222 protein-coding genes, 6 pseudogenes and 2 riboswitches (2 of these 230 running past the window's edge) are annotated in these 230,686 nt (G+C 54.2%); of the genes and pseudogenes, 118 read left to right on the top strand and 110 right to left on the bottom strand.

The genetic code is table 11. The features are described from left to right. The 4 genes from FMM01_RS14990 to FMM01_RS14975 all read right to left on the bottom strand — a co-directional run. Nucleotides 1-1,004, bottom strand: partial view of an ABC transporter permease/substrate-binding protein gene (locus FMM01_RS14990; protein ID WP_150393053.1) — the 5' portion only. It extends 523 nt beyond the left edge of the window; 1,004 of the gene's 1,527 nt are visible here — the first part of the coding sequence; the start codon lies at nt 1,002-1,004; the stop codon falls past the left edge of the window. A 303-nt stretch (nt 1,005-1,307) separates the two neighbouring features. Further along, on the bottom strand, nt 1,308-2,000 hold the full coding sequence (locus tag FMM01_RS14985; RefSeq protein ID WP_035440659.1) for a YjjG family noncanonical pyrimidine nucleotidase: 693 nt from the start codon (nt 1,998-2,000) through the stop codon (nt 1,308-1,310). Nucleotides 2,001-2,020: 20 nt separating this feature from the next. Continuing rightward, nucleotides 2,021-2,830, bottom strand: coding sequence for a fumarylacetoacetate hydrolase family protein (locus FMM01_RS14980; RefSeq protein WP_150393052.1), 810 nt, complete (start codon nt 2,828-2,830; stop codon nt 2,021-2,023). Then, nucleotides 2,827-3,762, bottom strand: coding sequence for an ROK family protein (locus FMM01_RS14975; protein WP_223849975.1), 936 nt, complete (start codon nt 3,760-3,762; stop codon nt 2,827-2,829). Before FMM01_RS14975 ends, FMM01_RS14980 begins: the two co-directional genes overlap by 4 nt. Nucleotides 3,763-3,842: 80 nt before the next feature. Between FMM01_RS14975 and greA the strand changes: the two genes are divergently transcribed. From greA to FMM01_RS14955, 4 genes are all read left to right on the top strand, one after another. Next, complete coding sequence (gene greA, locus FMM01_RS14970; protein ID WP_150393050.1) at nt 3,843-4,325, top strand: transcription elongation factor GreA; 483 nt, start codon at nt 3,843-3,845, stop codon at nt 4,323-4,325. A 94-nt stretch (nt 4,326-4,419) separates the two neighbouring features. Then, entirely contained in the window at nt 4,420-5,088 is a 669-nt protein-coding gene (locus FMM01_RS14965) for a hypothetical protein (RefSeq protein ID WP_150393049.1), read from the top strand. A gap of 78 nt (nt 5,089-5,166) precedes the next feature. Next, nucleotides 5,167-6,834: an alpha,alpha-phosphotrehalase gene (locus FMM01_RS14960; RefSeq protein ID WP_150393048.1), complete on the top strand. Its 1,668-nt coding sequence runs from the start codon at nt 5,167-5,169 to the stop codon at nt 6,832-6,834. 30 nt (nt 6,835-6,864) lie between these two features. Further along, the gene (locus tag FMM01_RS14955; RefSeq protein ID WP_150393047.1) at nt 6,865-9,903 is read left to right on the top strand and encodes an alpha-mannosidase; all 3,039 of its coding nucleotides are present in this window, start codon (nt 6,865-6,867) and stop codon (nt 9,901-9,903) included. Between the two features lie 58 nt (nt 9,904-9,961). Here the strand turns inward: FMM01_RS14955 and FMM01_RS14950 are convergent, their stop codons facing one another. From FMM01_RS14950 to FMM01_RS14920, 7 genes are all read right to left on the bottom strand, one after another. Continuing rightward, nucleotides 9,962-10,918 carry a KpsF/GutQ family sugar-phosphate isomerase gene (locus tag FMM01_RS14950; protein ID WP_150393046.1) on the bottom strand — a complete coding sequence of 319 codons (957 nt, stop codon included), beginning with the start codon at nt 10,916-10,918 and terminating at the stop codon, nt 9,962-9,964. Further along, complete coding sequence (gene kdsA / locus FMM01_RS14945; RefSeq protein ID WP_027828899.1) at nt 10,905-11,756, bottom strand: 3-deoxy-8-phosphooctulonate synthase; 852 nt, start codon at nt 11,754-11,756, stop codon at nt 10,905-10,907. Before kdsA ends, FMM01_RS14950 begins: the two co-directional genes overlap by 14 nt. A 226-nt stretch (nt 11,757-11,982) precedes the next feature. Further along, nucleotides 11,983-12,444, bottom strand: a complete 462-nt coding sequence (locus FMM01_RS14940; protein ID WP_190973393.1) for a DUF6568 family protein — start codon at nt 12,442-12,444, stop codon at nt 11,983-11,985. A gap of 72 nt (nt 12,445-12,516) precedes the next feature. After that, nucleotides 12,517-13,221: a LutC/YkgG family protein gene (locus tag FMM01_RS14935; protein ID WP_150393044.1), complete on the bottom strand. Its 705-nt coding sequence runs from the start codon at nt 13,219-13,221 to the stop codon at nt 12,517-12,519. After that, entirely contained in the window at nt 13,211-14,692 is a 1,482-nt protein-coding gene (locus tag FMM01_RS14930; protein WP_150393043.1) for a LutB/LldF family L-lactate oxidation iron-sulfur protein, read from the bottom strand. Before FMM01_RS14930 ends, FMM01_RS14935 begins: the two co-directional genes overlap by 11 nt. Before the next feature lie 13 nt (nt 14,693-14,705). Further along, on the bottom strand, nt 14,706-15,473 hold the full coding sequence (locus FMM01_RS14925) for a (Fe-S)-binding protein (RefSeq protein ID WP_146994074.1): 768 nt from the start codon (nt 15,471-15,473) through the stop codon (nt 14,706-14,708). 153 nt (nt 15,474-15,626) lie between these two features. Further along, a complete protein-coding gene (locus tag FMM01_RS14920; RefSeq protein ID WP_150393042.1) occupies nt 15,627-16,019 on the bottom strand; it encodes an iron-sulfur cluster biosynthesis family protein in 393 nt (130 codons plus the stop codon). Between the two features lie 174 nt (nt 16,020-16,193). Here FMM01_RS14920 and FMM01_RS14915 point away from each other — a divergent pair, with 174 nt between their 5' ends. Beyond that, nucleotides 16,194-17,831: a peptide ABC transporter substrate-binding protein gene (locus tag FMM01_RS14915; RefSeq protein ID WP_063517013.1), complete on the top strand. Its 1,638-nt coding sequence runs from the start codon at nt 16,194-16,196 to the stop codon at nt 17,829-17,831. Between the two features lie 71 nt (nt 17,832-17,902). On the opposite strand, the gene FMM01_RS14910 is transcribed toward FMM01_RS14915, so the two are convergent. Further along, a complete protein-coding gene (locus tag FMM01_RS14910) occupies nt 17,903-20,164 on the bottom strand; it encodes a bacterial Ig-like domain-containing protein (protein WP_150393041.1) in 2,262 nt (753 codons plus the stop codon). A 305-nt stretch (nt 20,165-20,469) separates the two neighbouring features. Next, on the bottom strand, nt 20,470-21,840 hold the full coding sequence (locus FMM01_RS14905; protein ID WP_150393040.1) for a glycoside hydrolase family 1 protein: 1,371 nt from the start codon (nt 21,838-21,840) through the stop codon (nt 20,470-20,472). A gap of 158 nt (nt 21,841-21,998) precedes the next feature. On the opposite strand from FMM01_RS14905, the gene rlmN reads away from it, so the two are divergent. Next, complete coding sequence (gene rlmN, locus FMM01_RS14900) at nt 21,999-23,099, top strand: dual-specificity RNA methyltransferase RlmN (RefSeq protein WP_150393039.1); 1,101 nt, start codon at nt 21,999-22,001, stop codon at nt 23,097-23,099. Between the two features lie 80 nt (nt 23,100-23,179). Here rlmN and pyrE read toward each other — a convergent pair whose 3' ends face one another. The 4 genes from pyrE to FMM01_RS14880 form a co-directional block, all read right to left on the bottom strand. Continuing rightward, on the bottom strand, nt 23,180-23,806 hold the full coding sequence (gene pyrE / locus FMM01_RS14895; protein ID WP_063516077.1) for an orotate phosphoribosyltransferase: 627 nt from the start codon (nt 23,804-23,806) through the stop codon (nt 23,180-23,182). Continuing rightward, entirely contained in the window at nt 23,806-24,534 is a 729-nt protein-coding gene (pyrF, locus tag FMM01_RS14890; protein ID WP_150393038.1) for an orotidine-5'-phosphate decarboxylase, read from the bottom strand. Before pyrF ends, pyrE begins: the two co-directional genes overlap by 1 nt. 200 nt (nt 24,535-24,734) lie before the next feature. Further along, complete coding sequence (locus FMM01_RS14885) at nt 24,735-25,403, bottom strand: HAD hydrolase-like protein (RefSeq protein ID WP_146994066.1); 669 nt, start codon at nt 25,401-25,403, stop codon at nt 24,735-24,737. 51 nt (nt 25,404-25,454) lie between these two features. Beyond that, nucleotides 25,455-26,033, bottom strand: coding sequence for a TetR/AcrR family transcriptional regulator (locus FMM01_RS14880; RefSeq protein ID WP_027828753.1), 579 nt, complete (start codon nt 26,031-26,033; stop codon nt 25,455-25,457). Nucleotides 26,034-26,114: 81 nt separating this feature from the next. Here FMM01_RS14880 and FMM01_RS14875 point away from each other — a divergent pair, with 81 nt between their 5' ends. Together FMM01_RS14875 and FMM01_RS14870 are read left to right on the top strand one after the other, a co-directional pair. Further along, a complete protein-coding gene (locus tag FMM01_RS14875; RefSeq protein ID WP_063516080.1) occupies nt 26,115-27,173 on the top strand; it encodes an ABC transporter permease in 1,059 nt (352 codons plus the stop codon). Beyond that, entirely contained in the window at nt 27,173-27,883 is a 711-nt protein-coding gene (locus FMM01_RS14870; protein ID WP_150393037.1) for an ABC transporter ATP-binding protein, read from the top strand. The genes FMM01_RS14875 and FMM01_RS14870 overlap by 1 nt, the downstream gene beginning before the upstream one ends. Nucleotides 27,884-27,967: 84 nt before the next feature. On the opposite strand, the gene FMM01_RS14865 is transcribed toward FMM01_RS14870, so the two are convergent. Continuing rightward, a complete protein-coding gene (locus tag FMM01_RS14865; protein ID WP_146994064.1) occupies nt 27,968-28,195 on the bottom strand; it encodes a hypothetical protein in 228 nt (75 codons plus the stop codon). 161 nt (nt 28,196-28,356) lie between these two features. Then, nucleotides 28,357-28,446: riboswitch (TPP riboswitch) on the top strand. An 80-nt stretch (nt 28,447-28,526) separates the two neighbouring features. Between FMM01_RS14865 and FMM01_RS14860 the strand changes: the two genes are divergently transcribed. From FMM01_RS14860 to FMM01_RS14835, 6 genes are all read left to right on the top strand, one after another. Beyond that, nucleotides 28,527-29,102, top strand: a complete 576-nt coding sequence (locus FMM01_RS14860) for an ECF transporter S component (protein WP_150393036.1) — start codon at nt 28,527-28,529, stop codon at nt 29,100-29,102. Next, nucleotides 29,103-30,512, top strand: a complete 1,410-nt coding sequence (locus FMM01_RS14855; protein ID WP_150393035.1) for an ATP-binding cassette domain-containing protein — start codon at nt 29,103-29,105, stop codon at nt 30,510-30,512. Beyond that, nucleotides 30,512-31,201: an energy-coupling factor transporter transmembrane component T family protein gene (locus FMM01_RS14850; protein ID WP_150393034.1), complete on the top strand. Its 690-nt coding sequence runs from the start codon at nt 30,512-30,514 to the stop codon at nt 31,199-31,201. The genes FMM01_RS14855 and FMM01_RS14850 overlap by 1 nt, the downstream gene beginning before the upstream one ends. 143 nt (nt 31,202-31,344) lie before the next feature. Beyond that, a complete protein-coding gene (locus FMM01_RS14845) occupies nt 31,345-32,604 on the top strand; it encodes an MFS transporter (RefSeq protein WP_336495132.1) in 1,260 nt (419 codons plus the stop codon). 117 nt (nt 32,605-32,721) lie between these two features. Beyond that, nucleotides 32,722-33,486 carry a nitroreductase family protein gene (locus FMM01_RS14840; protein ID WP_150393032.1) on the top strand — a complete coding sequence of 255 codons (765 nt, stop codon included), beginning with the start codon at nt 32,722-32,724 and terminating at the stop codon, nt 33,484-33,486. Between the two features lie 10 nt (nt 33,487-33,496). Then, nucleotides 33,497-34,111 (top strand): GNAT family N-acetyltransferase, encoded by a 615-nt coding sequence (locus FMM01_RS14835; RefSeq protein WP_150393031.1) that lies wholly within the window; start codon nt 33,497-33,499, stop codon nt 34,109-34,111. Here FMM01_RS14835 and FMM01_RS14830 read toward each other — a convergent pair. Genes FMM01_RS14830 through FMM01_RS14815 form a run of 4 tightly spaced genes read right to left on the bottom strand, consistent with a single transcriptional unit; the run spans nt 34,052 to nt 37,103 of the window. Beyond that, the gene (locus FMM01_RS14830; RefSeq protein ID WP_150393030.1) at nt 34,052-34,318 is read right to left on the bottom strand and encodes a hypothetical protein; all 267 of its coding nucleotides are present in this window, start codon (nt 34,316-34,318) and stop codon (nt 34,052-34,054) included. The two genes, FMM01_RS14835 and FMM01_RS14830, sit on opposite strands and share 60 nt — an antisense overlap. An 11-nt stretch (nt 34,319-34,329) precedes the next feature. Next, the gene (locus FMM01_RS14825; RefSeq protein WP_150393029.1) at nt 34,330-35,772 is read right to left on the bottom strand and encodes a DUF6792 domain-containing protein; all 1,443 of its coding nucleotides are present in this window, start codon (nt 35,770-35,772) and stop codon (nt 34,330-34,332) included. Then, nucleotides 35,769-36,776 carry an alcohol dehydrogenase catalytic domain-containing protein gene (locus tag FMM01_RS14820; protein ID WP_063516094.1) on the bottom strand — a complete coding sequence of 336 codons (1,008 nt, stop codon included), beginning with the start codon at nt 36,774-36,776 and terminating at the stop codon, nt 35,769-35,771. The genes FMM01_RS14825 and FMM01_RS14820 overlap by 4 nt, the downstream gene beginning before the upstream one ends. Nucleotides 36,777-36,794: 18 nt before the next feature. After that, nucleotides 36,795-37,103: a hypothetical protein gene (locus FMM01_RS14815; protein ID WP_027828761.1), complete on the bottom strand. Its 309-nt coding sequence runs from the start codon at nt 37,101-37,103 to the stop codon at nt 36,795-36,797. A gap of 146 nt (nt 37,104-37,249) precedes the next feature. On the opposite strand from FMM01_RS14815, the gene FMM01_RS14810 reads away from it, so the two are divergent. Together FMM01_RS14810 and FMM01_RS14805 are read left to right on the top strand one after the other, a co-directional pair. Continuing rightward, complete coding sequence (locus FMM01_RS14810) at nt 37,250-38,638, top strand: MFS transporter (RefSeq protein ID WP_150393028.1); 1,389 nt, start codon at nt 37,250-37,252, stop codon at nt 38,636-38,638. Between the two features lie 14 nt (nt 38,639-38,652). Beyond that, nucleotides 38,653-39,264 carry a pentapeptide repeat-containing protein gene (locus tag FMM01_RS14805; RefSeq protein WP_027828763.1) on the top strand — a complete coding sequence of 204 codons (612 nt, stop codon included), beginning with the start codon at nt 38,653-38,655 and terminating at the stop codon, nt 39,262-39,264. Here FMM01_RS14805 and FMM01_RS14800 read toward each other — a convergent pair. The 5 genes from FMM01_RS14800 to FMM01_RS14780 form a co-directional block, all read right to left on the bottom strand. Then, entirely contained in the window at nt 39,258-39,770 is a 513-nt protein-coding gene (locus FMM01_RS14800) for a GNAT family N-acetyltransferase (protein WP_150393027.1), read from the bottom strand. The two genes, FMM01_RS14805 and FMM01_RS14800, sit on opposite strands and share 7 nt — an antisense overlap. 97 nt (nt 39,771-39,867) lie before the next feature. Then, the gene (locus tag FMM01_RS14795; protein ID WP_223849974.1) at nt 39,868-41,322 is read right to left on the bottom strand and encodes an MFS transporter; all 1,455 of its coding nucleotides are present in this window, start codon (nt 41,320-41,322) and stop codon (nt 39,868-39,870) included. Nucleotides 41,323-41,354: 32 nt separating this feature from the next. Continuing rightward, nucleotides 41,355-42,797 (bottom strand): cellulase family glycosylhydrolase, encoded by a 1,443-nt coding sequence (locus FMM01_RS14790; RefSeq protein ID WP_063516087.1) that lies wholly within the window; start codon nt 42,795-42,797, stop codon nt 41,355-41,357. A 291-nt stretch (nt 42,798-43,088) separates the two neighbouring features. Beyond that, entirely contained in the window at nt 43,089-45,260 is a 2,172-nt protein-coding gene (locus FMM01_RS14785; RefSeq protein WP_146994054.1) for an ATP-dependent Clp protease ATP-binding subunit, read from the bottom strand. A 190-nt stretch (nt 45,261-45,450) separates the two neighbouring features. Next, entirely contained in the window at nt 45,451-45,696 is a 246-nt protein-coding gene (locus FMM01_RS14780; protein ID WP_150393026.1) for a hypothetical protein, read from the bottom strand. Nucleotides 45,697-45,850: 154 nt separating this feature from the next. On the opposite strand from FMM01_RS14780, the gene FMM01_RS14775 reads away from it, so the two are divergent. The 3 genes from FMM01_RS14775 to FMM01_RS14765 all read left to right on the top strand — a co-directional run bounded on the left by FMM01_RS14775 (nt 45,851) and on the right by FMM01_RS14765 (nt 49,222). Next, nucleotides 45,851-47,107, top strand: a complete 1,257-nt coding sequence (locus FMM01_RS14775; RefSeq protein WP_150393025.1) for an MFS transporter — start codon at nt 45,851-45,853, stop codon at nt 47,105-47,107. A gap of 119 nt (nt 47,108-47,226) precedes the next feature. Next, nucleotides 47,227-48,618: an amino acid permease gene (locus tag FMM01_RS14770; RefSeq protein ID WP_223849973.1), complete on the top strand. Its 1,392-nt coding sequence runs from the start codon at nt 47,227-47,229 to the stop codon at nt 48,616-48,618. 103 nt (nt 48,619-48,721) lie between these two features. Beyond that, the gene (locus FMM01_RS14765; protein ID WP_027828770.1) at nt 48,722-49,222 is read left to right on the top strand and encodes a thiol peroxidase; all 501 of its coding nucleotides are present in this window, start codon (nt 48,722-48,724) and stop codon (nt 49,220-49,222) included. A gap of 86 nt (nt 49,223-49,308) precedes the next feature. Here FMM01_RS14765 and FMM01_RS14760 read toward each other — a convergent pair whose 3' ends face one another. Then, on the bottom strand, nt 49,309-49,809 hold the full coding sequence (locus FMM01_RS14760) for a hypothetical protein (RefSeq protein WP_150393024.1): 501 nt from the start codon (nt 49,807-49,809) through the stop codon (nt 49,309-49,311). A 97-nt stretch (nt 49,810-49,906) separates the two neighbouring features. After that, entirely contained in the window at nt 49,907-50,296 is a 390-nt protein-coding gene (locus FMM01_RS14755; RefSeq protein ID WP_150393023.1) for a hypothetical protein, read from the bottom strand. A 134-nt stretch (nt 50,297-50,430) separates the two neighbouring features. On the opposite strand from FMM01_RS14755, the gene FMM01_RS14750 reads away from it, so the two are divergent. Beyond that, nucleotides 50,431-51,801, top strand: coding sequence for an IS4 family transposase (locus FMM01_RS14750; protein ID WP_150391763.1), 1,371 nt, complete (start codon nt 50,431-50,433; stop codon nt 51,799-51,801). A 125-nt stretch (nt 51,802-51,926) separates the two neighbouring features. Here the strand turns inward: FMM01_RS14750 and FMM01_RS16370 are convergent, their stop codons facing one another. Further along, nucleotides 51,927-52,067 (bottom strand): hypothetical protein, encoded by a 141-nt coding sequence (locus tag FMM01_RS16370; RefSeq protein ID WP_190973392.1) that lies wholly within the window; start codon nt 52,065-52,067, stop codon nt 51,927-51,929. A 31-nt stretch (nt 52,068-52,098) separates the two neighbouring features. On the opposite strand from FMM01_RS16370, the gene FMM01_RS14745 reads away from it, so the two are divergent. Together FMM01_RS14745 and spxB (FMM01_RS14740) are read left to right on the top strand one after the other, a co-directional pair. Then, nucleotides 52,099-52,980 (top strand): Rgg/GadR/MutR family transcriptional regulator, encoded by an 882-nt coding sequence (locus tag FMM01_RS14745; protein ID WP_150393022.1) that lies wholly within the window; start codon nt 52,099-52,101, stop codon nt 52,978-52,980. Between the two features lie 308 nt (nt 52,981-53,288). Beyond that, complete coding sequence (spxB, locus tag FMM01_RS14740) at nt 53,289-55,043, top strand: pyruvate oxidase (RefSeq protein WP_150393021.1); 1,755 nt, start codon at nt 53,289-53,291, stop codon at nt 55,041-55,043. A 58-nt stretch (nt 55,044-55,101) separates the two neighbouring features. On the opposite strand, the gene FMM01_RS14735 is transcribed toward spxB (FMM01_RS14740), so the two are convergent. Further along, the gene (locus tag FMM01_RS14735; RefSeq protein WP_027829373.1) at nt 55,102-55,497 is read right to left on the bottom strand and encodes a YxeA family protein; all 396 of its coding nucleotides are present in this window, start codon (nt 55,495-55,497) and stop codon (nt 55,102-55,104) included. An 80-nt stretch (nt 55,498-55,577) separates the two neighbouring features. Continuing rightward, nucleotides 55,578-56,432 (bottom strand): fructosamine kinase family protein, encoded by an 855-nt coding sequence (locus tag FMM01_RS14730; RefSeq protein ID WP_150393020.1) that lies wholly within the window; start codon nt 56,430-56,432, stop codon nt 55,578-55,580. Between the two features lie 197 nt (nt 56,433-56,629). Between FMM01_RS14730 and alsS the strand changes: the two genes are divergently transcribed. From alsS to pcp, 6 genes are all read left to right on the top strand, one after another. Then, nucleotides 56,630-58,309: an acetolactate synthase AlsS gene (alsS, locus tag FMM01_RS14725; protein WP_150393019.1), complete on the top strand. Its 1,680-nt coding sequence runs from the start codon at nt 56,630-56,632 to the stop codon at nt 58,307-58,309. 285 nt (nt 58,310-58,594) lie between these two features. Continuing rightward, nucleotides 58,595-59,308, top strand: a complete 714-nt coding sequence (gene budA, locus FMM01_RS14715; RefSeq protein WP_027829370.1) for an acetolactate decarboxylase — start codon at nt 58,595-58,597, stop codon at nt 59,306-59,308. Nucleotides 59,309-59,387: 79 nt separating this feature from the next. Next, on the top strand, nt 59,388-59,561 hold the full coding sequence (locus FMM01_RS16365; RefSeq protein ID WP_162921604.1) for a hypothetical protein: 174 nt from the start codon (nt 59,388-59,390) through the stop codon (nt 59,559-59,561). An 81-nt stretch (nt 59,562-59,642) separates the two neighbouring features. Further along, nucleotides 59,643-60,314, top strand: coding sequence for a DUF969 domain-containing protein (locus FMM01_RS14710; RefSeq protein WP_027829369.1), 672 nt, complete (start codon nt 59,643-59,645; stop codon nt 60,312-60,314). After that, on the top strand, nt 60,314-61,246 hold the full coding sequence (locus FMM01_RS14705; RefSeq protein WP_150393017.1) for a DUF979 domain-containing protein: 933 nt from the start codon (nt 60,314-60,316) through the stop codon (nt 61,244-61,246). Before FMM01_RS14710 ends, FMM01_RS14705 begins: the two co-directional genes overlap by 1 nt. Nucleotides 61,247-61,270: 24 nt before the next feature. Next, complete coding sequence (gene pcp, locus FMM01_RS14700) at nt 61,271-61,918, top strand: pyroglutamyl-peptidase I (RefSeq protein ID WP_027829367.1); 648 nt, start codon at nt 61,271-61,273, stop codon at nt 61,916-61,918. 286 nt (nt 61,919-62,204) lie between these two features. Here pcp and FMM01_RS14695 read toward each other — a convergent pair whose 3' ends face one another. From FMM01_RS14695 to FMM01_RS14685, 3 genes are all read right to left on the bottom strand, one after another. Then, on the bottom strand, nt 62,205-62,777 hold the full coding sequence (locus tag FMM01_RS14695; protein ID WP_150393016.1) for a hypothetical protein: 573 nt from the start codon (nt 62,775-62,777) through the stop codon (nt 62,205-62,207). 115 nt (nt 62,778-62,892) lie between these two features. After that, the gene (locus FMM01_RS14690; protein WP_150393015.1) at nt 62,893-63,573 is read right to left on the bottom strand and encodes an EcsC family protein; all 681 of its coding nucleotides are present in this window, start codon (nt 63,571-63,573) and stop codon (nt 62,893-62,895) included. Between the two features lie 100 nt (nt 63,574-63,673). After that, nucleotides 63,674-64,204 (bottom strand): CDP-alcohol phosphatidyltransferase family protein, encoded by a 531-nt coding sequence (locus FMM01_RS14685; protein WP_063516421.1) that lies wholly within the window; start codon nt 64,202-64,204, stop codon nt 63,674-63,676. A 142-nt stretch (nt 64,205-64,346) separates the two neighbouring features. On the opposite strand from FMM01_RS14685, the gene FMM01_RS14680 reads away from it, so the two are divergent. Beyond that, a complete protein-coding gene (locus tag FMM01_RS14680; RefSeq protein WP_150393014.1) occupies nt 64,347-64,988 on the top strand; it encodes an SDR family oxidoreductase in 642 nt (213 codons plus the stop codon). A 66-nt stretch (nt 64,989-65,054) separates the two neighbouring features. After that, nucleotides 65,055-66,863, top strand: coding sequence for an oligoendopeptidase F (gene pepF / locus FMM01_RS14675; RefSeq protein WP_150393013.1), 1,809 nt, complete (start codon nt 65,055-65,057; stop codon nt 66,861-66,863). Nucleotides 66,864-67,168: 305 nt separating this feature from the next. Here the strand turns inward: pepF and FMM01_RS14670 are convergent, their stop codons facing one another. Together FMM01_RS14670 and mazE are read right to left on the bottom strand one after the other, a co-directional pair. Beyond that, nucleotides 67,169-67,936 (bottom strand): class I SAM-dependent methyltransferase, encoded by a 768-nt coding sequence (locus tag FMM01_RS14670; protein ID WP_146995555.1) that lies wholly within the window; start codon nt 67,934-67,936, stop codon nt 67,169-67,171. 376 nt (nt 67,937-68,312) lie between these two features. Beyond that, nucleotides 68,313-68,546, bottom strand: coding sequence for a type II toxin-antitoxin system PemI/MazE family antitoxin (gene mazE, locus FMM01_RS14665; RefSeq protein ID WP_150393320.1), 234 nt, complete (start codon nt 68,544-68,546; stop codon nt 68,313-68,315). Between the two features lie 164 nt (nt 68,547-68,710). Between mazE and FMM01_RS14660 the strand changes: the two genes are divergently transcribed. The 4 genes from FMM01_RS14660 to FMM01_RS14645 all read left to right on the top strand — a co-directional run bounded on the left by FMM01_RS14660 (nt 68,711) and on the right by FMM01_RS14645 (nt 72,905). Then, nucleotides 68,711-69,592, top strand: a complete 882-nt coding sequence (locus FMM01_RS14660) for a DegV family protein (protein WP_223849972.1) — start codon at nt 68,711-68,713, stop codon at nt 69,590-69,592. 294 nt (nt 69,593-69,886) lie between these two features. Continuing rightward, nucleotides 69,887-71,170, top strand: a complete 1,284-nt coding sequence (locus tag FMM01_RS14655) for an RNA-guided endonuclease InsQ/TnpB family protein (RefSeq protein WP_150393011.1) — start codon at nt 69,887-69,889, stop codon at nt 71,168-71,170. A gap of 183 nt (nt 71,171-71,353) precedes the next feature. Beyond that, on the top strand, nt 71,354-72,076 hold the full coding sequence (locus tag FMM01_RS14650) for a hypothetical protein (protein WP_150393010.1): 723 nt from the start codon (nt 71,354-71,356) through the stop codon (nt 72,074-72,076). A gap of 232 nt (nt 72,077-72,308) precedes the next feature. Beyond that, nucleotides 72,309-72,905, top strand: a complete 597-nt coding sequence (locus FMM01_RS14645) for a GNAT family N-acetyltransferase (RefSeq protein WP_190973391.1) — start codon at nt 72,309-72,311, stop codon at nt 72,903-72,905. A gap of 2 nt (nt 72,906-72,907) precedes the next feature. On the opposite strand, the gene FMM01_RS14640 is transcribed toward FMM01_RS14645, so the two are convergent. Further along, a complete protein-coding gene (locus FMM01_RS14640) occupies nt 72,908-73,381 on the bottom strand; it encodes a glutathione peroxidase (RefSeq protein WP_063516503.1) in 474 nt (157 codons plus the stop codon). A 126-nt stretch (nt 73,382-73,507) separates the two neighbouring features. Here FMM01_RS14640 and FMM01_RS14635 point away from each other — a divergent pair, with 126 nt between their 5' ends. The 3 genes from FMM01_RS14635 to FMM01_RS14625 all read left to right on the top strand — a co-directional run bounded on the left by FMM01_RS14635 (nt 73,508) and on the right by FMM01_RS14625 (nt 77,442). Continuing rightward, the gene (locus tag FMM01_RS14635) at nt 73,508-74,590 is read left to right on the top strand and encodes a M24 family metallopeptidase (protein ID WP_027829564.1); all 1,083 of its coding nucleotides are present in this window, start codon (nt 73,508-73,510) and stop codon (nt 74,588-74,590) included. Between the two features lie 214 nt (nt 74,591-74,804). Further along, nucleotides 74,805-76,256 carry an APC family permease gene (locus FMM01_RS14630; RefSeq protein WP_223849971.1) on the top strand — a complete coding sequence of 484 codons (1,452 nt, stop codon included), beginning with the start codon at nt 74,805-74,807 and terminating at the stop codon, nt 76,254-76,256. A gap of 58 nt (nt 76,257-76,314) precedes the next feature. Next, nucleotides 76,315-77,442, top strand: coding sequence for an ArgE/DapE family deacylase (locus FMM01_RS14625; protein ID WP_150393008.1), 1,128 nt, complete (start codon nt 76,315-76,317; stop codon nt 77,440-77,442). 75 nt (nt 77,443-77,517) lie between these two features. On the opposite strand, the gene FMM01_RS14620 is transcribed toward FMM01_RS14625, so the two are convergent. The 4 genes from FMM01_RS14620 to FMM01_RS14605 all read right to left on the bottom strand — a co-directional run bounded on the left by FMM01_RS14620 (nt 77,518) and on the right by FMM01_RS14605 (nt 80,407). Beyond that, nucleotides 77,518-77,772, bottom strand: coding sequence for a hypothetical protein (locus tag FMM01_RS14620; protein WP_150393007.1), 255 nt, complete (start codon nt 77,770-77,772; stop codon nt 77,518-77,520). A 238-nt stretch (nt 77,773-78,010) separates the two neighbouring features. Further along, complete coding sequence (locus tag FMM01_RS14615; RefSeq protein ID WP_150393006.1) at nt 78,011-79,027, bottom strand: S41 family peptidase; 1,017 nt, start codon at nt 79,025-79,027, stop codon at nt 78,011-78,013. Between the two features lie 21 nt (nt 79,028-79,048). Next, nucleotides 79,049-79,714, bottom strand: coding sequence for a DUF4767 domain-containing protein (locus FMM01_RS14610; RefSeq protein ID WP_150393005.1), 666 nt, complete (start codon nt 79,712-79,714; stop codon nt 79,049-79,051). Nucleotides 79,715-79,768: 54 nt separating this feature from the next. Further along, on the bottom strand, nt 79,769-80,407 hold the full coding sequence (locus FMM01_RS14605; protein ID WP_150393004.1) for a cell surface protein: 639 nt from the start codon (nt 80,405-80,407) through the stop codon (nt 79,769-79,771). Between the two features lie 275 nt (nt 80,408-80,682). Between FMM01_RS14605 and FMM01_RS14600 the strand changes: the two genes are divergently transcribed. The 5 genes from FMM01_RS14600 (at nt 80,683) to FMM01_RS14580 (ending at nt 86,005) form a co-directional block, all read left to right on the top strand. Next, the gene (locus tag FMM01_RS14600; protein WP_150393003.1) at nt 80,683-81,417 is read left to right on the top strand and encodes an ABC transporter ATP-binding protein; all 735 of its coding nucleotides are present in this window, start codon (nt 80,683-80,685) and stop codon (nt 81,415-81,417) included. Next, nucleotides 81,410-83,044: an ABC transporter ATP-binding protein gene (locus tag FMM01_RS14595; protein WP_150393002.1), complete on the top strand. Its 1,635-nt coding sequence runs from the start codon at nt 81,410-81,412 to the stop codon at nt 83,042-83,044. The genes FMM01_RS14600 and FMM01_RS14595 overlap by 8 nt, the downstream gene beginning before the upstream one ends. Before the next feature lie 77 nt (nt 83,045-83,121). Beyond that, complete coding sequence (locus tag FMM01_RS14590; protein ID WP_150393001.1) at nt 83,122-83,889, top strand: acetoin reductase; 768 nt, start codon at nt 83,122-83,124, stop codon at nt 83,887-83,889. 132 nt (nt 83,890-84,021) lie between these two features. Next, nucleotides 84,022-85,290 carry a CPBP family intramembrane glutamic endopeptidase gene (locus tag FMM01_RS14585; protein ID WP_150393000.1) on the top strand — a complete coding sequence of 423 codons (1,269 nt, stop codon included), beginning with the start codon at nt 84,022-84,024 and terminating at the stop codon, nt 85,288-85,290. Nucleotides 85,291-85,372: 82 nt separating this feature from the next. Continuing rightward, nucleotides 85,373-86,005: an SDR family oxidoreductase gene (locus FMM01_RS14580; protein ID WP_150392999.1), complete on the top strand. Its 633-nt coding sequence runs from the start codon at nt 85,373-85,375 to the stop codon at nt 86,003-86,005. Nucleotides 86,006-86,049: 44 nt separating this feature from the next. Here FMM01_RS14580 and FMM01_RS14575 read toward each other — a convergent pair whose 3' ends face one another. Beyond that, nucleotides 86,050-86,451 carry a MerR family transcriptional regulator gene (locus FMM01_RS14575; RefSeq protein ID WP_223850084.1) on the bottom strand — a complete coding sequence of 134 codons (402 nt, stop codon included), beginning with the start codon at nt 86,449-86,451 and terminating at the stop codon, nt 86,050-86,052. Between the two features lie 124 nt (nt 86,452-86,575). Here FMM01_RS14575 and FMM01_RS14570 point away from each other — a divergent pair, with 124 nt between their 5' ends. Both FMM01_RS14570 and FMM01_RS14565 read left to right on the top strand, forming a co-directional pair. Next, nucleotides 86,576-87,634 (top strand): IS30 family transposase, encoded by a 1,059-nt coding sequence (locus FMM01_RS14570; RefSeq protein WP_150391459.1) that lies wholly within the window; start codon nt 86,576-86,578, stop codon nt 87,632-87,634. A 163-nt stretch (nt 87,635-87,797) separates the two neighbouring features. Beyond that, nucleotides 87,798-88,799 (top strand): aldo/keto reductase, encoded by a 1,002-nt coding sequence (locus tag FMM01_RS14565; RefSeq protein ID WP_150392997.1) that lies wholly within the window; start codon nt 87,798-87,800, stop codon nt 88,797-88,799. 241 nt (nt 88,800-89,040) lie between these two features. Here FMM01_RS14565 and FMM01_RS14560 read toward each other — a convergent pair whose 3' ends face one another. The 3 genes from FMM01_RS14560 to FMM01_RS14550 all read right to left on the bottom strand — a co-directional run bounded on the left by FMM01_RS14560 (nt 89,041) and on the right by FMM01_RS14550 (nt 91,254). After that, entirely contained in the window at nt 89,041-89,502 is a 462-nt protein-coding gene (locus tag FMM01_RS14560) for an Hsp20/alpha crystallin family protein (RefSeq protein WP_150392996.1), read from the bottom strand. A gap of 109 nt (nt 89,503-89,611) precedes the next feature. After that, nucleotides 89,612-90,877: an ATP-binding cassette domain-containing protein gene (locus FMM01_RS14555; RefSeq protein WP_223850083.1), complete on the bottom strand. Its 1,266-nt coding sequence runs from the start codon at nt 90,875-90,877 to the stop codon at nt 89,612-89,614. Beyond that, nucleotides 90,877-91,254 (bottom strand): hypothetical protein, encoded by a 378-nt coding sequence (locus tag FMM01_RS14550; protein ID WP_150392994.1) that lies wholly within the window; start codon nt 91,252-91,254, stop codon nt 90,877-90,879. Before FMM01_RS14550 ends, FMM01_RS14555 begins: the two co-directional genes overlap by 1 nt. Before the next feature lie 104 nt (nt 91,255-91,358). On the opposite strand from FMM01_RS14550, the gene FMM01_RS14545 reads away from it, so the two are divergent. The 6 genes from FMM01_RS14545 (at nt 91,359) to FMM01_RS14520 (ending at nt 99,239) form a co-directional block, all read left to right on the top strand. After that, nucleotides 91,359-92,255 carry a helix-turn-helix domain-containing protein gene (locus tag FMM01_RS14545; protein ID WP_190973390.1) on the top strand — a complete coding sequence of 299 codons (897 nt, stop codon included), beginning with the start codon at nt 91,359-91,361 and terminating at the stop codon, nt 92,253-92,255. A 136-nt stretch (nt 92,256-92,391) separates the two neighbouring features. Further along, nucleotides 92,392-93,888 carry a hypothetical protein gene (locus tag FMM01_RS14540; protein ID WP_150393318.1) on the top strand — a complete coding sequence of 499 codons (1,497 nt, stop codon included), beginning with the start codon at nt 92,392-92,394 and terminating at the stop codon, nt 93,886-93,888. Between the two features lie 17 nt (nt 93,889-93,905). After that, nucleotides 93,906-94,916, top strand: coding sequence for a hypothetical protein (locus FMM01_RS14535; RefSeq protein WP_150392992.1), 1,011 nt, complete (start codon nt 93,906-93,908; stop codon nt 94,914-94,916). Then, a complete protein-coding gene (locus FMM01_RS14530; protein ID WP_150392991.1) occupies nt 94,913-98,038 on the top strand; it encodes an SbcC/MukB-like Walker B domain-containing protein in 3,126 nt (1,041 codons plus the stop codon). The genes FMM01_RS14535 and FMM01_RS14530 overlap by 4 nt, the downstream gene beginning before the upstream one ends. Beyond that, nucleotides 98,035-98,841: a DUF2399 domain-containing protein gene (locus tag FMM01_RS14525; protein WP_150392990.1), complete on the top strand. Its 807-nt coding sequence runs from the start codon at nt 98,035-98,037 to the stop codon at nt 98,839-98,841. Before FMM01_RS14530 ends, FMM01_RS14525 begins: the two co-directional genes overlap by 4 nt. Nucleotides 98,842-98,873: 32 nt before the next feature. Then, a complete protein-coding gene (locus FMM01_RS14520) occupies nt 98,874-99,239 on the top strand; it encodes a hypothetical protein (protein ID WP_150392989.1) in 366 nt (121 codons plus the stop codon). Between the two features lie 108 nt (nt 99,240-99,347). On the opposite strand, the gene FMM01_RS14515 is transcribed toward FMM01_RS14520, so the two are convergent. Together FMM01_RS14515 and FMM01_RS14510 are read right to left on the bottom strand one after the other, a co-directional pair. Continuing rightward, nucleotides 99,348-99,572 (bottom strand): hypothetical protein, encoded by a 225-nt coding sequence (locus tag FMM01_RS14515; protein ID WP_150392988.1) that lies wholly within the window; start codon nt 99,570-99,572, stop codon nt 99,348-99,350. Nucleotides 99,573-99,660: 88 nt separating this feature from the next. Continuing rightward, nucleotides 99,661-100,659, bottom strand: coding sequence for an NADP-dependent oxidoreductase (locus FMM01_RS14510; RefSeq protein ID WP_186810228.1), 999 nt, complete (start codon nt 100,657-100,659; stop codon nt 99,661-99,663). Nucleotides 100,660-100,772: 113 nt separating this feature from the next. On the opposite strand from FMM01_RS14510, the gene FMM01_RS14505 reads away from it, so the two are divergent. From FMM01_RS14505 to FMM01_RS14490, 4 genes are all read left to right on the top strand, one after another. Beyond that, nucleotides 100,773-101,123, top strand: coding sequence for an ArsR/SmtB family transcription factor (locus tag FMM01_RS14505; RefSeq protein ID WP_027829119.1), 351 nt, complete (start codon nt 100,773-100,775; stop codon nt 101,121-101,123). After that, on the top strand, nt 101,116-101,802 hold the full coding sequence (locus FMM01_RS14500; RefSeq protein ID WP_150392987.1) for a type 1 glutamine amidotransferase domain-containing protein: 687 nt from the start codon (nt 101,116-101,118) through the stop codon (nt 101,800-101,802). Before FMM01_RS14505 ends, FMM01_RS14500 begins: the two co-directional genes overlap by 8 nt. A gap of 104 nt (nt 101,803-101,906) precedes the next feature. After that, nucleotides 101,907-102,845 carry an ABC transporter ATP-binding protein gene (locus FMM01_RS14495; RefSeq protein WP_146994928.1) on the top strand — a complete coding sequence of 313 codons (939 nt, stop codon included), beginning with the start codon at nt 101,907-101,909 and terminating at the stop codon, nt 102,843-102,845. Continuing rightward, entirely contained in the window at nt 102,842-103,606 is a 765-nt protein-coding gene (locus FMM01_RS14490) for an ABC transporter permease (RefSeq protein WP_051225399.1), read from the top strand. Before FMM01_RS14495 ends, FMM01_RS14490 begins: the two co-directional genes overlap by 4 nt. Here FMM01_RS14490 and FMM01_RS14485 read toward each other — a convergent pair. From FMM01_RS14485 to nrdD, 6 genes are all read right to left on the bottom strand, one after another. Beyond that, entirely contained in the window at nt 103,557-104,483 is a 927-nt protein-coding gene (locus tag FMM01_RS14485) for a sensor histidine kinase (protein ID WP_063516917.1), read from the bottom strand. The genes FMM01_RS14490 and FMM01_RS14485 overlap by 50 nt on opposite strands. Next, nucleotides 104,480-105,181 (bottom strand): response regulator transcription factor, encoded by a 702-nt coding sequence (locus tag FMM01_RS14480; RefSeq protein WP_150392986.1) that lies wholly within the window; start codon nt 105,179-105,181, stop codon nt 104,480-104,482. Before FMM01_RS14480 ends, FMM01_RS14485 begins: the two co-directional genes overlap by 4 nt. 58 nt (nt 105,182-105,239) lie before the next feature. Next, entirely contained in the window at nt 105,240-107,060 is a 1,821-nt protein-coding gene (locus FMM01_RS14475) for an ABC transporter ATP-binding protein (protein ID WP_190973389.1), read from the bottom strand. Beyond that, nucleotides 107,047-108,834: an ABC transporter ATP-binding protein gene (locus FMM01_RS14470; RefSeq protein WP_150392984.1), complete on the bottom strand. Its 1,788-nt coding sequence runs from the start codon at nt 108,832-108,834 to the stop codon at nt 107,047-107,049. Before FMM01_RS14470 ends, FMM01_RS14475 begins: the two co-directional genes overlap by 14 nt. Nucleotides 108,835-109,025: 191 nt before the next feature. Next, nucleotides 109,026-109,622, bottom strand: coding sequence for an anaerobic ribonucleoside-triphosphate reductase activating protein (gene nrdG / locus FMM01_RS14465; RefSeq protein WP_063516778.1), 597 nt, complete (start codon nt 109,620-109,622; stop codon nt 109,026-109,028). Between the two features lie 42 nt (nt 109,623-109,664). Beyond that, nucleotides 109,665-111,854, bottom strand: coding sequence for an anaerobic ribonucleoside-triphosphate reductase (gene nrdD / locus FMM01_RS14460; protein WP_063516772.1), 2,190 nt, complete (start codon nt 111,852-111,854; stop codon nt 109,665-109,667). A 360-nt stretch (nt 111,855-112,214) separates the two neighbouring features. Between nrdD and FMM01_RS14455 the strand changes: the two genes are divergently transcribed. The 6 genes from FMM01_RS14455 (at nt 112,215) to FMM01_RS14430 (ending at nt 118,782) form a co-directional block, all read left to right on the top strand. Then, nucleotides 112,215-113,135: a quinone oxidoreductase family protein gene (locus FMM01_RS14455; protein WP_150392983.1), complete on the top strand. Its 921-nt coding sequence runs from the start codon at nt 112,215-112,217 to the stop codon at nt 113,133-113,135. Between the two features lie 23 nt (nt 113,136-113,158). Next, the gene (locus tag FMM01_RS14450) at nt 113,159-115,120 is read left to right on the top strand and encodes a cation:proton antiporter (protein ID WP_150392982.1); all 1,962 of its coding nucleotides are present in this window, start codon (nt 113,159-113,161) and stop codon (nt 115,118-115,120) included. 36 nt (nt 115,121-115,156) lie between these two features. Then, nucleotides 115,157-115,456, top strand: a complete 300-nt coding sequence (locus FMM01_RS14445; protein WP_027828306.1) for an ArsR/SmtB family transcription factor — start codon at nt 115,157-115,159, stop codon at nt 115,454-115,456. Nucleotides 115,457-115,550: 94 nt separating this feature from the next. Further along, the gene (locus FMM01_RS14440) at nt 115,551-116,714 is read left to right on the top strand and encodes an MFS transporter (RefSeq protein ID WP_150392981.1); all 1,164 of its coding nucleotides are present in this window, start codon (nt 115,551-115,553) and stop codon (nt 116,712-116,714) included. 87 nt (nt 116,715-116,801) lie between these two features. Continuing rightward, nucleotides 116,802-117,542, top strand: a complete 741-nt coding sequence (locus FMM01_RS14435; protein WP_150392980.1) for a VIT1/CCC1 transporter family protein — start codon at nt 116,802-116,804, stop codon at nt 117,540-117,542. Nucleotides 117,543-117,912: 370 nt separating this feature from the next. Further along, entirely contained in the window at nt 117,913-118,782 is an 870-nt protein-coding gene (locus FMM01_RS14430) for a transglutaminase-like domain-containing protein (RefSeq protein WP_146995244.1), read from the top strand. A 422-nt stretch (nt 118,783-119,204) separates the two neighbouring features. Here the strand turns inward: FMM01_RS14430 and FMM01_RS14425 are convergent, their stop codons facing one another. Together FMM01_RS14425 and FMM01_RS14420 are read right to left on the bottom strand one after the other, a co-directional pair. Continuing rightward, complete coding sequence (locus FMM01_RS14425; protein ID WP_027828310.1) at nt 119,205-119,534, bottom strand: hypothetical protein; 330 nt, start codon at nt 119,532-119,534, stop codon at nt 119,205-119,207. Further along, nucleotides 119,531-120,424: an AAA family ATPase gene (locus tag FMM01_RS14420; protein WP_223849970.1), complete on the bottom strand. Its 894-nt coding sequence runs from the start codon at nt 120,422-120,424 to the stop codon at nt 119,531-119,533. The genes FMM01_RS14425 and FMM01_RS14420 overlap by 4 nt, the downstream gene beginning before the upstream one ends. A gap of 138 nt (nt 120,425-120,562) precedes the next feature. On the opposite strand from FMM01_RS14420, the gene FMM01_RS14415 reads away from it, so the two are divergent. Beyond that, nucleotides 120,563-121,918, top strand: coding sequence for an FAD-dependent oxidoreductase (locus tag FMM01_RS14415; RefSeq protein WP_150392979.1), 1,356 nt, complete (start codon nt 120,563-120,565; stop codon nt 121,916-121,918). Between the two features lie 209 nt (nt 121,919-122,127). Here the strand turns inward: FMM01_RS14415 and FMM01_RS14410 are convergent, their stop codons facing one another. Further along, nucleotides 122,128-122,604 (bottom strand): Dps family protein, encoded by a 477-nt coding sequence (locus tag FMM01_RS14410; RefSeq protein WP_150392978.1) that lies wholly within the window; start codon nt 122,602-122,604, stop codon nt 122,128-122,130. Between the two features lie 168 nt (nt 122,605-122,772). Between FMM01_RS14410 and FMM01_RS14405 the strand changes: the two genes are divergently transcribed. Together FMM01_RS14405 and FMM01_RS14400 are read left to right on the top strand one after the other, a co-directional pair. Continuing rightward, entirely contained in the window at nt 122,773-123,114 is a 342-nt protein-coding gene (locus FMM01_RS14405; protein ID WP_223849969.1) for a PadR family transcriptional regulator, read from the top strand. Further along, nucleotides 123,111-123,932, top strand: a complete 822-nt coding sequence (locus tag FMM01_RS14400) for a DUF1129 domain-containing protein (RefSeq protein ID WP_150392977.1) — start codon at nt 123,111-123,113, stop codon at nt 123,930-123,932. The genes FMM01_RS14405 and FMM01_RS14400 overlap by 4 nt, the downstream gene beginning before the upstream one ends. Nucleotides 123,933-123,975: 43 nt before the next feature. Here the strand turns inward: FMM01_RS14400 and FMM01_RS14395 are convergent, their stop codons facing one another. Continuing rightward, a complete protein-coding gene (locus FMM01_RS14395; protein ID WP_146995238.1) occupies nt 123,976-124,356 on the bottom strand; it encodes a hypothetical protein in 381 nt (126 codons plus the stop codon). Between the two features lie 109 nt (nt 124,357-124,465). Further along, nucleotides 124,466-124,846: a hypothetical protein gene (locus FMM01_RS14390; protein WP_146995237.1), complete on the bottom strand. Its 381-nt coding sequence runs from the start codon at nt 124,844-124,846 to the stop codon at nt 124,466-124,468. A 169-nt stretch (nt 124,847-125,015) separates the two neighbouring features. On the opposite strand from FMM01_RS14390, the gene FMM01_RS14385 reads away from it, so the two are divergent. After that, nucleotides 125,016-125,459 carry an FAD-binding oxidoreductase gene (locus FMM01_RS14385; protein ID WP_146995236.1) on the top strand — a complete coding sequence of 148 codons (444 nt, stop codon included), beginning with the start codon at nt 125,016-125,018 and terminating at the stop codon, nt 125,457-125,459. A gap of 142 nt (nt 125,460-125,601) precedes the next feature. Here the strand turns inward: FMM01_RS14385 and FMM01_RS14380 are convergent, their stop codons facing one another. Then, complete coding sequence (locus FMM01_RS14380) at nt 125,602-126,885, bottom strand: RNA-guided endonuclease InsQ/TnpB family protein (protein ID WP_150392976.1); 1,284 nt, start codon at nt 126,883-126,885, stop codon at nt 125,602-125,604. A gap of 276 nt (nt 126,886-127,161) precedes the next feature. On the opposite strand from FMM01_RS14380, the pseudogene FMM01_RS14375 reads away from it, so the two are divergent. Further along, nucleotides 127,162-127,623: pseudogene (locus tag FMM01_RS14375) on the top strand (FAD-binding oxidoreductase); the annotation flags it as partial. A gap of 96 nt (nt 127,624-127,719) precedes the next feature. Here the strand turns inward: FMM01_RS14375 and tnpC (FMM01_RS14370) are convergent. The 3 genes from tnpC (FMM01_RS14370) to FMM01_RS16600 all read right to left on the bottom strand — a co-directional run bounded on the left by tnpC (FMM01_RS14370) (nt 127,720) and on the right by FMM01_RS16600 (nt 129,903). Next, nucleotides 127,720-129,276, bottom strand: coding sequence for an IS66 family transposase (gene tnpC / locus FMM01_RS14370; protein ID WP_150391428.1), 1,557 nt, complete (start codon nt 129,274-129,276; stop codon nt 127,720-127,722). A gap of 98 nt (nt 129,277-129,374) precedes the next feature. Then, the gene (gene tnpB, locus FMM01_RS14365) at nt 129,375-129,734 is read right to left on the bottom strand and encodes an IS66 family insertion sequence element accessory protein TnpB (RefSeq protein WP_150391429.1); all 360 of its coding nucleotides are present in this window, start codon (nt 129,732-129,734) and stop codon (nt 129,375-129,377) included. Then, entirely contained in the window at nt 129,709-129,903 is a 195-nt protein-coding gene (locus FMM01_RS16600; protein WP_027827606.1) for a hypothetical protein, read from the bottom strand. Before FMM01_RS16600 ends, tnpB (FMM01_RS14365) begins: the two co-directional genes overlap by 26 nt. Before the next feature lie 87 nt (nt 129,904-129,990). On the opposite strand from FMM01_RS16600, the pseudogene FMM01_RS16595 reads away from it, so the two are divergent. From FMM01_RS16595 to FMM01_RS14330, 8 genes and pseudogenes are all read left to right on the top strand, one after another. Beyond that, nucleotides 129,991-130,500, top strand: a pseudogene (locus tag FMM01_RS16595) (FAD-binding oxidoreductase); the annotation flags it as partial. Nucleotides 130,501-130,664: 164 nt separating this feature from the next. Continuing rightward, nucleotides 130,665-130,811: a hypothetical protein gene (locus FMM01_RS16360; RefSeq protein ID WP_155827899.1), complete on the top strand. Its 147-nt coding sequence runs from the start codon at nt 130,665-130,667 to the stop codon at nt 130,809-130,811. 13 nt (nt 130,812-130,824) lie between these two features. Further along, on the top strand, nt 130,825-131,742 hold the full coding sequence (locus FMM01_RS14355) for an ABC transporter ATP-binding protein (RefSeq protein WP_150392974.1): 918 nt from the start codon (nt 130,825-130,827) through the stop codon (nt 131,740-131,742). Further along, on the top strand, nt 131,711-132,502 hold the full coding sequence (locus tag FMM01_RS14350; protein ID WP_150392973.1) for an ABC transporter permease: 792 nt from the start codon (nt 131,711-131,713) through the stop codon (nt 132,500-132,502). Before FMM01_RS14355 ends, FMM01_RS14350 begins: the two co-directional genes overlap by 32 nt. Further along, nucleotides 132,468-133,601: a sensor histidine kinase gene (locus FMM01_RS14345; protein WP_223849968.1), complete on the top strand. Its 1,134-nt coding sequence runs from the start codon at nt 132,468-132,470 to the stop codon at nt 133,599-133,601. Before FMM01_RS14350 ends, FMM01_RS14345 begins: the two co-directional genes overlap by 35 nt. Then, the gene (locus tag FMM01_RS14340; protein WP_150392972.1) at nt 133,598-134,203 is read left to right on the top strand and encodes a response regulator transcription factor; all 606 of its coding nucleotides are present in this window, start codon (nt 133,598-133,600) and stop codon (nt 134,201-134,203) included. Before FMM01_RS14345 ends, FMM01_RS14340 begins: the two co-directional genes overlap by 4 nt. A 64-nt stretch (nt 134,204-134,267) precedes the next feature. Beyond that, nucleotides 134,268-135,506, top strand: coding sequence for an MFS transporter (locus FMM01_RS14335; RefSeq protein ID WP_027828320.1), 1,239 nt, complete (start codon nt 134,268-134,270; stop codon nt 135,504-135,506). Nucleotides 135,507-135,557: 51 nt separating this feature from the next. Next, nucleotides 135,558-136,259 carry a beta/alpha barrel domain-containing protein gene (locus FMM01_RS14330; protein WP_027828321.1) on the top strand — a complete coding sequence of 234 codons (702 nt, stop codon included), beginning with the start codon at nt 135,558-135,560 and terminating at the stop codon, nt 136,257-136,259. A gap of 51 nt (nt 136,260-136,310) precedes the next feature. Here FMM01_RS14330 and FMM01_RS14325 read toward each other — a convergent pair whose 3' ends face one another. From FMM01_RS14325 to FMM01_RS14305, 5 genes are all read right to left on the bottom strand, one after another. After that, nucleotides 136,311-138,008: an oleate hydratase gene (locus FMM01_RS14325; RefSeq protein ID WP_150392971.1), complete on the bottom strand. Its 1,698-nt coding sequence runs from the start codon at nt 138,006-138,008 to the stop codon at nt 136,311-136,313. 15 nt (nt 138,009-138,023) lie between these two features. Further along, entirely contained in the window at nt 138,024-138,158 is a 135-nt protein-coding gene (locus FMM01_RS14320) for a methanol dehydrogenase (RefSeq protein ID WP_146994216.1), read from the bottom strand. Nucleotides 138,159-138,273: 115 nt separating this feature from the next. Beyond that, complete coding sequence (locus tag FMM01_RS14315) at nt 138,274-138,843, bottom strand: TetR/AcrR family transcriptional regulator (protein WP_223849967.1); 570 nt, start codon at nt 138,841-138,843, stop codon at nt 138,274-138,276. A gap of 140 nt (nt 138,844-138,983) precedes the next feature. After that, nucleotides 138,984-141,203, bottom strand: a complete 2,220-nt coding sequence (locus tag FMM01_RS14310) for a helix-turn-helix transcriptional regulator (RefSeq protein WP_150392970.1) — start codon at nt 141,201-141,203, stop codon at nt 138,984-138,986. Continuing rightward, nucleotides 141,190-141,855 (bottom strand): DUF624 domain-containing protein, encoded by a 666-nt coding sequence (locus FMM01_RS14305; protein WP_150392969.1) that lies wholly within the window; start codon nt 141,853-141,855, stop codon nt 141,190-141,192. Before FMM01_RS14305 ends, FMM01_RS14310 begins: the two co-directional genes overlap by 14 nt. A 542-nt stretch (nt 141,856-142,397) precedes the next feature. Here FMM01_RS14305 and FMM01_RS14300 point away from each other — a divergent pair. The 4 genes from FMM01_RS14300 (at nt 142,398) to FMM01_RS14285 (ending at nt 147,672) form a co-directional block, all read left to right on the top strand. Further along, on the top strand, nt 142,398-143,363 hold the full coding sequence (locus FMM01_RS14300; RefSeq protein WP_146994219.1) for an ABC transporter permease: 966 nt from the start codon (nt 142,398-142,400) through the stop codon (nt 143,361-143,363). 24 nt (nt 143,364-143,387) lie between these two features. Continuing rightward, nucleotides 143,388-144,308, top strand: coding sequence for a carbohydrate ABC transporter permease (locus FMM01_RS14295; RefSeq protein WP_150393313.1), 921 nt, complete (start codon nt 143,388-143,390; stop codon nt 144,306-144,308). 14 nt (nt 144,309-144,322) lie between these two features. Further along, on the top strand, nt 144,323-145,957 hold the full coding sequence (locus FMM01_RS14290) for an extracellular solute-binding protein (protein WP_150392968.1): 1,635 nt from the start codon (nt 144,323-144,325) through the stop codon (nt 145,955-145,957). A 77-nt stretch (nt 145,958-146,034) separates the two neighbouring features. After that, complete coding sequence (locus FMM01_RS14285; protein WP_150392967.1) at nt 146,035-147,672, top strand: type 2 periplasmic-binding domain-containing protein; 1,638 nt, start codon at nt 146,035-146,037, stop codon at nt 147,670-147,672. A gap of 140 nt (nt 147,673-147,812) precedes the next feature. Here the strand turns inward: FMM01_RS14285 and FMM01_RS14280 are convergent, their stop codons facing one another. Genes FMM01_RS14280 through FMM01_RS14255 form a run of 6 tightly spaced genes read right to left on the bottom strand, consistent with a single transcriptional unit; the run spans nt 147,813 to nt 153,125 of the window. Then, on the bottom strand, nt 147,813-149,291 hold the full coding sequence (locus tag FMM01_RS14280) for a helix-turn-helix domain-containing protein (protein WP_190973388.1): 1,479 nt from the start codon (nt 149,289-149,291) through the stop codon (nt 147,813-147,815). Continuing rightward, nucleotides 149,180-149,803 (bottom strand): hypothetical protein, encoded by a 624-nt coding sequence (locus FMM01_RS14275; RefSeq protein WP_150392965.1) that lies wholly within the window; start codon nt 149,801-149,803, stop codon nt 149,180-149,182. The genes FMM01_RS14280 and FMM01_RS14275 overlap by 112 nt, the downstream gene beginning before the upstream one ends. Further along, nucleotides 149,804-149,992 carry a hypothetical protein gene (locus tag FMM01_RS14270; protein ID WP_150392964.1) on the bottom strand — a complete coding sequence of 63 codons (189 nt, stop codon included), beginning with the start codon at nt 149,990-149,992 and terminating at the stop codon, nt 149,804-149,806. A gap of 43 nt (nt 149,993-150,035) precedes the next feature. Next, complete coding sequence (locus FMM01_RS14265; RefSeq protein WP_150392963.1) at nt 150,036-150,704, bottom strand: YesL family protein; 669 nt, start codon at nt 150,702-150,704, stop codon at nt 150,036-150,038. Between the two features lie 24 nt (nt 150,705-150,728). Beyond that, nucleotides 150,729-152,609 (bottom strand): beta-N-acetylhexosaminidase, encoded by a 1,881-nt coding sequence (locus tag FMM01_RS14260; protein ID WP_150392962.1) that lies wholly within the window; start codon nt 152,607-152,609, stop codon nt 150,729-150,731. A 51-nt stretch (nt 152,610-152,660) separates the two neighbouring features. Next, nucleotides 152,661-153,125, bottom strand: a complete 465-nt coding sequence (locus FMM01_RS14255; protein ID WP_146994225.1) for a hypothetical protein — start codon at nt 153,123-153,125, stop codon at nt 152,661-152,663. A 167-nt stretch (nt 153,126-153,292) separates the two neighbouring features. On the opposite strand from FMM01_RS14255, the gene FMM01_RS14250 reads away from it, so the two are divergent. From FMM01_RS14250 to FMM01_RS14200, 11 genes are all read left to right on the top strand, one after another. Further along, the gene (locus FMM01_RS14250; RefSeq protein ID WP_186810159.1) at nt 153,293-154,630 is read left to right on the top strand and encodes an alpha-L-fucosidase; all 1,338 of its coding nucleotides are present in this window, start codon (nt 153,293-153,295) and stop codon (nt 154,628-154,630) included. Nucleotides 154,631-154,646: 16 nt separating this feature from the next. Continuing rightward, complete coding sequence (locus tag FMM01_RS14245) at nt 154,647-155,621, top strand: ABC transporter permease (protein ID WP_150392960.1); 975 nt, start codon at nt 154,647-154,649, stop codon at nt 155,619-155,621. Nucleotides 155,622-155,645: 24 nt separating this feature from the next. Continuing rightward, a complete protein-coding gene (locus FMM01_RS14240) occupies nt 155,646-156,566 on the top strand; it encodes a carbohydrate ABC transporter permease (protein WP_146994239.1) in 921 nt (306 codons plus the stop codon). A 14-nt stretch (nt 156,567-156,580) separates the two neighbouring features. Further along, a complete protein-coding gene (locus FMM01_RS14235; protein WP_146994228.1) occupies nt 156,581-158,218 on the top strand; it encodes an extracellular solute-binding protein in 1,638 nt (545 codons plus the stop codon). Nucleotides 158,219-158,366: 148 nt separating this feature from the next. Next, nucleotides 158,367-161,444, top strand: a complete 3,078-nt coding sequence (locus FMM01_RS14230) for an alpha-mannosidase (RefSeq protein ID WP_150392959.1) — start codon at nt 158,367-158,369, stop codon at nt 161,442-161,444. Between the two features lie 24 nt (nt 161,445-161,468). Next, nucleotides 161,469-163,763, top strand: a complete 2,295-nt coding sequence (locus FMM01_RS14225; protein WP_150392958.1) for a glycoside hydrolase family 3 N-terminal domain-containing protein — start codon at nt 161,469-161,471, stop codon at nt 163,761-163,763. 6 nt (nt 163,764-163,769) lie between these two features. Next, complete coding sequence (locus tag FMM01_RS14220) at nt 163,770-165,155, top strand: glycoside hydrolase family 1 protein (RefSeq protein ID WP_150392957.1); 1,386 nt, start codon at nt 163,770-163,772, stop codon at nt 165,153-165,155. 51 nt (nt 165,156-165,206) lie between these two features. Continuing rightward, nucleotides 165,207-165,914 carry a TIGR00266 family protein gene (locus tag FMM01_RS14215; protein ID WP_150392956.1) on the top strand — a complete coding sequence of 236 codons (708 nt, stop codon included), beginning with the start codon at nt 165,207-165,209 and terminating at the stop codon, nt 165,912-165,914. Between the two features lie 155 nt (nt 165,915-166,069). Further along, nucleotides 166,070-166,810, top strand: a complete 741-nt coding sequence (locus FMM01_RS14210) for a metal ABC transporter ATP-binding protein (RefSeq protein ID WP_027828334.1) — start codon at nt 166,070-166,072, stop codon at nt 166,808-166,810. Further along, nucleotides 166,810-167,727, top strand: a complete 918-nt coding sequence (locus tag FMM01_RS14205; protein WP_081674741.1) for a metal ABC transporter permease — start codon at nt 166,810-166,812, stop codon at nt 167,725-167,727. Before FMM01_RS14210 ends, FMM01_RS14205 begins: the two co-directional genes overlap by 1 nt. After that, nucleotides 167,727-168,677, top strand: a complete 951-nt coding sequence (locus FMM01_RS14200) for a metal ABC transporter solute-binding protein, Zn/Mn family (protein WP_146994233.1) — start codon at nt 167,727-167,729, stop codon at nt 168,675-168,677. Before FMM01_RS14205 ends, FMM01_RS14200 begins: the two co-directional genes overlap by 1 nt. 78 nt (nt 168,678-168,755) lie before the next feature. Here FMM01_RS14200 and FMM01_RS14195 read toward each other — a convergent pair whose 3' ends face one another. Both FMM01_RS14195 and FMM01_RS14190 read right to left on the bottom strand, forming a co-directional pair. Further along, nucleotides 168,756-169,673 (bottom strand): DUF7916 family protein, encoded by a 918-nt coding sequence (locus tag FMM01_RS14195; protein ID WP_146994234.1) that lies wholly within the window; start codon nt 169,671-169,673, stop codon nt 168,756-168,758. Nucleotides 169,674-169,688: 15 nt separating this feature from the next. Next, entirely contained in the window at nt 169,689-171,053 is a 1,365-nt protein-coding gene (locus tag FMM01_RS14190; protein WP_146994235.1) for a PTS sugar transporter subunit IIC, read from the bottom strand. Between the two features lie 461 nt (nt 171,054-171,514). Between FMM01_RS14190 and FMM01_RS14185 the strand changes: the two genes are divergently transcribed. The 8 genes and pseudogenes from FMM01_RS14185 to phnW all read left to right on the top strand — a co-directional run bounded on the left by FMM01_RS14185 (nt 171,515) and on the right by phnW (nt 179,180). Further along, on the top strand, nt 171,515-173,146 hold the full coding sequence (locus FMM01_RS14185; RefSeq protein WP_150392955.1) for an Nramp family divalent metal transporter: 1,632 nt from the start codon (nt 171,515-171,517) through the stop codon (nt 173,144-173,146). Continuing rightward, on the top strand, nt 173,130-173,570 hold the full coding sequence (locus tag FMM01_RS14180) for a universal stress protein (protein WP_027828338.1): 441 nt from the start codon (nt 173,130-173,132) through the stop codon (nt 173,568-173,570). Before FMM01_RS14185 ends, FMM01_RS14180 begins: the two co-directional genes overlap by 17 nt. A 209-nt stretch (nt 173,571-173,779) precedes the next feature. Then, nucleotides 173,780-174,826, top strand: coding sequence for a phosphate/phosphite/phosphonate ABC transporter substrate-binding protein (locus FMM01_RS14175; protein ID WP_223849964.1), 1,047 nt, complete (start codon nt 173,780-173,782; stop codon nt 174,824-174,826). Nucleotides 174,827-174,839: 13 nt separating this feature from the next. Then, nucleotides 174,840-175,601: a phosphonate ABC transporter ATP-binding protein gene (gene phnC / locus FMM01_RS14170; RefSeq protein WP_150392953.1), complete on the top strand. Its 762-nt coding sequence runs from the start codon at nt 174,840-174,842 to the stop codon at nt 175,599-175,601. 4 nt (nt 175,602-175,605) lie between these two features. After that, nucleotides 175,606-176,394, top strand: a complete 789-nt coding sequence (locus FMM01_RS14165) for an ABC transporter permease subunit (protein ID WP_150392952.1) — start codon at nt 175,606-175,608, stop codon at nt 176,392-176,394. Continuing rightward, the gene (locus tag FMM01_RS14160; RefSeq protein WP_150392951.1) at nt 176,391-177,254 is read left to right on the top strand and encodes a PhnE/PtxC family ABC transporter permease; all 864 of its coding nucleotides are present in this window, start codon (nt 176,391-176,393) and stop codon (nt 177,252-177,254) included. The genes FMM01_RS14165 and FMM01_RS14160 overlap by 4 nt, the downstream gene beginning before the upstream one ends. 28 nt (nt 177,255-177,282) lie before the next feature. Continuing rightward, nucleotides 177,283-177,981 (top strand): annotated as a pseudogene (gene phnX / locus FMM01_RS16590) (phosphonoacetaldehyde hydrolase); the annotation flags it as partial. 156 nt (nt 177,982-178,137) lie between these two features. Continuing rightward, a pseudogene (gene phnW, locus FMM01_RS16585) lies at nt 178,138-179,180 on the top strand (2-aminoethylphosphonate--pyruvate transaminase). A gap of 70 nt (nt 179,181-179,250) precedes the next feature. On the opposite strand, the gene FMM01_RS14150 reads toward phnW, so the two are convergent. Then, nucleotides 179,251-179,874, bottom strand: coding sequence for a DUF6198 family protein (locus FMM01_RS14150; RefSeq protein WP_150392950.1), 624 nt, complete (start codon nt 179,872-179,874; stop codon nt 179,251-179,253). Then, nucleotides 179,871-180,653: an endonuclease/exonuclease/phosphatase family protein gene (locus FMM01_RS14145; protein WP_150392949.1), complete on the bottom strand. Its 783-nt coding sequence runs from the start codon at nt 180,651-180,653 to the stop codon at nt 179,871-179,873. The genes FMM01_RS14150 and FMM01_RS14145 overlap by 4 nt, the downstream gene beginning before the upstream one ends. Before the next feature lie 174 nt (nt 180,654-180,827). On the opposite strand from FMM01_RS14145, the gene FMM01_RS14140 reads away from it, so the two are divergent. Further along, a complete protein-coding gene (locus FMM01_RS14140; protein WP_146995078.1) occupies nt 180,828-181,589 on the top strand; it encodes an IclR family transcriptional regulator in 762 nt (253 codons plus the stop codon). A 71-nt stretch (nt 181,590-181,660) separates the two neighbouring features. Here FMM01_RS14140 and FMM01_RS14135 read toward each other — a convergent pair whose 3' ends face one another. The 7 genes from FMM01_RS14135 to FMM01_RS14105 form a co-directional block, all read right to left on the bottom strand. Beyond that, nucleotides 181,661-183,040 carry an ABC transporter substrate-binding protein gene (locus tag FMM01_RS14135; protein WP_223849963.1) on the bottom strand — a complete coding sequence of 460 codons (1,380 nt, stop codon included), beginning with the start codon at nt 183,038-183,040 and terminating at the stop codon, nt 181,661-181,663. Further along, nucleotides 183,037-183,852 carry a carbohydrate ABC transporter permease gene (locus tag FMM01_RS14130; RefSeq protein WP_150392948.1) on the bottom strand — a complete coding sequence of 272 codons (816 nt, stop codon included), beginning with the start codon at nt 183,850-183,852 and terminating at the stop codon, nt 183,037-183,039. Before FMM01_RS14130 ends, FMM01_RS14135 begins: the two co-directional genes overlap by 4 nt. Further along, entirely contained in the window at nt 183,849-184,781 is a 933-nt protein-coding gene (locus FMM01_RS14125) for a carbohydrate ABC transporter permease (RefSeq protein ID WP_150392947.1), read from the bottom strand. Before FMM01_RS14125 ends, FMM01_RS14130 begins: the two co-directional genes overlap by 4 nt. Continuing rightward, entirely contained in the window at nt 184,768-185,898 is a 1,131-nt protein-coding gene (locus FMM01_RS14120) for an ABC transporter ATP-binding protein (RefSeq protein WP_150392946.1), read from the bottom strand. The genes FMM01_RS14125 and FMM01_RS14120 overlap by 14 nt, the downstream gene beginning before the upstream one ends. A gap of 225 nt (nt 185,899-186,123) precedes the next feature. After that, nucleotides 186,124-186,762, bottom strand: a complete 639-nt coding sequence (locus tag FMM01_RS14115; protein WP_150392945.1) for an HD domain-containing protein — start codon at nt 186,760-186,762, stop codon at nt 186,124-186,126. Between the two features lie 16 nt (nt 186,763-186,778). After that, nucleotides 186,779-187,948, bottom strand: coding sequence for a recombinase RecA (gene recA / locus FMM01_RS14110; RefSeq protein WP_150392944.1), 1,170 nt, complete (start codon nt 187,946-187,948; stop codon nt 186,779-186,781). 108 nt (nt 187,949-188,056) lie between these two features. Continuing rightward, nucleotides 188,057-188,572 carry an HdeD family acid-resistance protein gene (locus FMM01_RS14105; protein WP_190973387.1) on the bottom strand — a complete coding sequence of 172 codons (516 nt, stop codon included), beginning with the start codon at nt 188,570-188,572 and terminating at the stop codon, nt 188,057-188,059. 139 nt (nt 188,573-188,711) lie between these two features. Between FMM01_RS14105 and FMM01_RS14100 the strand changes: the two are divergent. Then, nucleotides 188,712-190,447 (top strand): annotated as a pseudogene (locus FMM01_RS14100) (ABC transporter ATP-binding protein). Between the two features lie 144 nt (nt 190,448-190,591). After that, on the top strand, nt 190,592-191,065 hold the full coding sequence (locus tag FMM01_RS14095) for an Hsp20/alpha crystallin family protein (RefSeq protein ID WP_146995087.1): 474 nt from the start codon (nt 190,592-190,594) through the stop codon (nt 191,063-191,065). Between the two features lie 309 nt (nt 191,066-191,374). Here FMM01_RS14095 and FMM01_RS16580 read toward each other — a convergent pair whose 3' ends face one another. The 3 genes from FMM01_RS16580 to FMM01_RS14085 all read right to left on the bottom strand — a co-directional run bounded on the left by FMM01_RS16580 (nt 191,375) and on the right by FMM01_RS14085 (nt 192,836). Then, nucleotides 191,375-191,428, bottom strand: a complete 54-nt coding sequence (locus FMM01_RS16580) for a hypothetical protein (protein ID WP_263405113.1) — start codon at nt 191,426-191,428, stop codon at nt 191,375-191,377. A 207-nt stretch (nt 191,429-191,635) separates the two neighbouring features. Beyond that, on the bottom strand, nt 191,636-191,980 hold the full coding sequence (locus FMM01_RS14090) for a hypothetical protein (RefSeq protein ID WP_146995088.1): 345 nt from the start codon (nt 191,978-191,980) through the stop codon (nt 191,636-191,638). A 22-nt stretch (nt 191,981-192,002) separates the two neighbouring features. Next, complete coding sequence (locus tag FMM01_RS14085) at nt 192,003-192,836, bottom strand: YitT family protein (RefSeq protein ID WP_027827899.1); 834 nt, start codon at nt 192,834-192,836, stop codon at nt 192,003-192,005. A gap of 244 nt (nt 192,837-193,080) precedes the next feature. Between FMM01_RS14085 and FMM01_RS14080 the strand changes: the two genes are divergently transcribed. Beyond that, nucleotides 193,081-194,133, top strand: coding sequence for a D-alanine--D-alanine ligase family protein (locus tag FMM01_RS14080; protein ID WP_150392942.1), 1,053 nt, complete (start codon nt 193,081-193,083; stop codon nt 194,131-194,133). 180 nt (nt 194,134-194,313) lie between these two features. Next, nucleotides 194,314-195,249, top strand: a complete 936-nt coding sequence (locus FMM01_RS14075) for a S1C family serine protease (protein ID WP_150392941.1) — start codon at nt 194,314-194,316, stop codon at nt 195,247-195,249. A gap of 78 nt (nt 195,250-195,327) precedes the next feature. Here FMM01_RS14075 and FMM01_RS14070 read toward each other — a convergent pair whose 3' ends face one another. Next, a complete protein-coding gene (locus FMM01_RS14070; protein ID WP_150392940.1) occupies nt 195,328-195,729 on the bottom strand; it encodes a hypothetical protein in 402 nt (133 codons plus the stop codon). A 171-nt stretch (nt 195,730-195,900) separates the two neighbouring features. Here FMM01_RS14070 and FMM01_RS14065 point away from each other — a divergent pair, with 171 nt between their 5' ends. Further along, complete coding sequence (locus tag FMM01_RS14065; RefSeq protein ID WP_150392454.1) at nt 195,901-197,346, top strand: DDE-type integrase/transposase/recombinase; 1,446 nt, start codon at nt 195,901-195,903, stop codon at nt 197,344-197,346. Nucleotides 197,347-197,609: 263 nt separating this feature from the next. Here FMM01_RS14065 and FMM01_RS14060 read toward each other — a convergent pair whose 3' ends face one another. Then, complete coding sequence (locus tag FMM01_RS14060) at nt 197,610-198,197, bottom strand: hypothetical protein (protein ID WP_150392939.1); 588 nt, start codon at nt 198,195-198,197, stop codon at nt 197,610-197,612. A 167-nt stretch (nt 198,198-198,364) separates the two neighbouring features. On the opposite strand from FMM01_RS14060, the gene FMM01_RS14055 reads away from it, so the two are divergent. Beyond that, nucleotides 198,365-199,459 (top strand): DUF871 domain-containing protein, encoded by a 1,095-nt coding sequence (locus FMM01_RS14055; RefSeq protein ID WP_027827903.1) that lies wholly within the window; start codon nt 198,365-198,367, stop codon nt 199,457-199,459. Between the two features lie 70 nt (nt 199,460-199,529). Here the strand turns inward: FMM01_RS14055 and FMM01_RS14050 are convergent, their stop codons facing one another. Beyond that, entirely contained in the window at nt 199,530-200,480 is a 951-nt protein-coding gene (locus FMM01_RS14050) for a CAP domain-containing protein (RefSeq protein ID WP_162143222.1), read from the bottom strand. A gap of 377 nt (nt 200,481-200,857) precedes the next feature. Between FMM01_RS14050 and FMM01_RS14045 the strand changes: the two genes are divergently transcribed. Beyond that, on the top strand, nt 200,858-201,625 hold the full coding sequence (locus tag FMM01_RS14045) for an alpha/beta fold hydrolase (protein WP_150392938.1): 768 nt from the start codon (nt 200,858-200,860) through the stop codon (nt 201,623-201,625). Nucleotides 201,626-201,855: 230 nt separating this feature from the next. Continuing rightward, a complete protein-coding gene (gene spxB, locus FMM01_RS14040; RefSeq protein WP_223850081.1) occupies nt 201,856-203,646 on the top strand; it encodes a pyruvate oxidase in 1,791 nt (596 codons plus the stop codon). Nucleotides 203,647-203,725: 79 nt separating this feature from the next. On the opposite strand, the gene FMM01_RS16675 is transcribed toward spxB (FMM01_RS14040), so the two are convergent. From FMM01_RS16675 to FMM01_RS14030, 3 genes are all read right to left on the bottom strand, one after another. Beyond that, nucleotides 203,726-203,854, bottom strand: a complete 129-nt coding sequence (locus FMM01_RS16675; protein ID WP_258456850.1) for a hypothetical protein — start codon at nt 203,852-203,854, stop codon at nt 203,726-203,728. A gap of 89 nt (nt 203,855-203,943) precedes the next feature. After that, entirely contained in the window at nt 203,944-204,333 is a 390-nt protein-coding gene (locus FMM01_RS14035; protein ID WP_027827906.1) for a hypothetical protein, read from the bottom strand. An 83-nt stretch (nt 204,334-204,416) separates the two neighbouring features. Next, nucleotides 204,417-204,761 carry an ArsR/SmtB family transcription factor gene (locus FMM01_RS14030; protein ID WP_150392936.1) on the bottom strand — a complete coding sequence of 115 codons (345 nt, stop codon included), beginning with the start codon at nt 204,759-204,761 and terminating at the stop codon, nt 204,417-204,419. Between the two features lie 71 nt (nt 204,762-204,832). Between FMM01_RS14030 and FMM01_RS14025 the strand changes: the two genes are divergently transcribed. From FMM01_RS14025 to FMM01_RS13990, 9 genes are all read left to right on the top strand, one after another. Next, nucleotides 204,833-205,438 (top strand): cadmium resistance transporter, encoded by a 606-nt coding sequence (locus tag FMM01_RS14025; protein WP_223849962.1) that lies wholly within the window; start codon nt 204,833-204,835, stop codon nt 205,436-205,438. 138 nt (nt 205,439-205,576) lie between these two features. Then, entirely contained in the window at nt 205,577-205,726 is a 150-nt protein-coding gene (locus FMM01_RS16355) for a hypothetical protein (protein WP_155827895.1), read from the top strand. Nucleotides 205,727-205,888: 162 nt separating this feature from the next. Beyond that, nucleotides 205,889-206,608, top strand: a complete 720-nt coding sequence (locus tag FMM01_RS14020; protein ID WP_150392935.1) for a CPBP family intramembrane glutamic endopeptidase — start codon at nt 205,889-205,891, stop codon at nt 206,606-206,608. 17 nt (nt 206,609-206,625) lie between these two features. Then, on the top strand, nt 206,626-207,336 hold the full coding sequence (locus FMM01_RS14015; protein WP_150392934.1) for a CPBP family intramembrane glutamic endopeptidase: 711 nt from the start codon (nt 206,626-206,628) through the stop codon (nt 207,334-207,336). A gap of 18 nt (nt 207,337-207,354) precedes the next feature. Further along, complete coding sequence (locus FMM01_RS14010; protein ID WP_027827910.1) at nt 207,355-208,008, top strand: response regulator transcription factor; 654 nt, start codon at nt 207,355-207,357, stop codon at nt 208,006-208,008. Beyond that, nucleotides 207,995-209,005, top strand: a complete 1,011-nt coding sequence (locus FMM01_RS14005) for a sensor histidine kinase (protein ID WP_150392933.1) — start codon at nt 207,995-207,997, stop codon at nt 209,003-209,005. Before FMM01_RS14010 ends, FMM01_RS14005 begins: the two co-directional genes overlap by 14 nt. 70 nt (nt 209,006-209,075) lie before the next feature. After that, nucleotides 209,076-209,756 (top strand): ABC transporter ATP-binding protein, encoded by a 681-nt coding sequence (locus tag FMM01_RS14000; RefSeq protein WP_027827912.1) that lies wholly within the window; start codon nt 209,076-209,078, stop codon nt 209,754-209,756. After that, entirely contained in the window at nt 209,743-212,103 is a 2,361-nt protein-coding gene (locus tag FMM01_RS13995; RefSeq protein WP_190973386.1) for an ABC transporter permease, read from the top strand. The genes FMM01_RS14000 and FMM01_RS13995 overlap by 14 nt, the downstream gene beginning before the upstream one ends. Nucleotides 212,104-212,295: 192 nt before the next feature. Next, a complete protein-coding gene (locus tag FMM01_RS13990; RefSeq protein ID WP_150392931.1) occupies nt 212,296-214,674 on the top strand; it encodes an ABC transporter permease in 2,379 nt (792 codons plus the stop codon). Between the two features lie 62 nt (nt 214,675-214,736). Here the strand turns inward: FMM01_RS13990 and FMM01_RS13985 are convergent, their stop codons facing one another. The 4 genes from FMM01_RS13985 to FMM01_RS13970 all read right to left on the bottom strand — a co-directional run bounded on the left by FMM01_RS13985 (nt 214,737) and on the right by FMM01_RS13970 (nt 218,700). After that, nucleotides 214,737-215,483, bottom strand: a complete 747-nt coding sequence (locus tag FMM01_RS13985) for an amino acid ABC transporter ATP-binding protein (protein ID WP_027827915.1) — start codon at nt 215,481-215,483, stop codon at nt 214,737-214,739. 2 nt (nt 215,484-215,485) lie between these two features. Continuing rightward, nucleotides 215,486-217,102: an ABC transporter permease subunit gene (locus FMM01_RS13980; RefSeq protein ID WP_027827916.1), complete on the bottom strand. Its 1,617-nt coding sequence runs from the start codon at nt 217,100-217,102 to the stop codon at nt 215,486-215,488. A gap of 118 nt (nt 217,103-217,220) precedes the next feature. After that, nucleotides 217,221-217,408: riboswitch (Lysine riboswitch) on the bottom strand. A gap of 148 nt (nt 217,409-217,556) precedes the next feature. Next, nucleotides 217,557-217,745: a hypothetical protein gene (locus FMM01_RS13975; protein ID WP_146995590.1), complete on the bottom strand. Its 189-nt coding sequence runs from the start codon at nt 217,743-217,745 to the stop codon at nt 217,557-217,559. A gap of 151 nt (nt 217,746-217,896) precedes the next feature. After that, nucleotides 217,897-218,700 carry a hypothetical protein gene (locus tag FMM01_RS13970; RefSeq protein WP_150392930.1) on the bottom strand — a complete coding sequence of 268 codons (804 nt, stop codon included), beginning with the start codon at nt 218,698-218,700 and terminating at the stop codon, nt 217,897-217,899. Nucleotides 218,701-218,899: 199 nt separating this feature from the next. On the opposite strand from FMM01_RS13970, the gene alr reads away from it, so the two are divergent. The 4 genes from alr (at nt 218,900) to tnpC (FMM01_RS13950) (ending at nt 222,393) form a co-directional block, all read left to right on the top strand. After that, the gene (gene alr / locus FMM01_RS13965; RefSeq protein WP_027827919.1) at nt 218,900-220,012 is read left to right on the top strand and encodes an alanine racemase; all 1,113 of its coding nucleotides are present in this window, start codon (nt 218,900-218,902) and stop codon (nt 220,010-220,012) included. Between the two features lie 195 nt (nt 220,013-220,207). Further along, a complete protein-coding gene (locus FMM01_RS13960; RefSeq protein ID WP_150391512.1) occupies nt 220,208-220,402 on the top strand; it encodes a hypothetical protein in 195 nt (64 codons plus the stop codon). Then, nucleotides 220,377-220,736: an IS66 family insertion sequence element accessory protein TnpB gene (gene tnpB / locus FMM01_RS13955; protein WP_057824131.1), complete on the top strand. Its 360-nt coding sequence runs from the start codon at nt 220,377-220,379 to the stop codon at nt 220,734-220,736. The genes FMM01_RS13960 and tnpB (FMM01_RS13955) overlap by 26 nt, the downstream gene beginning before the upstream one ends. Before the next feature lie 100 nt (nt 220,737-220,836). Continuing rightward, a complete protein-coding gene (tnpC, locus tag FMM01_RS13950; RefSeq protein ID WP_150391513.1) occupies nt 220,837-222,393 on the top strand; it encodes an IS66 family transposase in 1,557 nt (518 codons plus the stop codon). A gap of 69 nt (nt 222,394-222,462) precedes the next feature. On the opposite strand, the gene FMM01_RS13945 is transcribed toward tnpC (FMM01_RS13950), so the two are convergent. The 12 genes and pseudogenes from FMM01_RS13945 to FMM01_RS13890 form a co-directional block, all read right to left on the bottom strand. After that, nucleotides 222,463-223,428, bottom strand: coding sequence for an NADP-dependent oxidoreductase (locus tag FMM01_RS13945; RefSeq protein WP_190973385.1), 966 nt, complete (start codon nt 223,426-223,428; stop codon nt 222,463-222,465). A gap of 4 nt (nt 223,429-223,432) precedes the next feature. Further along, nucleotides 223,433-224,092 (bottom strand): alpha/beta hydrolase, encoded by a 660-nt coding sequence (locus FMM01_RS13940; RefSeq protein ID WP_051225156.1) that lies wholly within the window; start codon nt 224,090-224,092, stop codon nt 223,433-223,435. 3 nt (nt 224,093-224,095) lie between these two features. Further along, complete coding sequence (locus tag FMM01_RS13935; protein WP_150392928.1) at nt 224,096-225,073, bottom strand: ring-cleaving dioxygenase; 978 nt, start codon at nt 225,071-225,073, stop codon at nt 224,096-224,098. Between the two features lie 42 nt (nt 225,074-225,115). Continuing rightward, nucleotides 225,116-225,532 (bottom strand): pyridoxamine 5'-phosphate oxidase family protein, encoded by a 417-nt coding sequence (locus FMM01_RS13930; RefSeq protein ID WP_027827921.1) that lies wholly within the window; start codon nt 225,530-225,532, stop codon nt 225,116-225,118. Between the two features lie 199 nt (nt 225,533-225,731). Further along, nucleotides 225,732-226,712 carry an SGNH/GDSL hydrolase family protein gene (locus FMM01_RS13925; protein ID WP_150392927.1) on the bottom strand — a complete coding sequence of 327 codons (981 nt, stop codon included), beginning with the start codon at nt 226,710-226,712 and terminating at the stop codon, nt 225,732-225,734. A gap of 17 nt (nt 226,713-226,729) precedes the next feature. Continuing rightward, nucleotides 226,730-226,915 carry a hypothetical protein gene (locus tag FMM01_RS13920; RefSeq protein ID WP_035439928.1) on the bottom strand — a complete coding sequence of 62 codons (186 nt, stop codon included), beginning with the start codon at nt 226,913-226,915 and terminating at the stop codon, nt 226,730-226,732. Beyond that, complete coding sequence (locus tag FMM01_RS13915; RefSeq protein ID WP_150392926.1) at nt 226,912-227,613, bottom strand: NAD(P)H-dependent oxidoreductase; 702 nt, start codon at nt 227,611-227,613, stop codon at nt 226,912-226,914. Before FMM01_RS13915 ends, FMM01_RS13920 begins: the two co-directional genes overlap by 4 nt. Then, a complete protein-coding gene (locus tag FMM01_RS13910; RefSeq protein ID WP_150392925.1) occupies nt 227,613-228,626 on the bottom strand; it encodes an alpha/beta hydrolase in 1,014 nt (337 codons plus the stop codon). The genes FMM01_RS13915 and FMM01_RS13910 overlap by 1 nt, the downstream gene beginning before the upstream one ends. A 99-nt stretch (nt 228,627-228,725) precedes the next feature. Then, complete coding sequence (locus FMM01_RS13905) at nt 228,726-229,490, bottom strand: ABC transporter permease (protein ID WP_027827924.1); 765 nt, start codon at nt 229,488-229,490, stop codon at nt 228,726-228,728. Continuing rightward, complete coding sequence (locus FMM01_RS13900; protein WP_223849961.1) at nt 229,465-230,394, bottom strand: ABC transporter ATP-binding protein; 930 nt, start codon at nt 230,392-230,394, stop codon at nt 229,465-229,467. Before FMM01_RS13900 ends, FMM01_RS13905 begins: the two co-directional genes overlap by 26 nt. After that, nucleotides 230,387-230,608: a PLDc N-terminal domain-containing protein gene (locus FMM01_RS13895; RefSeq protein WP_150392923.1), complete on the bottom strand. Its 222-nt coding sequence runs from the start codon at nt 230,606-230,608 to the stop codon at nt 230,387-230,389. The genes FMM01_RS13900 and FMM01_RS13895 overlap by 8 nt, the downstream gene beginning before the upstream one ends. Further along, nucleotides 230,605-230,686 (bottom strand): annotated as a pseudogene (locus FMM01_RS13890) (helix-turn-helix transcriptional regulator) (it continues 1,035 nt past the right edge of the window). The gene FMM01_RS13895 and the pseudogene FMM01_RS13890 overlap by 4 nt, the downstream one beginning before the upstream one ends.

The following is a 230,686-nucleotide window of genomic DNA, read 5'->3' as shown; positions in this document are numbered from 1 at the left end:
ATCGGCCGCAGATAAGTCATCTGGAACTGCTGGGCCAAGTCCTTTTTGGCAGTGGTATAGGTCTGCGCAGCTGACAAATGGCCGGTGGTCGCGGTACGCTGTTTGACCAGTGTTTCCAGCACCGTCCCGGTGAATTCCGGGTAGATGTCCACACTGCCGCTCTTCAAGGCGTTGAAAAGAAATGTCGTCTTACCAAAATTAGATTTCAGCTGCACATGAATATTAGGCTCATCCTGTTCGATCAGCTGTTTGTACATGTTGATCAGGATATCCGGTTCGCTGCCCAGCTTCCCGGCAATGGTCACCGTCTCCGGCTGATTGACCCGGGCCAGCACCTGGGTAGTGCCCACGCCCAGAACCAGAACAGCCAGCAGGCCGGCGGTCCACTGCCAGCGGCGCTTGGCCAGCCAAGAAATCAGCGCGGATAGAATAATCGCCAACAGGGCGGAAAAGACCGCGCCGATAACGATCAACGCCGTATTGTTCCGGTCAATGCCCAATAGGATGAATGAGCCCAACCCGCCAGCCCCAATCAAGGCGGCCAGCGTGGCTGTCCCGATAATCAAGACCAAGGCGGTACGAATGCCGCCAATGATCGTGGGCGCCGCAATGGGCAATTCAACTTTGCGCAGCTTGCGCCAGCGGCTCATGCCAAAGGCATCCGCCGCCTCTTCCAACGCCGGATCAATGCCGGTGATGCCTAAATAGGTGTTTTGAAAAATAGGCAGCAGCGCATAAATCACTAACGCAATCACCGCCGGCGTCGTGCCAATGCCCACCAACGGAATCAGCAGGCCCAGCAGCGCCAATGACGGGATCGTTTGGAGAATCCCCGCAATTTGCAGCAATACTCCAGCCGCCTTACTGTGCCGCGCGGCCCAAAACGCCAAAGGCATGGCAATGAGGATCGCGATAACGAGCGCAATCAAGGAAATACTCAAATGCTGCCCTAACGCACTGATCAGCTGTTGGCGCCGGCTGACTAAGGTTGAAATAATATCCATAGGTTCCCTCCCAATCCGTGGCGGGTGAGACAAAGTCTAGCTTTCCAGCGTATCTAGTGCCAAGTGCGGAGCAAGCGGAGGCAAAATGGGCTCAGCTGTGGAAACCACACGGCGGCTCCGCCGCCGATGTGGTTAGGCGACTTGGAGACCGCGCAGCGGGCTCCAAGCGCCGTCACAGCGTTCCAGCCCAATTTTGCCGCAGCTTGCGGAGCACTTGGCACGGCGTACCAGAATAGAATTTTGCCCATGCCCCTGTATGGTCATCCTCCAATTCCCACTATACAGAATCGGTCAAGCATCCGGCTAGTCCTGATTGGCCAACAACAGTGCCGTCAAATCGCTGATCTCATTCAACTGATAAGTCGGCCGCACAGCAGAACGATTCGGCTGGAAATGAGGATTGTACCAAACCGTGTCGATATGCGCATTCATGCCGCCTTGAATATCAGACGTCAGGGAATCGCCAATGATCAGCGCTTCCCGATGATGGAACCCGGGAATATGCTGCGCGGTGTAGGTAAAGAACGCTTTGGTCGGCTTCTGTACGCCCACGGAATCGGACACGAATACATCCCGGAAATAATGGGCCAAGCCGCTCTTGCGGAGCCGATCCAGTTGAACCGGCTCGATCCCGTTGGAGACAATATATAATTCATAGTCCTGCAACGCCGCCAGGGTTTCGGTCACCCGGGGGATGACCACCGCCTGCTGATCGAGCTTCGCGTGGTAGACCCGTTCCGCCAGCAAGCCGTCCGCGTTGATCTGCAGGTGCTTGAACGTCTTCACAAAGCGCTGGCGGAAGATGTCCTCCCGGGTAATGTCGCCGCGTTCGTAAGCCTCCCAAAGGGACTGATTGATGCGCAAATAAGTCGGTTCCAGCCGCGGATCGCGGGGCAGCTGAAGCTCAGCAAACATCTCGCGCAGGCTCTTCATTTCGCCCGCCTTGAAGTCTAATAGGGTATCGTCGATGTCAAACAGTAAAAAGCGATATGCCATAGGGAAATTCCTACTTTCTATTAAGCAATGGTGATATGCAGCGTACCCAATCCGGTGATCTGACTGACCAGCTGGTCGCCGGCCTGGAGGAAGATCTGCGGATCGCGGCCCACCCCCGTGCCGCTGGGGGTGCCGGTGAAGATCAGGTCGCCGGGCATCAATTCTACGATACTGGATAAATAGGCAACCAAGTCTGCAGGGGAGAAAATCAAGTCGCTGAGCAGGGACCGCTGCATCGCTTGGCCATTCACCGTCGTAGTCAAGGTCTGGCGGGCCAAATCCGGCACCTCATCCGGCGTGGTCAGCCACGGGCCGATGGGACCGTAACCAGCAAAGGACTTGGCCAGTGAAAACTGCGGCGGGTCATTGATGAATTGGACCGCCCGATCGGACAGATCTTGGCCCACCATGTAGCCGGCCACGTGGTTTAGCGCGTCTCCCTGACTGATGTCCCGGCCGCCCTGGCCGATCACCACGACGAGTTCCGTTTCCCAATCCGTTTTGGTTCCGTGATGGGGGACGGTCACCGTGGGCCCGGTCAAAGAGGATGGAAACTTAGTGAATACACTGGGGGCTTTGGGCGCGGCCACATGCAATTCCTTCGTGTGGGCCGCGTAATTCATGCCCACGGCGAAGACTTGACGGCTTTCGGGCAGCGGACAAATGAGCTGATCCGGTTGAATCGTCTGGGCCTTGCCCAAGGACAGCCGTTCAGCGCCCAACGCCCAAGCGGCCATCACCGAATCGGCATTCTGAATGGGCGCCGCGGATAAGTCCTCTGGAGTGCCCGTAATAACGACTGGTTCATTTTCTAACATCGCTAATTTCATTGTGGTACACTTTCCTTTCTCACTAACTGGGCCGCACCGCACATACCGGCGGTGTTGCCCAACTGGGCGGTGACGATGCGGCAGGCCCGGCCGGGAATGGCCAAAGCGTGGTCGGCCACCACTTGGCGGGCCGGCCGCAGCAGCCAGTCGCCGGCCCCGGCAACCCCGCCGCCAATGATGATCACCGCCGGATTATACATATTGACGATATTGGTCAGGCCAAAGCCCAGCAGGGTCCCGGCCGCTTGATAAGTGGCAATGGCGGCGGCCTCCCCGGCTTCCGCCGCAACTTGAATGGTCTTCGGGGTCGCAGCGGCCACCGCCGGTAAATCCAGAGCGGCCCGTTTCTCCCGATAGGTCTGCACAATGCCCACCGCGGACACGTACCGGCTCAAACACCCCGCACTGCCGCAATTGCACGGCCGGCCGTGGCGGAACATATTCATGTGGCCGATCTCGCCCGCTGAATTGGTCGCGCCGCGCAGCAGATGGCCATCCACCACGACGCCGGCGCCCAAGCCGGTGCCGATCGTCAGCATCACCAGATTGCTCTCACCCTGGCCCGCGCCCAACCGCCACTCACCGATGGTGTTCACCCGGACATCATTGTCTATCCGCACGGGCACGCCAAACTCTTTATGTAAAATGGTACTGACCGGCACGTCCTGCCACAGCGGAAAATTCGGTGAAAACATAGAAATCCCCCGCTGGGCATTAACTAACCCCGGGATGCCCAACCCAATGGCGGTCAGGTCTCCCGGATGCTGGGCCAGCATGGCCTGAATACCCGCTGTAATTGCCTGCAGCGTCTGTGCTGGCGGGGCTTTGGCCGGTGTTGGCGTCCAATGCTGATCGATCAGGCGCTGGCGGTCAGCGAATAGGCCAATCTTGATATTCGTGCCGCCCAGATCAACGCCAATCGTGTATGCCATCATGTCTACTCCTCTCGTTTCTAAACACTCTCCATTGTATTACACTCGATGTAGTGATTTCTTGCAAGGGAGAAAACAAGATGGTTTATTACGAAAAAATGACCCAACAGGGCTTCGATCAGCTAGGGGCGGACATCGAGGCGTTGAAAAAACAACGGCCTGGGCTGATCAAGGCGCTGCAGGCCGCCCGGGCGCTGGGCGATCTGTCCGAAAATGCGGAATATTCCGCCGCCAAACGGGACCTGCGTCATCTGGAATCCCGCCTGCGCTATTTAGGCAAACAGCGCCGCTATGCGGACATCGTGCACCCCCAGGCCAACGCCATCGTGGAAATCGGCAAGACCGTTGACTTGCGCTTCGACGATGACGACGATACTGACACCTACGCCATCGTGGGCAAACCCGAAGCGGATTTAGATGCCCAAAAGATTTCCCAGGCCTCGCCCTTGGGCGCTGCCCTCCTCGGCCATACCGTGGGCGACACCGTCACCGTGCAAGTCCCCAGCGGGACTTATCCAGTAACGATTCAGGCTGTCCGCCTGACAAGTCCGCCCGAAGGCTGATTTTCGTCCGCTTTACCGAAATTTAGGCCAGTGAAGCGGTTCAATAGCGTATACTGAAGTTAGTGACTGAGTTAATCAAGGAGGCTTGTTTTTTATGGAAGTTGAAAACTTATTCCGTTTGCACGACGACCGCTTGGCGGCCGTTTCTGAGGGTCATCCCGAACCGTTCTCCGATGACGCCTTCCGCACGATCATTACGAATTCCATCGGCAGTATTGCCCGTATTTTTAATTTGAATCCCACCAACCACCACGTGCAGGTGCCGGATAGCGGCCAGGTCATTGACTTCATCATGCAGGATGAAGATGATACCGGTATTTACTATCCCACCGTTGTGGTCCACAACACCGACTTATTGCCGACCATTATTTACCGGCTCAATGCCGTGGCCACCCAAATTCCTGATGAGGTGCTGAATCCAAGTTTGAACAGCACCACCACCCAGGCCCCGCCAGTCAGCGATGATGGTCAAGTCGATGCCGACGACGTGCCTTATCAAGACGATCCAGACGCCGCCACCCAACCGCAGCAGGCCGCCATCAGCGATGTCATTCCGCTGCTGGTCATTGATCACATGGACGACACCACGATGGCTTTCTTGAAGGCCACTGAAGGTTTAGTCGCCCACTTTATTCTGGTAAAGCGAATCGACGCAGACTTGGTCGATATCCGTGCCTTGCCGAGCATTGACAACCGCAGCGGCATTGAACAGGATGACGAAACGAAGCAGAAGCGCAGCTGGCTGGATACGTTCCGCAGCTAAGCAGGATATGAATGAGTGGCCCCAAAACCGGCACAACCGATTTTGGGGCCTTTTTTAAGATAAGAAAGGTGATTACTTGTGGCTTGGTGGCACACGGCGACGGCGTATCAGATTTATCCCCGCAGTTTTCAAGACAGCAACGGGGACGGCTTTGGGGACATTCCCGGGATCATTCGACGGCTGCCTTATTTGCACGAATTGGGTATCCAACTCATTTGGCTGACGCCGATGTATCCATCACCGGGATACGATAATGGCTACGACATCAGCGACTACCAAACAATAGACCCGCGTTACGGGACTTTGACCGACTTCAAAGAAATGCTGGCCGTCGCCCATCGCTACCATATTCGAATCATGATGGATCTGGTGCTGAACCACACGTCCACGGAACACCCCTGGTTCAAGGCCAGCCGGCAGGACAAAACGAACCCGTATGCCGATTTCTACTTCTGGGCAGACGCCGCGGCGGGCCAGGCGCCAACTAACTGGCTGTCCCGCTTCAGCGGCAGTACCTGGCAGTGGGATGACGAGCGCCAACAGTATTATCTGCACATCTTTGAGCAGCACATGCCGGATCTGAATTGGGATAATCCCGTCTTGCGGAAAAAGATCTTAGCGATGATGGCCTGGTGGGCAGAACAAGGGATCGACGGGTTTCGCTTGGACGTGATCAATATGATCTCCAAACGCACACCCTTTGGCAATGTCAGCCGAGCCACACCCAAGGACGACGGCCGGGCTTACTACATTAACGGGCCCCACGTTCATGACTACTTGCGGCTGATGAATCAAAAAATATTTGCCCCCAACCACATGATCACCGTGGGCGAATTAGCCTCGGCCGGCGTGGCCGAAACCGGAGAGTTCACCAATCCCGCCAACCACGAACTGGCCATGGCCTTTTCCTTTGAGCATCTGAAAATTGACTACACGGATGGCCGCAAGTGGACGCTGGGTCAATTTTCGCTGCCGGCCTTAAAGGCGGTGCTGACCAAATGGCAGGTGGGCATTGCCAGAGAACACGGCTGGAATGCCCTATTTTGGACCAATCACGACCAGCCCCGGGCCATTTCCCGGTTCCTGAATGATGACCGTTACCGGATCGAATCCCAGAAATTGCTGGCTATCGTACAATTTGGGCTGCAGGGCACGCCTTATATCTACCAAGGGGAAGAAATCGGCATGCGCAATGCCTATTTCACAAATATTGATCAATATGACGATCGGGAAAGCCGCAACGTCTATGCCGCCATGCGCCAGGAAGGCGTCGACACGGCCACTGCGCTGGCGATTCTCCAGCAGAAGTCCCGGGACAATGCCCGCACCCCGATGCACTGGAACCATACGCCCAATTACGGTTTTACCACTGGCACGCCATGGTTGCAGCCCGGGCTTGACGATCCAGTCACCGTCAAGGACGCGCTGGCTGATCCCCAGAGCATTTTTGCCCTCTACCAGCAGCTCATCGCGGCCCGGCCGGCGTATCCAGTCTTCACGGATGGCGACTTCCATATGCTGGCCCCTGACGACACCACCGTGATGCACTATCAGCGCCGCAATCAAACCGCTGTTCTCAGTGTTTGGGCGAACTGGTCCGGGACGCCCCAGTCCCGCCGGGCGGCCGATCTGCGAAATACCCGCCTCTTAGCCCACAACTACCCGGATGGCCTGCGGATTGCTGGCGAATTATTCACTTTACGCCCCTATGAAGCCGTTCTTTTAGTGGGAAAACAGGTACAATAAGAAGCATCAAAGAAAGAAAGCAGGGATGGTATGGCTGACCATTTCCAAAAGAAAGCAGCCCAGCAGTTGGGTTACTTGCATGCATATTTCTATAACAATTTTACTCCCGTGACTGGGATCACCATGGGCCGGGACGAACGGGCGGATACCCGCACGATCCCCACGGCGGTCCAGTGGCGGCCAGTGAGTTTAGGCACGGCGTGGCAGGGCCGGGATGATTATTTCTGGCTGCGCTTTTCACTCACTGTGCCGATGCTGGCCGAAGACGCCCATTACGTCCTCCACGCGGTCTTAGGCCGCACCGGCGGCGGGAATAATTCCGGCTTTGAAGGATTGCTATTCGTGAATGGCGCACCCTATCAAGCCGTCGACAGCAACCACGAAGAAGTCCACTTTGGCACCCGTTACAGCGGCCAAACACTGTCGATTGCCATTAAGTTGTGGACTGGTTTGGAAGGCGGCGGACCGCGGCAGATCCAGCACTATACCTTGGATGACTTGAGTGCCGGGATCATCAATCAATCCGTGGTCGACTGTTATGCCTATTTATGGAACATTGTCGGCACCGTGGCGGAACTCGGGCCCGATGAGCCGCTGCGCTACAGCTACCAGACACTGGTCAAGCAGAGCCTGCGCCGCTTCGATTGGGCCAGCCTGACCCCAGCGACGATCGGGCCGGTGTGCGACCAGGTACTCGCGGACATCCACGCCTTCATTGCTGCGCATCCCCATGAGAAAAAAGGCTACCAAATCACCGCTGTGGGCCAGACCCACATTGATGTCGCCTGGCTGTGGCGGCTGCGCCATACCCGGGAGAAAATTGCCCGGTCGTTCAGCACGGTCTTGGCGTTAATGGATGAATACCCGGACTATCGCTTCTTCATGAGTACGCCGCAAGACTTCGCCTTTCTCGCTGACGATTATCCTGATCTATATCAGCGGGTGGCGCAACGCATAGCTGAAGGCCGCTGGGAAGTGGACGGCGGTACGTGGCTGGAGCCGGACGTGAACATGCCCAGCGGGGAATCACTGACGCGGCAATTTCTTTACGGCAGTGCTTACTTCAAACAGCACTTCGATGCGGATGCCCACGTGCTGTGGCTGCCGGATACCTTTGGTTACTCCGCCGCCTTGCCCCAGATCATGCACGGTTTTGGCGTCGATAATTTCATGACCACCAAGATCAGCTGGAACGACACCAACCGGGTCCCCCATGATACCTTCTATTGGCAAGGAATCGACGGCAGCCGGGTGCTAACCCATTTCATCACGACCATCGAACCCTGGACCAACTACGAGGATCCGGCGCAATGGCAGTATACCTATAACGGCGATGTGACACCGCACACCGTCATCGGCACCTACCATGTTTACGCGGACAAACCGGTCAATGACCATCTGCTGTTGGCCTACGGTTACGGCGATGGTGGCGGCGGGCCGACGCGGGAACAGATTCAAAATATTCGCATCCTGAACGAATTGCCTGGGATGCCGACGATCCATAATGGCCGAGTGGCCGATTTCTTCAGCGGCCTCCAGGATCGGCTGCACCACGCTGCCGAACCGGTGGCGGTCTGGCGGGGCGAGCTCTACTTGGAATTCCACCGGGGCACCTATACCTCTCAGGCCCGCATCAAAGCCCATAACCGGCGGGCGGAATATGCCCTGCGGGATTTGGAAATGCGCTATGCGGCGGCCCATGTGGAACAAGGCCTCCCCTATCCCCAAGAAACACTGCATACCCTCTGGACAACGCTGCTGCGCAACCAATTCCACGATATTCTGCCTGGTTCCGCCATTCACGAAGTCTATGAGGATGCCGAGAAAGAATTCAGCCAGTTGTTTGCGACCATTGCCAAACTGCACCAAGCATTGGACGCACAAGTGACCACCGCCGCGGTCGGTCAGTCTTTGGCCCGCAACAGTCTCCCCTGGACCACGACGCAGCTCATCGGTGACCAGGAGGTAACTGTCCCCGCCTTGAGCACGATCAGCCTGCCAGCAGCGCAGCCTGCCGCGGCGCCCGCCATGGCGGTGATTGACGGCCGGACCGTGCACACCCCGTTCTATGATCTGACTTACGCTGCCACCGGTGCATTGACCAAATTGTGGGATAAGCGGACCCAGCGGGATGTGCTGGCCGATGCCGGTGGCAATATCCTCACCCTGTATGAGGACCGGCCCCTGCAATATGACAACTGGAACATTGACGCGGATTATCCAGACAAAGCCAGCGTACTCCAGGCTGATCAAGTCGCGGTGACCGCCAATACCCCGCTGTATACCGATATTACCAGCCAGTACGCCTTCGGTCAGTCGACCATGACCCAAGTCATTCGGTTATACGCCCACAACCCGCGAATCGATTTCCGTACCACAGTGGATTGGCACGAGCGTCAGCGGCTGCTGCGGGTCGCCTTCAATACGCCGATCCTCGCGGCCAGTGCCCGCTATGATATCCAATACGGCAACGTCACCCGAGCGACAGACGACAACACCTCCTGGGATCAGGCCAAATTCGAAACCGTCGCCCACGAATGGGTGGACCTGGCTCAGCGGGATTACGGCGTCGCCCTGCTCAACGACAGCAAGTACGGCCACCGGATCAAAGGCAGTCAAATTTCATTATCCCTGTTGAAATCCGGCAACTACCCGGACACCACGGCAGATGAGGGCATCCAAACCTTCACCTACGCCCTGCTGCCCCACACCGGCGATTTTCTCACCGGCCAAGTACCCCAGGCTGCAGCCGAATTGAATGAACCGCTGCGCTGCACCGCTGATCGGACCGCGGAGACGTTAACGCCGCTCTTTACAGTCACCGGTGATTACCCCGCCGCGCTGGATGCGGTGAAGATCAGCGAAGACGGCACCGCCCTGATCGTCCGCGTTCACGACTACTCCGGCACCGACAACCGCCTCAGCTTGACCCCGCGCTTTGCGGCCAAGACCGCCCAAACTGCCGCGCTGGATGAACACGTCACCGATGCCACCGAATTGCTGGCGGCGGGTCAAGTGACGCTCACGTTGCATCCTTACGAAATTCGCACGATACGCTTCACTTGGTAACGACTCGCACGCACAAGCCCCGCTTGATCAGCAATTGATCAAGCGGGGCTTTTCTCACTTATTCAAGCACATCATGGATCGTCACCACCCCCACCACCTGGTGGTCGTTATCCTCCACGATCAAATTCGAAATACTATACGCCGCCATCTTCTGCCAGGCCGCCTGGTTCCGCTCTTCCTGATTGATACTGATAAACCCGCGGGTCATATAATCCGACGCCTGGGACCGCTTGACCTGGGGGACATCCAGAAACTTCTTCCGAATATCCCCGTCGGTGACGATCCCAGTAATGGCATGGGTCTGACCGTTGCGCACCATTGTAATGCCCAACCCGAAGTCGCTGATCCGATAAATCACTTCATTGATCGGTGTATCCTCCGTTACGTAGGGCAGTCGCGTATGCATCACGTGCTTCACTCGCTGCAGCAGCATCCGGCCGATATTGCCGCCGGGATGAAATTGGGCAAAGTTTTCCTTGTCAAACTGCCGGACCTTTTCCAGCACCACCAGCAAAGCATCCCCGAAGACCAGGGTGGCGGTCGTGGAGGCGGTGGGCGCCAGCCCGGTGACGTCAACCTCTTCATCCACACCGACATCAATGGCCAGAGTCGTATTCGTGGCCAACGTGGATTGGGGCGCCCCAGTGAGGGAGACCGTGGTCAGTGCTTCGCCATGGATCGCTTGCAGGGCGAAGAACGTACGAATCACTTCCTGGGTCTCGCCGCTGTTGGACACGAAGAACACCAAGTCGTCACTGGCCACTCGGCCCAGATCACCATGGTAGGCATTGGCCGCATCGATGACGAAACTCGGCTGGCCGATGGACGATAGCGAAGCCGCGATTTTCTGGGCGATGATTTCCGATTTGCCAATACCGATAAAGATCAAGCGGCCGCCGGTTTTGCGAATCATTTCGATCAGCCGATCAAAATGATCATCCAGACGAGCCGCGACGCCAGTGAGGGCATCACTTTCCTGGGCAAATACTTTCTGGGCAATCTCATAATAAGCCATCTTGCACCCGCCCCTTCTGAGCCGCTTGATACTCATGGAACAGTGTATTGGCCTCGCGGAAAATTGGCGCCGCCTTGGCCAGATAAAGCTGATTGTCCGCATCTGAAATGGCACTAGGCGGATCGGGGTGCACTTCGGCAAAGATTCCATCAACGCCCACGGTCAGGGCGGCGCGCATCAGCGGAAAAGCAAAGTCCCGCTGGCCGCCGGAATGGTCGCCGTACCCGCCGGGCAGCTGGACGGAGTGGGTGGCATCGAAAATCACCGGATACTCAAATTGACGCATCGTGATCAGTCCAGGCATGTCCACCACCAAACGGTGATAACCGAAGGAAACACCGCGTTCAGTCAACAGGATTTTTTCCGTATAGGGGTCCAGCTTGTCGACCACGGACCCCATATCCTCTGGCGCCATGAACTGGCCCTTCTTCACGTTGACCACCCGGCCGGTCTTGGCGGCCGCCACCAGCAGATCGGTTTGCCGGCTCAGGAAGGCCGGAATTTGGAGCACGTCAGCGACTTCCGCCACCGGCGCGCATTGGTAAGATTCATGAACATCGGTGACGATCGGGACATGGTAAGTTTCTTTGATCCGGCGCAGCACCTTCAGGCCCGCTTCCAGCCCAGCGCCGCGATCGGCCTCGCCGGAACTGCGGTTGGCCTTATCGAAGGACGACTTGAAGACATAATTGATATGCAGTTCATCCGCCAGGGACCCGAGAATCTCCGCTACTTGGGCGCAGGTGTCATAGGATTCAATGGCACACGGGCCGGCTAGCAGCGTCAGCTGATCATTATGGAACCCATAGTCTTTAAAAACCGTTGCAATTGTCGCCATGGTCAAAACCTCCTTGGTTTCTCACCACGCTCCCCATCGGACAAGGCTGTCCGCATGGCATACGGTCATTTCGCCAGAGCACTCAGGCTCTTACATATCAGTTTACTTACTAATTGTTACTAAATAAATAATAACGAATGTTCTTAATATTTACTTAACAAAAGACCATTAAGAGTAAAACAAAAGACACGGCTCAGCACCGTGTCCTCATGCTAGTTTACTTACACTAATTATTCTGTAAGAACAATTGAACATCCGCAATACTGCGGTCGCCGTCGTACTTGGCGCCGACCTGACCAGCCCGGAAGGCCAGTAAAGTCGGCACAAAGGAAATCTCGTACGCGTCTCGGAATGCCTTCAGCACCGGATCGCTCAAAGTGTTCAGCGTATCCACGTAGTACACCGTCTTCCCCGTGGCCGCCTGAGCCAAGACTAGATTCGGCATCAGTACTTGGCACCACGGGCAGCTCTTGCGGCTGAAGACCACGGTCAACGACTCGTTAGCCGCTAACTTGGCCCGCAAGTCCGGCACCGTCAGCGCGGTCAGTGCCCGGGCTTGATCCTCATAGGCCGCCATGCGGGCGGTCCATAATTCGTCCTCCGGGGTTGGCGCCTGCTTGGGCAGCACGCACGCCCCATCAGCACATTGCGTTGTCTTTTCAGTGGTTTCGGTTGTCGGTTCAGCCATATTCATCGATCCTCTCGTATCAAGTTACACTGAGTATAAGAGGTCAATGTGGGAATTGCAATCTGCATGCCGCTATTTATCCGTCAGCACCACATACGTCATATCAATCGGCCCATGGACCCCAACGACCAGGACCATTTCAATGTCCCCCGAATTCGATGGTCCGGTGATGAAGTTGATATTCGACGTGTGCAGCCGGCCCGCCTTCAATTCCGTGTCATACCAGTCCATGGCTTGCCGAGAACGCGGGACGATCCGGCTTTGGGGCACCAGCGCGACGTAGTGCTTGGGCAGAAAGTGAAAGCTGCGGCCCTGCCCCGGCGTGGTTGCCACGGTGATCGTGCCGGATTCAGCGCAGAGGAACTCCACACAGCCGATGGCCAAGTCAGCATCTTGGGCCCGCTGAATGTTCTCCGTTCGACTGCCCGCCGGATCCCAGTAAGTCGGCCGCGGCGTGACCTGCGCCGCCCAATCTGTTAACCCATAGGCGGCGATCCGCTCATCCGTGGGCAGCAGCAGCGACTGGGCGGTCTTATCCGTGATCATCTGGTCCAGCACGCTCGGCAGATCCGCCGTGGCCGCCGTTTTGAATGTCACGTGTTCTGCTTCGCTGTTTTCCTTGGCCAGGGCAAATAACTCCGCCGGGGTTTTATCTGCCAAGGTAGTTTCCGGTAAATCATTCAGCGGCACAAACGGATGATCCGTCAATTGATGCCGCGGCCGCTCAGCCTTGGCGGCAATAAAGTTCAAAAACTCCTCGCGATTATCACTGGTCATCGTTACTCGCCCCTTTCTGCGCCTCATGGTCCTTGAACCAGCGGCGGAAATTCTCCGTATGCTTCGGCGGCCGCGGGGCATCCCGCACGTCGGTCCAGCCCTTGGCCATGGACGGTGCATGGGTGATGTGGCCTTGGTGATTATACAGATTGTCCACAGTGGTCGGTTTCTTTGAGACAAACGGCAGCGTGGCGGAATGATCGAATTGCAGCGCCATCTGGAACAGGTCGGAATGCGCCGTACCCATCCCGATGCCCTTCATAATTGCTTTGTTAAAGGCCTTGTCGGTCTTCAGTTTGTCCATCATCACTTCCCGGTGCTTGATCAGCAACCGGTGCAGCGGAATCTTCACCGGGCACGTCTCGGTACAGGCCCCGCACAAGCTGGAGGCAAAGGGCAGGTCGCCGAATTTCTCATACCCGTCCAAAACCGGGGATAATACCGCGCCGATCGGCCCCGGATAGATCGAGCCGTAACCGTGGCCGCCGATGTGGCGATAAATCGGGCAGACATTCAAACAGGCACCGCAGCGAATGCACTGCAAAACGGATTCAAAGGGGGTGCCCAGCGCGTTGGACCGGCCGTTGTCCAAAATCACGACGTGCAGATCTTCGGGTCCGTCGCTTTCGCCCGCGACCTGCTCGCCGCTGAAGGAACAATAACTGGTCAGCTTCTGGCCCACCGCGCTGCGGCTGAGCATATTGTCCAGGACTTCGGCTTCCTTCAGACTCGGCACCAGGCGCTCCATCCCCATGACGACGACTTGCGTCTTGGGAATCGCCATGGTCAGATCGGCATTGCCTTCATTGGTCACTAAATTGATCAGTCCAGAATCGGCAATGGCAAAGTTGCAGCCGGTGATGCCCATGTCCGCTTGGAGAAAATAACCGCGGAGGTATTCCCGGGCAAACCGGGCCATGCGAGTGGGATCGTTGTCGCCGGTGTAACCCAATTTTTCAAACACGCCGCGAATCTGGTCCCGGTTCTTATGCAGCGTTGGGAAAACGATGTGGGTCGGTTCATCCCAGTTATCCGATTGCAGAATAAATTCCGCCAGGTCGGTCTCCATCAGCTTCATCCCGGGCAGCTTTAATAATTGCTTGTCTAGATCGATCTCGGTGGTCACCATGGACTTGGATTTCACGACCCGCTGTACATGCTTTTCTTTGGCTAAATTGGTGATGTAATTGACCGCGTCGGTATCTTTTTTAGCAAAATAAACATGGCCGCCGCGCTTCTCCACATTATCTGCGAATTCTTCTAAATAATCCGGCAAATAATGGATGACATGCTGCCGAATCTGTTCCCCCAAATTGCGCCAGTCCTGCCAGTGGCCCAGTTCTTTCCGGGCCGCTTCCCGTTTGTCCCATTGGGCATCCTGGGCTTTGGCAACGGACTTCTGCATGAATTTATCTTGTTCTGACTCTTTCACCCGGGTCAAAAAGGGCTTGTTGGTTGTTTCTAGTCCCATCAGTCCCGCCCCCTTACACAGTGGCCGGGGTATCGGCGTACCGGACCCGGCTCATATCCACGTTGCTGTTCAGTACTTCGGCGATGTGCATGATCTTGATCGGCTCTTTGCGCCGGGAGAACCGGCCGCCAATGTTCATCAGGCAGGCTTGATCCGCCCCAATGAGAATGTCGGCGCCGGTACTGGTCACATCATCCACCTTTTCATCCACCATCAGTTTCGAAATCTCCGGTTCCTTAACTGAAAACAATCCGCCGAAGCCGCAACAGTTCTCAATGTGCGGCAGCGGAATCATCTGCAGGCCCTTGACGTGGTCCAGCAGCACAAATGGCGCGACCCGTTCCCCCAATAGACGGGTCATGTGGCAAGACCGGTGGAACGTGGCCTTCGCATCCAACTCCGCCCCAGCATCGATGATATGCAGCACGCGATACAGAAATTGGGAAAATTCATAACTCTTATTCGCCAACATCTCCGCCTTGGGCCCGTACTCCGGGTCATCGGCCAAGTGCATCCGAAATTCATGCAGCATATTCACGCAGGACCCCGACGGTCCCACGATATAATCACAGTCGACACTCAACAACGCATCGACTTCGTTACGCATCGTCTTCTGGCTATTGATCACATAGCCGCTATTGAACGTCGGCTGACCGCAGCAGATCTGCTTCTTCGGCAATACCGTGTCACAGCCGAACCGTTCCAATACCTCCACCATCGCGGCCCCGACATTGGGGAAGAAAAGATCCACGACGCAGGTTGAAAAGACTACAACTTTCATTTTTCGCACCCCGCTCCCTCTAAACATACCTAGGTCTCTTTTAGTGTACTGCTGGGTATGAATAAAGTACAGCGGTTTCACCCAGGAACGCAAAAAGCGGTGGGCCGATAATCCTATGATTACCAGCCCACCGCTTATTTGTTCACTGAGTGATTAGCAGATCTTGCCGCCTAAAGCTTCCATATCGGCCTTGGTGATCTGACTCGGATCAGCCTTGGTCACTCGCATCGCACCATCCAGCAGCCCACCGTCAGAGCCCAAGCCCAGCGCGGCGTTGTTGAATTGCAAGTACAAGCCGTTTTCCAGGTAAGGTGTTTCTTCCTTTGATGTGAACATCTTGTAGCCGCCGTTGTTTTCTAACGGAATGGTGTAGTCAGCATCCGGTTGGTCAGAAAGGACCAGTTGGAACTTGCCGCCCACAGAGCAGGAACCGCCCAGCTTAGAGAACTTGCTGGAACCGTCGTCCAAACCCAGAAAAACGTATTGATCCGGGGAGATTTTCTCTGCCAAATAGTCGCGGGCCGTGTCTTTGATGTTGATTTTCATCAGTCATCGATCCTTTCTTTGTGATCCATTCAATTGTGTACAATCTTTTCAACGAATTCAGTATACCACGATTCCGAGACGCGGGCCAATACGTTTTGAAAAATATTGTATTTATATTTACATTGCCATTTCATTGTAGTAAGGTGAGATAAATTATTTATGGGGGGCTTTTGGATGAGGATCACAACAGGATTTAAAGCGGCGGGCGCGGCAGTGGCGACATTAATGCTGTTGGCCGGCTGTCAAAACAAAGCGAGCGGGACAAGCGCCAGCAAGTCGACCTGGTCCCGGATGGAGAGCGACATCATTTCCACCATGGATCCGTCGAAATCCACCGATGCCATTTCCGGTACAGCAATCAACGACACCACGGACGGCCTCTACCGGTATTCCGGCACCGAGCTCAAACCGGCGATTGCCACGAAAATCGTCAAGCCCACCAAAAACGGGACTGTCTATACCTTTAAACTGCGGGATGCCAAGTGGAGCAACGGCGATCCAGTAACGGCTGATGACTTTGTTTTTGCCTGGCGGCGCACCGTTGATCCGGCCACGAAGTCCCAATATGCGTATCTCTATTCCGGCGTGGTCAACGCCGATGCGGTCATGAAAGGCACGAAGAAGCCGGCAACGCTGGGCGTTAAGGCCTTGGATAAGCACACCTTGCAGGTGACTTTAGAGCACCCGATCCCCTATTTCCAAAAGATGATGGTCAATGGGCCTTTCTTCCCGCAAAATGAAAAATACGTCAAAAAGATGGGCAGCAAATACGGGACCCAGGCGAAATACACCCTGGCCAATGGCCCGTACAAGCTGACCGGTTGGAATGGGTCGAATAATTCTTGGCAAGAAGTCAAGAATCCGACCTATTGGAACGCTAAGAACGTTCACATTGACCAAATCAATGTCACCGCGGTGAAGGACGCTACCACGGCGATGAACCTCTTCCAATCCGGCAAACTGGACGATGCCGCACTGACCGGCGATCAAGCGGCCCAGGCAAAGACCCAAAAGGATTACCGCGGCATCAAACAAACCAGTGTCTTCTATTTGGAACTGAATGAGAAGAAGGTCCCTGCCTTCAAGAACACCAAGTTGCGCCAAGCGATGTCCATGGCAATCAACCGGGAAGAATACATCAAGAAAGTGCTCCAAGATGGTTCGATCGATGCGCCCACGGTCACCCCCAGCGGCTTGGCCGAGAATCCAACCACGAAAGAGGATTTCTCTAAAGAAGCGGCTCAGGGTTACACGAAATATACCAGCTATAATCCTAAGGAAGCCAAAGCCCTGTGGACTGCTGGTATGCAGGAAGTGGGCAAGCAGAACCTGACCTTGGAACTGTTGACGGATGACACCGATAACGCTAAACGGTCGGCTGAATACTTCCAGAACACCTTGGAGAAGAATCTCCCGGGTCTCAAGGTGACGATTTCGACGGTACCCTTTAAGACCCGGCTCACCCGCAGTCAGGACGGCCAATTCGACATGGTTCTCTCTGGCTGGAGTGCCGACTTCACCGATCCCATCACCTTCTTGGACCTGTTCACCACCGACGGCAGCTATAACGACGGCAAGTGGTCCAACGCGACGTTCGACAAGCTGATCAATGAAAGCCAGACCACGTATGCGACCAACGAAACCAAGCGCTGGCAAGTCATGGTTCAGGCGCAGCAGCTGCTGACGCAGGAACAGGGCGTCATTCCAATCTATCAACGGGTCCAAGCCCACCTCGTGAACCCGAAGATTCAAGGCTTGAAGACCACCCCCGGCGGCACCTTTGATCTGATTGGGGCAAAGATCAAAAAATAGAAACAAGTCCACGTAAAAGCACGCCAATAGGCCGACCATCCGATACGGGATAGCCGGCCTATTCTATTGCCTTAAATGCCATCCGTCAGTGTCCACGTCAATTTTGCTTGATATTGATGATTGGCCTGAATCGTGGTGGTGCCTGATACACCGGGTACAGTAAGCTGCGGCGGATTCAGCATGATCATCGTCGCCCCTGCCTTTGAATTTTCGACTGTGAACAATGTGACATCACTGCCGCCAGTGTACACCTTGAAACTGGGCATGCCTGCTCCGAGTTGTTGGAAGGTCAGAAATGACTGCTGCAAGCCCACACTATGCTGGCTGTCGGTCTGGTCAATGAAGTCGCCGGCCTGCACACTGATGCTGAAAGGCGACCGGAAAACTGTCCGGTTATCCGAGTAAATCAGCTGATTGCCGGCAGCGTTTTGATTGGCATAGGTGGTCGTCTGATAGGGAATAACCTGCTTGCCGAAATCTAACGTCGGCGGCGTTAAGCTGATTAAACCGACTTGGCTCGTGTACACACCCGCTGCAATTTGTCCCAAAGCAGCAGCATCGTTGGTGCTCAATGCACCAGTAGCAGGAATCGTGTACGCGTTTTGGGTTAAATAATACGCCGTACTGCCATCATTCCCGGTTATTTTAGGATCAAATGCCGAATTAGTCGTGACATCGTATCCGCCATTCAACTTGGTGAGCGAATAATGCAAGGCCTGTAAATCAGCTTGGGCAATGCCAATTTTGAACGTTCCCGCACTGGGTATTGCTAACTGATAGTCACCGCTGCTGTTAATACTCACTGGCGCAGTGCTGAGAAAAGTCGGCGCGCTGCTCGGATCGTAATGGGCGGCCACGGTCCACGCCCCTGTGGTCGTATTTTGTTTGAATAACTGGAACCGGATGGGCTGCTTAGTGCCATCCAGCTTGCTCTCCATGTTCGTATAAACACCGTCAACATCAGTATCATACCAGGCTAAGCCCCTATCCGTATAACCAACCATAACCACACTTTTGGCCGTGGTGACGTTGCCCTGCGCATCGGTATAACTGATACTGATTGGATATTGACCAGCCGCATTCGTGTTCACCTGATCCACCCCAGTGGCTTTGACATCCGTAAGCGACAAGGTCTTACCATCCGGGCCAGTCAGTTGTTGGACACTGTCGCTCAGCTGCCACTTGCTCCCCGGAGTGATCATCACTGGTTTAAGTTGCAAGTTAGTTTTGATTGGGCTGACCTTGATTGTATAAGTCTGACCATCCACAGCAGGGTTTGCTGTTGGTGCAGACCACCTAGTTGGTACAAACGGCACTGCCGGATCCGTCAAGGTTCCCGAGTCAATTGTCAAACTCGGTCCCCAATATTCACTGCTCTTGAGACCAAGACTCGCCAAAGTATCAACGAGCCCAACCCGCGAATACGTCGTCCCAGTCTGGCCCACTTTCGTTATTGTCTTAATCGTTGCGCCGGTATCGGCGTTCACTACATTATAGGTCTCGGTGACAGTAGCATCAGTCAAATTCAGGGTACGTCTAATGTTGCCATAAGAAATGGCTGAAATATAAGTGTCTGGTGCCTGAGAAACACCGATTTGGCTAGGCTTGATTGTGGGATAAGGATCGCCAAGCCCGGGATACGCACCAAAACCAGCAAACAAAACGCTGTACTTCAATAGTTCATCATCGTTGTTGGCATTAAATTGCACTGCATTTTGTTCGCTGATACTGAGGTCTTTTTTGGCCTTAATTTGGATCGGCACGGGAAACTTGACCCAGTTCGTCGGTTCGCCACTCATCTTAGTGGCGCCATCATTGGGCCGGAAATAGAAGACTTCTCGGCCATCCGTCGTATTGTCCAGTTGATAAACTTTGATGCTTGCTATGGTGTAGAAATGTTGTCCGCCTTGCATATAATTCTGTAAGCCCGTCACAAAAGTGTTCGCGGCCTCCTGTATTTCTGCTAATTGGCCCGTTACCTGAATCGGTAATACCAAATAAAAGCCATATAGCTGCCCATCACTAGAAGTATTATAGGCATTGATGTTTATTTCCCCCGTACCGCCATAAATTGCATAACCAGATGCATCGATATAGAAATTGGACAAGTGGGGCCGTGCGGTGAGCGTCGGCGCCGTTGGCAGCGCATCCTTTGCGAATAAGCGGGCACTGCTCGCGCCCACGGCTAACGGATCACTCTGCCGCACCACCGCAGACGGCGTTGCGGCCGTGACCGTTTGGGCAGACACCAAGCCAAATAGAGTGACACTGAGCCCTACAATGACCACCTTGATAGATTTGTAACAAGCGTCCCATATGCTATCCCAAACCACCGTTCTCGCCCCCTGCCATGAATGGTGATGGTTATTACGACACCAATATAACATTCACCTTGGTCAATGTATATTTCAATGGACAAATATTTCCCACTTGGTGACCAGTAACAAGTTGCCTGTCAAGCTCCATAATCTTTGTTACGCCAGCCGTTTCCTCGACCTCAGAATATTTTTTTACATCCTGCTGCACACCATCAGTAAGCGCCCTCATTCCCCATTTTTTTAGTCCACGGTATGGGAAAAATGACAAATTAAAAACGTTCGGCGATTCCCCCCCGAACGTTCCTATACAGCTTTACCGCTTACAGCACCGCCCCATTGCTCTGAATAGCCTCTTTCAACCACGCATAACTCTTCTTTGGCACCCGCTTCAGATCCTTCAAATCGTGGTTTCCGCGGTTCACATAAACCACGCCATAGCGCTTATCCATATTACCCTGAGAACTGGGAATATCGATCAAGCCCCAACCCAAGTAGCCCAGGACGTCCACGCCTTCAGCCACCGCATCCTTCAAGGCTTGAATGTGTTCGCGCATATACAGGATCCGCGCATCATCCTGGATCATGTGCTTACCGTCCCAATGCTCCCGCAAGCCGATCCCGTTCTCAATCGGGAAGACCGGCACCCGGCCGCGGTTATAGAGATCGTGCAGGACCGTATTGAAACCCTGGGGATCCACCTGCCATTGCCATTCATTCGTTGGCAGATACGGACTGTGCCCCACCCCAACTTGCGGATAGTAATTCGGCACGGTCCCCAGCGGAATCTTAGTACTGTCCATCACGGCACTGGAATAATAACTGAAGCTCAGGAAATCGCTGCGGGTCTGGCTGATAATATCCAGTTCTGCCGGCTTCAAGATATCCGCCAAATGGTTGCGCTGCATGAAGCTCACAACTTCCGGGGAATATTGGCCGGTGGTAAAAATATCCACCAGATTATCCATCACATATTCCTTGAACCGGCGCACTGCCGCCACGTCTTGGGGATTGGCTGTTGCCGGATAAACCTGCTGGTACGCGACCATGCCGCCAATTTGCAGCTCCGGATAATCGGCGTGCACCGTGTTCGCCACCAGCGCATGGGCCAGCGCCACATTGTGCTGGATCTGGTAGAGATCATGGAGCGAGCGGGGCCCTTCAAGGTAGCCGGCGATCACGAAGGCATCGGTCAGACTATAGAGATTCTGTTCATTAAAGGTAATCCAGTACCGTACCCGATCGCCGAACCGCTTCAGCATTTCTTGGGCGTAAACATAGAACGCGTCCACCACGTGCCGATTCAGGAAGCCGTTGTATTTCTGGGCTAAAGCCAAGGGCATGTCGAAATGATACAGACAAATCATCGGCTGAATGCCGGCCGCCAGCAGATCATTGATCAGCCGATCGTAAAAGGCGATCCCCGCTTCGTTAAACACCCCCTCGCCCGTCGGTTGAACCCGGCTCCAAGAAATTTGGAAACGATAGAAATTCATCCCCAAATCTTTCATCAGCGCGATATCTTCGGGATAGCGGTGATACTCGTCAATCGCCACGGACCAGTCGCTGGCGTTCTCCGTGGCCGGCCGCACATCATACACCGACGGGCCCTTGCCCCCTTCGTTCGTCGCCCCTTCGGTCTGCATACTGGATGTGGAATTACCCCAGAAAAAATCGTCACGCAATGTCGTCATGATTTCGCATTCTCCTTCACATACTGATTTATCTTCAGTATAAGGGATTCCTGCGGCGGGCGAAAGGGCTTTCCGGCCTTGCAATTATTGGTCCAGCCCGGTAGACTGAAGCATACTTAGGTACGTTGAGGTGGGACAGCCGTCCCAAGGAGGAAATTATGCAGAATTCGATTTACGGTCTCACCCAAGCCCAATTACAGGACTGGATGGCGGCCAATGACCAGAAAAAATATCGTGCCGCCCAAGTTTGGGAATGGCTCTATCAGCACCGGGTGACTTCGTTTGCGGAAATGAAGAACCTGCCGGATGCCCTGATTGCGCAATTGAACGACAACTTTACGTTCAGCCCGCTCACCGTGGTGCAGAAACTGACGGCCACGGATAAAACGACGAAATGGTTGTTCCGGATGGCCGATGGGCTGCTCATCGAAACTGTCCTGATGTACATGGATTACGGTCTTTCGGTCTGTGTCACCACCCAATCCGGCTGCAACATCGGCTGTACCTTCTGCGCCAGCGGTCTGATCCGGAAGCAGCGGGACCTGACGGCCGGCGAAATTGTCGCCCAGATCATGCAGGTCCAGCATTACCTGGACGCCGCCGGCGAGGGCGAGCGGGTCAGCCATGTTGTCGTGATGGGCATTGGCGAACCGTTTGATAACTTCACCAACGTGATCAACTTCATTCATATTATTAATGATCAGCACGGTTTGGATATCGGTGCCCGCCACATCACCGTATCCACTTCTGGGCTGGCTAATAAGATTCGGGAATTCGCCGACCTGCACCTGCAAGTCAATCTGGCTATCTCGCTCCACGCTCCGAATAACGACCTGCGCAGCAGCATCATGCGCATCAATCGGGCGTGGCCGCTGGAGAAATTATTTGCGGCCATTGATTACTACACAACGACCACTAATCGGCGGATCACCTTTGAATACATCATGCTCAATGATGTGAACGACCATCCAAAAGAAGCCCATGAACTGGTGGAACTGCTGACGCCATTCAAGAAATTGGCTTTTGTGAACCTGATCCCCTACAACACCGTTGTGGAACATCCCCAATACAGCCGCAGCACCCCAGAGAATATTGCCAAGTTCCACGACATTGTTTACCGCGGCGGCATCAACTGCGTCGTCCGCAAAGAACACGGCGGCGATATCGACGCCGCTTGCGGCCAGTTGCGGAGCAATATGCTGCATAAGAAGAACACGATTGGTGTGCGCTTGCCGGAGAACGCTCAGGCGGCTCAATAGGCCAAGCAGCACAAACAAAAAGGACGATTGCCCGCCAGCACCATGGCCGAGCAATCGTCCTTTTTAACGCATCAATTAGTCTATTTCCACGCCCACGGGTCTTCCCGCCAGGTCAACAGCGATTCCCGTTCCTCAGCGGTCAAAATATGAGCCTTCTCGGCTTGATGGATCAGCGTCGTATAGTTAGTCAAGGTGTGCAGCGGCAACCCCGCCTTGGCAAAGTTTTCCGTCGCCGCGGGCAATTCATACGTGAAGATGGCGGCGACACCGAGTACCTTAATGCCTGCTTTTTCCACGGCCTCCGCCGCTTTAAGCACACTGCCGCCAGTGGAGATCAGATCGTCGATCAGAACTACTTGGGCATCTTGGGCCACGTGCCCCTCCACCTGCTTGCCCGCGCCATGATCCTTAGGCTTAGACCGCACATACAGCAGCGGCAGGCCCAACCGGTCGGCGGTACTGGTGGCATGGGGAATCCCCGCGGTGACGACGCCGCCGATGTCGGTAACGGTCGGATATTCCGTCATGATCAGCCGGGCCAACCCCGCGCTGATCCGGCCGCGAATCTCCGGGTAGCCGATAGTCAACCGATTGTCGGTATAAATGGGGGCCTTGATCCCGCTGGCCCACGTGAAAGGCTTGTGCGGGGCGAGGGTGACGGCTTGGATATCCAGTAAGTCTTTGGCGATCTGTTCATTAGTTTGCATTAGCGGACGGTACTCCCTTCGAATTGTTGGCGGATGGTGTGATAAGCGGCCAGCGGATCGCTGGCTTGGGTGATGGACCGGCCGACGACGATACCGTCGCTGCCCAGTTCCGCGGCCCGCTGCGGCGTGACGACCCGGGACTGGTCATCCCGGGCATCGGCAGCCAGTCGAATACCGGGATTCACAGTGAGGAAGCCGCTGGGGGTGGCGTCATGAATCTTGCCGACCTCCAGTGCCGAACTGATGACACCGTCCGCCCCAGACGTGGCGGCCAGCTGCGCCAAGTGCACCACGGAATCCAGCAGGGAGAACTCGTCGTTTTGCATCGTGCAGTGCATCGCCCGTTCGTCCATGGAGGTGAGTTGGGTAATAGCCAGCAGTTTCGGTGCTTTCGTCCCGGCTTCAGCAGACCCCTCCAGCAGACCCTCTTTCGCCGCGCGGATCATGTCCGCGCCGCCCAGGCCGGTGACGGTGGTCAATTCCGCGCCCAGCCGGCCGATTTGCTGCATGGCTTGGTGGACGGTGTGGGGAATATCGTACAGCTTCAGGTCCAAGAAGACGTGATAGCCCTTGTCCCGGAGTTGGGTAATAAACTGCGGCCCCTCCCGGTAAAACAGCTCCATGCCAACCTTGACCCAAAGACCGGATTCGCCTTTAAACTGATCCAAGAGTGCCTGCGCCGCGCTGCCATCCACGAAATCCAACGCGATAATTACTGGTCTATCCATCATCCGCCATCCTTTGCCAATTGTTGCCCCTTCACCGGTCTTGCCTACAAAAAAAGCTTTGGCCTATTCCGCGCGCCAAAGCTCCCCAGACCGAATACCGGTCTGTTCCGTTCACTTCGGAGCCTCGCAGGACTCGGTTAAAGTGGCTTGTTTGATTTGTTCAATACCATACGACATTTTAGGGCGTTGGTCAAGGGTGGTTATTTCACGCTGCCGACCAAAATCTCTTCAATCCCCGCCGGAATATCCCGCGGCTGGCTCACGATCACGTCCGCCCCCGCTGCACTGAGCTCCGACCGATCGCCGAACCCGTACAGCACGCCGATCGTCGGCACACCGTTATCGCGACCGCCGATCATATCCGTGTTGCGGTCACCGATCATGATGCTGTTGCTGGCCGCCGCGTCTGCTTCTTTCAACGCATAGGCCAATACGTCAGTCTTCGAACTGCGGATGGATTCGTCCATCGTAGCGCCGTAAAGCCCGCTGAAATAAGGATTCAAATCAAAATGCTGGACGATTCGGTCAATCATCGCTTCCGGCTTCGTGGAAGCCACATTCATGGTGAAGCCCGCTGCGTGCAACTGCTGCAAAACTGGAATCACACCAGGATAAATCTGCATTTCAAAGATGCCCTGATCGGCATAATACTCCTGATACAAATCAATTGCTTGCTTCACCGCCGTGTTATCTAAAGTCGGGTAAAACTGATGCATACTGGCGCTCAGCGTTGGCCCGATAAACAACCGATACTGATCATTGGTCAACGGCGTCAACTGCATTTTTTTGACAAAGTATTTAATACCGGCCACGATGCCTTGCTCAGAGTTAGCAATCGTACCGTCAAAATCGAAGAAAAGTTGTGTCACATGCGTCCCGCTTTCTATAATGAGTAAATTGTCCTCATTATACCAGTTCCTTCAAACAGTCTCCACGCCGGTACGGAACATGACCAGCGCCGTGTCCAGTGTCAGCCGGCCAGAACGCTGACGCATGGCGGGCATGGGCAAAAAAGCCGACAGGATGGTTAGAAAATAGAGGGTAATATCCCGAATGGCATAAGCCGGCTGCAGCTGCGCCCGGTAGGCGGCAAAAAAAGCATCCAGCGGCAGTAAAAATCCCTTTTCCCAAGCAGCGACAACGGTTTGCCGGACAGCCGGCCCCATTTGAAATACATCATGCAGCACCAATTGCAGATCCATCGGGTCTTGATTGGTGAGCTGATGGCCCAGCCGCTGCAGCTTGACGGCAAAACTCGCCGACCCAGCGGTAGCCTTAGTGATCAGGGCGGCCATGGCGTCACTGACGTGCATCACGACAGTGAGATAGAGTTTCTCCTTGGTACCGAAATAATGATAAATCAAAGGCTGCCGCACATCGGCGGCTTCCGCGATGGCCCGGGTGGTGACGCTGGTGTAACCCTGGGTCATGAATAAGGCTTGGGCCGCGCGCAGGATTTTCTGCATCGTGTCCTGTTTTTGCTTTTCTCGTAAGTTCAATTATTTTTCAGTCCTTTTCGTTTATCAACTGATAAATGAGGTGGTATAATAGGCCCACACAAGAGATTGGAGGTCTGCCCTATGTTTCTGGCAATTAAAGAAATTATGCACAATAAAGCCCGCTACCTGCTAGTGATCGTGACCTTTGTGCTCATTTCTTACCTGGTGTTTTTCCTCACTGGTCTAGCCACTGGTCTGGCCCGGAATAACCGGACCGCAATCGACGCGCTGCCGGGGAATTACGTGCTCATGTCCAAGTATGCCAACAAGAACCTGCTCAGCTCGGTGCTGACCAAAGATCAGTATACCGATGCGGCGAAAAAAGGCACGAGCCTGCTCGGCCAAATGACCGTGGTGGCGGAAAACCCAACGACCAATAAGAAGCTGAACAGCAACATTTTCGGTATCAACCTTGACGGCCGCTTACGCCCCAAGGTGACCAGCGGTCGGCTGCCGGCGAAGAACAGCGAAGTGCTGGCCGACGACAGCGTGACCTACTACGGCGTCAAACAAGGGGACCGGATCACGCTGAATGGCAGTACGCAAAAATACCGCATCGTCGGGCTGACCCACGACCGCCGGTTTGCCACTGTACCTGTATTCTACACGAGTTTAGCCACATATCGGCAAATCAAATTCGGGCAAAAACAAATTGCTAACGTGTCAGCTGTTGTCAGTCCAAAAAAGCTGAAGAACCTGCCGAAAAACACGGAACAGGTAACCAAAGCGGCGCTGATCACCAACATCCCCGGCTACACGGCCCAAACGATGACTTTCATGCTGATGATTGGGGCGATGATCGGCATTACACTGTTGATCATCGGGATCTTCATGTATATCCTGACGATTCAAAAAATCGGCATGTACGGCGTCATGCGCGCCCAAGGAATCCGTACCAGCGCCATCGTCGCGGCCTTGTTCTGGCAAATCCTGGTCCTGGCCGTCGTCGGCGTGGGTATTGGGATCGGCCTATTAGCCCTGACGGCGCTGTGGCTGCCTAAAACGATTCCGTTCTATTCCGATCCCCTGCTGCTGGCGATCATCACCGCGGCCTTGATCGTGATGTCCCTCGTGGGCGGTCTATTCTCCCTGCGCCGGATCCTGCACATCGACCCGCTGGAAGCTATTGGAGGCGAATAATCATGGCATTAATTGATTTGAAACAAGTGACCAAAGTTTACGGCAGCGGCCACACTGCGGTCACGGCCCTGCATCCCACCGACTTCACATTATCGTCAGGCGAGTTTGCCACAGTCATCGGTCCGTCCGGCTCGGGTAAAACGACGTTGCTGACGATCATGGGCAGCCTGCAGCAGCCTACCAGCGGCCAGGTCCTGATCAACGGAGAGGATACCACCAATTACAGCGAACACCAGCGCACCGACCTGCGCTTCAACACCTTCGGCTTCATGCTCCAGGGCAGCAACCTGATTCCCTTCCTCACCGTGAAGGATCAATTAGCCCTGGTGGACCGCTTCAACCACCACAAGCAGCACGCCATGTCAATGGATTCGCTGTTCACTATGCTGGGCATCACCGACTTGGCCCGCAGCTACCCGGCGGAACTCTCCGGCGGCGAACGGCAGCGGGTGGCTATCGCCCGAGCGCTGTATAACGACCCGCCGATCATCCTGGCCGACGAACCCACCGCCAGTCTGGATACCAGCCGGGCTTTACAGGTCACCGAACTGCTGGCCACTATTGCCCACAAAATGAACCGGGGTGTGGTGATGATCACCCACGACACCCGGTTACTGGATACGGTTGATACCGTTTATGAAATGCGCGATGGTGTTTTGCAAAAGCTGGACGCCAGCGGCGTGCAGAAAATCCGCGCGGCGGCGGTTTAGGAAAAGTTAACCCGAAAGATGTGTTAGCCTGGGTCAAAGAAAACCACCCAGATCTATTCTAATAGCGCGCCATACTACGGGGAACTACCATTTGAGGATCTCTTGAGCCGATGGTAGTTCCCCGTAGTGTTTTAGCAGGTGCTGCACATCAGCGACAGTGGGGACGTAGCCGGAGTACATTTGGTTGGTGATGGCAAAGACCAGTTCGTCGTAGACGGTTTTGCTGGGCATGGTAACCCCCATGATGGTTAACTGTTGGGGGTCGCGTTCCAATGGTCTATATGGATTGTTTTGCTTGTCTTTCTTGTCCATAAATGTTTCAACTCCTTCAACAAATTATGCCATATCGTAAGGTCAGATAGCCCGCAGAATGCCTCAAAAATTGGATAAATCAATTGAAAAGTCCCTTAAATTAATTGAGTACGATGAAAACAGTTGACCCCCAGCCCAATCCGGGCTAAACTGTAGCCAATTGAAACGAGCTGGGGTGCCATTAGTGGCTGAGAGAAACCCATGAACCTGATCTGGATAATGCCAGCGGAGGGAGCTCATGTTATTCTTTTTGCCATTCGGTCTTTCTCTCGGCGAGAAAGACCGTTTTTTATCTCCCAATCGTTTCAAAAACACAGGGAGTGATTATTTTATGCAACATGCAAATAGCCAAGTTGCCCAAGTGAATCCAGTCCGCTGGACCATTCGGGACGTTATCTTTTTAGCCCTCATCGGTGTTTTCTTCGGCATTATTTATCAACTGTGGAGCTATGTGTATTACGCCCTGGCCGCGACGCCGCTGAAGCCCTACGCCAACGATATGACCATCGGCGTATGGATCATGGCCGGTCCCTTAGCCGGTGTCCTGCTGCGCAAAGTCGGTGCGTCGGTGATCGGTGAATTACTGGCCGCCGCGGTGGAAATGATGCTGTTCTCCAGCTGGGGGGCCGCCGACCTGATTTCCGGTTTCATTCAGGGTATCGGCAACGAACTGGGCTTCGCCGCCACCGGCTACAAGAATTGGGAAAAATTAGGCCTGCTCATGTCCACCATCGGGGCTACCATCGTCACCTTCGCCTGGGATTGGTTCCAAAGCGGCTACAAGGCCTATACCCCAACCATGAACATTACCTTGCTCATCATTCGCTTTGTCTCCATCGGTTTCTTCTCCGGCGTGCTGGTTTACTGGATCAGACAATTGGTGGCCAAGACAGGATTGTTGAAGTAAATGGACCACTTTGCTGTAACCAATTTGACGTTTGCCTACGCTGAAGATGCGCCGCCGATTTTTCAAGATCTGACCTTTGCCCCGGAACCGGGGACCTTCAACCTGCTGACGGGGCCCTCCGGCAGCGGCAAGTCGACGCTGCTGAAACTGTTAGCCGGGTTGTATCCGCAATACGGCGGCGTTATTCAGTCCGGCCAAGTGACGGTGAACGATACCGAGATCAGCACGCTGCAGCCTTTCCAGCGGGCGGCGCACGTGGCGATGCTGTTTCAAAATCCCAGTCGGCAGTTTGCCATGCGCACGGTGCTGGAACAGTTGCAGTTTGCCCTGGCCAATTTACAACTGAGTCCGCCAGAAATCGACCGGCGCATTCAAACGGTGCTCACCGATCTGCACTTGACGCAATTCACCCACCGGGCGCTGGAAACGCTGTCCGGCGGCGAGCAGCAGCGGGTCGCCCTGGCCAGTGTATTAGCCCTGGGCAGCTCACTGATTCTTTTGGATGAGCCCTTTGCCAATGTCGACGCGGCGGGGCGAACGCAATTATTGGCCGACCTCAAAACCTTGCAGCGCACCCAGCATAAGACGATCATCCTCGCCGACCATGACCTGTCCGGTTACGCCGGCTTAGTGGATCAACTGTACCACGTTGACGGCACCCAGCGTACGCTGCTTCAGGAATCACCGGCCGCGCTGCCGGCAACGACCCCCGCGACCCCCGTTCAGGGCCGGCCGCTGACCACGGGGCCCCTGGCGTGGCATGACCTAAGCCTCACCGTCGGGGACCGGCCGCTGATTACGGCCGCGCAGTTCACTTTGCCCGCTGGCCAGCTGGGACTGCTGTCCGGTGACAATGGGGCCGGCAAATCCACACTGTTCGCCGCCCTGACCCGCCAGCGCCGCTATGCCGGTGACATACGTTACCAAGACCGGCCCGCCAAGCAGTACAAGCTGAAGCAATGGGCCCTGCAGGTGGCAGAAGTGTATCAAAACAGCCCGGATCAGTTCATCCGGATCCAAGCCAGCGATGAATTGGCCTTGTCTGCTCAACACAGTCTGCACCCGACGTACTGGACTGCGGAACGGATCGCCCAGGCGGCAGCCCGGCTGAATCTGGCGGCTGTTTTGGACCACGTCAGTTACGCCTTGTCTGGCGGCCAGCAAAAGAAGCTGCAGGTTTTGAGCATGCTGATCATGGGCCAGCCGGTGCTGCTGCTGGACGAACCCTTTGCCGGCCTGGATCAGGCATCGCTGCAAGCAGTCCTGACTCTCTTGCAGCAGACCGTCCATGACTTGCAGCTCAGTGCGCTGGTTGTTTCCCATCAACGGCAAGGCGTCGTCTCGTTCATGGATTACGAATTGCGTTTGGCTGACCAGCAGCTGCAGCTGATCGCCGGGGAGGCGGCTTGATGACTCAAACGGCAGATACGCCCCGCGGACTGAACGCGGCAACATTAACGCTGATCATGATCGGTATCGGGTTCCCGCTGACCTTCGCCCAGAGCGTATGGCTGAACACCATTGTCGCTGGTCTGGGACTGCTCTATCTCATTGCGCTGCGTGTTTCCTGGCGCAAGGTGAGCCTCATTCTGCTCATCGCCCTGCCCCTGGCCTTCGGCAGCTGGATCTCCTTCTGGTTTTTCGGCACCGTCGACCGCTGGCACCTGGCCTGGATGTATGGCAGCCGGGTGTACGCTTATCTGCTGCTGGGGATGATCGTCACCATGACCGTCAGCACCCAGCGCTGGCTGGTCAGCCTGCACCTGCACTTTCATTTGCCTAATGCCTTTGTCTTCGGCTTGCTGGGCGCGCTGAATATGGCCGATCGCGTGCGCCATGAATTCCGCCGAATCCAGTATTCCGCCCTGATGCGCGGCGAGAATCTGCGCCTGTGGAACCCCCTGCTGTACCTGCGCATCGTCTTAGTTTCCCTGAATTGGTCCAACGATTTAGCCGAAGCAATGACGTCCCAGGGATTTACTGAAAACGCCCCGCGTACCGAACTCATTGCCGACCCCATGCCGGCGTGGCAGTGGGGTCTGGCGGGTGTCCTGATCGTCATTTACTGCGCCGCCGCATTCGGTCTCCGGCCGTGGTAATCATTTCTCGATTGCGTGAGAAAATTTTCACACTGCCTTGCAACGCTTGCGGATATGTGGCACAATCATTGTCAAGCAATCTGTGCAAACAGTGCGCCAATAAATAACGCATGTCAGTGAGCATGCATTTGGAGGCCAATACCGTGGAATCATACAACACTAACAGTACAAACTTAACCCGCAATCAGAAACGGACCATCGTTTCGACTAGTGCGGGTTTTGCTTTGGAAAATATGGATGTCATGTTCTTATCTTTTGCCCTGGCACCAATGATCGCCAGCTTACATATCAGTGGCGCTGAGGCCGGGCTCATTTCTTCGATCACCAACCTTGGAATGCTGGTGGGCGGAGTGATTTTCGGGTTATTAGGGGATCGTATCGGACGGGTGAAGACCTTCTCGCATACGATCTTTATTTTTGCCTTTGCCACGGCGGCCATGTTCTTTGCGAAAAACATCTGGGTCATCTATATCCTGCGCTTCATCGCCGGCATCGGCGCTGGTGGCGAGTATGGCGTCGGGATTACCCTGATCGCTGAGAATTTCAAGAAACAGCACGTTGGCCGGATGACCAGCGTGGCCGCGATTGGCGGTCAAATCGGGGCGATCTTCGCTGCTGTCATGGCGTCCTTGATCATCCCCAACTTCGGTTGGAACGCCCTCTTCCTGGTCGGCCTGGTGCCTGTTGCCCTGGCCTTCATCGTCCGGGAACACTTGCAGGAAAGCCCGGTTTTCTTAGAGAGTCAGCACACCGCTGAGGGGAAGAAAAAAATCAGTCTGGGCCAGCTGTTCACCAGCAAGAAGCAGGCGTACCAAACCATCGCTCTGATGTTCATGGTCGTGGTCCAAATTGCCGGTTACTTCGGCTTGATGAACTGGCTGCCGACAATCATGCAGAAACAACTGGGGATCACCGTATCCGGTTCTTCCATCTGGATGATTGCCACCATCGTCGGCATGTCCATCGGCATGATGACCTTCGGCAGCATCCTGGACTACCTGGGCCCGCGAATGGCCTATACCATCTTCCTGCTGGGGTCCGCCGTCTCCGTCTTCTTGATTACTTTGGCGGCCAATGAAATTACCTTGATCCTCGCCGGTGCCGTATTGGGCTTCTTCTCCAACGGGATGTTCGGCGGTTACGGCGCAATCATTTCCCGCCTGTACCCCACCCACATCCGGGCTACGGCAAACAATTTGATCGTTAACGTTGGCCGGGCTATCGGCGGGTTCTCCTCCGTCGTCATCGGCTTCCTGATGGATCACTACAACTTGATCACGACCATGAGTTTTCTGGCCGTGCTCTACCTGCTGAGCTTCGCCGTGATGTTATCGATTCCTGCCCTGCGTTCCTTGAAGATGCGCAATGCCGCCGACGATGAAGAAGAAAAGACGGCCGCTTAAGCTATTCTAAGCCTCTGCTCCGGCTGGTCATTTTGACCGCCGGAGTTTTTTTCTGCCTTGCACCGCCTGCAATTCCCTACTAAACTGGTCATTATCTTGCAGCAAAGGTGGTTACTTATGGCAGATCAGACACATTCCTTCATTGACACACTCTTGCACCATACATCGATTTGCGCATTTCAAGACACTGCTGTTCCGGCAGAGACCCTGCGCACCCTGGAAGATGTGGCCCAGCACACCGCGTCCAGTCAGTACATGCAGCAGTTCACTCTGATTCGGGTTACGGATCCTGATTTGCGTCAGAAAATTGCAGCGCTGACGACCCACCAATATATTGCCGGGCCGGGCACGTTCTATGTTTTCGTCGTCGATCAAGCCCGCAACGTGCGGCTGGCCGACAATCTGCACGCCGCCACGACCCGCCTCACCGACTGGAATGCTTTCTTAGCCGGCGTTTTCGATGCGACGCTGGCCGCTCAAAATATGGTGGCGGCCGCCGAAAGCACCGGACTGGGTACCGTTTATCTGGGCAGTATCCTGAACGATCCCCAGCAGATGATCGACCTGCTGCACCTGCCCCGCTACACCTTCCCGCTCCTAGGGCTAATGGTCGGCGTGCCAGCGGACAAGCCAGACGCCAAGCCCCGCCTGCCGCACGCCTTAGCGGTGGGCCGTAACAGCTATCCCCAACCGGCCGATACCCCGGCCCTGTGGGACACGTATAATCAGGCGGTGCATACCTACTACGCCGACCGGTCCAGCCAACCCCGGGACACCGATTTTGCCCGAATGGTCGTGGCCAACAGCCAAGGAGATCCCCACCACCGGGGCGAAATTGGCCGCATTCTCAAGAGGCAAGGATTCCAACTCCCGCAAAAATGAATCGAGGTTAATGATGTTTACACTCACCCAATTTGATCAGCACGGTCACCAGGTGGCCCTGGTCTTTCCAGAAGAAAGCCACGCCGCCGCGATTTTCGCCCAAGTGAAGAAAAATCGCGACCTGCTCACCCGCTGGATGCCCTGGACCAAGGACACCAAACACGTTCACGATGAAGAAAATTTCTTGCGCTACGCCCGTACCCAAATGATCAACAATAAGCTGTTTCTCCTAATTATCACAGTGGACGGCACGCCCGCCGGCATGATCGATCTCCACGACTTCGACCAGATGGCCCACCACGCCAGCGTTGGCTACTGGCTGGGAACCGATTATCAGGGTCTCGGCATCATGACCCGGGGGCTGGCCACCCTCTTTGCCGTCGGCTTCACCCGGTTGGGGCTGCGCAAAATCCAAGTGCTGGCCGATGTCGAGAATAAGAAAAGCCGGGCAGTCCCGGAGCGGCTGTTCTGCCACTTGGATGGGATCCTGCCCGACCATATTTATCAAAGCGATGCCTACCATGACGCCGCTCTATACTCCCTGACCCTGCCGAATTATCAGCAGCTAATCAAGGAAGAAAAACTGCGCCCCGTCGATAATATGGAAGTAAACAGCGAGTTGTAACATATCAAAACGAATCTGCCGGAACGTCCGCAATTTGCCGGCTGATAACCGGCTCGTCAGCCAGCGGGGCAGACTGCGGGCCGAAATGACCGGCTCAGTGCTTAACCAGCCGGTGGCCGTCAAGTACCGCAAATAATCCCGCCGGTAACGGATACTCTTGCTCGCCGGCAAATGGGGTGTTTCACCCCAAGCCCGCATATAATTCACGATCTGCCAGCTCAGACTTGTCGTCTGGTCGCTGGCTGTTTTTTTGAAGAAATCCCCCAACGTGGTGGCCGCGTAGCGAATCTCGGCCGGGGAAAGATAATCGGAAACTTGGGTAATGAACGGGTATTGCGAACCGGCCGCTGAACAGCATGGTAAGATCCGACGTAGACATTGCCCGCTAAGTTATAGAACAGCCGGGTAATGTCCTGGGCAAAACCTTCATTGGTGATCGCTAAGCGCGGATCAGTCACCGTCTGGGCCAGCAAGGCTGAATCTGAAGCATTCGCGATGCCGCGACTGGTGGCCGCCTGCAGGGCAGTCCAAGTTTCTAGAGAAAACCGTTCCGGCGCAATCTGTTGGATCTGACGCAGTTGGACCGGGGCAGCATTCAGAGTGTACCCGGCCGCAAACGCGCCATCGATCAGCTGCAAGGACTGGACCAGGTGGCCGCCCAAGGAATGACCGATGCCGTATGCTTTGGTGGTCGTCGGCAATTGGGCCAGGACCTCAGCCACGAACCGGCGGGCGGCGTCGATCTGGGACATTTCCGTATCCTCCCCTAGCAGCACGGCCTGCACGTTGTACCGCCAGTCGCGATAGCCCTCAATTAAATTGGCATCCATGGCCGCCAGCGGATGAGCCAGCGCCTCTGTCAGGTGCAGCGGTTCCGCCGCCCCCTTCGTGTTTTCTGTGCCGCGGAACAGGAAATACACCTCCGGCGGTGCCGCTGGCGGATAGAAGACCACGGCGTCCGCCGACAGGCCGGTATCCGCTGCCGCCGGTACCAGCGTCCGGGCATTGTACGTCGCAATGGGGATCCCGAAGATATGGTTCAACCGCCATAATTGCCACTGCCAAAACTGTTCCGGCGTCAGCGTTTGATAATTCGCCATCTGGTATTCCGCCGCAATCGCTGCAAACACAAAAGTCCGCTGGTGGATCAAGCTATCCACCGGATAAGGTACACTCTCAGCGGTGTAACGGGTCGGCGCTGCGTTGAGCGTGCTGCTCCCCAACAGTGCCGCCAAGGCTCGGAGTTGGGCGGGGAGCGACAGCCCAATGGCTTTGGCCAACTGGGTCAGGACGTCTTGGGGTGTATCACTCGTCGTACGCCACGGCAGCCGGGCACTGACCTGTTCCACCAGCTGACGGGGCAGGAACGCCGCTGGTTGCGCTTTGGCCACCGCTGCCGCCAACAGCGCGTGCTGGGCAGCGGAAAAGTCCGTCGGCGCTCCCGCAAAATAATCCTGCAAGTCTCCCAGAACTTGGGCTTTTTCCTTCGTTAAATTGGCGATGGCCGCCCGCAAGTCATCAATCCGAGTCCACATCGTCGGCGCCTGAACGGGATTGCCGGCCAGCGGCACACACGTCTGCAAGTCAAAAAAGGCCCGCTCGTATCGGTGGGCCAAAGCGTCCAACTGAATACTCGCGGCCATGATCGTGGTCAAACTCATTGCAAGTTGCCCACGTGGAAAGTCAGCTTGCCCACGGCGTGCCCGGCCTGCAGGGTATGCAGACCCTCCGTCAGCGTCTCGGTCGTCAATACCGGGAAGGTCCGCGTCGCAGTGGGCCGAATCGCGCCGCTTTGCAATAAGTCGGCCAGCTGCTGCAGGATGGCACCCTGGGAGGCGACATTGACCCCCGCATCGGTCTTAGCCGACATATATTCAAAGTCAAAACTGGCGGATTTGTTTTTCAGCGGGGCCAGGGCTAAGGGGCCGCTGGGTTCCACAATGGATCCCACATGACCGAAATAAGCCACCAGGTCCGCCGCCACCTGGGCGTAGGGCACCGGTTGATACAAAATAGCGACACCAGTGGGCGCAGCCAGATTCAAGGCTTGATACGCGGTGGTCAGGTCCTGATGATAATCCAGCGCATGGTCCACACCATTGGCCGTGAGCCAATCGAAGTTCTTAGGTGACGCCGTGGCGACGACCGTTAAACCGCTCCACTTCGCCAACTGGGTCAAAATCGAGCCCACGCCGCCAGCACCGTTGATCACCAGCAATACCTGACCGTGATTAGCACCCGCCGAGGCGGTATAACCCATTTTTTCAAATAACAGCTCCCAGGCCGTGATCCCGGTCAAGGGCAGGCTGGCGAGAAAAGTGGATTCAAACCCTCTGGGGGTCGCCACCACTAACTTGCTAGTGACGCTCTGATACCGGGCAAAGCTGCCCTGGCGCTGGCCCTCACCGGCGAAGAAGACTTTTTGTCCCGCTGAGAACCCGCTGACGTTGGCTCCCGTCCGCACGACCCGGCCGACGGTATCAAAACCCATCACCTGCTGGTCCCCGCTGGCCGCCCGCTTGAGGTCCACCGGATTGACACTGGCGCCGCTCACGGCCACCAGCACATCATCCGGACCCACCACGGGCATGGGAATCTCCTGTTCGGTCACAACAGCTTTTTTATCCTGCAAATGAATGAAGAAACCACGATTTGTTTCTGCCATATCCATAACCTGCTTTCCTTAAACAACCAACGGCCACGTCGGTCCGAAGATGAGAAATAATGCGATCAGCGAAAGAAGCAGCCAAAACGAAACAGTCACCAGGGTGCCCCACAACAGTTGCGGCCACAACGTCGCAGCCTTGGCCCAAAGATACAAACTGGCCAGGCCGGGCAGCAGCGGTCCGGCGATGCTGACAGCAAGCAGCCCCGCCGGATGCCGGGTCAAACCGGCCAGCCAGTCGCGCCGCATGAAATACACCGCGCCGATGGCGATATACGCCAGCACTGTCACTAAGACCAGTATCCACCGGTTATGTCGTTTCGTCATCTCCAGCGCTCCTTTCCTGCCTCCATATTATTTTAGCATTGTCCGCGAGGTCCGCCCAACTTTCACGTGCCCGGCCAATTCTTTCTTATGCGCAGCTTTTTTTGGTTGTAGGATAAAGACAGAAAGTCAGAAAGCAGGCAATAAATATGGCACAACAACAAGTGGCGCGGCACACTCAATGGGCAATTTTGGCCGTCGGGCTGCTCTCGTTCACTGGTATCTTAGTCGAAACATCCTTGAATGTGGCGTTTTATACCTTGACGCGCCAACTGGGCATCACCTTGAGCACGGTACAGTGGCTGACATCGGGGTATTTGTTAATGGTGACGATCGTGATGAGCACGACCGCGTACTTGATCCAGCGCTTCGCTGCCCAAAGCTTATTCCGCTTCGCGGTGGGCATGGCGTTGATTGGCGCGACTCTTTGCGCCGCCGCTCCGAACTTCCCCATCTTGCTGCTGGGCCGATTAGCCCAGGCCGTAGCCACGGGAATCGCCACGCCGTTAATGTTCTATCTGATCATGGCTCTGATCCCCCATCGCCAACTGGGAACTTATATGGGCTTAGCCAGCATGATCATTTCTCTAGCCCCGGCATTGGGCCCAACCTATGGCGGCTGGCTCACCTCCGCCTTGAGCTGGCGGCTGATTTTTGTCGTCATTCTGCCGGTAATCGGCGGTGTGTTTCTGTTAGGCCAAAAATTTATCCAACTGCCGGCCAAACCCCAGCATCGCCGCTTCGATTGGTCTGGGCTGATCCTGCTCGCCGGAGTACTGGTCGGCTTAAGCGACGCGGTGGAAAATATCGGCACCCTCGGCTGGACCAGTGGCTCAGTCCTTAGTTGGGGCGGACTTTTTTTGGCCGCTCTCCTGCTCCTGCTCTGGCATATCAAGACCAGCAATGCCCTGTTGCTGAACTTCAGGATCTTGCGAACGCCAGCCGTTGCCCTCTGGGCCATCGTCTTCTTCTCATTGCAGTTCGCCAACATCGGCTTATCGTTCCTGCTGCCGCAATTCAGTCAAAACGTCTTGCACAGCAGCGCACTGACAGCAGGACTGATGCTCCTGCCTGGATCGATTCTCGGCGGCCTGATGTCGCGTCTGGCCGGCCATGTTTATGACCGCACGGGTTTCCGTCTGCCGCTGCTGCTCAGCAACACTGCCATTCTGCTCAGCTGTCTGCTCTTTTGGGGACTGACAGGCTGGCTTGGCGGTGTGTTAATCACCCTGCTGTACATGCTCTTCCGCTTCGGCTTCAACTTTGGCTTCGGCAACACGATGTCCGACGCCTCACTCAGAGTGCCTGGTTCGGCAAAGGGCGATTTGAATTCGCTTTTCAACACCCTGCAGCAATACGCCGGCTCCATGGGTACCAGTGTCCTATCCGCCATCTTAGCGGCCAATGAGCGCGGCGCTGGCACACCGAAAGCGGCCGCGATCACGGCCGGCAGCCGCCAGTCGTTTCTCCTCATTGCGGCCTTGGGCCTGCTCGGCATCGTGCTCACGCTCATGGTAAAATCAAAGAAAACCGTGTAGAGGAGACCGCTATTATGGCCGCAGAAGAACCTACCGTCATCGAAAATAAAACACTCAGTATCGACGATCTCATCCCTGAAACCACATATCGCCATTGCACTCTGGATTATTCCAATCAGGACATCAACGTCCAGCAGGTCACGCTGGATAATTGTACTTTTGTCCAGCATGATTTCACCAAAAGTGCCTGGCTGGATTGCACGTTCATCGGCCTCGATTGGTCCAATTGCCAATTCGGCGGCAGCTACTTCACCGGTTGTACGTTCAAGGACACCAAACTGGTCGGCGCCGACCTCTACAATTGCGGTATCGTCGACTTGACGCTGACCGACTGTCTGGCCAATTACGTCAACTTTTCCGAAAGCATTATTAAGGGATTGCACGCCAGCGCCAGCCGCTTGCAGGAATCCTATTGGACGGCCGTGAAGTTCACCCGCAAGATTCAGTTTGCCCACTGCGATCTGACCCGAGCGGACTTTGGCGAAACCAAACTGAAGAATTTAGATTTCACCACGTCTGAGTTAGCCGGATTGCGCTTCGACTGGCACCTCGCCCAGGGGATGAAAATATCCCCAGACCAGGCGCCGAACCTGGTGGGGATGATGGGGATCACTGTTGTTTATTGAATTGCGCTTTTCTTGATGCGCGTGAAGTATTCCGCGTCGTTTTCGTGCCAAATGGTTGCGCCGTTCTTCAACTGCACGGCCAGGGACGCCGGATTATCCTTGTGGACAGACAAATAGATGTGCTCCTCCGGCACAATTCTGGCTGCCTCCCGCAGGGTCAGCGCCAAGCCGGTATTCGCGTAGCCATGCCCACGGTAAGCCGGTAAAATGGCATAGCCGATGTGGCCAGCCCCATTGCGCAGGGCTGGCGTCAGGTAATGCCGCACCCGGAACAAGCCGACGATCGTATCGTCCGCCCAAAGGAAGAAATCCGTTTCCGGGACAAAACCCGCCGGCAAATCAATGCCTTGCGGGGCATTGAGCATCGCTGGCAACGCCTTAGCCAAGAACTCTTGGCGGGAAATGCCGTAATTTTTATTGGCAAAGCCGTTCTCGCTTTGCAAGGCGGTGATGGCTGCAAATTCCTGTTCAGCATCAGCGGCATTGGTTGCTTTCAAACGCAGCATGGACAACATCCTTTCAATCGGTGGGATGTTTTGATTATACCGCGATAAATTTTGAGCAAAATAAAAATCCGCCAATTGCTGACGGATTTTCTTTGTCTTATTGATCCAATCCCGTCGGCTCACCAGGCAGCTTCTGTGCTGCCGCTTGGCTCGCCGCAGCTCGAATTGCGTGGGAATGGGCCGAAATTTCCTGCTCCCGGTGACGGGTGAAAGGATACCAGATCATTGGAATCAACCCAACCACTAAACAAAGCAGCGGGATCGCCCCCGTGGCCAGCCGAATGCCCCATTGCGCCTGGGGCGTCTGGACAGCCGCCTTGCCCACATAACCAGCGGTACCGATCACATTGGTAAAGATGATCAGCTGAATACTGGCAAAAGCGGTGGTACATAGATTGAACATGCCGTTATACAACCCCGTTTTACGCACGCCGGTCCGCCATTCATCCTCATCAATGATCAGGCCGTTCATCGGTCCAATCGCCACTCCGAAGTAAATCGTCGAAATAACGATTAACGTCCAGAAGATACTGATCTCCCAAATTGTGGTGGCGAAAGTGATTCCCAAATAGCCGATGCTCGCCGGGATCATTCCCCAGTAAATCGCTAATTTGGTCCCATAAGCCTTCGTGATCGAGTTCATGATCGGCATCAGCATCAGAGCCACCACGTGGGCCGCAGTATTGATAATCGTCGCTGTGATGCCGTCGACTTTGACCACACCGCCCATGTAGTACAAATACGCTGTCGTGTAAAAACGCAAAGCCCCCATGGCAATGATGGAATACGCAATGGCGGCAAGAAACGGCCGCGACTTCAAAATCGACCAGGCCATCTTCAAAGTTTCCCGAAAATCCGTATGGACCAGTTCCACTGAAGCATACAGCTCGGGCGGATCCGGCAGCCCCCACAGAGCGACAACGAAGATGGCCGACTGAAACAGCATGATCACCATGAATACCGGAATGAAAACCCGCTGCGTCGTGTGGTTGATCAGCAGCAAAGTTGGCACGACGGACACCGCCCAGGACATGATGTACGTGACGTAATTGCCGATCGTCCCAATGTCCATCCGCTCTTCCTTAGTCGGCGCCCGCAACAGGACATAGGAACTCAGCGCAATGTTGTACACCGTTTGCGCTGTGTCAAAGATAAACAGCAGGCCCGTAAACACGCCGAAAATCACCCATTGGCTCCAACTGGGACTGCTCCAAGCCATGGCAAAGGTTGCCAGCAGCATCACCGGCACCGTGACTTTCATCAGATAAACATACTTGCCCCGCTTCGGATCCGGCGGCCGCCGGTCCAGCAGCACCCCAAAAAGCGGGTCATTCACCGCATTCCAGATGTTATACAAAGTGTAGACCCAGCCAACCATGGCGGGGGTCAAACCGATCACATCCGTGTAATACTTCAGAAAGACCTGATGAATGATCACCCCGGACACCGACAGAATCGGTGCCGGCAGCGATAGCTTGAACTTATCTTTGAAGGACAAGCCCGGACTGTTGAATGTGAAAGCGTCCTTCAGCATGTGGGCGATCCGTTGCACGCACATCCCCCCTAACTATCTGATGACTCTAATTAACCAATATGCAAATGCAGCACAACTTCCTGCTCCGCATCAGCGGTAATAAACAGCACCCCGCTTTCGCTGCCGGGCAAGGCCTTCTTATCCGCGCGCACGCCCTGCTCAGCCAGCTGACTGATCGCCACGGTGTGCAGATGCGGCACGAAGATTCGGCTGGTACCTGGGAACGCCTTGTACGTCAAATCAAATTGCTGAGTCGCTGGATCATAGTGATAGGCATGCAGCTTGCCGTTAATCGCCTGGGGATAGGGCCGCTCCAGAACCCGTGCCGTGGGGCTGGTGAAGTAGCCCTCATAGTAACTCCAGTAAGTCTGGCTCCACTCGTTGGCTTCAATTTGTTTCACGTGGAATTCGCTAATGGCCTTCGTCTCCGGCTGATCGAAATACGCGCCCCATTCACCCAAAACCAGCGGCACGTGCCACTTCTCTTGCACCTGCCGATGAACCGCCAGCGTATGGCCCAACCGCGCCATACTGTAATTCTCAAAGTGGTTGGTATCCACCACCAGATCATAAGCGTGGGGCGCGAAGACTTCATTTTTATCCGGAGAGAAAGAAATGGCCGTCGGAATACCAATATTGGCGAAGAAGCTCGTCTCCAAGAAGAGCGCCTTGCCGTTCAACAGGTCGTGCAGGCCAGCCGCCATTTTATCGTAGAACGGGTTCAAGGTGGCCTTTTCAAATGCCTGCACCGGCGCCGTCAGCTTCTGCAAGATCTCACCATAAGTAGCCGCATCGTTCAATTGGGCTAACAACCCCTGCTTCTTCGTGTCATCCAGCCAAATACCCATCAGCTGTTCCGGGGACATCTGCAGTTTCTCACCCAAATAACCGATAAGCGTCTGCACTACTTCCTGGGATTGGGAACCCGGGAATGGCTCATTCATCAAGTCGAAGCCGATCACATTCTCAGCTTCCAGGAAATACTTGGCGATGGCTTGCCAAGCGTTCAAATAGTGGTCCTGCAGCCCCTTGCCATCGCCAGCCGGGGCATTTTGCCAGAAATTATCCAGCGCCCGATGCAAGCCCGGGCTGATGAAGTAGCTGTCGCTCCACAGGTCACTCCGGTTGAAGGGCAGGCCGTCGTCCAGCACCGCCCAGTCCGGGGCGCCATCGCCCCATTTAGCGGCGTACAGGTCCTGGTGCATGTCCAAGAAAACATAGATCTCGTGCCGCTGAGCCAGTTGAATCTGCTCGGCAACCCGCGCCAAATACGCTTCATCGATCTGGCCCGGTGCCGGTTCGACTTTGTTCCAATAAATACCGAAGCGGATCAGATTGATGCCATGGGCCGCCAGCTGTTCATAAAGCGGGTCCCCGCCGGGGGTGATGAAATCATGGTCAGCTTCTTTATCCACCAAGTTGATGCCGTTGAAAATGACCTGCTCACCCCGTTCATTAACGAAGCGATCACCCTGTACGCGCATTTTATCCATTATGTTATTCCTCCGATCAAATAAATTGCTGTGACTGGTGCAACCGATTCCAACGTAAGCTATTTGGTCAGGAAAAGCAAGCAATTCGCCCGCCAGTGTGCGTTATTTAATCCGCCAAAAAAAGCCGCCTGCCGGGTGCACTAACACATCCGGCAAGCGGCTTTAGCGACGCTTGTTCTGGAAGCTGATGACGTTATGGCTTTGTCTAAGTGGTTGCCCCAACCCGCCGTCGCCCGCGTGCTGGGGCAAGGTCAACATAGGGACACCAGCCTGCCGTCACCGGCTGAACGATTACTGCTTGGTCACTGCTTCGCCTTTTGCGTCTGGCCGAGCAGCAGCCTTTTCAGTGACTGGCTTGATCACGATGGTATCATTCGCCAGTTCCGCCTCCAGGTGCTTCACGTCTGGATGATCCAGATAATAGTCTGTGACCTTATCCAGAATCTGGGATTCAATAACCCGGCGTAACGGCCGAGCACCCATCGCTTCATCATAACCCTTGGTAATCAACCAATCTTTAGCGTCTGCAGAAACCGTTAAGGTAATCTGCTTGCGGCCCAAGATGCGGCTGACATCAGCGAGCATTAAATCAACGATCTGATGCAAGTCTTTCTTGGTCAAATGACTGAATTCAACGATACCGTCGAACCGGTTCAAAAATTCAGGACGGAAGTAAGGCGCGATCCGGGTCATGATGTCTTCATCTTTCTTCCCGGATTTAGCCAATGCTTCGGTACCAAAGCCGGCATTGGACGTGGCAATGATGATCGTGTTCTTGAAGTTGACCACGTTGCCCTGGCCATCGGTCAGCCGCCCATCATCCAAGACTTGCAGCAGCAACGTGATGACTTGCGGATCGGCCTTTTCAATTTCGTCCAACAGGACAATGGAATATGGATTCCGGCGGACTTGTTCCGTCAGCGTATTGCCGTTGTCTTCGTAGCCGACGTAGCCGGCACTGGTCCCAATCAGCTTAGAAACGGCAGTTCGGTCAGAATATTCACTCATATCCAACCGGATGATGGCGTCCTTGCTGCCGAACATATCCAGCGCCAGCTGCTTAGCCAGTTCCGTCTTGCCGACCCCCGTGGGACCAACGAAGAGGAAGGAGCCAATCGGCCGATTGCCGCTGGCAAAGCCGGAACGGCTGCGGCGAATAGCCCGGGCAACCATATCCACGGCTTCATCCTGGCCAATGATCTTCCCCTTCAACCGGCTGCCTAAGCCCTTCAGGCGTTCGATATCGTTACCGGACATCTGCTGAACAGGGATACCGGTCAACCGCTGCACGGATTCGGCCACATCATTCGGCGTCGCCACAGCCTCGACTTGTTTGCCATCGTTGGCCAGCTGCTTTTGAATCTGGTCCGCCTCGGTCTTAGCCTTGGCCGCCGCCTTGTAGTCCTCTTTCTTCGCGGCGGCATCCTTTTCTTTGTTAATTTCCTTCAATCGTTTCTCCAAAGCCACCTTATCCGTCACCGGATGTTCAGCTGCCAAGTGCGCGGCGGTCATATCGATCAGGTCAATGGCCTTATCGGGCAAAGACCGTTGCGGAATGTACTGCACGGAATAGTTTACCGCCGCCTGCAGGACATCATCCGGCAATTGCACGTGATGGTGCTGTTCGTAGAGCTTGCGGACGCCTTGGAGAATCTTGAAGGTGTCGGCCTTGCTTGGTTCATTCACGGTGACATCGTTGAACCGGCGGGCCAGGGCCGCATCCTTCATGATGGTGTTGCGGTATTCGTCCTGGGTCGTCGCCCCGATGACGGTGACTTCGCCCCGGCTCAGGGCCGGCTTGATGATATCGGCCAAACCCTTGCTGCCGTTATCGTCGCCGCCGACAGAACCAGCGCCGAGAATCTGTTGAATTTCATCAAAGAACAGAATGACGTTGCCCGCGGCCTTGACCTCTTTGATCAGATTCTGAATATTCTGTTCGAAGGAGCCCCGGTACTGGGTACCGGCTTCCAGGTTAGAAATATCAATGGACCAAATCTGCTTGTCCTTGATTGCTTCCGGCACATCGCCTTTGACAATAGCCTGCGCCAAGCCTTCGACGATGGCCGTTTTGCCGACCCCAGCGTCACCAACCAGGATCGGGTTATTCTTCGTCCGCCGACTGAGAATCTCAGCGGTCTCTTGAATTTCCTTATCCCGGCCAATGACCGGATCCAGCAACCCATCCTTGGCTTCTTGGGTCAAATTTCGACCCATCTTTTCCAGGATGCCGCCCTTCTTAACGGCCTTGGTCTGCCCATCATTGACGGGAATACTGCTGCCGTCACCGCTGGGCATTTGCCCAGTCGCCCGGAATTGGGCGAACTGATCCGGGGTCAATTCATGGCCGTTCACCACATACCGGGCGGACTGGCCTTGACCCATTTGATGCATCACTTGATTGAAGAAATCATCCATATCGTTGTGGAAGAAATCATCGTTGTTGTTAAAATCGTCTGCCATAAGACATACCCCCTATAAACCACTTAGACAATATTACTTGCGTTTTCTGTGAACGGTGCTTGCACACCGTGCCGGTGTCTCTCTCACCGAACAATTATAGTATATACCAGTTTTATCACTCTGTTAAGCTAATTGCTAATATTTAGTGCACAAAAAGGCAGGCTGCACTTGGGCAGACTGCCTGAATGGTCTACATATCCTTTAGGTCTTCCATCATTTGGCGGTTCTCGTTATAGTACTTCATTCCCTTTTTCACGAAATCCTCGTGAGCAGTAGACGGAAGCTTGCGATACGTAATTGTCCCCTTCACCGAATCAACTACTTTTTCAAACGTATTTGTACTATCCGCCCCGAGCTGTTTCAATTCAGACTGGGTAACTTCAAGTGAGTACTCACGGCCGTAAGGAACCAACGGCACGACGCTTCTATTATCCATGTTGTGCGGCCTCCATTCCTAATATCTGCTAGTATACGCACTCAGCAACGTTAGAACCATCATTTCGGCTTATAACAAGCAATCTGATTGCCCTCCCGCGCCCCAATTTGGTATACTTTCTGGACATCATTTTGCGTCACGAGGGAGGATCACTATGACCGCACCAACAACTTGGCGTTTTAACTTCTACCGCATGTGGACCGGCCAGTTTCTATCCGGCATCACCAGTGCCATCGTCCAATATGCTCTGCTGTGGTACTTAACCGTCGAAACCAAATCAGCCACCATGATTTCGCTGGCGACGATCATCGGCTTTTTACCGGGCATCTTCATTTCGCCCTTCGTCGGGCCGATCATCGACCGGCATAATAAGAAATGGCTGATGATCGGGACGGATATGCTGACGGCGCTGGCGGCCCTCGTCTTGGCGGTCATTGGCCTGATTGGTCATACCTTCCCCCTGTGGATGGTCTTCTTAGCCATGTTCGTCCGCTCGCTGGCCCAGACGTTTCAATATCCCACGCTGCAATCCATCACCCCGACTTTGGTCCCGAACACGATGCTGACGAAGATCAGCGGCCAAATCGGGGCGTTCCAGTCCGTGCAAATGATTATCGCCCCGGCGGTGGCGGGGGTGCTCTTCGGCATGTTCGACATCAATTACGTGATTCTGCTGGATGTCGTTGGGGCGATTTTCGGGTCCGCGACAATGCTGATCACCCGCTTGCCGGAACGGCTGAAACAGGACGGCCCGGTCCATTTCTGGCAGGACATGCTGACCGGTTGGACCTTGCTGCGCAAAGATAAAGGGATTTTCCAGCTGACCTTAATTGGCGCCCTGTTCACCCTGATTTTCATGCCCGCCGGCGCAGTCTATCCCTTGATGACCACTCAGTATTTCCGGGGGACGGTCGCCATGGCCTCCATCGTGGAAGTTGTCTTCTCCGTCGGCATGATGCTCGGCGGGGCCTGGATCGGTTGGCGCGGCGCGGGTAAAGACCGCGGCCGGGCGCTGTTTGGCTCAATTCTCAGCGTCGCTGTCTGCGGTATTCTGTCCGGCATCCTCAGCCGGGATTTCACCGGTTTCATCCTATTTAATATTTTGAACTTCTTCTTCGGCGTGGGGGTGCCGTTTTTCAATGCACCGTTCATGGCGATGATTCAGGAGCGTTTTGCCCCAGAAATGCTCGGCCGAATCATCGGGCTGACCAGTATGCTCATGAACTTAGCCGGACCATTGGGGCTGGTGGCCGCCGGGCCCGTCGCCGACCGGTTCGGCGTGAACATGCTGTTCATCATCATGGGCGTGGGTGCACTGGTAGTCGGCGCTGGGATGCTGTTGCTGCCGGCAGTACGGACTATTGATCGGCAGCCTCGCCCAGTTCCCGCCGAAGAAGTACCAAAAAGCTAGCCTGTTTCTTCCTTTATCGACATGAATCCTCTTCATCTTACCCTGAGGCAGTTGAACCGCCATATTGTTACAGAAGGGTTACAATAGAAAGGAAGACTTTTGAGAGGGGATTTTTTTGCATGGCACAACAACCAACAACGAATGGCAATGGGGGAATGAAGCGCAGCCTGCGCAACCGCCACGTCCAAATGATTGCCATCGGCGGCACGATCGGCACCGGGCTGTTCCTCGGTTCCGGGACCACCATCCACCGCACCGGCCCCTCAATCATTCTCGTCTACGCTGTCCTGGGCATCTTCTTCTTCCTGATGATGCGGGCGCTGGGCGAGATGCTGTATGAGGATCCGAATCAGCATACATTCGTCTCGTTCATTTCGAAATACGTGGGCGAAGGCGCCGGCTTCTTTGCCGGCTGGAGTTACTGGCTGGGCTTGATTTTCTTAGCCATGGCCGAGCTCACGGCGATTGGCCGGTATATCCAATACTGGTTCCCTACTTGGAACGCCAGTCTGATTCAGCTCGTGTTCCTGGCCATCTTAACCACCATGAATCTGATTGCGGCCCGAGTCTTTGGTGAAACAGAATTTTGGTTCGCGATGATTAAAATTATCGCTATTCTGGCTCTGATTTTTACTGGTATCATCATGATCTTTACTGGCTTCAAGACTCCCAGCGGCAGTGTCGCTAGTTTCGGCAATATTTTGGACCACTTCCAGTTCTTCCCCAATGGCGTCTGGAAGTTCCTCGGTGCCTTCCCGATGGTCTTCTTTGCCTTCCAGGGCATTGAGTTCGTCAGCATCACCATTGGCGAAACGGCTAACCCCCGGGAAGTTCTGCCTAAGGCCATCAACCAAACGATTTATCGGATCCTGATCTTCTATATCGGCGCGATGATCATCATCATGTCCATTAACCCTTGGCGGGAAATCAATCCCCAGCAAAGTCCGTTCGTGCAGGTCTTTGCCCTAGCCGGACTGAAGGGTGCCGCCGGGGTCATCAACTTCGTCGTGCTGACATCGGCCGCATCAGCTTTGAACTCCGCAATTTTCTCCGCTGGCCGCCATTTGTACCAGATCGGTACCGAGGGGCATTCCAAGGAAGATTCAAAGGTGACTGAAATCTCCAGCAGCGGCGTCCCCGCCCGGGCGATTTTCACCTCGTCCATCGTGATGCTCTTGGCACCCGCCTTGGCAATGATTCCGCAGATCAAGGATGCCTTCGAGTTCATCACCAGTTCGTCCAGTGATTTGTACATCCTGGTCTATGCTCTGGCCATGGTGGCCCATTATCGCTACCGCCATTCCGCCGACTATATGCCCGATGGCTTCAAGATGCCCGGGTTCCCGTTCACGAACATCATCACGATCATCTTCTTCGTCTTCATCTTCTTCACCCTGTTCATCAACGCCGACGCAATCATCCCAGCGGTGGGCGCGATTATTTGGACGATTGTCTTCGGCACCGTCAGTTATTTAAAGTTCCGCAAGCAAGCGGCTGAGCCGGGTGAATAGCCGGTTATCAGCGTTTGTCAACCAGCTAAGGTCTAGACCCCTTCCTTTTATTTTTAAACGTGTTACAATCAGCGTTAGCTAAATTTGAAAGGGGCTACGATTCATGCAAGTTACACGTAATGGGGCACCGGTCGCTGTTCTGGGCGAACCGATTCGGCGCGGGGCAACGCTGCCGAAGTTCACCATGACAGATGCCCACGGCGCGTACTTCACCACCGCGATGATGATTGGCCGGCCGGCTTTGATCAGTGTCGTTCCGGACATCAATACCCGGGTGTGCAGCATCTCCACCAAGAAGTTCAATCAAGAAGTTGACCAGTTCCCGGGCATCAATTTCTACACCGTTTCGACGAACCCCGTCGCTGAGCAGCAAAACTGGTGCGCGGCTGAGGGCGTCAAACGGATGCAGTTGTTGTCCGATTCCGAAGGGTCCTTTGGCCGGGCCATGAACCTGCTCGTACCGGACAGCAATGTTCTGGTCCGTTCTATCTTTATCATCGACGCCAACGGCAAGATTCGTTACGAAGAAATCGTTGACGAACAAACTCGCGAACCCGACTACGACGCAGCGCTCTCCTTCCTGGAGACGCATTTCCACGACTAACGCCAATTACTCATAATGCAAAAAAAAGAGACCGTGTTGCCTGTATTGGCAATGCGGTCTCTACTCGTCTGTATGGGTGTCCAACATTACTTACTATCATCCTTTCGCAGCAGCCAGAACGTGCCATCCTGGGACTTAAAGCTAGTATCGCCGCGATCCGTCAGCTTCAAAGTCAGCTTGGGCGTTGTGACCGTCCATTGCTTGCCGGAACGGGTAAACTCCGCCCGACCCAAATCAACTTTTTGACCGACCTTGACCTTCGCGATGTCGTTGATGTCGGTACTACCGACCAACATCTTGAAAACCGTCTTCGTCATGGGTTTCAGTTCAGTCTTCTTCCCACTTGTCGGCGAGTTGCCTAGAAATACGGCAGTACTTGCTTGAGTGGGCAGTAGATAAGCGTGACCGTTGGCAAAGCTGATGGTCATATCCACAAAGAGATAGTTCGGGACATAGGTTTCCAGCACGCGCCCGGCAAAGGTCTTCGGTACCGCAGTCTTACTGGTGTAATACCGATACCCCAAGATCCCGCCGATTGCGGCAACGACAACGACCAACAACGTGATCCAGATGCCCTTCTTTTTCATGATAGGCAACCTCCTTCTTGATGGCCTCATTATATACCATGTGGGATTGGGTGCGGTAACAAAGTGACTTCTAACAACCCTTATTGCGAGTTATTTGTTACTTATTCAATTCAATCCGATAAGGCGGGATTGCGGAACCACCCCGTACGTTCCGCACCGTTCCAGAATACGTCGATACCCAGCGATCAGTGCCATTTTGAAAGTTATGCTCAAAACTGCTGTGATCCCGCTGCAGGTAGCCGGTATACATACCGTCTGAGTAGTAGACTTCCATCGGCGTGTCAATCCAGAAGTACGTCGCACTGGTGCTGCCATAGCGAACAACACCGCCGACATACTTGGTCATTGGCGCATTATTGTCAATGTATCCCTGTGTTGTTACGCTATGGTCTGGCACCGTTGCGGCAAAAGCTTCGGTCGCACCCAAAACCAGGCTGCCAAGAATTACGCCGACAATCGTTAGTGTACGCCATGCTTTCATTTTCATTACTGAAACTTGAAAGCTGGAAATCACGTTAAACATGCGTGGTTCCTGGCTTTTTTGGCACAAAAATAAGCGCAGACTCTCCTGCGTTGTATACTTGATTCGACCAAAAATCTGATACAGAGGAGAGACGCGCCATGAATATTATAGAACATACACGGACTGAATTGGGACTTAAGAACATCATTCTTCGTTTTTCGTCACTCGTGGGCTTGAGCAAGCTGACAAAAAAGGCGAATTTTAGAAGACGCTCATCAATTTCACTGACCAAGGTGCTGGCATGGCTGATCCAAACCAAGTTTTTGGGCCGTTCCCTTTACCGAGCGATGCCCGATCCGGATTGTACGATTCGGACGGTCCGTAATGATCTGAACGATGGCCGTATCAATTGGCAACGACTGACTTGTCTGGTTGGGGCCGCGATTATTAAACATCTACGACCATACATTGATGCCCGCCGACGATTCGCGTTTATTCTGGATGATACCCTTTTTGCACGGGATTATTCCACCAAGACAGAACTGCTTGCCCGTGTGTTTAACCACGACGATCATGTCTATCAACGCGGATTCCGGGCACTCACTTTGGCTTGGAGCGATGGTAACACCCTGTTACCAGTGGATTATGCGCTGATGTCCTCTAAGAGTGCTGCCCAGCGACTGGGGAGCCCAGCTAAAACTACCAGTGGCCGGTCAATTGCTGGTCAACGCCGTGTTCAAGCCCAAGGCAAAATGAATGACGTCTCGGTAGAACTGCTAACGCAGGCTCTGGCAAATCATATTCCGGCTCACTACGTACTTTTCGACAGTTGGTTCAGTTCACCGCGGATGTTCTATACCTTGAAAACAATGGGGTTAGCCGGTATCGGGATGATCAAGCGCACGAAGAAGATCTACTACCGCTATCGTGGCCGACTTTACTCCGTCAAGGATCTCTACGAACGGTTCTGCGCTTCACGCCGGCAAACGCACACCAATTATCAGTACAGCCCCATCGTCACAGCTTATGTGAACTTGGATGATGGGACGCAAGTAGCGTACCCACTGAAGCTGGTATTTGTGACTAACCGGAAGAATGCCAGTAGTTATCTGGTATTAGCTACGACCCAAACTAATTTGCGTCCTGAAGAAATTATCCAGATGTACGGTCGTCGGTGGCAGATTGAAGGCTATTTCAAAGTAGCCAAGCAGTATCTACGTTTGGACAAGTCCCAGGTTCAAAGCTATGACGGTCTTTGCGGTCATTTGGCCGTCGTGATGATGACGTATGACCTGTTGGCGTGGCAACAGCGGTTAAACGAGGATGAACGCACACTTGGCGATCTGTTTTACGAGATGAATGAAGTCATGCCAGACATTGCAGTAACGCAAGCACTGGCATGGCTTCTGAAGGCACTATCCACACTGGGAGCCACTTTAGTGGGCACGGCAGAGGAAGTAATAAATAACATCGTTGACCATTTTGTCAGTTTTCTTCCGAAGAATCTTGTCAACCTATTGGGAATCTGACAAAAACAAGATCATTCCCGCCGCCATCTCACAATTACCAAGGCATCAGTGCACTTTCGGGCTTTCAAGTTTCAGTTCATTACCTTCCTTGTTTTCCCCTTCTTTGTTGACGATACTCTGCTCCATCATTTTTCTTCTGCATTTACCACTACTTGAACCGGCGGAACGTGATTTCTTCCGGAACCCGGTTGTGGATCAATTGGTAATGGGAAAAGCACACCACCAAGGAGTATAATCAAAACAAGGCTTCGAATTAGTTTATCCATAGTTGCCAGTCCCTCCCAAGGAGCGTCCCATATGAACGAGTTGATAACTTCAGGGCATGCATTCCAAATTTTACGTGCCAAAGATCGCAAGATAACTGTCGCTCAAGCCTGTGCAGGAATCATGAGTGAATCTTCTTTGCGTCGATTTGAACAGGGCAAGACCTCTCCCTATCTCGTCACTATCTTGCCACTTCTTGATCGAGTGCGTATCTCGCCATCGGAATTTTTCACCAAAGAAAGTAATTTTCAGCCTAGCAATGTTGCTTCTTTCTACGACGCAGTTTCTCAGGCATACAACCGTAGAGACGTCATCACACTGAATCGACTGTTATCCAAGATTCAGGAAACTCATACAACCGAGCCAATTGGCCTACCGTTCAATCGTTTAGATCAAATTACCGTTCGCTCTGCCATTGGCATGATACAGTCAACACCACTTTCGGAAGCAGATTCTTCGTTTGCTGTCACGTATCTAAAGTCGCAACGTAATTGGTTTTTTTACGATTTGAATATGCTGCGCTACATCCCATTATTCCTCACCAAGACGGATCTCGTTTGGTTATCACAGAACATTTTCAGTCGTGCATCTACATATATCACTGTACTGAATAACGCTGATTTGGTAACCAACATCGTCTTGAATGTGGCAACAGCACTCATTGCTTCAGCTCGTGAATATGACGAAGCGGAAGATCTCTTGGCACGCTCCCACCGGAATAATGTCTTGCAAGATAAGCTTGAGTTTTCTGCACATCGCAAGGTGCTGGAAGCCGCTCTAGTATTTCATCAAGGTGATCCAACAACTGCAAACAAAATGCATGCACAGATTCTTGATGCCCTGGAAGTTCTCAGTGCCGGATGGAATATCCAGCAGGTCGAAACCATGTGGCCATTTTTGACGAAAACAAATTGATTTCTCGCATCTATCATTCTTCCCATTTGCAAATTCAGAATAACATGGATGTTTTCACTTTGGAACCGTTTCCGCGCAAATGCGTGAGCAACAATTTTGTTGTTTGGTAAAACATACTATACGTACGAATTTCCCACTTCGTTCAATTATTTCAACGTGCATTCATGTGTGCGGTTAGACCAAACCTTTTGTTTAGTCGAACCGCATTTTTAATTCTACGTTGCTAGCCCCGCCGCCAAGCATATTTCTTGTACTACCGCCAATTGCGACTATGATAAGCCCCAGAAATGAGTAAGGGGGTATCAACGATGGCTGATACGATTAATGCAGGGATCGCGGTATTGCGGACCTTGGAGAGCTGGCATGTGGACCATATCTACGGCATTCCCGGCGGGACATTCAACAATATGATGTACGCCCTGGATGCGGAAAAGGAACGGATCCGCTATATTCATGTGCGTCACGAAGAGGTTGGCGCGCTGGCGGCGGTGGCTGATGGCAAGCTGACTGGGCATATCGGTGTGGCCTTTGGCTCTGCCGGGCCGGGGGCGACGCATCTGTTCCAAGGTGCTTACGATGCCAAGATGGATAAGGTACCGACGCTATTCCTGGTGGGCCAGGTGGAGCAACGATTTATGAACTTTGATTTCTTCCAGGAACTCAATGAGGATCCGCTGTTCCAAGACGCGGCCGTGTATGCCCGGACGGTGACCACGGCAGCGGGGCTGCCCCATATCGTGGACGAAGCGATTCGCCGGGCTTTCGCGGCCCATGGGCCGGCGGTCGTGGTGATTCCTAACGATCTGCCGGGGGAAGAGATTCCTGCCAACGGCTATTACAGCGCCGCGGCAAACTTTGCCCGGCCGGAACTGGCCGCCGGCAGCGATGAGCAGGTGGACGCGGCCTTAGCCCTGATCCAAGCGGCGAAGAAGCCGGTCATGTACGTGGGCCAAGGGACCATCGGTGCGGCAAGCACCGTTGAGGCGGTATCAGAAAAACTGCAATTGCCGGTGATCACCACCGCCCTGGGCAAGGAGATCATTCCTTATGAATTCCCAGCGCTGCTGGGATCAGCGGCCCGGGTGGCGTCAAAACCGGCGAATGAAGCGTTGCGGGAAGCCGACTTGATCATGTTTGTCGGGTCCAATTACCCCTTCGCCGAAGTGATGTTCAATCCGGCGGCCAAGTTCATTCAGATCGACAGCGACCCGAAGATGCTGGGCAAACGGCACCACGCCGATGTCGCCATTTTGGCCGACGCTAAGCAGACCTTGCAGAAACTGCTGGACCGCAGTACCGCCACGGCTCCCACTGGCTGGTACGCGGCAAACAAGGATAATGTCGCCAATTGGCATCAATACAACGATCACATGATGAACCGCACCGAAGGCCGGCTGCGCTTTGAACCGGCCTTCAAGCAGATCAATCGAATTGCCAAGGACGACGCTATTTTCTCCATCGATGTCGGTGATGTCACCCAGAATTCGGTACGCCTGTTGAAAGTGAACGGCAAGCAGCCGTGGATCACCTCCGGGCTGTTCGCCACCATGGGCGTGGGTCTGCCGGGGGCCATTGCTGCCCAGCTCAGCTATCCGGACCGGCAGGTCTTCAACCTGGCCGGGGACGGGGCGGCTGCCATGGTCATGCAGGACTTGAACACCGAAGTCCGCTACCGCTTGCCGATCATCAACGTCGTCTTTTCGAATAATGCCCTGGGGTATATCGAGGACGAACAGGAAGACGACGGCCGGGAATGGTTCGGGATTGATATGCCGGGCCTGAATTTCGCCGAAATTGCTGACGGCCAAGGGATGACCGGGATCACTGTGACGAAGGTTGAGGACCTGGTACCGGCCTTTGACCGGGCTTTGGCGGTGACGGCCAGTGGCGAACCGGTGCTGATCGACGTCAAGATCACCAACGAGCGGCCGATCCCCGTTGAGCATTTGCAGCTTGATCCGGCCCGCTTCGACGCAGCGACGATCGCGGCGTTCAAGAAGCGTTACTACGGTGAGGATCTGATCCCGCTCAGTGCCTTTGAAGCGAAACACCCAAACGCTTAACCTAAAAAAACGATTCAATTCAGCACTGGCAGCAGCGCCTGAATTGGATCGTTTTTCGTTACTTCAGTTTGACCTGAGCTGCGGATGGAATGTTGCGCCAGGCGACTTCTGCCCATTGGCGTACATTCTGCCCCTTAGTCGTGATTGCCAAATAATGATTCGGCTTAATTTTCTTGCCAAACGCCGTGTAGCGAATCGTCCGGGCTTGGCCTTGAGCATTATAGCTGACTGTGTCATAGGCATAGTCCATACTATTACCGGTACTGTCTTTGTATCGCTGGGCATACCGGCTCGTCGTCTGCACATAAACCGTCTCCTGGGTGACAAACGGGTTTAACAGATCGATCACCTGCGCCGTCGTACTGGTTTGATCCTTTGTCCAAAATTTCAAACCAAAGCCGACCCCGGCCACCAGCAGCACGAAAACCCCAATCCCAATTAAAACCTTGCGCATGGATACCGCCCCTTTCTTCCCTTCTATCATAGGCAAGAAAGCGTGCGCCTCCGCGAACAAGTTTGTAAGTCAATCTCCGCCTAACGACTGATGGCGGCCAATACCCCAGCTACACTGCCGGCATACATGGCGCCAAACTTGTTTAAATGGACCATTAAATAATACAGCCGATAGACCTGGATCCGCTCTTCATACCCGGACGCCAGCGGGTAAGTCGCCTGGTAGCCTTGGTAAAAGCGCTCGTTGAAGCCGCCAAAGACTGTGGTCACGCCGATATCCAGCTCCCGGTCGCCAAACAGCGCCAAGGGGTCGATCAGCACCGGCTGGCCCTGGGCGTCAAACATGTAGTTGCCGCCCCACAAATCGCCGTGGAGCAGGGACGGGGCCGGTGGATTTTTTTCAAATTCATCCCGCAGCCGGGCACACAACCGGTCAAAGGGCGTTTGCCAGGCCGTATCCCACAGCCCTTTCTTCTTAATGGCGGTCGCTAACCCCACTAAGCGGCGATCCACGAACAGCTCGGCCCAGCTCTTCGTCCAAGCATTGCTGAAGGCGATCGCGGTACCTTTGTACGGATAATCAAAGCCGTATTCTCCATTGGGACTCTGGAATTGATGGAGCTTGGCCACCATTTGGCCCAACGCGTACTGGTCGCCGCTGCCGCTGGCAACATAGCTGAGGATCAAATAAGCATCCCCGTTGATCTGGTCGTTGGCGATCACCCGCGGGGCGTTGATGCCGGCCTGCGCAAACAGCTTCAGGCCAGCAATTTCGCCGGCGTAGAAATCCTTGGTCTGACCAGGCTGCACCAGTAAGAAAACTGTCCCCTGGGAGGTGGTCAGCCGAAACGCGGCATTCACATCGCCGCCGCCCACTGGGATAGCTTCTGTGACGGTTACGGGCAGCTGGGCCAGCCAGTTTTGAGTTAATTGCATGTAATCGGCTCCTTTCTGCAAAGCACTGTTCAAGCTTAGTGTACCATGCCGCTGGCATTCACCGTTTGTATAACAGTTGCTAGTGCTGTTTTGCACGTAATATAAGCATTTTTAGCCCTTGACGAATACAGTTTGAAGCGTAAAATGATACACATTCACCAACCTGTGTATCACCTATAAGAAAGAGGGATTCTTCAGTGTCTGATACGTCTTACCGCGGCGCCGACGCCATCGTCGACAGCCTGATCAACCATGATGTCCAATACGTATTCGGTTTGCCCGGCGCCAAAGTGGACCGGGTCTTCGAAGTCCTGGCCCACAGCGATCTGCCTAAGAAACCGCAGCTGATCGTGACCCGCCACGAACAAAACGCGGCCTTCATCGCCGCTGGTATCGGCCGGATCACCGGCAAGCCTGGCGTCGTGTTAACGACCTCCGGCCCAGGGGCCAGCAACCTGGCCACTGGCTTAGTCACGGCTACCGCTGAGGGCGACCCGGTGCTGGCCATTTCTGGCCAAGTGCCCCGGGCTGACCTGCTCCGGCTGACCCACCAAAGTATCCGTTCCGCCGCTTTGATGGAACCGATCACGAAGTATTCCGTGGAAGTGCAAGAACCGGAAAACATTTCTGAAGTACTGGCCAATGCTTATCAGGCTGCGGAATCCTCCAAGCAGGGCGCCAGTTTCGTCAGTGTCCCCATGGATGTCGTCAATGCCCCCGTCAAGAGCAAGGTGATCAAGCCCTTGATCCCGCCCACGCTGGGGCCGGCCTCCCCGGCTGAAACCACCCTGCTGGCCCAAGAGATCAAAGCAGCCAAGCTGCCCGTCTTACTTCTGGGCATGCGGGCATCGTCGCCGGAAGTGACTGCGGCCATCCGCAATATTCTGGCCGTTTCTGACCTGCCCGTCGTGGAAACCTTCCAGGGCGCTGGCATTATTTCCCACGACTTGGAGAAGAACTTCTTCGGCCGCGTCGGTCTTTTCCGCAACCAGCCCGGCGATATGCTGCTGAAGCACGCCGATCTGGTAATCACCATCGGGTACGATCCGATCGAATACGAACCCCGGAACTGGAACGCTGAGAGCGACGCCCGGATCATCGCCATTGATGATTCCGCCGCCCAAATCGACCACAATTTCCAGCCGGAGAAGGAATTGGTTGGCGATATCGCCCAGACACTGGATTTCTTGCTGCCGTATCTGCGCGGGTACCAAGTCGCCGACAGTTCGAAGACGTACTTAGCTGAATTGCAAGACAAACTGCAATCCAGAGACGTGCCGCCGGCCGCGAAGCCTGGTCAAAAAATGTCCCACCCGCTGGCCATCGTTCAAGCCTTGCAGCAGCATGTCACCGATGATATGACCGTCACCGTCGATGTGGGCTCCCACTACATCTGGATGGCCCGCCACTTCCGCAGTTACGAACCCCGCCATCTGCTGTTCTCCAACGGCATGCAGACACTGGGTGTGGCCCTGCCCTGGGCGATCGCGGCGTCGCTGGTACGGCCGGATACCCAGATTGTTTCCGTCGCCGGGGACGGCGGCTTCCTCTTCTCTGGTCAAGAATTGGAAACAGCAGTCCGCTTGGGGGCCAACATCGTCCAATTGATTTGGAACGACGGCGGCCACTACGACATGGTCAAATTCCAGGAAGAACTGAAATACGGCCAAGCTGCCGGTACGGATTTTGGGCCGGTTGATTTCGTCCAATACGCCGAGAGCTTCGGCGCTACCGGCCTGCGGGTGAATAAACCCGAAGAGCTGGATGATGTTCTGACCAAGGCGTTCCACACGAAAGGCGTAGTCCTCGTGGACATCCCGGTGGATTACAGCGATAATAAGGCATTGGGTGAATCTCTGTTACCGGACCAACTGTAATTGTGATTTAGGAGATTGTGACAAAGCTTCTTTCTCCGTACGCCGTGCCAATGCTCCGCAACCTCCGGCAAAATTGGGCTGGAACGTGGTGACGGCGCTTTGAGCCCGCAAAAATCGCGGTCTCAAAGTCGCCTAACCACATCAGCGGCAAAGCCGCTGCGTGGTTTCCACCACTGAGCCCATTTTGCCTCCGGTTGCTACGCATTGGCACTCGGTATACACGAGACTCAAGCTTGCCTCAATCTCTTTTTAATGCCCGTCGATTTTGGAAAGGATGGCTGAATAATGGCAAAAGAAGATGTATTGTATCAACACGGTACCCTGGCGCTGCTGGTGCCGGGCTTGTACGACGGCACCATGAGTGTCGCCGATCTCTTGACCCACGGAGATACCGGTATCGGTACGGCCGATGGCTTAGATGGGGAAATGGTGATCTTAGAAGGCAAAGCGTATCAAATTTCCGGCGCCGGCACCGTCCGGGAAATGGCTCCGGATGAGCTGACCCCCTTCGCCAACGTACATTTCGACGACCCGACCAATGATTATGACCGGGAAAATATGACCAGTGAGGCGCTGGAACAGGAAATCTTCAAGGCCCACACCTTCGCTAATCAATTCTTCGCGTTCAAGATCCACGGCACTTTCGGCCACGTCCAGACCCGGGCGATCGATAAGCAAAAGAAGCCCTACCCGCCCCTGGCCGAGGCGGCGAAGAGCCAGCACGTTTTTGAAAAGGACAACGTCACCGGCACCCTGATCGGCTATTATTCTCCAGATCTGTACCAAGGAACGACCAGCGCCGGTTTCCACGTGCACTTTCTGGACGACGACCGCACCTTCGGCGGCCACATTCTGGCCTATAATTTGACCAGCGGTAAGGTCTCCTTGCAGACATTCTCGGACTTCAACCTGCATCTGCCGGTGCACGACTCCCACTTTGTGCAAGCCGACCTCAACGATCCCGAACTGGACAGCCAAATCAAAGCAGCTGAACACTGATTTTCTGAAAACATCGCCACTGGGCGGTGTTTTTTTCTTGACCGCGTGCTATCTTATAATATAAAAGGAAGTGAATATTATGCCCATGTCTTCTCGCTTCATGGCCTGGCTGATGCTGGCGCTGAACATCATCTTGATCGGTCTGGTGGCCACCATGCACAATATGGCCGCGATGTGGCTGATGGCGATCATCATGACGCTGGATTCCATTGTCAGTCTGGCCGCTTTGTACCACCGACCGCAGAACCGCTAAGCCGGTTCTGCCTATTGCACTACCCTGCTGATTACCGATAAAATGGAGAGTTAATTCATTATCATAATTGGAGGGTATCGCATGGAATATCTCAAACTGCTCGGGATCGTCATCATCGTCCTGGGCTTTGCTTTTAAATGGGACACCGTGGCGGTGGTAGTGATTGCCGCTCTGGCCACGGGTCTCCTGGCCGGCATGGACATTCCCACTTTACTGACCACTTTAGGCCAGAGTTTCGTCCAGAACCGGGTCGTCTCGCTATTCTTTCTGACCTTGCCAATGATTGGCCTGGTCGAAAGCCACGGTTTGAAGGAAGTCGCCGTCAACGGGATTCAAAAAATGAAATCATTGACCGCCAGCCGTATTCTGAATCTGTATTTAATCGTGCGGGAATTGGGCGGTGTCTTTGGTATCTCGTTGTCCGGTCAGGTGCAATTCGTCCGCCCGCTGATCACGCCGATGGTCACCGCGGCGGCCGAGGTGAAACGGCCGCTGACGGAGAAGGACCTGGATGAGATCAAGGGCCGTTCCGCTGCCGTGGATAACTTCGGTAATTTCTTTGCCCAGAACTTGTTCGTCGCTTCCGGCGGTGTCTTGCTCATCGTCAGCACGATGACGTCGCTCAAGCACCCCGTCACCGGCACGCAAATCGTGCTGTATACCATCCCGGTGGCGGTGGTTACCTTGGTGACCGTCGCGCTGTACAATATTTGGTTTGACCGCCGCTTCAACGACACCAAGGAGGGTAACTGATGGCCCAATTCGGCAACATTCTGCTCACGGTAATGTACTGTCTCATCGGCTTTCTCCTGGCTATCGCCGGCATTGAGTCCATCAAAGCCAAGGACAACCCAGCGCATATCGGCACCGGCCTCTTCTGGCTGCTGCTGGCGGTCATCTTTGCCTTCGGCACGGTCATCCCCTATGCCGTGACCGGCGGGATCATCGTCGTCATCGGGATCTTAGCATTATTCAAGCAGATTCAGGTGGGTAAAATTGCCCCAGTGGACCCGAAATACGCGGCCACGGCGGCCAAACGCATCGGCGGCTGGGTCTTTTTTCCCAGCGTCGTGCTGGCCATCGTCTCCATCGCCATTGCTCAGGTCAAAAGTCTCGGACCGCAGGCAGGCCAGGTCGGCATCGGCATCGGCGCGGCGGTGTCCTTGATCGTCGCCATTCTGCTGACCCATGCCCCGGCGAAGCTGATCTACCAGGATAGCCAGCGCATGGTCCGCTCAGTGGGCTCGGCCGGCATCTTGCCGCAACTGCTGGCGACGCTGGGCGCTGTTTTCACTGCCGCCGGCGTAGGCACACTGACCGCGAAGCTGATCGCCAATGTCTTTCCCGCCGGGAATCATTTGCTGGGTGTTATCCTGTACTGTGTCGCCATGGCCGTGTTCACCATCATCATGGGCAACGCCTTTGCAGCATTTGCCGTGATCACGGCCGCCATCGGCATTCCCTTCGTGGTCGCCCAAGGCGCCAATCCCGCGGTGGTCGCCGCGATCGGCATGACTGCCGGTTACTGCGGCACGCTGCTGACGCCCATGGCCGCGAACTTCAATTCGCTGCCGGTGGCATTACTAGAAATGCATGATAAGATGGGAGTCATCAAGCAGCAGGCCCCCATCGCGGTGTTCTTACTGCTGGTGCAAATTGTCTTGATGTACGTATTAGCCTTCTAGAATAAGCAAAGGAGTCGATTTTTTATGAAAATTCTTGTGACCGGATTCGATCCATTCGGCGACGACAAAATCAATCCCGCTATTGAAGCCGTGAAGCGGCTGCCGGACGAAATCGCCGGAGCGGAAATCATTAAGTTGGAAATCCCCACGAAGTTCAACGTATCCGCCCAGGTGGTCCACGACGCCATTGCCGCTGAACACCCGGACTATGTGCTGAGCATCGGTCAAGCCGGCGGGCGCTTCGCCCTGACCCCAGAACGGGTCGCCATCAACCTGGATGACGGCCGGATCGCCGATAACGCTGGCTACCAGCCGCTGAACCACACGATCCACGCCGACGGCCAGACGGCGTATTTCGCCCAATTGCCGATCAAGGCCATGGCGAAAGCCATTCGCGAGGCCGGAATTCCCAGTGCTGTTTCCAACACTGCCGGCACGTATGTCTGCAACCACATCATGTACCAGGTGCAGTATATGCGGGATAAGGAGTTCCCAGAAATTAAGGCGGGATTCATGCATATTCCGTTTTTGCCGGACCAAGTCGTGAACCGGCCGGATACACCGAGCTTGTCCTTGGCGGATGATGTGAAGGGGATTACGGCGGCCATTGGGGCGATCGTGGCCCGGGATGGCAAGGGTGATATTGAGACGATTGAAGGGGCGATTGCCTAGGAATGCTGGCCCGTGCCAATGCTACGCAACCTCCGGCGGAATTGGGCTGGCGATGCGTAGCTAGCCATGACGGCGTTTTGAGCCCGCAAAAACCGCGGTCTCAAAATTGCCTAACCACATCGGCGGCAAAGCCGCCGTGTTGTTCCCATGGCTGAGCCCATTCCGCCTCCGGTTGCTCCGCATTGGCACTCAGCTCGTTGAATCTCTATCTCTCCCATATGATTACAAAGACGCCGCACAGGTCCTGAATTCAGGATCTGCGCGGCGCCTCTTTGGTTACCAAATATTAATCACTGATTATCTTGATTTTCCCCACCGCAATCGGCAGCGTCGTGTTGGCGGTGTGGCCGGCGACGGCGCCTTGGACAGTGTCGGGGAGTTTGAAATCATCGGGTACACCGTGAACGTAAATAACCCGTTTGTCCAACTGCAAGTCACGATCGTGGAAGACCTTCTCGAAACTATTGCGCAAGACCCCCAGCGGAATGATCTTTTGATAAATGAAATCACCCTGGGCATCGGCTACTGGATATGTATCCTCAGGCACCCGCATGTGTTCCGGGCTGGCATTGAAAGGTACCATCGTGGTCCCGGACACAGACTCAGTCTCAACGAGGTCCACATAGCCGTCACCGTTGGCATCCTGGGCTGCGGTAGCCGGCGCGGCGTCCCGGCCATCGGGAAAACCGTGGAAGTGCAGCCAGTGCTGACTATTTGCCGGCGTGCCGGTCATGTTGATCGTGACCACCATTTCGTCTCCCTGCACCTCAAACCGGGCCCGACCCTTCGCTGCCGTGCCGATCTTGTCCGCATTCAACGGGGTGATTTCTGCCTCATACACCGTCTTCTTTTCAGCCATTACAAATTGATCCCCTTTCGTCTTAACGAATTAACGCTTAAGCTTACAATAGACCATTATCTGAGAGAAATGCAAACAAAATCAACAACTGGGGAAAGAATGTTCGCTCAGTGGCTTATTGCAACCAGGTCTGGGCGTCAAAGTGGGAGAAATCAACCGGACCGGTCCTGGTGGTATGCGCCAAATAGCCAGCAGAGAACGTCTGTTTTGCCACCACCGCCAGGGTGGCCGTGGCGGCGATATCTACGCCGGCCCCGACGCCCGCGCCAAGGAGCGGTACCAGTTTAGAAAAATGCACCAGTCCGTGCTCGCCGGCCACGGCGAAGAGCTTGCGACCGACCAACTGGTTGATCCGTTGCAAGGTAGCGGCTGAGACCCGTTCACCCAAGCGGCCGGTCCAAGCGATCCCCGCTTTCTTCAAATAATCTTCCGCCGCGTTACCGGTCAACGTGATCAAGGTCATGGTCTTGACCCGATCATCATTCAAGTCGTACCCGCGCAGCGCGGCAATCACCGTGACCATGCGCAAGTGCATGTAGAGGGTGTTGGCCACCTCAGCGGGGATCGCCACCGGCAGGGTCGCGAGGCCGCCCAGCCCGGTGAGAAAGCTGACGGTCCCCACTCGGCGGCGGGCGTAGCGCAGAAATTCCTGAATGGCCGCCTCCGGATCACCGCCAGCGCGCGCCAAATACGTTGCGGCCAGTTGGGGCACTGGTTCGCCCTTACCCGCACCTTTGACCGCCCGGTGATAGCTCCAATCCAATACGCGTTGCGCTGCTGTACTCGTTAATGCCATACGCCGCGGACCTTCTTTCTGGTTTTCTTCTATTATCGAAGAAAAATCAGCCGGGAGCCACGGTCATCAGGCGGAGCCGGCGTCGGGCGGAAGAAGGAAATTAACGCGCCGCATCCCGCCGATAGCGGATGTATTGAGGCACGTACAGGGTGACGGACACCACCGCAGTGACCGCGGAGGCGATAAACAGGGTCGTCACCAGCGGGCTGGGCAGTTGCGGGAAGAGCAGGACCAGCACAGCGGTGACGTAAAACAAGGCCGTGGCCACTTTGCCCCACATGGCCGCGCCCGGCAGTTTGACCCCCAGGTACATGAGCAGCCCAGCGCCCGCCAGCATGACCGCTTCTTTGCCCAGCAGGATCCAGAAGATCCAACGATATTGAGGTAAATGGATAAAGAATACGATGATCACGCTGATTTGGGTCAGCTTATCGGCCAGCGGGTCCAGGACCTTGCCCACTTGGGAGATCCAGTTGTTCCGCCGAGCAAGATAACCGTCCAGCAGATCGGTCAAACTGATGATGGTGATCAAGATCCCCGCCGGCAGGAATTGACCCTGTAAAGCAAAGTAAAGAAATACCGGCAGGAGAATCAGGCGCAAACTCGATAGAATATTCGGTATATGGCGCATCACAGCCGCCCCCTTTCTTTTCCATTATGGCAGATGAGACCGGTAACAGAACAGCTTTTTGGGCAGCAAATGACGATTGCCCACAATTCCTTGACGCGTGCGTGGTTATAATGGGGGTGGAGTAAGAAAGGAAGCTTTCTGAATGGCTAATGTGTTGATTTTAGGAGCCCATGGGCATATTGCCCAGCTGGCAGAAAAGCAGTTATTGAAGGAAACGACGCATCATTTGACGTTGTTTCTGCGCAACGCCAAACGACTGACAATTACCCAGCCGGACCGGGAGACTGTGATCGACGGAGATGCCGCTAATACCGCTGACCTGGCGAAAGCCTTGAAAGGCATCGACATTGTATATGCCAATTTAGCCGGCAGCAACATCGAGGCCCAAGCCAAAGCCGTGGTGGCGGCAATGGATCAGGCTGGCGTTAAGCGCCTAATTTGGATCTCCACCCTGGGTATCTACGATGAAGTGCCCGGCGCGTTCGGCCAATGGAACCACCAGATGCTGGACGGTGGTTATCTGGAAACTTATGCCGCCGCGGCCAAAGTGATCGAAAACTCAAATCTGGCCTATACCATCATTCGGCCGGCCTGGTTGTCGAATAAAGACGTGGTCAGCTACGAAACCACAGAGAAAGGCGAACCATTCAAGGGCACCGAAGTCTCCCGGAAGAGTATTGCCGACCTCGTGGTGAAACTGATCAACGATCCCAGTCAAGCGGTCGGCCACTCTCTGGGTGTGAACCAGCCCCATACAGATGGACCGAAACCGTCTTTCTATTAATTTCTCACTAAAACCCCGCGATTCTTGTGCTAAGATGAGACTATCCACAGGAATCGAGGGGTTTTTATGTCAGCCAATCAATTACGTCAGCGGCAAGATGTGCCAGAGGAACAAACCTGGCGGCTAGAGGATATTTTCCCCACCACGGCCGCATTCAACGCCGCGTGCAATGACCTGATCAGTCGAGGCCAAGCCATCGGCCAGCAGCAGGCGGTCCTCTTAAGCGATGGGGCGACGCTGTATACCGTGCTGACGGCCTACTTCCAGGTGGAAGCCCTGGCCGATCGGATCTTTAGTTACGGCGAGCATCTGTACAACAGCGACATGACCGCCGCGGCGGGTCAGGCGGCTTATGCCCAAGCCCAGCAGACCATCACGGCCTTCAACACCGCGACGGCTTTCGTGACCGCGACCCTGCCCCAGATCACACCCGCCCAATTAACGGCCTTCTACGCCGCCAAACCGCAACTCGAAGACTACGCCTTCATCTTTGCCCAGGCGGAAAAACGTGCACCGCATATTCTCACTGCGGCGGAAGAAACCCTGCTGTCCGCGTTGGGCCAGTCCTTCAGGGCGCCGGAAACGATCTACAACAAGCTGAACGACGCCGATATCGATTTCGGTACCATGAAAGATCCCCACGGCAACACGATTCCGCTGAGTAAAGAAAAAATCTACCAGCTGTATCAGTCCCCGGACCGGGCAATCCGCAAGACCGCGGCGGAAAAGTTCTCAGCCGCGTATGCAAAATCGCAGTATGCCTTCGCCGAAGCTTTGCAGCAGCATGTCCACACGCAAAATACACTCGCCCATGTGCGCCACTACCCGTCGGCCCGAGCGATGGACCTGACCGAAGAGTTCATCCCGGAGTCGGTGTTCACCAATCTGGTGGACACGGTCCACGAATTTCTGCCCAGCGCCCATAAATACTTCGCCCTGCGCAAACAAGTCCTGGCTTTGGACCCGCTCTACACCTACGACTTGTCTGTGCCGCTGGTGGGCGAAGCGCCGCTGAAGCCCACCTTTGCCCAAGCCCAAGAGTGGGCGCTGGCCGCATTAGCCCCGCTGGGGGAAGACTACCTGAATCACCTGCGGGAAGAATTCAACAACCGCTGGATCGACCGGGCCGAGAACGCCGGAAAATTATCCGGCGGCTACGAAGAAGATGTCTTCGGTGTCCATCCCTACGTCCTGCTCAATTGGAGCAACACCTACCGCGCCGCCAGCACCCTGGCCCACGAATCCGGCCATGCCATGCAAAGTGTCTACGCTGATGCCAGCCAGCCCTATTGGTATTCCCAATATTCAATGTTCATTGCCGAAATTGCGTCGACTTGCAACGAGTCGCTGCTCAACCACTACATGCGCACCCAATATCAGGACAACGCTAAAGTAAAGGCCTACCTGCTGACCGAATCCGTCGAAGATCTGCTGAACACCATTTTCAACCAGACAAAATACGCCGAGTTTGAGCACTTCATGTACACCACCGACGCCGCCGGCGAGTCCTTGACCCCGGAGACGCTGACGGATAAAACAGCTGCCTTGGATGCCCAATACGACGGCCCGGACGTGGCCCCGAATCCTTGGCCCAATGTCAGCTGGGCGCGGATCCCCCACTACTACATGAATTACTATCTGTATCAATACGCCACGTCTAAGGCTGTAGCCAACACATTGGCCCAGCGCATGCTCACCGATCCGGCCACCGCTGTGCCGCAATACAAGGCCTTTCTGTCTGCCGGGGCCAGTGATTATCCCATCGAAATCGTGAAGAAAGCCGGCATTGACATGACTAAGCCCGACTACATCCGGGAAACGCTGCAAGTCTTTGACCAGCAGGTTGATGAATTAGCCGATTTATTGACGAAATAGGGGCAAAAATGCCGCCGGAAATGGGCCGTTAAGCCCGCTCTGGCGGCATCTTCGTATTCCACGCATAAAGTGTTACCATTTACGCCCATTTATCGTCACAAATTGTTCACACTTAGCCCGTAGTATATAAAATGTCAACAGGAACGAAACATCCTCCCCAGAAGTGAACTTCCTGACATACACTGACAATCAACTTTTTTCTTCATGATTTTTCTTCTCCCCATTTACACCACCACGGCCTCCCCCCGTAGGTGGTGTTTTTTTGTCAGAGGGCGAAACCGACCGTTTAAGCGGAGGCCGCCCCCCTACCGCGACGGCTTCCGGGCCATCACCAAAAACCGATCCTCCTTCGTCACAATCCGCCGATGGGTCTCAATCAGCCCTTGCAGCACAAACAGCTGGTCCTTGGCCTGAGCGACGGAGAATCCCGGGAATTCCCACGGGATAATGCTGGCGTAGTACACCACCGCGCCCACATCGAAGAACGTCATCGTCGGGTGAGCAGTGTCGGCTTGGATGATTTCCATGCCGGCATGATCAAAGTCAGCAACAGTGTGGAGCATCGTATTATCCGGAAAAGCCGGCGTGTAATCCGGTACCAGGAACCGGGACAGGGCAAAGTTATTGGTCGCCCCGACCTGCTCCGTGATAAAGAGGCCGCCCGGTTTGAGCTTGCTGAAGATGAGATCCGCGTCGAAGGCGGCGTGACTGTTCAAAATAATATCCTGGGACGCATCCGGCACCGGGAGTTGCGCCGGTTCATCCTTAGGTACTGCATAAACTGCGACTCCGCGTTGCGCCAAGGTGCCTTCCAGCAGTTTCACGTTGGGTTCCCAAGCTTCCGTGACGCTGGTCAGCGCCGGATCATGGTGGAAACTCCGCAGTAATTCACCGCCGCCAGTACCCATGTCCAATAAGTGGTCATTACGCCGCAAATGGTCCCGCACAATTTTCTTGTAGTGCCACGGCAGCGGGTCGTTATACCAGCGGCCAGCCAGCCGGGAAAAATCCCAACCGGAGATCCCGGCCTTTTCTTCCTTCTGCCATTGGGTCAATAGTGCGTCTTTATCCATTGAAAACGCCCCTTTCGTCTAGTTCCAGTATACGTCACCACATTCCGTCATGAATGTTTTACTTGGGGAACAAAATTCGGTCATCATTTGGTCACACCTGTTCCGTAGTATATAAATTGTCAACAGGAACAACCGCCCTCCCCGGTAACCTGTGACAGCCAACAACCGACAACAAACCAGACTAACCAACTTTTTCTTCATGATGATTTTCTCTACAACAACCTCGCAACCGCTGTCCTCCTCCCCAGGCAGCGGTTTTCTTGTATATCAAAGCAGGCCTCTCTTCGCCAAAGGGGCCCATGTTTTTTAGTACTTGTGGCGGTTTGTGCTGCTTCCAACAAGGCACGACGGCTCGCCTGACCAAGACGCTGGATATTCAGTCATCAAGTTCTCCCCCACGTGGTGTTAAATTCCGGGAAATATCGTCGTCATCATCGATAAACTCTCCAGGTTTAGCGTTCGCAAAGAAGTCCTTAATCTTCGGAATCAACACAAAAGAGCCATTTGCTTCGTGAGAAATATAGAACTCTTGTCCCTCCTGGACACCATACTTGTTGGGAAGCGTGACAACTAGTGCGTTCCCTTGTTTTCTTGCCCTTACCGTTTCCATTGCTGTCACCTATCCTTCTTGATGGACTAATCATACTATAAGCCTTCTACGGATGAGCTATTGAATCCTCCAAAGCCCCATCCGCCTGTTAATCCCTATGCTTTTCGCCGAGCCACTGGTAGACTAAGAGTAATAGGTAACAATCAAGGGGGAGCATCGCTATTATGTCATTTATTCTAAGCTGTGAATCCACCGCGGACCTGAGTCAGGAGCACTTCGACGCCCGCGGCATCCATTATGTCCCATTCCACTTTGCCATCAACGGCAAACAATATCTGGACGATCTGGGCCAATCGATCCCATTCGATCAGTTTTATGCCGAAATGGCCAACGGGGCGAAAACTGAGACGTCCCAGGTCAACGTGGATGAATTTATCCAATACTTCACCCCGTTTTTGGAAGCCGGTCAGGATATTCTCCACGTGTCGTTATCCAGCGGCTTATCCGGGGTTTCTAATTCCGCCATGGTGGCTAAAAAACAGCTGGATGCCAAATATCCCGACCGCAAGATCGAGATCGTTGATTCCCTGGCGGCATCGTCCGGTTACGGCCTGCTGATGGACAAGCTCGCCGACCTGCGGGATGCCGGCCAAACCATTGATGATGTCCAGGGTTGGGCTGAGGCTAACAAGTTGCGTGTTCACCACTGGTTCATTTCCACCGATCTCAGCTACTATGTCCGGCTGGGCCGGTTGTCCAAGGTCTCCGGCTGGTTCGGCACCCAGTTCCACATCGTACCGCTGCTGGATATGGACGCCACAGGCCATCTGACGCCGCGGAAGAAATTGCGGGGGAAGAAAATGGCCGAGAAGGCGCTGGTGGACCAAATGGCGGACCATGCTGAAAAGGGCTTGGCTTACGATGGTAAATGCTATATTTCTCAGTCCGCCTTTTACGATGACGCCAAAAACGTCGCCGACATGATTGAGGACCGCTTCAAGCAGCTGAACGGGCCGGTAGAAATCAACCACATTGGTACGACGATCGGGTCGCATACCGGCCCGGGGACCATTGCCTTGTTCTTCTGGGGTGACAAACGGGAATAGGTCTGAGGTGACTGAAAGGATTATTAACAGTTGCCAAATATGGTATTGTTCTAGTCTATTCGATGTCAAACGACGTCGCTGTGAGTAGGGTGGTCAATCAATAGTCTTCAGTATTTGATACTTTTCTGTTAGCCCACAACAGCGAACACTGTCTTACGGGGGAAATCTCTGCGTTTCCGCGGATGATTAAAGCGTTGTCGATTGGTGGTTGCTCTGATAAAATGGATTTATCAGGAACATACGTTTCCCACTGCTATTGACGACACAGAACAGCTGATTAGGAGGACAGAGCCCATGACCCGCAGTTATAAGACTAAACTCCACGTGGCCAATGATGCCCAGAATGATTTTTTGGTCCTATGCATGGCTGTTAAACGTAAACTGTACAATCTTTATCGCAGCGTGCAGTTTGGCTTGCTGGAAACGCGCAAGCGGCTTTATCCAGACTACGACGCTTTCAAAGAACTGCCTAAAGAAACACGGAACCAGTTTTATATCTCTGCGGCGGAGTTTGAGAAGGTGTTCAACCACGTTATCCGGGTCAGCGGTTCCTATCCGGCCTGGTGGGATCAAGCCCCGCAGAAGACTCGGAAGCAGGCTTTTCGCGATGCTGAACGGGCTTTCCAGAACTATTTCAAAGGCTTAGCAGAAGAGCCGCGCTTCAAGGGCTATCACGCCCGCCAAGTGGCTTACTTCAGCGGTTCAATCCGCGTTCAGCGCGACCGCATTAGATTACCGCTGATTGGTTGGCTGCGGCTTTCTGAATTTGGTTATTTGCCCACTGATGATCGGCTTCAGAAAACTGGATATCACATCACTGGTTGCTGGGTCAGCCGCTGGGCGAATGATTATTGGGTGGTGGTGGCTACCGATGAGCCGGCACCAACACGGCCGGTCTCTTACGCGGATACCAAGTTAGGCCTGGGCATTGATCTAGGTATCAAAGATATGGCTATTTTGAATACCGGCAAAAAGTTCATCAACATCTCTAAAACGTCCTATTACTACCACGTGGAAAAGATGAAGAAACGCTGGCAAGCCCGGTTAGCCCGGCGCAAAATTGCGGCCGAAAAGAGTTTTGCCAAGAATCACCCGCATCAAAAGGCTGACTATCTGACCAGTCGAGGTATCGAGGAAGCTCGGTTCTATCTGGCCCGCTGGTCAGCCAAACTGGCAAAGATCAACAAAGAAACGGTGCGGCAGGCCATTGCTCAAATTGTTAAGCTCAAACCGCCGCACATCACCGTGGAAAAACTCAACATCAAGGGGATGAAGGCCAATCCCAAGCTGGCGCCCAGTATCCAAAAACTGGGACTGTCTTACTTCAAGACCTGGCTCACGTGGCAGTGTCAAAAGCATGGCATTGAATTGCGCGAAGTCAGCACCTGGTATCCCAGCACAAAGTTATGCAGCACCTGCGGCACTTACAATCGAGCTCAATTCCACGGTACGATGGCGGATCTGGCCGTCCGCCAATTTATTTGTCCGCACTGCGGATTATCCATCGATCGCGACGTGAATGCCGCGATCAACTTGCAACAAGCAACAGACTATACGGTCCTTACGGCAACTGAATAAGATTGAGGTGCGAGCCTCCATACCCGACGTTCACGGGAACTTCAAGGCCGGGAATCAGTGTTAGACTCGACTGCCAGGCTACCCTAGTTGGCTGAGAGCATCTCGGACAGACCATCGTCTGGAGAACCGGCAATTATCTTATTTAGTACCATTTGGCACCTAAAAAGGAACGGGAGGAACGATTTGAAGAGGATTTTGGCGCCGGTACTGCTGGCAATCACGGGATTCGGTGCGCTTGGTGCATTGAGCGGGTGCGAACCGCAAAAAAGCCAGCCCAGCGCGGCTCAGGTCAGCAAGCAAAAGGCGGATGCTGTCAGTAAGCGGAAAGTCCAGGCCGTGCAGGCGAAAATCAAGGACGGTACCTATCAGTTTGCAGAATTGCCCAAAGAGAATTTGTATACCCCCTATCGGTTCACCACCGCCCTGGGTGAATTCACCACCGGGGAAAGTTATCTCGCTGGCGGGGGCAAGAGTGAAACAGACCCCAACGCTTGGACTGGTTTCAAAATCGATTATACGTACAAGAACACTACCAACCAGCCCCAAGACGCGGTCAAAGCGTTCTCCCGTGTCTTCCGGGTGCAAACAATGCAGATCTGGCAGCCAACTAAATTGAAGGCAATCAAAACAATTTCCACATTCAGCGGTTATCACGGAATGGATGGCCCGCGTACAGAGCAAGATGCCCGGCGTATCGCCAATCGCGGCAAACTAGTCCAGCCGGGCGAATCAATTGATGTGATCAATACGTACGGAGTTTCAGCAAAAGTCTACGCCAACAACGCTCCCAAAAAGAAAATCAAAAAACGGGCACCATTGAATTACACGATTGACGTGCTCGCTGATCCGGACAGTAAAGTCGTGCTCAAACGATATGACGCCGAAATCGTTTGGCGCTTCGACTAGCCACAAAAAGCAGGAACCGTCTCGCCAATATGCGGGGAATTCCTGTTTTTTTCATATAGATCCGTCAACGTGACCTGCTCGTTCTATACACCTTCACTTTGAAACACAATCATATCAGCCCTCCAAAATGCAGCGCTAAAGTGCAACGGTAATCATACTTTGAATTAGGACTACGAAAACACCCGCTACCGTGCAATACTGGTAGATAATTCTTGTTCAGGAGCTGATGTCCATGCACCATGCTGGTACCCAACCAATTCGAACGAAACGCTTGATTCTGCGCCGCTTCACTCCGGCCGACGCCGCTGCGGCGTATCACAACTGGCAAACCGATCCGCAAGTGACCAAGTATCTCACCTGGCCGCCCTATACTGACTTCGCCCAAGCCCAAGAACGCATCGCCTGGGTCGCCGATCAGTATGCCCAGCCGAATTTCTACTACTGGGCCATTCAGTTCGCCGACCAGTCGGCCGCCGTGATCGGCAATATTGCTGTCGTTCGGGCGGACGAAAACATCCGCTCGCTGGCCATTGGCTACGTGTCCGGCCAAGCCTGGTGGGGGCACGGCTATATGCCGGAAACGCTGCGGGCCGTGATCGACTTTCTCTTCACCAATACCGATGTCCAGCGGATCGAAGCCACCCACGACGTGCGCAATCCGAATTCTGGCAAAGTCATGGCCAAGGCCGGGATGCGGAAAGAGGGCGTGCTCCGCCAACGAGGACGCAATAATACCGGTGTTTGCGACGAAGCCATGTATGCGATTTTGCGTAGTGATTGGACCAAAAAAGCCGCCCCATCACACGGATTGAGCGGCTCAGCCAGCTAGGCCTATTTAACTTCTAACGCCACGGCAACATCCGCCGCAAATTTCTCCGGCTTCGTCGTCGGCGCGTAACGATGCAGCAGCTGCCCATCCCGACCGATCAGGAATTTCGTATAATTCCACTTGATCCGACCATGACCGGAAGCGTCCTTCAAATACGTGAACAACGGATCTTCATCGTCCCCGTTGACCGCCACCCGCTTGGTCATCGGAAAGGTGACGCCGTAATGCATCTGGCAATACTCGCTGGCCGCTTCGTCTGTGTCGAGTTCTTGATGGAACTGATTCGAGGGCAGCCCCAATACCGTGAACCCTTGGTCATGGAATTGCTTGTACAGCTTTTCTAACCCCGTCAACTGCGGTGCTAAACCGCATTTACTGGCGGTATTCACGATGAGCAGGACCTGCCCCTTATAGTTCGCTAACGGTAAAGACTGGCCGTTCATTTCGGTTTCTTTAAAATCATAGACACTGGTCATCCGCGATCACTCCTTCGTGGCTTCACTATACCACCGGGAAATTCGGTTGTACACCAACGATTCGTGACACCATGCGCTGTCTGCGCTACGATGGCAGTGATCCAATATAATTAAGGAGAGATGTGTATGGCCCGAGTAGAACGATTCATTCAGAAATTGAACGAGAAACACATTGCGCAGTTCGTGATGCTCAACCCTAAGAATATTACGTACGTGACCGGTTTTACCGGCGACGAATCCTTGCTGCTGGCAACCCCGAATAAGCTGACGCTGGTCACTGATGGCCGTTTTGTCGAACAGGCGAAGCGGGAAATGCCGGAAAACGTGACGATCTATCGCTGGCAAAAGGGCTTGCTGGCCGACACCATCAAGCTGATCAACGAAAGCGGCCTTGATTCCGTCGTTTTCGAAGCCGACCAGCTGACCTACGAGCAGGGCCGCAAGTTTGTCGAGGCCATTTCTCCCGACGTCATTCCCATGAGCGGCGTGGTGGAGGAAATGCGCTGGACCAAGGACCCGGAGGAACTGGCTGATATTCGTAAGGCCGTTCAGGTCGTGGATGCCACCTTCCTGTATATTCTGGGCGAGATCCACCCCGGCATGACCGAAATGGCCGTGGCCGCGAAGATGGAATACTTCATGAAGACCCATGGCGGCGAAGGCACCTCCTTTGATACCATCGTCGCTTCCGGCATCCGTTCCACCTTTGCCCACGGCGAGGCCAGCCATAAGGTAATCGAAGCTGGCGATATTTTGACCATGGACTTCGGCGCCCTGGTCAACGGCTACGCTTCTGACATGACCCGGACCATCGCTATCGGCACCGTTGATCCGAAGCTGGAGAAGGCCTATTATCAAGTGCTGGAAGCGGAGCAGGCCGGTATTGACGCCGTGACCGCCGGCATGACCAGCCGGGAACTGGACAGCATCATCCGCGGTGTCTTCAAGAAGTACGGCGTGGAACAGTACTTCATCCACGGCGCCGGCCATAACGTGGGCCTGGATATTCACGAAGGGCCCTACATCACGTCCCGGCCGGGCGAGGGCGACATCAAGTTCCAAGCTAATATGCTGGAGACGATCGAACCCGGTCTGTACTTCCCTGGTCTGGGCGGCATCCGCATCGAGGATGACGTGCTGATCACCGACGGGCAGAGCGAAGTTCTGTCTACGGCGCCGCGGCGTGATTTGATCAAGATTCCGGTTTAATGTTTGGATTTTAATCAACATTCTGGTGATTTTTTGCCAGAATGTTTTTTTGAAACCGATTTTCGTTCTGGGCGGGCCGCTGGCGGACAAGTATAATAGTTTTAATTTGAGTCTTGGGAGAAAAATGGCCATGCCCCATTGGGATAACGATCCTCCGCAGTGCGTGTCGTAATCATCAGTATTTGAGATTGCCCACCCTGAGGAGGAAAATAGTTTGGATAAAGATCTGGCACCGCATTATATTAAATGGCCCACGCTGGCTCTACTGACTTTCGTCACTGTCATTGGCTTCGAAGATTTAGTCTACCCGTTTCAGAATCAAGGCCTCGCCGTCGTCTTTTCTTGGATCTTCATGGTGGTGGCCTACGTGCTGCCCTATGAATTGATTTCAGCCCAAATGGGATCGACTTTCAGCGAAGCCGGCGGCGGGCTGGCGACGTGGTCCCGCCACGCCATTGGCGACGCCGCTGGATATTGGACCGGCTGGATGTTTTGGGCCTCCCTGCTGCCCTATCTGGTCGACGTGGCCAACTCGGTCATCGTCTCCTTGTCCTGGCTGATATTAGGCAACAACACGCTGGACAAATACATGACAGATAAAATGTTTGGTATCTTCACCTTTGCCGTCATTCTGATCTTCCTGCTCACCCAAAACCTGGTCCAGCACTCCATGGAATTCATGAGCATGCTGGGCGGCGCGGCGATGTTTATCATGACGATCCTGTTTGTCTTGATGACTGGTGCCGGCGTGGCCGCGGGCGGGTTCCATATCGCCACCCAACCCTTTGATTGGTCGGCCTTCATTCCGAAATTCGACACGCACTATTTCGCCACCACCGGTCTGCTGATCTTCGCCGTTTCCGGGGCAGAGCTGGGGGCGGCATATATTACGAAAATGCGCGACCCGAAACACGAGTTCCCAAAATCCATGATTATGCTGGCCTGTATGAGCGGCTTTCTCACCGTCTTCGGATCCCTGGCCATGGGCGTGTTCTTCAACGCCCACCACTTACCGAATGACTTGAAAATGAACGGTGCGTTCTATGCCTTTGAACGGCTCAGCGCCGCGTGGGGCCTGGGCAAGTTCTTATTGTACGTCTACTCCGCTGTTTCTTTGACGTATATGCTGGCCCAACTTGCCGTGTTGATCGACGCTTCCAGCCGGGTGCTGGCCGTCGACACCTCCGCCCGCTTCATGCCCAAGTGGCTGCTGCGGAAGAACAAGTTCGGCCGGCCGATCCATTCCTACGTCCTGACCGCCGGTATTTGTCTCTTCCTGCTGCTCCTGTCCGGCACCCTCCCCAGCATTAATTCGATTTTCAACTGGCTGCTGAACCTGAACGGGATCGTCACACCCTACAAGAGCTGCTGGGTCTTCGCCGGTTTCATTGCCCTGCGCCTGCATGAAGAAAAGTTCAATTCCCCCTTCGTGTTCATCAAACACCGCTGGTTAGCAATTCTGATCGGCGCTTGGGGCTTCAGCTTTGCCTTCGTCTGCGCCAGTTTAGGTGTCCTGCCCCAAGAAGGCGCCGTCTTCTCCGGCATTTGGTTCCATCAGCTGTTCTTAAATATTATTTCCGTAGGTGTGCTCTTTGGTCTGGGCGGCGTGATGCCGTTATTGGCGAAGATTGGCCAGCATGAAGAGGCAACCACGCCAGTGGAGTAGCTGCTTGTCTCCAGCGACAGAAATGACTAAGCTGAAGCCAAAAGGATGTGTTGTGTTGATGAATGACGACGTCGCATTTTTAATCAAACTGGTTCAAACTGATTCAGCCAATGACCACGAAGAAGCAATTGCCCACTTGCTTCAAGAAAAGCTGGCCAGTGCGGGTATTACGAGCAAGCTGATTCCGTACGCGCCCGGCCGGAGTAATCTGGTCGCCGAAATTGGCAGCGGTGATGACATTTTAGTTTTTGAAGGGCATCAAGATACCGTCAGCCTCGGTAATCCCAAAGAATGGACCTATCCCGCTCTGGGCGCGGAAATCCATGCCGGTGAGCTGTACGGCCGCGGGTCCGCGGATATGAAGAGCGGTTTAGCCGCCATGGTGCTGGCCCTGATTCGGCTGAAAAAGACCGGCTTCACTGGGCACGTACGACTGCTGGCAACGGTCGGCGAAGAATACGGGGCCATGGGTGCCGACCAATTGCTGGCAGCCGGCTACGCCGACGATATCAGCGGGTTGATCGTCGGCGAACCGACCTCATTGAAAGTCTTATTCGGCCACGCCGGCTCTCTGAACTATAAAATCATCAGTCACGGCAAATCAGCCCACAGTTCTGAACCGCAGCGGGGCGTGAATGCCGTGGAGAAACTGGTCGATTTTATTGTCGCCGAACGGCACGCCTTCGATGATGTGCCGGTAGATCCGGTGATTGGCCCGCTGGCCCACAGTGTCACTGTTTTGCAGGCGGGCGATCAGGTGAATACGATCCCTGATTTGGCAGTCGCCGCGGGCAACATTCGGCCAACACCGAGTTTCCGGAATGATGCGGTGATTCAGCGGTTACAGGATATTGTAACGAAACTGAATGCCCGGGGCGATGGCACCTTAGAGTTCAGTCTGACCCATAGTTTCTTGCCGGTTATTTCTAAAAAGGATGGCCGGTTAGTGACCGCGGCGAACAAGGCGATCACAACGGTGCTTGGGCGCCCAGCAGAGCTGGCCATTATCCATGCGGCCACGGATGCATCGGTTTATACGAAATCGAAGCATGCTTTTGAAACGATTATTTATGGGCCCGGTAGTATGAGTATTGCGCATCAAATCGACGAGCACGTGAATGTTCAGGATTACCAGCAAGCAATTGGTACTTACGAACAGATTGCCCGGGATTACTTCGCAAATTGACAAAAAGGCTGATGCGAAAATTACGCACCAGCCTTTTTGTTACACGATCAACTGCAAAATTGATGATTAACAGTCCTATTTCCAATACTGCTTATTTTTTCCAGTCAAAAATCGGTAGGCAACATAACTATTAAACAATAGTACAAAAACGCCGCCAAGGACGACTTCTGTCATAACAAACTCTTCAATCGCACGTTCCGATGACGTGCCCATCAGCATTGGACCAAAGCTATAATAGGCCGCCCAGATAGCGATCAGAGCCAGCACGGCGAGATTGATCAGAATCAATTCGCCAATACCGATAACAATCTTTTTGATCAGTTGGACCACCCTCTGGCGATATGGAGCACGCCGTGTTTTGTTTTCGCTTACAAGACTATCAAGCCTGCACAGTAGGCGTCAATAACTTTCAATGATAGCGCCCTAACAATCTTGTAAGAGCGGTAATCAACAGCAGGTAAAAGTGTCTGCCAACGCCATCTGTATCAAAAACATTGGTTATATGGGGCGTAGTCGGGGTTGCGTCCAACACCATATCAAAATGCAGGAAAAACTGATCCTGCTATTCTTAGGAATCAAACCACTTTCGAATTTGACTCAATAATGATTTCGAGATTTGCGAATGATGGGCATTTGCTCCCCCCGTATTAATCGGTTGGGTAAACAGCACGTCCGGCATAACCGGCGTGTTACTAAAGTTGTGGGTCTGCCGAGCATTAACAACGTTGATACAGCGAACTGTATGATCGGTTCGTGTTACCATCCACGGAATGATTTGCCAACTATTGTCACAAATCGGCGAATGGTAAGTAACATTGCTATTTTCCGTCGTATAGCCCGCTGAAGGTAGTCCAAAAATCCTCGCAAGAGGATTTTTTTTGACTGCCATAATTGTGAATTCGGCGGCGCTTGCTGAGTTATTGTCCATGATGATAGCAACCTTTTTGTTCAAGCTCTTCTTCACTTTCTCAAGCACCCTTTTTACTACGGTGCTTCGATAACTGACTGCGCCGCCTTGCAAGCCGTCCTTAACCAAAGAAACTTGCTGCTCTTTGCCCGTGTTGGCCACACTGGTCCACAGCTGCCCATTGGGAATGAGTGCGTAAAGGCCAAAAATCATGGCGGTTGGTATGCCGCCTTGATTGCCGGAAAAATTCAAGACCAGGTCGCCTCGGGTGTGCGCAATCAACTGATTTAGCCTGACTATATAGCGTAGGTACACACTCTGCCTCATGGTGTAAAAAGTGGGGATATCAACGACTGTCAGTCGGCCAGCACGGTACGCCACGGGTAACTGTTCGTGGCGTATTGCTGCATCCCTTTTTGCGGCACTCGAATGCTTATTACCCACCTGCATAACGGCATTCAGATCCGCGATGGTCGTAATAGTCTGTCCAGCATCCGTTTTATCCACGACTTCCTGCCACGCCGTTTTGTCTTCGATAATGCCATGTTGAGACATATAAGCGACAGTCTCAACCGCATCGTCCTGAATAGATGTGATGGCCGCATTGGCTGACGGAAAAATGCTGAATAGAAGGACAAGAGCGGCAAAGCACAGTGTTATTTTCACTTGGTTTTTCATTGTCCCACCACATTGTGCAAATTAATGGGTTGTTTTGATAATGGTTGAAAATCCGTTTTGCAAAGCACTGTTCTGCGTGACACTAAAATGCAGCAAGCCATCCTCGGCCCCTTGATTCTGCATGGTGATCAACACCTTGGGCGCGCCGTTGGGATCAATAGTGAATAAATATAAATGCACGCCAGCATATCGCGCAGTGGCTGCATCAGAATACATGGCGACGATTTTATACTGGGCCGTTCCTGTCCCGTCGTTTGACCACGCTGCCGAAACGTGCTGGTCATTCACGGCCACCTTATTCGTTGCGATTTGTTCCTTGTACACTCCGCCGCCATAATAATTTACGTCATGCGTAGGACTATAAGCTTCATATTTCTGGCCCATCGACTGGCCCCACTGCACCATAAAATCGGCCAACTGGTTGGCCTTGGTGGTATTCCACAGCGCGACCGCCGCACTTGACGATGAACTTGCACTCGCGCTGGATGACGTTGACGAACTGCGTGTCGACTCATCACTCTCCGCGTCACTGCTGCTTTGCTGATCACGACTGCTTGAGGATTCCTTAGTCGTCTCCGAGTAAGAAATCTTGTGGGCGTCAGCATCCTCTGTTTTCTTTTGACATCCGCTCACCAGCAATCCGACCATGATTAATCCCAACAGCAGCCAGCCTGGCCTTTTACTCACGTTAATTCCTCCTCGCTTTCTGAATTCAGTATACCAGGCCGCCTTGTCTACTGACTATTTTGGGGCGTCGTCGCTGGCTTTTTGCTTAGCCTCTAACTCTTTGGCGGAAAGCGTGCCAACTGCCGCTTGATAGGTTTTGACCACACTGCTGTCCGCAATCGCATCAACCGGCTTGTCCCTTATAGGTACAGTTGAATTTTTCCCGCTCACCAACAGTGTGCCGTCCGCCTGGGCATATGCGTTGAACACGTATGCTTGGTCCGCCTTCAACAACGAATCCCCAGCCAGCACGTCATACGCCGAGTGATCTTCACGAATACCGCCTTGTTTGGTCACCTTAATCGACCGCTCGGTAACCAACTTGTTCTTCAAGTTAGCCAGCACTTGGACGGTGTAATGCGTATAGGCTTCGCCCATTTTTTTGGTCGTCCCGTCGGCTTGTTCGAGCGGAATGGGGTTCTGATAGCTGGTGCCAGTCTCCCGTTTGACGATTCCCACAAAAGAATAGTCCGCACTGGCGACTAAAGCCTTCGGATCATCGACATTGATCCCATAACTGGCCTTGACCTGATACGTCGGGATGCTTTCTTGCCTCGCCGTGCCTGCCTTCTTTTGGCCGGAACAAGCCCCTAACAATACGATGCAACCAAGCAGAAGAAAACGATATATGATGCGGTTCTGTCTTGCTGCCACTGCGCTTCCCTCCAAACTGAATACGTCACTGGTCTGTAGAAAATGTGCACTAACAAACTAAGTATGTCATATGCCCATTAAAAGGCAAGTGATATGGCTAATTGGCCTATCTCAGTCTATAAACGAACATTTTTGTAAGATTGAGCCGGTGAGCACGCTGGATTCGGCACCGCACGGCAATTATCCAATGATTCAGGGTCACAAATAATCGCCCACTATTTTATCGGTCCGGATACCCTATGTTAAAATATGCTCAACAAGAGGGGGAATCCGCCATGAAGCAACTGCAAATCCATAGTCTTAATAAATCTTTCGACAAACAAGTGATTTTCAATGATGCCAATTATGATTTCGTTCAAGGAAAGGTCTATGGCCTGCTTGGCAGAAATGGTTCCGGGAAATCCACGTTATTCAACATGATTGCCCGCAATATTCCGGCCGACAGCGGCGAAATTCTCGTGGATGCCGATGACGGCCAAGGGCCGCAGGTCAATTATCCCGATATTGATGTCAGCATGGTCTACACTCAGCCCCACTTACCGGCGTTCATGACCGGCGCAGAATTCGTCAAGTTCTTCATCGAGATCAACAGCCGCCGACTCACTGCGGTGCACACCTCGCAGAATGCCCAGGACTTCCTAGACTTGGCAGGCTTGTCTGAAGCGGACAGCAATAAGCTGTTACGCGACTATTCAGAAGGGATGCGGAACAAGTTGCAGATGGTAGTCTCCCTGATGCTGAAGCCGCCGGTACTGTTGCTGGACGAGCCGCTCACCACCGTGGACGTGGTCGCCGCCCACGAGATGCAGCAGATGATTGTGAATATGAAGGCCGATTCTGTTGTCGTCTTTTCCACCCACATCATGCAATTAGCCCAGGACATCTGTGACGCCGTAGTGCTGCTCCATAACCATCAACTTGAAGAACTCACCGGTTTAGACATCCACTCCCAAGCCTTTGAGGACGCGGTGATCAGCCGGTTGACCGACGAGGTGACCACAAATGAATAGGTTTATGCAACTCAATTGGTTCTTTTACCGGGTAAAAACCACCACGGCAGCCAACGGGTTACTGTATTTTTTGCGTCGCCTGCCGCTCGTCGGCAAATTGATTCCCCCGGCAATCTACGGATTGCTTGGCGTGAAGAAATTCGTCGCTGTGATTGCCGCTATTGGCCGGGCTTTGATGCGGCTGGTCTTCGGCTTTCTGCTTTTTGCCTTAGGCTTTTTAGCCAGCAACATTTACGCCACCAATTATCTCCATCAACCGCCCTTTGGCACACTCCACACTAGCGCCATGACGGCTGCCATTGCTTGGTTGCTGGCCTTGGCTGCACTGCATGGTCTGCTTCCAACTCGGCTTTCCGTGGAACCAGGGGATTTGAAGACCGCCGACGAGTTTGGCTTAAGTCGGCAGGAAACTATTCAAGCGACAACGATCAGTTCATTTTTCGCCAGCCTGTTAGGCCAGGGGGCGGTCCCCTTAGCACTATTTGCGGTCATGACTCAGAATCCGTGGCTGTTCCTCAACGGTCTCGGCTTTTTCACCTTGACCATGATCTATCAACAGTTTGCCCCCCGCTGGGGCTGGCAGCACAAGCTGCGGTCTTGGTTTGGCAGTGCTGTCTACTGGCTGATCCTGGTAATTGCGCCGCTGGTACTCGTTTTCCTGCGGCAGTACCAATCGCTCATTGCCATTGTCTTTTCACCCATTGCGGCCGTCGTAGTCTGGCTGCTGATCGGCCTGGGTACCTACTACTGGTTCACTTTCAAAGATGAACCGGCTTTGCTGACTAAGACAATCATGGACCAACAACTTGCTGGTTCTGCGGCTGAAATCTCCAAAACCAAAAATAGTGAATACTTCAGTACCGGGAAAGAAATGCAAAAAGACATGACCTTGGATACACCAAAGGGCCCGCAACCGACGCATCTCACCGGCAGCAATTACCTCAATGCCTTGCTGTTCACCCGTTACCGCAAGCAATTGCGGCACAAGCTCACCATTCGGGCCGGGGTGATTGCAGCGGTGGGCCTAGCCGCTTTAGTCGCTTTCAAATTTTATGGTAACGGCCGCTTACCAATCAAAGACCTGACGCAGGTTTATGGCTTTTTATTCTTTGTCATGTACTTGGCTTCTTTTGGTCGACCAATTGTTCAAATGTTATTTGTTAACTGTGACGCGGCCATGCTGTATTATCCATTTTACCGACAGCGCCGCACCATCTTGGCTGGTTTCTTTTACCGCTTCTGGCGTACCTTTGTCCTCAATAGCGGCGTGGGCGGCTTAATTTTCATCCTATTTCTCGGTCTTTATTGGGCAGCACCGACCACTCCGCCTTCAACATTCTATCTGGTCCTTGCACTTGAACTGCTTGGCTTAGTGTTATTTTTCTCCTTCCACGAACTGTTTATGTATTACCTTCTTCAGCCCTTCACAGCTGACATGAACGTCATTTCGCCGCTGTATAAGTTTGTCTATGGGGCTATGTACTGGGTTTCTTGGGAAGTATCCCGATCCAACCTCACCGGTTATGGCTACGCCGTTGTTATTGGGGCAGTTGCACTATTATACGTCGCCATAGGAACGATTGTGATCTACTTCAAAGCCCCGCAAACTTTCCGCGTCCGAAACTAATTCTTGCGAGTGTTATCGCTTTCAGAAACGACCCGCTCGTGGTATGATATCGCTATCACAAGATGGAGGGATCATACATGACCAAAACAGCAATTGTTACCGGTGCCGGCCAAGGCATCGGCCGTGGTATCGCCTTACAGCTCGCCCAAGACGGCTTCAATATTGTCGTCGCCGATTTGAATGAAAAGACAGCGGCCACCACTGCCGCGGAGATCAAGAATCTCGGTGTCGACAGCCTGCCCCTCGTGGCTGACGTATCGGACGAAGCCGCGTTTAATCAGCTCGTCGCCGAGGCCCACGAGCATTTCCCAACGATTGACGTACTGGTGAACAACGCCGGGATCGCGCAAGTCGCGACCATTGAAGAAACCAGCGCCGCTGACTTCGACAAAATCTTCAAGATCAACGTCAACAGCATTTTCTATGGTATTAAGGCCGTTGCGCCGATCATGCGCGCCCAAGGCAGCGGCAAGATCATCAACGCGGGCTCCATCGCCAGCCACCAAGGGATCGAACTGCTTGGACCATACTCCGCGACGAAGTTCGCAATCCGCGGATTGACCCAAGCCGCAGCGCAGGAATTGGCGAAGGACCACATTACCGTCAACGCCTACGCGCCGGGGATCGTCCTCACCCCGATGTGGGATCTCATCGACAAGCGGATGAGCGAGATCCACAATGTGCCCATCGGCGCCTCCCGGGATAAATTTATCGCCGGGATCGCGCTGGGCCGCGGCGAGACGCCGCAGGACGTGGCCGGTTTGGTTTCCTTCCTGGCCAGTGAGAAATCTGACTACATTACCGGACAAACGATTATTGTTGACGGCGGGATCAATTACTCTTAATTCAGGATTCTGAGTGACCGGACAGGGTGTGCAGCGATGGCTGCATACCCTGTTTTTCTTTAATCATCTGTCAATCTATGCCATAATTGAGCAAGCATTTATATCGTGGCTTTTATAGAAAGGACTTTTGCAATGAATCCTCGACCCATTTATTCGAACAGCCGTCCTGTCAGTGTTACTGCCTTCTGGCGCTGGTGGTTCGTTGTCCAAGGCAGTCTGCTTACTGCTTGGTCTCTGGCCACGATCGATTCCCACGTCAAAGCCAGCTATATCGTCTTAGGGGTGATTGCGGTGATTATTGAGGGCCCCTTGCTTCTTCTGAGCACGCTCCGGGTCCCCCGCAACATCCTAGTCCGTTTTCTCTTTGCACTTAACGTTCTATTGCAGATAACGGCCTATCCGCTCATCGTTGCCTTAGGCGTGAATAATTTACTGCTGCACGCTGGAATTACCCGTCCCTTAATAGCGTCGCTTGTGATGATTGTGATCACTGTGCTCGTTATCGTGATTCATATCCCATACGCCATGGCCTTATTTGCCCCGCTCAATAACGGTTGGGCGCAGAGCATCGCGATGATTTATGGGTTTGCCTGGATCGTCGGCGGATCGCAATTCATGATGGGCAAGGTAAATAAAAATGTTTACTCGCATATCTGGCGGGACCTGCTGAACACGGGGGTATACGGCGCCATCCTCTTTGTTGTCGTGGGGGCCATCGCAATGTATCAGTGGGGCTACCGCGGTCCTAGTTGGCGTTTCAACCCGCTGGCTCAGCCTTGGATTCTGGCTCTGCTAGCCGCATCTTGCCTGCTTTTTCTTGGTTGGAACACCTTCACGAATCCTAATTCATTCCGCAGTTTGTATACTTGGGAATTCCACCTCAAATCAGTCACGTTTTACTGGTTTGCCCAAGGGTTAGAGCCAGGTATCGCTGAAGAGTGGTTGTGGCGATATATTATCTTGGCCCTTCTGCTTACCGGTCTCCGCAAATCGCGCTGGCAAATTCCAGGTTCCGTCTTTCTCACCGGCCTGCTCTTCGGCCTTTGGCATGCCACGAACGCCCTTGGCGGCGCTCAGGGTGTGTTAGCCACAGCGGTGCAAATGCAATTTGCCATGATCAGCGGTTGGTTCATGGCAGCCCTCTACCTCTATTCAGGCAGCTTCAGCGTCCCGATGATCTTCCACGCATTGATCGATATCCTGGCCATGATGGCCACTGGCTCGATTGTTTCCACTGCCCCAACGCGCAATGAATACATTTGGAGCACCGTCACGGAATTGGTTTTCGTCGCCATATCAATCTGGCTCCTCACCGGCAAGCGCCGTACGGCCATGCAATGGACCGTGGACAATATCGTGCCCGGCAATCCCCTGCATTTTGCCACACCGTTTGTTGGATAAGATATCGCGAGAAATCATCGGGAGTCCCGCCGCCCAGTAATTGTTATACTGGACCTGTAACTACTTAAGGAGGCCATCATTCATGAAAGTTCTTGCTATCGGTGCGCACGGCAAAGTCGCTCAGCATCTGATCCCAAAACTGGTTAAAGTCGGACATACCGTGTACGGCGGCATTCACAATCCCGCCCAGGATGCCACACTGACTAACCTCGGCGCGACCCCCGTGCCGTTCGATCTGCTTGGGCCCGTGGATAAAATGGTGCCTGTCCTGCAAACTATCGACGCTGTTGTCTTCAGTGCCGGCGCTGGTGGTCGGGGTTACGACCAGACGATTCTGATCGACCTTGATGGCGCAGTCAAGTCCATGGAAGCGGCCAAAGCCGCAGGCATCAAGCGCTATGTCATGGTCAGCTCCGCTGCCAGCAACGATCGGGCCACTTGGGGCACGGCGATCCGGCCATACATGGCGGCTAAATTCTACGCCGATCGGGAATTGGTCTGCGCCGGCCTCAATGAAACCATCATTCGCCCCGGCCGGCTGACTGATGATCCGGAAACGGGTCTTTACCAGCGCGGCATCAGTCCAACGGCCACGGATATCACCCGGGGCGATGTCGCCCAGTTTATCACAGCGGTGCTGGCCGATCCGGAGACGATTCACCAAGCCTACGACATCGTTAACGGCCAGCAGAACATTGCTGAATTACTCAACTAAGATAACTCGCGGATGCAAAAAATCGACGCCCAGCGTCGATTTTTTTATACATACTGCTGGTTACAGAAATCCGCCCAATCCGGCTTCGGCTGCCCCTGGGCCAAGGCCGTCTGAATCGCCGCAAAATAATGTTTCTTGCGCTGAATTTGTTGGTAATTAGCCTGCAGCTCCGCAATCTGGTGCTGGATCCGCGTATCGACTTCGTCCAGCAGCGCCACTGTTTTCGCCACGTCTTCCTGACTCTCCGTGTAATGGAAAAACTCCTGCAATTCCTCCAACGACATCCCCGCGTTCTTGTAGCAGCAAATCGCCCCTAACCGGTTCAGCAGGGCGTCTGTATACACCCGGTGACCGCCCTGACGGGGCACATTGTACAGTAAACCCAAATCTTCGTAATAGCGCAGTGTGGACGGCCGCATGTGGTATTTTTCGGCGACCTGACTAATTGGCCGGATTTAAAATTGAAGTGCAACACCGATTGAGTTAGACCAATCGACCGGGTTGATTTAACAAAATAGGCCATGAAGACCTATCCTTGAAGCGACTAAACTACCAAGAAAGGTGACCTTCATGACCCACAATCAGTCTAACAGTCTCGGCTCGTACACTCAACTCACAGAGGGCGAGCGCGGAATAATTGATGCGCTTTGGCACTCCCATGAATATTCCATTCGCGATATTGCACACATCATCCATCATTCCCCTAGTACGGTAAGCCGTGAGCTTAAGCGCGGCCGAGTCCAGCAACGGGATTCGAATTATCATTACTACAAGGATTACTTCTTTGATGCTGCCCAACGACAACACGAAGAACGACAGACCCATTCCCACGCCAAGAGCATGTTGGAGAAGTGTACCTACTTCTTTAACTGGCTGACCGCTCAGATCAAGAAGCATGCGTATCGTGAACAAAGTATTGATGGGTACGTGCATCAGTTCCAGCAACTCTGGCCTAATCGTTCGTGCCCCTCAACGCCGACCGTGTATCGCTACATTGATGCCGGACTGTTGTCAGTGACCAACATGGATCTGCCTGAGAAGTTGCGGCGTCGCGAGAAAAGGCCAGGCCGTAGTCATGCGCGTAAGAATAAACGCATCGCTGGAACGTCCATCGACAAGCGGCCCAAACAAATCAATAACCGCTGGTTTGTTGGTGACTGGGAAGGCGACCTGGTGAAGGGGAAGCGTTCTGCCGACCAACCAGCATTACTCACCCTGACAGAACGTGTCACACGTTATGAGCTGATCTACAAGATCCCAAACTATCACGCCCGGACTTGCTTAGAGGCCATGCAATACGTTCTGAACACACATGATCCTTATCTATTCCACTCCATCACCTTCGACAACGGTTCTGAGTTCGCCCTCTTGGACCAACTCAGAGGAACAAAGATCTACTACTGCCATCCCTATACACCCAGTGAACGTGGCAGTAACGAGAATGCCAACGGCTTGATTCGAGAATTCATTCCAAAGGGTCAATCACTATGGGAAGTCTCTAAGGAGAAGATTCGTAAGAGCCAAGATGTCTTAAACCACCGGTTAAGGAAGTGCCTTGGATACCGCAGCGCAATCGCGGCGCTCCAGGCCTCCCCCCTGGGCCTGGAGGAATCCCTGCCCACTACCTAAACCAATTCACACTAAACCAATTCACATGGATGAGTCTTCACTGTTGCACTTAATTTGACAATTCGGGACCTGACTAATTGTGTAAACAGCCATGATTTCCTCCTTGACTTCAAGTTAGCTTGAAGCGTTATGCTGAGTGTATCAATTCAAGGGAGCGGATTCAATGGTTTACTTAGCAAACGATAAACGCTACGACACAATGGTTTACAACCGCGTGGGCGCCAGCGGTTTGAAAGTTTCGGCGATTGCCCTGGGGCTGTGGAACAATTTCGGCAGTGTGGACCCGTTGGCGACGCAAAAAGCGATCCTGCACCAAGCCTTCGACCTGGGGATCACCTATTTCGACTTGGCCAATAATTACGGCCCAGTACCGGGCAGCGCCGAAGAAAACTTCGGCCGGATCATGGCTGACGATATGAAGCCCTACCGGGACGAAATGGTCATCGCCAGCAAGGCCGGGTATTACATGTGGCCAGGTCCTTACGGCGACTGGGGCTCTCGCAAGAGCATCATCGCCAGTGCCAACCAGAGCCTGCAACGGACCGGCTTGGATTACTTCGATATTTTCTATACGCATCGGCCGGATCCGGATACTCCTGTGGAAGAAACCGCTGAGGCGCTGGATCAACTAGTCCGCGAGGGCAAAGCGCTGTATATCGGTATTTCTAACTACAGCGGCGCCCAGACGAAGGCCATCGCCGCGATCTTCAAAGAGTTGAAAACACCGTTTATCATTCATCAGCCGCGCTACAACATGTTCGATCGGCACATTGAGCAGGACCTCTTCCCGGTACTGCGCGCGGAGAACAAGGCGGCCGTCAGCTTCAGCTCCTTGGCCCAAGGTCTGTTGACGGATCGCTACCTGCACGGAATTCCCAAAGATTCCCGCGCGGCCAAGTCCACCATTCCATTCTTGCATGAGGATCAGGTGGAAAAGACTCTGAGTACCGTCAAACAACTGAACGCCATCGCGGCCAACCGTGGGCAGAGTCTGGCGCAAATGGCCCTGGCCTGGAACCTGCGGGAACCAGAAATTGCCAGCGTCCTGATCGGTGCCAGCCGGCCGAGTCAGGTCGTCGACAACGTGCAGGCCTTGGCCCACTTGGCCTTCACAGCGGACGAATTGCACCAGATCGATACCATCCTGGCCGAGCAAGCCAAATAATCCCATACACGAAAAAATCGGCACTGTCAGCTCTCGCGAGTCAACAGTGTCGATTTTTTCGATTATCCATAAACTGTCCAATCTATTCCGTTGTCGATCGCACACGCAATCAACCGGTGATCTGCTTCGGACGATTTACAAAGTACCACGGGTTCTGCCCGCCACAGCACATAGCCGTCAGTGGCAAGTTCACCAATTGATCCAATGGGCGACCAGCTGAACCGGAACGTGAAGATTCATTTTATTGAATCTCAATGTTGCGACCAGTCTCCTTAGATTCAGTCAACTTGGGCAGAGTGACAGTTAAGACACCCTTCTCAAAGTCAGCCTTAATGTTCTTAACATCAACATTCGGCAGTTGATAGCTCCGGCTCATGGTGCCGCTGGAACGTTCAGACATCAAGACGTTGCCGTTCTTGTCGGCGTGATCTTCAACATCATTCTTGTGCACATTGATGCTCAGCACATTATCGTGGTAATTGAGCTTAATATCATTCTTATCAACACCAGGGATGTCAACCCGAGTGATATAAGCGTCCTTAGTCTCCTTAACATCAGTCAGCAGTCCATTGACGGCTGTTGAGCTGATGCTGGGCTCTTCCCAATCGCCAACGATCGGGTTAAAGAACCGACGCGCTAAGTTGTCAAAGAACGTATCGTTCATCAACGCATTATTGCGACGAGTCATCATATCAGTAGCCATAATAGAAAACTTCCTTTAGTTTTGGATTTAGCACGCTGGTTGAAGGGGCTGATCGCTCAACTCCTTCTCCCTCGCTCCATCTATAATGTAACACCTTTTAGCATTTATGTTAAGTGTTTGCCAGAATTGGTTTAATTACTTTTGAGACACCGTTTTTGCCCGCTGTGTCAAGATGAATCACTTGGTCATAAAGGCCTTGAACCGCTACGGGGACTTGGTGGCCCACCTCGATCAGCGTCTCTGGTCCGGTTAAGAACTCCTGGCGCACTTGCCTCGCCAGCCGATCATCCAACGCCGATGCTGCCTCATCTGCCAACAACACCGGCCGGCGGCGCAGTAACGCTCGGGCAATTTCGACACGCTGGCTTTGGCCGCCGGATAGGTTGCGGCCATTTTCACCCACGCGATAAGTCAATCCCTTTTCGGCCACCAACTGGCTCAACCCAGCTTGTTGCACTGCAGCAGTTATTTCTGAGGCAGAGAATTGGGCACCCAACGTGAGGTTGTATCGAATCGTATCATCGAATAGAAATGGGGTCTGCTTAATCAGTCCGAAATACTGCCGGCGCCGAGTGCGGGGCACCTCTTCCACCGCGACCCCGCCGATGGTATAGGTACCACTCGCCAGCGGAATTTCGCCCTGCAGGACCCGCAGCAAGGTGGATTTGCCAAAGCCAGAGGGAGCCATGAGCAGCACGTGTTCACCCGGATTAATGGTTAAATTCAAATGACTGAATAGTGTTTTCTGACCAATCCGCACACTGACATCCCGCAGTTGCAGCGGGCCGCCAGCCAATCTAGGACCAGACTGGTCAGCCTTCCGCTTAGCGGCGTGCAAAGCTTGGACAGCTTGGATTTTTTGCTTGATTGGCTTCACGGCACCCCATTGGTTGATACCATCCAGTACCGTTAATAACGGCGTGCGCATGCTGTTGGCCAATTGCAGCACGCCCATGAATTTAGCCAACGTGGAGGCACCCCGAATGATCCGCCAAATACCCACCCCATACGGCAAGAGCATGCCGCACAAAGATGACACAATCATGGTTGCTCCCGCCACAATAGCGGTGAGATAAGTCATGTGAAATAAGCGCTGCTCCAACTGCTGACCAAGCCCGCCGACCCGTGCTTTCAAGACACCGTTAGCTTGATACGTGCGGGCGGTGTCCAACCCAGCCAAGAAGTCTTTTAACTGTCCAGTCCACGCCGCATTCGCCGTTGACCAAGCCCGGGCTGCCCGGCTCACCGTTCCTTGAGTCCAAAAAGAAATCATCGCCGGCAAAAGATTGCCGATGAGAAAGGCCGTCGCCGTCAGCCAATCAAAAGAGGCCGCCCCGCCCAGCGCGCCAATGAAAAGCAAGGCATTGCTGCTCATCACCAGTTCATTGGCATGCCCTTTTCCTCCAACAACTTCAAATCATTGGTCATAAACGAAACCATGGCGCCACTATTGGCAGTCAGCGGCCGATCATCGGCGATGTACTGGATCATGATTGCCTTCACACGTATGTTGACGGTGCGGGTAATCAGCGCATTGCAGCTTACTAAGAGCCAATTGAGGATGCCGACGCTGATAAAGATCACTGCCCCAATGCCGACGTTGCGGATAAAAAGTCCCAAGTCCCGGCCCATGGCCGCCGCCACGAACCGGGTGACAATCCAAGCCATGGCCACATTTACCAGGCTAGTCGTCCCAGCCAACACTAAAAACAACAGCAGCTGCCATTTCTTCCCATACTGCCAAATAATCATGGTAATCACCTCATCTCATCTTGTGCCTTCAGTTTAGGTGGGTTAAGATGAGGGCAATTAATGTAAGTCATATATGACTGCAATCTTTTGAGAGCGGGATGCAGATGACAAAACTCGGCGCCACTGTACGCCAGATTCGGCAAAATAAAGGGTTAACATTAGCTGCGGTGGCTGATTCGCAGATCACTGAATCTTTTCTATCTAAATTCGAACGCGGCGTGACAGATATTTCAGTCACTAAGTTTCTCCACCTGCTGGACCGAATACTCACTACGCCGGAAGAGTTTTTCTACCTCCATGGGAATGTGCCGCTGCCGCAACCGGCACGAGGCGACGGCTATCAGACCCGGGCCGTCCTCATGCACCGCTTGCTGCCCTCTGGTGCTTCAGAACAGATGGCAGCCGAGCGTTACCGTACTGCGCCCACACTGCTCAATGCCCTGACTTGGCGAGTACAGCAAATGCAGCAGGCACCCCTGGCCCAGATCGGTCAGGGCCGCTTCTCTGCTGAAGCGGTCCACTACCTTTATAGGGTGGATGATTGGGGTGAGTTCGAGCTCTATCTGTTTACCTTTTTTGCCCTGGATATGCATCTGGCGGATGAACGGCGACTATTCAAGGTTGCTCTGAACCGCAGTCAAAAGTACAGCACGTTTCGCGGTGCCCCGCTGCTGCGTTTCGACATCACGCACAACCAGCTCTTCATTGAGATGCGCAAGCAGGCTTACCCGGTGGCTAAGAGTGATTTGACCATCTACGCTGCCCTCCTCGAAGACAGGCCTAACGCCCAGCATGAAATCTATTACCGGTTCATTCAGGCGTGGTGGCTGTACCGCACGAATCAGCAAACTGCTGCGGCCAATGCTGCCGCCACAACCGTGCAATTAGCCGCCGCCTTGCGCCTGCATCATCTCGCCCAATTTGCCCAAGACACCCTCACCGCCGTGGCGACCCATGGGCCAGAATATGATCAGTCGTTTTTTGAATTGTTAATTGAGTAATTAACTGGCACAGTGTTGCTGCCGCCCATCGCCCCCGCCACTGCGCGGGGTGTTTTTGTGTCGGCGCCGATAGGCGATAGCCTGTTCGCCTTACTTCTTGTATAATGGAGGCATCTATTGAAAGAAGGTGAGCATCATCGCTGTCGTCATGTCGAAACCACTGAAGGATCTGCTGCTGGCCAGCAACCTGGGGTTGAATAAGAATCACTCGCTGGCCGGCTGGAATGTGCTGACGATCCTGTACCACGACGGCAGCAGCAGCGGGGTGCCCATTACGTTAGACTTTCTCACCCGTCGCTACAACGAATCCTATTTGGATACGGAAAACGACGAAGCACCAATTTCAGACAATGTCTTAAAAACAGTCCTGGACGTTCTTAGCCAGCAAGCACGGTTGATTGAAGCATCCGCCCGCAAGATTCGAGCCCGAAGTAAAAATGGACTGTACACCACGCGTACGTCCTATGTTTACCGAATCACCAGCAGTGGGATTGAGTACGTGAAGATGATGCAGCGGGTACTGGATGCTGAAAGTACGATTACCGCCAACACCAACCGAATTCAGGAATACTGTGCGCTGGTGGTCAAGCTCAGCCAGAATCCAGACACCACCGGCGATACCGCCCTTTTTAATGATTTTCAAAACATGATCAGCGCCTACGATGACGTGATGAACGGCATGCATAAGCTGGACGATGATCTTGATGAGCTGGCCAACGATATTGCTTTCAATCATGGCAGCGCGGAGGCCAAACACCTGCAAGGAATGCTGAACGGCAAAGCCATTCCGGCCTTTAAAATGATGTTGATGCAGGGTGCGCGGATTCAAGCCCTCGCCCACGATCCCGCCTTCGCTGGCGATGTCGCCCGCTCCCAACAAGGCACCGATGATTTGGATGCCGCTAATGCCGTCCGCGACCAGGATAAACTGTTGACCCGCTTCACGCGTACTCGGGACTATGTGCGGCGTCAGCTGGCCAAACTGGCGCTCAGTGTCGACCCCAGCACCAGTGCGATCGATAGCAGTCTGGATTCCATTTATCTGGTTTTCCATACGATCCTGGGTGCCATCAAACTGCTCAGTGACGAATATGAACATATCCAAGGCCAAACGGTCGACGTGAAAGCACTGACCGCCCAAATTGACGGCCTGCTGACCCATTACCAAACCCTCCAGGTCTACACCAACCTGCCGCGCCATTTACCGGCCGACCGGAAAATCGAAGACCCGGAGGACCTGCTGGACGCGTCCACCATGGGCCCGGTGGCCTATACCGCCACCAGCAGCCCCAGGTCCATCGCCACCGCGGCCGACAACCCGGTGGTCGCGCAGGACACGTATCCTGTTGCCGATGATCAAGCCGCTTTAGCCGAGTTTCAGCGACTGGTGATGCGATCGGCCACCCATGCCGTGGTGGATCACGACCTGAATTTCACCACCAGCACCGCCCGGGACGAAGTGGTCCGGCTTTACGCCGCCACCGGCTACACGAGTTATGCCAGCTTTGCCCCCTTCGGTCGCCCGGTGCAAGCGGCCCGCGCTCTGCCTGACACTGGCCCCATTCACCTGCACTGTGCCGGCGAACAGTTCAGTGTCGTCCTGCCCAGCGGCTTTACCATTGATTTTGGTTAGAAAGGAGGCGGCCTGGTATGGCCGAATTACAAAGCAGTGAACGATTGATCATCAACCAGCTCTTCGATCACAGCGTCTTTACCAGCACCGTCATCCCAGACATGACCCACGCCACCGTGGACGCCATCAACGCGCTGAAGCGGCCAGCCGTCCAGAAAAAGATCACCAGCTACCTCAATGACCTGGTCGGGATGGGCCCGGACAACTATCAGGAGAACCTATTATTTCTGCTCGGCCCCAACCAGCTGGACCCGGACGCCGTCCACGTACTCCTGGCCACCCTCAAAACGATTATCAATGAGCCGAATCTGCAAACCGCCGAGGCTGACCGGCTGGTGGTGGCGGAGAAAATCGTCCGCCAAGTACGCAGCGAAGTGATCAACTTAGGCGAGAAAGAGATTTACCGGCTGATCACCCGGTTGTTCGTGGACCGCTTGGGCCTGCTTACACCGGACCAAATCGACGGCCCGCTGCCGGACCAGACCAAGTTCGTCACCGAATATTGGGACGTCAGCCCGGATTTCACGGCCGTGGCCAAGTGTCTGGTGGATGCCTTGATTGCTGAGCAGACGCCGCCACAGCTGACCCAGAGTCAGCAGGTGAACCGAGAACTCCTGCTGCACCGCTACATGAGCCCGGATACCGCGCCTGTACTGTGGCCGGTGCTAGTGGCCAATAAACACGCCATTGCCGCCCAGTGGACCGAATTGCAGCGATTCGTCTTGGAGTGCGGCAACGACTACGCGCTGCTCTTGGACAGCCAGCGCCAGCAAAGCGCGGCCATGCCCTATGTCACAGCGCTGGCTGTGGCCAATTCACTGGGGGTGGGTATTCCGGCGGTTGATTTAAATGGCCGGATTCACCAGATTGCCCAGCAGTTGTATCCGCATAAAGATATCTCGGTGTCTGATGTCAAAACCGCCTTGAGCGACAACGCACTGATCCAGCACCAGCAAAACTTTATTAGTCCCACCCCACTGGTGCAGCGATTTGCCGTCCGGACAGACGATGAAGGAGATTGGCAATGAATTTACCTGAGCATTTGACTCCAGTCAGTTATCATTTACGCCATTTCAACAAATACGACACGCTGGACTTGCCAGCGTCCGAGAACGGCAACCTGACCATTATCGGGGAGAACGCGGTGGGCAAAACAACACTGGCCAACTGCTTCTTCCCCATGCTAATCGATGGGGCCATTTCCACGCCCTCGTTCAATGCGGCGAAAGGCACCGAAAACGTTTCGCAAAACGCCACCGCCCGCAATAGCGCCCGGGATACCCGCACCTTCGCCAGCATGCTGCTGGGCTGGGGCAGCGGCGCCATGAAAGTCCGGACCGGGTATACCTATATGGTGCTCCGCTCTATTCACCGCCAGGTCATTCTGGGCCTGGGTGCCCACCGGGCAGACGGCGATACTCGTCAACCCACCTGGTGGTTCGCCGTCGTCAGCGATGATCCGGCTGCCCCGGTACCGCTAACCACCACCGACGCTGCTGGTCAGTGTCTGAGTAAGACTGATTTTATTCAAGCCAACGCTGCACTGGGCGATACTTTCCATCTTTTCGACACCGCGTTAGATTATCGTGAATACGTTGCTGTCCATATTTACGGCTTCGCCAGCGGCGAAACCTTAGGCAAACTGGCCAACGTCTATCGGTTATTGGCCTCGCCCATCTTAACGTCCGGTAACGCCAAGTTTTCGCCCATTCGCAACGCGCTGAAAAATGCCCAGGAGGGGATTGACGACCAGGTGATCCAGTCCGTGGCCAACAGCCAGCGGGAGGTCAATCAGTATAATGGTTTGCTGGACCGGATCAAAACCGGCCAAACCCGCCTGACCCGGATGAAGGAAACTATCTTTTGGGGCAACCTGAACCATTTGCAAGAACTCATCCTGACTCGCTACAGCGAAGCCCATGGCGACTACGAAAAAGAGAAAGAGAAGCGCGCCCAAGCCGAAATTCAGGCGCGCCAGTACACGGACCAGTTGCAGCTGCTGGCAGAAAACCTGGCTACCAGTGAGCAGGAACTGGCCAAATTACGGGACGCCCAAGCGGAGCAAAAGACGATCATCGAACGCCGCCACCAGTATGCTGACCAGATCACGCTGGAGAAAAAGCGGCTCAAAGACTACCGCGCTCGGCTGGACCAGTTAGCCACTTTGCACACTCAGCAAGCCGATATCCAAGCCCAACTGGCCGCCGTTCAAGCGAACCAGGCGGCACTGCAAAAAGATCAGCTCAGTCCGCTGCAAACCACGATCAGTACCCACGCCGCCCAGTTGCAAGAGCTGGCCAAGGCCATCGCCCAAACTGAATTGGCCGCCGTCGTCCAGCACATGGCGGCGTATTTGCAGCATCTCAAAACCCAGCGCAATCAGTACCAGCACCTGGCTGAGACCATGGCGCACCTGAATCAGGACGTCGTCATTGTCCACACCATGCAAGACGCCATGGGTACCAGTATTGATCGCCACGTGACCGGCCCGCTGATCAGCCGCCCCCGCACCGCCCTGCACCAGGACAACGAAGCCATCCATGAACACGGGGCCGCTCAGATGAGCGACCAATTTCAAGCGCTGAAGGATCAACAGCAGCAGCTCCTGGCCGCCCATCCCGATTTGAAAGTAATTCTGACTCATCCGGCCTTAGTTGACCAGCTGACCACAGCGCAAAAGGCCCTGGCTGGCCTAGCCGACCAATTTGCAAAACTGACCCGCCAGCAAGCCACCCTGACCGACCACGCCCAGAGCAAGGCCCAGGAGATCCAAACCGTCCAGCAGACCTTAGACCCGAATTTCGACGAAGCCGCGGTAGTTCAAACGATCACTGAGGCCCAGGCCAACTTGGACCGGCTGATCGTGGACGCCGAGCTGGATAAAAAGCTGGCCACCGCCGAACAGGCCCACCGCAAGCTGACTGACGCAGAACATAACGCCACGCGTCAAAAGAGTATCGCCGAAGGCCACGCCCAATCCGCGGCAGCTGCTGCGCAGGAACAGGCGGCGGAGCTGCATCGCTTGGCGGAGCGGATCATCCCGTCCCTGCACACATTGGCCCCCTATGCACCAGAGGGGGTGACCCTGAAGACGATTGAGGACACCATCGCCTTTGTCACTGAAAACCGGGTTCCTGTTCGTACCAACAGCTACGCCCAAGTCACCAGCCAAATCAGCAAGCTCATCCACCGCAACGACCGCAACGGCATTGACCGCAACGCTCTAGACGTGTTATTTGAAGAACGCAATCATCCCGACATTGCCAGCGCCATGCGCCAGCAACGGTCAACGGAAGACAACGGCTTGACGGTGGTCGCCTTTGACATCAACGCGGCTCTGGCCATCCTGGCCACAGACCGAGCCGGTGTGGAGAAATCTCTGGCCCAGCGCAAAGAAGGCAACGACTTTGCCCAAACCGCCTACCTGGGCGCAGCTGTTCAACGAATCACCGCCCAGTACCAAGCCATCGCCGATTACAACGCAATGCTCACCCAAGGAGCTGGGCAAAATAACAGTATCCGCCTGCGTATCACCCTCACGCCGGACACTGTCACCCCGGCCGTTATCGCCGAAGCCCGCGATCCCCAGCAGGACGAGCGGCCCCATCTGCTGGCCGAAATTCAGAAACGGTTAGAGAAATTGGCCAACGATGCCGCTGTCTCCGACGACGAAGCCGCCTTCCAAGCCGCCGCCCGGGACCTGCTCGATACCCGCCAGTGGTCCAACTTCAACGTCGAGATCCACCGCCGCCAAAGCGCTCCGGATGATTACGAAGTCGTGGATGATAAATTCGTCCAATCCGGCGGTTCTGGCGCAGAAAAAGCCCAGGCGATGGTGCTGCCCTTGCTGCTGGTGCCCAAAATGGTCCTGCGCCAAGCCCAGCAGGACGACGCCCCCTATCTGGTCATGTTCGATGAATTTGCGGACAAGCTCGACCCTGAAACGGCCAAGTCTTTCGTTAATACCATTGCCCGCTTCGGCTTCTGTTTCATCGCCACCATGCCCAATGGCGCGCAGAACAAAGTGCTGGCCGATGGCGTTGACAATATCGCCTATACCGTCCTGGCGCCGAGCCAGCAAGACGACGGCCAATTCCATAAAAATCGTGTCGTGCCAGCCCTGATCTGGCGCCAGGAGCCGCGCCAATGAGCCGTTACCAAGAAGCCTACACTCGGGTCACTGACCGGCCGGCTCCGGCAGCCGCCGCCACGCTGGATACGCTCTTTGACCAAATTGCTGCTGGCAAAACGCTGCCGCCCAAAGCCCAGCAGGCCGTCGCTCTGGGCTTGACGGCCCATAGCCTCAACGACGCAAAAGAAAATCCCGGGCTGTTCGACTATTACCGCTGGGTGCTCACCCACTGTTTCGCAGCTAAGCAAATTAACGAACTGACCGCGAAACTCATCGGCATGGCCTTCACCAGCGCCAATATATTCCAAACCGACCTGCCCCAGCCGATCACCCTGAACCCGTGGCAGATCCAGGCCATGCTGGCCTTTCCCTTGGCCGCGGCCAAGGCCGTGGTGATCGAAAACAACGGCGTCTTCGCTCTGCTCCATCAGCACCACCCGGATTGGCCGCTGATCGTCCAATCCGGCAACGACTTCAACCCCGCCTATGTGCAGCTTTTACAGCGGCTAGAAAAGCGGGGCGTCCAGTTTGCCTACATCGGCGACCTCGACAGCCGCGGCATTCAAATGGCAGACCATTTCTATACCCAATTGCAGCAAACGCCCATTGAGACCGTCACTGCCCTCCAACCGCCGGTGGTTGTCGCCCGCTGGGTCACGCTGTACGGCAAACCGGATACCCACCGCACCCGGTCGCTGACCATTCAGCATCCGATTTATCAGCAGGAGTTGGCTACGATTCACTTACAGGGAAAATTTGTGGAGCAGGAACAACTGATTGATGACTACGAGCGTATGATTCTGGCTTGGTTGGCCAACTAGTCAATCTGCCCCTTAGACTGGAGGAATTCTGCATGCGGACCCATTACACACCAGGCCAAATCTTGGGCCTTATTTTCGCGGATATTATCGCTGTGAGCTATCTGCCGTTTACGCCCTTTTGGAAAATCGGCTTGAGTTTGGCCTGCTTGTTCTTAATCAGTATGGGCGTTGTTGCTCTGCCCCAATACCGCACTGTCATTCGGCAAGTAAAGCAGCATAACGGATGGCAAATAATTACGGTTCTGGCTTTGCTGGCACTTTTACTCATAATTACTTTGGATTGGCAAAACACGGTATTCTCTTGGCTAATCAATCTGGCAATGAGTTTGTTTATCATTTGGGGCGGTATCCTTGCACTCATTCATGGTGTCGACGTCCATAAACCCAATGCCCATTAAAAACGTTGATGTTCAAAAACTAGCATACCTGATTTGATCACCAATCCAGGTATGCTAGTTTGTTTGGTCCATCATTTATTTAGTCGTTGACGAATTTTTATTTCCCTGTTAATCAGCACAATGGGAACGATTAAAATGGCCAACAGTATCCCAGGTAATAACCATCACCTGGGCATTGCCAACCGGCATCGGCCGGAACAGTTGGTACCCGCAAATTGCCATGGCAACAATGAATACCGCAATTCGTAAGATGACCATTTTGATACTGTGCTTATTACCCATTAGAAATAACAACACAATTAGTCCAGCAGAAATTGGCTCTAGCAGCATCATTTCACCCTCTTGACCATTGATCACCCGACTCGCACCACGTCTCCTATAGTTTGTATCCATACCCAAGACGATGCAAGCTTTAAGCAATTTACTGCATTTTCACAACAATCTTTCCCCGAGCATGCCCCGCCTCGGAGTGATCCATCGCTTGTTGAAAATCCGCAAACGGCACAATCTCATCAATCACTGGTCGAATTTCACCTGCTTCCACCAATTGAGTAATCAGCGCCAACTGCTCGCCGCTCGGTTTCATGAATAAAAAGCGGTAGGCAACATGATATTGCTTCTCCCGCTTGCGAATCGCCCGGGTGGCCAAACTAAACAACGCCTGTTTCCACAAAGGCAGACCATCGGCTCGGGCAAACTTGCCGTCCGGCAAACCGGACAGCGACACGACGGCCCCACCTGGTTTAACGATTTTGAACGCCTGCAGCAGATTGTCCCCGCCCAAGGTGTCGTATACCGCATCGTAATCATGCAGCACATCGGTGAAATTCTCTTGATGATAATCGATCACCTGATCCGCCCCAAGATCCGTGACCAAGGCCCGGTTAGTGCCACTGGTGGTGGTTGCCGCGTAAGCCCCCATTAATTTAGCCAGCTGAATAGCGAATGTGCCAATACCGCCAGAACCAGCTTGAATCAAAATTTTCTGGTTGGGCTGTAACTGCAGCATATCGTGGAACGCCTGATAGGTGGTAAGGCCTACCAACGGCAGCGCCGCGGCCTCCGGATAGCTCAAATTCTGAGGCATCTGCGCGATATCCGCCTGATCCACCGCCAGATACTCGGCAAAAGTACCAATTCGTGATTTCCGCGGGCGGCCATAAACCGCATCGCCAATCTTGAAGCGGGTGACACGGCTGCCCACTTGTACGATCTCACCGGCAAAGTCGCTGCCCAAGATCAGCGGCATCTGGTATTTAAGCAGCATGCGGACAGCACCGTCGCGCGTTTTGAAATCAATTGGGTTGATGCTGGCAGCGTGGATCGCCACCAGCACGTCACTCGGCCCTGGCGTCGGAATCGGGACTAGTACCCGGTCGAGTTGTTTCTGACCATAATGGTTAATCAGCATCGCCTGCATTGTATGTGGCATAAGTTGTGCTCCTTTGGTTTAATGTTTTAAACCATTGTACCCTTGACGAATCGTCGGTTCAATGGTTTAATTGTTTAAACCAATAAAACTGGAGGCAAAAAATGGCCCAACCTGATTTGCACCGCATCAAAACCGAATTCGATACCGTCCAAGAATTCTTGATTGCCGTTGGCGACGAGAAACGACAGGCCATCATCATTGCCCTGCTCCATCAGCAATCCGGTGCTGGCCTGCGGGTCCCCGATTTCACCGAGATGACCGGTCTTTCGCGCCCGGCGGTGTCGCATCACCTTAAACTATTAAAACAAGCCGGCATTATTGCTGCCCGCTCAGAGGGGACAAAGAATTACTACTACCTCTCAAATATTGCCGCATCCTTGAAACAATTACGGCAGCTTAGCGATGATATGTTAGTATTTTTAGCCGCAAAGGAGCAGAAAAATCATGGATAAAAAGAAAATACTGGTGGTGTTAACCAATACCACTCAATTCCAAGTTAAACCTGAAGCCACTGGTCTTTGGCTGGGCGAAGCCACCGAATTTGTCATGGATATGCAGGCTGCTGGCTATACTGTGGACTACGTGAGTCCTCGGGGCGGGTATGTCCCGATTGATCCCCGCAGTTTGAAATATGCTGACGCCCAAGCGATGGCGATGTATCGCGATCCGAATTTTCAAAAACGGGCCCTTACTGCCTCCTTGGCCCCCGACCAGGTCCATGCCGAAAACTATCTCGCCATTTATTACACCGGTGGGCACGGCGTGATGTTTGATTTCCCTGATAGTCACCCCCTCCAGGAAATCAGCCGGACAATTTACCGCCAGGGCGGCTACCTCACCTCCGTATGCCACGGTATCGCCGGCTTGCTGAATCTGCAAGACGATGCTGGTCAGTACCTGATTGCCGGTAAACACATCACCGGCTTCACCACTACGGAAGAAATTCTCAGTAACAAACGCCGGCTGGTCCCCTTTCTCAACGAAAAGGCCGCTCAGGAACGCGGCGCCATCTTCCAGAAAGTCCGGGCCTTCAAGCCCTACGCCGTCACCGACAACCGCATCATCACGGGCCAAAATCCTTGGTCCCCCCACGCTGTGGCCCAAGCCTTGCTCAGCGCAACAGCTGGTTAACCACTCACTCTGACCCGAGTTAATGATTAATTAATATCCAGTTAACGCCCCGCTTAACAGTCCCCCGGTATGCTGGAGACAGTTAAGAAAGGAGCTGATCGGTAATGCCCACCACAGCCTTACAACTCAGCGACGTTACAAAAAAATTCGGACGGCAAACTGTCCTGAGCAACATCAATATGACCATTCAACAGGGGGATATCTACGGCCTGATCGGCGAAAACGGCGCCGGTAAAAGTACCTTGATGCGTCTGATCACCGGCCTGTCACCGCTGCGCAGCGGCCAGATCATGCTGCTGGGCGCAAGCCGCAACCAAGCCGGCTACAATCAAGCGCTGCAGCGCATCGGCACGATTATCGAAAGTCCCGCCCTCTACCCGCATCTAACCGTCTACCAAAACCTGATGGTCAGTGCCAAGCAAAAGGGTGTGGCCAACCGCCAGGATGTTTTGGCCACGATTCAATTTGTCGGTCTCACTGAAAAAACCAAAACCAAGGCGAACCGCCTATCCTTGGGCCAGCGGCAACGCTTAGGGCTCGCCATCGCCCTGCTCGCCCAGCCTGACTTTTTAATTCTGGACGAACCGATCAACGGCCTAGACCCCATGGGCATCATCGAGATTCGGGATTTGCTGCATCGTTTGAACACCGAACAGCAAACCACGATCCTCATTTCCAGCCATATTCTCACGGAACTGTACCAAGTTTGCACCCGCTTCGGCTTCATCCACCGCGGCCGCTTGATTCAGGAAATCACTAAGCCCGCTCTGGACGCGGCCAATCAATCCGGCATTATTCTCCACGTAGCCGACGTCAACGCCGCTTCTGAGGTACTGGACGCCCAGCATATCAAGCCCTTCAACGTGATGAATAATCACCAGATCATCATCTATAACAACACCCTGGATACCGGTGAAATCAACTACCAATTGAACCATGCCGGGGTGCGGGTGGATGACATTCAAACGCAATCTGGTTCGTTGGAAACTTATTTCACCACGCTGTTGCAGAAAGATGATCAGAAAGGCGGTGCGGCCTCATGATGCGCATTTTCAAGAGTGATCTCTATCGCTTGTTTCATACCACTGGCTTCTGGCTGACCCTCGTGGTCACCCTGATCGCGGCAGTGGTTTCAGCCGCCAACAAGGCGATCGGCGGGATCACCATGGGCACCTCAGCCTTAGAAAACATGGCTGCCCCGAATTGGACCGTCTATAATACGGCCCGGTATCTGTCCTTTAGTACAACATATCTGCCCTACGTTTTTATCGGCCTCTTCGTCATTCTGATCGGTTATGAATTCAGTCAGCAAACGTACAAAAATACCCTGACGGCCGGTATTGGCCGGTGGCAATTTATCATCAGTAAGAACCTCACGCTGCTGCTGACTGTTGGCGTGCTCATCGCCCTGTTCTTCTTCAGCGGTGTTTTGACCTCCGCCATTGCTGGCCGGCCAATGGGGGCCGCACTGGGTAAAATAATCAGCCGGATCCTGCTGTACACCGGCTCCCAGCTGGTGGGGATCGCCGCCGTGTATGCCTTAGCGACAGTACTGCTGGTTCTGTTTCACAGTACGGTGATCGCCGCCGTCTTTATCGTGGTTTTCCCGCTGTTTGTACCGGGATTAAACACTTTCGTTCACTGGTCTTGGCTGAAGTACATTGATTTCCTCTCCACCAGTCAAAACCTGACTGCTGGTATTCTCAGCAATCAGACGCTGGGCCGCTTTATTCTGGTTTCTGTCCTCACCACCATTATTGCTTGGCTGGCGAGCGCGCTGATTTTGAAGAACCAGGAACTTTAACCGCCAGCTCGGCAGGAAAAGTGAGTTGCACCACAAACCGCCGGCTCGTCGATTGGGCCACCGAAGCAGTGCCGCCCAACCGCTGGACCAGGGTTTGCATGATATTCAGCCCCAGCCCGCTGCTGTGCGCCGTTTGCTGGGCCGTCGCGAAGCGCTGCAGCAGCGCTTGAACGTCAGGAATCGGTTGGGCCACGGCGTTAGCAAAAGTGAACTGAATCGTACCGGCCGCGGCCCGCTCTCCCGTGATGGTTGGCTGACCAACCCCATAGGCTAAGATATTGCCGATCAAATTTTGAAACACTCGGCTGAGCAGCCGTTCATCCGTCCGCATGGTCAGCGCTGGTGCTAATTGAATGTCCGGCATCAGCTGCTTGGCGGTGAACGTATCATAGTAGGTCAGCAGCAGCCGGCCCAATAGGTCTGTGACATTCACCGGCTGCAGCGTCAGCCCTTGGGTCGTTTCCTGCAGCAAGCTGAAATTCATCAAGGTATCCACATAGTGACTGACAGTCGCCAGGCTGTCGGCCACTTTTTGCGTCCGCGTCTGATCGGCGGCCGCCGCATTTTTTTGCACCAGCTGGTTATATCCCGCCGCGATCGCCAGCGGCGTTTTGATATCGTGCACCAAATTAGTCATCAGCGCGCGCACCCGGGCGTCCTCCTGCTGGCGGGTCCGGAGCAATTGCCGGGTCATATCCAAGGTCGTATTGATCTCCTGGACCAGCGGTCGGTGCACCGCCAGAGTAGCGGTTACTTTGGCATTCGTATCTGTTTGATTAATGTGCACTAATTCCCGGCGAATCCGGCGTGTATCAAGCAGCAGGACCAGGACCCAAATGGCTAAGCCGATACTGAGCACCGCCAAGAAAATTGTCATTGGCCCGCCTCCCCAGTCGGCGCAAAGCGGACCCCCAGGCCCCATAAAGACTGAATATACTGGGGCCCATCCGGCTGATTGATTTTCTTGCGCAAATTGCTTAAATGGACGGCCAGTGTATTTTCGCCGCCGATGTACGGTTCGTGCCAGACCGCAGTATACAGATCGGCTTTGGGGAAGACCTGGTGGGGATGGCCCATAAGCAGCTGCAGGATGGCATATTCCTTTTTGGCCAAGGGGAAAGACTGGTCCCCGACCTGAACGGTGAAGGCGGCCGCATTCAAGGTGATGTTGCCCACCGTTAACGCAGCGTGCTGATCAGCAGTGCCGGCTGCCGTTTGGTTGCGCAGCTGAACCCGAATTCGGGCGGCTAACTCGTCCAGATCAAACGGCTTGGTCAAATAATCGTTTGCCCCGGCTTCCAGCAAGGCCACGATCTTGCCCTTGTCCTGCACTGCCGTGAGCACCAAAATTGGCACTTGACTGGTCTTGCGCACCGTCTTCAAGACGCTCTCGCCATTCACGATCGGCAGCATCAAATCCAGAATCACCAAATCCGGCGGGTCGGCCAATATCCGGGAAATCCCCGTCGCCCCGTCCTGCACATAAGTCACCACAAACTCATCCTGCAGAGTTTCCACCAGCAGGTCATCCAAACTCTGGTTATCCTCAACCACCAATATCCGCGGCTTGCTCATTGCTGCCCATCTCCCATCTAATTGATTATATCAATTATCTGGGCGGGCCAGCCAGCCGCTATGCGTTATACATCGCCGCCTGACTTTCCCATAACTGTTGAAAATAAGCCGACTGCTTGGCCAGATCATCCGCCGCGCCCATCGCTACGATCCGGCCGGCTTGCAGCATAATAACCTGATCCGCCAGGGTCGTCGCGCCGATCCGGTGGGTAATAAACAGTGACGGCTTGTGCGCCGACAGCCGCTTGATCTTGGAGAAAACCGCCAGTTCATGGATCGGGTCCAAACTGGCCGTAGGTTCATCCAGAATTTGGAACCGACTGTCGCGATAGGCCGCGCGGGCGATGGCAATTTGCTGCTGCTGCCCGCCGCTGGGTTGGAAGTTCTCCCCACTGAACCCGCCAATCGGGGTTTGCGCGCCCTGCGGCAAATGGGCAATCCAGTCAGTCAGCCCCCATTCCTGAATAATGGCCGCCAGTTTGGCCTGATCGATCGTCGTACTGCTGGCAATATTTTGATCAATGGGAATGTCGAATACTTCGTAATCCTGGAATACTGCACTGAACAACCGGGTATACTCAGCCAGCGGAATATGCTGAATATTGGTCCCATTCAACCGAATCGTTCCCTTGGTCGGGGTATACAAGCGCAGCATCAATTTCACCAGCGTCGTCTTGCCGCTGCCGTTTTCACCCACCAGGGCCGTGACGCCCTTAAAGGGTAACGTAAACGACACGTCATGAAGGACTTCGCCCCGGTTAGGATAGCTGAAGCTGACGTGGTCAAACTGCAGCACCAATGGCGTTGAAGCCGCGGGCAGCGGCTGGCTAGCAGCGGTCTGTCGAGGCGGCTGAGAAATGGCAAACACCTGCTGGACATATTGAATCTGATTCTGGAACCGTTGCAGGTGCTGCCACGCGGCAACAAGCAGCGATACTGACGACGCAATTTGGACAACACCGGCAAACAGGGTGTTGATATTACCGATCGGCAGCAGGTGCAAATACATCTTGTACACGACCAGGGTGAAGATGGCGACAATAGCGACACTGGAAATCAGCTGGGCCACGATCTGGGAATTGTACTCAATGTGTACCAGTGTCTTATTCTGCTTCTTTTCCTCTCGCCACACGGCTTTGTACCGGGTTTGGATCAGATCGCCCATGCCCCAGAGCTTAATGGATTTGATATTGCTGTAAGTATTGACGATTTCCAGCAGAAAATAGTTCATCTTTTTCTCCAAAACCATCAGGGCCGCAAAAATCTGAATGTTCTGTTTGGTCAAATGCTGATATGCCCACCCAAGGCCGGCTTCCAGCAAAATCAGCCCGACCACGACGACAATCGTGGCATAGAGGATAGTCCGCTGTTCCGTAATGCGATAGACAACCATCCAGGCCAGCAGCGAAATACCAGTGATAATCTCCAGCACATTTTCTAAGGACTGCTGCAGCTGGGCAAAAAACGCCCGCACGCCGCCGGAATAGCGGAAGGAGGACTCGCTCTTGTTCATCGTGCTGAAGTATTCCTTAGATTCCAGTGTCGCAAAGTCCACCTGCTCCCAGGCTTCATGGATCCGTATCTTTAATACTTCGTTGGCCCGGGCAGCACTGATCAGCATGGTCTGACGGATAAATAGGGCAGCCAACCCAACCACGATCACTAACAGATAGGTCACCACGGCGGTGCGGATCGCCGTATTAAAGCGGCGGGCCACCATCGCGTTCAACAGTTGCGTGTTGCCAATGATCAGCACGTATGGATTCATGGCGTTGAGCAAACTCGTGGCGAGCATCAAGTAGACGAGCTTCTTGTCCAGACTATTCATCAGGTGCAGCGTGCTGCCCAATTCGCGAACTGCTGCGTTAATTTTCTTCATTTTGATCACCCGCCGCGTACAGCGTCTTTTGAGCTTCCCACAATTGTCGATAATACGCACAGCTGGCCAGCAGCTCGGCATGGGAACCCAGACCGATGATCCGGCCATCCTTCATCACCATGATTTGACTTTGCACCGTCAAGGAACCCAGTCGGTGCGAAATGAAAATGACCATCTTGTCCTTGAGCTTCGCACTGGCCAAGGCGTAGAACTGCTTTTCAGCCAGCGGGTCCAGGGCCGCCGTGGGCTCATCCAGAATATTCAAGTCGGCGTCTTTGTACAATACCCGGGCAAAGAGCAGCTCTTCCTTCTGCCCGCCTGACAAAGAAATGCCATCGGGATCTAGTTCATTGCCAATCATCGTGCGCACACCATGGGATAAATGCTGAACAAAGTCGAGCATACCCACTTCCTGAAGCATGCGATCCACCCGGTCGTAATCAATTTTTTCAGGTACCACCAAGGCAATATTCTCAGCAATCGTAAAATGCAGCAGGATATCATCCTGAAATTCCACCGCGATCCGGTCCCGCAGCGATGCGGTCGACCAAGCGGTGCGCGGTTGGCCGTTAATGGTGATGGTCCCGGCAGTCGGCGGATACAGACCGCAGATCAGTTTGATCAGCGTCGTCTTGCCGGCACCATTCTCTCCCACAATGGCGAGGGACTGGCCAGCAGCCAGCGCCAACGATACATGATGCAGCAGAGTGGCCGAGCCCACCGCAAAGGAGACATCCTGCAAACGCACGGACTGGATCTGGTCAATTGCCGGCAAGTTCGGAGTCGGTTCAAGGGGCTGGGCATACCCCAAGAAAGCCCGGAAATTCGCCGCATACGACAGATTACGGCCCACTTCGGACAATGCCTGACGAATGGTCGTGAACCGGGCATTCAGCACTTGCATGGCGGTGATGAAGACGATGATGTTTTCAATACTGACCGTCTGGGATTGGATCAGAAACAACAGCGTGCCGAGAATACCTAGAGCATTCACCGCGACCTGCAAGCCGCCAACCAGCGTGGTGACCCGGGTATAGCGCTGCTGCCAGGCAACAATGCCGTCAGCCAATACTGTGAAGTGCTGGTGCAGCAGCGGAAATAGGTTGAACAGCCGAATGTCTTTCCCACTGCTGCGTTTCATTAACATCCGGGTGAAATAGCTCTGGTAACTGGCGATCTGGTTTTCTTCCTGTTTATGCTTGGCAAACCAGGCATTAGCGATCCGCTGCAACGCGTATTCCACCAAGTTGATTGCCGCCACAATCAGGATCAGCCAGGGGTTAAAGTAGCCTAATACCAAGGCGACAATGATCACCTGAATACTTGTACGGACGGCCTGCAGGGTATTGTCCACAACGGCCCCGATCCCATCGTTGCCGCCGTTATAAATTGCTTCATAGGCTTGATCGATAACAGCTTTGCCTTGGACCGAATCAATATCCGCTTGGCGCCAATTAAAGATCAAGCCCGAGAATACCGGAATATAGTCGAAGCGAAAATCAAACGTGAACTGGGTCAACCCGTCTTGCAGATGGGTATCGAGGATATTGAGCCCGTAGCCGACCAGCGCAATCGCCAGAATAACCAGTACCGTACTCAGCCCTGGCAGGATAGGCTGTTGAATCAAATGCACCACGAGGGCCGGGAAAGACACCACGAACCCGGCGTAGGCCGCTCCGACAACACAATCGATTAGAAATAATAGTATTTTAGCTGCCCGCCGCTGTTTGCCAAACAGCCGCATAATATAAGTCCAATCCCCATAACTGTGCATTGCCAACACCCCCACTCACTGGCCTTTGATTCAGCCGTGCCATTAGAGCTTCCAAATGAATATATAATTTAACTGCATTATACCCCCCATTTTTCATCAGCAATGATTTTCACTCATTATTTGGGCCAAAAAAACGCACCGCCATCAGCCAATTGCCTAACAGCAGTGCGTGGTCCGGACCTCACTCGCGACTATTTCACCAAGCGCGACCAGATAACGACTTTATCTTCCTTCAATGATGCCGGCACATCGATGATCCGCTGGTTGCTGGACCCGCGGAACTGCAGTGTTAAATCTTTCTCCGCCTCCAAGAAGCGGCCGTCCACCAGAATGTCCAGCATACTGAGCAATTCCAGTTTGTCATCAGATTCCTGCTGCAACTCATCCCACGTATACCCGGTCCAAGACCAAATATCCTTAGTGTGGCCGAACCGGGCCCGAATCGCCCGGCACAGCTTCAAGCAGACCTGGGTATTCAGGAACGGTTCGCCGCCCAGCAGGGTCAAGCCCTGCACGTAGGAATGCGCCAAATCGTCGAGGATCTTGTCCTGAACAGCATCCGTATAGGGCTGACCGTAATGGAAGTTTTGCGCGACGGCATTGTAGCAGCCGGGACAGGCAAACTTGCAGCCGGATACATACAAGCTGCACCGGACACCTTCCCCGTCCACCATCACGAAGGGCTTGTAACTGGCATAATAACCCAAGGATAAGTCCTTAGCCAGCCATTCCTGCGGTTTGGGATTCTTCGGCAACCGCGCGATCTTGCGTTTGCTCTCTTGTGCCATGTGCTTTTGAATTTCTGTGCGATCCATCAAACACCCGGCTTTCTAATAACGCGCATTGGCGATTTGATCATTGCTGAAGCTCATATGCTTCACCCGGTGGATGATTTCTTCCTGCCGGCCGTGAACCATCGGCCGCTTGTTGGGATTGCCCAAGTAGCCGCAAAGCCGCTTGACCACATCGCAGGTTTCCGGATCATGGTTGCCGCATTCCGGGCATTCGTAACCCTTGGCGGTCGCCTTGAATTCACCCTTGAAACCGCACTTGAAGCATTGGTCAATGGGGGTGTTGGTCCCCAAATAACCGATCTTGTCATAGGCATAATCCCACACGGCTTCCAGCGCCTTGGGGTTCTGCTTCAAATTCGGGTATTCGCAGTAGTGGATGAAGCCGCCGGCACTGTACTGGGGATAGTCCTTTTCAAAATCCAGCTTCTCAAACGGCGTAACTTTCTTCCGCACATCGTAATGGAAGGAGTTGGTATAGTATTCCTTATCCGTGATGTCCTTGACGATGCCGAACTTCTTCCGGTCGTCCCGGCAGAACGTATCAGTCAGGGATTCACTGGGTGTGCCGTAAACGGAGAAGTGATAGCCGTATTCTTTTTCCCAGGCTTTGCAATGGTCAGCCATGGACTTGACGATGCTGACCGAAAAGGCCTTGGCCTCAGGATCGTGTTCCCAATTGGGACCATAGAACACCGTGCCGACTTCATACAAGCCGATGTAGCCCAAAGAAACAGTAGCCCGGCTGTTGCGGAACAGAGAGTCGACAGTATCCGTGGACGCTAAGCGGTGCCCAAACGCGCCGTACTTGTACAGGATCGGGGCACTCTCCGGGGTCGCTTCTTTCGTCCGCTGGACCTTGTAGACCAAGCCTTGTTTGCAGATGTTCATCCGTTCTTCGAAGATCTCCCAAAACTTCTTTTGATTGCCCTTGGATTCCATGGCGATGCGGGGCAGGTTTACGGTGATCACCCCCAGGTTCATCCGGCCGGCATTCACTTCTTCACCGGTCTTGGGATCTGTCCAGCCTTGCAGGAAGGAGCGGCAGCCCATGGGTGCCTTGAAGGAACCGGTCAGTTTCTTGATCATGTCGTAGGACAACACATCCGGGTACATCCGCTTGGTGGCACACTCAATGGCCAGCTGCTTGATGTCGTAGTTGGGATCGTCGGGGTGCAGATTCAAGCCCTTCTTTAGGGTGAAGACCAGCTTCGGGAAAATGGCCGTGCGTTTTTCTTTGCCCAGACCCAAGATCCGGATCTTCAAAATATCCTTCTGGATCTCCCGTTCGATCCAACTGGTGCCCAGGCCAAACCCAACCGTCACAAACGGCGTCTGGCCCTGGGTTGAATACAGGGTGTTGACCTGATATTCCAAGGTTTGCAAGGCATCATAGATGTCCTTGCGGGTCCGTTCCTTAGCGAAGGCCTCTACCTTGGCCGGATCGTCGGTGAGCTCGCGGGCTTCTTTCAAATGCTTCTGGTAGTTCTTCTCCGCAAACGGCGCCAGCACTTCGTCGGTCCGGTCGCTGGAACAGCCGCCGTATTGGGATGAAGCGACATTGGCGATGATCTGAGTCATTTGGGTGACCGCCACTCCGATACTGTGCGCCGGTTCCACTTCGGCGTTGCCGATGGCGAAGCCGTGGGTCAGCATATATTTGAAATCAATCAAACAGCAGTTGGTTTCAGCCATGTAGGGCGTGTAATCCAAATCGTGCCAGTGGATGTCACCGCGGACGTGGGCATTAGCCACCGCCTTGGGCAGCATCTTCAGACCGATCGCCTTGGCGACGGCCCCAGCGGTCAGATCCCGCTGGGTCGAAAAAACCCGGCTGTCCTTGTTGGCGTTCTCGTTAACGACGGTCTTGTCTTTGCTTAACAGCCGGTCGATCTGGAAATTGACGTCCCGCCGCTGCTTGCGCTTCAGGTCTTGTTGCAGGCGGTACTGGGTGTAGCTTTCTGCCCAATCGTACTTGCCGTCATTGATCAAGGATTGCTCCACGATGTTTTGAATCTCAGAGATTTCGACGTCAGCCGTATAGCGGTCCTGAATTTTTGCCGTCACATCATTGGTGATGTCATCGATGGCATTCGTATCCGCTGGGGACAACTTCCCCACGCTTTGGGCGGCCTTCGTAATCGCCGTTTGAATTTTACTCGCGTCAAAATTGACGATGCGGCCGTCGCGCTTCTTAATTTTAGTCGTAACCGTGTGTACCTCTAACATCGTGGCTCACTCCTTCTTGCAATCCACCACATGTCTGGCCGACCGTACCAGCGATCCGTTCCCAGCCACATCATGTAGTGGTTATGAATTATGATACCACGATATATAGGGGGAATGCACTGAAAACCCAAATGAAAATTACGTACTGAACAGGCTGAAAGCGGTCCAGTATAATCAGTGCAAGGTCTCGCGGGGCTTGATAAATTCTTCGGTATTCTTCTAGTTAAAACGAATTGTATACAGCCAGATTGTGCAGTGCTGAATTGCTGCCAACACCATTGCATGTGGGTCGCTGCAAGCATATTGCTTGTTGCGCCGCGGATTTCCGGCTAAACTGACCCCAAAAAGGAGTGACCATTAATGAAAGCATTCGGTTTTACCCAAGGCGGCGGGCCCACTGCCTTGCAGGAATTCGATATTGCCGCTCCGCACCCGGCCAATGATCAGGTTTTGATTGACGTTGCCGCCATCGGCCTAAATAATCGGGAGCGCCTTTCCCGGGAACAGGGCAGCTTAGGCGGTCCGACGATTCCCGGCCGGGACGCGGCCGGCATTGTGACCGCCGTCGGCAGCAATCATGCAACCTTTCAAATCGGCGACCGGGTCGTGGCCCATGTCCAGCAAAGCTATGCCGCCCAAGTCACCGCATCGGTACGCAGCACGGCCAAACTGCCCGCACAGCTCAGTTTCACCACCGCGGCTGCACTAGTGACGCCCGGAGTCACGGCCTACCGCATTGTCTATACCTTTGGCCGCATTCGAGCCGGTGAAACAGTGATTGTCAAAGGGGCTTCCGGCGGCGTGGGGTCTCTAGTCGTCCAGCTGGCTAACCAGGTCGGGGCGACCGTCATCGGCGTAGCCAGTGCTCGGAATAAACTGCTGGTGGAAAAATTGGGCGTGGATCGCTTTGTCGCTTACGATCAAGCGGACATCAGCACCGTCCTTGCCGCCACCGCCGACATTGTCGTCAATGTGGCGATGAATGGCGCCGGCGGCGACCAGGACGTGGCCATGGTCAAACCCGGCGGCCGCATCATTTCAGTCAGCCATCGCTCCCCGCGGTTGCCCGCCGGCATCACCTTCCAGCATACTTATCCCGGGGATGACACCGACAGTGCGGCCCTGCCCCAGCTGGTCCAAGAAGCCGCGGCAGGTCAGCTGACGGTGCCGATTGATCACGTGTTTCCTTTCACTCTGGCGGGATTTGTGGCCGCCCATGAAGCATTAGACAGCCAGCACACCGGCCGGATCGTCGTCGCCAAAGAACTGCCCACGTTATAATAAGTTAAAAAGGGGGAATTGCTGTGGATCAAGTTTTTATTTTTGTCTTGATGCTGGCTGCCGTGGTTGTGGCCAACGTCTTAGCGAAACACCTGCCCAAGATCCCGCTGCCCTTCTGGCTCATCGGCTTGGGCATGGGATTAGCCATTTTCCCTTTCTTCCGCAACTTTACTCTGGACCCTTCGGTGTTCTCCTTTGCCATCATCGCGCCGCTGCTGTTTAACGAAGGGCAGAATGCCTCCCGATTATGGATCGGCCGCACGCTGGGTAATATTTTCTCCCTGGCGGTGGGCCTGGTGCTGATCACCGTCTTGGTGCTCGGCTTCGGTCTGAGTACAGTCACCTTCATTCCCTTGGCGTTAGCCTTCGCGCTGATTGCCATCGTTACCCCCACCGACGCATCGGCAGTCAATGCCATCAGTCAGACCAACCCGTTGAGTGAGGGGCAGCTGCTGATTTTGGAAAACGAGTCGCTGTTCAATGACGCCGCCGGCATCGTGGCCTTTGACCTGGCTCTGGCGGCGTTTATCTCCGGTCAATTTTCGCCCCTGCAAGCCACCGGCCAATTCCTGTACGTGGCCATTGGCGGCATTCTCTTCGGGGCAATCGTCGGCACCTTGATCGTCAGCCTGCGCACCCAGCTGATCAAGTGGGGCGATGACGATCCGATCATCATGACCACCTTGCAATTACTCACCCCGCTGCTGATCTATTTCTTTGCCGAGGAATTGGGCTTCTCCGGTATCCTGGCCGTGGTCGCCGCCGACATCGCCCATGGGGTAGAACGGGACCGGCTGCGCTTGACCAGCGCTCGGATGCAGATTGTCTCCACCAATGTCTGGGAAATGGTCAGCGGGATCCTGTCCGGCTTGGTTTTTGTTTTATTGGGCGTGACCTTGCCCACCGTGATCAGCGACGCCTGGTACGGAAATACCTTCCTGCTGTTGAACATCATTGGCCTGGGCATCTACCTGAGCAAACTGGTCCTGCGGATTCTGTGGAGCCGCTATCTCGTCCATGTGCCCCGCACCAAGCACCGCTGGCGCGATGCTTTGATCATCGGCTTTGGCGGCGCCAACGGGACCATCACGCTGTCCTTGGCCTTTTCCATGCCTCGCGGCGTCACTCTGCGCAATGAATTGATCTTCATGGCCGCCGTGGTGATCATCATCAGCCTGGTCGTCCCGCCGCTTGTCTTCCCCCTGCTCGTGAAAAAACAGCCCGTCGCCAACAAACAGCATGTGTGGGTTCGGCGGATGCTGGCCGAGGGTATCAAGGCCATGCGGGAAGAGACGGAACACCCCGCTGAAGCCCAGATCGTGCTGGACAGTCTCGCCCAGGAACGGATCCTGGATGACGCGCCGAATCGCCGGGTCCAGCAGACAATTTTCCAGGACACCATTGATACGGAGAAAAAAACCATTGAGGCCCTGCGCCAGGCCAAGACGATTACGGACGATGAAGCTCATTACTACAACAACTTCATCGACTTGAACGACTTCACCGCCGACCAGCGGATCTGGAAGAACTTGCTCCTGCGCACCCGTTTCACATTGCACATGGGCCATATTTATCGCGATCTGCGCTCGGTGCAGGATGCCTTTTTGACCAGCCCCATCAACTTGGAGCCGATTTTCTGGAAGAAGCAGTTCACTGCCCACAATGAAGACATTCTGCCGATTGAAAAAGCCGGCTATGACGCCGTGATGAAACGATTGGGGACCCTGGAAGACAAAGACAACCGCGCGGAAGTAAACACCATCCGCCGCTTCTACCGGGATCGTCACCGCCGGGTTCAAGTCGACGCCGTGGACGGCGACATCATTTATCAAATGTTTTTGAAAGCATTCCACGCCGAGTACGAGTTGATCCAAGACGCGTTGGCGAAGAATGAAATCACTTCCGAACTGGCCGAACGCTTGCAGCAGCGGATCACCTTCGACGAAATTACTTACCTGCAAAACCGCAGCGCCTTCCAAATTTAAGTTGCAGCACCATGGTCAAGGTGGTACAACTGTTTTATGGATATCAAACAATCAGCAGCCACCAGCACAGAAGAATTTAAGCGCCGGATCTTCTTTGCCCTGTCTGAACCAGGGCGCTACACGATCGTGCGCATGCTTTACCGCGTCGGCCACGAAATGGGCTGCGGCGAACTGAATCAGCATATCGAGATCGATAAGTCGACCATGTCCTACCACCTGCGCACCCTGCGAGAGATCGGCCTGGTCACGACCCGCACCCAGGGCCGGGAGAAGTTCGTCCAGCTCAATACGGATCGAATCGATGCGGTATTACCGGGCTTACTGGCGAGTCTATAACAGCGAAACGTGCCGCCTGCGGGCAGTGCACGTTTTTCTTTTAGTTGATTGTTTGAAACATTTCCAACTATAAAACAGTTAGGCGGCTTTGCTGATGCGACTGAAAAGACTTTCACTCCTCTTTTTCTTGATTACGTTTATTATCGGGACGGATACGTTCCTGGTTTCGCCCTTATTGCCGACGCTGACCCAGTATTACGGGATTCCTGAGCACCTGTCCGGTTTTATTGTCAGTGCCTACGCGCTGGGCTATACCCTTTCGGCAATCGTTGTCGGCCCCATTTCAGACCGGCATGACCGGCGGCGCATTCTGCTCATCGGCTTGCTGATCTTCGCCGGCGCCACCGCTCTGGGCGGCTTGGCCAATACATACCCCATGATGCTGGCCGCCCGTTTCTTAGCCGGTCTGGCCGCCGCCTGCGCCGGTCCGCAAATCTGGGCCGCCATCCCGCTGCTGTTCCCCAAGGATCAGGTCGTCAAAATGATGGGCTATGTCTCTGCTGGGTTAGCTGTGGCACAAATTGTCGGTGTGCCGCTGGGCAGCTTTTTGGCTGCTGTCTCTTGGCGGTTCCCGTTCTTCTTTGTCGGCACAATTGCCCTGCTGTTGACCCTGCTCAGCGCCCGCTATCTGCCCAGCTTGAGCAGTGCGGATGACCATGAGTCAACCGCGGTGTACCGCCAAGTCTGGCACAATCGGCCGGTGGTCAAGCTGCTCTTTGCCTATTTCTTGTTCCAGATGGCCAATTTCTGCGGCTTCGCGTTCATTGGCACCTGGTTTGCCAAAAGCTACGGCTTATCCGTTTCCCTGATCGGCAGTTTGATGCTGGTCATCGGGATCGGCCAATTCATCGGCAGCCTGTTAAGCAGCCGCTTCGTGCGCTGGCTGACGCTGCCCCGGGCATTTGCCCTGGAATTTCTGCTCTTCATCATTGGCTACATCGTCTTGCCAGTGGCGCCCGCGGCCTGGGTGGCGGCATTGATTCTGGCGTTCATCTACTTGATCGGCGGGGCCATATTCCCGCTGTTCATGTCCACCTTGCAGGCCCAAGCCGGTGAAACCCGGGGCACGATCGCGGCCTTGGCGAATGCCGCGATGTACTTGGGCGAGGCCATCAGCGGCGGGATCGGCGGCTTTCTTATTGCCAACTTTACCGGTTTCTACGGCGTCGCCTGGTTCACCGCCGCCGGCGTCGGCGTGGCCGCTCTGCTTTATGCGGCTCAAGGCTGCTTCCGATCCGTCCATAATGCCGATCATTAGTTGTGATGCTTTTCGCTACCAATCAAATTGAAAATGCGGTATGCTCTTCCTAAACAATACCCGCATAAATAAATTGAATACTTGGGTATGGAAAACGAGGAAACAATTTTAATCGAACCAAAACAACATCGTCTGCCCTGGCGCCAGCGTCTCTCTTTCCGCCGGGATTTGGGTAATCGATTAAACGTGCTGCGCGCCGGCGTGATGGGCGCCAATGACGGTATTATTTCCACCGCCGGCATCGTCATGGGGGTCGCTGGGGCGAATATGTCCGCCACCGCCTTGATGCTGGCCGGCGTTTCCGCCATGATCTCCGGCGCTCTTTCCATGGGCGGCGGCGAGTACATGTCCGTTTCTGCCCAGCGGGACCTCCAGGATTCGATTTGCCAGAAGGAACAGGACCAGTTGAAAAACGACAAAGACGCCAGTTTCCAGGGCATGTATCAGCATTATTTGGCTAAGGGATACGCCGCTGAAAACGCGGCGGCCATGGCCCACAGCATCGTGGATAACGAAGACATTGCCACCATTCTGGCTGAGAAATTCCAGATCAAACTGAATAAACTGCTCAATCCTTGGCTGGCCGCCGGGGCGGACTTCTTTGCCTTTATCCTGGGTGCCCTGCTGCCGCTATTATGTATCACGCTGATCCCCAATCCTTACAAAGTCAGCGTGACGATGGCCGCTGTGGTGGTCTGCCTCTTTGGGACAGGCTACACCAGCGCCCGCTTGAGCCGGGTGCCGGCGCGGAAGGGTGCCTTGCGGAACATGATCGTGGGATTGTTGACGATGGTGATCGGATTTGCGATTGGGTCGTTGATTGGGTAAACGCTGCACTGCAAGACTGTGTGTACGTCAAAAAAGGTCAAGCGGATGATGGGATTTTTTCATCTGCTTGACCATTTTATATACGGTCTACTGTTTCTGGCGCTTTTTATTGGCAATAACCCCTGTTGCAATAGCGATGACAATACAAACAATCAGTACATACCGCATAGTCTCACACCCTTTTTATCAGTATACCTGAGTGTCTTGATCATTACTATACAGGCTGATAATAGTCCGGCCGAATAGACCGTGCTTGGCACCCTAACACCCTGCCAGCGTTTTCTGTTCCCGGGTCTGGGGGGTGGACTGTTTTTCTACCCGATCAATATGCTAAAGTAAGGAAAATAAGAAAAAGAAAGCAGGTGACTCCGTGGCGAATTCTTACATCCATCCAACTGATCCCGAAATCCAGCAGTTAGTAACCAATCTTGGTGGGCCCGCCCAATCCGCCATGGATCTGATGGCCGCGGCGCTGGACTGGTTTGACACCGAGAAGATTCAGTACAGCCGGCTCAATGCGCCCTTTGCGCCACTCCAGCGCAGCGATCTCGATGTCGTGCACTGGCACAGCGGCACCTGCGGCGACTTCAGCAATCTGCTGGTCAGTCTGTTGGTGGCGGCTGGGCACCCGGCGGCCTATGCGACGGTGCAAAAGGACTGCTACGGCGATTGGCAGGATCACATTTGTGCAGCCACCCAGGTGGCGGGCCGGTGGGTATTGATCGACGCCACTGATCCGTACCGGAAATTTCATGGCCTCGATTGCCCGCATCAGGCGTTTAAACTGCTGACGCCAGCAGAAATGACGGCCAAGTTCCGCCAGGACGAAACCACCTGGACAGCTCAAGCCGCTGAGTGGGATGATCCGTGCATGGCGGGCGTGCTTTATGCCCCGTGGCTGCACAACCAAACAGTCATGGAAACCGAAGACAGCGTGGGGTCCATTTTTCTTCTGCTGTCTTTGCCCGCTGTGCATCACTGGCGGCTGGACGCCTACTATCAATGCTATACGGCGGTCCGCGGGTTCTCGCTGATCCGCCGGGTGATCACCCCGGCGAGCAGTGTGTATCAGTTTTCTGAACACAGTCCAGCCCATATCTGGGATGAAAAACAATGGTCGCTGCCTACTCCGGTCCGAAACTTGCCGAAGAAACTCGTCTTTGCCAGTGAACAGCTGGATGAAGTATTGATTGAAAACAAAAAAGATTTAGAAAGCGTTGTCCACCGTGCCGCTCAATAATTCGCCGGTGATTCATATGTGCTGTCACTAATGCGTCCGCGTTGGGAGCGCGCTATACTTGCCTTGGAACCGGGATCGAGGTGAATCCTTGTGAAGCGGAGACAGGAACAAGTGAAGCGCGCAACCTCTACCGAAGTTACGCCGGCACCAAAGCATGATGAACTGGAAAAGGTCATCACGGCGATGTTCGTCAATGCAATCGACAACAATTGGGTCTAAGGTTCACTACGCGCGTCAGCCGTGAACAGAGCGTCAAGACATATTCGTAGTGACTCTGCGGGAGTCACGATCGTGATCATCTGCGTCTGGTCGGCGCGCGTGCAAAAAAGGCACAAGTTCTCTTGTTGAGAGGGCTTGTGCCTTTTTCTCGGGAGTTACCTGTCGACCGGGAGATAACCGGGAGATAGTGGCAGATAGCTCCGCTATTCTGCCGCATGGTCCAAAAACTCCTGCATCTGCCGCTGTTCCGCCGTGGTGGGTAAGGCCGTACCCTTGGTAAACGCCGCCAGGCGATCTGCGGCAATACCGCTGGCGGCTGCCAAATCGGCCGCTGATAATTGCCGAGCCTCTGCCAGCCGTTGGAACTGGGCATAGACAATCAGCGCATCCAGGTCATCATCCGTAATGATTGCACTGTCATAGTGCTTGTATTCCAAAAAATCACGCAAAGAATCCTTGGATAACAGCGCGCCTAACCCCGTGGCGAAGGCTCGCACCTGCCGCATCAGCCAATCTTTGTCTTCAGTATTCATTTTTCTTTAAACTCCTTTGCATGCTGGTGGAAGAAATAGTAATACGCCCGCACCTCAGGCAGTTCCGTCCACTTTTTCTCCGCCACCGGCGTCGTATCCATGTCATAGATCTTCGCCTCCGGGAGCGCCAGCAGGAACGGCGAGTGGGTGGCGATGATGAACTGGCAGCCGAAGAACCGAGCTGAATCAGTGATGAATTTGACCAGCTCCAGCTGTTTCTCCGGGGATAGCGAATTCTCCGGTTCATCCAGCAGATACAGCGCGTTCTCCTTGATCCGATCGGTGAAATAGGCCATGGCGCTCTCGCCGTTGGACCCCTCCGTCAAGTTGCGCATCAGGTGGTCGCGGATGTAGCGCGACTGGGTCTTGCTGCGGGTCTCCAGGATGGACTTCAATTGGTCGTAATCTTCGGGGCCGTTGAACTGGAAGCGGGCGTGTTTAGTCGCTAAATACTCATCCTCCAGACGGTCCCGCTGGCGGTCGATCCCCTGATTGGCCTGGCGAATCGTGAGCATGTAATCAAACACATCATCACTGGTGATGATCGCGCTCTTCTTCGGTATCGTGCCCACCGTGGTGGCGTCGGTTCGATCCAAATAATTTTCAAAGAAATTGGTCCGGTTGTAAGGAGCTTCCCGGTGCAGTCCCAGTTTTTCCGCAATAATATTCAGCACGGTCGTCTTCCCCGACCCATTGCCGCCATTCAGAATGGTGATCGGGGCACAATTGATTTGGGTCAAGCCCTTATCCGGCAAGACCTGGAAGGGATAATACGTGTTATAGGTTTTCTTTTTCAAATCAATAAAGAACCGCCACTCCGCGTCTTCGTCGGGAAAGAAAAATTGGGCTAAGTAAATCATCACCGCCACCGCCTTTCGCATTGGTCTCATTGTATCATTTCTGTTGATAAAAGCAGAAAGTACCGGTACACACATTTCTACCAATTGGGTATTTTCGTGGGCAATTGCGTGTGGTACAATTCTAACTGTGAATCGAATCACATGGCCTTTGAGAGGAGTATTGCTATTTTGAAAATTATCGTGATCGGTGCCACCCACGCAGGCACCTTCGCTACCCAACAAATTCTCACTGAGCATCCCGACTACAACGTGACCGTCTACGAGCGCAACGACAATCTGTCTTTCCTTTCCTGCGGGATCGCCCTGTGGGTCGGCAACAATGTATCTGACCCGAACAAAATGTTTTACTCCAGTCCAGACGCCTTGGCCCAGCTGGGCGCGACCATGCGCATGGAACATAACGTCACCGCCATTGACCCCGACGCTAAAACGATTGCCGCCACGAACCTGGTGACCGGCGAGCAAGTAACCGACCACTACGACAAGTTGGTCTTTACTCCCGGTTCTGCCCCGGTGATTCCGCCGATTCCCGGCATTCAAAGCGAGCGCGTCTTCCTCTGCAAGAACTGGACGGACGCCAAGAAACTCCATGACAACGCCCAGTCGATCAATTCGGTCGTCGTCATCGGCGCCGGATATATCGGGGCGGAGCTGGCGGAGCAGTATGCTTTGAGCGGAAAAAAGGTCACCCTGGTAGATGCCTTCGATCGGGTCCTGGCGAAGAATTTCGACCGGGACATCACCGATCGGATCGAAGCCTTGTACACGAAACACGGCACAGTATTAGCCCTGGGGCAAAAGGTCACCAGTTTCACCACTGCTGCCGACCAGATCACGGTCACCACCGATCAGGCCGCCTACACCGCCGATATTGCCGTGCTGGCTGTCGGCTTCCGGCCCCGCACTGAACTGCTGCAAAACCAGGTCGACATGTTGGCCAACGGCGCGGTGATCACTGATGCCTACATGCAATCCAGCCGACCGGAAATCTTCGCGGCGGGCGACTCCGCCGCCGTGCACTACAACCCCACTGGGCAGGACGACTACATTCCGTTGGCGACGAATGCGGTGCGTCAAGGAATCCTCATCGGCAAGAACATTGCCGCACCCACTGAACGATACTTAGGGACGCAGGCGTCCAGTGCCGTGGCCCTCTTCGATATGACGCTCGCCGCCTCCGGCCTGACCGCCGCGGGTGCGGCTGCCCGAGGAATCACTGTGGACAGCGTCACGATCGAACAGAACTATCGGCCTGAATTCATGCTGACGACCACACCGGTGGCAGCTTCTCTGACTTGGGACCCGACCACCCACCAAGTCCTGGGCGGCGCCTTCTACAGTGCCCACGACGTCTCCATGTCGGCCAACATGATTTCCATGGCGATTCAAACCAAGATGACCATTGAGACCCTGGCCATGGTCGACACCTTCTTCCAGCCCAACTTTGATCAACCGATCAACTGGGTCAACGCTGTGGCCATGGCTGCGGTGGAAAAAGCTAAGCAAGCCGAACCGGTTATTTAGCTTAAAAAAACGAAAACCCAACAATTGCGGGTTTTCGTTTTTTTCTGGCCTCGTTTGCTATTCTTAATCTCAAAACCGCCAATATTTGCATTTGTTACGCGAAATTGATCAGCGTAAATGCAAATATTGGCGTTTTTGCGTTTAGTACCTGGATATTTAATACTCAAAAAGGCAAAATGCCGATTTTAGCCATTTTAACCCCGCACTTCTTAATCAGCCAACGGACCTTCTCCCAAATAAGCACTCAGCATCCAAATAATCTTATCCATGTCCGCCTTGTACCCATTCAGCATATCCTGAGTCGGGAAGTCCTTCTCGCCGTCAGTGATCTCGATTCCCTTTTGGAACTGATCCCGCAAGTATTCGATCTGCTTGCGCAGGCGATCCATGAGGTCCGACAGGCTGTACTGATTCCAGTCGATCTTTTCATCCGGCAACCCGGTATGGTCAATAAATTCGTGGGTCGTCGCATAGGGTGCACCGCCCAAGGCAATCAGCCGTTCGGCAATCTCATCCAGCATGGTCGCCATCTGGTCCTTGTACTCGTCCATCAGCGGGTGCAGGCGGAAGAAATTCCGGCCGCGCATGTACCAGTGGATCTGCTGAATGTTCGTCTGCAGCTGCATCAAATCGGCCACCAACTGGTTCAGTTGGGCTTGGGTCTTGGGGAATTGTGTCTTGCTCATCAATCGCGCCTCCATAACTTATATTGATTACCAAGTACATCTCCAGCATAGCAAATCCAACTGGTTCAGGGAAAACAATATGCCCCGCTTTTTTGGCTACATTGTTTGACAAGGTACCGCCAGCTTTGTATACTTTGCTTTACAAGGTACTGGAAAGGCGGCGACGCGATGGCTGGTGAACGTATTCCCTCCCAAATGCTCAAAGGGATTCTCGAAGGCGCGATCCTATTGATCATCAGACAAGGCGAAATTTACGGCTACGCCCTGCACGAGAAATTAAGTACGCTGGGATTCGGTGACATACCTGAAGGGACCATTTATCCTTTGCTGCTGAAAATGCAGCGCAATAAACAAATCATTGGCGTCCGGCATCCTTCCACCACGGGACCGGATCGCAAATACTATCACCTGTCAGCCACCGGCGAGCGAGACGCAGCACTATTTGCCCAGCAATGGATGCAGCTTGCTGCTGCGATGGACCAGCTGACCCAAGGAGGCCACCCAAAATGAAAACTCAAATTGAAAAAGAGAACGACACGCGCATGACCCAGTTGAAGGGGTTGAACCACCTCTATATTGAAGAACTGGTCGGGTATCTGCGCAACCAGCCGCAAAAAGATTATCTGGCGTTAGAAGAAACGATTGCGGACGTGATCGATAACGCGGCTGACGCTCAGGCCCATGGCCGCTCGGCACGTCAGTATTTCGGTGCGGACGCCCAGGCATCCGCCAAAGCTATTTCAGAAACCATTCCAGCGGCCAGTCTCAGTGAAAAACTGGTTTTCTTTATCCCCCTGTTCAGTATGTTGATGAGCTACACAATTTATCCAATGCTTTTGCAACCGACGATCCACTTTGCTTGGGGTAATCTTGTCTACGGCTGGGCATTTATTACGCTGGTATTTCTACCACCGGTTGTTTCTTTCGGTCAAAAACGGATTTTCTTATTCTTTCTGATATTCCTGTCCTTGCCGCTCTTCATTGGCGGTTATGCCCTGGTCACGCATCAATCGCCTGCCCAATTGGCCCGGCAAATGTCGACTTGGCCAGTTGCTGCAACCGTTCTCGTGCTCATACCATTGATTTTTCTTTTGATGGTCTGGCTAATGCCGCCGCTCCGAATCGTGCCGCTTTCCTGGTGTGCCTTGAGCGGTGCAGCATCTATTTTCGGGTTTCTGCTGCACTACTTTCCCATCTTCAGTCAACCGATCCTGTATTGGAGCTTCAGCAGCGTATTTATCATCGCCGTGCTAGTATTGTTTATCTGGCAGCTCAACCGTATCCCGCTGTACCGGCAGCAGATTTCGCAATTACAACCGCCGCAATAACCAATAAGCGCTGTATCCGCCTGTGTTCCGGTGGACACAACGCTTATTTTGACTCTCTTTGCCGATGACTAAGCACAATCAAGCCGCCAGCCCGGCCGAAAATGTACACCAACAATGCTAAGTGGGCAATGTTGTAACTCATTTGGACCATACCCGTGGATAACACGGTATGGGCATAAAAGCTGACCAGCCAAACCAAAATCAGCAGCGTTAAGGCGATGTTATTGAGCAGCCCCCAGCCGCGACTGCGGTACCAATAGCGAATCCAATTCCAACTAAGGACAACCAGCATCAACGCAATCAGGATCAGGGTGTACCAGTGGAAGGACAGATTGAGCCAAGCCCCTAAGAAATCACCCGCGAGTAAACCAGACAATATGAGTAATAAGACAATTTCGGGCCGCGTGAGTTTAGCCTCCGGCATCGGACCGCTTCCCTTCATTCATTTGCAACGACTGTACCACAAGAAAGGAATCAATCACAATCGGCAGGGGCAAAGTTTCCTCGATACGCTGATACCTTGTCGATCTGCTTCATATTTTCTTCGAATGATTCGCCGCCCAATTAGGACCAACGCCGTGGATAATCCAATAAAGTGCCAAGGCAATAAGGGCGATACCATTAACACGATCATAGATCAGTCCTGAAAGCATCATCTGACTGTACAAATTAGCCAGCCAAATCAGAATCAGCACAGACATCATGATGTGGTCCACTAATGGCCACTGCCCATCATGCCGCCACGCCGTCAGCCAGGTCCAAAGCAGCACAATCACGGTGAGCGGGACCATCACCGTAGCGAACCACGGCATGACCGTCTGCACCCACCCGTGTAAGAGCACTCCTAATACGATCAGCAACTCGATGAATGTCAGCACCACCTCTGCATTGGTTACTTTGCGTCCGACCATCATCAAAATCCCCGCCTTTCTGGCCAGCCTAATGAATTCGTTTTCCCACGGTGCAGTATACCAAAATTCTGATGCACTCCCCTTATACTTTGCTTAGCTAAGCTAAAATTCTTGTATCTTCCTCCCCCGACGCCGACAATAAACTCGAAGTCAACGAAAAAAGTGATCATCGGTGGCAACATTTGCCGCATTTTCAAATACTGATATTCTGCAGGATCTGCGCAGTCGAGTCAGTACTGGCGCCGTCGTCACGGATCCGGCCGAGCTGAAGAAGTATTCTTACAGTGAGAACATGACCGGTGAGGGCGCGGGATTAGCCTTGGCCATTGTCGAAGCCCAAAATACAGCGGATATCCAAGGCGCTTTGGCAACGGCGCGCAAGTACCATATTCCGATCGTGCCGCAATCTGCCCATACCAGTACCGTCATCGGGGCGGATGGGCTGCCCGGTAGTATTATCCTTTCTACCATCAAGATGAACCACATTCTGGAAATTAGTAAGGCCGATTCTCTAGCGGTGGTCGAACCCGCTGTGATCAACGGCGACCTGGATCAGGCAGCGCGCAAACAAGGGATGTTCTACGCCGTTCCTTTTTTAGGTACCAAATGGTACTAAATAAGATGATTGCCGGTTCTCCAGACGATGGTCTGTCCGAGATGCTCTCAGCCAACTAGGGTAGCCTGGCAGTCGAGTCTAACACTGATTCCCGGCCTTGAAGTTCCCGTGAACGTCGGGTATGGAGGCTCGCGCCTCGATCTTATTCAGTTGCCGTAAGGACCGTATAGTCTGTTGCTTGCTGCAAGTTGATCGCGGCATTCACGTCGCGGTCGATGGATAATCCGCAGTGCGGACAATTGAATTGGCGGACGGCCAGATCCGCCATCGTACCGTGGAATTGAGCTCGATTGTAAGTGCCGCAGGTGCTGCATAACTTTGTACTGGGATACCAGGTGCTGACTTCGCGCAACTCAATGCCATGCTTTAGACACTGCCACGTGAGCCAAGTCTTGAAGTAAGACAGTCCCAGTTTTTGGATACTGGGTGCCAGCTTGGGATTGGCCTTCATCCCCTTGATGTTGAGTTTTTCCACGGTGATATGCGGCGGTTTAAGCTTAACAATTTGCGCAATGGCTTGGCGTACCGTTTCTTTGTTGATCTTTGCCAGTTTAGCTGACCAGCGGGTCAGATAGTATCGAGCCTCTTCGATGCCTCGACTGGTCAGATAACCAGCCTTTTGATGCGGGTGATTCTTGGCGAAACTCTTCTCGGCCGCACTTTTGCGCCGGGCCAAGCGGACCTGCCAGCGTTTCTTCATCTTTTCTACGTGGTAGTAATAGGACGTTTTGGAAATATTGATAAACTTTTTGCCGGTATTCAAAATGGCCATATCTTTGATGCCCAGATCAATGCCCAGGCCTAACTCGGTCTCCGTGTGCGCGACTGGCTGGGTTGGTGCCGGCTCATCAGTAGCCACTACCACCCAATAGTCATTCGCCCAGCGGCTGACCCAGCAGCCAGTGATGTGATACCCAGTTTTCTGAAGCTGGTCATCAGTGGGTAAATAACCAAATTCCGAAAGCCGCAGCCAACCAATCAGTGGTAATCTAATGCGGTCGCGCTGAACGCGGATCGAACCGCTGAAGTAGGCTGCTTGACGGGCGCGATAGCCCTTGAAGCGCGGTTCTTCTGCTAAACCTTTGAAATAGTTCTGGAAAGCTCGCTCAGCATCGCGAAAGGCCTGCTTTCGAGTTTTCTGCGGAGCTTGATCCCACCAGGCGGGATAGGAACCGCTGACCCGGATAACGTGGTTGAACACTTTCTCAAACTCTGCCGCAGAGATATAAAACTGGTTCCGTGTTTCTTTAGGCAGCTCCTTGAAAGCCTCATAATCTGGATAAAGCCGCTTGCGCGTCTCCAGCAAGCCGAACTGCACGCTGCGATAAAGATTGTACAATTTGCGTTTAACGGCCATGCACAGGACCAAGAAATCATTTTGGGCATCATTGGCCACGTGGAGTTTAGTCTTATAACTGCGGGTCATGTCTCTGTCCTCCTAATCGGCTACTCGAATGTCGTCATCAGCAGTGGGAAACGTATGTTCTTGATAACCAATTTTATCAAAGCTGTCCCCAATCGACAACATTCTAATCGTCAGCAGAAACGCAGAACTATCCCCTGTAAGACAGGGTTCGCAGTTGTGGGTTAGCAGAAAAGTAATAAATACTGAGGATTATTGATTCACCTACGCACTAACAGAGATGCCGTCTGACATCGAATAGACTCGAACGATACCCTATTTGGCAACTGTTAATAACCTCCCGACCCTGGGTCAAAACTAATTTCAAGCATCGGCGGCAACGTTTCGACCAACGCCGGCGGGATGAGTACTGTGCGCTATGGCGCCACTAAGGACAATATTCTTGGTCTCAAAGTTGTTTTGGCCGACGGGCAGGAAATCAAAGTCGGCGGGCGAACCTTAAAGCAGGCTTTTGGCTATGATCTCACGCAACTCTTTATCGGCTCTGAGGGTACGCTGGGGATTGTCGTGGAAATTACGGTGAAACTGTTGCCCATTCCACTGGGAACGCCGGTGATGGGTATGGCGTTCTTCCCGACGATGACCCAACTAGCGGAAGCTGTCGCGGCGATTCGGATTTCCGGCATCGGCCCCACGATGTTGGAAGCCCTAGACGGCAACACGGTCGCGGCGCTGGATACGTATCGGCACACCCATTACGCCGACAACAACGAATCCATGCTGATTTTCCGCATCGACAGCAGTACGGCTGAAACGTAAGCGGTCGTTGAAATAGGTGTGAAGACAAAAATGGTGCAATCCTCTATCATGAAGATTGCACCATTGCTTTACCCGCTGTTATTCGTGACAGAACGCCTGCACCTTCGGCGCCCACGGCAAATAGTCCTGCAAGGCGACCATGTCGCCGGGAGCCGGCAAATTAGGCACTGTGTCGAATAGATAGTTGAAATATTTACTCGGATCGAGGTGATTAGCCCGTGCTGTCGTGAGCAGACTAAGAATGACCCCCGCAGCCGTCGCGCCGCGTTTGCTCTGCGAAAACAGCCAATTTTTACGACCGATGACCAGTTCTTTGACGGCGCGTTCGGCCCGGTTGTTCGATAGTTCAAGTCGGCCGTCCAACAGGACTGCCCGCAAGCCAGCCTCATGCTTCAACGCATAGGTGATGGCTTTGCCCACCTTGGATTTTGGCAGATAGCTGCCGTCCAACGAGACCAGCCAAGCGAAGAACGCATCCATGACAGGTTTGAGTCGTTGTTCGCGCTGGGTTTGACGTTCATCAGCCGACAAGTCTTGCCATTTCTTTTCCCATTGGAAGAGATCATTGCAATACTGGCGGCCCGTTGGGGCCAGCCCCTTGTCTCCGGCGGTCACGGCTTCGTCAAACTTACGACGCACGTGAGCCCAGCAGAAGACATTGGTGACCCCAAGCAAATTAGGGTAAACGGCGTAGGCATCACTTTGCAGGTAGCCTTCGTAGCCGGCCAGGAACCGGGCAGCTTCCTCGTAACCGCGGCTATTACCGTGCTCATACATGACGATCTGGTGGGCGCTGTGCTTGCTGGACGTGTAGACCCAGTAATAGGTCTGCGCCTTCTTTAGATCCAACACCCGGTAGGGCGTTTCGTCCGCATGGATAACGTCTTGAGTCAGCAGATCTCGGTGCATCAGCTTGTATAGGGACTCCAGGTAGCCTTCTGACGCCTTGATGTGCCAGTTGGCAATTGATTGCCGGGTGAAATCGACCCCGCGACTGTGCCACAAGCGTTCTTGCCGGTTGTCCGGAATCTTGTAGGCAAACTTAGCCATGATGGATTCGGTCAAGACGCTTGAAGAAGCTGGACTATGCGGTATGGCTGGGCGAGGCACATCGGACTTCTTAAGGAACTGGTTGCCGCGCTGATTCAAGCAGCCGTTAGGACACGCGTAGGTGTGCCGATAGACGATTGTGTGCAGGAGCTGTGCCGGAATCAAGGTTGCTTCTTCGCGTACTTTCGACCGGCCGATATCCTGCATCTCTTCACCACAGACCGGGCACTTGCGCTCCTCACCTTCGAGCAGGCAATCCTGCTCGTCCAGCGGCAGCTTGTTCAAGTCGGTGCTCTTGGTCCGTGTCGCTTTCTTGAGCTTCTTCTTGGCGACCTTGCGGTCATCACCGGTGAGCTTGTCGATGATGCTTTGTTCTTCACCGGTGATGATGTGCTCATTGAACAGGTTCGTCTGGCCATGCGGCAGGTTATCGCTTGATTCCCGGCGCCGACCGAACAACATGCGCTTCAAGACGGCGATCTGTTCCCGGAGGTCCTGATTTTCATTTATCGAATTCTGCAGTGCGGTGCGTAATTGTTCTGGCGAAGCGTCCACCAATCGCACTGCATCTTTTGTGTCTACCAATCGGTGTTCCTCCAATAAATATAATAAATGGATTATATCATGTTTTATACGGCGAAGGAAAGAGGAGATGCTAATAAATCATGGCTTCTCCTCCTCAATTAGTTGGTATATCCTGGCTTGAAATCATGAATGGTACTCCGTTCTTGAATACTTAGACCAGTAATCAATCGCTTCAGCTGGTAATGACTGAGATGCTGCACCTCAGAGCGCGTTCGCGGCCACTGCAGGTGGCCGTTCTCGTACCGTTTGTAGTAAAGAACAAACCCACTGCGGTCCCAGTACAGAGCCTTGAACCGATCGCGCTGACTGCCGCAGAATAAGAACAGCGAGTGATCATAAGGCACTTCGTCTTCGCCGTACAGCTCCCGCAAGGAAGCGGCCAAACCGTCGATTCCTTTGCGCAGGTCCGTTTTTCCGCAAATGATATAGATGTTAAGCTCTTGGATATTGGGGAACATTGCCTGTCAACTCCTGGAGCACCACGTGCAGAATTGCCCGGTCAACACCGGTGTAAAACACGACCTCGGCGTCCTTGAGCTTCACTCGTGCCGCAACCTGCGGTTTGACCAGCGGCTTCGGCGACCGGTCGGTCACCTGGATCGGCACGATATCTTTGATTTGAACCATGAAAGGCCTCCTTGTTTACTTGATAAACCAAGTTTACAAGGAGGCCTGCACCGGGTCACGATACCTATGTCAACGACCGCTTACGCTGAAACCGAAGCACTGCTGGAGAAGATGCTGACGACGCACCAGGGCACGCACATCAGTGTAACGACGGATCCACAGGCTCAGGCTGATCTGCAGCAAATGCGGCGGGATATGCTGCCGGCCGTTTTTGCCGGGCAGAACCACATCATGGAAGATATGGCCCTGCCGTTGTCGCAACTGGCGCCGATGATGGATTACATTGCTGAATTAGGTGCCCAGCTCGGGCTGAAGATCTATACCGCCGGCCACGCTGGTGACGGCAACGTACACCCCACACTGGTTTGGCCAGCGGATGAAAAAGACGTGCCGCCAAAAATCGTCGAAGCACTGCAAGCCATGTTCCACAAGACGCTTGCGCTAGGCGGGACGATTTCCGGCGAACACGCCGTCGGGATGATCAAGAATCAATGGAATAATGCTGAATTGGGGCCAGATGTGGACTATTTACAACATCAGATCAAGGCACTGTTCGACCCGATGAATATTTTGAATCCAAAACGCAAGATCAATTGAACTGCAGACCCCCAAGTACCGGCTGTTTCACGTGAAACGGCTGGTGCTTTTTTGTCCGTGACATTTGTCATGTGCAAGTCATGACAGTCCGTACTACTGGCCCCGCCGGTTTTCTTATATTCTAAGTACATCAAGAAGAGCAAAACAAACGGAGGTTATCGATCATGAAAAAGTACATTAACAACGAAGCGGCTGACAAGCAGCCAGCGAATCCGTGGCACAACTCGAATTTCCGGATGCTGCACGCAGCTGTCTGGGGTATTTTCATCCCAGTTCTGTTTATCCTCAAGTACACCCTGCATTTATTCTAAGGAGGTGTCCGTCATGTCAAACCCTATTATTAGCCTGAACCACGTGGCCTTTGCCTACAATAAACAACCTGTCCTGCGGGACATTAACTTGACCATTCAACCCGGTGAGATCATCGGACTGGTCGGCCCCAACGGCGCGGGTAAAACCACCCTGCTGAACCTGATCCAGGGCATCCTGCCCTACGCCGCCGGGATCACCGTGTTCGGCGGGCAGCCGGGCAACCCGACCGCCAAAGCGGCCACCGGCTCCATGCTGCAGGGCAACCTGAAGCTGCCCCGGGTGCATGTTGCCGAGCTGATCAGTTTGATTGGCGACCAATACGCCAACCCGCTGCCCACCAGCGAGGTCCTGGCCCTGACGAACCTCACCGCCCAAGCTAACCAAAACGTCGCTACCCTCTCTGGCGGTCAGCTGCGTCGGGTGACCTTCGCCTGTGCCATTGTCCACCAGCCGCAGCTGCTCTTCCTGGATGAACCCACTGTGGGCATGGACGCCCAGGCCCGCCAGGAATTCTGGGACCTGATCAGCCGCATGCGGGCGCGGCACGTCACGATTATCATCACCAGCCATTATTTAGAAGAGATCCAGCACGTGGCCGACCGCATCGCCATCCTGCGTCAGGGCCGCTTCGCTTATGTCGGCCGCTGGGACCAGCTTCAAGCGGCCCACAACGGCGGCCAGATCAGCTTCACCACACCGCTGCCCCCGGCCACCTTTGCCCACCTGCCTGGTGTCACCCAGGTGGCCGCGACGGCCGATCACCTCACCTTGACCAGTCAAGACACCGATCTCACGGTGCAGGCCCTGGTGCCTTTCTTCCCCGATCTGCACCACTTCACGGCCACCCGCCAATCTCTGGAAACCATCTACCTCGATTTAGTGAAAGAAGACGACAAAAATGAAGAAGTTTTTCAACCAACTGCAGTTTGATGCCAAGCGGCTGTTCCTGCGCAACCCGCAATACACGTTCTTTGCCATCGCCATGCCCATCGGTTTCTATATTCTCTTCACCAAAGTGATGAGTTTTGGTACCGCCAGTGAGCTGACGGCCTTTGCCCGCAGCTACATGGGCAGCATGATCGTCTACAGTGTCGTCATCGGTGCCTTGTTCAGTTTGGCGGCGCTGATGCAGCATGATCGGCAGGTGGGCCTGGTGCAGACTCTGCAGCTGACCCCCAGCGGAACAACCTATTACTACGCCTCGCTAATCACCCTGATGGGCCTGCTCAACGCCCTGTCGGCGCTAGCAATCATGCTCGTGGCGGTCTTCGTGAACCAGGTGGCCCTGTCCCTGACCACGGGGCTGGGCGTGCTGGTGATTGCAGTCCTGGGCAGCATCCCGCTGATGATCATCGGTGTGCTGTACTCCCGCGTCCAATCCGTCGAACTGCTGAATGTCCTGAGCAACCTGACTTCATTCCCCCTGGCTATCATCAGTGGCCTCTGGTGGCCCCTGAACCTCCTGCCGACTTGGGCCCAGGCCATCGGCAAAGTGACCCCGACTTATCTCACGAATCACCTCCTGACCCGCTTTTTGGCCGGTCAAAGCCTGCCCGCTCATGATATGATGGGCATAGCCGGCTGGGCCGGGGGCATGATCATCCTGCTCTTTGTCCTGGCTACCTGGCAGAAAAAGGCAAAGGTCGTGATCCAGCATGGCAGCAAAGAAAGCCAGGCATCCGTACAATAGCCACATGGGCCGCGTGATCGGCTATGTATGGCTGCTCTATTTTCCCTATTCAATTCTTGATTATCTGCCCCCCAAGCAGCCCAGCGATTACCTTTGGCTGGCTGTGGCGGGGGTGTTCCTGGTCAATTATATTCTGGTCATGGAACGACCGAACACCTGGCGCGTCACGATTCCCCTGGAAGTCTTGGCCTGCTGTTTGTTTGCCATCTTTGCCCAGGGCTTCTATTTACTGATCTTCCCCGGCTGGCAGGTCGCGTCGATCTTGAGTAATTATCCCAAGCGCTGGTTCGCCGCTTTTCTCGTCGCTTACTACGGCTCCTTGATCATTGGTATCGCTGTACTGTATTGGCAGCACACCACCATTAACTGGAGTAGCTGGAGTGGCGGCGCGATCTGGGCCTTCATTTTTCCCGCTATCTCGCCTATCTTTTCCTATTCCTTCTCCAAATCCATCACCCGCTCGATCCGGCTGGCCCAGTCCAATAGCCGCCTGGAAGCGGTGGTGCGCCGGGGGGAACGGGAACGAATTGCCCGAGACCTGCACGACAACCTCGGCCAGTCCTTCTCCATGATCACGGTGAAAGCCCAATTGGCCCAAAAACTGTTGGCCAAGCAGCCGGACAAAGTGGCCGGCGAACTCCAGGACATTGCCGCGACCAGCCGCCAGAACCTGCAACTGGTACGCAACATCGTCAACGACCTGCGTCAAGAGAGTCTGGCCGACGTGCTCCTTGCCCAGGAAAAGAACCTGCGGGAAACTCGCATTACCCTGTACACCGAGGGGGAGCAAGCCGCCGATGCCTGGCCGACCAAATGTCAGGTTACCCTGGCCGCCGTCTTGCAGGAGGCGATCACCAATGTGATTCGCCACAGCCATGCCCGGCAAGTGACGGTGACGTTCACGGCCACGCCGGACCAATACCGGATGGCCGTGCAGGACAACGGGATTGGTAAAGATTATCACCGCACCAACTCCCATGGCGTCAGCGGCATGATCGAACGGGTGGAACAGGAACAGGGCAGCTTGACCATCGTCGCCAACCACATCGGCACCCTGGTCACGGCCACATTGCCAAGAAAGGAGGCGCACAGCGCATGATCAGTTTGTATTTAGCTGAAGACCAAAGCCTGCTGGCTTCTGCACTGGCTCAGCTGCTGGGACTAGAAGATGACCTCCATGTACTGGGCACCGCCGCCGACGGCCAGCAAGCCTGGCTGGACATTTCCCGGGAAATACCGGACATTGCCATTTTAGACATCGAAATGCCCAAAGCCACTGGGCTGGACGTGGCCGATTGGATCCACCAGGCGGGTATCAAAACGAAGGTCATTATCCTCACGACTTTCGCCCAGCAAGCCTACTTCGAACGGGCGGTCAAGGCCCAGGTCAACGGCTACTTGCTGAAAGATCTGCCCAGTGATGACCTGGTCGCAGACATCCGCAAGATCTACGCCGGGGCCACGATTTATTCCCCTGAATTGGTGCAGAACATGATCACCGCCAGCAAGAATCCCTTGACTGAGCGGGAAATGGATGTTCTTCGCGCCGCGGCCGACGGTGCCAGCACTAAAGAAATCGCCGCGGTTCTCTTTTTGTCAGAAGGGACCGTCCGCAATTATCTTTCCGCTATTTTCAGCAAACTCGCCGTCCACAACCGGATGGAAGCGGTCCATTTGGCCCAACAAAATAAATGGCTCTAGACCAGCCTTGACGACCCTGCCTATAATGGGAGTTATACACTCTGATTGAAAGCAGGATTTTTTTGTGAAAAGACTACGAGGATTACGCGATTTACAAGGGTGGCAGCGAAACTTGGCTGTCCTTTGGCTGGGGACGTTCATTGCCGGCATGGGCTTCAGCGAGATCTCCCCATTTCTGTCCCTCTATGTGTCAGAAATGGGCGACTTCACCAAGAGCGAGCTGTCCATGTATTCCGGGGTAACGTTCGCTGCCACCTTCCTGGTCGTGGCCCTCGTGTCGCCGCTGTGGGGCCGGCTGGCCGACCGGCGCGGGCGCAAGCTGATGCTGCTGCGCTCCAGTCTCGGCATGGCGTTCATCATTGGCGCCACCGGCTTTGTCCACAATATTTGGGCCTTGATCGGCCTACGGGCGCTGCAGGGCCTCGTGTCCGGGTATATTCCCAATGCCAGTGCCCTGATTGCAACCGAAACGCCGAAGGAACACAGCGGGGCGGCCATCGGCATTTTGACCACCGGGATGGTGTCTGGGAACTTGATTGGACCTGTTTTGGGCGGCTTTCTTGCCCAGGTCTTCTCCATCCGGCTGACCTTCGTCATCACCGGATTCCTGCTGCTCATCGTGTTCTTCTTAAGTCTGACTCTGGTCCACGAGCACTATCAGCCCAGTCCGGCATTATTGAACAAACAGAAGCGGCCATCCCTGTTGAGTCAGGTCAAAAACCCCAAAGCGATCATGACCCTGCTGATTTCGACCATGATCATTCAGGTCGGCAACATGTCGGTCTATCCGATCATCAGCCTGTACGTCAAAGAACTGATGCATAACGTCGGGCCCATCGCTCTGGTGGCGGGCCTGATCGCCGCGCTGCCTGGTATTTCCAACTTAATTGCCGCCCCCCGATTGGGCCGGCTGGGGGACCGGTACGGCAGTGGTAAGATTTTAATTTTCGGCTACATATTTGCCGTGCTCATGTATATTCCCCAAGGTATCGTCGGCAGTGTCTGGGCCTTAGCCTTCTTCCGGTTGATGATCGGTGTTTCCGATGGCGCCCTGTTTCCCACTGTCCAGACCTTGCTGTCCAAGGGCACACCCCAGGATTATACTGGGACAGTGTTCAGCTGGAACCAGTCTTTTCAGGCACTGGGCAGTGTCATTGGGTCACTGATGGGCGGCTTCGTCACCAGTTTGTTCGACTATAACGGGTGTTTCCTCTTCACTGCCGGCTGTCTCGCCCTGAACTTCATTCTGGTCATTCTTTTTATTCCCGAATTGCGCTTAAAGAACTTGCGCCGCGCCCAGTAATTAGCGTATTATCAAGCAATCATCTGGTATCGCGAAAGGAGCTTTATATTTATGGATCGTCCCTTGAAGACTGTCCCCAACCTCACTTCCCAACTGCGCCAAGACATTGTGGAATCACCGAAAGTCATTCGCAACGCGTCTGGCATTCGCTTGTTTGGCCAGCGCATCAAAAGTATCGTCTACACCACTGATGTGGCCGTGATTGCCAACTGTGACGCCGATGCCGTGTTAGCCGTCTATCCCTGGACACCGAACACCCGCATCCTCGATGCCATCAGCCGGGTATCTAACGTGCCCATTCTCGCCGGTATCGGCGGCGGCCTGACGAAGGGCCTGCGCTCTGCGACCGTCGGCCGATTTGCGGAAGAAAACGGCGCCCAGGCTGTCGTCATGAACGCTCCGGCCACCATGACGACCATTGCCAGCGTGGAGCGGATCGTGGACGTCCCGATCATTTACACCGTGGTCAACCGCAATACCGATCTGATTTCCCGGGTCCATGCCGGCGTTGATGCCTTCAATGTCGCCGGCGGCAAAGACACCGCCGACTTGGTCCGCTGGGTACGGGAGACGCTGAAAGACACGGATCCCAACTTCCCGATCATTGCCTCCGGCGGCCGCACCGATGAACAGATCAGTGCCACGATCGCCGCTGGTGCCAACGCCATTACCTTCACGGCGTACGGCATCTCTGAGCAGACCTTCCATGAAAAAATGGAGCACTATCGCGACGAACATCAAGAAAATGAGTAATGAAAAGCGCTTGGCCATTTCCCCGGCCAAGCGCTTTTCTACTGCCAAAAATTATTCAAACATTTTCTTCGATGCCCGCAGCAAGGTCGGGATATCCTTGTCGTAGCGCGGAGTCTTCACTAAGTGGGACATTGGAATGCCCGCAAAGTGATAGGCCGCAATTTCGCCGGAACGGACAGCGCTTTGTTCCGTGAAGACCATCTGGAACGGCTGCTCCGCGAACTCGCCGGTAAAGGCCAGATTCGTGGAATGGGCCGGAATCACCAGCGGCCGGTCGCTCTTGGCCCGGTTATTAAACAACGCGGACGCATAGGGCATGTGTACTGGAATATTGTTGATGATGCTGGCCAGGATCTCGTCTTCCTTGTCCTTGATGTTCCCCGGACCCGGATCGACCTTGGCCAATTGGCCGATCAATTCCTGGGCCATTTCTTTACCGGTCATTTCGATATACGGCTTATCGATGAACTCGCCGTGCCGGCGGGGATACAGGAAGTAGCCCCAAATGACTGTTTCATTCGGCTTCTGCGTCGTGAAGTGGGGTTGATGGTGGACCACGATGGACATGTTCACGTCTTTTTGACCCAGATTGGTGATCGGCGTCGTGGACAAGAAGGAATTCAGGGCATTCCCCGGCTGCTGAGTGGTGATCCGGGCGATTTCTTCCAGCAGCAGATGATTCTTTGTGGTCAAAGTGAAGCTGGTCCATTCACTGGCGTTGCGATCCGCAAAGAATTTGTCAGGATTGCCTACGTTGTAGAAACGTTCGGCAACTTTCTTCCACAGGGACGCGGCGGCACCGTAGTCCATGTTTTCACCCGCCGGGGTATCGTAATCCCCCATCGTCGTGGAATCGGTGATCGAACCATTGGTGAACAGCACAGCAGTATCGTCGGGTACATCAACGTGTTCTTCGTCTCCGGTCTCGGTATTCGTCATGTGGATGCCGGTGACTGTGATCTCATCCTGCATCGGCGTGTCTTGGAAATCAAAGTCTGTGACCCGGCGGTTCAGCACAATATGACAACCCTGGTCCTGCAAATACTTGACCAACGGCAGCATAATGCTTTCGTACTGGTTGTACCGGGTCCGATTGACACCAACCAAGTGCTCAATCTGAGTAAATTCATAGATCATCATGTGCATGTAGCGGCGCAGTTCTTGGGCGGAGCTTTGGACGCGGAAGGCAAAAGTAGTTTCCCACATGTACCAGAAATTCGTCTGGAACATATGCGGATCATCGGCGAAGTAGTCGGCGATCGATACATTATCCAGCTTTTCTTCCTCAGAATCCGGCATCATCACCAGCTTCGTCAGGAGCATCCGGTCCTTGTTATCCAAACCCAGGTGGCCGCCGTTGATGATGCCTTTGCCGCCCTCCAGCAAGCGAGCCTTATCGAAAGTCCGGTGTTTGGCGTCAAAATCGCGGGTATCTTCTGCCGCCGTCATGCTCTCTTCGGTGACACTGGGAATGCGGTCCAGCAAGTCCATCAAATCAACATACGTCCGGTAGTTGAGCATCCGGCCGCCCCGGGCCACGTAACCCTTGGTATTTTCCAACGGATGGTTCTTGTTCCAATATTCATCCGCCTGGGTCGTGGCACTGGAGCCGTCGTTACTCCCGTGATCGTCCAGGGAATAGAACGTGATATTATCCCCAGACCAATGCGCCTCTTGAATTAAATAAACCGCTGCCGCCATGTTGGCCAAACCGGCACCGATCATGATTACTTTTTGTTTGCGAGCCATTATGCTGCCTCCTTATTAATCTTGTTTCGGTTCAAACGGGGCATAAGCGGCCGCGTCATCCGTGAATAATTCTGATTTTTTCGCTAAATACGCCGTAGCCGCGATCAACGCCGATGCGACGAGCAATTTGCATACTGTACCTTTTTTCATGAGTAACGACTCCTTTCGCAGAGACCAATTCGTTTCAACAGTTATAGTCTATGCCGGCAGTTGCGCAAAAAAAATAGACAACCTTGGGCAGTTGCCCAAATTGTCTATTTCTTAACTATTGTGCCTGGCTATTCTTGATGGCGTTGGCCACGCTGCCGTCCAGCATGATCTCCGCCCGGCGAATCAAGTCCGCCGGTGCTTCCTGCAAATCATTGCGCAGCCATTGCACCACTTGCATCACCAGCGCCCAGCCGTAGAAATTCACGATACTCTGTTCCAGCACCGCCGGCGCCTGAGGGTCCACATCCTCTACCACCCCGCGGACCATGCTGCTGGCCGCAGAGTACAGGAAGTTCTCCAATAGATCGCGGCCCACGGAACGGAAGGTCTGCAAACAGAACTGCTGATTCGCGGCAATATAATCCAGAATCATCCGATACGCCGTCTGCCAGCGATCTACTTTGAGGTACCCGGACAGCTGGGTGACCACTTCCTGCTCGTAGATCCATTCCAATAGATCGTAAATGTCAGTGAAGTGGTAGTAAAACGTGTTCCGGGTAACTTTGGTCTGCTGGGTGAGCAGGCCAATCGTGATCCGGTCCACCGGCATGGTTTCCATGTCTTTTTTTAACGCTTCGGCTAAGCGCCATTGGGTATCATCCTTGGCGATGACGCACCATCTCATTTCTATTGAGTCTTTGGGTCTATCATACCAGGTTCTGCTGCTTAGATTATTCCCCGGGAAATAATTCACAATGACTGTCACAATTCTCTACAGTATCAAAATAAAGTATGCACCACGTCGGTCCATGTATCACATACTGGTCAGTTACTCTCTGCCAGTTCGCTGACCCGATGCAGCCGTCGATACTGGCTAGGGGTCACCCCATTGATCTGCTTAAACTTCCGCGTGAAATTGGCCACATCATAATACCCGTTAGCCGTAACAATTTCTTTGATTGGCGCATCCGTATACACCAACCCGATGCGAATCCGTTCCATCCGCAAATCAGTGACGAAAGTTGTGAATTTCTCGCCAGTCGTTTCCTTAACGAAGTGGCTGGCATACGACACAGATAAATGAAATTGTTCGGCCACATCAACCAGCGATAACAAGGGTGAACAGGCATTGGCCGCAATGAACGACCGGATTGCAGTCTCCATGTCCATGGACGAAAATGTGTCGTCTTCCTGGGGCGCGGTCATCTTCTGGATAATTTCTAATAACAGCCCGTGCAACTCATTGAACGATGCGGCAGATAGCAGTTTCTGCACATAGGCCTCGTCCACCTGCTGATGCTGACGATAATCTGCCTTCAAGATTTGACTGATTAAATTTGCCATCGGCAGATCCACTGCAGCCTCTGGCCGATAGCTTTGACTGGCATGGTTAAAAAGTGCCTCAAAGGCCTCCTGGGCCATCGCCGCATTGCCCTGGGCCAGTGAATTGGCAAGTTTCAACTCATTATCCACATCAAACAAGCCTTCGTCGTCAGCAGCGGCCCGTTTCTGATAAAAGCTGACTTTTTCGTCCGCGCCGGGCAAATTGGTCATTTGCGCGGTGACCGCCTCGATATAGGCTTCGTGCAGCAGCTCTAATGCTGCCACCGGCTGACCGGCAAAAAGCGGAGCCAGACTCGCGGGACTAAGTTCATCCCGCACCACCCCCAGTATGTCCGCCGGGTTGATTGCCGTGCCGTAATTCACCAGTACGATCACTTCAGCGTGACTGGTCCGGTGAGCAAAATACACCGTATAGTCGTTGCCCACCACCGGTGTGGCCAGCATTTGATCATCCAAAGCAGCCAAATCGGTCATAATGCTGACCACATAGTGAGAATGAGCAAACGCGAGCTGGGCAAGCCCCAATAAGCGATGGATCGTCATCGAATCATTCACTCGGCCGCTAATGATCATTTGCAAAACTTGATTGCGGACAAAGGGCAATCTAATTTTCTCTTTGGCGACGATTTCTTGATGATTGGCGACGTAAAGCTGAATCGCCCTTTGCAAGTTGTCGAGTTCCGATCGAGAGGCAATGATTGCCGTGTCGGTTTGCGGCACAACCGCCGCCAGTTCCCGAATTTCCCGATATTGCCGCCGGCTCAGATGCCAACTCAGTAAAGCCCCGGCGGCCAGCAGCGCGATAAATAACCAGGCATACCGCCGCAGCATCATCAAGATGGCCGGCCAGGAAGACCCCGGTGCCGTCAAGGAAACGACTTGGAACAAATTGCCGTTCCCAGTGGTCCGACTCATTTGAAATTGGGCTTTGCCAGCAAATTGCTGCCAGTCCTTGGTCCGATTTGTGAGCGGCAGGGTTTGCCCATCCAGAGTCGCGCTGGAGACAATCCGGCCTTGACCGACCAGTAAGGCGATGGCTTGATCAGAAATGTCGGCTGCGTCTTGCAGTTTTTGATGAATCTGATCCACATTAAGCACATAGAAAGCCATCCCCCTCGGCGCCGCCCCCGGAGCCGGAATAATCGGCGTGGCAAACGTTAATTGACCAGTTTGCCCGCCATTAGTGGGGGTAAACAGCATCATCGGCGTCACCGTATGCAATAACGATCGAATCTGCCGGTTCATCTCCGGCCCTTCCGGCATCATGCCGTATTTGAAGAGCGTTGGCGTAAGGTCGTAGGTGCCATCAGTCGCGTAGAGCAAATCCGGAGTCAGGCGCGAATAGATGAATATTTTTTGAATGAGCGTGCTGCTTAAATCATACCGGGCCAACGCGTTGGTAATATCTTTGTACGTCAAATAATCTTGGTCTGCCGGGGCTAATGCTGCATCCAGCGCCATTTGGTTGGTAGTCACCAGCATGTGATCCACCATGGCATTCAGCTCACTGGTCACACTGGTCAGAGTCCGTTCCTGGCCAGTGGTAATGGCCACCCGCTGCTCATGCCACTCGCGAGTCAGCCAGCTGCCGGTAAGCACTAGCACGGGCACTAGGAATATTAGCAGAAACGACATCAGGTATGTGGTCAATAGGCGGCGGGGCCGGCCCCCGATCCGCCGCACTGATTTACTCAGCCGCATGCTGCATCACCGCTTCAACATGCTGGCAGGATTGATAGGAAAACCAAACTACCGGCGTCAGATATAACGGAACAAGCGCTACAAACGTGAGCATCGGAAAAATGACCAGCAGCCCGGTCGCCAGTATCGAGCTGATAATGATGGCCAATGTGTTAGAAATTTTGGCCACAGAAATAATGAGCGTTTGCCGGAAATATTGCCAAAACCGTAATGAATACCGGGCATAGATTGTAAACGCGTAAAGCCAATACAGCATCGCCATGATCAACAACACGATTAATCCATATTGAATCATTGGCGAGTGCAGCCAAGCCTTGTTCACGGCTAAATCGACCAGCAGCACGCCCACCGCGGCCGCACCAATATAGCCAATACCATTAAATTCCCAAAATGATTGCCGATAGAATTGCCGGAATTCCTGATATAGTGCCGCGAAAGTGTTGCGCTGATCACCAAACATACTGTCTGTGGCGTCAGCCGGTTCGACGATCCGGCGCAAAATAATCTTGGCGCTGGCCGCTAATGCCGGAAAAATACCCAGCACAATACCGCCCGCCAACGTGAAGAGGAGAAAAAGAAACTGCAGCTTGATCCCCAACAACAACGTCTGCCCTGCCTTTAGGGCGAGTTTAATGATCCCCCGTTGTTCCATGTGGTGCCACTTCCCTTCATGATAATAACTGGTGCCTCACCGGTTCAATGCTGAATTCCTCCGGGTCAGCACTGCCCCATCCCTCCTTATTACGCCGCACTAAGCGACACTTCTCCCTGACTCATTTTGTTGTAAGCCATGCAATGTTCCGCCTGCTTTCCCCACTGGCCGGTCCCGCTGGCGGTGCCCTTTACAGCAAACCGCACCCCAGCAGAATCACCAAAAGTACATAGTTTTCGGCGGACTGCATCGTCCCATTGATCTAAGAAATTATCAAGACCATATAAGTTAGCGCTTACAACACCAGTATAATGGGCTTGTCAAGCGAAAACAAATAAAACCGGTTGAACACACAAACGACATAGCGCCTTGAAACCACATATTGCCAGGACTTGACGCAGGCTTTATGGTGACGATAGTGAAAGGGGTTGCATAAATGACAACAGTTGCCGGGGAACTGGGGGGAAGAGATTGCTGGCGAGACCCAGTTGCACCTCTGTTCTGCGGCTAACACTAGCAAAAATCAAAAGGAGCTGAACATCATGGCAGACTCTGTGCAAGTAGCGGCCAGCCCGCCGCAAAAGAAGAAAAAACGGCGGGCGCGGCTGTTTGATCCGAAACGGTTAAAGAAAAATTGGGAACTCTACGTGCTGATCATTCCCACGTTCCTGAGCTTCTTGGTGTTCTCATACATCCCGATGTACGGCGTGCTGATCGCCTTCAAGGATTATGTACCTGTATTAGGTATCTGGGATTCCCCGTGGGTCGGGTTCAAATACTTCCAACAATTCTTTAGTTCTTACTATTTCTGGGACCTGATTCGAAACACCATCGGCATTCAAGTGTACGGCCTCGTCGTCGGCTTTCCATTGCCGATTATTTTGGCCCTCGCCCTGAATGAAATGAAGGACGGCTTCTGGAAGAAATTCAGTCAAACCGTCACCTATGCGCCCAACTTCATCTCCGTCGTCGTCATGGGCGGGATGATCATCGCCTTCCTGGACCCCTCCACCGGGATCATCAACCACGTTATCCAGGCGCTCGGAATCAAACCCATCGCCTTCATGAGCGATCCCAAATGGTTCAAGACAGTGTATGTTCTTTCCGGCGTCTGGCAAGGGACCGGCTGGGGCTCCGTCATCTACTTGGCCGCCCTAGCCGGGGTCGATCCTGCGCTGCACGAGGCCGCCATTGTGGACGGCGCCAGTCGGATCCAACGCATTTGGCACATTAATTTACCCGCCATCGTACCGACCATGGTCATCTTGCTCATCATGAACGTCGGCAGTCTGTTCTCCATGGGTTACGAAAAGATCTTACTGCTGCAGAATCCGCTGAACCTCTCATCGTCTAATGTAATCGCTACCTTCGTCTACAAGCAGGGGCTGCTGGACGGGCAATACAGTTACGCCGCCGCCGTCGGTTTGTTTAATTCCGCGATCAACGCCATTCTGCTGATCATCGTGAATAAGATTGCCCAAAAAGTGTCCGACACCAGTCTATGGTAGAAGGGAGACTGACCAACCATGCAATTGCATACGAACCATCTCGTTAAAGATACCAAGGCCGATCGCATCTTCAAGGTCTTCCTTTACCTGTTCATTGCGCTGGCTGTTCTGCTCGTCATTTATCCCTTGATCTATATTATCTCCGCCTCCCTCAGCAGCCCGGAAAGTGTCAACAGCGGTGCCATGTGGCTGCTGCCGAAGGGTTTCAACTGGGAAGGATACAAAGTCATCTTCAACTATGGCGATATTTGGCGCGGCTACGGCATGACCATTTTCTACACCGTCACCGGGACCGCCGTCAGTCTCGCCCTCACAATTCCTTGTGCTTACGCCATTTCCCGGAAAGACTTCTCTGGCCGGGCCTGGTTCACAAACTTCATGCTGGTCACGATGTTTGTCGGCGGCGGGTTGATTCCCACCTACCTGTTGATTCGCACCTTAGGCTGGGTCAACACTGTCTGGGCGCTGATCATTCCTGGCGCCGCCAGTATCTACAACATTATCGTGACCCGGGCATTCTTCCAGGGCAATATTCCTTGGGAAATGCAGGAAGCAGCGATCATTGACGGCGCCAGCGATTTCCAACTTTTCTTCAAGATCGTCTTGCCTTTATCTGCGCCAATCATCGCCGTCATGGCCCTCTTCTACGGGGTTGGCCAATGGAACAGCTACTTTGGCGCCCTGGTTTATCTGCAGAACAAGAATCTCTATCCATTGCAGATGGTGCTGCGTCAAATTCTGGTGCTGCAGGACATGCAGACTGGCGCCGCCACTGGTGCCACCGTCACTGAAGCAACAGCAAAAGCGGCTTATTCCCAAGCCCAGCTGGTCGCTGTCATCAAATATGGCGTCATGATCGTGTCGTCCCTGCCCGTCATTATCATTTATCCGTTCTTACAGCGTTTCTTCGTCAAAGGGGTCCTGATTGGATCACTGAAAGGTTAGAAAGGGGAAACACCATGAAACTGAGTCGATTATTCTCTATTGTTGGCATCAGCGCCCTCACCGTATTGGCCCTGGCCGGGTGCGGCAGCGCTTCGAACAAGACCGCATCAAGCGGCGATGCTAAGGTCGCCACCAGCGGCTTTCCCATCGTGGAAGAGCCATTGCCAATGTCCCTGATGGCGCCCAGTGTCGGAGCGGCCAATTGGAACGATATGGCCACCCTGAAAGATTACGCCAAGAAGACCAACATCAAGCTGAAATTCAATACACCGCCTTCGTCCGACTTCTCCACCAAACTGAACCTGGCCTTTGCTTCCCAAGACTTGCCGGATATTATCTACGCGGCGGGGAGTGCCCTCACGCCCGCCAACGAAGTATCTTACGGTAAGAATGGGCAACTGGTACCGTTAGAAAAACTGATTCCCAAGTATGCACCAAACTTCAATAAATTGATGAAAGAAAACCCGATGATTCGCCAGTCGATCACTACCCCCGACGGACACATCTACGCCCTGCCCTACATCGCCAAAGACACCACGGCCTCCTGGTACATCGGCCCGATGTGGTACAACGGCGAATGGCTGAAGAAGCTGGGCGTCAAAACACTGCCGAAAACTACAGATGAATTGTACGCTCTCTTGAAACGGTTCAAGAATGAAGATCCTAACGGCAACGGCAAGGCCGATGATATTCCGTTGACTGACGTCAAAATGAATGTCGCTCGAATCTGGTTAATGCCCGCCTTCGGGCTGCTCACCCAGGATGTCCAAAATGATGGAGATAAAGTCTTCTATACCCCCATCGACAAGCGTTACAAAGCCTATCTGACTTACATGCACAAACTGTTCGCAGAAGGACTGCTGGATAAGGATACATTCTCCCAATCCGATGACCAGAAGAAGGCCAAGGGCCAAGCCGATCGGCTAGGACTATTTTCCGATTACTTCTCCTACTTCACCACCGGCCGCACTGTTGATGAGTCCATGAACGATCCAATGTTCCAACCGCTCACCAGTCCAGAATCCCCGAAGGCCATCGTACCGATGAACCCGCGGATCAACCGGGGCGACTTTGCGATCACGAAGAATAACCCATCCCCAGCTGCCTCACTGCGCTGGGTAGATTACTTCTATTCCAAGAAGGGCTCACTATATCTGAACCAAGGCCCTGAAGGGTATATGTGGAACTATGCCAAGAATAGCCAGGGTGATAAGGTCAAAGTCACCGCCAAGGGAATCACCGACGAAAATTCGGAAGATAAGCGAAGTAAGATTACCCCGGCATATGGTCTTACTGCACCGATGCTGACTGCTGACTGGGATGACGCCGCTGTGCGCAAGAACCCGGACGATAAGATCGTTGTTTCCGGCTTCACCAAATGGGTGCGGAACGAAACCAAGGAAAAGATCGACCCATACGGCCGCATCCCCTATCCGCTGGTTTACCTGACAAAGGATGAACAAGATTCCGTCGCTTCCTCTGCCAATGACTTGAAGACGTTTGTGGAAGAATCCGAAGCGAAGTTCATTACCGGTGTCACTCCCCTGTCCGACTGGGACAAGTATGTTAAGACCATCAAAGGGATGAACGTGGACCAATACGTCAAGGTGTACCAAGCTGCTTACGACCGTTGGAAGAAAGCTAACTAACCACTGTTTCAATCCAACACCTGAGACACGCCGCCTGGATGTATCTCAGCGTTGCTGAATGAGAAAGGAGCCGCACTATGAAATTCAGTCGATCACTCACCATCATCGGCGTCGCTACCTTGACTGCTTTAGCCCTGGCCGCCTGCGGTAATTCTTCCAGCAACTCCGCCACCAGCGGAACTGGGAACATCACCGTGGCTGTCTCAGGTTTTCCAATCGTCAAAAAGCCGCTGACAATGTCCATCATGGCCCCTAGTATGGGCAAAACCAACTGGAGCAATATGGCGGCACTGAAAGAATACGCCAAAATGACCAATATTCAGTTGAAGTATAATACCCCGCCGACTTCTGACTTTTCGACCAAACTGAACTTGGCCTTTGCTTCCCAAGACTTACCGGATATCATCTATGCCGCAGGCAGTGCGCTAACCCCTGCGAACGAAGTATCCTACGGGAAAAATGGCCAATTAGTACCGCTGGAAAAGTTGATTCCGAAGTACGCTCCGAACTTCAACAAACTAATGGAAAAGAATCCAGCGATTCGCAAGTCAATCACTACGCCGGACGGTCACATTTATGCCTTGCCTTACGTGGCGGAAGATACCATTGCGTCTTGGTATATCGGACCACTCTGGTATAACGGTGAATGGCTGAAGAAGCTGGGCGTCAAGACCTTGCCCAAGACCACCGATGAATTCTATCAGCTCTTGAAGCGGTTTAAAACCGAGGATCCTAATGGCAACGGTAAAGCCGATGAGATTCCCCTGACGGACGTCAAAATGGACGTCGCCCGAATTTGGCTGATGCCGGCCTTCGGTTTGCTCAGCCAAGACGTCCAAAACGACGGCGACAAAGTCATCTACGCACCGATTGACAAGCGCTATAAAGCGTATCTGACTTTCATGCATAAGTTGTTTGCAGAAGGACTGCTGGACAAGGACACCTTCTCCCAATCCGATGACCAGAAGAATGCGAAGGGCCAGGCTGACCGGTTGGGTGTATTTGCGAACTACTTCTCCTATTTCACAACCGGCCGAACAACAGACCAGGCTATGAACGACCCCATGTGGCAGCCGCTCACTAGTCCAGAATCCCCGAAGCCAGTCATCGCCATGAGTCCCCGCATCAACCGCGCAGACTTTGCGATCACGAAGAACAATCCGTCGCCAGCAGCCGCTTTACGTTGGGTCGACTACTTCTATTCCAAAAAAGGTTCGCTGTTCATCAACCAAGGGCCAGAGGGGTACCTCTGGAACTACGCCACTAACAGTAAAGGCCAGAAGGTCAAAGTCATGGCCAAAGGAGTGACGTCAACGAACTCCGAGGATAAACGGGCTGAAATATCGCCCACGTATGGCTTAACCGCTCCAATGCTCACCGCCGACTGGGACGCCGACGCAATTCGGGCCAAAGCGGATGCCCCGGCTGTCAGCAACTTTACCAAATGGGTCCGGAACGAAACCAAGGAAAAAATCGATCCATACGGGCGCGTACCTTTCCCGCTGGTGTATCTGACCAAGGACGAACAGGACTCAGTCGCTGCTTCCGCTAATGACTTGAAGACATACGTGGAAGAATCCGAAGCCAAATTTATTACCGGCGTGACCCCCTTATCCGATTGGGACAAGTATGTGCAGACAATCAAGGGTATGAAAGTGGACCAATACGTCAAGGTGTACCAAGCTGCTTACGACCGTTGGAAGAAAGCTAACTAACTGCTAAGCAATAGAAACAGCGTCCAGATGTGGAAATGCAACCACATCTGGACGCTGTTTTTCTGTAGTGATCATTTCTTGCTAGATGGAAACGATGTGGGGGACACACGTCTGCTTTTCCGGCGTACCAGAACCAAGTCTCAAAGTATGGCGTCGTCATCCTTTGATCCTGCACGCTGATGCAATTGTCGATATTGCGTCGGTGTCACGCCATTGATCTTCTTGAACTTACGCGTGAAGTTAGCCACATCATAATAGCCATTGGCTGTCACGATATCTTTGATGGGCGCCTTCGTCTGCTCCAAGGCTGTCCGAATGCGGGCCATCCGCAATTCTTGGACAAAGGTCGTGAAGGTGATCCCGGTCGTTTCTTTAACAAATCGGCTCGTGTAAGGTACTGAAAGGTCGAACTTTTCAGCCACGTCAACCAACGAAAAAGTCGGCGAGCTAGCATTCTGTGAAATATACGCCCGCATTGCGGCCCCCAAATCAGCTGGGGCCGGCGTATCATCAATCGGCGGTGCGGTCAGTTTCTGAATAGTCTCGACCAGAATGGTATGCAGCTCACTGAATGACATGACGTTCAGCAGCTTTTCCACCAGCTCTTCATTGACTTGGTGATACTTCCGGTAGTCCGCCTTCAGCACCTCACTGATCAAGTTGGCCATCGGAAAATCGATCGCCGTATCCGGGCGATAATTCTGAATGGCCAAATTGAACAATGCCTCGAACGCCTCCCGAGCCATCGCTGCATTCCCCTGAGCGAGTGCGTTGGACAACTTCAATTCATTGTCCATATCAAATGGACCACCCTCGCCAGCATCGTGACGAACGGTGTAGAAGCTGACCAAATTGGCGGTCGTTGGCTGATTCGTCATCTGAGCTGTCACGGCCTCAATATACGCATCATGCAAGCTAGCCAGTTCAGTCACCGGACGTCCTGCAAACATGGCCGAACGGCTGTTAACGGCGAGTTCATCCCGCACCTGGCGCAGAATGACCCGCGGGTCCACTGCCCGGTCGTAGTTGATCAGTACGATCCCTTCTGCCCGGCTGGTCCGATGCACAAAATACACCATGTAAGAGTCCGCCACCACGGGGGCCGCCAATACTTGGTCATCCACCGCCGGTCCGTCCACCATGATCCCGATCAAATAGTTCGGGTGGAAAAAGGAAACCTGGGCAAGATGGAGCAAGCGATTCACCGTGATATCATCACTGACCCGGCCGCTGATCAGCATCTGCAAGACCTGATTGCGCACCAGCGGCAGCCGCACCCGCTCCTGGGCCACGGTAGCTTGATGATTCGCCACGTAGGCCTTAATGGCACTTTCCAATTGAACGATTTCCGATCCGGCTGGTGCGGGCGCCTGCCCCGTGGGTTGGGGCACCACTGCCGCCAGCTGCTTGATTCCAGCATACTGCCGCCGGCCCAAATACCAGATCAGAATACCGCCAGCGAGCAGCAGTCCCGTGAACAGCCACCAATAATTCAGCAGCCAGGACATTAACGGCGGCCACGGGGAGGCGGGGTCGTGACGGACAGCACCTTGAATAGATTGCCGCTGCCCTCCGCCGTCGTCACGCGCAGCTTGTTCTGCTGGTTCACGAGCTTCCAATTTTGACCGCGACTCACTGGCGGCAGTTTCATGCCAGCTAATTTAGTGTTGGACACAATTTGCCCATTCGTGAAGTCAAGCATCAACGCCTGATTCGGAACGGCCGCAGCGTCCAAAAACTCCTGACGCAATCGCGCTGCACTCATCGTGTAGAAAGCCATTCCCTTGGGTGAGGACCCCGGCGTATTCGTAATCGGCACGGCTAAGGTCAGTTGGTCAGTCTTGCCGTCTGCCGCTGGGGTAAAAATCATCCGCGGTACTGTGCTGTACAACAATTTGCGCACTTCTTTGTTTGACTCGGTACTGCCTGCCACCATGCCGTATTTATACAGTGTGGGAATCAAGTCATACGTTCCATCGGAGGAATACAGCATGCTGGGGGTCTTTTCTGAATAAAGAAAAGTTTTCTGAATCATGGGACTGCTCAAGTCGTAGCGGACCAAAGCGTTGTCCATCCGACCGTACGTGTACTGATCCTGGTCCGTGGGCGACAGCGCCGGATCCAACGCCATTTAATTCGTCGTCATCAGCAAGTGCTGGACCGTAGCGTTCATATTCCGCGTCACTGCGGCCAGGCTGCGTTCTTGGGTGGCAATGACCTCGCTGCGCTGATCATGCCATTCGCGGCCCAGCCAACTGATTGTCAAGACGGTGAGCGGCAAGATGAAGATCAGCAGGAAAGAAACGATATACGTCGTCAATAGCCGTTGCGGCCGCCGCCAGCGCAGCCATTGGCGCCAACGGCTAAGACGGTTGATAGGTCATCACCGCCTCCACATGCAAGCATGATCGGTACGAGAACCAAATCATCGGCGTTAAATACAATGGCACCAAGGCCACAAAGGTCAGGGCCGGAAAGACCACCAGGACGACTGTGGCTAGAATGGAGCCCATGATGATTGCCAGTGTGTTGCTGAATTTAGCGACTGAGATTACTAGGGCCTGGCGAAAATATTGCCAAAAATGCAAAGCGTACCGGGCATAAATGGTGAAGACATACAGCCAATAGGTGAAGACCATGATCAGCAGGACAATCAAACCGTACTGAACGATCGGCGAATGAATCACGTTTTGATTCACGATCAGATCGGCCACCAGCACGGCAATGGCCAAGGCTCCGATATAGCCAATGCCATTGATCTCCCAGAACGATTGCCGGTAGAACTGCCAGAATTCATGATACAACGCCGGAAACGTATTCCGCTGATCCCCAAACATGCTGTCCGTGGTATCGGCCTTGTGCGTCAACCGCCGCAAAATGATTTTTGTACAGGTCGCCAGCGCCGGGAATACCCCCAGTACCACCCCGCCCAGTAAAGTAAACAGAATAAACAACGCTTGCAGCTTAATACCCAATAGCAAGGCTTGGCCGGTCTTAAGCGATAGTTTGATAATTCCCCGTGGTTGCATCATTCAACACCCTTTCTTCAGTCTGCGTTATACGCCGCTGATTTTACTGACCGTGACAATGTCCGCGTACAGGCCGCGCATCACACTGTTCTTATTGACCTCGCCCAGCAGTAATTGGGGCTCGTCCAGTTCAGCAATTTTTTCGATTGCACCCTCTACCCAGTGCTGCAGCCGCCATTGGACGGTATCGATACGGCTCAGCAGACCACCATAACGGATGTCCATCACTTCCCAACCAAACGGACTGGCCAAGTCGAACCAGCAGGCTCGGTGCGCGTCCCGCAGACTCTGCAGAGCACTGCGCAGGCCAGTCAGAGCTGCAATGGCTTCAGTCATCCGCTGCTGATTGCCGTCATCATAGGCGCGGCGAATATCGGCCATCATCGTCAGCTTCAACACTAAGACCTGGGCCAACTGTGTGTAGAAGGCGAAGACGTGCTGCTGATACGGATCGGTCATCGGTTTTTGCTCAATGCCGGCTAATGTCTTGGCCAACTGTCGATAATGCCCCAGCAAGTCAACAGACTCCGTATTGGCCGCAAACAATGGGCTGAGCAAGTCTTCATATAAGACAAACTTGCTGGGGTTGGTGGCTTCGGGGTTGCCCGGTGTTAATTCCGGCAACTGATCAAAATCGTTGAGAGCGAGATAATCCGCGGCATCCTTATCTTGATACCGGGTGAAAGCGGCGCTCAATTCGTCGGCGGATACCGTATCGTGATACACCTGCTCTGCAAAATTCTGAATTGCCAGCACTGCACTGGTAAAGGGTGTTTCCCCACCGTCGTCGCCCCACATCGTCGCATAGACAGTGTCGAGCTGAGCCTGTTTAGCCGCGGCCATGCCAGCATTCATGGTGTTCAAGGCCTTGCCATAGTTCGGGGCAATGCCATTCCAAGTCCAGCACCCGGTGGCTAAACTGACCGGCCGCCCTAATTTTTTGTGTTTAGCAATCAGCTGATCGTAAATCATCTGGTCTTCATGGTAATAATCCCAATACATGAGGTCGACATCCGGAATTTGTTCTTTCAGCGTCTGGGAGAACTGGACTTGTGGATCGTAATAGCCATAGCCGGCGGCTTCAAACCACATGTCGCTCCACATAATCGGGTGCAGATTTAGTTCTTGCGTGATCGCCGTCAACCGGCGGACGTGGCGCAGCATGATCTCGGTCCGATCAACCAGCCCATGACGGTCCAGATAGACGCCGCGGCCCAGTTCATGAGCCTCATCCATCCCGATATGCACTTTATTCGTGCGAAATGGTGCTGTCGCCGCTTGGATGATCGTTTTTAAGAATTCATAGGTCTTCGGCTCATCAACCAGCAAGATGCCATTGGTGTCCCGAATTTGATTCATGAACGGCCAGCGCATGGGATTAGCTAAATGGGCCAGCGTCTGAATACACGGAATTACTTCGATCCCCAGTGCCGCGCCAAAGTCATCAACGGCCTGGAGCTCTTCTTGGGACAGGCGGCCGCGCTGATAACCCCAATATGGATACTCAGGCACTGCATAGACATCTTCCATATAAAGGAGGGCGGAGTTCAAACCCAGTTGCGCACTGAGCGCCAGTATGTCCTCCACCCCGCTCTGGGTAAGGCTGGCATTACGGGACATATCCACCATTAAACCGGCTTCATTAAATGCCGCCGATTCATCGGTATGCAGCGTTTCCCCAGCCTGCAGAGCGTGGTGCAGCGCCGTTAAGCCGCGGAAGAAGCTGGCTTGGCTGGCATAACTGATAGCGCCGCTGGTGCCGTCGCACGCCACCACTAAATGATTCTCTGTATTAGCGGTCACAGTCACCGGGATGCCCGTTACCGCCGTACTGAAGTTCAACCGCTTCGCCATAATTTCCACGCCGGTAGTATACTCAGCGGGCAGGTCAATCAAATGCAATAACATTACTGATGATTCCTCCTCATATCCTATTTGATGCCGGCTTGATCCGGATCTTCAACCATTTTTGACGGCGTTATAAACCACCATTTTTTTGATGTACCAAACACCCTGCTGCTGCACGAATTCGACGTTGGCTTCCAATACTTGCTGCCCAGTCTGACCCCGGGTTTGCTGCAGTTCATCAATTTTCGCGACGAGCTGCTGCTTTTCTTGCTTCTGCACGGTAAAGGACCGTAATTTGACCGTAGCCTGTCGTTTAGTCAAGCCTTGTTGGACAGCCGCTTTGGTCTTCGCCCGCTGTGCGGGTACGATCGTCTGCAGATAGGCATTGACATCACCCGCATTGACCGCCGCCAGGTTGCGCTTCAATACGCGTTCCGTCTTTTCAGCCGCCGCCGTGGCATGGTGCGGTTTAATATCCGCGCTGGCCGTCTGGCGATCCGTGGTAATAAATATGATGCCGCCAATCAATAGAAATACGGTCACAACTACGAGCACCATTGCACTAATTCGCCGCATGTCTTCCTCTCCTTCTATATAGTTGTCAGTTAGCGCTTACAGTCACAGTATAGAGGGGAAAGTCACTGATGACAACCAATGATAAGAAATACACAGTTGCAAGAACCACATATTGTAAGCGCTTGATACCTAGACTTGTGATTGTGAAAGTGAAAGGGGGAGCAAGCATGACTGAAGAAACGTCGCGGGGCGATATCGAGTCGACCAAAGAAAAAGAATGGACAGCAGCCGATTTTTCTCAGCTGCCAGAACACGCTCAGTTAGAAAAGAACTGGACATGGTTCCAAAATCAAAAAATCGGGGTGCTGCTGCATTGGGGTTTGTATGCCCAAGCCGGGATCGTCGAATCATGGGAACTTTCCGATGCAGATCGCTGGGCGCGTCAACCGAAAGCTTGGCGGCCGAATATGACCCAATTAAAGCAAGACTATTGGGGTTTGGCCCAGCAATTTGCACCGACGCACTATGATCCCGCCGCCTGGGCGGCCGTGTTTAAAAACGCAGGCATCCGCTACGCCATCTTTACCACCAAACATCATGATGGGTTCAACATGTATCACACCCAATATAGTGACTATCATGCGGATGCCGACTTGTTTGGCGCTTTTGCCCAGGCCATGACCCAGGCCGGCATCGGAGTCGGTGCCTACTATTCAAAAGCAGACTGGCACCATCCGGACTACTGGCGGCCGGACGGCACACCAAAGAATCGCGGAATCGATTTTGATCGCCACCAAGACCCTGAACGCTGGCAGCGTTACGTGACCTTCGTCCACCACCAGCTTACTGAACTGGCGGCCAATTATGGGCCGTTACGCATGTTATGGCTGGACGCAGGCTGGGTCGGTGATGCCCGTGAGCCGCTGGCCTTAGATCAAATCATTCCGGCATTGTGGCAAAAGCAGCCGCAAATGCTGGCCGTTGACCGCACGATGGGTGGCCGCTTCGAACAATATGTCACACCTGAGCGGCAAGTACCGGATATCCAAAATCGGCCTGTTCTGCCGTGGGAAAGCAATATTCCCTTAGCCAATAATTGGGGCTACACCCCTGGGGACACCTATAAATCCATTGGTGAGATCATTCGCACAATTTTACAGGTCGTGACCCTCGGCGGCAACATCGTTCTGGGCGTAGGCCCAAAACCGGACGGCACCCTGCCCGCTCCAGCCAGCCGCCTACTGCATCAGCTGGGCGGCTGGCTGGCACTGAACGGTCAAGGAATCTATAATACCCGGCCGGTGGCGGCAGCTGCAATTGCTGCGGCACGCCGGCAAGGGTACGCCATCACCCAAGATGATCGTGCCTACTATCTGTTCCCGCTAGCTTCAGTCCCGCCGCAAACGCTCGATCTGCATGCTCTCCACTTGCCAGATACACAGCCCATCGTCACGCGCTTAGGCTGGCAAGGCCAACCCTTCCCCGTGAAAGCGCAGCACGTGGTCCGCTTGCCCGGTTCGCTGCGGCAAAGTCTCCATCCTGGTCTGCGTATCGCAAAAGTTTAGAAAGGAGTTTATAGTCATGGCCGCATCAGTTGAAACTGTCACTAATCCGCCGCAACAAACACAACAAAAAAGAAAGCACCGTGGTCGCCTGCTGGATCTTAAACGGCTAAAGAAAAATTGGCAATTATACGTGCTGATTATTCCCACGTTCCTGTGTTTCTTGATCTTCTCCTATATTCCAATGTATGGGGTATTGATTGCCTTTAAAGACTACGTCCCGGTACTCGGCGTATGGAACTCGCCGTGGGTCGGATTTAAGTATTTCAATCAATTCTTCCAGTCCTATTATTTCTGGGACTTGCTGCGCAACACAATGGGGATCCAAATTTATGGTTTGATCGTCGGGTTCCCGTTACCTATCATCTTGGCGTTAGCCCTGAATGAAATGAAAGACGGCTTCTGGAAGAAATTCAGTCAAACCGTGACCTACGCCCCGAACTTCATTTCCGTCGTCGTCATGGGCGGGATGATCATTGCTTTCCTGGACCCGTCGACCGGTATTATCAACCACGCCATCCAAGCGTTTGGTTTGAAACCCATCGCATTCATGAATGACCCGCGCTGGTTCAAGAACGTCTACGTCCTGTCCGGGGTTTGGCAAGGAACCGGCTGGGGCTCCGTTATCTACTTGGCTGCGTTAGCCGGCGTCGATCCGGCCCTGCACGAAGCCGCCATCGTGGATGGGGCCAGCCGTCTCCAGCGGATCTGGCACATCAACCTGCCGGCGATCGTCCCAACCATGGTCATTTTGCTCATCATGAACGTCGGCAGTTTGTTCTCGATGGGGTATGAAAAGATCTTGCTGCTGCAAAATCCGCTCAATCTGTCATCGTCTAACGTGATTGCGACCTTCGTGTATAAACAAGGGCTGCTGGATGGCCAGTATAGTTACGCCGCGGCGGTGGGTCTTTTCAACTCTGCCATCAACGCCATTCTATTAATTGCTGTGAATAAGATTGCGCAAAAGGTTTCCGACACCAGTCTCTGGTAGAAAGGAGGAGTCGCAATAATGGAACTGCATTCTAACCACTTAATCAAAGATACTAAAGCCGATCGCGTCTTCAAGTTTTTCCTCTATTTGTTCATCGTTCTCGCCGTCCTCCTGGTCGTCTATCCCCTGGTCTATATCATCAGCGCCTCCGTCAGCGACCCCAACGCCGTGAACAGCGGTGCGATGTGGCTGCTGCCGAAGGGCTTCACCTGGGAAGGCTATAAGGTCATCATGAACTACCGTGATATCTGGCGCGGTTACGGTATGACCGTCTTCTATACAGTTACCGGGACCGCCGTCAGTTTGATCCTCACGATTCCCTGTGCCTACGCCATTTCCCGGAAAGACTTCTCCGGCCGGGCCTGGTTTACCAATTTCATGCTAGTGACCATGTTCGTCGGCGGCGGCCTGATTCCTTCATACTTGCTGATTCGGGCTTTGGGGTGGGTCAACACCGTCTGGGCAATCATCATCCCCGGTGCCGCCAGTATTTACAACATCATCGTGACCCGGGCCTTCTTCCAGAGCAATATTCCTTGGGAAATGCAAGAAGCGGCCATCGTGGACGGAGCCACTGACTTCCAATTGTTCTTCAAGATCGTGCTGCCCCTGTCCGCCCCAATCATCGCTGTCATGGCCCTGTTCTATGGGGTTGGCCAATGGAACAGCTACTTTAGTGCCCTGGTTTACCTCCAGGATAAGAATCTGTATCCCTTACAGATGGTGCTGCGTCAGATCTTAGTGCTGCAAGACATGCAGCAAGGGGCAGGAACCGGTCAGACGATCACCCAGTCCGCGGCCCGGGCGGCCTTCTCTGCTCAGCAATTAGTGGGTGTGATCAAGTACGGGATCATGATTGTATCGTCACTGCCCGTAATTCTGATTTATCCCTTCCTGCAACGCTTCTTCGTTAAAGGCGTACTCATTGGTTCCCTGAAAGGTTAGAGAGGAGAGACATCATGAAACTTCGTCATTTATTCTTCACCGCCGGTATCTGTGCCGCCACCGTGCTCACTTTGGCAGGATGCGGGTCATCATCTAGCGGTTCAGCCGCTGACAAGAGCGACATCAAGGTCGCGACCACCGGCTTTCCCATCGTCAAGAAACCCCTGACCATGTCCATCATGGCCCCCAGCATGGGCTTGGCTAACTGGAGCGACATGCCCACCCTGCAAGACTATGCCAAAAAGACCAACATCAAACTCAAGTACAATACCCCACCCAGTGCAGACTTTGGTACAAAGCTCAACTTAGCTTTTGCCTCCCAAGACCTGCCGGACATTATCTTTGCGGCCGGGAGCAGCAATTTAACCGCCGCCAATGAAGTCACTTACGGTAAAAACGGCCAACTTGTGGCCCTGGAGAAACTGATTCCAAAGTATGCACCGAATTTAGACAAACTCATGAAAAAGAATCCGGCGATTCGTAAATCTATCACCACCCCGGATGGCCACATCTACGCCCTGCCCTACCTGGCGGAAGATACCATCGCATCCTGGTACATCGGACCGATGTGGTACAACGGTGAATGGCTGAAGAAGCTGGGCGTGAAGACTCTGCCGAAAACAACGGACGAATTCTACGACTTGCTCAAGCGCTTCAAGAACGAAGATCCTAACGGCAATGGCAAGGCGGACGAAATTCCGTTGACCGACGTGAAGATGAATAACGCGCGGGTCTGGCTGATGGCCGCTTTCGGCCTGCTGAGCCAAGACGTACAAAACAACAATGGCAAGGTCATCTACACCCCCATCAGCAGCAACTACAAAGCTTATCTCACCTTCATGCATAAATTATTTGCTGAAGGCTTGCTGGACAAAGACACCTTCTCCCAGTCCGACGATCAGAAGAAGGCCAAGGGCCAGGCCGACCGGTTGGGTGCCTTCTGCGACTACTTCTCCTATTTCACTACCGGCCGTTCCACTGCCCAAGCGGTGAACGATCCGATGTTCCAGCCGCTGACCAGCCCGCAATCTAAGAAAACGGTGGTACCGTTGAGCCCGAAGATCAATCGCGGCAACTTCGCCATCACCAAGAACAACCCGTCACCGGCCGCTGCCCTGCGCTGGGTCGACTATTTATACAGCGATAAAGGGGCCATCTACTTCAACCAAGGTCCTGAAGGCTATGTTTGGCAGAGCGCCAAGAACAGCAAAGGCCAAGATGTCCGTGTCTTCGCCAAAGGTGTCAATCCCGACAACGTAGAAGACAAACGGGGCAAGATTACACCAGCTTATGGCTTGACTGTGCCGATGCTGTCTGCTGACCGGGACCAATATGCCCTGCGCAAAGATCCCGATGCACCAGCAGTCGACAACTTTACTAAGTTCGTGCGGAAAGAAACAAAAGACAAGATCGACCCCAATGGCCGCATCCCTTATCCCCTGGTTTATCTGACCAAGGACGAACAAGATTCCGTGGCTTCTTCCGCGAATGATCTGAAGACCTTCGTTGAAGAATCAGAAGCCAAATTCATCACCGGCGTAAAGCCCCTGTCTGAATGGGACAGCTACGTCAAGACCATCAAGGGCATGAACGTTGACCAATACGTCAAGGTTTACCAAGCCGCCTACGATCGCTGGAAGAAAGCTGATTAATCAGCGCGTTAGCGTCAATACCGCCAACACCATTGGATCAGCACCTTGATTGGATCCACAATTTTATGACAGCAACGGGCCGAGCTCACCAGGGCTGGGCTCATTGTTGCATTCCGCGGAAAGTTGCCCATAGAAAGCAGGCAGACTCATGCAAGATATTGATTTCGGCCGCCTCACCCAAGTCACTGGTGAAATCGGCCAGCATATTATTCGCCACCAGTACCCCTTTACCACGGCCATCCTCGATGATGGCCAGTACCGCACGTCCTATCACCCCGGCGATTATTTTGGTGCCAAGGACGCGACGTACACGTTGACCTTAACGTTTGCCCTTCCGCCCAGTGCCTTAGCCAGTGATTTGGCGCTGCAGATTGATACAAGTCCCTACGAAATGGATAATTCAAAGAATCCGCAGATCAAGTTGTTTATTAACAATCAGATGGTCCAGGCGCTTGACGTCAATCACCGGTTCGCCCGACTTGAAAAATCTTGGTTCTCTGAAGACCATCAATTGATAGTCAAACTGGATATTTATTCCGGCCGGGAGGAAAAGAAGTATCCCCTGCGGGCCGCCATTGTAGCCTTTGACCAGCCAACTTTTGCGTTTTACTTTGACCTGAAGACCTACCTGGATTGCTGGCAGGTGCTCAAGGAAGATCCGGTCGCGGACCGGGTCTATCGCGGCAGTTTAATGGCCGCGATTCAACACTTGGACTTGCGGACGCCGTACTCGCCGACCTACTATGCCGGGATCGAGCAGGCCCAGACCCTATTGCGGGCAAAGCTGATGCAGCAACCCTTTGACCCGGCCCAAGGGACCGTCTACGCCGTGGGCCACACGCATATTGATATGGCCTGGCTGTGGACCGTCGCCCAGGCGATTGAAAAAGGCGAGCGCAGCTTCACCTCCGTTCTCGCTTTGATGCGTCAGTACCCCGACTTCAAATTCCTACACAGTACGCCACAGCTCTACTTGTTTATCAAGGAGCGCTATCCCAAGCTGTATGCCCAAATCAAAGCGGCCGTGGCGGCCGGCCAGTGGGAACCGGAGGGCGCCATGTGGGTGGAGGCCGACTGTAATTTGACCAGCGGCGAATCGCTGGTGCGGCAGATTCTCTACGGCAAACGTTTCTTCCAAACGGAATTCGGAGTGGACAATCAAATCCTGTGGCTGCCCGATGTCTTCGGCTATTCAGCTGCCCTGCCCCAGATCCTGCGCAAAAGCGGGGTGCACTATTTTATGACCACCAAACTAGCCTGGAACGATACCGATGAGATTCCCTTCGACAGTTTCCAGTGGCAGGGGATCGACGGGTCCAAAGTTCTGACCCATTTGATCAACACCGTCAGTGAAGGCTATGCTCCAACCCCTTGGTTTGCCACTTACAACGGCATGCTGAACGCCCGGGTGGTGAAGAAAAGCTGGGACCGCTACAAGCAGCGCCAGCAAAGCGATGAGATCCTGCTGGCCTATGGGTATGGCGACGGCGGCGGCGGGCCGACTTTTGGCATGATTGAAACGATGCAGCGCTTGGAAAACCATGTCTGGGGAATGCCGCTGGTGAAATCGGCGACCGCTCTGGACTTCTTCCAAGCTCTGGACCGAGACGCTGAGCGGAAGCCGCTGCCCACTTGGCTGGGGGAACTCTACTTCGAATTCCACCGGGGAACGTACACGTCCATCGCTAAAAACAAACAAAACAACCGCCGGGCAGAAAACACGCTGCAAACCGTCGAGAAGTTGTTCAGTACGTATGCCCCGGCCGACTATCCTGCGGACACGCTGCACCGCTTGTGGCAAACCACGCTGCTGGACCAGTTCCACGATGTGCTGCCCGGCAGTGCCATTGAGGCCGTTTATCAGCAGACCGACAAGAATTACGCCCAGCTGTTTACCGCATTGAGCGCAACCGAAGAGAAATTTGCAGCGACTCAGCTGACGCCGGCGGTCGATCGTCTTGTCCTGTATAATCCAGCGGGCCTCGCTGCTGACTTAGAAACCACGATCGCTCTGCCCCCGGACAAGACCGTGCAAGCGGCCCATGGCCAGCCGGTCCGGGTGCAGCATCTCGCCGGTGAACAGGCCTTGATCCAGCTGCCGCAAGCAGCACCCTTGGCCCTGCAGGAATTGCAGATTGTTCCGGGCCAAGCTGCCAGCCAGCCACGCCAACCGGAACCGCTTGACGGCCATTATGCCACTGACGATCTGCAGATCACGTTTGATGCGGCCTTCAACATCGTCGGGCTGTACGACAAGCAAGCCCAGCGGGAAGTCTTACCCGCTGGCGGGCAATTCAACCGGTTGATGGTATACGCTGACTACCCTCGGGAATACGATGCCTGGAATATTGATGCGGACTATCGCCGCCAATCCTGGCCGGTGGATCACGTTGTCACCGCAGAAGTCACTGACCGCGGGCCCATTCGCGATACGCTGCATATTGTGCGTCAATTCAACCAATCCACGATCGAACAATGGCTGCACCTATACCATGGCACTACCCGCATCGCGTTTACCACGCGGCTGGATTGGCATGAACACCACGCACTGCTGCGCACGTTGTTTGACGTGGCCGTCAACGCGCAGCACGCCGACTTCGACATTCAATTCGGCAATGTCAGCCGCCCGGTGGCCCGCAACACCTCCTGGGAACAGGCCCAATTTGAAGTGGCGGGGCAGAAATGGGCGGATATGGCCGAAACCAGTTATGGTCTGAGCCTGCTCACCGATGCCAAATACGGCTATTCGGCAACCTACCAGCAGCTGGGCCTCACCCTGTTAAAAAGTGCCACGGAACCCAATCCCAATGCCGATCAAGGCATCCAGAAATTCACCTATGAAGCTTTGCTGCACCAAGGTTCTTGGCGCACTGCCGCCACCATGGCCGCCGCCCAGCGATTGAACATTGCACCGGTGATTTGGCCAAACTACGCTCTGCCGGATACAACGCCAGCTGCCCAAAGCCGGCTGGCCTGTAATCAGCAGAATGTCCTGCTGGACACAGTCAAACAGGCGGAGGATGACGACGCCCTGATCGTGCGTCTCTACGAGTATCACAATGCCCAAACCACCGCGACCCTGACCTGCGCGCGACCGGTCAAGTCAGCCATGCTTTGCAATCTGCTGGAACACGACCAGCAACCGTTAACCGTTTCTGCCGATGGACGGCAGATCACCGTGCCGTTCAAACCCTATGAAATCCAGACGATCAAGCTACGGTTTTAATCGTTGGTGAGAAAGGAGGCAGTTATGGCACCTTATCAAAATGACACACTGCCGATTCGGGTCCGGGTCCAAGACTTGCTTGCCCGCATGACCACCCAGGAAAAAATCAGCCAAGTCAATCAGCACCTTTACGGTTGGCAAAGCTATACCCGCTATGGATCAGAATTTACCCTGACCGACCAGTTCAAGGCCCATGTGGCCTGGGGTGGCGGATTGGGGGCGCTGTACGGCTTATTTCGCGCCGATCCCTGGTCCGGCCGTACACTGGAGAATGGCATCCCAGCGGCACAAAGCGCAACCGTGAGCAACATGGTCCAGCAATATGTCATCACCCATTCCCGCTTAGGCATCCCCGCCTTGATTGTGGAAGAAGCGCCCCACGGCCATCAAGTCCTGGGCGCCGTGAGCTATCCGACCAATTTAGGCAAAAGCAATAGCTTTGACCCCGCCCTGGTCGCCCAGTGCGCCCAATTACAAGCGGCTGAACTCGCCGCCAAGGGCGTCCACCTGGCACTGGTCAGCACCCTCGATTTGCTGAAAGACCCCCGCTGGGGCCGCTCGGAAGAAACCTTTGGTGAAAGCCCCACGCTGGCTGCAGCCTATACTCAAGCCATCATCCGCGGCTTCCAAGGTAATTTGATCACTGACGACTGTTTTCTCGATCATCCCGCTGATGCAGACCGGCACGTCGGGGTCGTCATCAAACACCTCATCGGGCAAGGCGATACCCTGGGCGGCCACAACGCCGGCACCGTCCCGCTCGGGGAACGGGAAGTACGTGAAGTCTACGGGCCGCTAGTGGCCAGCATCCGCCATGCGGTGGGCGTGATGGCGGCCTATAACGACATCGACGGGGTCCCCTGCCACGCCAACCAGCAGTTATTGACCCGCTGGCTGCGTACGGCCAATCACTTCCAGGGACTGGTAATGGCCGACGGGACCGCATTGGACCGGCTGACTGATCTGACTGGCAGCGTGGCCGCTGCCGCTCAGCAAGCCCTTACCGCCGGGGTCGACTTGAGCTTGTGGGACGATGTATACACCCATATCGATCAAGCCCTGGCGGCGGACCCAACACTAATGACGGCGCTGGACACTGCGGTCGCCCGCGTCCTAGCAGTCAAGTTTCTGCTCGGACTCTTTGATCGGCCCTTGGTATCGCCAAGCGAAGCCGCCAAACTGCCGAAAATCATCACCGCCAGCCACCAAGCCAATGCCAAATTAGCCGTGGAAAGCATGACACTGGTGAAGAACAACGGTGTTTTGCCCTTAGCCCGTAATCAAAAAGTGGCCGTGATCGGCCCGCACACCGCCTCGATCTATGACTGGCTGGGGGACTATACCGCACCGCAAGCGCCAGATCAATTCACCTCTCTGACCGACGCGGTGCGCCCCTATGCCAGTCAAGTCTGCACCGCCCTGGGCAGCCAGTTGCGGGTTGGGGTACCGGATCAGGATTATCGCTGGTTAGATGAAGCGGAAGACTGCGCCAGCGAAAGCGACGCTGTTATCCTCACCCTCGGCGGCTCATCGGCGAGAGCGTTCGACATGCATTTTCTCACTAACGGTGCCCTGGCGGCACCCCAAGGCAACACCGATACGGGAGAAAACGTCGACTTAGCCGATCTCTCGCTGAGCGCTGACCAGCTGAGTCTCTTGCGGGTCATCAAGAATACCGGCAAACCGTTGATTGTCGTGATGGTGCAGGGCCGGCCCTACGATATCCGGCCGGTGCTGGCGATTGCGGATGCCGTGTTGCTGGCTTGGTATCCCGGACAGGCCGGGCCCCAGGCGGTCGCTGATATTCTGTTTGGCCAGACAACGCCCACCGGCCGGCTGGCAATCAGTTACCCGCGCAGCAGTGGGCAGCTGCCGGTCTACTACTACCAACGGCATGCCGCTAAAAATGCCGATTACCTGGACGAAAGCGGTGCACCGCTGTTGCCGTTCGGTGCGGGCTTGGATTATACGACCTGGATAGTACATTCCCTCAGCCTCACCCATGATCTTATTGAACAGCGCACGGCTATCACCGTCACCGCCGCCAATACAGGTCAATACGACAGCAGTCTGCCGTTACTGTTGTTCGGCCGCTTTCGCGGTACTACGGTGCTGCCGCGGGAGAAACAGCTGCTGGCGACGCGCCGGGTCACCATCCCCGCCGGCCAGAAGCAGACGGTCACCTTCACTGTGCCCGATACCGCACTAACGTATTACGACGCCCACATGCGCTCAGTCCTGCCCGACCAGGTCACGTTCAGCGTGGGTGACCAGACCCAGACCATTACCACTCGCTATTTTCACGTAAAGGAGAATTGATCAATCATGACAACACCCAACACCCCCTTCCCCGCCAATTTCCTCTGGGGCAACTCCGTCTCCGCCATGCAAACCGAAGGCGCCTGGGACGCCGACGGCAAAGGCCGCTCGGTCTACGATATTCGCCCCGCCACCGATCACAGCAGCGACTGGCAAGTGGCAATCGATGACTATCACCGGTACCCTGAAGATATCGCCCTGATGAAAGACTTGGGCATGACCTGCTACCGGTTTTCCATCTCCTGGAGCCGTGTTCAGCCGAACGGTACCGGGGCTTTCAACGAAGCCGGTATCGCCTTCTATGAACGGCTGATCGATGACTTGCTTGCTGCCGGCATCACGCCTATGATCTGTCTTTACCATTTCGATATGCCCTTGGCTCTGGCGGAAAAGTACAATGGCTTCATCAGCCGGGAAGTCGTCGACGCCTTCGTCGTTTACGCCCGGGAAATGCTGCGCCGCTTTGCCGATCGGGTGCCCTACTGGCTGACTTTCAACGAACAGAATCTGTATGGCCTGACCGACAGCTTCATTATTTCCGGTTACCTGCACGGCGACAAGACGCTTCATGATCTTTACCAGATCCAGCACAACGTCGCTCTGGCCCATGCGCTGGTGACCCAAATTGTCCACGCTGATTTCCCCCAAGCCAAAATTGGGGCGATGATCGCCCACCAGCAGATCTACCCGGCCACCCCCCATCCCCAGGATGTCTGGATCACCCAGCAATATCACACGTTCGTGAACGACAACGTCATTCGACTGGACACCCAAGGGACCTATATTCCCCAGGTTGCCCACTACATGCGCACCCATGGCATGGGCGATATTCTCAAAGAGAGTGAGCTGGCGGAATTAGCCGGTGCCCGCAGCGATTTTGCGACCATGAGTTATTACTGGAGCAGCACCTTTGACCACACCAAACTGCCAGCCAACACCGCACCCAACTGGTACAACCAGTATGCCGTGAAGAAAAATCCGTACCTGGATGCCAACACCTGGGGCTGGCAGATCGATCCCACCGGGTTCCGCAGCGCTCTCAACGCCCTGTACCAGCAAACCGGCCTGCCCATCTTCCCCATCGAAAACGGCATCGCCGCGAAGGAAAGCTGGAATGGCACCGACGCCATTGACGACGGCTACCGCATTCTCTACCATCGCGCCCATCTCCATGCCCTGCAGGTCGCGATCACGGAAGACGGGGTGCCGGTGATCGGCTATCTCGGCTGGGGCTGGATCGACATTCCCAGTTCCCAAGGGGATATGGAAAAGCGTTACGGCGTCGTCTACGTCAACCGCGGCAATCACGACCTGCGCGATATGGCCCGAGTGCCCAAACGCAGTTACGCCTGGCTGAAGCAGGTGATTCAAAGCAACGGCCGCCAGCTTTAACCGGAATGCTGGTATACTGAAAGTTAATTTCGGTTAGGAGGACTGGTTGGTTTGAATTATACGATTTCTCAAGACACGGCATTCCCCACTGTCACCCTGCATCTGAGTAAGGGCGAACAAGTACAGATCGAACGGGGCAGCATGATTGCCCACAACGGTCAGGTGCAATTGGAAGGCCATATGAACAGCAATGGGAAGAAAGGTCTGGGCGGTATGCTCAGTGCCTTGGGCCGCAGTGTCACCAGCGGTGAAAGCTTCTTCATTACCACAGCGACCGGCACTACCGACAACGGCGAGTTGCTGATTGCCCCAGCGAACCCCGGCGCTATTCGGGAACTGAAGACCGACGGCAGCCAGCAATGGCGCCTGAATACCAGCGCGTATCTGGCCAGCGACGCCGGTACCGGTTACCAAATGGTGCGGCAAAAGCTGGGCACCGCTGTCTTCGGCGGTACCGGCGGCTTGTTCGTCATGGAAACCCAAGGTGCCGGCACGTTCCTCGTCTCCGGCTACGCGGACATCATTGAAGTCAATCTCGATAATAATGAGTACGTTGTCGATAACAGCAACGTCGTTGCCTGGAGCCAAAGTCTGAACTACAACATCGAAGTCGCCAGCGGCACCTTCGGCTTCAAGACCGGCGAAGGCCTGGTCAACCACTTCCAAGGCACCGGCAAGATCCTGATCCAGACCCGCAGCATTGAAGGTCTGGCCAACCTGCTCATGCCCTATCTACCCGATAACAGCAGCAATAACTAATTCGTATCCCCATAGCGCCGCCCTGAATTTCAGAGCGGCGCTCTTTTTCTCCGTCAAATTTAGGCCAGGCTAACAAAAGACTTGTATCCCCCTTAATTGTCCTGTAGAATGCAGTTAGGGAGTGTTAGTCTGCCCTAAAAATGGAGGAGGCTTCTATGCTCGAAATCAAAAACCTCACCGTTGCGTATAACGACATACCAGTGTTTGCTGATGTTGCCGTTTCATTTAACAGGGGCAAAATCACTGGCATTATTGGACCCAATGGTGCGGGTAAATCAACCCTGATCAAGGCCATCCTTGGCCTGGTCAAAAGTCAAAGCGGCACCGCCGACTATAATGGCGAACCGCTCAAACATTTTCAGAAACAGATTGCTTACGTGGAACAGCGTAAAGATTTAGATTTAACCTTCCCTGTGGACGTCTTCACCCTCGTGCAAACTGGCACGTATGGCCACCTCGGCCTATTCCGAAATCCCGGGAAGAAGGAAAAACAGGCCAGCCAGGCGGCGCTGGTGCAAGTCGGGTTAGAGGACTTCGCCACCCGCCAAATCGGCAACTTGTCCGGCGGTCAATTGCAGCGGGTGTTCGTCGCCCGGGCAATTGTCCAGCAGGCCGATATCATTATTTTGGACGAACCTTTTGTTGGTATTGATCTGCAAAGCGAAACAGCGATCATGAAAATCTTGAAGCAGTGGCGGGACGCGGGTAAAACCATTATCGTCGTCCACCACGACCTGAATAAGGTATCCCGCTATTTCGATGATTTGGTCGTGATGAATCACGGCATTATCGATTACGGCCCCGTGCAGCAGGTATATAATGCCCGCAACATTGAACGGGCCTTCAGTGCTGATCTTTCCTCCGTATTATTTACAGAAAAGGAAGTGGCGCGATAATGTCTTCAATTATTGATTTCTTCACAGCGCTCAGCCGCTATGATTTCTTACAAAGCGCACTGATCACGGCCATTATGGTCGGGATGATGTCCGGCATTATCGGCAGTTTCATCATCCTGCGCGGCATGTCCTTAATGGGTGATGCCATTTCCCACGCAGTGCTGCCCGGGGTAGCCGTGGCCTACATGCTGGGTATCAACATCCTGCTGGGGGCCTCAGTATTCGGCATCCTGGCCGCTCTGCTGATCGGTTTTGTGGCTTCCCACAGTAAAATCAAAACCGACACCTCCATCGGGGTGGTGTTCAGTGCTTTCTACGCGCTGGGCTTCATCCTGATCTCCATGGCTGAAAGTTCGACGAACCTGCACCACATCTTGTTTGGTAACATCCTCGCCGTCAGCGACTCCGATATTATGACCACCGCGGTGGTGCTCGGCATCGTCCTGCTGTTCGTCGTTTCTTTCTACAAGGAACTGCTGATCACGTCGTTTGATGCGACCTATGCCCAGACTTACGGTCTGAACGTCCAGGCGCTGCACTACGGCCTGATGCTCGTACTGACCCTGGTGACGGTCTCCGCCTTGCAAACCGTGGGAATCATTCTGGTCGTCGCCATGCTCATCACGCCCGCGGCCACGGCGTACCTATGGACAGATAAATTGTCCACCATGCTCGTACTCTCCGCCGCGGTGGGTGTCGTATCGTCCATTGCGGGGCTGTACTTCAGCTACACGCTGAATTGGGCTTCGGGTCCGGCCATCGTGCTCGTTGCCGCAGTGCTGTTCAGCATCTCGTTTGTCTTCTCGCCAAAGCAGGGCTTCATCAAGTTCCCCGCCCAAGCGCGCAATAAGCCGAACGCCCGCGGCCAGCAATTGCTGAAAGTGCACACGACAGCTAAAGCAAAGGAGTTGCAATAATGAAAAGAATTATTGCGACATTCATTGCCGTAGTCATGATGATCGGCGGCGTCTTCCTCTTTTTGAACAATCGCGGCGCAAGCCAAGCGGACGCGCAAAGTCCCTCCGGCAAGCTGCGGATCGTGACCACGAACTCCATTCTGGAAGACATGGTGCACAATATCGGCCAAGACCACATTGAGCTCTACAGCATTGTCCAGCGCGGTACCGATCCCCATGAGTATGAACCCCGCCCCACCGATGTCTCCCAAGCAACCGAAGCCGACATTATTTTCCATAATGGCTTGAATTTAGAAACCGGGGGCAGCGGCTGGTTCTCGAAGTTAGTCAGTACCGCCCATAAGGAATTTGATCAGGAGGTCTTTGCGGCCAGCGCCGGCGTCACTGCTCAACATTTGACGACCAACGTTAATGAAGAAGACCCCCACGCCTGGCTGGATCTGGCCAACGGCATCAAGTACGTCCAGACCATGACCAAGGTAATGAAGGAAAAAGATCCGAAAAACGCCACCTACTATCAGTTGAACGCTGATAAATATATTGCCCAGTTGCAAAAGCTCCACAACACAGCCCAATCACAGTTCCTGGATATTCCAGAAAAACAGCGGCTGCTCGTTACCTCCGAGGGGGCCTTCAAATATTTTGCCAAGGCCTACCACGTTACCCCGGCCTATATCTGGGAAATCAACACCGAAGCCCAGGGGACTCCGGAGCAAATGAAATCGGTGCTCGCCAAGATCGACAATTCTGACGTGCAGAGTCTGTTCGTGGAAACTTCCGTCTCCCCCAAATCCATGAATAAAGTCGCCAAGGAAACCGGTCTGAAAATCTATTCCAAAATTTTCACCGACTCCCTAGCGAAAGAAGGCACTACCGGGGACACGTATTACAGCATGATGAAATGGAACTTGGATAAGATCCATGCGGGCTTAACAAGCCAAACCGACTAAATTGGGCAAAATAAAATCCTTGCTGGCCGACTATGGTAGTCGCCAACAAGGATTTTTTGGTTGTACACGTTACTTTTTTTACCGGTTAATCGACCGCGCCATGCGCTGAATCGCATGCCGTTCGCCGCGAATTGCCCGGCTTAAGGCATAAATGTTCTCGAACGGCGATTGAATGCCCCAAGCGGCATCGCCCATATGCTGAATATCGACGCCGTTGATCTTATTTCGGACAGCGACTTCTTCGATATAGTGGGCGCCAGACCCTTCTTGGCTGGTCCCGATCGTGCTCATTACCAGCGCATCCTGGGCATGGGCCAGTTTCACCACGGCCCGCACTTCTTCGTCAGTCAGGCCCGGGACAGTCCCAACGGCCGGCACCAGGATCACATCCGCGCCAGCGTCCAGGAAGTCTTTGACCGCGTCCAGACTGACGACCGGCTCATTGACCCCTGCGCCATGCATCTTACCGGCAATGATCAGGCCAGAGAAGACTTCCTTGGCCACTTTCACATTGGCCGCGATCTGGGCATTGGTCACGCCCGTACCAGGATTGCCGGTCAAGCAAACGAAATTGAAGCCTAGTTTTTCGACTTCCGTCAGCGTTTTACGACTGGACATCCGGCCCTCCGGAATCTCCAACCGGGTCTCGGACATGTCGGCGTTGACGTCCACGGGTTCCAGATTGACCCCGATGGGCCGGCCGACCAGGTGCTGCAGGCGCTTGATGCTTTGACCGTCGTGGTGAACCTTGGCCCCTTCGTTGGGATACAGGCCGAAGATACCAGGATTCAGCACATCCAAGCCGTTCAGCAGGATCAGATCGGCGCCAAAGGCCGCGGCTACTTCGGAGGTAGTGATCCCATCACCGACTTCATGACCGACGACATTCTCGCTGAGCACGACCCGGCCTTCGCTGGCCTTGATGCTTTGCTTCAGCTCGGCGGCTTTCATTCCTAAGATTTCACTGGTATCGGCACTAATTAATCGGGTAACCATTAATTTCTCGCTCCTTTAATTGTTGGCGGCCGCCTTTTTGGCGTCGTCGCCCTTTTCTTCAACGATCTGCTGCTTGTTCAAGTTCAGCAGGAACGGCAGGTAAATCAAGACATCAATGACGATATTGACCGCCTGCAGCACACTGCCCATGACGGAACTGGTAACCAGGAAGCCGGAGATGATCGGCGGCATCGTCCAAGTGGCCAAAGAACCAGTCGTCAGCGGTACCCAGCCGGCTTTCATCGCACCCCAAGTCGTTAAGGCATTCACCATCGGGGCAATGATAAAGGGAATGATCAATGTGGTATTCAAAACCACTGGCAGACCGAACATGGTCGGCTCATTGATATTGAAAATGCCTGGCGTGATCGTCAGCGGCGCCAGCACTTCCATCTGGCGGCTGGACCGCTTCATGAAGACTAAGATCCCAATGGCGAGTACCAAGCCTAAGGTGGCACCGCCGCCGCCCATGTAAACGAAGTTATCCATGAACGGTTGGGTAATAATGTGCGCCCCGTGGGCCAGATCCAAATGGTGCGCTTCAGTCAGCTTGCTGTTGGCCCCTGCATTGATCAGCCAAATCGGGGAGAAGATGGTATTGATGACGTTGCCGCCATGGATCCCCACGAACCAGAAGATACTGTTTAAGGCGATGGCCACCAGCGTCCCGCCGATCGTATCACCCAACAGGCTCAGCGGCTTGGAGAAGATATGCAGGAACACATCATGGATGCTGCCCCAGCCGGCGAAGGCAAAGATCGCGTAAATCACACCCCAGAAGGTGACGATCACAGCGCCTGGAATCAAGGCACTGAAACTATCAGAAATTGCCGGCGGCACGGCATCAGGCATCTTGATCCGAATGCCTTTATTAATAAACCACTGGAAGACCCAACCACTGACCAGGCCAATGATGATGGCGATGAACAGGCCTTTGCTGCCTAAATAGTCATAGGGCATTCCTTCTGCCGGGGCTTTGCCGCCAGTGAAGATGCTGGGCGTTACGACGAAGAACGACGCCACGGCGATGATCCCGGCGGACTTGCCGTCGGTGTGGTACTGCTTGGCGTAACTATCGGCAATCCCGAAGGCCCCGATGACCCCTAACAGACCAAAAGACCCATTGGTGATCTTGGCAAAGACCTGGGCGATGGAGACGCTGTTGATCTTCGTGTTAGCCAACCAGTCCGTGAACTGATGGACTGGGAAACTATTCAGAATCATGAAGAAGGAACCAACAATGATCAGCGGCATCGCGACGGCAATCCCGTCCCGAATGGCGACTAACCATTTATACCCGCCCAATTTAATGGCGATGGGCATCAGATGCTTCTCGATAAAGCCGTTCAGGCCACGGCTTGAGCTATCCTTATCATCCATAAAACAACCAGCTTTCTTTCCATTTTGGCATCTCGCCCCAAATAAAGAAGCGCAAATAATATCAGCAGGTACACGAGATACCTTTATTCAATAAATTTTACACGTGCCTGTACAATAAGTATAGCTCACTTCCACAGCAATGTAAGCGTTTGATAGTTTAATATAATTGGTTCTATGACAACAAAGGTACCGCTTCCTAACAGGGCAGCTTTTGCTAGAAAATATTTTTATTGGTCTAGTCCAATAATCGGTTCACCATTCAAATCTTTCCTTGCATTTCACCCTCATTATCCGGTAACGTTATCTTTCACACTTTCATTGGACCCCGGTATGTTCTATTTTCAGCAACCAAAATAGGCGCAATTGAAAAATGGCTTAGGCCGGCCTAAAATAATACTTCCCTAATCCAAATTTCGATGTATAATGTAAACGAAACTGAAAATAGAGAGGTGTGATTGTTCTTGAATGAAAACAATCCGAACCATCGGCATAAGCTGATCGAGTATGCCAACGGTCCTTCGTTGGAAGAAATCAACGGAACCGTCAAAGTCCCGAAGGGCAAAGGCTTCTGGCGTACCTTATTCGCCTATTCCGGCCCTGGCGCGCTAGTGGCCGTTGGTTATATGGACCCCGGGAACTGGTCCACGTCGATCACTGGTGGTCAGAATTTCCAATATCTATTGATGTCGGTCATTCTGATGTCGAGTTTAATTGCGATGCTGCTCCAATACATGGCCGCTAAACTCGGCATAGTCACCCGGATGGACTTGGCCCAGGCAATTCGGGCCCGTACGAGTAAAACCTTGGGCATTATTCTTTGGATCATGACCGAATTAGCCATCATGGCCACTGATATCGCGGAAGTCATCGGGGCGGCGATTGCCCTGTATCTGTTGTTCCATATTCCGCTAGTCATCGCCGTATTCATCACCGTATTCGATGTCTTGCTTTTATTGCTTTTGACCAGAATCGGCTTCCGGAAAATCGAAGCCATCGTTGTCTGTTTGATTCTTGTCATCCTATTTATCTTTGTTTACCAAGTGGCATTATCCGATCCGAACTGGGGCGCTGTGATCCAAGGGTTTGTCCCGAACGCTAAGACCTTTGCCACCTCCCCGCAGATTGGCGGCGAAACCCCCTTGTCCGGTGCCTTAGGGATCATCGGGGCGACAGTTATGCCGCATAACTTATACTTACACAGTGCCATTTCTCAGACCCGGAAAATTGATCACAACGATCCGGATGATGTGGCCGCCGCTGTTCGTTTCACCGCTTGGGATTCCAACATCCAATTAACCGCCGCGTTCTTCGTTAACGCCTTGCTGTTGATCATGGGGGTTGCTGTCTTCAAGACTGGGGCCGTCAAGGATCCGTCCTTCTTCAGTTTGTTCCATGCCCTGTCTGATACCTCCAAGCTGAGCAATCCGCTGCTGATCAGCGTTGCCAAGTCTGGGGTACTCTCCATCTTATTCGCCGTTGCCCTGTTGGCCTCCGGCCAGAACTCCACGATCACCGGGACCTTAACTGGGCAGGTCATCATGGAAGGCTTCATCCACATGCGGATGCCGTTATGGGCCCGTCGGCTGGTCACCCGGTTGATCTCCGTTGTCCCGGTATTGATCACCGTCGGCATGACGACTGGCGAAACCGAAATACAACAGCACGTCGCGCTGAATAACCTAATGAACAATTCGCAGGTATTTCTAGCCTTCGCTCTGCCCTTCTCCATGCTGCCGCTGTTAATGATGACCGGCAGTCGGGTCGAAATGGGGAAGCGTTTCAAGAACAGCGTCATCCTGCAAATCCTCGGCTGGATCTCAGTTATTGGTCTGACCTTCTTGAACATGTACGGCTTGCCTGATTCCATCACTGATTTCTTCGGCGACAATCCGGCAGCGGCTCAAGTGCAAACAGCACATCTGATTGCCTACATATTGATTGCAATTGTACTGGCCTTGCTGGTCTGGACAATTATCGATCTGTATCGGGGCAATCAACGGTATGCCGCCGCCTTAGCAGAAAAGGCCGCAGAAGCTAAAGCCAAGGAAGACGCATCAGCGAAGGGAGTGTCCACTAATGGATCAGCAAACTAAAATCATCAAGCACATCTTGGTCGGCGTGGACGATTCACCGGATGCCCTCACTGCCTTTCAATATGCCCTGCACCGTGCTAAGCAGGAAGACACGGAGCTGACCATTGTATCGATTCTGGAAAGCCACGAAATGAATGTGTTCCAGGCCCTGGATAAAGATTATGTCCACGGCCAACGGGCAGAACTGGAAGAGCATATCAAGAAGTACCAGCAGCTGGCCAAAGAAGCGGGGATCAAAACCGTTAACGCGGTCATTGCCGAGGGTGATCCCGGCGATACCATCGTCAACCAGGTGATTCCCGCCGTGAAGCCGGACCTGCTGATCGTGGGTGCCCGCTCCAAGCAAGGCATTGCCAAACACTTTGGCAGTCAGGCCGCCTATATGGCGAAATACGCACCGATCTCGGTACTGGTCGTGCGCTAAATAAGCAGTACCAACCTCCTTTAAGATGATTTATCTTGTGAAAACGCCGCTGGCCCAAGGGTCAACGGCGTTTTTGCTGTCCTCAAATGACTATTATATCTATGATCAAAATAGATTGTTTACAATCTTTTATCAGAAACCCCGTCATGTCTTTACACACCCTTGCTATCCTGAAGTTACTGACAGTGTGTCAGAAAATAGGAAAGTTGGTGCAATCAGTGAAATTCGGGAAGAAGTTGACCTTCGCCGCCAGTGCGGCGGGGATTGCGTTAGCGTTAGCCGCCTGCAGCAATCCGGTCACCGGCGCAAATGGAACCACGAACGGCAGTGACAAAACCATTTCTGTTGTTTTTTTACCCAGCGATTCGGCAAAAGAAGCCGACGCCGCGCGCCAGGCGTTGACCAAGGAGATCCGCCAGGCCACCGGCAAGAAGGTCGTTGTGCAAACCACTACAGATTACAACGTCGCGATCCAGGCCATCGCCTCCGGCAAGAGCCAAATTGCCCTGCTCGGCCCCGTCGGCTACATCCAAGCCCACCAGCAGAACAAGAGCGTCGTTCCCATGGTCACCTATTCCGGCAAATCCGGCACGCTGAAGGACGCTTACTACCACAGTTATCTGATGGTCCCCAAAGATAAAGCGGCGGGTTATCAAGACAGCGGCACATATTCTCTGAAGACCATTAAGGGCAAACGAATCTCCTATGTATCCAACACCAACACCTCCACCTCTGGCTTTGCGATTCCCGCCGGCGCGATCCAAAAAGAGTTCAAGCTCAAGAGCACCGATGCCCTCGCCCAAAGCGGCCAATTCTTTCAAAAAGTCCTTTACGGCGGTTCCCATCAAGGTTCCGCGGTCAATCTGTTCAAAGGGGACGCCGACGTGGCAGCCTTTGACGACATGGACCTGCTGAGTTACGGCAAGTTCACCAACGACTCCGTCGCTGGTGCCACCTTCACAGTCAATACCGACGCGCCGGCCCCCTTTGACGCTGTGCGCGGCAAGGAATCCGTGGCTATCGCCGCGTATCAAGTGCAAAACGAACCGCTGGCCGTGAACAAAAGCGGCATTTCTGCCAGTGATATTAAAAAGATCACCACGGCCTTGACCAGCAGTCGGGTGGCCAACGATCCGCTGTTCTTTGCCCCGGCAGAGGCCAAGACCCACAGTCTGCTGCCCAAGGACGGCGACACCAAGTTCATCAAGATCAGCGATGATTGGTACAAACCGACCCACGACATTCTCGGCGAATAAAGGAGGCGATAACATGCTGCAAGTACGGCACCTATCGAAAATCTACACAGGCAAACAGCCCTCTTTAGACGATGTTTCCTTCACCGCCCAGCCCGGTGCCGTGACGGCCATCATCGGTCCTTCCGGTGCTGGCAAGACCACCCTGCTGCGCAGTCTGAACCAGCTGATCACCGACGATGCCGGTGAAATTCTGCTGGAGAATATTGATCTGCGCCAGCTCAAGCGCCGGGACCTGATGAAACAGCGGACCAAGATCGGTATGATTTTTCAAAACTATAATTTGATCGAACCGCTCACCGCCCTGGAGAACGTGCTCCACGGCAGTCTGGCCCGCAAATCCACCCTGGCTGGGGTGCTTTCCCTTTATTCCCGCCAAGAAAAGGAGGAAGCGATGGCCCTGCTGGCCGATGTGGGCTTGCAAGAATTTGCCTACCATTACGCCAGCGACCTGAGCGGCGGCCAAAAACAGCGGGTGGGTATCGCCCGGGCGTTGATGCAGCATCCGACCATGATGCTGTGCGACGAGCCGATTGCCTCCCTGGATCCCCGCTCCACGGTCATCGTCATGGATATTCTGCGCCGCCTCGCCGATGCCCAGGGCATGATGATCCTGATCAACCTGCACCAAGTGGATATTGCCAAGGACTACGCCGACCACATTATCGGCTTGAATAGCGGCCGCGTCGTCTTTGACGGCCCCGTGGCTGAGGCGACTGAGGCCGCGATGGCGGCGATTTATGCCGCTCCGGCCCAGGCTGCTGCCGCAGCGGGGTGAGCCGATGACGATGACCAGTTTTTTCCGTAAAAAGCGGCTGCATCTGACGCTGCTCATCAGCTTGCTCCTAGCGGCTTACGCCGCGTCCGCGCTGATCCTCAATTTCAATTCCCTGTCATTTTTGTATCTGCACTTAGGGATCGACTGGCTGGCGGTCAATTTCATCCCGAATAGCCAATCGCTGCAGTATTGGGGCAATATCCTGGAAGCCCTGGTCCGCACGCTGCTCGTCGCGGTGGCGTCCACCAGTGTCGCCGGGGTCTTCGCTCTGGGCCTCGCGCTGCTCGGGGCGCAACCCACCGGCCCGAATGCCGCTCTGCGCTGGCTGATCCGCGGCTTCGCCTCCGTACTGCGCAATATTCCCATCGTCGGCTGGGCGCTGTTGCTGTTGTTTTCGTTCAAACAAAATGACTTCACCGGCTTCCTTGCCCTGTTCTTCCTCAGTCTGGGCTTCCTCACCCGGGCGTTCATGGAAACCATCGAAGCCATCGATGTGGAGAAAATCCAGGCGCTGCAGGTCACCGGGGCCAATTACTGGCAGGTCGTCGCCCAGGCTGTACTGCCGGAGATCCTGACGCCGGTATTGTCGTGGCTGCTGTATATGATTGAAAACAACATCCGCGACGCGACCCTGGTCGGTCTGCTCACGGGGACGGGCATCGGCTTCGTCTTTGATCTGTACTACAAGAGCCTGCGGTACGGTCCCGCCGGACTGGTCGTCTTGGCGATCATTATGCTGGTAATTGCCGTGGAAACAGTCTCCAGCCTGATTGAAAGGAGGATCTCTGCATGATTTCAAATTCCGAGAAACCCGTCATTCTGGCCGCGGCCCCGCCGCCACGGCCGGTGAGTCTGCACCGCTGGCGCGACAAACGCCGGCGCTGGGTCTATGGCACCCTGTTGGGTCTGACCGCGATCACCGCTTACGCCCTGCCGGCCATCATGCCCCAGGGCTTGAACCTGGCCCGGGCCAGCAGTGACTTGGTGCGCAACATCCAGATTATGTTTTTCCAGCCCGCCGCCAATAACGCCAGTGCCGCCAGTCTCTTATTTGCCTTAGTGCAAAGTATTGCCTTGGCCTTCTTGACGACTTTGATCGGCGCCATCTTTGCCTTTCTGCTCGCCTTAATGGCCGCCCGCAACTTGGCGCCTCGCTGGCTGATCCGCACCGTGCAAAGCGCGATGGCCTTGATCCGGGCGATCCCCACGATCCTCTGGGTCCTGATCTACAGTACCGTGCTCGGTTTGGGCGCTAACGCCGCCGTGATCGGGCTGACCTTCCACAGTGTCGCTTATCTGGTCAAAGTTTACGCCGACAGTATTGACGAATTACCCGCCGATACTCTGGGTGCGCTGCGGGCCATGGGCGTCCGCTTCTGGCCCTTAGTGACCCAAGCCATCCTGCCCACGATTCGGCCCAGTCTGCTCAGCTGGACGTTTATCCGTTTTGAGATCAACTTCGCCAACGCCGTCGCGGTGGGCGCCGCCGCCGGAGCTGGCGGGATCGGCTACCAGCTCTTCATGGCCAGCGGCTTCTACTTCGATTTTCATGAGGTCGGCCTGATCGTGTATCTGATCCTCGCCTTCACGATTCCCTTGGAAATCGTGTCCTACCGCCTCCGCGCCGCCTATCTCAACCGCACCGCCCATTAATCATTATTTAGAAAAGGGGAATTGCACCATGATTCAAGCCATTGTATTGGATTGGGCCGGGACGACTGTCGATTACGGCAGCCTGGCCCCGATCATTGCCTTTCAAAAGGCCTTCAGTCACTTCGGTATCACCATCACCACGGACGAGATTCGGCAGGATCTGGGGCTGGATAAACGCACTCATGTAGAGAAAATGTTCGCCGACCCGGCGATTCAAGCCCAGTGGCAGGCCAACAATCCCGGTGAGTCATTAGCTGCCGGGATCGACCAGGTCTACGCCCGCTTCCAAGTCAAAATTGATGACGTGCTGGTGGAATATGCCGCGCTGAAGCCGGGGGTCAAAGACCTCGCTAACTTCATGCAGGCCCAGCACATTAAGCTGGCCACCACCACCGGTTACACCCAAGCGATGCTGGACCGCATTCTGCCAGTGGCCGCCGCCCAGGGGTACGCGCCTAAGGTCAACTTGACCGCGGAACAGACCAACGGCATCGGCCGGCCCGCTCCGGACATGCTGCTGGCGGCCTTGGCTCAGCTCCAAGTGACTGACCCGCGCGCTGTGCTCAAAGTCGGCGACACGATCACCGATATCCTCGAAGGCAAAGCCGCCCACGCCATCAGCGTCGGCGTAGTGATTGGCGGCAATCTCATCGGCTTGCCGGAAATCGCCTTTGATGCCCTGCCAACGGGTGAAAAAGACCGCCGCGTCAGTCACGCCCGCCAGGCCCTGTACGCGGCCGGGGCCGACTACGTCATTGATACCCTGGCCGATTTGCCGGCACTGATCACCGCCCTCAACACCCTGACCCCCTATCAGGCCCAACCGGCGCCGCTGCTGCTCACGCCCGGCCCGCTGACGACCAGCCCGGCCGTAAAGCGGACCATGCTCATCGATCACGGTACGTGGGATGACGAGTACAAAGCGCTAACCGAAACCGTCCGCCAGGAACTGCTGAGCGTCGCTCAGGCCCCCGCTGCAGACTACAACACCATCCTAATGCGGGGCAGCGGTACGTTCGCCGTGGAAGCCGCGCTCGGCACCGCCGTACCCCAAGACGGGGTGCTGCTGATCGCGATGAACGGCGCTTACGGCCGGAGAATGGGCCAAATTGCTGACTACTACAATATCGTCCACGTGGACCTGGAATTTGCCGAAGATGAACCGGTCACGCGCGAAAAAGTCCTGACTGTTCTGGATGACCATCCCGAAGTGACCCACTTCGCCACTGTCCACTGCGAAACCACCACCGGTATCCTCACGCCATTATTCCGGCGGTCCATGCCCGGGGTGTTGTGACCATTGTGGACGCCATGTCCAGCTTCGGCGGCGTGCCCATCGACACCGCCGCCCTCGGCTTGGATTATCTGATCAGCAGCAGCAACAAGTGCATCCAAGGCGTGCCCGGCTTCGGCTTCATTATTGCCAACCGTACCGCTCTGGCTAGGACTGAAGGCAATGCCCGCTCGCTGTCTTTGGATCTTTATGATCAAAACCAAAGCTTCGACCAGCAGCACGGCAAATGGCGCTTCACCTCGCCCACCCACGTACTCTATGCTTTCCATCAAGCCCTGCAAGAACTCGCCGCAGAAGGCGGCGTACCGGCCCGGTTTGCTCGCTACACCCGCAGCGAACAGCAGCTGCGCCAAGGCATGCTCGCCCTCGGCTACGCCCCCGTTATCGCGGAAGCCGACCAATCCCCGATCATCACATCGTTCAAATACCCCAGCGCCGCCTTCGACTTCCACGCGTTCTACGCGTACTTAAAAGACCGCGGCTTCATCATCTACCCCGGAAAAGTCTCGACCATCGACAGCTTCCGCATCGGGAATATTGGCGAAGTCTACACCGGCGACATCCAGCAACTGTTGCGCTGGATCAAAACATACAGCACGGTGCGGGTGCAGTCTGGCAGAAAAATAGACTGAGCCAATCGCTCAGTCTAGTGTCCTTAGTGCCAAATGCGGAGCACTTGGCACGGCAATCAAAGACAGTTTCTTACTTCGTCGTCTTCACCTTCGGAAACGGCCGGTACCGCCGCAACAGCCAGCCCATCAGGCCTGAATACAGGAACGTAAACGCCAAGCCCCACACCAGCGCCGCCCAGCCGAACACCACCGTGCTCCCCAGCAGCACCACCACATTGATCACCCGCAGCATGAGCGTCACATTCAGCTGCGGGTTTTTGTGTGCCGCAATCAGTGCAAACACGTCCAACCCAGCCGTCGACGCATTACTCGCAATACAGCAATAATATCCCGCGCCAATGAACAAGCTTGCCAACAGAACATCCAGCCAGGGCCAGTGGGCCAAATTCAGCGGCAACCAGGTCCACAGAGCAAAGAAGCCCATGTAGGCAAAACTGCTGACAATAGACCGAATGAAGTTCGTGCGGCCTAAGAAAATCAACGCAAAGACGAGACAGCCGACCGTGATCATGTTCGTCCAAGTCACGACACTCAAGGGTGTCAGCCGCGCCAGCACCATACTCAGGGAAGTCACTCCGCCGCTGATAATATTGCTGGGCACCATGAATTTGGCATAGCCAAAGGCAATCAGCAAGTTGCCCAGCAAGATCAGCAGCAGCGGCGCCCCCTCCCGTTTGATCGCCGCCCCGCTCATCGGGCCATCACCGTAACCGTCACGGGGAAGTGGTCCGAGGCATACTGGCCTGTGGGCGCCAGCGTGGTGTCCACGGCATACGACTGCACCTGGACCCGGTCATTGACGAAGAAATAGTCCAGCCGGGTTGCTGCTTGTCCCGGTAAAAATGTGGGCGGCTCACTGTCCTGCCACGTCCCCGGAGTTGGTTCCGGCCGCTGAGCAGCGGTCAAGGCCGCATCCTGCAAAGTCGCCGTCATCGTCCGGTAAGCCTCATCCGTGGGGGTCATATTGAAATCCCCGGTCACGATAAACGGATAATCGGCCCGTTCCTGGGCGAACGCGGCCAGGATCTGCTGCACACCAAAGTTTCGGGCTGCCACGGACACATGGTCCAGGTGGACCGTCACCAGATAAAAAATCGTATCATCCGTTTTATCCCGCAGCTTAGCCCACTGGAACATGCGATACGTCCAAGCCCCAGGATAAATGGACGGTTTGTCCGGCGTTTTGGATACCCAGGCATGACCCTCCGCCAACGCGTCGAACTTGGTTTTTTTAATAAAAATTGCCGCCGCTTCGCCTTGATCCACTGTGTTCTCCCGCGGCACACCAAAACCGCGGTACGCCGTCAGCGTCCGCAGATCTGCTAACTGGTGGGGTTCCGCCTCTTCCACGGTAAAAATGTCCGGGTCTAGCCGCTGCAAATTGGCCAATACATACGGCTTGCGTGCCGCCCACTGCCAGGGGTGATCGTCGTCTGTATCCAACCGAATATTATACGTTGTAATTGAAACCATTACCTCTGCACCCTCTCTCTATCTCTCTCAACCATTGTACCTGAAGAAGATATCTTCCGGGAGGGGCCGATACACTAATTTCCAATAAAGAAAATGGGTTTCTTGAATACCGGACCCTAGACACGGTACAATAGGGTAACAAAAGTTTCCATATAAGAAAGCGAGCCAATCGATATGCCTGAAACCACTGAAAAACTCTACGGCACCGTCCTGATCAAAGCAAAAGAAATCATGGACTTCACTCTGGCCGCAGACGAAGCACCCACCCTAATGACCATCAGCCGCGGCACCGGACTGACCAAACCGACGGCCTTGAAGATCCTCACTACCCTCTGCGCCCTGGGTTTCATGCACCGGGATGACGAAAGCCGCCGCTACTACCTGGGCACCCAGTTCATCCCCTACGCCACCAAAGCAATGAGCAGCTTCAATATCCGCGATGTCGCCTTCCCCGCTCTGGAAGCCTTGCGCCAAACCACCGGCGAAACGATCAATCTGGGCGTCTTGGAAAGCAACCAGGTGATGCTGATCGAGAAGTTAGAAAGCCCCAACTCCATTAAATTGAAATCCACCATCGGCGGCCGCATGCACTTGTATTCCTCCGCCATGGGCAAAGCGATCCTGGCCACCTTCACCCCCGACCAGCTGGCCGCCTACCTGCACCGCACCACTTTGCAGCCGGTGACCCCGCACACGCTCATCACCCCCACCGCCTTGAAACACAACATTCAAGAAATCAAAGACCGCGGCGTGGCTATCGATAACGAAGAAAACGAACTGGAAGTCTTCTGCGTCGGCGCCACGATCTACCGCCACCACCGCCTATTCGGCGCCTTCAGCGTCTCTGCCCCCAAATACCGCGTCCCCGAAGCCGCCCGAGCCGAACTGATCGACCAAGTGCGGGCGACTCAGGAAGCAATTACTGCTGAAATATAAAGAAATGACCCCGCAGACGGCTGAGGTTGCATCTGCGGGGTCATTGTCATTTTCCGAGGAGGAACAGGATACTATTTAGTGAAGACTGATTTCAGAATCGCGGCATTATTCTTATTCGTGTCGCGAATTCCTTTATTGACTTCGTCCTGTGCTTCTTGCAGCGACTGCTTAATATCCTTGCCGCCGTAAATCTGCTGCATCGCCGTGCCTAAATATTGATCCATCTGCGAGTTGACCAGGAACGGCCCCGCTGTCGCGGCGTTGACTTTGCCGGCTTGCAGCTGTTCGATCGGCACGTTGATGTCTGGATTTTTCTTGATCGCGGTCTGCAACGCGGCCGTCTTGACCGACGCCTTATTGACGGCAATGTAGCCCGTACCGATCTGCCAAGCTGCCTGCTGTTTGGCTTCCATGGCGTACTTGATAAATTCCCAAGCACCTTGCTGTTCAGCCTTCGACTTATCCTTGCTGATCCATAGACTGGCCCCGCCAGCGGCAACGCCGTTAGCCGGTACGCCGTCCGCATGAGCCGTGAAGGTCTCGCCCCATTTGAACTTAGCGCCCTTGGCAATGGTCCCCGCCGCGGCGGAACTCTGCATGAAGATACCGATCTTGCCCGCCAGGAACCCGGCCATTTGGTTCGCCGAAGCCGACGAGCCAGTACCGTAGTTCTGGAAACTGCCGTCCTTGATCATGTTTTGGACCCAAGCAAAGGTTCGCTGCATGGCGGGCGTATTCAGCTCGGCTGACGTCGCAGCCGCCGTGCGGCCATTATCTTTGTTCACGACCACAGCGTTTTGGTTCGCGGCTAATTGTTCCGGCAGCCACGGATAAATCTGCAGCGTCGCGCCTTTCACGGCGCCCTTGGATTTCTCCGTCAGTGCTTTGGCCGCCGCCCGGATCTCACTGTAGCTGGGGGACTTGGATAACGGCTTGACGCCATATTTCTTGAACAGATCTTTGTTGTAATACATTACACTGGACGAGGCGTTGAACGGCATGGATTGCAACTTGCCCTTCAGCTTGAAGCCGGAGAGAATACCGGGATAAAACTGGTTCAGGTCATAATGATCCGCGTCGGCGAATTGCTGAATCGGTACGTAATCTCCAACCGCCGTCATGGTCGGGATATCCGACTGCTGCATGATTGTCGGCGTGACGTTCGTATGCAGGGTATTGATGTACTTGGACTCCGCCAAGCCATAACTGCCCTCATACTGCGAGACGACTTTATACTTCGTCTGACTCTGATTGAAATTATCCACGATCTTATCCAGCAACTGCCCGTTCGGTCCGTTCATGGAGTGCCAGAAACTAATGACGATCCGGCCGGAACTGGCCTGGGCGGCATTGCGGGCCGTGGTCGTGAAGGCAATACCGCTCACCACAGCGAGGACGGCCAGCGTGGCGGCAATCAGCTGCCCCCAGCGGTGCCAAAACATTTTGCTCATGCTTTCAACCCTCCCGTATTCAAGCCCTTCCGGAAGTAACGCTGGCCAATGATCAAGACGATCAGCGTCGGCAGCAGGATCAGGATGGCAGTAGCCATGATGACGCCCCAGTTACTGAACGTATCCTGGGCCTGCAGCTGCTTCAAACCGACTTGTGTGGTCCGGTACTGATCGGTGAAGGTTGTGATCAGCGGCCAAAGATAATCATTCCAATGGGTCAGAAACATGTACAGCACGAAGGTCACGATCGTCGAACGAGAGTATGGCAGTACGATTCTGAACAGAAATTGCAAGTGATTCAAGCCGATCAATTGGCTGTATTCATGCAATTCGTTGGGGACTTGGAGAAAAGCCTGGCGCAGCATGAACACCCCGAACGCAGAGGCAAAGAACGGAATGGTCAAGCCGGCATAGGAATCCAGCCAGCCCAGGGTCCGGACGGTCTGGAAGTTCGGAATGATCTGGGCTTCAAAGGGCAGCATCATCGTGATCAGGAACAGTGCAAAGATCTGCTTCTTGAAGCGGAAGTCCAGAAAGGCAAACGCGTATGCCGCCAAAGTGCACAGCACCAGCTGGCCAGCCGTGATCAAGATGGCGATGATGAAGGAGTTCGCCATGTAGCGCAGGACCGGCGTCGTCTGAATGGCCGCGACGTAGTTAGCCAGCGAGATGTTGGTTGAGGTCAAGTGCCCGGCCGCAATATCGGCGGTGGGCAGCAAACTGGCCCAGATCCCGATCAGGATCGGTGCACTCATCAGCAGCGCCACCAGAATCAACCAGAAATAATGATTGGCACGTTTGAGTTGAGTCATTTGTAATACACCTTCCGTTCTGTGAAGTGGAATTGAAACCAGGTGGCGAAGGCAATGATCGCGGTCAGCACCAGTGCTTCGCTGGCAGCGATGCCGAAGTTGCGGTTGCCAAAGGCGTCCGTATAGACTTTGTAAGCAATAAAGTTGGTCGCATTGTCTGGGCCACCGCCGGTGATCAGGTCAATTTCGGTAAAGGTCTTGAACTTGCCGATGATTTCGACCACCAGCAGGAAGAACAGCGTGGGCGAAACCATCGGGATGGTGATCTTCCAGGTTTTCTGCCAGCTGGACCAGCCGGCTAGATCCGCCACGGCATAATAATCGTCAGGGACGGATTGCAGCGCGCCCAGCAGGTTCAGGAACGAGAAGCCGGTCCCCATCCAAATGCTGACGACGACCAGAATGATCATCGCCCCGGTGGGATCGGCCACCAGATTGTTCTGCTTCACACCGATATCCTTCAACAGGATGCCCAGCACCCCCACCGAGGGGTTGAACAGGAAGAGGAACAGTACCGACGCGACGGCGCCAGAGATGCCCATGGTGGACGCAAAGGCGGTGCGGAAGAAACCGTTGCCCCGCATCTTTTCAGTCACCATGCTGGCGAGAAACAGCGCCAGGGCGATGGTCCCCAAGCCGGCGGTAATCACGAAGATAAAGGTGTTCACGAGACTCTTCAGGAATAACGGATTGCTGAAGATCTCGGCATAATTGCTAAACCCAACAAATTGGGCAAGTTCGCCCCGAACATTGGTGGAAAACAGACTTTCGATCGCGGTCATGATCATCGGGTAGAAAGTGAAAACGGCCAGAATGACCAGTGACGGCAACAGGAACCAGAGCGCCGCGTTGGTCTTTTTCAGAAAACGGCCCTTGGTGCCTGATGTGGTCGTACTGGGAGCGGCGACTGGGGTGTTATGCAATTCCATCAAGCACACCTGCCTTTTCGGGGATCCCCTTATTATTCACGGCGAAACCGCTCTTCTCATCAAAGAAGTGCAAATCGGCGGCATCAGTGGGCAAGGTCGCGTAAACGATCTGATTCTCCGGTACCGGATATTGTTCCGGTACGCTGGCAATAAATTCGTGGCCGTTGTTGACCAACGTCACCGAGGACTCCCGACCGAGATTAGCGACCGCCATGACCCGCACGGGGAAGCTGTTTTCTGCTGGCTGGTCATGCAGCTGAATCTTTTCCGGCCGAATGCCCAGCTGGTAGGCGCCGGCCTGTAAATCGAAGGGCAGCGGCAGTCGAACGGAATGCTGATTGGCATCGGTCAATTGCAAGGTGGCCAAATGCTCCAAGGCATCGATGGTGGCGTCAAACATGTTCATCTTCGGACTGCCGATAAAACTGGCGACAAATTCATTGGCCGGGTGATTGTATAGATCCAAGGGTGTGCCGACTTGCTGAACATGGTGGTCATTGAGGACCATGATCCGTTCACCCATCGTCATTGCCTCCACCTGATCGTGGGTCACATAAAGCAAGGTCATGCCAAGTTCTTTATGTAACTGGACCAGTTCCTGACGCATTTCGGTACGCAGCTGAGCGTCCAAGTTGGACAAGGGTTCATCCATCAAGACCAGCGAGGCCTTGGTGGCAATGGCCCGGGCCAGCGCCACCCGCTGCTGCTGGCCGCCGGATAATTCCTTAGGTTTGCGGTCCCGCAGTTCAGTCAATTGAACCATCGCCAGTGCGTCATTGACCCGCTTGGCTTCCTCCGTGGTATCCAGCTGCAAGTTATGCAAGCCGAAACGGATGTTTTCGGCCACACTCATGAACGGCAGCAGTGCATAGTTTTGGAACACCATCGCCAAGTGGCGATCCTTCTGCGGCAGGTCGGTGGCTTTCTGGTTGTCGAAGTACACATCGCCGGACGTGGCCGGAATCAACCCGGCAATGATCCGCAACAGGGTGCTTTTTCCGGAGCCGGATGGACCGACCAGAACGAAGAATTCGCCCTCTTCAATCTGGGCGTTGATTTCGTCTAAGACAGAGGTGGCGCCGTATTGCTTTGTCAGATGATCAAGCTTGATGTACATAGAATCCCTCCTCATATTAGGAGCACCGGTGTCGGCTTCTCCACTCAGAGAAGGGCTGACGCCTACAAACGACTACACTTCCTAGTTTAAGGGTGGCGTGTAACAAGTCATTGGTGATTTCTGTCATCCTTGCGCCGCATCCGGGTAAAGATTGTGTCACGTGTCAAAACAGGGTAAAAAAAAAGACCGAAACAGTGAAATTCTGTTTCGGTCTAGGGGTGCTGGTTATTTGCCGATCTCTTGGAAGTACTCTTTGATAAACTGCTTCATGAACGCTGTCCGCTCGGTTGCCATTTGTCGGCCAATTGGCGTATTCATCGTGGCGGCCAGCTTAAACAGCTTTTCGTAAAAATGATTGACGATCGTGCTGGGCTGGCGGTAATTGGCGGCGGTCAGTTCTTGGCGGGGCGGAATATGCGGGTCGTAGTCGGGATTGCCATGAGTGGCGCCGTAGCGGATAGCGCGGAAGATGCCGACAGCGCCCAGGGCGTCCAGGCGGTCGGCGTCTTGGACGATCTGGCCAGCCAAGGGTAATTGTTGGTGCGTCTCGATGTTTTTACTAAAGGACATGTGGTCAATGATGAAGGTGATTTGATCAATGCGCTCCTGGGTTAACCCCACTGCGGTGTGCAGCGTTTGGACCAGCGCGGCCTTGGCCGCCGCGGTATTGGCGACCAGCTTCTCATCATAGTAATCATGCAGATAGGCCGTACTTAACACCAAGTCCTGGTCAGCATCGGGATAAGCCGTTAACAGCTGGCGGGCATTGGCCGCCACCCGTTGAATATGGGCAAAATCGTGGCCGGACTGATCGCCGGCCGCTTGCTGGCGAGCTAGGTCAATAATTGCTGGTAAGTGATCCATCGAAACGCTCCTTTAATTAAGCCGCCGGGGTGGCCGGTGCCGCAGGCGTACTTTCAATATCTTCGGTCTTGGTGGCATTCGCGGCCGTTGGCTTGGTCGGTGCCGGCTCTTTGTCGTCTGGCGCAGGCTTAGTCTGGTCATCATCCTTAGGCGGATCGGCCTTGGCCCGGATATCCGCCTCAATGGCGGCAGCCGTATCGGGATGATCATTCAAGAACTGCGCGGCATTCACTGGCCCTTGGCCTAAGCGCGTATCCTGGTAAGAATACCAGCTGCCGCTCTTTTTGACGACCGCGAAGGCATCGCTGCTGCCCAGAGCGATCATATCCGCATTCTTTTCAATGCCGTGACCGAAGTACATGGTGGTCTCGGCCACCTTAAACGGCGGGGCGACCTTATTCTTTACCACTTTGAGCTTGCTGACGAAGCCGACGTTTTCCTTACCGTCTTTGACAAACTCGCCCCGGCGCACTTCCAGCCGAATCGTGGCGTAGAACTTCAGCGCCCGACCGCCGGGCGTGACGTCTGGGCTGCCGAATTGCACGCCGATCTTTTCCCGCAGCTGATTGATGAAGACGACCAGAGTATTAGTCTTGTGTACTTCCCCAGCGAGGGAGCGCAGAGCCTGGGACATTAAGCGGGCTTGCAGACCGACGTGGTTGTCCCCGATCTGACCTTCAATTTCTGCCGCCGGTACCAGCGCGGCGACCGAATCCACGACCACCATGTCCACGGCGCCGGAGGTGACCAGTTTCTGGGTAATCTCCAGCCCCTCCTCGCCGCTGGCGGGTTGGGACAGCAGCAGGCTGTCGATGTCCACGCCCAGCGCCTTGGCGTAAACCGGGTCCATGGCATTTTCTGCATCAATGTAGGCGACGGTGCCGCCCTCTCTTTGGCATTCCGCCACCGTCTGCAAAGCGATGGTCGTTTTCCCGGTACTCTCAGGACCGTAGACCTCAACGATCCGGCCCCGGGGGAACCCGCCGACGCCTAAGGCCATATCCAAGGATAAAATGCCGCTGGAAATGGTTTGGATGTCCATGTTGGGCTTCTCCCCCATTTTCATGATCGCGCCTTTGCCGTATTCTTTCTCAATATCCGCCAACGCTTTTTGCAATGCCTTGGCCCGTTCCGGTTTCTCCTTGAGCTGCACGAGATCCTGTGTTTTCGCAATTGTCTTGGCCATGCGATCGCCCGCTTTCTTCACTCCCTATTATACAAACAAATGTTCTTGATTACCACCGCAAGCAACAAAAAAACTGGCCCCGCAGGACCAGTCAATAAGTAGTAGAAATCAGAACGCCCGGGTCAGCAGGATGACGCCGAAGATCAGCAGGTATGCTGCTACCAAGTAGGCCAGAGTAAAGATGGAATAAAACGGGTTGATCAGCATCATGATGCCGACGATGATACCCAGGATCCCCATCACAATGTTAAACGTACGATGCAGGGAGAAATCCGCTGCGGCAATTGATGCGATCGAATCCACCAGGAACCACGCCGCAAACAGATAGGCCATGAAAAACGTGCTCAGCATACTGTTGGCAAACAACAGAATAGCGAACAGGATATCCAGAATCCCAGTGAGCAGCACATAGGTCGGGCGCTTGACGCCCGCCTTGCCCATGTCATACCACACGGCGATGTCCATCACGCCTTTGAACAGGACCCCCAGGGCAAACGCCCACACGATCCCCTGAAACGCACGGCCGGGCCGGCTGAACGCCCATAAGCCTAACACAATGAAGATAGCTCCCAAAATGGCCAATGGCCAACGGAACCGTTGGCGGGGAGACTCAAATCTATCCATAATCACAAACCCCCTTTTCCTTTCTATTTTCATTCTACCATGTTGGCTGACCAGCAGACCGGTTAGTGGGCGAAGCTGGAAATCGGCAGGGTGGGCGAAACCAGGGTACAATTAGAGGATACACAATGGAGGGATTAAGATGTTCAAATCGACGATCTGGCGAATGCTGCGCTTCTTTGCCCGCCAACTGGCTGACGCCAAACATTACTTAGCCCTGGTGATGGTCATGCTCGTGGCTACCGCCGGGATTCAATACGCGATTCCGCGGATCACCCAAACAGTGATCGATAAAATCATTCCCCAACAGGCGGTGTCTCTGCTGCTGCTCAGCGTTGGCGGGCTATTGGGCCTGACCGCCGTCAACGGCCTGCTATCCGCCGGCAGCAGCTACTTGCTGGCCCGGGTGTCGCAAAACGCGGTCTCCCGGCTGCGCAACACCCTGTTCACCCATGCCCTGGGGCAGGACTTCGCCTTCTTTGAAACCAGCAAGACAGGGGACTTGATGGTGGTGCTCACCAGCGACGTCAACGCCCTGCAAGGATTGCTGTCACCCAACGCCTTGGGCCTGGTGGGCAGCGTGCTGACCGCGCTGATCGTCCTCGTCATCATGTTTACCCAGAACGCCCTGCTGACCGGATTGATCGTGCTCACTTTTCCAATTCTATTTATGGTTAATCTCTTCTTCACCCGCTTAATTCGCGGCGCTTGGCGGCGGGTGCGGCAATCCTCCGGGGTAATGAACAACCAAATTCAAGAAAGCCTGGCCAATATCCTGCTGATCAAGAGCATGGCGACGGAAGACCAAACCGCCGATACCTTTGCCCAAGTTAATGAGGATAATCGGAAAAATCAGCTGGCCGCCACAAAGTATTTCGCCGAGTTCTCTCCGCTGATCGACTTTGTCGACTATCTGGGTACCGCCCTGATCATCGGCGTCGGGGCTTACCAAGTGATGGGCAAGAACTTCACCGTCGGTGGTATCGTCGCCTACCTATCCTACTTAGCGATTCTGCAAGCCCCAGTGCGGTCCTTAACCAACTTGATCGATCGGTTCCAGCAAGCCGTCGTTTCCTATGAACGGATCGAAAATCTGATTGCTCAGCAGCCCCAAGTCATTGATCCGCCTCACCCGCAAACGCTGGCGCCATTCCATGATGCCGTGGCGTTTCAACATGTTGATTTCCACTACAGCAACAACGTCGCGATTCTCAAGGATGTATCTTTCACCCTGCCCAAGGGCGAAACCGTCGCCCTGGTTGGCTCTTCGGCGCCGGTAAAACCACCATCACCAAGTTGCTGGACCGGTTCTACGATGTCACCGCCGGCGCGATTACTTTTGACGGCACCGACATTCGCCAAGTCCGCCGCCATGATCTGCGCCGCCAGATTGGTGTTGTTACCCAGGATGTGTTATTACTGGACACGTCGATCCGGGATAACATTGCCTACGGGCTGGGCTCGGTCACCGATGAAGCCATCTGGTCCGCTGCTGATGCGGCCAACATCACCGACTTTATCAAGTCCTTGCCGGACGGCCTGGATACACGGGTCGGCGAACGGGGCGTGCGCTTATCCGGCGGGCAGAAGCAGCGGATCGCCATTGCCCGGATATTTCTCCAGGATGCCCCCATTGTGATTCTTGACGAAGCGACCGCAGCCTTGGATAACGAGACGGAACGCTACATCCAAGACTCCTTTGATCGGCTGATGACCAACCGGACCAGTCTGGTGATTGCCCACCGATTATCCACCATCCAACACGCCAGCGAAATCTTGGTTCTGGAGCATGGCGAAATCATCGAACGCGGCACTCACAAGGAATTATTAGCTAAGAACGGCCGCTACGCCCAGCTTTATGCCTTACAGTTCAAGTAATCTCAGAGTCGGCGGAAAACTTCCAACCAATTTTAGCAGACAGTTGACACAAGCGCTAATTCCTGATAACATAATAAGTGCAGTGAGGGAAAAGGACATCGGTTCTGATCCCCATTGGTACTTTACGAAAGGAAGTTTTCTGTTATGGCGAATGATATGATGACGCGTCGGAATAACAATGATTTGATGAGTGACGATCCGTTCTTGGATAGTTTGTCCCATCGTTTCTTCGGCCCGATGTCTAATTGGATGGATTGGTTTAATCCGGCAATGAACACCACAGCTGTTAATGGATTGCGGACTGATGTGAAGGAAACTAAGGATAATTACATCACCCGCGTTGATATTCCGGGTGTCGACAAGAACGACATTAAACTGAATTATCACGATGACGTATTGAGCATCAATGTGGTCAAGAAGGACGTGGCAGATCATGCCGATAAAGATGGCAACGTCTTAATGTCCGAACGCAGCTACGGTGCAATGAGCCGCAGCTATCAACTGCCTAACGTTGATGTGAATGGCATTAAAGCCGAATACACTAATGGTGTGCTGACAGTTACCCTGCCAAAGATGTCCGTGGACAACGAACACAATCACAACATCGACATTCAGTAACTTTGATCCACGTCCAGCGGCCTGAGCGGTGACTGGACGCAAACGATCAAGTGTGACCGATAAACCGAATACCAAAAGAAATCCCAAGCTAGCAGTGAAGAAACTGACTGGTTTGGGATTTTTTTTAGAGGGCGAAGCCGACCGCTTGAAACTTAACAGGTTTCTATTATAGAATATAGACATCAAAAAAAGGAACACCACTGTCATAGTGTTCCCTCCAGCAAGCCGCTTTAAAGGCGGTGGCAAGAATTAAGTTGACTAACTGGTCGCCTCGAACTTCGCCAAAAGTTCAATCGGGACGGCTTTTTTTTACTTGTCGTCGTGGTGCATGATGGTTGCGACGAGTAACCCGAACGCAATCATCAGCGACAACGTTTGGAAAACGCTCACTGGCTGTGAAACCTTTCTGCGGATTCTTCCATGTTCCCATAGCCTCACCTCACAAGGAAAAGACAGCCACCGTCCTTAAAACTTCCTGCTGAAATAGTATATCAGAAACATCCTAGTGAGCCTATAAAAGGGCGCTCAGGGTCGTTGACTTACGACCCTGGGCGCCCTCAATTGATTTGCCTACCCGCGAATAATCCGGTCCCGAAACTTCTCCTGAACCTTATTCGCCAAATTCTGCATCAGCATTCGTCCCTGACTGCGGAAGGCCGCTTGAAAGCCGCCTGCCGGCGCGGGGATCGTCGTCAGCACCTTGCCGGTGGCATCCTCCGTAATGGTCAGCTGATCATCCGCAAAATGGGTGGTGACGTAAGACCCTTCCAAACCTTCCATCAGGATCTCCTGGACGTAATCCGTAATTGCCTGCTGGATCACCGCATCCACCGTTGTTTCAATATGCCGGGACTGCAACTCTTTGGCCCGTTGTTCCGCTTGGGCCAAATCTTCTGGAATCGATACACTTGCCATTATCGTCCGCTTCTTTCTGAACCTAGAAAATTCCCCCGTGGACCGCGGCGACATCAGCTACCGTAATGAACGCCTCCGGGTCAATGGCCAGGATCTGCTTCGTCAAGGACTGATAATCCGCCTGTTCCACCACAATCATCAACATTTCCCGCCGTGCTTCAGAGAAACCGCCGGTCACGGGTAAAACCGTTAACCCGTGGGGTAATTGTTCGTTCACGACCTGCTTAATCTGAGGCAGGGCCGTATTGCTCATCACGAACACGGTCTTTTTCCGGTCCAGCCCAGTTTCAATATAATTCATGATAATGCTGGTCAATACGATGGAGAAAACAGCGAGGATAAAGGCTTCGATCCCGCTGACAAAAATGTTGCCGAGGGACACGATCAAGTCGACGACCAGCAGCCCCACCGAAGTTTTCACCCCGAAGTATTTCCGGAAGATCAGCGGGGGCACCGTCGTGCCGCCGCTGGAGGCGTCAATCCGGTACAGCAGCGCGACGCCGACAGCAAAAATCGCACTGCCGACGATGATTGCCAGCAACCGGTCATTGACGATTTTAACCTGAGGAATAATACCCAACATCAAGGGCAGCGCAAAACTGCCCAGGATGATCCGGCCAGTCGTCGCCTTGTCCAGGAAAATAAAGGCTGCCACCAGCATCAGCAGATTCACCGCCAAAGTGGTCAGCGCTACTGGCCAGCCAAAGGCCACTTCACCGAGGACTGCGATCCCTGTCGCCCCGCCGGCGGCCACGTTATGCGGCGCATAAAACAGATTGATACTGACTGCAATGATTGCCAGGGCCAGGGCAAACACAACATAACGGCCCACAATATGATTGGTAATTTTACGCATAGATTCCCTCTTTCTTGGTACAGATTAGGTTGGTACCTATATTTAAATTTTAGCATCAATTTCATGGGCAAGGCTAGTCGGATGCTCGGATAATATGCTATGCTTAAGGTTCTCTAAACGGACAGCTCAGGGATTTCTAGAAGATCGGCCGGCAAGCTCTGCGTGACGCGCGCCAGCCCCTTCCCGACTCAGGTAGTCGGTCAGCGATTCCTGGCTGGACCACACAATGGAAAGTGGGATATAAATGAAAATCGTAGTCTTAGCCGGCGGCCGCAGCACAGAACGGAACGTCTCTTTGTCGTCGGGGGCGAAAGTCGCCAACGCTTTGCGGTCCAAGGGCCATGAAGTTGCCTTGGTTGATCTGTTTCTCGGCTTGGATCTGGAACATGCGGGCGCCGTGGAGTCCCTTTTCACGAAAGAACAAAGCCAACCCAAATACGAAATCTCCGATGAAATCTTGACCGATGAAGCGATCAACGCCCTGCGCACCGACGGCACCCGCGGCCTGTTCGGCAAAAACGTGATGGCGGTCCTGGAACATGCCGACATCGTCTACATGGGTCTCCATGGGGAAGATGGGGAGAACGGCAAGGTCCAGGCGGTCCTGGATCTGTCTGACATCAAGTACACCGGTTCCGGCACCTTGGCCTCCGGCGTCGCCATGGATAAAAAGGTCTCCAAGGAGATCATGAAGTATAACGGCATCCCCACGGCGGACTTTATTGCCGTGCGGGAGGATCAGCGCCATTCGTTCACGATTCCCTTCGGCTACCCGATCGTGGTCAAACCCAGCAACGGCGGCAGCAGTGTGGGCACCCACATCGTCCATACCGCCGACGAACTGGACGCCGCACTGGATGATGCCTTCCGCTTCGACGACGAAGTAGTCATTGAAGAATTCATCAAGGCCCGGGAATTCTCGCTGGGAATCGTCAACGGTCAGGCCATGCCGGCGATTGAGATCCAAGTCAAAGACGGCTGGTACGACTTCAAGCATAAATTCCAGCCGGGGCATACTGATTTCATCACCCCGCCAGATATTCCCGATGATGTGCATCGCGAAATGCAGCAACTGGCCTTGAAGACTTTCTCCGTCTTAGGCATGGCCAATTACGGCCGTATCGACTTCTTCTGGAACGCCGACGGACTCTATGTCATCGAAGCCAACTCCCTGCCCGGCATGACGCCGCTGTCCCTGCTGCCGCAAGAAGCGGAAGCGGCCGGCATCCATTACGCTGACTTGTGCAACAGCATCGTCATGGGCAAGTGGGATCTGTACCAGCACAGCAAACGCTAATCGTTTCATATATTCATTTAGATCGCATCTGATTGGGCGCCCAATCAGATGCTTTTTTACGTCATCAATTATGCAGAAAAGTCATGATTTGGTCCTGCTTTCGCCCCCGCTTATTACTTTTTTCTTCCGATTTGTTCGATATAGTAAAGACAATCAAGAGAACGAAAGGAAGACATCCAAATGAGTAAAAAGAATGATCAGACGACCGTTAAGAATCATTACCAATCCAAAGTCGTCCTGTTAGCCTTATCCACTGCCCTGCTCGGCGGCGGGGTTGGTGGCGGTGTCGTTTATGCAGTCAACCAAAATCAGCAAACCGCCACCACAGCCGCCGATACGACGACCACCAGCACTGCCGCCACCACGAATCTGTCCACCACGACAGCAGCCAGCGGCACCGCCAGTGCGGCCTATAAGAAAGTTGCTAACGCCGTGGTTTCTGTCATCGCGACCCAAACCAGCACGGCCAGCGACCAAGACGCCGGTTACGGGTATGGCGGGTACGGTCAGGGGCAATCCCAGTCCACCACTTCTGAAAGCGAAGGCAGCGGCGTCATCTTCAAGAAGAGCGGTGACAAGGCCTATATTGTCACCAACAACCATGTCGTTGACGGCGCCAACAAGCTGCAAGTCCTGCTGAACGATGGCACCAAAGTCACCGCGACGCTGGTCGGCACCAGCGCCAGCAAAGATATCGCCGTCTTGGCCATCGACAGCAGCAAAGTGACCACCACAGCCAGCTTCGCCAATTCCAGCACCATCAGCGCCGGTGAATCTGTCTTGGCCATCGGCTCCCCGCTGGGGTCCGAATACGCCAATACCGTCACTGAAGGGATCGTCTCCGCCACCAGCCGCACCGTGACTGTTGCTGAAGATGATGATAGTCAAAGCACCACAACGATGAAGGCCATCCAGACCGATGCGGCCATCAACTCCGGCAACTCCGGCGGCCCGTTGATCAACCTCAACGGTCAAATCATCGGGATCACCTCCATGAAGCTGTCCGGTGAAACCTCCAGCGGAACCACCGTGGACGGCATGGGCTTCGCCATTCCCAGCAACGTCGTCGTCGCCACGATCAACAGCATTATGAATAGCGGCAGTCAAGCGTCATAACCTGACCCTTACCCGCGGTAATCACAACGCCGGCCATCTTTCCCAGTTCAGGGAGAAATGACCGGCGTTTTTGTCCGATTATTTGCGGTCCAAAACGATTTGGTGCGCGCTGACCAAAGTAATGAGATACTCCGGCGCAGCGGCTAAAATCGCCCGAACCTGATCAATATCTTGAGTGAAATGAGTACCGATCGGTAAGTGATTTTCAGTCAAGGTCAAACCGATCGGTAACCGTTTGGTCTTCTGCAACTGTTTCTCAATATCCTCTACCTGTTTACTCTGCATATAGGGCATGGACGCACTGGCCGCGGACGGGCCGCTCACGAACATGCCGGTCAGTGCCCCGCTTGCCATGCTGCGCAGCGAATTTTGATTGAAATGCGTGGATAAACCAAATACCAAATCAAGCAATGCCGGTTCAGTGATCGTAATCGGTGTTTCCTTCGCCGCCATGGCGGCAACAAGCTCTGTAATCGTCATTTTTCTCCCCTCCTCAGGGAATCGGGTACTGTCAAAAGACGTACCTTTCTTTCTGCTTTCCGGGTGCTTTTCTTGCCTTCAGGCAAAAGAAAAACACCCGGATTTTTCTCTTGTTCTGGTATCCTAGGTGTACACAACTACAACTAAGAAATTCCGAAAAGAGGAATCCGAGTGCATACACTATTGATACAGTATTTAATTGAGATAATCAAGTACCAACGCCGTTTAATTATTTTGTTGGCGTTATGGCTGTTCCAGTTCATCAGTAACTCGCGCATGCCCCAGCCAGACAAGCCAATCTACAAACGGTTCAACCAGTTTGAAGTAGACGAAGCAGTGCCCCTGCTGGCCGCAGACATTCAGCCCGAGAAACTGGACTATCAAGAGCTTTTAGCCCAACACCTGACGGATACCGGCAAACCCATCAAGGCTGTGCGTCGACGCAAACCGATTGATTTTCAAGCACTTCGGTGTGCGCGGTGCGACGCACCGAGCGACTACCTTTACGCCAACAACGGCAAAGGCGGTCAGTTAGAGTGCAAGGTCTGTCACTTCAAGTTTCAACGACGCGACGGCGACTACAAGAAGGACGTATCACTGCGCTGTCCGTATTGCACACACGCACTGTACCTGCATAACAAGCGCGTGAACTTCGATGTTTGGGTCTGCCCAAACGACAATTGCTCGTATCGCCAAGGCAAGGTAGCTCAGTTATCACCCAAACAACTGGCCGCGTTCAGTGCCGAACCAACCCGGTTTAAAGTCCGCTATACGTACCGGGATTTTCGTTTTGAGCTGAAGAGTGTCGACGCCGACTCGCCAATTCAAACAACTGTTGACCTGGGCCGGATCCGCGCCACACCGCAAGTATTGGGTCTGGTCTTGACCTACCACATCAATTACGGCATGTCGGCCAGGAAGACCGCGGCCCTGATGTACGACGTGCACGGTATCAAGATCTCGCACCAGACGATTCATAACTATGAAGAAGCGGTGGCCGCCGTCGTTCGTCCTTTCTGGGCGAACTATCCGTACAAGCTGTCTGAGGAACTGGTTGGCGACGAAACCTACATCCGCGTGAAGGGCAAGTGGAACTACATCTTTTACTTCTACGATGCCCTGAACAAGCTGATTCTGGCCGATTACGTCACACCGCATCGCACTAGCGAATCAGCGGCCATCGCGATCAACCAGGTACTGCAGAAGTTTGATGTGATCCCCGAGAAGCTGCGCTTCATCGTCGATGCGAACCCCATCTATCAGGTAGCCCGAATTTACTTTGCCAAACATGGCATCAACTTCGACATCAAACAAGTCATCGGTCTGAAGAACAAAGACGAAGTCTCTACCGAGTTTCGCTACTTGAAACAGATCATTGAACGTCTGAATCGCGAATATAAGGGCCACTACCGCTCAACGACCGGCTTCGGCTCAGCCAAAGGCTCAGCCAGCTACACAACACTGTTCTCAGCGTGTTACAACTTCTTGCGGCCGCACGAGGCGCTGAACTATCACGTCCCTGTGCCAATCGATGCAGTGCTGGCCCACGAGCGGATGTTTGATAAGTGGCTTGCACTAATCGCACTCGCTCAGGAACAGCTGCCTGTCGCTGCTTGATCACCTGACGAAGAAAATCTCAGGCGCTCTATTTGTGTGCGTTAGAAACATTCTAGCGCCGATATCAGTGCATCAATATCGTTTGAATAAGGAAAATCATTCTTTGATTAAACTGATCTCTGCCGCCCACCTCCTGAACCACGGTTTTGACTTTGAACTTCACTTTTCCATGGCGGTTTTGACGTTACCGGGAATCGGGCCGAGTGGTCTTTGCCAACACCAAAAGTATATACCGATCATGTGTCGAACGACACAATAAACACTCAGTGATCCATGCGCTGCAGGTAGGCATCCGTAGCAACCACCGTGGAGAAAGGATCCGCCGCAATCGTTACCCACTCATTCCGGCCGGCACCGCGGGGATGGCCCAATACCGCACTTTGGACGTGCTGCCGGGTAGTCCTCACGTGCAGCGTATAGTAGCCATTCTCCGTGGCCGTCGCCGAGCCGACTGCCCCGCCAAACAGCGTATCGCCCTTCTTGAGATACGTCCCGTTGGTCGGCTGCCCAGGCGTCACTAACCGGCTGGCCCGCTGATAGCGAATCGTTGTTTGACCAGCCCGAAACGCATCAAACAGCGGGGCGCTGGTCGCGGCAATATACCGGTAACTGCCCATCAGCTGCTGCGCAACCGCCGCTTGCTGCCGGGCATCAATCGGCAGCTCTGGTGTCCGTGATCCATCTTGGATAATATGCACCGCCTGCCGGCGCAGCACTCGGTCCAGCTCCGGACTGCGTGTTTGCTGCACCGTATACGTAAACCGTACGGTCACCGGTGGCTCCCAAATGGCAAAGGCCAAGACCAGCACCCCGACAACCAGCCCAACGATGACCAGCACTCGCTTTTTCACGCCCATCCCCTCCCACTTTTCCTACTTTGAGTATGGCTGAAAGCGTTGCCTTAAGCAAAGAAAATGCCCACGTTCCCTTGTGCCCTTCTTCCCCAACTGCGTATAATTGAAAGTGCATACACGGGTGCTGCAGCACGCACCCCATCTTGAGGAAGGAGATTCATTTCATGACTTTTCGTCAACTCGGATTATCTATCTATCCCGATCACAGCAATTTCGCAGAGGATGCCAAGTATTTAGACCTGGGTCACAAATACGGCTTCACCCGGATTTTCATGTCCATGCTGGAGGCCACCGACCCGGAAGCCACCAAGGCCAAGTTCAAGAAAATTATCGACTACGGTAACAAACTGGGGTACAAAACTGTCCTGGACGTTGCCCCGCACATTTTCGACCAGCTGGGCATCAGCTACTCTGATCTGAAGGTCTTCGCCGATTTAGGTGCCGCCGGTGTACGTTTGGATACAGGTTTCGATGGCGCGACAGAGGCGATGCTGTCGTACAATCCCTATGGTTTGATTATTGAGTTGAACATGAGCAACGACGTGGCCTATTTGGATAACATTCTGAGTTATCAAGCCAATGAGCCGTTTATTTACGGCTGTCACAATTTCTACCCGCAAACCGGGACGGGGCTGACCTATGATTTCTTCGTCCGGGCCAGCGAACGCTTTAAGAAGCACGGCATCCACACTGCTGCCTTTGTTTCCAGCAAACACGGCGATCAAGGTCCGTGGAACGTCAACGACGGCCTGCCCACGCTGGAACAGCACCGGCACCTGCCCATCGCTGTCCAAGCGAAGCAGCTTTTCGCCACCGGCTTGATCGACGATGTCTTGATTGGCAATGCCTATGCCAGTGAAGACGAATTGAAGGCGCTCAGCGAACTGAATCGCTACCAGCTGCAATTCGACATTGATTTCGTCCCGGCCGTTAATGCGGTGGAAAAGGACGTGGTCTTGAAGCCCCAGCACTTCCGCCGCGGGGACGTCAATGCCCTGGTCGTTCGGTCCACCATGCCGCGGGTCACTTATCAGGATGAACCCAACCCGCCCCATGACAATACTATCGAATTCCAGCGGGGCGACGTACTGGTCGGCAACGATGATTTCGGCCACTACAAGAATGAATTGCAGATTGCGCTGGAACCCCATCGCGATCCGCGCAAGAACAAGGTCGGCCGGATCAACGAAAACGAGATCAGCCTGCTGGATTACGTCCACCCCTGGACCAAGTTCCGCTTTGAAACTCATCATGAATGATTAACCAACCAAAAAAGGCGATGCGCCGTTTTCTCTTGTCCAGAAAACGCGGCATCGTCTTTTTTAACGGTCAGAAATTGACTGTGACATATTTCGCATCGATCCATTGGTTACCTCCTACTTCATACCAGGTTCGGCCAACGCTGTCCTTGGCGACGGCGTTCACCAGCCAGCGGGTACCGTTGGGCAGCATCCGTTTGGTGAACCGCGCACTGGGACCATAGCCATTGAAGAGGCCGACCCCGCCGCGATAATCAACCGTTGCCACCCGTTTCGGTGCCGCTGTCTTGATCAGGGCGGGCGTCAAGGTCGCTGGATTGGACGGTTGATACACAGTGGGATACTGCGCGCTCAACCCATTCTGGTGAGCGTAGTTAAAGTAAGCCGCCGCTGCATTATATTGACTGGCTGAAACGTTGCCGCCAAAATCCAAGGCATTGTAGACAATGTAATTGCCATCCGTGTCTTTCTTCAAGGCAAAGGCAATGCCCACATCGGTAAAGTACGGGTTCAACAGATTCTTCCGGTGACCATAATCGGCGACCCCATAATCGTCGTAATATTGGGCTACCGTCTCCACGGCCAGGGTCTGGTCGTCCGTGATCGCGGGCTTGCGTAGATTGCCGAACAAGCGGGTCACGCCCACCGGCGTCGAAGCCAGGTTCTCGCCAGTAAGGGCGAAGCCCAGTTTGTTCAATACCGTCGGCTGCAGCGGATCATGCTGCAGATGCGGCAGTTGCGCATTCTTCGCCACGATACCGTTGGACCAAGCCAGCGTGATCGTATTGTTCAGCTTCAGCGCCGGTAAATGGTTCTGCGCCCGCAGCCGATTGATCTCGGTGAGAATCAAGTTCTTGACCACCGTGATATTCGGGGTATAGGCGGTCGGCTCAGCTGCTTCCACTAAATGCGGGGCCATGGGCAGCGAGACCCACATATTCCCGCCGCCGGCTAATGCTGTGATGGCGCCCACCACGGTGAATGCTGTTAATGCCGAATGTTTTTTTGTTGTGATCATCATTGATCCACTCCTTGCTATCCTCCACATCATGATTATCTTAGAAATACAGAGTTTAGAACCATCAATATCTGATGGGTCGCTAACAGATCCCGCCAAGTTTCCCACAATTGCCTCAGTTAACCGCGCCGGCCGGCGGATTACTTCACTTGTGCCCACTTTTGGCAATGGATCACTGTTAATTGCCCCTGCATCCCAGAATGTGTCTTCGTTTTTGCAGTACCTGATGGGTTGATTTCACAAACTATTGATAGAAATGCCTTTTTGTCGGCATTTATTCTCATTGTTGATTGTGAATAAAAATACTGGTCGGATAAGCGCCAGAATACCGCCGGGCAGCCCAACATCGTACAATAGGAACAGAAAGAAGGGATCGGCCCATGACCAAAAAAACGCATCGCCGCTGGCCGCGAGTGGTCGGTTGGACCGCTGGTGTCCTCAGCACCATGGCAATCGGCGGCACCGTGTGGTGGCAAAGCCAGCTCAACGCCATTCGCCACCTGACCGTCCGGCAAACAGACATCGCCACGGTATTCATTCCCGGTTATAACAGCAACTCTTGGACATTTTCGCCCATGATTCAGCGCTTCGCCCGCTACGGCATCGCCACTGATGCCATGACCATCAACGTCAGCGCGAATGGCCACCTGGCCATTGCCCGCCGGGCGGCCCTGAACCAGCGCAATCCGCTGATCAATATCATTTTTGCGGATGCCCGCAATCCAGAGAAACAGACGACCCAATTGCACCGCATCATGACCAAACTCTACACCGATTACGGGGTGCACCAAATCAACTTAGTTGGCCACTCCATGGGCGGTTTTCTAGCCACCCGTTACATTACCCAGCCGCCCACCGCCCAGCAGCCGGCGGTGGTCCGCTTTGTGAACATTGCCTCCGGCGGCGCCCGGGCTGATAGCGATCTGGCCGATTTTCCCAAGAACATTGCCGTGCTGGCCATCGGCGGCAATATTTGGGGCACCCGCAGTGACTGGCAGGTACCGCTGGCTTCCGTCCAGCATTTTGCCAAGACCATTCCCCAGGCCAAGCTGATCACGATCACCGGGTCCCCGCTCACCGCCTACCACAGTGCCCTGCACCAGAATCCCCAGGTGGATCGGGATATCGCCCAATTTCTGTTCCACTGATACAGATTTCGATTTAAATAACTACAGTTGTCAGTCAAAACTCTTGTAATCGGTTCCACGATATGATAGATTGTAACCATTAAGATTGTAAGCAATCAATTCCCATCCTGGGGTGGGCTCAGTCAAACCATTAAAGGAGTTAATCTATTATGCAAAACACAGTTCCGAACCCTGTACCAGAAAAGAACCAAACCGGCGCCGGCGTGGGGACCGTCCCGGCGTCTGTGGCCATGCTTAAAGTGATCGAAGCCTGGGGTGTCGACCACATGTACGGTTATCCGGGCGGCTCGTTCAACTCGACCATGAACGCCCTGGATATCGAAAAGGAACGGATGCGCTACATCCAGATCCGCCATGAGCAGGTCGGCGCGCTGGCCGCTGCGGCGGACGCCAAACTCACTGGTAAGATTGGGGTTACCTTCGGCTCCGCCGGCCCAGGGGCCACGAACCTGCTGACGGGACTGTATGATGCACGAGAAGACCATGCGCCGGTTTTGGCTCTGATTGGTCAAGTCCCCCACACCAACATGAACTACAACTACTTCCAGGAATTCGACGAGAATCCAATGTTCGCCGACGTAGCCGCCTATGCCCGCTTAGTCATGACACCGGAAAGCCTGCCCTACATCGTGGACAAGGCAATTCGGGAAGCCTACAAACACCAAGGCGTGGCCGTTGTGGTCATTCCCAACGACTTCGGCTACGTGCAAATTCCGGACGAGCTCTACAGTTCAGTGTCGCCCACTGACCATAAGGATCGCCCGCTGCCCCAACCCACCGATTTAGAAGTGGATGCCGTATTAGAAATGGTCAAAGCCGCCAAACGGCCGGTCTTCCACGTGGGCCGCGGCATTCGGGACAATGGTGCCAAGCTGGTTGAATTGTCGAAGAAATTACAGATTCCCATCACCGTGACCGGACTGGCCAAGGGCTTGATTCCGGACGATTACGAAGGCAATCTGGGCATGTTAAACCGGGCCGCCTCCAAGGCCGCCGACGAGATCTTCGCCGTGTCTGACCTGGTCATCGCCATTGGCGCCGACTTCCCCTTTGCCAACGCCATCTATCGCACCCACCCGTTCAAATTTGTCCAAGTTGACGTGGATGAAGCCCAATTCGGCCGCCACCACTACTTGGATCAGGGCGTTTGGTCGGATGCCGGGGCCTTTGTCGATAAGATGCTGGTCCGCAGCACCGACGCCGAACCCTCATCCTTCTTCCAAGCCGCGGTCGCGGATATGCAAAACTGGCAAGCCTACTTGGATCACATGCTGGATCGAGAAACCAGTCCGCTGGAATTCGAGCAGATCTACCGGGAGATCAACAAAATTGCTGACGACGATGCTATCTACTCCATTGATGTCGGCGACAACATCATCAACAGCTTCCGCTATCTGAAACTCACCCCGAAGAATAAGTGGGTTATTTCCGCCCTCTTTGCCTCCATGGGCTCCGGTGTCCCTGGGGCCTTGGCTGCGCAATTGAGCTTCCCCGACCGCCAAGTCTTCCACATTGCCGGCGACGGTGCCTTCTCCATGGTCATGCAGGATTTGATCACCGAAAAGAAATACGACCTGCCGATCATCAACATCATTACTTCCAACGCCAGCCTGAACTTCATCAAGTCCGAACAGGACGACATTCCGATGAACCACAGCGGTATCTTCATCGAAGACCAAGACTTCGCGATGATTGCTCGGGGCATGGGCGTAGAAGCCGTGACCGTACGTGCATCCAGCGATCTGCCTGCCGCCTTCGCCAAGGCCCTGGAAGTCACCCAGGCCGGCCGGCCGTTCCTAATCGACGCCAAGATCACCGACAAGCGCGGCATTCCAGTAGAAGAACTGGAATTGAAGCAGCAAGACGGTACCTGGGTCGAGACGGTTAACCCGTCCTACAATGCCAACCGCGCCCTGACCCATATCAGCAGCGTCCAAGAATTCTTCGCCGAGTACGACGGTGGTGAATTGAAGAGTTTACCAGAGATTTTTGCAGAACATAATGTACCGACTGACAAGTAATTTGTTTCAGTAAGAAATAAGCCCGGCACAACAACAGATAATCGTTGTTGCGCCGGGCTTTTATGTATCAACAGAGTCCTCAGCGAGCATCTCGCCGGTCCGCCACCTTAACTTCGTCATCCAACTTGCGTCCCTCTTCAGCAAACCCCGCCGCCATGCTGGGGTCTTTCTCAATCATCGCTTGAATGAGGCGGTCAATTTCAGTCATTGCCATGTCCTCCAACCCTGATTTCTAAAACAAAAGCAGGGTTGAATTTTGCTTCAGCCCTGCTGATAAGTATTCGGCACCCCCGCAGATTACTTAATCCACGGCCGATCAACTTCGTCGTTTTTGACCATCTGGGTGTACTTGCCAAAACCATACTGCTTCACATTGTCCAAATCCCGCTTGTCGATCAAATGCTTAGGATCATTGACGTTGAAAGCCCAGCCATGGGCCAGCAGCAATGGCATCAGTGTGTCTGGATCAGTGTACATATCATAATCATCCAAGTATTCCGCCCGTTGGACGTTCTTAGACAGGTGATCATAGGTCCAAACCTCACCAGTCGCCAGCTTCACTGCCTCTTCGGCACTCGCCGCTTGCACGATGGCCTGACATTGATCCTGGTTAGGGCTGCTGATCAAATACGCTTTGGTATTGGGGCCTTTTTCGTTAACAAACAGAATATTCTTTGCTTTTTGCATGATCTAGAAATCCCCCTTAATCATTTGTGTTGTACTCCACTAACAGTCTAGCATGTCCAGTGGACAGAGGTTACTATTTCGCCTCACTCGCCATGGGGCTTGCCGCGGGAAACATGGTCGGCGTGGGCCAGCATTTCGTTGATGATGTCCAAAATATGGGGATCATCCAACCGGTAAAAATTAGCCCGGCCTACCCGGTGGGCGCTGACCAGCTGGTGCTGGCGCAATTGGGCTAATTGGTGGGAAACCACGGACTGTTCCAGATGGAGCAGCGCGCCCAGTTGGGTGACGTTCATTTCCTGCTGCTCCAATACGTACAGCATCTGTAACCGGGTGGGGTGGCTGAGCAGGCTGAAAATGCGTTCTGCTTCTTTCAGCTGACGCTGACTGATTAGCTCCGGCGTATCAATGGATCCTGTATCCGACATGCAAAAGCTCCTTTCATATGTTGTATTCGACATATGTTCATGGTATCATGCTTTCCGAAGGGAGCAAAACCATGATGTTAAATACTATTATAACGGGTGTCACGGCCTACATTTCCACCTCACTGGATTATTTGCTGATTCTGATGGTCGTCTTTGGCCGCACCCCCAAGCAGCAGCGGGGACTGGTGTATATTGGCGACATTATCGGTACCAGTGTGCTGGTCGCCGTCAGCATCATTCTGGCCTACGCCCTCGGCTTCGTTCCCCAGCCCTGGCTGCTCGGTCTGCTGGGCTTGATCCCAATTTACATGGGCGTGCATTTGCTGTTTGGCGAAGAGGATGACGCAGATGCCAAAGTCAACAATACCATGGCGAAACACATGAATGTCATCTGGAAAGTCGCCTTGATCACCATTGCCACCTGCGGCGCCGACAATATCGGCATTTATGTGCCGCTGCTCACCCAGCTCGAACACAGTGCCGTCCCCTTGCTGCTCATCACGTTCTTCGTCATGCTGACGTTGTTTTGCACTGCCAGTTTACTCTTGAGTCGGATTCCCCAAGTGGCTCACCTACTGGACAAATACGGCCGCTATATCACCGCAGCGGTCTATTGCCTCATCGGGTTCGGAGTCCTCTGGGAGGGCGGCACCGTGCAGCATCTTTTACATCTTTAAGCCCCGTTTTGTCAAAAACCGGTATAGACCTCGTCACAGTTCCGTCAAAGTAGTAAAGAAATCCTGAAAGCGGAGACATTTTCCTTGCGAAACTGGGGTGCGTATTGCTACAGTTAACTATGGAAGGAATTGATGTCAATGCCAAAACAGACTCAAGATTTGTCGTCGCGCTCCGGCGGCTTAGCCGAATACAAGCAAGCCGTGAAGAAATTGCATAGCCCGCAACAGTTCGCCAAGGAAATGGCCGCGTTGGGGTTTACCCAATTTCAGAAAGGACCAAACCGGTGACGATTCGTCAGCCAAATCAACTTAAACCGACCTAGGGCCGCCGACCAAGCAATTGGTCAGCGGCCCTGGGTTTTTAGTTTGGTTTCTTTGACAGCGCTCTCTATCCGCGGTATCTTTTAGCCAATGGGTATGCTATTGGTCTAGGAAAAGGAGCTGATTATCATGTCTGCACCTCCGTCGGAACACCCTGCCGTACCAGAGACACCGATCAATTATCGCCAACTGGGCCTTTTCTGTTTACTGTATTTCATCAGTTTTCTTGCCACTGTCGGCTATACTTGGCTCTCCTGGCCACTCTATATCGATGCTGGGATCACCATTATTATTAATGTGGGATTGCTTGTCTTGGTCCTGCGTACCTACGGCGCTTTCCTGAAACAGGCTTGGCCCGCCTTCCGCTACCACATTGGCCGCCACCTCGCATTGACCTTTGCCTGGATGATTGGGCTGAAAATCATCAATGCAATCGTAACAGCCATTGTCACCGCGGTCTCAAATACTACTGCGATTCCAGTTGTCCCACCCACGCCGGAACTTTTGAAGTCCGCGTTCTGGTTGATCTTATCCTCGGCGCCAGGCTTACTGATTGCACCCTTTATTGAAGAAATCTTCTTTCGCCATCTGCTCTATTACCAATGGCGCGGCCGTAAAATTGCGCCGGTCATGTTCTGGCTCTCGGCGACCGTCTTTGGCCTGTGGCACTGGAGCAACATCGCCGGTCAATGGCCGCAATTGATTCCCTACGCCGTCATCGGTATTTTTCTCGCCCTGATTTATCGGCACAAACACAATATCTGGTACAACATCATGACCCACTTTTTCTATAATCTGGTTGCTGTTGTTCTGCTGCTGATTCTATCCTTGATCCTGTTTCTTCGTTAAGAAAGGCGGTCCCGCTCATGGATAATCGCAATCCCATCAACGAACCAGCACCATATGTTGACTGGCGCAAATCTGGTTTAGCGCTGCTTATTCTCGTTGCTGAAATAGCCATCGAACTGCTGGCCCAAGCGTTCAAAATCAATCTCCTCGCCCAGTCGATCATTCTTTCCGCGGCTGGTCTCCTGACCATGGTCTGCATGATGTACCTCTACTGGGACATTTTGCGGCCAGCCTGGACGGCGTTTCGTACCCACCTGTGGCGGCGGTTGATTCTGCTACTACTGCTTTCCATCGGTATCAAAATAGTCGTTGCCATTATCATGCTCATTTTAGCGTTGGCCTCACCGCTGAAGTCGTCGCCGACCACCACGACCAATATTGCCCCTATTGCGATGAATACCAAAGCGCTCTTCTTCGCGCTGACCCCATTCTTGCTGGCCGCGCCGTTTTATGAGGAAATATTCTATCGGCACGTCCTGTATTATCAATGGCGGGCCCGCCGCGGCTGGGGTGTGATCATGCTGTTCATTTCTTCTGTTCTCTTCGGCCTAGCCCACTGGAGCAACGTCGGCGGCCATGCGCTGTTAACTGTCCCATTCATGCTTTTGGGGTTGTCTTTTGCCTTGATTTATCGGCAGCAACAAAACATTTGGTACAATATCATTACCCACTTCATGTACAACGCCTCCACCGTATTGTTGTTGGCCGTGGGTCTATTGCTGGTTTAGGAAAGAAGGCTCCCCCCATTGGACTATCTGATCATCGAAGATGAACCCACCTTGCGGCAAACCCTGGCCACCTACTTTGCCCGCAATGCCGCCGTCACGGCGGTGGGCAGTTTGGCGGCGGCGACCCAAGCCGTCCAACAGCAGAATTACACTCTGATCATCCTCGACCTCACCCTGCCCGATGGCGACGGTCTGGCCTGGCTGCAAGAATGGCAGCCTTTGCTCAGCAGCAAGATCCTGGTCCTCACTGCTAACGACAGCGAACGCACCACGTTGCAAGGGTTGGCCTTGGCCGATGATTATGTGGTTAAACCGGTGAGCCTGCGGATATTGCAGGCCCGCATTGCTAAACTCCTGCCGCCGGCCACGGTGACTTATCACGGGGTCACTCTGGACAGCACGGCCCGGACAGTGACGTATGCTGGCCAACCAGTCAGTTTAAGTGCCAACGAATACCGGCTGCTGGCCTACCTCTTCGCCCATCCCAACGCGATTCTCACCCGGGAGCAGCTCCTCGCCGCGGTCTGGGATATTCAAGACGCCTTCGTTGAAGACAACACCCTGACGGTGGCGATTAAACGGCTGCGGCAAAAACTGGAAGCCGTACCCAGTCAGCCGCAATTGATCAAGACGGTGCGGGGAATGGGGTATTTTCTCAATGGCGAAGATTAATTGGTGGCGCGCCCCAGAGACCCGCAGTGCCTGTTTATTGGGCGTGGGCCTATTGATGATATTCGGCGTGAGCGAGGCCGTGCTTTGGTGGTTAGCCGACACGAGCCCCGTTCCTTTTGTGGTGCTCTTTATTGTAGCCGCGATCCTGACCGGCCTCTGGATCATCCGTTGGAGCCGGCGGACCATGGCCGGTCTGCAGCAGGCCAGCGACCAGTTAGCCGCCGCCAGACACGGACAGGCCAACTATGCCATTGCGCTGAACGACGAGGGCCTTTTTTCACAACTGAACAATCAGGTCTACCACTACGTGCGCCAAACTGAAGCACTGCGCAGCGACCTGCAGCGGGATCGGGACCAGCTGAGTCAGGCAATTACCGATATTGCCCACCAGCTGCGCACCCCCATCGCCACCATCGGCAACCTCAGCGAGTTATTGGCGTCAGATAACGTCCCGCTGACCAAGGCCGAGCTGATCCGGCAAAACGACCGGCTGGCCCAATTAGTCGCCCAGCTGATCCTGCTGGCCCGCATCGACACCCACACCCTCAGCCAGCAAAAGCAGCCGATCCTGGTGGACACCCTGTTGAAAAGCAGTCTCAACCCGCTGCTGCCGCTGATCAGTGATAAAAATCTCAAAATTGCATGGCAAGTCCCGGTCACGCTCCAAGTCCAAGTCAACCCGGACCTATTTCGCGAGGCGGTGATTAACGTCTTGAAAAACGCCAGCGAACACGCCCCGGCCGGCTCCACCCTGACCATCGCCGCGGCGGAAACGCCCATGGCGGTCACCATCAGCCTCACCAACCAAGGCCCCGCCATCGCGCCCACGGACCTGCCCCGCCTCTTCGACCGCTTCTATCGCGGCGTCCACAGCGATCCCAACAATGTCGGCATCGGTCTGGCCATCGCCGCCGGCATCGCCCAGGCCAGCGACGGCCACCTGCAGGCGGCAAACACAACCGCAGGCGTGACTTTCACTTTCTCGCTATACAAGTAAGTGCAGGCTGTCACTTAGCCGTCACTTTCAATGCGTATGCTGGAAGAAGATAGAAAGGAGAGTGGCCGGCATGGCAATTTTGACCGCGCAGGAGTTAACCAAACAATACTCAGGGGAGGAACAACCGGCCCTGAACCACGCCAACCTGGCGATCGAGGCCGGGGAATTCGTGGCGATCGTGGGACCGTCCGGCTCCGGCAAATCCACCCTGCTGCACTTGCTGGGCGGGGTGGACAAACCCACCAGCGGCACCGTCCACCTGTACGACACCAACGTCTTTGAATTGAACGAAACGCAGCTCGCTATTTTTCGCCGCCGCCAAGTCGGCCTGATCTACCAATTTTACAACCTCTTACCCGTCCTCACCGTACAGGAGAACATTACGCTGCCAGCAGATCTGGACGGGCGTAAAGTACCCGCTGATGAATTGGCCGAACTGTTAGAAATTCTTGGCCTCACCGATAAGGTCCAGTCCCTGCCCAGCGAACTCTCCGGTGGCCAGCAGCAGCGCGTCGCCATTGGCCGGGCGCTGGTCAACCATCCCGCCATCGTCCTGGCCGATGAACCCACCGGCAATCTGGACAAGCGCAATTCCCAGGAGATCATGGACCTGCTCCGAGCCGCCAATACCAAGCGCGGCCAGACGCTGGTCGTCATCACCCACGATCCCGAGATCGCCGCGCAAGCCGACCGGGTGATGACCATCACCGACGGCCGGCTCACGGGAGGTGGCGATGATGGGCATCATTAACCGGATCACCAAACGGACCTTACAGGGAGAAATGGGCCGGACACTGCTGACGATTTTTTCCATGGGGATTGCGGCAACGCTGGTGATTGCGACGCTGGTGGGGTTTACCAGCAGTCAGAATAGTCTTTATCAAAAACAGTTGAAAGACACCGGCGGTATGCAATTTGTGATTCGTAACGTGCCCCGGGAGAATGCAGCAAAACTCCGGCGCAATACCGCATTTCAAAAATCGTTGGCCTTCGCCGAATTAGGTACGATGAAGCTGCCTAAAAGCATTGACGCCTATGGTGATCCGGCTCCCTTGGTGGCCATGGACAAAGCGGCACTGCGCCAGCTGGTTCAATCGCAACTCGCGGTTGGCCGGTTGCCAAGAAAGAGTACAGAGTTAGTCATTCCCACTGATATCGCCTTGAACCAATCCGCGATCGGCAAAACCATCACAGCGCAAACTCAATCTGAGCCTAAACGCTTTACGATCGTTGGGGCGATCAACAGTTACCATACGTTTAACAGTGCCTATTTATGGATCACTTTCACCAACTCGGTCACATCAGCCAAAACGGTCAGCGTGGCCGGTGCATTGACTGACGTTAACCGCATTCGGTCACGCCTGGCGGCACTCGCTCAGCAGGCTGGGGTCAAGCGCCCCAAGGAGAGTGTCCTCTTCAACGAAAGAGCATTGAGCCTGCTGGGCGCCGGTACTAATCTTACCGATAAGGCGACCATTGTCGGCCTGCTCACCATAATTCTGACAATCATTGGGCTCGCCGCTGGCATGATGATCTATACCAGCATCAATCTCAGTGTCCGTTCCCGTATTCAGCGGTACGGCTTATTGCGTTCCATTGGCGCAACACCGAAACAAATTCGCCAACTCGTTTATCGAGAGGGACTAATTTTGGTACTACCCGCACTGCTTCTTGGCTACCTCGCCGGCATTGCCGGCCTAGCGGGGGTTATGGCCTTCCTGAATCAGCGCTTTGAAGCGAGCGGTGCAGGAATCCATCTGTACTTGACGATGAGTCCTTGGCCTCTGGTTGGCAGTGCGCTATTCATGATTTTAATCACGTTTTTGGCCAGTGCTCGGCCAGCCGCCAGAGCCTCACGGGTCGCCCCTTTAGCCGCTGTCCGGGACAACATGAGTACCGCCCGCTTACGTCAACGTCATTTGCGCCCCGGTCTTTGGCAGCGGCTGATGCCAACGCCGTTGAGCCGGCTGGCCGCCAAGAATTACCGCCGTAATGGCGGCACCCGCTGGACTTTGATCGTTACTTTAAGTATCTCAATTTTGATTTTTGTCGGCTTCACTAGTTTTGCCCGCTCCGTTTTACGCGACACCAGTAATGATTATGGTGGGAGCACTGATATTATTGTCCAGGCCAATAACACTGCGATGGCCGGTCCGTTAAAACAAATCCAGGCCTTGCCAAACGTCAAAAGCGCGATTGCGGTTAAGCATGATAGTCTGGAATTGAAGAAACGAGAATCTGGATTCGACAGTCAGTCCGTTGACGTCTTGGTTGTCCCCAAAACCGTCTTTGCCCAATACTTCAACAACCGCATCACGCTGCTTAACGCTTCTCAACGGCGAATGAACAAGGACGGCCAGCGCAAGTTATACTGGCTTTTCCCGGCTAATTTTACTGGGACACTAACATTCGCCCACAATACCGCAAAGCCCATCACTATCGCGCAAACTGTCGCAGCGGATACCCCGATCCTGCGTTCCTTGGCTAATTACAGTGGGGGCATCGTCATTTCAGAGGCGTACTATGCGGACCTTTTTAAAGGGAAAAGGAAAAACCCAATCCTCCAAACTGGATTCTATATTCTGTTAAAAGATCGTAAAAAGCATGTGCAGACAATGGCTCAGCTGAAACAAATTATTCCCACCAGCAACTCCTCTGACCAAGTCGCAAACAATGAGCAAAACACCAGTATCCTGACCGCGCTGCAGGTTATGGTTTATGGTTTCCTCACTTTGCTCAGCTTAGTCAGCCTGTCAAATATCATTAACCACATCTTCGCCAATCTGCTTCAACGGCGGCGCGAACTGGCGATGCTCCAAGCCATCGGCACTACCCCCGCCCAGGTCACGCGGATGTTAGGGATTGAAAATAGCCAGCTATTCCTCACCAGTCTCATCTGGGGCAGCGTGCTGGGGACTGTGCTCAGTCTGATGCTCCGCCAACAGCTTGGCGGTGCTTACGAGACGGCTTTCACCCTGCCCTGGCTGGAAATCGCCATCGTCACCCTCGTCCTGATCACCGTCTGGCTGATCTTCGAATGGGTCAGCTACCGCATGATCCGCAAACAGAATATCGACCACTGGCTGCGGCTCACCTGACCAGTGCAACAGAACCGGTGCTGGAGAAACTGCCCAACACCGGTTCTTCGTTTGGTAAAATAATATGTGATTAATATTGCTTGTCGTCACTTGCCCGTCACTTACGGCCCGTATGCTGAAAGATGGAAGGGGAGTGGCAGGCAATGACAACGGCAATCATCAAGACCAGCCAGCGGATAGGAGGCGGCGTCGATGGGCATCATTAACCGCATCACCAAGCGGACCTTACAGGGCGAAATGAGCCGAACCCTACTGACAATTTTCTCCATGGCCATCGCCGCGACGCTGGTCGTGGCCACACTGGTGGGGTTTACCAGCGGTCAAGACAGTCTGTACCACGCTGAACTGGAAAAGACCGGCGGCATGCAATTTGTGATTCGCAATGTCCCCCGGCAAAAGGCGGCCAAATTACGGCAGAATGCGGCAGTGGAAAAGTCCCTCGTCTTTGCCAACTTGGACCGGTTCACTTTACCCAAGGCTCAGGGGGTCACGGACCCAACGACCAAAACGCCAGAACTCGTGGCCATGGATCAACCGGCGCTCACGCAATTGGCCAAACCGTTGCTGGTGAGCGGCCGGGTGCCGCGCAATCATACGGAACTAATTGTTCCCACAGATCTCGCGACAAAAAAATCGCTGCTCGGCCGGTCACTCACGCTCCAGACTGTCCATGGCGAGCAGCGCTTCACCGTCGTCGGTACAATGTATGGCTACCAACAGTTTGCTCGGGCGTACCGGTGGATCACCGCGAACAGTACCCGCAGTGCGGCCACGCCAACGGTCCACGTCGCTGGCAGCCTGACCTATCTCAAACGGCTGCGCAGCCAAGTATCGGCGTTGGCCGACCAGGCTGGCGTCAAGCCGCGTCAAACCAATATTATTTATAACGAAAATGCACTGACGATCATCGGCGCTGGCGCCGATCTGATCAATAAAGCCGCCCTGACCGGCTTCTTAGCGCTCGTTCTGGCCATCATTGGGTTGGCCGCCGGCATCATGATTTATACCAGTATCAACTTGGGCGTGCGCTCCCGAATCCGCCGCTATGGCCTGCTGCGCTCGCTGGGCGCCACGCCCCAGCAGATCCGGCAGCTGGTCTATCGGGAGGGTATCGCCCTGATTCTGCCGGCCTTAGTCATTGGGTATCTAGCGGCCTTGACCGGTCTCGCCGGGGTCATGGTCTTTCTCAACCGCCGGTTCGCGACGGCCGGCATGACCGATATGCACCTCGTCCTCAGCCTGCACCCTTGGCCGCTGCTCGGCAGTGCCCTCTTCATGCTGCTGATCACATTCCTCGCCAGTGCCCGGCCCGCCGCCAGAGCCGCCCGGGTCGCACCCTTAGCCGCCGTCCGGGACAATCTGACCGCGCCGCATCTGCGTGCCCGACAGTTACGGCCCAGTGTGTGGCAGCGGCTGATGCCCACCCCCTGGGGGCAATTGGCCGCGAAGAATTACCGGCGCAACAGCGGCACCCGCTGGACGATGATCACCGCGTTAACGGTCTCCATTGTCATTTTTATCGGCTTCACCAGTTTTATTCGGACCGCGCTGCAGAGCACCACGATCACTTATGGGACCGGCGTTGATGTGTCAACCACACTGGTCAATCGTACCGATACGGCGCCTCTGCAACAGCTGGCGACGCTGAAAAATGTTAAAGAAGCCGCGGCGGTGCAGGTCAGTACCATCCAATTAGCCAAACGGCCGCAGGGGTTCAGCGATATCTACCTCAACCTGCTGGTGGTGCCGCCAGCGGTCTTTGCCCGCTACTTCGATAATCAAATGACGCTGTTGAACCGGGCCGTTACCACAGTGTCCGCCAGCGGTCAGCATCAAGAAAGCTGGGTCTTTCCCCAAACGGACCCGCCCAGTTCGCTGATCATTGACCGGCACACCACGCTGCCCGTTGCCCAAATGATCAAGGCCAATACGCCCATGCTGCGCGCCATCGCCAGTGATCGCGGCGGCCTGGTCATTTCCCAGGCCCAGTATGCGCGGCTCCGCAAAGGCCGCAGCAAAACGATGACCCCCGTGAGCGAAACAGTCTTCATGCTGCGCTTGCGTGATCTGAAGAAACACCGCAGTACCGCCGCCCAGGTGCAGGAGATCCTCTCCGCGCCCTACATTTACGATCGGATCGCCGAAAACCAAACCAACGACAGCTTCATCCTGGCGGCGCAAGTGATCGTCTACAGCTTCCTCGCTTTATTAAGTTTGGTCAGTCTGGCCAACATCATCGATCATATCTTTGCCAATCTCTTGCAGCGCCGGGGTGAACTCGCGATGCTGCAATCAATCGGCACGACCCCGGCCCAAGTCACCCGTATGCTGGGGCTGGCACATGGCCGGCTGCTCCTGATCAGTCTCTTCTGGGGCAGTGTGCTGGGCGCTGCGCTGAGTTACGCGCTGCAACGCCAAATCGGTTCGATTTATGAATTGACTTTCGTCCCGCCCTGGTCCGAAATCACCGCAGTCGCCCTCGTCCTGCTCACCGTCTGGCTCGTTTTTGAAGGCGTCAGCTACCGGCTGGTGCGCAAACAAAACATTGACCACTGGCTGCGCTTGACGTGACCAGGCAAAAAGAACCGGTGCCGAGGAGAAATCCCCAGCACCGGTTCTTCGTTTAACCACTCTTAAACGCGGCTCATATACCGCTTCAAGAACTCCTGCGTCCGCTGTTCCTGCGGATGTTCGAAGATCTGCTCTGGCGTGCCGCTTTCGGCCAGCACCCCATCATTCATGAAGCAGACAATATCCGACACATCGCGGGCAAACTGCATCTCATGGGTGACGATGACCATCGTCAGTCCCGTGTGGGCCAGCTTGGACATGGTGTTCAAGACCTCGTCCACCATCTCGGGGTCCAGCGCTGACGTCGGTTCATCGAACAGCAGCACTTCTGGATCCATCGCTTCCGCCCGGGCAATGGCGACCCGCTGCTGCTGGCCGCCGGAGAGCTGATCCGGCTTGGCGTTAACGTAAGGTGCCATACCGACACTTTCCAATAACGCCATGGCGTGCGACCTAGCCTCAGCCGGATTCCGCTTCAACACAGTGGTCTGACCGACCATCACGTTTTGCAGCACATCCAGGTTATTGAACAGATTGAAACTCTGGAACACCATCCCGACTTTCGCCCGATACAGCGTGACGTCGAAATCATCGGCTAAGATGCTTTGGTCATGGAAGCGAATATCGCCGCCGGTGGGCTGCTCCAACAGATTGATGTTCCGCAGCAGGGTGGATTTCCCACTGCCGGACGCTCCGATGATCGACAGGACTTCGCCCTTATGCACATCCAAATTGATGTCCTTCAATACTTCGTGGTCCCCAAAGGACTTATGCAGGTTTTGCACTTGCAAGATCATTTCGTCTTTCATACTTAGGCGTCCTTTCTGCTCGTAGCGGCACCGATCTTCGGCGTCTCGACTTGCATCTGATTATTCATCACGTTATAGTTCTTCGGCCCATCCATGTGCTTCTCGATCAACCGGAACAGCCGGGAAATCGTGAAGGTCATGATCAGGTAAATGCCCGAAATAACCAGGTAGGTGTGGAAGAATTGGAAGTTCTGTCCGGCGATGGTTTCCCCGGAGAAGAACAGTTCAGAAACCGAAATGACACTCAGTACCGATGTATCCTTAATGTTCACGATGAATTCATTCGTCACGGCTGGCAGCGAATTCCGCACGGCTTGGGGCAAAATGACCTTGCGCATCATTTGGAAATGGGTCATGCCCAGCGCGTTGGCGGCTTCAAACTGGCCATCATCCACGGAGGTAATACCGCCCCGAATAATTTCAGAAATATACGCCCCGGTATTGATGGACACAATGATCAGGGCCGCAGCGGTACGGTCGATACTCAAGTGCAGCGCCTGGGCAGAGCCGTAATAGAGGACAGCCGCTTGCACGATCATTGGCGTGCCCCGGAAGACTTCAATGTACACAGCCAGCAGCCAATCGAAGAAACGCAGGATGCCCCGCTTACCCATGGAGCGCGGCCGGGGAATGGTCCGGATGATACCGACCAGCAGACCGATGATGAAGCCGACCAAGGTCCCAACGACCGCCAGCAAAATAGTCATCCCGGTGCCCCGCAGGAGCATGCCGCCGTATTGTTTCATCAAGCTGACGAACCAATTGCCGGTGTTGCCGGTGGACGGCTGATTGGCCACAGCTTCGTTCATGATCTGAGTCCGCTGTTTTTGGGAAATTCCGGCCAGCACTTCATTGATCTTAGCTTTGTACTCGTAACCCTTGCGCACCCCGATGGCCAAGTCGCTTTCATCAGGATTCGTCTTGAACCCTTGACCCTTGGCAAAGTGGATCATCTTCAAGTTGGGGTTCGCGGCTTCCGCGGAACTGCCTTCCGGCACTTCGGACGCATAGCCGTCGATCGTGCCGGATTCAATGGCCGCCCGCATCGCTGGGAAGTTATTCATCGCCGGTTCCTTGATAACCCCTTTGATTTGAGAAATGGCGTCGTAATCCGACGTGCTCAATTGGCCAGTGATCTTGGCCCCTTTGAAGTCCTTTAATGATGTCGCATTGGCGTACTTGCCGTCTTTCCGGACGACCATTGTCATGTTGGAAACATAATACGTATTGGTGAAGTCGATCGTCTTGCGCCGTTCCGGCGTCGGGGACATCCCGGCGATAATGGCATCGATCTTGCCGGACGTTAAGGCCGGCGGCAGGCCGTCCCAGTCAGTTTTCACGACCACCGGTGTTTTGCCCAGCGCCTTGGCGATCCGCTTGGCAATCTGGACATCATACCCGTTGGCGTATTCGTTAGAGCCTTGGATCTTCACGGCCCCATTACTGCTGTCGCTCTGGGTCCAGTTGAACGGGGCATAGCCCGCTTCCATCCCGACCTTGAACTCGCCGTTGTCCTTGCTGGCGGCCTGCACGGACGTATTGCCCGCAGCCGCCAAGCCGATTCCTAACAACCCCAGGACCGCTAGAGCGGCCCACCACTTCTTCAGTAAATGCGACATGCTAATTCTCTCCCTTCAATGTTTAAACACCACCGAGGGGAAATAGAGAACCAAAAAGGCCTTTGTCAAATTCGATAGAATTCAACAAAGGCCTAAGACTAATTCTTCATCGTTCAAGAACCAGAATAGCGCTCCTTGACCGGCGATGTTTTACTCGCTGATCAAGACAGTTCCGCAGGTATTCCCCAACGGCCCCAACAGGCAGTGCCACGGCGCACTGCCCATTTCGGCGAACTCTCCTCCGGTCCCTTCAGCGCATCCGCATGCTCCAGGGCCCTCATAGATTTCGCAACCTCTATTTCTTCGTGGTAGTTATTTAGCTGTCTGCCGATGATGTTAACGGAGTTTCATCCGGGTGTCAACCCTCAGTTTTCAGAAATTGCAGAAAACAGTACACAAAATCGGCCTGAGTCCACCAAAAAGCCGCTGCCCAGGCAGTGGTAAAAAGTGCAACCTAGTCCGCCGGCCGCTGTCCCCGCATTTGGCCGTAGTGCGCAAGGGCCAGCGCGGCAATTGTCCCGCCAGCCACGCCCAGCGCTGAGAGAGCGGTGGAAAATGTTTTAGACAATAGCACTGTCGCGCCGCCAACGATCAATATCAAAGTAAATCCATACTTGAGAAGAAACACTTGCAGCTTGCGCATCGTCATCGCCCCAATCTAAATGAGTGAATCTGCCAGCGTCGTTGTGTCGAGCTTGTTTTCTCATCGGTAATGAAAACGCTACCAATAGTTTTATTATATTAGGTGAATCAATGACCGTCAACTCTTTGGGCTTACGCTAGACCAATGAGTGCTATTCAGGAATACGGCCTGTCGCCACCATCTCTTGCACATCCGCCACGATTCGGCCTTTCACGCTGTCCGTATCAGGCGTGACCACTGTGCCATGCTGCCCCGCAGTCAGTTCTGCTGCGGTAGGCCGGGCATGCATGACAAAGTTCTGGGTCCCGGCGGTCCGATAAAACAGCCATTCCGGTGAGATCGTTAAGTAGACGGCTCGATTCAACGCATTGCTGTGCACTTTGGTCAGGGTGGCAACGATCTCGTCCCCTGGGGCGGCCGGGTCAAACCCATCCGCACGGACGAGCGTACTTTCCTGTAATTCAGCAGCGGTGAGTTTCTGTTGGCGCTGGGCATCCAGCTCGGTATTCTTGATCTTGCCGCCAGCAGTCAGAACACTGATTTCCTGACCCCTGAGGGCACTGTCGCCCTGGTACACAGCGGTCACAAACAGGGTATAAACCGTATGGGCCGTGTTATCAAAAGTCGCAAAGTCGGTCTGCACAATGGTGCCACGCAGCACGGTGTTGACCCGCTGGGCTTCGTCTTTCAGCTTGGTCGGCAGCGGTGTCAGATACGCGGCCCCGCTGTAAAATGGTTTCAATCCCTTGAGTGACGCCAGCAAGGCCGGCCGATTCTTCTGGGCCGTGTGCTGAGCGGCCGCCAATTTTCGGTCAAAGCGCGACCAATGCTGACCGCTCTTGGTCGTTGGCACGGTCGCCGCCTTCGCCGTGCGGTTCTCCAACCCGCACCCGACCAAAACTGCACTCGACAGCAGCAAAAGCGCCCCGCCGATAACTTGTTTTCTGATCTCCACTCTATCATTGCCCCCCATGTCGTGTAATCGTTCACATTTCGGCGTCCTCATTTTCCCACTAAACGGCGGTTGATTCAAGTCCGATAAAATAACTCGCTGGTGCGTGGATTTCAAACTCGACTTGCACCAATTTGGGGGACTCGCTATAATGGGGCCAATGTGCCATAATCTCATTTTCTTAGAAAGTAGGAATTGACCCATGGTTGTTGCCCAGCACCGGCCCACGCGGCTCCTCATTTCTCAGCAAGCCATTGCCCATAATCTGGCCGTTGTGCGGCAAGTATCCGGTTGCCGCACCATTTTTATGGCCGTGAAGGATAACGCCTATGGCTTCGGCTTGCTACCGGTCAGCCGGGCCGTCCTCGCCGGCGGCGCTCAAGGATTGGCGGTCGCGGTACTGGACGAAGCCCTCGTGCTGCGCGCCGCCGGGATCAAAGCGCCGATTCTCATCATGTCCTTGCTGGATGCCCAATACGCCCAAGCGTGTGCTGACCAGCAGGTCATTGTGACCGTAGCCAGTTTGGCCTGGCTCCAAAAGGCGCAGCACAATCTAACCGGTACCGCGCCGTTACTGGTTTCCCTGGGCCTCGATACAGGGATGGGCCGCATCGGCTACCGGAACCGGGCAGAAATTGAAGAGAGTATCCGCTTTCTGCAGCAACACCCAACCCAATTTACCTACCAGGGGCTCATGACCCATTTTGCCGATTCGGACACCGTTGAAACAGATTATTTCCACCGCCAGGTGCGCCGCTGGCACGCCCTCACCGATGGCCTGCCCCAGCCGCCCATGGTCCACGTGGCCAACTCCGGCGCGGCGATGTATCACGCCGCGGAAGTTCCCACCGATATCATTCGGATCGGGACCGTGGTCTACGGGATGGAACCCTCAGAGGGCACGATGCGGCCCGACAATTATTTAGACCAGATCGAACGGTTGGAATCAGAATTGATCATGGTCAAGCACGTGCCCGCCGGTGAGGGCCTGTCGTACGGTCATACTTATGTCACCCCCACCGCGGAATGGATCGGCACCATCCCCATTGGCTACGGCGACGGGCTAAGCCGCAAATTGAAAGGCTTCCCGGTACTGATTCAGGGTAAAAAATGCCCGATTATCGGTAATCTGACCATGGATGCGCTCATGGTCCGCCTGCCCGGACCGCTGCCGGTCCATACGCCAGTCACCCTGCTTGGACAAGATGGCGATCAGCGCCTAACGTTAACCGATATGGCCCAGCACACCGGCATTGCACCGTGGGAATTATCGATTCGGTTTGCAGAACGGCTGCCCAGAAAATTAGTGGACTAAAATGAGCACCCGCGCCCTCTGACAAAAAAATCCTCAAACGCCAACTGATGGCCTTTGAGGATTTTTCAAAACCAATTATTTTATTGTTTCGGCGGGGTGTGCCGCGTTGTCCGTAAGCGGTCGTTAAACGGGTATATGGTTCGCGCCGTAGCCTCCTTGTATGCTTGAGTCATCAAGTGCACAAGGAGGCTTTTTATGGTTCAAATTAAAGATATTGTGCCGGTTCAAATGACAGATCGGACACCCAGCACTGGTGGGAAGCCCCAGATAGCTGCTCGAATCAAGCTCAAAGATGCCGAAGTGATTTTTTATAATGGTGCTGATCGGAGCACTCGGCACATCGTCTTACAGGAGTTGACTGGTAATGTTCCCCAATATCCAAGAACTTAACATCTACATCATCTGTGGCAAGACTGACCTCCGCAAAGGAATTGACGGTTTAGCTGCCTCACTGCGGGAACTCTATGGTGAGAACGAAGTCCCGTACGACCACTCACTATTCCTATTTTGCGGCAGTCAGCGGGACCGGTTCAAGGCCCTTTACTGGGATCGCAGCGGCTTCGTCCTCTATTACAAGCGGTTCGAGAACGGCCACCTGCAATGGCCCCGCAACCGGTCCGACGTACAACGACTAAGCCATTACCAGTTAAAACGATTGATCACTGGTCTAAGTATTATTGAGAGGCGTACCATTCATGACCGCAGGGTCGGATATACCAATTAAATGTGGAAGAGGATGCCAAATGAAATTTGGTATTACCTCTTCCTTTTTATGATCTATAAATGATATAATCCAATAATCAATAATTCAGGAGGGCCACACATTGGTCGACCCAAAAAATAGCATTGCACTCGCAGATGCCACCCCCGAGCAATTACGGACTATCGTCCAAAATTTACTCCACGAAAACCAACAGATGCAGGAGCAGCTGGCCGTATTGAAACGTGTTCTCTATGGTCGTCGCCGCGAATCCAGCCAAAATTTGCCAGATGGGCAAACCAACCTCTTCAACGAACACGTGCTCACCCAGGAAGAACAAGCAGCGGTCGCCAAGGCGAGTGGCGAAGACGAGCCAGTCAAGAAACGCCCTAAGAAAGTGGTTCACCGAAAATCGATGGACCTGAGTCAATTACCACAAAACACTCGCGACTATACTTTAGACACTGAAGATCAGATTTGCCCAGGATGTGGGAAGATGATGGCCGATATTGGGCGGACAGCCGTACGTAAAGAGGTCGACTTTGTCCCCGTTAAGTTGTTGGCCACCACTGTTTACCAGCACACTTACGTCTGCACTAACGAGCAGTGTTTACAAGACCACGGTAAGGTAATCACCAAGAAAGCAGACGTACCGAAGCCCGTGATCTCCCACAGTATGGCTTCAAATGCGGTCGTGACCGAATCAATCTTGACCAAATTTATCTATAAAGTGCCGGATTACCGGCAAGAAAAGCTCTGGCATAATCGTGGCGCAGATTTTACCCGGCAAGCCCTGTCTGGTTGGCCTATCAAGGCAGCCGAAGAATATCTGCGGCCGCTCTACAATTTGATGCATCAAGAACTGCTGGCCCAGGATATCATTCACGCCGATGAGACGCCCTACCGGGTGCTCGCCATCAAGAAGGCCAAGACCTATTACTGGGTTTACACCTCAGGCAAGTTTGCGGAGCATCAAATTATCCTGTATGACCACGGCGACACCCGCGGGTACGGCGAAGCTGAGCGCTTCCTTAAGGGATATACGAAATACCTGCAGACCGATGGCTATGCTGTGTATCCCCGGTTGCCGGATCTGACCAATGTTTATTGCTGGGCGCACGTCCGGCGGAAGTTCGACGAAGCGGTTACCGGTGGTGATACCGGATTGGCACCCATTGGTCGGCAATACTGTAATGAGATGTTCCACTTGGAACAGGGATGGCGTGGCCTGCCCGCAACTGAGCGACTTGCGCAGCGTAAAGAACACCTCCAGCCGCAGATGGATGCCTTCTTCAAATGGTTGTTTGAATTGGGTGACAGTTACTTACCGAAATCCAAACTTGGTCGCGCAGTTGAATACGCACTGGGCCATGAAGTAGGATTACGGGCGGTTCTCCAAGACGGCCGGTTGGAGTTATCCAATAACCGGGCCGAACGAGCCGTCAAAGAGCTGGTGATGGGCCGCAAAAATTGGCTCTTCTCACAGAGCAAACGCGGCGCCGTAGCGACGGGCATCTTATTAAGTGTGCTCAAAACTGCAGAGATAAATCACCTCGACCTTCGTCAATACTTGAACTATTTGTTTGCGGCATTACCTAATTTGCCGGTGCCCGGGGACTTGACGGTCCTACAGGACTATTTACCCTGGTCACCGAAAGTGCAGGAGATCTGCCACGAATAAATAATTCGAGTACAGCAGTGGCGCAATCCTTATGTTAGAGGGTTGCGCCACTTTTTCATATACGCCCGTTTAACGACCTCTTACCGTTGTCCGGCCATGGGGCCGGACCGCCACGATCTTACCCGGGACGCCGCCTTGATCCAGCAGTTCATGGGCCTGCTGCACACCGGCGGCACTGAATGGTACATTGTCGGCAACGCGAATCGTCAGGCCATAGGTATCCGCCATGTGGTTGAAATACATGAGAATATCATGGTCGCTGGTCTCCTGCTTGCCGCCGGCCGCTCGGAGGGTCACCCCGGCCGCGGCTGGGATCGTGCTGGTTTCGCCCACGGTGGTCACGATACCGGTCGGTTTTACCAGCCAAGCGGCCAACTCGCCGTTGGCCCCCATAGTGGCCGCGTCAACAACCAAGTCGAACCGCTGGGCCCAAGCGTTATCCCGCTTGGCGACCCCGTCGTAATAATACACATCGTCCGGCGTCAGCCAATGAATAAAATCTTTGTGCCGTTCACCAGCGATGGCCAGCACGCGGGCGCCAGCATATTTCGCCAGCTGCACCGCGAGACTGCCCACACTGCCGCTGGCCCCAATGACGGCGACGTTTTGGCCCTTTTGCAACTGGCCCAAAGAATGGACCAGCGCATAGGCCACCGTGCCCACATTGGGCAGAGCGGCTGCATCCAGGAAGGACAGCGCGGCACTCTTCGGCGCCACTTTGGCCAAAGAAGCCGTCACTACTTCTGAGTACCCGCGCAGGGGCCGATGATTCATTACGATATCACCGATGGCATAGTCTGTTACCCCTTCGCCGAGGGCGCTGATCTTCCCCACGACATCCTGACCGGGAATGATCGGGAACGGCAGCGGCCGGGCCGTGGCTTGATCGCCGCGGCGCAGGCTGGCGTCATAGGGATTAAAGCCGAAACCGATCACGTCGATGGCGACTTGGCCCGCTTTGGGCGTCGGGGTTGGTTTTTCAATGGTTTGGAAGACCGCGGGTCCACCAAACTTGTCAAAGCCGAATGCTTGCATCGAATCACTGCTTTCCTTCAGTATCGTCAGGCTGCTCGAACCGGTCCAGCCAGAGGCGGGCCCCTTCAATTTCTTGCAGCGTGATCTGGTGGCCGGCATCACTGGCATGGGTAAAGACTTGCGCGCCCTGGTCAATGAAACCCTGGACCAAGGCGTTGAACGTGGGCACCGGGACAATGCGGTCGTCCCGGCCGTGGGACAGCCAGACCGGAATCCCAGCTAGCGGGGTATTATCCCGTTTAGGCACAGGATCACTGACGGCCATCGGATGCAGCAGGATCGCCGCGTGGAACACCGGCCCGCCCCGCAGCATCAAGTCTGCTGCAATGTTAGCCCCATTGGAATATCCGATCACGATTGGCGGCGCCGCCGGCAGATCGAGGTGTTTCAACAACGCAACCATACTCGTCAGCAGCCATTTTTCACCCGCGACCAGATCCTGAGCATCAAAACCGCCCGTGGGGGTGTGTTTGAAGTACCGGGTCTGGCCGTTTTCTTGGATTCGGCCGCGCAGCCCAATCAACGGACTGTCCGGAAAAAGGCCAGCGCCAATGTCCAACAGATCAGTCTCTTCTCCGCCAGTCCCATGCAGCAGCAGGACCGGGCTATAGTTCGCCCGCCCCGGCCGGTAGGTATAAAAGATATCGTCTCCTAATTGGGCCATGGGCTATATCTCCGTGTTCAGCGGGTGCAGATTGGCTTCAATCTCTGCCCGATGGGGTTCCAAAAATGGCGGCAGCTCCAAGTGAATGCCGGCTTCTTCGTAGGTTTCATCCTGCAAGAAGCCCGGGCCGTCGGTGGCAATTTCAAACAAAATCTGCGGTGCGGCCCGGAAGTATTCGGACTTGAAGTAATAGCGATCAATATAGCCCGATTGGGGCAAATCGAAGGACTTCAACCGATAGATCCAATAATCCAACCGGCCGCGATCCGGCACCCGCCAAGCGGCATGGTGCACGTTGCCGTAGCCCTCAACCGCCAGGGGCAGGTCTTCCCGATGTTCCAGGACGATCTGACCGCCATGCCCGCCGTCGTTGACTTCATACAGGGTAAACTGACCCTCTTCGGCCACTTTCTTGAAGCCCATCACGGTCCGCAGCAACAGGTCAAAGTGCTCCTGATTATAGACGGTGACCCGCACCGGGCCCAACCCCTGAATGGCGTATTCCGGCGGCACCGGGCTCTTTTGCCACGGCGTACCGCCAGGCACCCCGTGGTTGTCTTCGTCAGAAATTAATTGATACTGCTGATCATCGAAATCATGGAACGGCAATACCTTTGCCCCGAATTGGGTACTGATCGCTTCATGGGCCACGTTGTGCTCCGTGAACCGTTTTTCCCAATACGCCAGGGACGCGTCATTCGGAACCCGGAAAGAAACCCGGGAAATCGAATTGGTACCTTTGATGCCCTTAGGAATCCCCGGGAAATCAAAGAATGTCATATCCGTACCGGGTGCCCCTTTATCGTCTGTGAAATACAGATGGTACGTTTCCACATCATCCTGGTTCACTGTCTTCTTGATTAAATGCATCCCGAGAATCTTGGCGAAGAAATCAAAAATCTTTTGACCGTCACTGGTAATGGCAGTGACGTGGTGCACGCCGAGCAGCGTATTTTCTGGTGCCAATGCGGTTTCACTCATCTTAACGGGCTCCTCCCCTATTGACCGGTAGTGACTGAGAAATTAATCCTTAACTGGATCGTTGGCCAATTCTTTACCTGCATCCGGACCAGCATCCAAGGTGACGATCCGGTCGACATTGATGATGACCGCGGCTAGCGGTTGCGGCAATTTAGTCCCTTCAACGAATTTCTTGGCGGCTTCCATGTACGGGCCGTCAGTGTATGTCTTGGCCTTGCCCTCAACCCGGAAACCCTTCAGACCGGGGGTTGGGTGGAACGCCACGGCGGCTTTGCCGGTGGCTTGGATATTGTGCCAGGCTTGGCGGCCGGTTTCTTCGTTATAAATCAGGTGCTCATCATCATAGACCCGCATGGTTCCCTTAGGACCGACTTGGGGATTGCCGTTTTCATCGGCAGTGGCCAAGAAAGCCAAGCCCTTATCCATTAAGTCCTTCATCTCTGGTGTCAGTTTTGCCATTAAATAACACACCCTTCAAAAATATTTGATGCGGATCGGCGCACCTTTGGTAAATTGCCAGTTATTATAAAACAGTTGCTTGCAATCCACAATACTAGCGTAGCACGTTTCTTACTTTTATTCAGTGGGCACGCTCACAAAAATTCTAAAAATAACAAAATCCAGCCCGATATGACCGCCGGGCTGGATTTTTTGGAATTTATTCATTATGTTGCAGCGCCTTTTGCAGTACCCCCACCAAATGGGTCGCGGCGGTTTGGTGGCCGGCCAGATTCGGGTGAGTGCCATCGGTTGTATCAATGTCCCAATTTTTGGTTTCAATAATTTGCAACCGATCCCCCCGCCTGGCCACATGCCGAATCGGTTCAGCGAAGGCTTGGTTAAACGGGATCATCAGAAAAATTGGTACATCATCGTAGACGCCCCGCAGTTGGGCGGCTAACCGGACATACGCTGTGACAAACTGCTCCACAGGATAGCTGCGATCATTGGTTCCCAGATTGATGATCACCGCATCCTGATCGGTATCCACCGCCCAGGGCGTGCGGTTATCCAGATGGCCGAAGAAATCCTTCGCCCGGGGTACCCCGCCTGTCCCTGGTTTCAAGACACCGGCGGCGCTGTAGGCAATGCGGGTCTCTTCCGCATCCATGCGGGCTGCCGTGAGGGCCGCATACGCGGCCTCCGCCCGGTAGTCTTTGCTGGGCTGCTTGCCCGTCACCCAGCAGCCGGCAGTGATCGAGTCGCCGATGAACGTCAGGCGCGGGCCAGCCGGGACAATGGGTGAAAACCAGCCGCCGTTGGGCAGGGTGACCCCGGTAAAGGCAAAGCCTGCATCCTGGTCAGCCGCCCAGACCGGATCGTTATCCGTATTCCCCGACATTACCACCGTGATCTGGTGGGTCGTCGGCGTGGTGGCCAGCATCACCGGCGCGTGGGCCAAATCAAAATGCACAAACCGGCCGTTGTCGATTTGAATTGCAATTTGACTGGGAACCGGCCGCGGTGTTTCCACAAAATGCAGAATCGTACTGCTGGCTCCGTCGATCTGGAAATGAACGGCGGCTCCGAGATTCGTCGTGTACATCGCGTCCTGTTCAGCAACGCGCCGGGGAACCCAGCGGCCGCTAAAATGAATCCCTGGAAATAATCCGTTCGCACTCCCTGCTGCCCATTCCATCAACTCAACCTCCCTGTTTACCAGTGCTCGTGGTCCCACGACCGGCCATCGATTTCGCCGCCGGTCGTCGTGATCCGCCGCTGCTGAGCTTCCGCAAAATCCGCCAATTCCAGCAGTACCGCCCGATCAACGTAATCTGCCGTCTGCTGAGCCTGCTGGCGAATCGCGGCCGCTAGTGCATCCTGTTGTTCTCCGTCCATCATAACGCATCATCCTCTTCCCGCCGCATTTCAGCCAACGTATCATGTAAATCCGCCAACTGTTCCTGCTGGGCGGTCAAGGCCGCCGCCCAAGCCGCGTAATCGCTGTGGGCACTGGCATGCTGCGTCAGCCACGCCACAAACCATTGGGCCCGGTCCGCGAAGTGCGCGCCAGCGGGCAGGCTCAGATACTGGGCATAGGTGACCAGCAGATGCTGGCGCTCCCGCTCCGTCATGTACCCGAATTGGGCCACTGGGAAAATCGGCAGCAGCTGCATCTGAGCGGCCAGCCCCAAGGCGGCGATGGGCCGCAATAATTCACTGAGGGAGAAATGTTCCCGGCCGCCCAGCCGGTAATCCTGCTGCGCCTGACTGAAGGTCACAACGATGCCCAGCTCCTTACCGGCCAAGGGGGGCGCTTCCCCCGGCCGGCCAGACACAAAGGGGGTCGTCCAAACAGTGTCGAGCCACTGTTTGAAGACCCCAGGCATACTATACCAGTATAAAGGAAATTGAAAAATCAAACGGTCATAACGGCGCATTTCACCCTGCAGCCGTAAAATTTCTGCCGAATCTGGAACCCCTTGCACACTGATATCCCATTCATCCGCATCCGTCAGCGCCCCGGCCGCCGCCTGCAAAAAAGCCTGGGTACCCGAATGCGCCAAATCTGGGTGACCAATCAAAACCAGTGTCCGCATCAGCGATACTGATTAAGGAATTCGGTCGTGCGGTCGAAGGCGAGGCGGGCGTTCTTCGAGCGCAGCGTGAATTGATATTCATGATAGACAGCTTGGTCCGGCCCAAAGAATAACGCAGACACCGGTACGTCGTTGGCCTTCAAGACCGAGGCCAGTTTCTGGGCATGGCCTTCAAAGGAGCCGGTATTGCCGTCTGTTAAGAACGTCGGCGGATAATCCGCTGTGACCTGATCGGTGGTTGACGACTGGCGCGCCATATCGGAGTTGACCCAGTCCCGGCTGCCCATGTAGGCCCAGCCGAGCTGATTGACCATGAACTGCAAGGCCTTGTTTTGAATCGTGGCCAGCGTCTTCATGTCGTACGGACCGCAATAAAGCACCGCCGCGATGATCTGCTTCGGCTGCAGCTGCGGGGTCAGATTCATATCTTTGGCTAACGCCGGATTGGTCTGGACGGCGATATACTGCGAGGCCATCTGGGCCCCCGCGGAATCGCCGCCAATAATGATCTTGTTCATGTCCAACTGCGGATAGTCCGCTTGATGGGTCTGGAAGTAGTGGATCGCTTCGCCCAGTTGGATGATCTGGTCGGGATATTGGGCATTAGGCGCGACCTCGTAATTAACGGCGACCACGTTATAGCCTTGGGTCGCAGTCATCTTATAGGCCCAATCCCGCACGCCTTCTTTACTGCCGGAGACAAACGCCCCGCCGTGCAGCCAAAAGATCACGGGTTGCTTGCCCTGATTCTTCTTTGGTGTATAAAGATCCAGAGTGTTGTTCGTGTACTTAGACGGATAAACAATGTTGCTGTGCCGGTCCACCTGCCGTTCATACTGGTCCCAGCCCTTAGGCGACGGGCCCACCTTAGCCAATTGCGGCATCTGGGCGATGATGGAGGCGAACAGCTTCGGTGACGTGTTAAATGAAATCACGATCCCGGTGATAAACGCAAGCAGAACAAAACCGATCCATTTGCCAACACCCTGCAAAATACGCAGTACCTTTTTCATGGGTGGACTCCCTTCACAGATATAGCTTCATGTTAATTGTACAAGCTAACCAGGACCCAACGCAATGAATTGGCTTACATGTTACGAAACTGTTAGATATTACAGCTTTTGCCGGTTCAGCACCGCCACCGCCCCAATGACCAGCAAAACCGCGGCGGCCACTGCAACGGCCATCCCAGGGGCGATCTTCACGAGCGTTTTCGTCCCCTGCGTAATGGCCATATTATCGCCGATCAACGTAACTGGGTTATAGTTCTGCGCGGCTTTAAAGAGATTCACGAGGTACAGCACGCCCATCACTAAGATGGTGAACAGCAACCCGCTGTAACTGTTCCGAGCCAGAGTCGAGCCGAATAGAATCACCGCCAGAAAGAACATACCAAACACCAACAGCGGTAAAAAGCCCAAGAAAATGTGGGGCGTCTTATGGTCTGGAAAATAATAAGCGGTATACCCCCAGGTGACCAGGAAGCTGGCGGTTAAGATCACGACCCACTGCAGCAGCAGACTGATGTATTTGCTGCAGACCACGACCCAGCGGGGCAGGCCCTTCGTGACCAGATTGACCAGCGTCCCCTTGCCCAGCTCTTGGCTCATGGTGCCGCTGAACATGATTGCTACTACAAAGATCCCCATCTGCCCGATATTTTTATAGAACTGGGTCCAGGAATCCACCGAGGTGGGTTTGGGCAGCTGGATACCCAGGCTTTTACCGAAACTCATTTTCATAATGTCCGGAGTCAGTTTGGCAATCAGCGGACTCATCAAGGCGAAAATCAAGAACACCACCGCCAGAATCAAGAAACGATAGGTGCGCCAGGTTTCCAGCAGTTCTTTTCTAAGCATCGTGGGCAGCGTGCGCATCACCAATCACCTCCAAAAAAATTTGTTCCAGCGTCGGGTTCTCCTGCTGCAGACTAACCGGCGCAATATTGGCCGCCACCAGGGCCCGTAAGATCTGGCTGACCGTGGCGGCATAATCGCCATGATACGTCACGGTCACTATTGTGCCTTGGGCCTGGACAGCCAGCGGTGCCAACGCCTGGCGACAGCGCTGGGCGGTCGCCCCATCTGCCAGCGTCAGCACGATTTGGGAACGGCCGAACTGCTTGTGCAGATTGACCAGGGTGTCGCAGGCCTGCAGCCGACCGTCGTGAAGAATGCCTACCCGGTCGCTGATCCGCTCCACGTCACTGAGGATATGGGTGGAAAAAAGCACCGTGACCTGGCCCCGCAACGACGCCAGCAATTCCAAGAACTCGTTGCGCCCCGCTGGATCCAGCGCACTGGTCGGCTCGTCGCAGATCAGCAGCCGGGGTTCATTCAATAACGCCTGGGCAATGCCCAGCCGCTGTTTCATTCCCCGGGAGAACCCGCGGATGCGGTGTTTGTCCGGCTTTAAGCCCACCAAGTCAAGCATCTTAGCAATCCGCTGGCGGCGCTGATCAATCCCGGTAATGCGGGCACACAAATCAAGATACTCAGCGGGTGTCATATAATCGTAAAACGCCGGGACATCCGGCAAGTAGCCCGTGATCCGGTTGGTCTTGGTCGCGCCGAAGGTCACCGGCTCGCCGCCCACGGTGATCGTGCCCTCATCGGGCTTTTCTAACCCCAGAATCATGCGCATCGTCGTGGTCTTGCCCGCGCCATTTTCGCCGACAAAGCCAAAAATTGAGCCTGTCGGAATACTGAAGTCCACGTCTTGCAGCACGTGCTTGCTGCCAAAGGATTTCTGCACGTGCTGGACAGTCAAAATGTCACCCACGAAAATCATCTCCCCGGCCAAAGGCAAAATACACGATCGGCCCGATGATTTGGAAGACGACCACGATGATGATCCACAGGACTTTGTTGCCGAAGCGGTAGTGGGGATGGCGCAGCACATGGATCAAGGCGGTGATCATCAACGCCAGTTCCAAAATAATAATGGGGATAAAAATGGGTAAATTATCTGCAAATAGTTGCCAATTATTGTTCATGATTTCTTCTCCTTCAATTGCTGCTGCAAGGCCTGTAACCGGGGATCATCCTGATACGGGGCGAGCAGCGGATTAGCC

The sequence above is a fragment of the Schleiferilactobacillus harbinensis genome (genome assembly GCF_008694105.1).
Classification (GTDB): domain Bacteria; phylum Bacillota; class Bacilli; order Lactobacillales; family Lactobacillaceae; genus Schleiferilactobacillus; species Schleiferilactobacillus harbinensis.
This window is presented reverse-complemented; position numbering and strand designations above follow the sequence as displayed.

Excerpts from the sequence above, each read along its gene's own strand:
- FMM01_RS14050 (WP_162143222.1), bottom strand. The coding sequence starts at position 200,480 with ATGATGATCACAACAAAAAAACATTCGGCATTAACAGCATTCACCGTG.
- greA (WP_150393050.1), top strand. The coding sequence starts at position 3,843 with ATGGTTTATTACGAAAAAATGACCCAACAGGGCTTCGATCAGCTAGGG.
- FMM01_RS16355 (WP_155827895.1), top strand. The coding sequence starts at position 205,577 with ATGCCAAAACAGACTCAAGATTTGTCGTCGCGCTCCGGCGGCTTAGCC.
- FMM01_RS14930 (WP_150393043.1), bottom strand. The coding sequence starts at position 14,692 with ATGGGACTAGAAACAACCAACAAGCCCTTTTTGACCCGGGTGAAAGAG.
- FMM01_RS14055 (WP_027827903.1), top strand. The coding sequence starts at position 198,365 with ATGACTTTTCGTCAACTCGGATTATCTATCTATCCCGATCACAGCAAT.
- FMM01_RS14570 (WP_150391459.1), top strand. The coding sequence starts at position 86,576 with ATGACCCACAATCAGTCTAACAGTCTCGGCTCGTACACTCAACTCACA.
- FMM01_RS14245 (WP_150392960.1), top strand. The coding sequence starts at position 154,647 with ATGGCCGCATCAGTTGAAACTGTCACTAATCCGCCGCAACAAACACAA.
- FMM01_RS14525 (WP_150392990.1), top strand. The coding sequence starts at position 98,035 with ATGAGCCGTTACCAAGAAGCCTACACTCGGGTCACTGACCGGCCGGCT.
- FMM01_RS16365 (WP_162921604.1), top strand. The coding sequence starts at position 59,388 with ATGCCCATGTCTTCTCGCTTCATGGCCTGGCTGATGCTGGCGCTGAAC.
- FMM01_RS14925 (WP_146994074.1), bottom strand. The coding sequence starts at position 15,473 with ATGAAAGTTGTAGTCTTTTCAACCTGCGTCGTGGATCTTTTCTTCCCC.
- FMM01_RS14405 (WP_223849969.1), top strand. The coding sequence starts at position 122,773 with ATGGCTGGTGAACGTATTCCCTCCCAAATGCTCAAAGGGATTCTCGAA.
- FMM01_RS14875 (WP_063516080.1), top strand. The coding sequence starts at position 26,115 with ATGTTTCTGGCAATTAAAGAAATTATGCACAATAAAGCCCGCTACCTG.
- FMM01_RS14850 (WP_150393034.1), top strand. The coding sequence starts at position 30,512 with ATGACTCAAACGGCAGATACGCCCCGCGGACTGAACGCGGCAACATTA.
- FMM01_RS14085 (WP_027827899.1), bottom strand. The coding sequence starts at position 192,836 with ATGCGTAAAATTACCAATCATATTGTGGGCCGTTATGTTGTGTTTGCC.
- FMM01_RS13920 (WP_035439928.1), bottom strand. The coding sequence starts at position 226,915 with ATGATGGACGGAGAACAACAGGATGCACTAGCGGCCGCGATTCGCCAG.
- FMM01_RS14275 (WP_150392965.1), bottom strand. The coding sequence starts at position 149,803 with ATGGCGTTGGATCCGGCGCTGTCGCCCACGGACCAGGATCAGTACACG.
- FMM01_RS13930 (WP_027827921.1), bottom strand. The coding sequence starts at position 225,532 with ATGGCAAAACTGACACCAGAGATGAAGGACTTAATGGATAAGGGCTTG.
- FMM01_RS14090 (WP_146995088.1), bottom strand. The coding sequence starts at position 191,980 with ATGGCAAGTGTATCGATTCCAGAAGATTTGGCCCAAGCGGAACAACGG.
- FMM01_RS14220 (WP_150392957.1), top strand. The coding sequence starts at position 163,770 with ATGACAACACCCAACACCCCCTTCCCCGCCAATTTCCTCTGGGGCAAC.
- FMM01_RS13960 (WP_150391512.1), top strand. The coding sequence starts at position 220,208 with ATGGTTCAAATTAAAGATATTGTGCCGGTTCAAATGACAGATCGGACA.
- FMM01_RS14000 (WP_027827912.1), top strand. The coding sequence starts at position 209,076 with ATGGCAATTTTGACCGCGCAGGAGTTAACCAAACAATACTCAGGGGAG.
- FMM01_RS14195 (WP_146994234.1), bottom strand. The coding sequence starts at position 169,673 with ATGGTTACCCGATTAATTAGTGCCGATACCAGTGAAATCTTAGGAATG.
- FMM01_RS14455 (WP_150392983.1), top strand. The coding sequence starts at position 112,215 with ATGAAAGCATTCGGTTTTACCCAAGGCGGCGGGCCCACTGCCTTGCAG.
- FMM01_RS14935 (WP_150393044.1), bottom strand. The coding sequence starts at position 13,221 with ATGACCAGTGATAATCGCGAGGAGTTTTTGAACTTTATTGCCGCCAAG.
- FMM01_RS14300 (WP_146994219.1), top strand. The coding sequence starts at position 142,398 with ATGGCAGACTCTGTGCAAGTAGCGGCCAGCCCGCCGCAAAAGAAGAAA.
- FMM01_RS14400 (WP_150392977.1), top strand. The coding sequence starts at position 123,111 with ATGAAAACTCAAATTGAAAAAGAGAACGACACGCGCATGACCCAGTTG.
- FMM01_RS14260 (WP_150392962.1), bottom strand. The coding sequence starts at position 152,609 with ATGTTATTGCATTTGATTGACCTGCCCGCTGAGTATACTACCGGCGTG.
- FMM01_RS14080 (WP_150392942.1), top strand. The coding sequence starts at position 193,081 with ATGAAAATCGTAGTCTTAGCCGGCGGCCGCAGCACAGAACGGAACGTC.
- FMM01_RS14410 (WP_150392978.1), bottom strand. The coding sequence starts at position 122,604 with ATGAGCAAGACACAATTCCCCAAGACCCAAGCCCAACTGAACCAGTTG.
- FMM01_RS14915 (WP_063517013.1), top strand. The coding sequence starts at position 16,194 with ATGAGGATCACAACAGGATTTAAAGCGGCGGGCGCGGCAGTGGCGACA.
- FMM01_RS14660 (WP_223849972.1), top strand. The coding sequence starts at position 68,711 with ATGTCATTTATTCTAAGCTGTGAATCCACCGCGGACCTGAGTCAGGAG.
- FMM01_RS14480 (WP_150392986.1), bottom strand. The coding sequence starts at position 105,181 with ATGAGCAAGCCGCGGATATTGGTGGTTGAGGATAACCAGAGTTTGGAT.
- FMM01_RS14765 (WP_027828770.1), top strand. The coding sequence starts at position 48,722 with ATGCAAGTTACACGTAATGGGGCACCGGTCGCTGTTCTGGGCGAACCG.
- FMM01_RS14785 (WP_146994054.1), bottom strand. The coding sequence starts at position 45,260 with ATGGCAGACGATTTTAACAACAACGATGATTTCTTCCACAACGATATG.
- FMM01_RS16600 (WP_027827606.1), bottom strand. The coding sequence starts at position 129,903 with ATGGTTCAAATCAAAGATATCGTGCCGATCCAGGTGACCGACCGGTCG.
- FMM01_RS14180 (WP_027828338.1), top strand. The coding sequence starts at position 173,130 with ATGGATCAGCAAACTAAAATCATCAAGCACATCTTGGTCGGCGTGGAC.
- alr (WP_027827919.1), top strand. The coding sequence starts at position 218,900 with ATGGTTGTTGCCCAGCACCGGCCCACGCGGCTCCTCATTTCTCAGCAA.
- FMM01_RS14130 (WP_150392948.1), bottom strand. The coding sequence starts at position 183,852 with ATGACTCAACTCAAACGTGCCAATCATTATTTCTGGTTGATTCTGGTG.
- FMM01_RS14760 (WP_150393024.1), bottom strand. The coding sequence starts at position 49,809 with ATGAAAAAGAAGGGCATCTGGATCACGTTGTTGGTCGTTGTCGTTGCC.
- FMM01_RS14135 (WP_223849963.1), bottom strand. The coding sequence starts at position 183,040 with ATGAGCAAAATGTTTTGGCACCGCTGGGGGCAGCTGATTGCCGCCACG.
- tnpB (WP_150391429.1), bottom strand. The coding sequence starts at position 129,734 with ATGTTCCCCAATATCCAAGAGCTTAACATCTATATCATTTGCGGAAAA.
- FMM01_RS14905 (WP_150393040.1), bottom strand. The coding sequence starts at position 21,840 with ATGACGACATTGCGTGACGATTTTTTCTGGGGTAATTCCACATCCAGT.
- FMM01_RS14730 (WP_150393020.1), bottom strand. The coding sequence starts at position 56,432 with ATGCAATTAACTCAAAACTGGCTGGCCCAGCTGCCCGTAACCGTCACA.
- FMM01_RS14265 (WP_150392963.1), bottom strand. The coding sequence starts at position 150,704 with ATGATGCAACCACGGGGAATTATCAAACTATCGCTTAAGACCGGCCAA.
- spxB (WP_150393021.1), top strand. The coding sequence starts at position 53,289 with ATGGCTGATACGATTAATGCAGGGATCGCGGTATTGCGGACCTTGGAG.
- FMM01_RS13995 (WP_190973386.1), top strand. The coding sequence starts at position 209,743 with ATGGGCATCATTAACCGGATCACCAAACGGACCTTACAGGGAGAAATG.
- FMM01_RS14285 (WP_150392967.1), top strand. The coding sequence starts at position 146,035 with ATGAAATTCAGTCGATCACTCACCATCATCGGCGTCGCTACCTTGACT.
- pyrF (WP_150393038.1), bottom strand. The coding sequence starts at position 24,534 with ATGGATAGACCAGTAATTATCGCGTTGGATTTCGTGGATGGCAGCGCG.
- kdsA (WP_027828899.1), bottom strand. The coding sequence starts at position 11,756 with ATGGCGACAATTGCAACGGTTTTTAAAGACTATGGGTTCCATAATGAT.
- FMM01_RS14550 (WP_150392994.1), bottom strand. The coding sequence starts at position 91,254 with ATGATTATTTGGCAGTATGGGAAGAAATGGCAGCTGCTGTTGTTTTTA.
- FMM01_RS14685 (WP_063516421.1), bottom strand. The coding sequence starts at position 64,204 with ATGCGCCATATACCGAATATTCTATCGAGTTTGCGCCTGATTCTCCTG.
- FMM01_RS14635 (WP_027829564.1), top strand. The coding sequence starts at position 73,508 with ATGGCCCGAGTAGAACGATTCATTCAGAAATTGAACGAGAAACACATT.
- FMM01_RS14860 (WP_150393036.1), top strand. The coding sequence starts at position 28,527 with ATGCAACATGCAAATAGCCAAGTTGCCCAAGTGAATCCAGTCCGCTGG.
- FMM01_RS14975 (WP_223849975.1), bottom strand. The coding sequence starts at position 3,762 with ATGGCATACACGATTGGCGTTGATCTGGGCGGCACGAATATCAAGATT.
- FMM01_RS14840 (WP_150393032.1), top strand. The coding sequence starts at position 32,722 with ATGGCAGATCAGACACATTCCTTCATTGACACACTCTTGCACCATACA.
- FMM01_RS14225 (WP_150392958.1), top strand. The coding sequence starts at position 161,469 with ATGGCACCTTATCAAAATGACACACTGCCGATTCGGGTCCGGGTCCAA.
- FMM01_RS14030 (WP_150392936.1), bottom strand. The coding sequence starts at position 204,761 with ATGTCGGATACAGGATCCATTGATACGCCGGAGCTAATCAGTCAGCGT.
- FMM01_RS14045 (WP_150392938.1), top strand. The coding sequence starts at position 200,858 with ATGACCAAAAAAACGCATCGCCGCTGGCCGCGAGTGGTCGGTTGGACC.
- FMM01_RS14940 (WP_190973393.1), bottom strand. The coding sequence starts at position 12,444 with ATGGCTGAACCGACAACCGAAACCACTGAAAAGACAACGCAATGTGCT.
- FMM01_RS16675 (WP_258456850.1), bottom strand. The coding sequence starts at position 203,854 with ATGACTGAAATTGACCGCCTCATTCAAGCGATGATTGAGAAAGACCCC.
- FMM01_RS14545 (WP_190973390.1), top strand. The coding sequence starts at position 91,359 with ATGACAAAACTCGGCGCCACTGTACGCCAGATTCGGCAAAATAAAGGG.
- FMM01_RS14250 (WP_186810159.1), top strand. The coding sequence starts at position 153,293 with ATGACTGAAGAAACGTCGCGGGGCGATATCGAGTCGACCAAAGAAAAA.
- FMM01_RS14980 (WP_150393052.1), bottom strand. The coding sequence starts at position 2,830 with ATGAAATTAGCGATGTTAGAAAATGAACCAGTCGTTATTACGGGCACT.
- FMM01_RS14205 (WP_081674741.1), top strand. The coding sequence starts at position 166,810 with ATGTCTTCAATTATTGATTTCTTCACAGCGCTCAGCCGCTATGATTTC.
- FMM01_RS14485 (WP_063516917.1), bottom strand. The coding sequence starts at position 104,483 with ATGACAATTTTCTTGGCGGTGCTCAGTATCGGCTTAGCCATTTGGGTC.
- FMM01_RS14775 (WP_150393025.1), top strand. The coding sequence starts at position 45,851 with ATGACCGCACCAACAACTTGGCGTTTTAACTTCTACCGCATGTGGACC.
- FMM01_RS14145 (WP_150392949.1), bottom strand. The coding sequence starts at position 180,653 with ATGGTTTCAATTACAACGTATAATATTCGGTTGGATACAGACGACGAT.
- FMM01_RS13945 (WP_190973385.1), bottom strand. The coding sequence starts at position 223,428 with ATGCAAGCATTCGGCTTTGACAAGTTTGGTGGACCCGCGGTCTTCCAA.
- FMM01_RS14755 (WP_150393023.1), bottom strand. The coding sequence starts at position 50,296 with ATGAAAATGAAAGCATGGCGTACACTAACGATTGTCGGCGTAATTCTT.
- FMM01_RS14985 (WP_035440659.1), bottom strand. The coding sequence starts at position 2,000 with ATGGCATATCGCTTTTTACTGTTTGACATCGACGATACCCTATTAGAC.
- FMM01_RS14655 (WP_150393011.1), top strand. The coding sequence starts at position 69,887 with ATGACCCGCAGTTATAAGACTAAACTCCACGTGGCCAATGATGCCCAG.
- FMM01_RS14560 (WP_150392996.1), bottom strand. The coding sequence starts at position 89,502 with ATGGCTACTGATATGATGACTCGTCGCAATAATGCGTTGATGAACGAT.
- FMM01_RS14695 (WP_150393016.1), bottom strand. The coding sequence starts at position 62,777 with ATGGCTGAAAAGAAGACGGTGTATGAGGCAGAAATCACCCCGTTGAAT.
- FMM01_RS14345 (WP_223849968.1), top strand. The coding sequence starts at position 132,468 with ATGGCAGCAAAGAAAGCCAGGCATCCGTACAATAGCCACATGGGCCGC.
- FMM01_RS14625 (WP_150393008.1), top strand. The coding sequence starts at position 76,315 with ATGAATGACGACGTCGCATTTTTAATCAAACTGGTTCAAACTGATTCA.
- rlmN (WP_150393039.1), top strand. The coding sequence starts at position 21,999 with ATGCAGAATTCGATTTACGGTCTCACCCAAGCCCAATTACAGGACTGG.
- FMM01_RS14435 (WP_150392980.1), top strand. The coding sequence starts at position 116,802 with ATGGAAAACGAGGAAACAATTTTAATCGAACCAAAACAACATCGTCTG.
- FMM01_RS14495 (WP_146994928.1), top strand. The coding sequence starts at position 101,907 with ATGCCCACCACAGCCTTACAACTCAGCGACGTTACAAAAAAATTCGGA.
- FMM01_RS14835 (WP_150393031.1), top strand. The coding sequence starts at position 33,497 with ATGATGTTTACACTCACCCAATTTGATCAGCACGGTCACCAGGTGGCC.
- FMM01_RS14015 (WP_150392934.1), top strand. The coding sequence starts at position 206,626 with ATGGATAATCGCAATCCCATCAACGAACCAGCACCATATGTTGACTGG.
- pepF (WP_150393013.1), top strand. The coding sequence starts at position 65,055 with ATGTCAGCCAATCAATTACGTCAGCGGCAAGATGTGCCAGAGGAACAA.
- FMM01_RS13905 (WP_027827924.1), bottom strand. The coding sequence starts at position 229,490 with ATGCGCACGCTGCCCACGATGCTTAGAAAAGAACTGCTGGAAACCTGG.
- FMM01_RS13910 (WP_150392925.1), bottom strand. The coding sequence starts at position 228,626 with ATGAAAAAGGTACTGCGTATTTTGCAGGGTGTTGGCAAATGGATCGGT.
- FMM01_RS14705 (WP_150393017.1), top strand. The coding sequence starts at position 60,314 with ATGGCCCAATTCGGCAACATTCTGCTCACGGTAATGTACTGTCTCATC.
- FMM01_RS14920 (WP_150393042.1), bottom strand. The coding sequence starts at position 16,019 with ATGAAAATCAACATCAAAGACACGGCCCGCGACTATTTGGCAGAGAAA.
- FMM01_RS14140 (WP_146995078.1), top strand. The coding sequence starts at position 180,828 with ATGCCTGAAACCACTGAAAAACTCTACGGCACCGTCCTGATCAAAGCA.
- FMM01_RS14395 (WP_146995238.1), bottom strand. The coding sequence starts at position 124,356 with ATGCCGGAGGCTAAACTCACGCGGCCCGAAATTGTCTTATTACTCATA.
- FMM01_RS14210 (WP_027828334.1), top strand. The coding sequence starts at position 166,070 with ATGCTCGAAATCAAAAACCTCACCGTTGCGTATAACGACATACCAGTG.
- nrdG (WP_063516778.1), bottom strand. The coding sequence starts at position 109,622 with ATGGCACAAGAGAGCAAACGCAAGATCGCGCGGTTGCCGAAGAATCCC.
- FMM01_RS13935 (WP_150392928.1), bottom strand. The coding sequence starts at position 225,073 with ATGAGTGAAACCGCATTGGCACCAGAAAATACGCTGCTCGGCGTGCAC.
- FMM01_RS14800 (WP_150393027.1), bottom strand. The coding sequence starts at position 39,770 with ATGCTGCGTTTGAAAGCAACCAATGCCGCTGATGCTGAACAGGAATTT.
- recA (WP_150392944.1), bottom strand. The coding sequence starts at position 187,948 with ATGGCCAAGACAATTGCGAAAACACAGGATCTCGTGCAGCTCAAGGAG.
- FMM01_RS14115 (WP_150392945.1), bottom strand. The coding sequence starts at position 186,762 with ATGGATCACTTACCAGCAATTATTGACCTAGCTCGCCAGCAAGCGGCC.
- FMM01_RS16360 (WP_155827899.1), top strand. The coding sequence starts at position 130,665 with ATGAAAAAGTACATTAACAACGAAGCGGCTGACAAGCAGCCAGCGAAT.
- FMM01_RS14355 (WP_150392974.1), top strand. The coding sequence starts at position 130,825 with ATGTCAAACCCTATTATTAGCCTGAACCACGTGGCCTTTGCCTACAAT.
- FMM01_RS14105 (WP_190973387.1), bottom strand. The coding sequence starts at position 188,572 with ATGGATAGATTTGAGTCTCCCCGCCAACGGTTCCGTTGGCCATTGGCC.
- pyrE (WP_063516077.1), bottom strand. The coding sequence starts at position 23,806 with ATGCAAACTAATGAACAGATCGCCAAAGACTTACTGGATATCCAAGCC.
- FMM01_RS13895 (WP_150392923.1), bottom strand. The coding sequence starts at position 230,608 with ATGAACAATAATTGGCAACTATTTGCAGATAATTTACCCATTTTTATC.
- FMM01_RS14475 (WP_190973389.1), bottom strand. The coding sequence starts at position 107,060 with ATGAAGAAAATTAACGCAGCAGTTCGCGAATTGGGCAGCACGCTGCAC.
- FMM01_RS14330 (WP_027828321.1), top strand. The coding sequence starts at position 135,558 with ATGGATCGTCCCTTGAAGACTGTCCCCAACCTCACTTCCCAACTGCGC.
- FMM01_RS14020 (WP_150392935.1), top strand. The coding sequence starts at position 205,889 with ATGTCTGCACCTCCGTCGGAACACCCTGCCGTACCAGAGACACCGATC.
- FMM01_RS14445 (WP_027828306.1), top strand. The coding sequence starts at position 115,157 with ATGGATATCAAACAATCAGCAGCCACCAGCACAGAAGAATTTAAGCGC.
- FMM01_RS13940 (WP_051225156.1), bottom strand. The coding sequence starts at position 224,092 with ATGGCCCAATTAGGAGACGATATCTTTTATACCTACCGGCCGGGGCGG.
- FMM01_RS14290 (WP_150392968.1), top strand. The coding sequence starts at position 144,323 with ATGAAACTGAGTCGATTATTCTCTATTGTTGGCATCAGCGCCCTCACC.
- FMM01_RS14390 (WP_146995237.1), bottom strand. The coding sequence starts at position 124,846 with ATGATGGTCGGACGCAAAGTAACCAATGCAGAGGTGGTGCTGACATTC.
- FMM01_RS14595 (WP_150393002.1), top strand. The coding sequence starts at position 81,410 with ATGAATAGGTTTATGCAACTCAATTGGTTCTTTTACCGGGTAAAAACC.
- FMM01_RS14160 (WP_150392951.1), top strand. The coding sequence starts at position 176,391 with ATGATTTCAAATTCCGAGAAACCCGTCATTCTGGCCGCGGCCCCGCCG.
- FMM01_RS13990 (WP_150392931.1), top strand. The coding sequence starts at position 212,296 with ATGGGCATCATTAACCGCATCACCAAGCGGACCTTACAGGGCGAAATG.
- FMM01_RS14320 (WP_146994216.1), bottom strand. The coding sequence starts at position 138,158 with ATGAAAAAAGGTACAGTATGCAAATTGCTCGTCGCATCGGCGTTGATC.
- FMM01_RS14745 (WP_150393022.1), top strand. The coding sequence starts at position 52,099 with ATGAACGAGTTGATAACTTCAGGGCATGCATTCCAAATTTTACGTGCC.
- FMM01_RS14670 (WP_146995555.1), bottom strand. The coding sequence starts at position 67,936 with ATGGATAAAGACGCACTATTGACCCAATGGCAGAAGGAAGAAAAGGCC.
- FMM01_RS14810 (WP_150393028.1), top strand. The coding sequence starts at position 37,250 with ATGGCACAACAACAAGTGGCGCGGCACACTCAATGGGCAATTTTGGCC.
- FMM01_RS14165 (WP_150392952.1), top strand. The coding sequence starts at position 175,606 with ATGACGATGACCAGTTTTTTCCGTAAAAAGCGGCTGCATCTGACGCTG.
- FMM01_RS14780 (WP_150393026.1), bottom strand. The coding sequence starts at position 45,696 with ATGGATAATAGAAGCGTCGTGCCGTTGGTTCCTTACGGCCGTGAGTAC.
- phnC (WP_150392953.1), top strand. The coding sequence starts at position 174,840 with ATGCTGCAAGTACGGCACCTATCGAAAATCTACACAGGCAAACAGCCC.
- FMM01_RS14005 (WP_150392933.1), top strand. The coding sequence starts at position 207,995 with ATGGCGAAGATTAATTGGTGGCGCGCCCCAGAGACCCGCAGTGCCTGT.
- FMM01_RS14750 (WP_150391763.1), top strand. The coding sequence starts at position 50,431 with ATGAATATTATAGAACATACACGGACTGAATTGGGACTTAAGAACATC.
- FMM01_RS14805 (WP_027828763.1), top strand. The coding sequence starts at position 38,653 with ATGGCCGCAGAAGAACCTACCGTCATCGAAAATAAAACACTCAGTATC.
- budA (WP_027829370.1), top strand. The coding sequence starts at position 58,595 with ATGGCAAAAGAAGATGTATTGTATCAACACGGTACCCTGGCGCTGCTG.
- FMM01_RS14865 (WP_146994064.1), bottom strand. The coding sequence starts at position 28,195 with ATGGACAAGAAAGACAAGCAAAACAATCCATATAGACCATTGGAACGC.
- FMM01_RS13925 (WP_150392927.1), bottom strand. The coding sequence starts at position 226,712 with ATGGAATGGGCAGCAGGGAGTGCGAACGGATTATTTCCAGGGATTCAT.
- FMM01_RS14615 (WP_150393006.1), bottom strand. The coding sequence starts at position 79,027 with ATGAAAAACCAAGTGAAAATAACACTGTGCTTTGCCGCTCTTGTCCTT.
- FMM01_RS14305 (WP_150392969.1), bottom strand. The coding sequence starts at position 141,855 with ATGGAACAACGGGGGATCATTAAACTCGCCCTAAAGGCAGGGCAGACG.
- FMM01_RS14735 (WP_027829373.1), bottom strand. The coding sequence starts at position 55,497 with ATGCGCAAGGTTTTAATTGGGATTGGGGTTTTCGTGCTGCTGGTGGCC.
- FMM01_RS14255 (WP_146994225.1), bottom strand. The coding sequence starts at position 153,125 with ATGCGGCGAATTAGTGCAATGGTGCTCGTAGTTGTGACCGTATTTCTA.
- FMM01_RS14425 (WP_027828310.1), bottom strand. The coding sequence starts at position 119,534 with ATGAATACTGAAGACAAAGATTGGCTGATGCGGCAGGTGCGAGCCTTC.
- FMM01_RS14235 (WP_146994228.1), top strand. The coding sequence starts at position 156,581 with ATGAAACTTCGTCATTTATTCTTCACCGCCGGTATCTGTGCCGCCACC.
- FMM01_RS14350 (WP_150392973.1), top strand. The coding sequence starts at position 131,711 with ATGAAGAAGTTTTTCAACCAACTGCAGTTTGATGCCAAGCGGCTGTTC.
- FMM01_RS14710 (WP_027829369.1), top strand. The coding sequence starts at position 59,643 with ATGGAATATCTCAAACTGCTCGGGATCGTCATCATCGTCCTGGGCTTT.
- FMM01_RS14490 (WP_051225399.1), top strand. The coding sequence starts at position 102,842 with ATGATGCGCATTTTCAAGAGTGATCTCTATCGCTTGTTTCATACCACT.
- FMM01_RS14470 (WP_150392984.1), bottom strand. The coding sequence starts at position 108,834 with ATGCACAGTTATGGGGATTGGACTTATATTATGCGGCTGTTTGGCAAA.
- FMM01_RS14965 (WP_150393049.1), top strand. The coding sequence starts at position 4,420 with ATGGAAGTTGAAAACTTATTCCGTTTGCACGACGACCGCTTGGCGGCC.
- FMM01_RS14855 (WP_150393035.1), top strand. The coding sequence starts at position 29,103 with ATGGACCACTTTGCTGTAACCAATTTGACGTTTGCCTACGCTGAAGAT.
- FMM01_RS14190 (WP_146994235.1), bottom strand. The coding sequence starts at position 171,053 with ATGGATGATAAGGATAGCTCAAGCCGTGGCCTGAACGGCTTTATCGAG.
- FMM01_RS13915 (WP_150392926.1), bottom strand. The coding sequence starts at position 227,613 with ATGCGGACACTGGTTTTGATTGGTCACCCAGATTTGGCGCATTCGGGT.
- FMM01_RS14120 (WP_150392946.1), bottom strand. The coding sequence starts at position 185,898 with ATGTACATCAAGCTTGATCATCTGACAAAGCAATACGGCGCCACCTCT.
- FMM01_RS14075 (WP_150392941.1), top strand. The coding sequence starts at position 194,314 with ATGAGTAAAAAGAATGATCAGACGACCGTTAAGAATCATTACCAATCC.
- FMM01_RS14585 (WP_150393000.1), top strand. The coding sequence starts at position 84,022 with ATGAATCCTCGACCCATTTATTCGAACAGCCGTCCTGTCAGTGTTACT.
- FMM01_RS14690 (WP_150393015.1), bottom strand. The coding sequence starts at position 63,573 with ATGGCATTAACGAGTACAGCAGCGCAACGCGTATTGGATTGGAGCTAT.
- FMM01_RS14820 (WP_063516094.1), bottom strand. The coding sequence starts at position 36,776 with ATGGCAGAAACAAATCGTGGTTTCTTCATTCATTTGCAGGATAAAAAA.
- FMM01_RS14535 (WP_150392992.1), top strand. The coding sequence starts at position 93,906 with ATGGCCGAATTACAAAGCAGTGAACGATTGATCATCAACCAGCTCTTC.
- FMM01_RS14070 (WP_150392940.1), bottom strand. The coding sequence starts at position 195,729 with ATGACGATTACAGAGCTTGTTGCCGCCATGGCGGCGAAGGAAACACCG.
- FMM01_RS14025 (WP_223849962.1), top strand. The coding sequence starts at position 204,833 with ATGATGTTAAATACTATTATAACGGGTGTCACGGCCTACATTTCCACC.
- FMM01_RS14340 (WP_150392972.1), top strand. The coding sequence starts at position 133,598 with ATGATCAGTTTGTATTTAGCTGAAGACCAAAGCCTGCTGGCTTCTGCA.
- FMM01_RS14590 (WP_150393001.1), top strand. The coding sequence starts at position 83,122 with ATGACCAAAACAGCAATTGTTACCGGTGCCGGCCAAGGCATCGGCCGT.
- mazE (WP_150393320.1), bottom strand. The coding sequence starts at position 68,546 with ATGGAAACGGTAAGGGCAAGAAAACAAGGGAACGCACTAGTTGTCACG.
- FMM01_RS14420 (WP_223849970.1), bottom strand. The coding sequence starts at position 120,424 with ATGAGACCAATGCGAAAGGCGGTGGCGGTGATGATTTACTTAGCCCAA.
- FMM01_RS14580 (WP_150392999.1), top strand. The coding sequence starts at position 85,373 with ATGAAAGTTCTTGCTATCGGTGCGCACGGCAAAGTCGCTCAGCATCTG.
- FMM01_RS14955 (WP_150393047.1), top strand. The coding sequence starts at position 6,865 with ATGGCTGACCATTTCCAAAAGAAAGCAGCCCAGCAGTTGGGTTACTTG.
- FMM01_RS14645 (WP_190973391.1), top strand. The coding sequence starts at position 72,309 with ATGCACCATGCTGGTACCCAACCAATTCGAACGAAACGCTTGATTCTG.
- FMM01_RS14950 (WP_150393046.1), bottom strand. The coding sequence starts at position 10,918 with ATGGCTTATTATGAGATTGCCCAGAAAGTATTTGCCCAGGAAAGTGAT.
- FMM01_RS14150 (WP_150392950.1), bottom strand. The coding sequence starts at position 179,874 with ATGAGCGGGGCGGCGATCAAACGGGAGGGGGCGCCGCTGCTGCTGATC.
- FMM01_RS14825 (WP_150393029.1), bottom strand. The coding sequence starts at position 35,772 with ATGAGTTTGACCACGATCATGGCCGCGAGTATTCAGTTGGACGCTTTG.
- nrdD (WP_063516772.1), bottom strand. The coding sequence starts at position 111,854 with ATGTTAGAGGTACACACGGTTACGACTAAAATTAAGAAGCGCGACGGC.
- FMM01_RS14380 (WP_150392976.1), bottom strand. The coding sequence starts at position 126,885 with ATGACCCGCAGTTATAAGACTAAACTCCACGTGGCCAATGATGCCCAA.
- FMM01_RS14500 (WP_150392987.1), top strand. The coding sequence starts at position 101,116 with ATGGATAAAAAGAAAATACTGGTGGTGTTAACCAATACCACTCAATTC.
- FMM01_RS14200 (WP_146994233.1), top strand. The coding sequence starts at position 167,727 with ATGAAAAGAATTATTGCGACATTCATTGCCGTAGTCATGATGATCGGC.
- FMM01_RS14230 (WP_150392959.1), top strand. The coding sequence starts at position 158,367 with ATGCAAGATATTGATTTCGGCCGCCTCACCCAAGTCACTGGTGAAATC.
- FMM01_RS14530 (WP_150392991.1), top strand. The coding sequence starts at position 94,913 with ATGAATTTACCTGAGCATTTGACTCCAGTCAGTTATCATTTACGCCAT.
- FMM01_RS14520 (WP_150392989.1), top strand. The coding sequence starts at position 98,874 with ATGCGGACCCATTACACACCAGGCCAAATCTTGGGCCTTATTTTCGCG.
- FMM01_RS14555 (WP_223850083.1), bottom strand. The coding sequence starts at position 90,877 with ATGAGCAGCAATGCCTTGCTTTTCATTGGCGCGCTGGGCGGGGCGGCC.
- spxB (WP_223850081.1), top strand. The coding sequence starts at position 201,856 with ATGCTTAAAGTGATCGAAGCCTGGGGTGTCGACCACATGTACGGTTAT.
- FMM01_RS14640 (WP_063516503.1), bottom strand. The coding sequence starts at position 73,381 with ATGACCAGTGTCTATGATTTTAAAGAAACCGAAATGAACGGCCAGTCT.
- FMM01_RS14510 (WP_186810228.1), bottom strand. The coding sequence starts at position 100,659 with ATGCAGGCGATGCTGATTAACCATTATGGTCAGAAACAACTCGACCGG.
- FMM01_RS14505 (WP_027829119.1), top strand. The coding sequence starts at position 100,773 with ATGGCCCAACCTGATTTGCACCGCATCAAAACCGAATTCGATACCGTC.
- FMM01_RS14515 (WP_150392988.1), bottom strand. The coding sequence starts at position 99,572 with ATGATGCTGCTAGAGCCAATTTCTGCTGGACTAATTGTGTTGTTATTT.
- pcp (WP_027829367.1), top strand. The coding sequence starts at position 61,271 with ATGAAAATTCTTGTGACCGGATTCGATCCATTCGGCGACGACAAAATC.
- FMM01_RS14310 (WP_150392970.1), bottom strand. The coding sequence starts at position 141,203 with ATGCGGCTGAGTAAATCAGTGCGGCGGATCGGGGGCCGGCCCCGCCGC.
- FMM01_RS13985 (WP_027827915.1), bottom strand. The coding sequence starts at position 215,483 with ATGAAAGACGAAATGATCTTGCAAGTGCAAAACCTGCATAAGTCCTTT.
- FMM01_RS14325 (WP_150392971.1), bottom strand. The coding sequence starts at position 138,008 with ATGGCTCGCAAACAAAAAGTAATCATGATCGGTGCCGGTTTGGCCAAC.
- FMM01_RS14440 (WP_150392981.1), top strand. The coding sequence starts at position 115,551 with ATGCGACTGAAAAGACTTTCACTCCTCTTTTTCTTGATTACGTTTATT.
- FMM01_RS16370 (WP_190973392.1), bottom strand. The coding sequence starts at position 52,067 with ATGGATAAACTAATTCGAAGCCTTGTTTTGATTATACTCCTTGGTGGT.
- FMM01_RS13980 (WP_027827916.1), bottom strand. The coding sequence starts at position 217,102 with ATGTCGCATTTACTGAAGAAGTGGTGGGCCGCTCTAGCGGTCCTGGGG.
- FMM01_RS14680 (WP_150393014.1), top strand. The coding sequence starts at position 64,347 with ATGGCTAATGTGTTGATTTTAGGAGCCCATGGGCATATTGCCCAGCTG.
- FMM01_RS14565 (WP_150392997.1), top strand. The coding sequence starts at position 87,798 with ATGGTTTACTTAGCAAACGATAAACGCTACGACACAATGGTTTACAAC.
- tnpB (WP_057824131.1), top strand. The coding sequence starts at position 220,377 with ATGTTCCCCAATATCCAAGAACTTAACATCTACATCATCTGTGGCAAG.
- FMM01_RS14035 (WP_027827906.1), bottom strand. The coding sequence starts at position 204,333 with ATGCAAAAAGCAAAGAATATTCTGTTTGTTAACGAAAAAGGCCCCAAT.
- FMM01_RS14095 (WP_146995087.1), top strand. The coding sequence starts at position 190,592 with ATGGCGAATGATATGATGACGCGTCGGAATAACAATGATTTGATGAGT.
- FMM01_RS14125 (WP_150392947.1), bottom strand. The coding sequence starts at position 184,781 with ATGGAATTGCATAACACCCCAGTCGCCGCTCCCAGTACGACCACATCA.
- FMM01_RS14600 (WP_150393003.1), top strand. The coding sequence starts at position 80,683 with ATGAAGCAACTGCAAATCCATAGTCTTAATAAATCTTTCGACAAACAA.
- FMM01_RS14790 (WP_063516087.1), bottom strand. The coding sequence starts at position 42,797 with ATGGATAAAATGCGCGTACAGGGTGATCGCTTCGTTAATGAACGGGGT.
- FMM01_RS14315 (WP_223849967.1), bottom strand. The coding sequence starts at position 138,843 with ATGAGATGGTGCGTCATCGCCAAGGATGATACCCAATGGCGCTTAGCC.
- FMM01_RS14770 (WP_223849973.1), top strand. The coding sequence starts at position 47,227 with ATGGCACAACAACCAACAACGAATGGCAATGGGGGAATGAAGCGCAGC.
- FMM01_RS14815 (WP_027828761.1), bottom strand. The coding sequence starts at position 37,103 with ATGACGAAACGACATAACCGGTGGATACTGGTCTTAGTGACAGTGCTG.
- FMM01_RS13975 (WP_146995590.1), bottom strand. The coding sequence starts at position 217,745 with ATGCGCAAGCTGCAAGTGTTTCTTCTCAAGTATGGATTTACTTTGATA.